Genomic DNA, 194807 nt, shown 5'->3' on the forward strand with positions numbered 1-194807 from the left:
CAACACGGTTCGGCCGCATAGCGCGTTGAATTATCGGCCACCGGCTCCTGAAGCTGTCCTGCCAGCCATCCAGGATGTACATCTGAAGCTCGCTGCTTAAACTAACCCTACATCTGGACCAGTTAGTGCAGGCCACTCACGCCCGTCGAAAATTGATTCGCTACCTTCTGTTCTTGCGCCATGGGCGCCAGCGTGTTGCACGCGCACAACAAACAGGCTCCAAGCGAGGCCGCAGCTGCTTTGAAATGCATGAATCCCTTCCCCCTGTGAATGCCTGGCTTACATAAATCCAGTCAAAATAGCGTGACGAAATTAGCGATCTAGGTGTGAACTTCTTGTCAACGATGGCCTGACGCTCACGAGAGTGCCTCCTCCTCGGGCAACGAGCCGGGTCAGCAGCTCAGGTTGGTCACGGCCGACTTACCATAACAACCGCGCCAAACCGTGACTGCCACACATTAAATAAGAGTCATGCCCTGCAAAGACTTGACGTTACGAACGCCAAGGAGAAATTACAGATAAGCAATATGCACTGGTTAGGCGCTACGCCAACAGGCTTTTGCCATACCAGCGATAACCATCCCTAATCATCGGGCCTCGGCGACACCTCTCGGCAGCAAAGCTGAAATTCATCAAACCCGCTCACCGCCTCCCTAGCCGGCAAAGATAGCCGCCCCCTCTAGTGCATCCAAAGCAACCACCGCTCCGTATAAGCAGATATAGACCCTGCCGGAGTACGCCCAGTCATGCGGAATTATCCACGCAAAGCCTGGATCGCCATCTTTGCAGCCCTTCCATGGGTAGCCAATGCAACCGAAAATCTGCATTACCTTGGTATTGCGTACGACGCCCACAGCGGTCAAAAACTGTATCAGGAAGAGCACTTCGTGTTCGACCAAAACGATCAGCGTACGCGGCTGGTGCTCTACCGCTGTCCATCCGGCCAACCGTTTGCACGCAAATGGGTACGGGGTGCGGCGTCGGCTTCCGATCCAGATTTCGACCTTGTTGACGCGCGCACCGGCTACCGCGAAGGGGTATCCGGGCCGCCTGGTGCACGCAAGGTCTACGTCCAGGTAAACGACCATTCCCCGTTGCGATCGGCGCCGCTGGAGATGCCCGTTAACGCGGTCATCGATGCGGGGTTCGATGCCTATGTGCGCGATCATTTCGACAGCCTCGATCCGCAGGCACGCCTCGCCTTCCTGGTGCCGAGCCGGCTGGGCTATATGGACCTGCGCCTCACCGATACATCGTCCGCTGCAGGCAGGCGTCACATACGCCTGAGTCTCGATACCTGGTACGGCTTTGCCGCGCCCTCGATCAACCTGACCTATGACACGGCCGACCGGCGGCTGGTGCAATTTAAAGGTATCAGCAACATCCACGATGCAAGCGGCGGCAGCCAGACCGTACGGATCGAGTTTCCGGTCTCGGCGGAACAGCCAGCGCCCACCCCGCAGGACATCCGGCAGGCCGCCGGCCTTCCCCTGGTGAATCGATGCCCGCCGTGAGTCCCCGCGGGCGCAAAGTTTTTTGCATCCGCCGGGCGCCTTGCTCCGTATATCCCTGTAAGCCCCTCTTCTGGACACCCTCATGCAACGGCCTGAGCTTCCCGCCCGCCCCGTGGATCAGCCATCGCCCAGAGCGCTTGCATCCCTGCTCAACTGGTTCGACACGCAGGGCAGCCCGGATCGGGCCAATGCACTGGACTCCCGCATCGACTGGTTGCGCGCCGCGCCATTCGTGATTCTCCACCTGGCCTGCCTGGGCGTGTTCTGGGTAGGCGTATCGCCGGTTGCATTGGCGGTGGCCGCCTCGCTGTATGCGTTGCGCATGTTTGCCTTGACCGGCTTTTATCACCGCTACTTTTCGCATCGTGCTTTTCAGACCTCGCGCGCGGTGCAATTCACTTTTGCACTGATCGGCGCGGCATGCGTACAGCGAGGGCCGCTCTGGTGGGCCGCGCATCACCGCAACCATCATCGCCATGCCGATACGCAGCTGGACCCCCACTCGCCCACGGTGTTCGGGTTTCTCTGGAGCCATATGGGCTGGTTCCTGACGCCGCGTGCCTTTCACACCGACCTTGCTCGCGTTCCCGATCTGAGCCGCTACCCCGAACTGCGCTGGCTGGATCGTTATGACACCGCCGTACCCGTTGCACTCGCCGTGTTGCTGTATCTCTTCGGCGCCCTGCTGCATCGCTACGCACCGACGTTTGGCACCAGCGGTGGACAGATGCTGACCTGGGGATTCTTTATCTCCACCGTGGTGCTGTTTCACGCCACGGTGACGATCAACTCGCTGGCGCACCGCTTCGGCAGTCGTCGCTTTGACACCCGGGACGACAGTCGCAATAACGTGTGGCTCGCGCTGATCACGTTTGGTGAGGGCTGGCACAACAACCATCACTTCTATCCGGGCTCCGCACGGCAGGGTTTCCGGTGGTGGGAAATCGATCTCACCTGGTACGGCTTGCGGCTGCTCGCCGCGCTGGGGCTGGTGTGGAACCTTAAGCCGGTGCCGGCCTGGATCGAGAGCAAGGCGAGGTATTGAGCATGCGTATCGCCGTGATCGGATCCGGCATTGCCGGGCTGGCCAGTGCCTACCTGCTGTCGCGTTCGCAGGACGTCACCCTGTTTGAGGCCAACGACTACCTGGGTGGCCACACCCACACGCACGACGTACAGCAGGACGGGCAAGCCTATCGCATCGACACCGGCTTTATCGTCTTCAATCGCGCGCACTATCCGCTGCTGAGCCAGCTCTTCGACGAGCTGCGCGTGGAGAGCCAGGCCACCACGATGAGCTTCTCCGTCCAGAACGCCGCCACCGGCCTGGAATACAACGCTGGCACGCTCGGCCAGTTGTTCTGCCAGCGACGCAATCTGTGGTCGCCACGCTTCCTGGGCATGGTACGCGACCTGATGCGTTTTTATCGTGAAGCACCCGCATTGTTGGAGCAGGACCGATCGAACCAGACCCTAGGCGATTACCTCGCCGAACATCGCTATGGCGAGGCCTTCCGTGATGATCACCTGGTGCCGGTGGCCTCGGCGCTGTGGTCATCGCCTTCCGCACAGATCCTGTCGTTTCCGGTGCGCTACCTGGTGCAGTTCATGGCCAATCACCAGATGTTGCAGATCGCCGACCGTCCGCCCTGGCGCGTCGTGCAAGGTGGCTCGAACACCTATGTCACCGCGATGCGGAAACACTGGCGTGTGCGCGAACGCCTTGCGTGTCCGGTCACTTCGATAAGACGCCACGACAACAGGGTGGATGTCGCCACACCTTACGGAACCGAAGCGTTCGATCACATCGTGCTCGCCTGTCACAGCGACCAGGCGCTTGCGCTGCTCGCCGACGCCAGTCCGGCCGAGCGCGATGTGCTCGGCGCCATCCGCTATCAGGCCAACGACACGGTGCTGCACACCGATGCTTCCCTGCTGCCTCGCCGCCGCAAAGCCTGGGCGGCGTGGAATGCGTATGTGCCAGCAGGCAAAGATCAGGCTTGCACGGTCAGCTATTGCATGAACCTGCTACAGGGCGTTTCGTCGCCGCGCCCGTTTGTCGTCACGCTCAATCGCACCGAGGCCATCGATCCAGCACACATCCTGCGCCGGATGACGTATCACCATCCGGTTTACGATGTAGCGGCGGTCGCTGCGCAAAAGCGCAAGTCCGAGATTCAGGGTCGGCGCCGAACCTGGTTTGCCGGTGCGTACTGGGGGTGGGGATTCCATGAAGACGGCATGCGCAGTGCGGCGGATGTCGTCGCCGAGATACAGCGCCTGGATGCTGCTGCACACACGCAGGCCGCCGCGTGATGCCCCCGACACTCGCCAGCGCCGTATACGAAGGCCAGGTGACGCACCGGCGCCATCGGCCGCATGCGCATGCCTTTACCTATCGCATGGCGCAGCTCTATCTGGATCTGGACGAGCTGGATCACGTGTTCGAAGGCCACCGTCTGTGGTCGGCGGATCGACGCAACCTCGCCGAGTGGCGGCGCAGCGATTATCTGGGTCCGACCGACCTGCCCTTGGCTGAAGCAGTCCGGCAACGATTCGCCGAACGCACCGGCAAAAAGCCGGGCGGACCGGTACGCATGCTGGCGCATCTGCGCTATGCGGGCTATGTCTTCAACCCGGTCGCTTTCTATTACTGCTATGCCAGCGATGGCGTCACGCTGGATGGCATCGTGGCGGAAATCACCAATACGCCATGGCATGAACGTCACGCCTATGTATTGCCGGTGGCCGAGGCCGAGCAACACGGCCGCGCACTGCATTGGCACTTCGACAAAGGCTTCCACGTATCACCCTTCATGGCCATGCAGCGTCGCTACGACTGGCGCTTTACGCCGCCCGCCGACGATCTGCGCGTGCATATGAAGGTACTGGCCGAACAAGAACCGGATTTCGACGCCACGCTGGCCTTGACGCGCCGGCCGCTGGATAGCGCATCGCTCGCACGCGTGCTGTGGCGCTTTCCGCTAATGACCGCGCAAGTCGTCGGCGCCATCCACTGGCAGGCGCTGCGACTGTGGCTGAAGCGCAATCCGGTTTACGACCACCCCCCCTCCAAGCTCAGGGATCTCTCATGAACGAGCTCGCCTCTTCCGCACTTCGCTCATCCACCACAGCTTCCACGCAGGGCCGCTTTCTGCGCGACCGTGTTGTCGCCAGCCTGCAGGGCCTGCGGCACGGCAAGCTCGTCCTGCACGATGCATGGGGCGACGTGGAGCTGGGCAACACTTCCAACGATTCGCCGACGGTGCACGTGACGGTCAGCGACGCCATGTTCTACCGCGCCGTGGCCATGCAAGGCAGCGTGGGCGCCGGCGATGCCTACGGTGACGGTCTCTGGTATTGCGATGACCTGGTCGGGCTGGTACGTCTGCTGGTACGCAACCGCGATCTGCTGGACGGTATGGAAAGTGGCGTGGCCCGGCTGGGCGGCGCGGTGCTCAAGCTATGGCATGCAAGGCGGCGCAATACCCATGCCGGCAGCCGCCGCAACATTGCGCAACATTACGATCTCGGCAATGACTTTTTCCGCTGCTTTCTTTCGCCCGACATGATGTATTCGTCGGCCTTGTGGGCCGATGACGGCAACACGCTGGAGCAGGCCTCGGCCCACAAGCTCGATGTCATATGCCGCAAGCTCGGCCTGCAGCCAGGCATGCACGTGGTGGAAATCGGCACCGGCTGGGGCGGCTTCGCCATCCACGCCGCCAGGCACTACGGCTGCCATGTCACCACCACCACGATTTCCCGCGAACAGCATGCGTACGCGGCGGAGCGCGTACGCGAAACCGGGCTAAACGAGCAGGTCACGCTGTTGCTCAAGGACTACCGCGACCTGCAAGGCAACTACGATCGCCTGGTATCCATCGAGATGATCGAGGCGATTGGCGCGCCGTACCTCACTACCTACTTTGCCAAGCTCACCCAACTGCTCAAGCCCGATGGACTCGCGCTGATCCAGGCCATCACCATCGAAGATCATCGCTACCGGCAGGCGCTCAAGGTGGTGGATTTCATCAAGCGGCATGTGTTTCCCGGCAGCTTTATTCCTTCCATCAGCGCCATGCTGGAAGCCAAGACCAAGGCCAGCGACCTGGCGCTGGTCCATCTGGAGGATTTCGGTCTCTCTTACGCGCAAACCCTGCATGCATGGCAAGAACGCTTCCAGAGCTCTTTGAAAAACGTGCGCGCGCAAGGTTTCGACGAACGATTTATCCGCCTGTGGGAGTTTTACCTGGCGTATTGCGAAGGCGGTTTTCGCGAGCGTTCGATCGGCGTATCGCACCTCCTGTTGGCGCGACCGCAGGCGCGGCCTTCGCAGCCGCGTTGGACCTGACAGGCCGTTCGCATGATGCGCTGGATCAACTTCATCGCTTATCAGCTGGTGTGGTTTGCCGCCGTTATCGGCGCCGCTCATGGCCTGATATGGCCAGCGCTTCTGGCCAGTGCGGCCTTCGTGTCATCCCAGTTAGCTTTGGCGCCGAGCCGCTCGACAGAATGGCGCCTGCTCGGCATGGCGCTGATCTTCGGCGTGTTGATCGATGGCGTTGCGGCACGCATGGGCTGGGCACATTACGCCACGCCGTCGCCGGCCATTCCCGCGCACGGTGCGCCGGTGTGGATTCTGGTGTTGTGGTTGTCTTTTGCGATGACCGTCAACCAAAGCCTGGCCTATCTTCGTGATCGCTGGTGGCTGGCATTGGCCTTCGGCGCGATCGGCGCACCGCTGGCATATCTGGGTGCGCAGCGTGGATGGCACGCGGTCGATTTCCCGCATCCGGCGTGGCGCGGACTGATCTGGTTGAGCGTGTGCTGGGCGATCGCCTTGCCGTTGCTGGGTGTCTGCGCACGTCGGTTTTCCTTGGCCACTCGCAACGCACATATTTCTGCTGGAGCCCAGCATCGATGAGCATCTCACTGCAATTGAGCATCCTGCTCGCCGTCATGGTGATCGTCATGGCGTTTGGATGGCGCTGGCAAAAGCGCCATAGCAATGCAGGCATCGTGGATGTGCTGTGGTCGATCGGCGTCGGTTTAGGTGCCGTGTGGATGGCATGGAGTGGTACGGGCGCGCCATGGCCGCGATACACGATGGCGCTGCTCGGTGCTGCGTGGGCGGCACGGCTTGCCTGGCACTTGGCGCGCCGCGTGCTGCATGAAGCGGAGGACGGTCGTTATCGCTACCTTCGATCGCACTGGCAAGGCCATCAAGGGAAGTTCTTTTTATTCTTCGAAGGCCAGGCCGTGCTGGTGGTGCTGTTCGCCTTGCCGTTTGTCGCGGTTGCACGCAATCCCGTAAGTGCCGTGACGCCGACACTGATCCTGGGCGTAATCATCTGGATCATCGCCGTTGCCGGCGAAACCAGCGCCGACCGGCAACTGGCCCGATTCCGCAGCAACCCCATGCACAGCGGCAAGACTTGTCGCGAAGGCTGGTGGCGCTATTCGCGGCATCCCAATTACTTCTTTGAATGGCTGCACTGGTTCGCCTATGTCGCGCTGGCGTGGGGATCGCCGCTGGCGTGGCTGGCATGGTCGGGGCCGATCGTCATGTATGTGTTTCTGCGCTGGATCAGCGGCGTGACCTTTACGGAAGCCCAGGCCCTGCGCAAACGGGGTGACGACTACCGCGACTATCAACGCACCACGCCGATGTTCATGCCGTGGTTTCCCAGATCCCCTACTTCTTCCAAGGAGGCCTCATGACCACCACCGCCGCAGCCCAAGACATGCCGCGCCCCGAACAGGCGGCAGCAGGCTTGCTGGGCCTGGCTGAGCGCGGGCTGCTACCGGATGCCGTGGTGCGCCTGGGCATCCGCCGGCTTTGCGCGCAACGGCTGCGCGAAGAATCTGCGCAGGGCGTAACCGCGGAGTCGGCGCAGTATCAGCAGCGCATCGACTTGCTGCGTCACAGCCCGGTAGCTATCCACACCGACGCGGCCAATGCGCAGCACTACGAATTGCCCGCAGCGTTCTTCCGGGCATGCCTGGGGCCGCGCATGAAATACTCGTCGTGCTACTACCCCACCGGCAACGAGACGCTGGCGCAGGCGGAAGAAGCGATGCTGGAACTGTACGGCGAACGCGCTCAACTGTGCGACGGACAGGACATTCTGGAATTGGGCTGTGGCTGGGGATCGCTAACGCTATGGATGGCCGAGCGCTATCCAAGCGCGCGCATCACCGCAGTATCCAACTCGCATTCCCAACGCACGCATATTCAGACGGTGTGCGCTGCACGCGGTCTTTCCAACGTCAAGGTCATCACTACTGACGTGAACACGCTGGCGCTCGATGTCGAAGCCTTCGACCGCTGTGTTTCGATCGAAATGTTCGAACACATGCGCAACTACGAAACCTTGCTGGCCCGCATTGCGAGCTGGCTGCGACCGGGCGGCAAGTTGTTCGTACATATCTTTGCGCACCAGACCCTGCTCTACACGTTCGAGACGGAGGGCGACACCAACTGGATGGGCCGTCACTTCTTTACCGGCGGCCTGATGCCCTCGGTGGATACCTTGCTGTGGTTCCAGCGCGACCTGAGCCTGGAAAAGCGCTGGAAGGTGGACGGCCGCCATTACCAGCGAACGGCCAACGACTGGCTGGCCAACCAGGACGCCAACAACACCGAAGTGATGCGCTCCCTGGTCAAAGCCTATGGCCGTGAACACGCCGACCTGTGGTGCCAGCGCTGGCGGATGTTCTGGATGGCCTGCGCGGAGCTGTTCGGCTATGACTCAGGCCAGCAGTGGCTGGTCGCGCACTATCTGTTTTCGCGGCAGGAGTGACGTGGTGAACATCTTGCGTAACGCTGCCATGTCCTGCGCTGTTGCCGTGATCGGGTTGGCCGGTTGCACGGCAGTGCAGCCCATGCCACACGTGGCACAGGTAGACCTGCCCCGCTACATGGGCCGCTGGTATGTCATTGCGTCGATTCCAAGCTTTCCCGAACGCCATGCCTACAACGCGGTGGAGTCATACACCCTGCTTGCCGACGGCCGCATTGCCACCGACTTCCGCTACCGCAACGCCAGCTTCGCTGCGCCGGTGAAAACCATGCATCCCGTCGGGACGGTGCAGCCCGGCACTGGCAACGCGGTCTGGGGTGAACAGTTTGTCTGGCCGATCAAGGCCGAATACGTCATCGCCTACCTGGACAGCGACTACCGCACCGTTATCGTCGGCCGCAGCAAGCGTGACTATGTGTGGATCATGGCGCGCACACCAACGCTGCCGGAGCATGACTACGCCCAACTCGTCAGCAAGGTCGCTGAGCTGGGCTACGACACCGGCAAGCTGCGCCGGGTGCCCCAGCAATGGCCGGAAGCGACGCCGTGACATTGACGTTTTCTGCACATGAAAGCCGCGCCGGCCGCTGCCAGACACGCCGGCCTTCATGCTATAGATGGCGCCGTGTTTCCAGGCGTCGCTCACTCGCAGGCTTTCCAACCCTCCAGGATTCTTTGCCCATGAGTGTTACCCGTACTGTCGATCAGGAAGAGCTCGACCGATTGCTGCAACGCGTTGGCGATCACGATCGCGAGGCATTTGCCGAGCTCTATCGCCGATCGTCGCCGCGCCTGTACGGGGTATGCCTCAGGATGCTCACGGATCCGCGCGAGGCCGAAGAAGTGCTGCAGGAAGCCTATGTTTCCATCTGGCAGCGTGGCGCCACCTTCGAGCCGGGCCGTGCCGGTGCCATGACCTGGATGGTGTCGCTGGTGCGTAACAAGGCCATCGACCGGTTGCGCCAACATGCAAACGTGCAGCTGGATCATGACTTCGCCATCGACAGCATCGCCGACGACGAGCCCACACCAGTGGCCACGGTGGAAAGCCATCAATCCTACCGGCGCCTGGAAGAATGCCTGCAGGAGCTGGATGTGCATCAACGCCGTTCGATCCGCGAAGCGTTTTTCAGCGGCAACACCTACCACGAACTGGCGCACCGGGCGCAGGTACCCCTCGGCACCATGAAGAGCTGGATCCGCCGTGGCCTGCTGCAACTTCGCACGTGCCTTGAAACATGAATACGCATAACGACGACGATCGAAATAATCTCCGTTACGCCGAATACGTGCTCGGTGTGCTGGACGCGGATACCCGCGCAGCTGTGGCACGCGAGGTGATTGAAAACGTAGAAGCCGCCACTGCCGTGGCACGCTGGCAACGTCACCTGATTCCGTTGACGGATACGCTGCCGGATGCAGCACCGCCGGCACATGTATGGAGCCGCATCACGCAAAGCCTGAAATGGAGCGAAGCGCGTCAGCCCGCGCCGCGTCGTTCGTTGCTTGAAAGTCTGCGCTTATGGCGATGGATCGGCGTGGGTGCGTCGGTACTCGCTGCGGCATGCGTCGTGGTGCTTATCCGCACCATGGCTGTGCCGACGCCGCAGATCGTGGCGAACACCGTGATGGTGTCGAGCATCAGGCAGACCAATGGCGTGGTCGGCTGGACCGCCACCATGGATCTGTCGCGCAAGGAAATGATTGTGGTCGCCGCCAGCCCGACGGCTTACACGAAAGATCGCAGCACGCAGCTCTGGCTGATTCCCCACGGCGGAAAACCCATTTCCGTGGGCGTATTCAAGCCAAACGACACCAACGTCATGTCGCTATCTCCTTCGCTACTTTCCCAACTCGGCCCGACTGCAATTCTCGCGGTATCGCTGGAGCCGCCGGGTGGTTCGCCGACCGGACAACCTACTGGTCCAGTCGTCGCACAAGGCCAGATCGGAGCCGCGCCTGATGTCTAGGCACACTTGAATGGCTCAGCTCTGTGTTGGTGCTCCATTAATCGACGTTGTCAGTTGCCAACAACTGCACTTACTCGTCGCAGTTAAGTGTGCCAGTAAAAAGCGTACTGTCTGGTTTGGCGCTGGCAGCGAGGCTGATCACCACGCAACGCATGCGGCGGATACTTAGGCCGTTTTAGCAAGAGCAGCGTCTTTTGCCCTGGGGGTCAGTACTGCGAGTACGGCCGCCACAATGAAAAGCGCAGGAATGTCTCCCATGAGATGACCGTGATTCATGGGGCTAGCCAATGCTTGGAAAGCCATGATTGCGCCGTGCACCACGCTGGACCAGACCGTAAACCAGATGAGGCTGAGATGAGCTAGAGGGTTGCGGGAGGCCAAAAGCAAAAATACGCCAAGCGTTGCGTAGACACCTACGATCATCAGAGGGTAGTCGGAATGACCGGTATGCCATGTCCAGCCGGATGGCCAGACCATCATCAGCAGATAGATGCCAGCGATAAATGTGATACCAACTAATACCAGCACAATTCGAAGATACTTAAGGCGAATGGACTCGTTCACCGCGTTCTCCTTTTCAGTGATGGCCTGGTGGCCGGTGGCTCAGCTGATTGCACAAGGTCGATATGAATCTCACGTTGCGGCCTGACTACCGAATCTACGCCCCCGACGTCCGGTTATCCATGTTGCGACACGCGGCATGGGCCGCAGCGCTACCTCAGGATTCCGCAGCAACTCTCCCCAGCCAAATCTGGCTAACGCGCTCGAGTATAGCCAGACCTAGCTGGAGTGTTGATTCCGCTACCTTGGTGCTTTTCCAGCCACCACGCGCTTAAAGTCTGCCCGCCATTCCTTGCAGGAGCTGGCCGCCGCCTCCGGATTTCTTCAAAAGCCGTTTGACAGCGTCCGCTGCGGGAAAATTGGATTCCAGGCAATCAGGCGCGGCCTGTGCAATCGATTCACCCATGCCCTGCTTCACAGGGGTCGCTAGAAAGGCGTGCATCTCGCCCTGGTGCGGGCCGCTGCATACGATGGCCATGCCTCCGATTTGTCCGCGGTTGTTGATCTTGGCGGCGAAGGTCGCGAACAGGTTGGAGCTGGCAGGGAACTGTGTGTTGAGATCGGTCATTACGCCGTTCTGCCAGATAAAGGCATGCGACCAGTAGAAGTTGGCGTTCCACTCCCCTCCTACTACCTGGCCCTCGTTGTTGTTGCCGAAAGCTATGCCCGCAGCATCCCCCGGCAGCAGTCCGAGCACGGTAGTGAGTTTGGTGGTGCCTGTGCCTTTGACGATCTGCCAAATCGCCCCAGTTTGGGTGCTTCCGTCAGCACTACCGACGGTTCCGACAATTTCGCCTTGGTTGTTGATGTTCTCGGCGAAACCGCCGGTTCCGAGGTCCGCAAGCGCAGACGCGGTTCGGTTTTCCCACACGATGCCGTGAATGGGGCCGCTGCAGTTTCCCGAGTAGCCGACGGCCTCACCACGATCGTTGATCCAAAATGCGAATCCGTCGGGATCACGGTCTACCGTAGGAAGAGCGTGGGCGTTGCCGTTTTCCCACAACACCGGCAATTGAACCCGATTATTCATGGTGCCTGGCTGGCATGAGGCGTCCACGGCCCCGTTTTCTGCCATGCCAACGATTTGCCCAAGGTTATTGATTGCGCTCGCCTCCCCGTTATTGCCGCCTAGTGTCGGGAGGGCGCTCATATGGAAGGGCTGCCAAAGAAACGGAAGGCACGTAAGGTGAGTGCCGAATCCGCAAATGTCTTCGCCATTGGGGTCGGGAACAGCCGTTTCGGAATCACCCACTACCTGGGCGAAGTCGTTGATCTCGCCAAAGTTCATCCAACTGTTCGGTCCTCCGAGCGTGCCGAGGTCGAGATAATGTCCGTCGACATTGATCAGTGCGCGCCCGTTTAAAGGTACCCCGGATAACGAATCTCCCTGCCCCGGCAGAAAGTTGCCAGCCATAATCTCTGACCAGCCCTCATCGTTGACGGACATGATCATTGAATAATTGTCGTTCTTCGGAACGCCCAGATCGGTCACTTGATAGCTCACTTGAGCGGACGCATGGCCAAAATAGGTCAGAGCAAAAATCGTAGCGCATGGTATCCAGAGCTTATGCAGCTGCTTGAACATGTTCATGTTTTTGCCTCCCACGAAGTTTCAGTCCCACCCCCAGGTTCCTGACGACGCAGCGTTAGGCGCGAGTGCCCGCTGGACGGATCTCGCGGCATAACAACCAGTACACTGATACAACTGGTTAGATTATGCAACTGGTTTTAAAGTCGTAGAATGGGGCTGAAACGGCCACTCAAGTGGGAAGCAGCGTGCGTACGAGTCACCGATCCGAATGCGTCATCAACCAAGCGCTCGAAGTGCTTGGCGATCAATGGACCCTGCTCGTCATTCGCGACATCGTTTTCGTCAATCGAAGGCATTTCCGCGAACTGCTGACCCAATCGGTGGAGGGGGTCGCATCGAATATCCTCGCCGACCGGCTTCGAAAGCTTGTCCAGGAAGGCATCATTACCAAGTCCGATGACCCGACGCATAAACAGAAGGCGATTTATAGCCTTACGGAGAAAGGCATCGCACTGGTTCCTCTTCTGTTGGAAATGGCTGCATGGGGAAACGAGTATTTGCCCACTTCCAAGTTGCAGGGTCTGGCGCGCACCTTGAAAGAAGGTGGACCTGAACTGCGCGCAGAATTTATGAATGAGCTTCGAAAAACACACCTTCCGGCATCAGAATGAGCTGCTGAGCTACTGCCGGCTTTATAGACATCAATCAGGAGATTCGTAATCAATGACGACGGTTTCAATCCGAAAGCCCGATGATTGGCATGTCCATCTTCGCGATGGCGCTCAGCTTACGCAGACCGTCGCGGCAACGGCACGTAGCTTCGCGCGCGCCATCGTCATGCCGAATTTGGTTCCGCCGGTCTGCACCGTGGAAGCTGCCCGCCAATACCGTGACCGGATCCGCTCCGTCATCCCGTCGGGCACCTCATTCCACCCGTTGATGACCTGCTATCTAACCGATGGCATCGACCCTGCCGAAGTGGCCGCGGGCTACGCAGACAACGTATTTGCCGCGTGCAAGCTCTACCCGGCTCACGCCACCACGAATGCATCTCATGGCGTAACCGACGTTCGCCGAATCCATCCGGTACTGGCGACGATGGAAAAGATCGGTATGCCGCTGCTCATCCATGGCGAGGTGACGGATGCAGATGTGGATGTATTCGATCGCGAGCTTGTCTTTATTGAGCGCGTGCTTACCTCGATCGTGCGGGATTTTCCCGGGCTCAAGATCGTACTGGAGCACATCACCACAGCCGAGGCGGTCGATTTCATCAGGGAGGGCGGTAATCAGGTCGCAGCAACCATCACGCCCCATCATCTGGTGATAAATCGCAACGCGATGTTCCAGCGCGGGTTGCGCCCGCATGCTTACTGCTTGCCAGTGGCGAAGCGCGAAAGGCATCGCATCGCCCTACGCAAAGCGGCGACTTCCAACTCGCCCCAATTCTTCCTCGGAACGGACTCTGCACCGCATCCGCGCGCGATGAAAGAATCCGCTTGTGGCTGCGCGGGGATATTCAATGCACCGGTTGCGCTCGAAGTGTATGCGCACGTGTTCGATGAGGAAGGTGCGCTCGATCGCCTTGAGGCCTTTGCCTCCGAATACGGCCCCCGTTTCTACGGGCTACCCCTCAATCCCGACAGGATCACGCTGGAGCGCAACCCCTGGCAGGTGCCTGATGTCGTGGATGTCGGCGGCCAAGACGTGGTGCCCTTTCTAGCCGGAGAAACCTTGGCCTGGCGCCTCCAATAGCGTTGCTCATCGCAGAGTCCTTGCCAAGGATGGCGAGCGCGACATTGACCTTGATCGACTTAATCGCCTGGCATGGCCGGTGATGTGGTGTTGGCAGATAGGTGGCGCAATACCGACCTGTCCCTGCTAACCGCCCTATCCATATAGCGGCAAAAAGAAGCAGTTGCAGACAATCCGCGACTGATGTCAACTGCGCAGGTTGGCCGGCCGATCCATTTTTTACCAGGAAGTACCGACGATCAGGGGGCGCGTATGCGGAAGCTGGAGAACACCAGGCTCGCCATTATTGGACTTGGCTATGTCGGCTTGCCGTTAGCCGTCGAGTTTGGCAAGCACTACGACACGATCGGTTTCGACATCAATAAAGGGCGTGTCGACGAACTGCGTGCCGGCCATGACAGCACGCTGGAAGTCAGCGCTGCCGAACTGGTCGAGGCCACGCGATTGCGGGTCAGTGCGGATCTGGCCGACCTGGCCGAATGCAACACGTATATCGTTACCGTGCCGACGCCGATCGACAATGCCAAGCGCCCCGATCTCACGCCATTGGTCAAGGCGAGCGAGACGCTTGGCAAGGTGCTGGCGGCGGGTGACGTGGTGGTCTACGAATCAACCGTATACCCGGGCTGCACCGAGGAAGTTTGCATTCCCATCCTTGAAAGAGGATCGGGCCTGGTTTACAACCGCGACTTCTTCGCCGGCTACAGTCCCGAGCGCATCAATCCTGGGGATAAACAGCATCGCGTCACCAGCATTCTCAAAGTCACGTCCGGCTCCACCCCGGAAACCGCGGATTTTGTCGATAGCCTGTATGGTTCCGTAATCACCGCCGGCACCCACAAGGCGAGTTCGCTGAAGGTGGCCGAGGCGGCCAAGGTGATCGAGAACACCCAGCGCGATCTCAATATTGCGCTGGTCAACGACCTGGCCATCCTGTTCAACAAGCTCGGTATCGACACGCTTGAAGTGCTGCAGGCGGCCGGTACGAAGTGGAATTTCCTGCCGTTCCGGCCCGGCCTCGTCGGTGGCCATTGCATCAGTGTCGACCCGTATTACCTCACGCATAAGGCACAGGAAGTCGGACACCATCCGGATGTCATTCTTGCCGGGCGCCGGACCAACGACGGCATGGGTCCCTATGTCGCCAGCGAAGTGATCCGCTTGATGGTGCGCAAAGGCATCAATCCGGTGAACGCCCGCATCCTGGTGCTTGGCCTGGCGTTCAAGGAAAATTGTCCCGACCTGCGCAACACGCGCGTGGTGGATATCACCAAGGCGCTTTCCGGTTACAACGCGCAGGTTGATGTTCACGACCCCTGGGTCAGCACCGCCGAGGCGGTGCACGAATATGCGATCACGCTCGTGAGCCAGCCTCAGGCAGGTACTTACGATGCGGTCATCATCGCAGTCGGGCATCGGGAATTCGTCGCCATGGGTGCGGAGGGCATACGGGCCCTTGGCAAGCCGACATCGGTGATTTATGACGTGAAATATGTGCTCCCGCGTGAAGCGGTCGACGGGCGCCTTTAGTAGCGCCCTTAGGTCAGCACCATTGCCTTAACGGCCTTAACAGGATGTCATGCCATGAAAGTGCTCGTCACCGGCACGGCCGGGTTTATCGGCTCGCATGTTGCACTCAAGCTGCTTGAGCGCGGCGACGAGGTCATCGGTTTTGACAATCTCAACGATTATTACGACGTCAATTTGAAAAAAGCGCGCCTGGCGCGATTCATCGAACATCCGCGCTACACGCATATCCATGCCGACCTTGCTGATCGCGATGCAGTGGAAAAGACTTTCGCATCGCACCGGCCGCAGCGCGTCATCAACCTCGCTGCGCAAGCGGGCGTGCGTTACGCCGCGGAAAATCCGCACGTTTACGTTTCCAGCAATGTCACCGGTTTTTTGCATATCCTCGAAGGCTGCCGTCGGCATTCCGTGGAGCATCTGGTTTTTGCCTCGACAAGTTCGGTCTACGGCGCCAACACCGCGATGCCCTTCTCCGAACACCAATCGGCCGAACATCCGCTCACGCTTTACGCCGCCACCAAGAAAGGCAACGAGCAGATGGCGCACAGCTATGCGCATTTGTATGGCATTCCCAGCAGCGGGCTGCGCTTCTTTACGGTTTACGGGCCGTGGGGCCGTCCTGACATGGCGCTGTTCCTGTTCACCAAAGCCATGCTTGCCGGCGAGCCGATCCGGGTTTTCAACCACGGCAAGCACAAGCGAAGTTTTACCTACGTCGACGATATCGTTGAGGGCGTTGTGCGTACCCTGGATCGCGTACCCGGCAAAAACCCCCACTGGAATGGTGCCGCACCGGATCCGGCCAGTAGCGGCGTGGCGCCGTATCGGCTGTACAACATCGGCAACGAGCAGCCGGTGGAACTGCTTCATTACATCGAGGTGCTTGAGCAGTGCCTGGGCCGCAAGGCAAAGATGGAGATGCTCCCTTTGCAGGCTGGCGATGTGCCGGACACCGAAGCCGATGTAACAGAATTGATACAGTCCGTTGGCTATGCGCCAAAAATTTCTGTAGCCACGGGCATCGCCAACTTCGTAAGCTGGTATAGGGATTATTACCGCGAGTAGCTTGTGCAGCTCGCCGTGGCGCACGCCAATGTGAGCATCGGGGGCGAAGTGATCATTGACTACCTGGATGGTTCGGCCGCACCGGCCATTGACGCGGACCTCTGCATCATCGGCGCTGGCGCCGCCGGCATTGCGATCGCACGGCATTTCATCGGCACATCGATCACCGTATGCCTGATCGAAGGCGGCGGCGCCACCGGCGAAGAGCAGAGCCAGGCCTTGTACGAAGGCCTGTCGATCGGCACCCTGCCCTTCGACGCAGGCACGTCACGCATGCGCGTATTCGGCGGCAGCTGCAACTTATGGGGCGGCGGTTGCATTCCATTTGGCCGTCACGACTTAGTTGCACGGGATTGGGTGCCGCACAGCGGCTGGCCCATCGGCTACGACGAACTGAAGCCCTATTACGAGCGCGCACGCGAGTATTGCCAGATCGATGCGCACGATTTCGCCGACGGGTCATTTCTGGCGCCGCTCGCCCATGATCCGATCGCTTTCGACGCCGACAAACTGATCAATCAGGTCTTTGCACGCAGCCCGATCCTGTTCGGTAAGGCTTATCGGGAGCAACTGGACAAGGCACCGAATATCACGGTTTTGCTGCATGCAAACCTGCTCGAACTGTGTGCATCGGCCAATGCGGACACGATTAGCCACGCGCGCATCGGCACGATCGATGGGCGCACGGGCATGGTGCGGGCAGAACGCTATGTGCTGGCCTGCGGCGGCATCGAAAATGCACGCATGCTGCTGCTATCCAATGCCCTCATGCCTACCGGCCTGGGCAACCGCCATGATCTTGTCGGTCGCTATTTCATGGACCATCCCTGCGGCAGCATGGGTGCGATTGTCACCGCTGCGCCGGAGCGGCTCACGCGGCCTTATGACCGAAACCTCGGCAAAGGCCTTGCACCGGCGTTTCCCGAAATCGGCTTGTCGCAGGCATTCCAGAAAGCGCAGCGCATCTTGAATGGACGCGTACATCCGTTTGCCGTCGAAGGCCCTGTTCCGCAGGGCATTCGGTCTCTGCGCGATTTGCGCGCCGCTTTACGGCCGACCGAGCAGGACGAAAATGCGCTGCTCGAAGCCCGCCTTTGCGCCGCACTGCGAAATGCGCCAGCCACGGACGATGACATGCGCGAACGCAACGCCAATATTGCGATGTTGGCGCTGCGCGTCGGGCTTGGCTCTCCGGATATCGCCAGGGCGGCACTGCAAAAACTGCGACGCAGACCTACCGTGCGCAGCAATCGGGTCGAACTGATCGGATATTTCGAACAGGCGCCGAACCCCGATAGTCGCATCACGCTCGCCCACGAACGGGATCCGTTGGGCTTGCCGAAGGTCTGCGCCGACTGGCGGATTACCGCGCTCGACCGGCATACCTATCGAATGGCGGCATCGGTGTTCGGCGCCGAGCTGGCCCGCGTCAGCGGAGGGAGCTACCAGCCTGCTGCCTGGTTGAGCGACGACGACAACGCAACCGCCCAGGTCCACACGACTGCGCATCACCTGGGTACGACACGCATGGCCGACGATCCGCGGCAAGGTGTCGTCGACCGCCAGTGCCGCGTGCATGGCATCGACAATCTGCATATTGCGGGAAGCTCGGTATTCCCCACCGGTGGCTGGGCGTTTCCCACCTTTACGGTGGTCGCGCTCGCCCTGCGGCTTGCCGATCGGCTGAGTGCGCAGATCCGCACTGCCGCCCTGTCCGAGGCGATATAAGCCGCTCCTCTATCCCGCTTTCGGAGCGGGAGGAGCCTACCCGCCGCTTCGTGGAAAAGTGCACGCCGCCAACCATGTTCGGCGCATGCGGTGAAAGGTGGCTCCGGGGTGCCGCTGGATTCTATCGCCCCACATGAACCTTGTTCGAGTGATCTCATACATGTGCATCACCCATGTAACACCAGGTGTGCATCACCCATGTAACACTTTTATGCATCGCAAGATTGACCGGCGAGAAGCGCCAAAAATCGCCATCGACACCGGCAAAAAAAAGGGGTAGCTTCATTTTCGTCTCAGGGGACATGGCGTTTGGGGGATTCAAATGCTTCGCTTTTTACGGCGTCAAACGGTGCGCTGGCTAGTGCTGTTCGGCGCAACCGAATTGCTGTTGCTTGCATCCTCACTTCACGTGGCGATGCACCTTCGCTATTTTCGTAATGCCGACGAATTGGTCGATTTTTCGCATCATTTGCTGCTGCGATCTTTTATCTTCGCATCGGCCATCATGCTCGGCATGGTTGCGCTCGGTGAATACCGGACGCATCTGCGTACGACCTGGCAAGGCGCAGTGGCGCGCCAGGGCGTCGCCTTCATTATCGGCGGCCTGCTGCTGGTGATTGGCTATTACATCGTGCCGCAGGCATATGTCGGCCGCGGCGTGCTCAGTATGGCGCTGGCGATGGGCTTCGTGGCGGTGATAGTGTTTCGCCTCCTTTTTATGCGGATGGTGGAGATCGAGTCGCTCAAGCCGCGTGTACTCATTCTCGGCACCGGCCAGCGTGCTGCGCAAATTCATAACCGCATGCGCAGGCGCTCGGATCGTCGCGGTTTTACGGTCGTCGGCTATGTGCCCTGCCCCGGCGAAGATATCGCCATTCCTGCCGATAAGTTGCTTGCGCCGGACGTCCCCTTGCCTGTTCTGGCCAAGCGCGAGCAAATCGACGAGATCGTCGTCGGCGTCGACGATCGCCGCGGCAGGCTGCCGATGGACGGTCTGCTGCAGTGCCGGCAATCAGGCGTCACGATCACCGATCTCACTACCTTCTTCGAACGCGAATCCGGCCGCGTGCAATTGTGGCTGGAGCCGTCGTGGCTGGTTTTTTCCAGCGGCTTCCAGGCCACGCCGGTGCATCGGCTGGCCAAGCGTTGTTTCGACGTGGTGGCCGCAATGGTGTTGTTGCTGTTGTGCTGGCCGTTGATGCTGATGGTCGTCCTGGCCATTCGGCTGGAATCAGGCCCTGGCCAACCCATTCTGTATCGGCAGGAACGCGTAGGCAAAAACGGGCAAACGTTCTGGCTGCTCAAATTCCGCAGCATGCGTACCGACGCCGAACGCGATGGCATAGCGCGCTGGGCCAGCAAACAGGATGATCGTGTGACGCGCGTCGGCCGTATCTGCCGCAAGTTGCGTTTTGATGAATTGCCGCAGCTATGGAACGTGCTCAAGAGCGATATGAGCATTGTCGGGCCACGCCCGGAGCGACCGCAGTTCGTTGCAGACCTGGCCACCAAGATCCCTTACTACAGCTTGCGCCACTGCTTGAAGCCTGGCCTCGCCGGCTGGGCGCAGCTGAGCTATCCGTACGGCGCATCGGAAGAGGATGCGGCCGAAAAGCTCAAATACGACCTTTTTTACGTGAAAAATCACAATTTGTTGTTCGACCTGCTGATCCTTATCGAAACCGTGGAAGTCGTCTTGTTCAGCCGCGGCGCGCGCTAAGACCTCAACGGTGTCGAAATCAATTGCGTGCAACAGGCGACTCGGTTTGAGCAGGCTTTGCCTGCACCGTTTTCAGTGAATGCAAGGGCGAGCTATACCAATCGACTACCGAACCGTGGTCGAACCGCACCCACGATGGTCCGTATTCCCACAAATCGTCGCGAATCTCGACTGGGTTGCCTTCGATGGCGCGCACATTTTCCTGCGACATGCCCAAACTCAGCATCGGCGGGGCCGGTGCTTCAACGCGGGTGGCATCGTTGTCGCGGGTGGCGCCATCGGCACCGCCATCCGCTGGGGCATTCACGGCGGATGCGCCCCAAAACAGAATGACGACGGCGAGCAATGCAATCGGAATCAGCCACTTTACCTGCGGACGTCGTGGCGCCCGTGCGGAAGTTGGCCGTGGTGGGGGCGGTGTCGGCGACGGGCGTGGCGTCGGACTGGCTCTTTGCGGTGTGACGCCCTGGGGCGGCGGCGCGCCCGGAAGGCGCCCGTGCAGCCGCAGAAATTCCATCGCTGCCTCATATTGAACATTGATCTGCTGCAGGCGCTGCCCGCTGCGGGGATGTATATACCCGTCATGCCCCGGAGGTCTGCGGTCTGGATGCAGGGTGGATACGCAGCGGCGGTAGGCCCGTTTGAATTCTTCCAGACTGCAATCGGGACTCACCCTGAGCTGCCGATACAACTCAAGAAAATCGATCTCGTTAGCCATGCCGTTTCCCCTATTGCATGGTGGCGCCTCCCGCGCGCCTGACCGCCTCGGCGGTTATCAAGGAGTGCTGTTAGCCTCGCGCACGGCGGGCGTCGAAGCAAGCACATTTTGAGCTTGACTTAGTGTGACCTAGTTCTCAAAATCGGTCACAAGCTCTAGGGGGATTCCCGTGCAAGGCTGTCGCGACCATGTTGCCGCCTGCTGCCGCTATGCCGCGGCTGGCGCCCTATGGGTTGCAGCAGCAAGTTGCGTGCCAGCCCAGGGCGCCCCGGGCGATGCCTCGACCCCTTCGTTAGGTGCCCACACGCTGCAAACCCAGTCCGAAGGACTTGGTACCAGCCCGGTCGTCACCGATCCGATCACATCACAGCAACATGGCAGTTCGTTGATCGTCTTCAACGGCGGTTATTTGAGCAATGCTTCAGGGCCTGTCGACAGTTACGGCAATCGTTGGAAGCAACTGGGCAACGACGTTCCGTTCGGCAATGGCTACGGCGATCGCTTCAACGTCAAAGCCTACGTAGCGCTCGCCGCCAAAGGCGGCTCCGAACACACCGTCAGCTTCACCAAGAACGGCAATGCGGCGGGCGAAATCTCCGTCCCGTTCATCGAGATAAGGAATGCGGGCGTTCTGCAGGATGTCAGCCAGAACTACGCCCCTACTGGCCTGGTCATGACCAGCGGCAGCGTCACCACGACCGGTCCGGCAACACTGATCGCCGTATGGTGGGGCGATGGCGGCATCAAGCGGATGTCCGCCGTACCCAACAACGGATTCACTGTCATCGACAGTTATCTGAAGCTTCCCGATAACAGCGGCGTGCAATGCGCAGTGGCCTACAAACAGGTAGCCGCTGCGGGACGCTACGACGTCAGCTGGGCCGGCGCCCCTGCTCAGGGCGCCATTTTGTGGTTGTTGGCGTTCCAGTCCAAATAAATGGTGGGGCGATGCACCCTGTATGCCTGGGTGCATCGGCAAGTTGATCGACATGCGGCAAAACGTGGAACTCGTGGGGACTGGCGCATCAACGCCAGTATTTGCAGCTCCGGTATTTGCATTAAATGTCTGTTGCGGCAAGTAAAGACGTCGTGGCGAACGACGTACGCGATGTGTCGAAGCAAAGCGCATTTACGCCCCGCACTGACTCTTTCGTATGGCGGGAGGGCTCAATCATGAACACCAGCGCGACGACACTTATCGATCTTGATTGGGAAACCTTCGATCCGTGGCGCATCCAGGCCGTGCGTCACCGGTTGTCCGACCATCCCTTGTTGCAGCCCGATCAGTTGGTGGCCTTGGGCAAGCGGTTCCAGGGCAGCACGCGGCTGTTTACGTTCAACAACGAAGCCGGCGCCGATGCGAACTTCGATGACGTCGGCCGTCTCTATCCCAATCGAAAATCCGCTGCCGATACGTTGCAAGGCATCAACGAAGCCAAGGCGTGGATGCTGCTGCGCCACGTGCAGGATGACCCGACCTACCGCGGCCTGGTCGACCTGGCGATGGACCCGATCCAGCCACTGATCGAACGCAAGGATCCGGGCATGCATTACCGCGCCGGATGGATTTTCGTGGCCTCGCCGCATACCACCACGCCGTTTCATATCGACCGCAATCACGGCATCCTGCTGCAGGTTCGCGGCACCAAGAAAGTTTACGTCTGGGATGCCGAGGACATCGAGGTATGCAGCGAGCACGCACGCGACGTTTTCCATGCCCGGCATGATCTCGGATTGGTGAAGTGGGACGAGGCATTCCGCGAGCGCGCCCACGTCTACACCGTCGGCCCCGGCATGGGCGTCTACATGCCCATCACCAGTCCGCACATGGTGGAAACCGGCGACGAGCCTTCCATCACCATCAGCCTTACTTACAGCACGACGGCGACACGGCGTAACGCCATGCGACATGTCGTGAACGACCTGCTCTACCGCAAAGGCATCAAGCCGGTACCGGTGGGCAAGCGCCCGCTGGTCGACACGCTGACCTATGCCGCCGCGTCCGTCATGGTTGCCACGCACGGCACCGGCAGCCATCTACCGGCCTGTCCATCGCTGGCGCATCCGAGCGCCTATGCATTGGCTGATTGATCGAATGATTACGTAACGCAACCCGGCGCTGCCAGAGCACCCGCACGGAGGACGGAAACCTCATGAACACATGTATTGCCAAGCCTCAGGACGGTACGGCTGAAGGCGGGATGTTGTGGGACGTGCTGCCGGCTCAAACCGGCAATGGCGCAGCCGGCTGGACGTGCCGCGAATACGCGCTCGATAAATCCTCCACCGCCGCACTCGACGAAGCAGCACGGCGGCACGGCACCAGTACTTCGTCGATGCTTTGCGCCGCCCTGGCGCTGGTCGAATCCCGACTCACCGGCGTGCAAGCCGTTGCTGCCAGTCATGTCGATGGTCACGCATCGAGGCAGCTGTCGATCGACGTGTCGCGCACCGGTGGACGCGATGCATGGCTGCAGGGATTCTGCCGGTCGCTCAGCAACGCGGCGCCGATCGGCTGCCGTACTGCATGGGCCGTCGGCAACGACCTTCATTCGTTCGATACCGAACCTTCATGCGATGCTTCAGGCGGCGCCAATGACAGTTACTGGTGCGTGCAAGTCTCTGCTGCACGGATCGATGTGGCGTTTCGCGCCCCGCTCAGTGCTGCCGCGATCGACTTGCTCGCTGCCTGCGTCACGCGCGCGCTTGTATGGCTGTGCGCCCCCAGCGATGCCGACCTATCATCATTCGACGTCTGCGATCCGGCTGAACGTCGGCGCATGCTGGTCGAATGGAATGCCACGTCTGTGTCGCGCCGTCCGGCTGATACCGTGCATGCCCTGTTCGCGGAGCAGGCCCGTCAGTACGCCCGTTCACCGGCCATCGAATCGCTTGATCTCAGCCTCTCCTACGCCGAACTGGATGCGCGTTCCGGCCGCGTCGCTGCAAGCCTGATCGCCGCGGGTGTCAAAGTGGGAGCGCCGGTCGCGCTGCTGCTTGAGCGCTCGCCGGAAGCGCTGATCGCCATCCTGGGCATTCTCAAGGCGGGCGCCGCTTATCTCCCGTTGGATCCGGGCTATCCGGCGGAACGCCTGGCCTTTGTGATCAACGACGCACGGGCCGCGCTGATTATCGCCGGCCCAGATGCGCCGGCACTACCAGGCATCCAATTGCCGGTTGTGCAGCTTGAACAACTTCAAGGCGATGTATCGGCGTATCAGCCGCCTGCTGTCGATGGCAGCGCGCTTGCCTATGTGATGTACACGTCCGGCTCCACCGGCACGCCCAAAGGCGTCGAGATCACCCATCGATCCATCATCCGCCTGGTGCGTGAGGTCACCTATGTCGATCTCGGCAGGCAGCCCCGTCTGTTGCACGCCGCGCCGCTCGGCTTCGACGCATCTACGCTGGAAATATGGGGTGCCCTGCTCAACGGCGGCACCTGCGTCGTGCACGGCGAACGCATTCCCACCGGCTGTGGGCTGGAAGACACGATCGAACGCCACGGTGCACGCATCGCCTGGCTGACGGCGGCGCTGTTCAACGCGATCATCGATGAAAATGCGCAGAAACTGCGCGGTCTCGAGCAGCTATTGATCGGTGGCGAAGCGTTGTCGGTCGCGCATGTGCGCAAGGCCTACGCCGCCTTGCCCCGTGTCACCATCATCAACGGTTACGGCCCGACCGAGTGCACGACGTTTGCGGCGACCTATCGCATTCCACGCGACATCGACGCCAACGAGCGCTCGATTCCCATTGGCCGCCCGATCGCCGACACCACGCTGTATGTATTGAACAGCCGCGGCGAACCGGTGCCCACGGGCGTCATCGGTGAGCTGTATATCGGCGGTGCCGGCCTGGCGCGTGGCTACCTGGCGCGCGCCGAACTGACCGCCGAGCGCTTCGTTATCGATCCGTTCGGCGCCGACGACGAGCGCCTTTATCGCACCGGCGATCTCGTGCGTTGGTTGCCGGAGGGTGTGATCGAGTTCGTCGGCCGGGCCGATGGCCAGATCAAGATCCGCGGCTACCGGATCGAGACCGGCGAAATCGAAGCAGTTCTGCAAAGCCAGCCTGGCCTGCGCGCGTGCGCCGTGCTGGTCCGCGAAGATCGACCGGGACAGAAACGGCTGGTGGCGTATTACGTCGCCGAGGATGCATCCATCAACGCCAGGACGTTGCGCGATCCATTGGCGCGTGTGCTGCCGGACTTCATGGTGCCGGCCATCTATATCGCCATGGATGCGCTGCCGGTCACGGCGAATGGCAAACTCGATCGTCGCGCCCTGCCCGCACCCGACAACCGGCGCCCCGAACTGGCCGGGGTCTACGTACCGGCGATAGGAGAAACCGAACAGCGGCTGTGCGAACTGTTCGCCGACATGCTCGGCCTGGATCAGGTCGGCCGCAACGATCATTTCTTCGAGCTTGGCGGCAACTCGCTGCTGGCCGTGCGCACGGTGACACGCATACACAGTGAGCTGGCGTCGAGCGTACCCACCATTGCGGCCTTCTTTGGTGCGCCCACCCCCGCCGCACTCGCCGCGATGATCGAGCATGGCGACGCACGCACCGCGCTGGCTTCGCGTCTTTCGCAGCATCGCCCGTCCAGCGCTGCCGAACCGATTGCCATCATCGCGATGGCCGGCCGTTTCCCGGGTGCCAACGACGTCGAGACGTTCTGGGACAACCTTTGCGCCGGCCGCGAATCGATCACCTTCTTTGGCGCTGACGAGCTCGATTCGAGCATCCCGGCGGAGCAGCGCAACGATCCGGCTTATGTGGCGGCGCGCGGCGTCATCGATGGCGTGGAAAACTTTGACGCGGCATTTTTCGGAATGACGCCGCGCGAAGCGGAGTTGATGGACCCGCAGCAGCGGATCTTCCTCGAACTGTGCTGGGAATGCCTGGAGCGCGGCGGCTACGTGCCGGACGAGCATGACGTTCCGGTGGGTGTCTTTGGCGGCATGCATAACGCCAGCTATTTCCAGCGCCATCTCAGCACGCGGCCGGACCTGGTCGAGAAGTTCGGTGCGTTCCAGGTGATGCTGGCCAACGAAAAGGACTATCTCGCCACCCGCGTCGCACACAAGCTCAACCTTACCGGCCCGGCGATCAGCATGAACACCGCCTGCTCGACCTCGCTGGTCGCGCTTTGCCAGGCCTTCGATGCCTTGCGTGCCGGTCATTGCGATATGGCGCTTGCCGGCGGCTCGTCGATCGCGTGCCCGCCGCGCAGTGGTTACGTGTCGCAGGAGGGCTCGATGCTGTCGCCCGATGGGCACACCCGCAGCTTCGATGCCGATGCGCGCGGCACGGTCTTCAGCGACGGGGCCGCGGTCGTGTTGTTGAAGCGGCTCTCGGATGCTCTGCGCGACGGCGATCCGATCTACGCTGTCGTTCGCGGCGTTGCGGTCAACAACGATGGCGGCAGCAAGGCGAGCTTCACTGCGCCCAGCAGCGCGGGGCAGGCCGCGGTGATCACAATGGCGTTGGATAACGCCGGCGTACCGGCCAATTCGATTTCCTATGTGGAAACCCATGGCACGGCGACACCGCTGGGCGATCCCATCGAGATCGAGGGGCTGACCCAGGTATTCCGCCAGAGCACGCACGAACGTGGTATCTGCGCGATCGGTTCGGTCAAGAGCAATGTCGGTCATCTCGTGATGGCAGCCGGCGCGGCCGGCGTGATCAAGACGGCCCTGGCCCTGGCCGAACGACGCCTGCCGCCGTCGCTGCATTTTCGCGCCAACAATCCAAAGCTCGACCTCGAGAATTCGCCGTTCTTCGTCAACGACAGCTTGCGCGCCTGGACCTTCGATGGCGGTCCGCTGCGCGCGGGCGTGAGTTCCTTCGGCGTTGGCGGTACCAACGCGCACGTCATCCTTGAGGAACCGCCGCAACGCGAGCCTTCCGAAGCCGCCGATGGCCCGCAGCTATTGCTGCTTTCCGCGCGCAACGATGCGGCGCTCGGCCATGCGGTGGAACAACTGGGCTGCCATCTTGCACAGCAACCGGGCGCCCAGCTGGCCGATATCGCCTGGACCCTGTGCAAGGGGCGCAAGCGCTTTGCACATCGCATCCATCTTGTTGCCGAGAGCATTGAAGACGCCGCAAGACGGCTGCAGGAACTGGCAGCGTCCCTGCCCGCCAAGACCGCGCTCAATCCTTCACCCGGCATCGTCTTCATGTTCCCCGGCCAGGGCTCGCAGTACGCCGGCATGGGGCGCGGGCTATATGCGAAGGAACCCGTATTCGCTGCGGCACTGGACGAATGCGCGGAAATCCTTCGCGATGAACTCGGCTTCGACTTGCGCGAGCGCCTGTTTGCGGACGATGCCGATGCACTGCGCGCCACCGGACTGACCCAGCCGGCCATCTTTGCGATGGAATATGCGCTCGCGCGCCTGTGGATGAGCTATGGCGTGGCACCCATCGCCATGGTTGGCCACAGCGTGGGCGAATTCGTCGCGGCGGTGATCGCCGGCGTGATGAGCCTTGCCGATGGCGCGCGCCTGATCGCTCGCCGCGGGCGCCTGATGCAAGCGTTGCCGGCCGGCTCGATGCTGTCCGTGCGCCTGGATGCCGCACAACTGGCGGCACGCCTGCCAGCCACGTTATCGCTCGCTGCCGAAAACGCGCCCAATGCCTGCGTGGTGTCGGGTGAAACACCGCTTATCCAGGCATTTCAGGCGGAACTCGAACAAGCCGGTATCGCCTGCCGGCTGTTGCACACGTCCCACGCCTTCCACTCTTCCATGATGGACCCTGCGTTGGCCCCGTTCCGGCAGGAAGTCGAACATATCGCGCTGTCCGCGCCGCGCATTCCGATCGCGTCCACCTTGACCGGCAGCCTGCTGAGCGATGACGAAGCGACGTCGGCGGACTACTGGACGCGTCACCTGCGCGGCACCGTGCGTTTTTCGACGGCATTGCAGAGCCTGCTGGCCGAACCGCAGCATGCTTTTCTGGAAATAGGCACGCGTACCACACTCAGCCTGCTGGCCCGCCAGCACACGCAAAGCCGCGGCCGGGTGGTACTGGCCTCGTTGGCGGACAGCCCGTCGAACGAACGCGCCGCTTGGCTCGATGCCGTCGGACAGTTGTGGTCATGCGGCGTCGACGTTGCGGTCGGTCAACTGGATCGCCGGCAACGCAAATACCGCGTGCGCCTGCCGACCTATCCGTTCGAGCGCAAGCGTCATTGGATCGACGCCCCACTGGCTGCTGCTGTATTGCCGGCGGCTACGCCGTCTAACGTCGTGCCGCTTCCTGTGCGCGTGGAAGCTGTCGCGGCAACTGCCGCACCCCTCAACCTTATTCCGGAGGCCGCCATGGCCCCTGCCCCATCTGCCGCACGCACTACACGCCTGGTCGCTCAACTGCAAACGTTGTTCGAGGATGTGGCCGGTACAGAATTCGACGGCGTCGATCCGGCCACGCATTTCGTCGAACTCGGTCTCGATTCCCTGTCGCTGACCCAGGTCGCGCTGCAACTGCAGAAGACCTTCGCCTTGAAGATCACCTTCCGCGAACTGATGGAAGCGCATTCCTCGTTCGGCAGTCTCGCCCAGCATATCGATCGGCTGCTGCCGCCCGAGGCCGCAGCCGTCGCCACCGCGCCCGAAGCCGTCGTCGCCACGGCACCGGCTACACCCGCCACCGCGACAAGCCAGGTATCCGCGATGTCTCTTCCTGCGAATGGTGGACTGATCCAGGACGTGATCCAGCAACAGATGCTGATCATGCAGCAGCAATTGGCCCTGCTAGCACAAGCGGGCAGCCCGGCACCCGTCACCGCGCCGGTGGCACCCGTGGTTGCCCCGCCGGCACCTGTCGCCGCACAACTGGCCGTGCCGACCGCGGATACTCCGCAAGACGAAGAGGCGGCGCTCGCGCATACGAGCTACGACGTCAAAAAGGCGTTCGGTGCGATCGCGCGCATCCATTCCGGTTCGACCGAGCTGACTGGCCGCCAGCGCGTCCGCCTGGATGCGTTCATGCGCCGCTATATCGAGCGCACGCGGCGATCGAAGGACTATACGCAGGAACATCGTCCGCACCTGGCCGATCCGCGCGTGGTCAACGGATTCCGGCCGCTGCTGAAGGAAATCATCTATCAGATCGTGATCGAACGCTCCAAAGGTTCGAAGGTGTGGGATCTGGACGGCAACGAATACGTGGATGCGCTGAATGGCTTCGGCATGAACCTGTTCGGCTGGCAGCCGGATTTCGTGCTGGATGCCGTGCGCAAGCAGCTCGACCTGGGCTATGAAATCGGCCCGCAGCATCCGCTTGCCGGCGTCGTCGCGAAACAGGTCTGCGAGCTCACTGGATTCGACCGCGCTGCGTTGTGCAACACCGGCTCCGAAGCGGTGATGGGAACCGTCCGTGTGGCCCGCACCGTCACCGGCCGCGACACGCTGGTGATCTTTACCGGCTCGTATCACGGCATCTTCGACGAGGTGATCGTACGCGGCACCAAGAAACTGCGCTCGGTGCCGGCCGCGCCGGGCATCCTGCGCAACACCTCCGAAAACGTGCTGGTGCTTGACTACGGCACGCCTGAAGCGCTGGCGATTATCCGCGAGCGCGCCGCGTCGATCGCCGCCGTGCTGGTCGAGCCGGTCCAGAGCCGGCGGCCCGACTTCCAGCCGCGCGAGTTTCTGCAGGAACTGCGTGCCATCACCAGCGATGCCGGCGCCTTGCTGATCTTCGACGAAGTGGTCACCGGCTTCCGCTCGCACCCGCGTGGCGCGCAGGCGGTGCTCGGCATCGACGCCGACCTCGCCTCCTATGGCAAGGTCGTTGGCGGCGGCTTCCCGATCGGCGTGATCGCAGGCAAGCGCAAATACATGGATGCGCTCGATGGTGGCGGCTGGCAGTTTGGCGATGGGTCGATTCCGACGGTCGGCGTCACCTACTTCGCCGGCACCTTCGTGCGTCACCCGCTGGCCCTGGCAGCGGCACATGCAGTGCTTGACCACCTCAAGACCGCGGGCACCGCCTTGCAGGACGCACTCAATGCGCGTACCGCATCGCTGGCTGACGAACTGAACGCGTTCTGCGCAGAAGTGGGCGCACCCATCAAGGTGACGCACTTTGCCTCCGTCTGGAAGACCAACTTCCTGGAAGACCATCCGCTGCAGGATTTGCTGTTTGCGATGATGCGCAGCCGCGGCATCCATATCCTCGACAACTTCCCCTGCTTCTTCACTACCGCACATGGCGAAGCGGATTTCGTGGCAATCGCCAAGGCCTTCAAGGACGCCGTGCTCGAACTGCAGGAAGCCGAGTTCCTGCCCCGCCGCAAAAAGGTCGAAGCCCTTCCGCTGGATGCTGCCAAGCCGCCCGTCGCTGGTGCGCGCCTGGGCAAGGACGAGGAAGGCAAGCCGACCTGGTTCATACCCAACCCCGATGCACCGGGCAAGTACATGAGAGTGAGTGCATAAGGAGCAACCCATGAACACCAGTGATGTGAGCATGCTCTCTACGGCGGTCGACTACGATCCGTTCGCCGGCGCCGCACTCGCTCGGGTCGTACCCGCAACGGCAGCGCAGCGCGAGATATGGCTGGCCGCGAAACTCGAGCCGGAAGCCTCGCTTGCCTATAACGAATCGGTATCGATACGGTTTTCTGGCGAGCTTGACGTTGCGGCCCTGCAGGCAGCACTGCAAGGCGTGGTCGATCGGCATGAAGCGCTTCGCTCCACCCTGAGTGCGGACGGCAACGAGCTTTGCATCGCCATCCACGTACCGTTGGACTGCGCCACGGACGACCTGTCCGGGCTGGGCGAAGCCGAGCGCGCAGAAAGCGTCGCTACAGCACTCAGCCTTGCCGTCAATACGCCGTTCGATCTGGAGCACGGTCCGTTGGTGCGCGCCCAACTGCTGCAGCTTGCCGCACAAGATCACCTGCTCATCTTTACCGCGCACCACATTGTCTGCGACGGCTGGTCGTTCGGCGTGATCGTGCGCGATCTCGCTGCACTGTATGCGCAGCACCGGGGCCAAGGCGACGGCCCCGTCCCGGCGGACGCCTTTGCGGACTACGCCAGCGCTGAAACGACGCGGGCCGACACCGAGGGCGGCCACGCCGACGAGCAATACTGGCTCAGCCGTTTCAGCGGCGCACTGCCGTCACTGGATCTTCCCACCGATAGCGCGCGCCATCGTCATCGCAGCTTCGCTTCACAACGCGAAGACCGCACGCTGGATGCTGCGCTGATCGCGGATATCAAGCGCATGGGCGCAAAGCGCGGCGCGAGTTTTTACGCGACCCTGCTGGCCGCCTTCAGCGCCCTGCTGCATCGCCTGACCGGTCAGGACGATGTGGTGGTCGGTATCCCCAGTGCCGGCCAGGCGGTCGATGGGCAGCACAATCTCGTCGGTCATTGCGTCAACGTGTTGCCCTTGCGCACCGCGATCGACCCCCAAGCTTCGTTCGCTACGGTGCTCGATCATTTGCGTGGCGATCTGCTCGATGCGTTCGAGCATCAGCAATACACGCTAGGCAGCCTGCTCGCGCGACTGGCGATGCCGCGCGATCCGGGCCGGCTTCCGCTGGTCAGCGTGCTGTTCAACCTGGACCAGGCGCTGGACGAGCGCACGGTCTCCTTTCCCGGCCTGCGCTTTGAATTCTCCGGCAACGCGCGCGCCTTCGAGAATTTCGAGCTGTTCGTCAACGCGGTCCAACTGGGCGACGGCTTGCGACTGGAATGCCAATACAACAGTGACCTGTTCCGTGGCGAAACCATTCGTGGCTGGCTGGACGCCTACGAAACCCTGCTGCGCAATGCCGTCGCAACACCTGAGATGGGGGTGCAGGAGCTCGGCCTGTTGTCCGAAGCTGCGCAGCGCGAAATCGCGGCGTTGCAGCCGGCAAGCACGCCGTATCCGGAACAGCAACTCGCGCACGAGTATTTTGAGCATCAGGTTGACCGCGTCCCACATAATGCTGCCGTACGGCACGGCGCCAGGCAACTGAGTTATGCCCAGTTGGAGGGGCGCGCCAATCAGCTCGCACGCATCTTGCGTGAGCGCGGCGTCGGCCGCGGCAAACTGGTCGGCATTGCGCTGTCGCGCAAGGCGGACATGCTGGCGGCCGTACTCGCCGTGCTCAAGGCCGGTGCCGGCTATGTGCCGCTCGATCCACAGTTTCCCGCCGATCGTCTGACCTTCATGGCCGACGATGCCGATCTGGCCATGCTTATCGTCGACGACGTCACGCCACCCGCTTTTACGTTTGCGCCATCGCGAGTGCTATCGCTGACACGCGATGCCCATGCGATCGAACTGGCTTTTGCCACGCGCCTGCCGCGCGATGATGCGGCGGCGACGCCCGACTCCGTGGCCTATGTGATCTTTACGTCCGGTTCGACCGGCCGCCCCAAGGGTGTGCGCGTCCCGCATCGCACCACCTCCAATTTCCTCACCAGCATGCAACGCGTGCCGGGCATCGCCGAAGACGATCGACTGGTTGCCGTGACGACGCTGTCGTTCGATATCGCCTTCATGGAATTGATGTTGCCGTTGAGCGTCGGCGCCGAAGTCATCATTGCCGATCGTGACGACGTACGTGATGGTGCTGCCCTGCGCAAGCTGGTCGAGCAAAGCGATGCCACCATGATGCAAGCCACGCCTGCCGGCTGGCGCATCCTGATCGAGGCCGGCTGGCAGGGGTGCGAGCGTTTTCGCGCCGTATCCGGCGGCGAACCGCTGGCAGTCGATCTGGCCGAAGCACTGCTGCAGCGTTGCAGCGAAGTCTGGAATGGCTACGGCCCCACCGAAACCACCGTCTATTCGACCTATTGGCGGGTCGAGCAGCCGCGCTCCGGCATCTTCATCGGGCGTCCGGTCGCCAATACCCAGGTGCATATCCTGGACGAACGGCGCGCACCCTGTCCGCTTGGCGTGCCGGGTGAAATCTATATTGGCGGTGCCGGTGTCACCCTGGGTTATTTGAATCGCCCCGAGCTCAATGCCGAACGTTTCCTGCCCGACCCGTTCGCCGGCAGCAGCGACGCGCGCATGTATCGCACCGGCGATCGCGGCCGCTGGCTGGCGAACGGCATGCTCGAACACCTGGGAAGGCTGGATTTTCAGGTCAAGGTGCGCGGCTATCGGATTGAATTGGGCGAAATCGAAGCCGTGCTTGCTGACGTGCCCGGCGTCGATCGGGCCGTTGTGATGGCACGCGAGGATCGTCCTGGCGATGTCCGGCTCGTCGCTTACGTGGTCATGCGCGAAGACGCCCAATTCAACGAAACGACGCTGCGCGAACCGCTCAAGCAACACTTGCCGGATTACATGCTGCCTCAACATGTCATCCCGCTCGATGCAATTCCCCTGCTGCCGAACGGCAAGACCGATCGCAAGGCGCTGCCGGCGCCGCAAATCCATTCGGTCGCCGCGGACACCGCGCGGATCGCCCCGCGCAACGACGACGAGCGTCGCGTGGCGGCAGCCATGGAAAGCGTGCTGTCGCTACCCGATCTCGACGTGCGCGACGACTTCTTCGCCCTGGGCGGCCACTCCCTGCTGGCTGCGCAGCTTACCGCTCGCCTGAATCGCGAGTTCGGCATCGCGCTGTCGTTCCGCACCCTGTTCGATGCACCGACGATTGCCGCACTCGCCGCGGCGATCCGTACGCAGGTGGACAGCGGTGTCGCACCCGCCATCCAGCCCATCACTCGGCGCGTGGATCAAAGCCGCGCACCGCTATCCTTGATGCAGAGCCGCTTGTGGTCGCTGGAAGAACTGCAGCCCGGCCGTGTGACCTACAACGCGCCCTCCGCGCATCGCTTGCGCGGCCATCTCGACGAGGCGGCCTTCCAGCTTACGCTGCAAGCCTTGATCCAGCGCCAACCGATCCTGCGCACAGCGTTCCTCCGCGACGGGCACGAGGTCGCCCAGATCGTCGTTCCCGATCTCGAAGTACGCCTGTTTCCGGCCGAGGATCTTTCCTGCCTGGCGGAAAGCCAGCGGGAAGCCACGCTGATGCAGCACCTGCAGACGCTTACCGATACGCCGTTCGATCTCACCCAGGCACCGCTGTTCAGCGCGCGGATGTTTCGCCTGGGCGATGACGACCACGTGTTTTTCTTCATGCCCCATCACATCATCTGGGATGGTTGGTCGTTCGACATTCTGTATGGCGAGCTGTCGTCGCTGTATCGGGCGTTTATCCAGGACGCGCCCTCGCCTTTGGCGCCCCTGCCGGTCAGCTACGGCGATTTCGCCGCCTGGCACACGCAATGGCTGGAAGGGCCGCAATTCCAGGCGCAGCTTGCTTTCTGGCGCGAGCGCCTGGCGAAGATGGCGGATATCCGTGCCCTGCCTACCGATCAACCGCGGCGGCCGGGCATGTCCGGCATCGGCCGCACCGAATGGATTCGCGTGTCCAAGGAGGCCGTCGACGCGATGCATGACGTCGCGCGGGTGGCAGACGCCACGCTCAACATGACCTTGCTGGCGCTGTACTACGTCTTGCTCAGCGGCATGGCCGGCGAACGCGACTTGGTCGTCGGCACGCCGGTGCGTGCGCGCAACCAGACCGAAGTCGAATCGGTGATGGGCTATTTCAATAACTTGCTGCCGTTGCATATCAACGTCGACACCACGCTTTCGTTCATCGATTTCGTTCGTTACGTGAAATGTGCGGCGATCGAGAGCTTCGGCCATCCCGACGTGCCGCTCGAATACCTGCAACGGGAACTGCGCGTCGGCGCCGGCAGTGGCGCGGTGCTCTACCAGGCCTTGTTCTCGTTCCAGGATGCGCGTCAGCGCGTGGTGGACTGGGGTGGCCTGGCGCACGAACAGATCCTGCTGTTCCAGAGCGGCGCCACCGAAGACCTGGGCCTATGGTTCCTTGAGAGCAACAAGGGCATGGTCGGTGGCGTCACCTATAACGCCGATATTCTGCAGGCCGAAACGGCACGCCTGTTGCGCGACCGCTATTTGGCCATGATGGCGCGCGTCAGCAAGGACCCGCAGCAACGCATCAGCGCGCTTACCGCCATCGGCGATGCCGAACTGGCCCAGGAGCAGACCTGGAATGCGACGTCTGTGGCAGCGACCTTGCCCAACAGCATACCTGCCATGTTCGAACAGCAAGTCGACCGCGCGCCGGACAAAACGGCGCTGACCTTCGGCAGCTGGGGCACTCGCTATAACGAGATCGAGCAACGCGCCAACCGCATCGCGCATTGCCTGCGCGCGCGCGGTGCGAATGCCGGCACGCCGGTAGGTCTCGCCGCCGAACCAGGCATCAACCGGTTGGCCGCCACGCTGGGCATTCTGAAGGCCGGCGGCATCTGCGTGCTGCTCGACGCCACCGATCCGGCCGCGCGCCTGAAAGAAATCATCGCCGATGCCGGCATCAGCTTGCTGGTGGGCGACAGCGTATTGGAAACCACGCTGCAGTGGCCGCGTGCGCAGGGCTTATGGCTCGATGCGGATACGGTCGAGATCATCGGCAGCGCGAGCGACCGTGTCAGTGCAGCGAAGGAAGATGTCGACGACAGCTTGGCGATCGTCGCCTACGGGCCCGGCTTTGACGGCCGGCCGCGTGGCGCGGCGTTTACGCATCGCGCGATCGCCAACGTGCTGCAAGGGCTCATCGAATCGCTCGGCTTGTCGGCGGACGATCGCATCCTGGCGACCGCCGCACCGGCGACCAGCGACGCGATCGTCGAAAATCTGCTGCCGATGGCGCTCGGCGCCGAATTGATTCTTGCCAGCCAAGGCGAGGCGCGCGACGGCGAAGCACTGGTCAAACTGGTGCAGAACCATCGGGCGAGTGCCATGTTCGCCGCGCCCGGCACTTGGCACGCGATGGTTTCCGCGAGCGCGATGGTCCCCATGGCGATGAAGGCCGTTTGCATCGGCGGCCTGCCGACGCCCGAGCTGGCCGTAAAAGTCGCCGAACGCTGCGCCGGCATCTGGCATGTATCGGGCTGCGCCGACGGTGCCTTGGTCGCGAGCGGCGGCCGTATCGAACGGCCCGCGGAGAGCCTGCACAGTGGCCGGCCGCTGGCCAATACGGCGGTATGGATTCTCGACGACCAGCAGCAACCCTGCCCGATCGGGGCCATTGGCGAAATCCACGTCGCTGGCGCATCGCTGAGCCGGCCGTTCGGCAGGCGCGCGATGGCCCATGGCGATTGCCCGGTGCGGGCTTGGGCAGTGTCGCCGGACCTGCGCCTGCAACGTACCCACTGTCGCGGGCGCTGGCTGGTGAGCGGCCATGTTCAGGAGATGGGCCGCATCGATCGCCGCGAACGTATTCAAGGCCGCGAAGTCGACCTGGCGACCGTTGAAGCGGAATTGCTCAGCCAGCCGGGGGTGGCGCATGCCGTCGCGGTTGCGCGGATGAATCATGCCGGCAGCGCCCACATCGACACCTATGTCGTCGCCGCGCCCGGGCATGAACTCGAGACCCATCGGCTGGTCGCCGCCCTGGCCGAAGCGCTACCTGTGCACGAGGTGCCGCAGCATCTGGTGCTGCTCGATGCTCTGCCCTTGCTGGCGAGCGGCCGGGTGGATATCGCCGCGCTGCCACTGCCGGCCGAATCATCGGGTGCGGAGGAGATCGATGGCGCCACGCAACCGAAGACTGCCAACGAGCAGTTGCTTGCCGCGCTATGGAAGGAACTGCTGGGTATCGCCCGCGTTCGCACCAGCGACAACTTCTTCGACATCGGCGGCCATTCCTTGATGGCGGTCGACATGGCGGCGCGCGTACAGCGCCAGACCGGCATGTCGCTGAACCTGCTGGATATCGCCAACGGCACGCTCGGTACGCTGGCCGCAGGCCTTTCCGAAGGCGCGGCCAAGACGCCGCCTCCAGCAAAACTCGGCTCGCGCCTGGGTCGCTGGTTCGGGCGTGGCTGACATGAATGCATCGGTACGGGGGAAAACCGATATGAGGACTCCATCATGCTGAATCAGGACGAAGGTCACGGCAGAGCGTCCGGTATCCGCGGACGGGTGGCGGAGCTGTGCTACAGCACCGGCGCACTGCATTCATTGCAACGCATGCGCTCATGGTGGCAACGGGATCTGCGCATCCTGGCTTATCACCGGGTGATGCCGTTGCCCGACCCGGCCACGTTCGATTTCGATCTGGAATTGATCAGCACGTCACCGGACCGCTTCCGTGCGCAGATGCTGCACGTGAAACAACACTTCACGCCCCTGCGCTTGAGCGACGTTGCCGCCGCCTTGAACAAAGGCGATCCGCTGCCGCCGGATGCCGTGGCCATCACCTTCGACGATGGCTACGACGACAACTACCGCATCGCCTATCCCATCCTGCGCGAGCTGGGCATTCCTGCGACGTTCTTCGTCTCGACCGGTCATATCGATACCGGCAAGCCCTTTGGCTACGACTGGCTTGTGCACATGATCCTGCTTGCCACCGCGCCGCGGCTGGTGCTGCCGGAAATAGGCATGGACGTACCGATGCCGCAGGGCCGCGACCTGCGCCGTTCGCTCGCCGGCACCGTCCTGAAGAACATGAAAAGCATCGATGCGCTGAAGCAGGAAGCGATGATCGCGCGGCTGGAACAGGAGTGGGGGATGCCGAATGACGGGCGGCCTGAGGATTGCCGCCCGATGACCTGGGATCAGGTCCGCGAGATGCATGCCGACGGCTTCGAAATCGGTTCGCACGGTGTGCACCATCGCATGCTGGCCAAGATGTCGAGTGCGCAGATGACGGATGAGGTGCGGCAATCCAAGGCGACCCTGGATCGCGAGCTTGGCGCTCCTGCCACCTTGATGTCCTACCCCGTCGGCGGCGATCGCGCCTTCGACGAGGCCGTCATGAACGCCACGCGCGATACCGGCTTTGAGCTGGCGGTCTGCTACATCTGCGGTACCAACCCGCGCCCGGCATCGAACCGCTACGCGCTGTTCCGTCTTCCTGTCGAACGCATGATGGGTCCGGGCTGGTTCGCCGCCATGGTGGCGCTGCCGAGCCTGGTCAGTTATCCGACCGTCAACTACGGGCCGGCACACGAGCAGGTGCACGCCTGATGTTTCCGTTGATCCTTCTCTATCTGGTCCTGACCATCATCCGGCCGCAGGAATACGTGGAGGCTTTTACCGGCGTACCGATTTTGCCGGTGGTGCTGATCGCGGCCTTTCTATGCTGGCTGGCTTCCAACGCCAAGACGTTCGCGGCGCCGCAGTTCATCATTCTTCCCATCTTCTTGCTGGTGCTGATGATCTCCGTGGTGGTCAACGGCTGGTTCGGCGGCGCGCTCGATCAATTCGAAAAATTCGGCCCGATCGCTATCGCCTTCTTCGTGTTCGCCGCGGCATGCAATACGCAGCAGCGTGTGAAGATCGCCATGTCCGTATTCGTACTGTGTTCGGTGGTACTGGCCCTGCACGGCGTCCAACAGGCTAAAGACGGTGTGGGCTGGACCGGCGTACCGATTTCCGAAGACGGGCGTATTCAATACGTCGGCATCTTCAACGATCCGAACGACCTTGGCCTGCTGTTCGCCACCGCACTTCCCATGTCGGTCTATCTCAGCACGCTGCGCGGGCTGATGCTGCGCCTGTTCTGGCTGGCCTGTGCGGCGCTGCTGTTCTATGGCACCTACCTCACCGACTCGCGCGGCGCGCTTCTCGCCGTACTGATCGTAGCGGGCGTATATATCTGGTATCGGCGCGGCTTCATTGCCGCCGGCACGCTGGGTGTCGTCGGCCTGGCATGCATGAAGCTGCTCTCGTCGCGCATGCAGGAGCTGGATCCGGACGAAGAATCGGCATCCGGCCGCGTGAATGCGTGGTACGAAGGCTTGCACATGTTTCTGTCCCATCCCGTATTCGGTGTCGGCGCAGGCAATTTCACCGAATACAACGACCTCACCGCGCACAACTCCTTCGTGCTGGTATTGGCCGAGACCGGTTTTATCGGCTACATGCTATGGCTGGCTTTCGTGGTCTACGGCTTCTGGATGATGCTGACCGTGCTGCGCCACAAGCCGGATGGCCTGGATGATCCGGCACGCGCCAAGGCATGGCAGAGCGAACAGCGCATGGCGCTGGCCTTGTTGTTGTCGCTCTGCGGCCTGTACTCGGCGGCTTTTTTCCTCAGCCGCAGCTATACGGTGGTGATGTATCTATTGGCCGCCATGGTGGTGGGTTACTACATCAGTGCGCGGCAACGCTTTCCCGAGCTGCGCCTGTTCAAGCTGACGAACAACGCGTGGCTGTGGTTTTCTGCATCTGCCGGCAGCATCGCCGGTTTTTTCGTCCTGGTTGCCGTGCTGCTGCGGACATCCACATGAGCAGCCATCGTACCGCCCTTCTCCATCCAGCCGTCGCCGCGTACCGATCGTGGCGCAGGAGGCGTGCGGCATGAGCGGCTTATATGAAGCGGCCTTTCAGCGCGTGCTCTTTCCAGCCTACGAGGCGGGCCTGCGACGCCGCCGCACGCTGAGCTATCTCGATGGTTATCGGCGCGATCAATGGCTGGCTCCGGAACACATCGCGGCACTGCAGTGGGAACGGCTGCAGCGCTTGCTCGAACATTGCTATCGCGAAGTACCCTACTACCGCAGGCGCTGGCGTGAGCTTGGGATCGCCCCCAGGGACATCCGCAATCTCGACGACTACACGGCCCTGCCGATCCTGACCAAGGCCGATATCCGCGAGCACTTCGACGAACTCAAAGCCGATTCCTGGCGCGATCGCCTGTTGTACAAGGCGACCGGCGGTTCGACCGGCGAACCGATGCGCTTCGGCTATACGCGCGAAAGCAACGACCGCCGGACCGCCGTGATGTGGCGCGGCTACGAATGGGCGGGCTCGCGCATGGGGCGCCGCACCCTGTTCCTGTGGGGCGGACCGGTCGGCGATCCCACTCGTGCACATCAGTTCAAGGATCGCCTCTACAACGCCGTTTTTGCGCGCCGCGTGCTCAACAGTTTCAAGATGACCGAAGCGAATATGGCCGAATACGCCGACGCGATCGACCGCTATCGCCCGGACATCATCGTCGCCTATGTCGGGCCGTTGGTGCAGTTGGCCGAATGGCTGATCGCCTGCGGCCGCAGGATCTGGCAACCGCAAGCCATCATCGGTGGCGCCGAAGCGATGCACGACTTCCAGCGCGAGGCGATCCAACAGGCGTTCGGGGCGCCGGCGTTCAATACCTATGGCTGCCGCGAGTTCATGCTGATCGCCGGCGAGTGCGAGCAGCGCCATGGGTTGCACGTCAACAGCGATCATCTGGTGGTGGAGTTGCGCTTCCCCGATGGCGCCGAAAGCGCCTGCACGACCGGCGACGTCATCATCACCGACCTTTTCAATTACGGCATGCCGTTCGTGCGCTACGCCAATGGCGACATGGCGACGGCCTCCGCGGAGCATTGCGCCTGCGGGCGTGGCCTGCCGCTGCTGACGCGCGTCGATGGCCGCATCCTGGACGCCATTCGTACGCCGGCCGGCCACGTGCTGCCCGGTGAATTTTTTCCGCACATGCTCAAGGACGTACCCGGCCTGCAACGCTTTCAATTGGTGCAGCGCAGCCTCGATCGGCTGGACCTCTCCATCGTACGCGGCGCCGCCTTCAATGAGGCCTCGCTGGCGTACATACGCCGCGAAGTCGACAAGGTGCTGGGCGACAGCATGCAATTGCATTGCCACTTCGTCGACGATATCCCGCTCACCAGCAGCGGAAAGCGTCGCGTCACGGTATCGGAGCTGACGCCGTGAACATTACCCATTTCGTCGAAAGCCTGGATCGTGGCGGCCTGGAGCGCATGGTGCTGGAGCTGGTGAAATACCAGCATCGGCTGGGTCATCGTTGCCAGGTCGTATGCCTGTATTCATCCGGTTCGTTGGCGCATGAACTGGACAGCCTGGGCATTGCGGTGACGGCCTGCGGGAAGCGCCAGGGCCTCGACCTGACCGCGCTCGCCCGCGCCCGCCAGATGGTGGGCACGCATGCCACCGAGGTGTTGCATACCCACAATGCAGTGGCGCATTACCAGGCCGTGCTAGCCACCTGCGGCCTGCCCATGCGCCGGGTGATCAATACGCGTCACGGCATGGGCGTGAATCGTCGCGCGCGCCGGCGGGAATGGCTGTACCGGCGTGCGCTGGCACGCACTGACACCGTAGTCGCCGTCTGCGAAGCGGCGCGCAACGATGCGATCAGGCGCGGCATCGTGCCGCCGGCCAAGGCGCAGGTCGTACCGAACGGCATCCACGTGGAGGCGTTCCAGACCGCCTCGCCGCAAATGCATGACCGGATCGCACGTCTGCTGAACCTGCCTGAGCGGACCCGCATCATCGGCACGGTCGGGCGCCTGAATTGGACCAAGGATCAGCTCGGACTCATCCGTGCGTTCAAGCAGGTGCACGAACACCATGCCGATACCGCCCTGGTGTTGATCGGCGACGGTGAACTTCGTGCCGCCCTGCAACAGAGCGCCATCGACGAGGGCGTAGCCGATAGCGTGCATTTCCTCGGCGATCGCAGCGACGTGCGCGAATGGTTGCAAGGACTTGACCTGTTCGTGCTGTCATCGCTGAGCGAGGGCTATTCGATGGCCTTGCTGGAAGCGAGCGCGGTCGCGCTGCCCATCATTGCTACCGACGTGGGCGGTAACCGGGAGATCGTGCGTGACGGCATTACCGGCAGCCTGGTGCCGGCGGGAAATCCGGCGGCACTGGCTGAGGCCATGCAGGTGCTTTTGCAGGAACCGCAGCGTGCCATGGCGCTGGGTCATGCGGCGCGCGGATGGGTCGAGCGTTACGGATCGCTGGAGACGATGGCGATGCGTTACGCCCAGCTTTACGACGGCGCACAACTTCATAACGGCTCACAACTTCATAACGGCTCAGGGGATGGCCAGATCCGATGAAAGTGTTGATCTTGACCAATTTGTTTCCGACGCCCTGGGACCCGCTGCGCGGTGCGTTCAATCGCCAGCAGTTCGAACGCCTGGGACAGTTGCATGACGTGGACGTCATCACTTCCATTGATTTTCGCGAATGGCTCGGCGGACGCCGTGGTGAGATAAACGCCCGCCACTTGCATACCGATCATTTCGTCTTTGTGTTTCCTCCGCGCATCGGCCGCTCGCTCCATGCGATCTGCTGGCTTCTATCATTGTTATGGCAGCGCGGCCGCCAGATACGGCGCGCGCACTACGATTGCATGCTCGTCAGCTGGGCCTACCCCGACGGTGCCGCCGTCGGTTGGCTCGCACGCTGGCTGCGCATTCCCTATGTCGTGAAGGTGCACGGCAGCGACCTCAACGTGCAGGCCAATCATCTCCTGCAGCGCCCGCAGATTCGCTCGGCACTGAAGGGGGCGGCGGGCGTCGTCGCGGTCAGCCGCGCGCTGGCGATCAAGGCCACCGGCCTGGGGACGCCGCCATCCCACGTGCACGTGCTTTACAACGGTGTCGATACGTCCATTTTCCATCCCGGCATGCGTGCCGAATCACGTGCAAAGCTGGGGCTTTCGACCTATGTGCCGCTGCTGTTGTTCGTGGGCAACCTGAAGGCTTCCAAGGGTTGTATCGATCTGCTCGAGGCCTTTCCGGCGCTGCTCGCCGCACAACCCCTGGCGCGACTGGTCTACGTCGGCACGGGTGCTTCCCGCACTGCGCTATTTGAACGCGCCAAGGCGCTGGGTTGCCTTGAACACGTCGAATTCGTCGGCGCGGTCGCCCATGATGAGCTAGGCGACTGGTTCCGCTCAGCCGATCTGCTGTGCCTGCCCAGCCATAACGAAGGCGTGCCGAATGTCGTGCTGGAGGCGATGGCATGCGGCACCCCCGTGGTTGCCAGCCACGTCGGCGGCATTCCGGAAGTTGTGCCTCACTACGCTGGCATCCTGGTGTCGCCGCACGCGCGGCAGGAGCTATCCACCGCACTGATCGAGGCCAGTTCAAGGCGATGGAACACCAAGCGCATCGCTGCGCACGCACGCGGTTTTCGCTGGGAAGACAATATTCACCAACTGGACGCCATTCTGCACGCCGCAGTGGAGTCATCGGCCACTGCAGGTGTATCCGCATGAATATGAGACCGAGAAAACAGCATTGGCTGAGCTTGTTTCCGGATGCCCTGGTACAGACCAAGGGTTCGGGCCGAAACAATATCCGCTACCTCACCTTCGATGACGGCCCCGACCCGATCTATACGCCACCGCTACTGGATCTGCTGGCCAGTCATGGCGTGAAAGCGAGCTTTTTCCTGGTGGGACAAAAGATCGAGCGCCATCCCAAACTGGTGGAACGCATCGTTGCCGAAGGGCACATGCTGGGTAATCATTCCTATAGCCACTGGTCGTTCAAACGGATGACGACCCGCAAAAAGCTTAACGAAATCCACCAGACCGACGCGTTGCTGAGCGCCTTCGACGGCCGCCTGCATCACCGCATGCGCCCCCCGCACGGCTACGTGGGCGCGGATCTGTTGTGTTATTTCGCCTTGCATCGGCGCAACTTTGTCTACTGGTCGTACGACAGCCTCGATTACCAGGAACGGCCGACTCCCGTCATGGTCGACCGCTTGCGCGCAGACCCGCCTTCACCCGGCGATATCGTACTGATGCACGACGACAGCGACCGCGCCCGCGACGCGCTCAGCGTGCTGCTGCCGGAATGGCTGCGCGATGGTCATGCCTTTTGCGCGTTACCGCAGGAAGCGCGATGAAGATTCTCTATCACCATCGCACCCGCGGTCGCCACGTCGAAGGCGTACATATTCGCGGCATCGTGCATGCCTTGCGAAACCTGGGGCACGATGTGTCGATTCTGTCGTTTCCCGGCGCCGACCCCGAACATGAGTCGACCGCGCAAAGTAGTTCGAAACGTAGCCGCATTGCTTCAGCCATCACCCGCATGCCGGGTGTGTTATTCGAATGCCTTGAGCTTGGTTACAACCTCGTCACCTTGTTCCGTGTCGGCGCCGCGATTCGTCGGCAACGGCCGCAGCTGATCTACGAACGCTATTCGCTGTTTCTCTGCGCGACGGTGTGGCTGGCGCGGCGGCACGGCATTCCCTTGGTGCTGGAGATCAACGACTCGGCCCTGGTCGAGCGCGTGCGGCCCTTGCGTTTGAAGGGTCTGGCGCGGCGCATCGAGGGATGGTGCCTGCGTCACTGCACCGGACTGGTGTTCATATCCAGCTATTTCCGCGACCAGGCGCAAGCTGCCTATGGCCAGATCGCCCCATCCGTGGTCTCGCCCAATGCGGTCGATCTGTCCCGCTTCGATCCTGCGCATTTTGACACTGCCAAGTTGCGCGCCGAACGCGGACTGACCGGCCGCATCGTTTGCGGCCATATCGGTGTCTTCGCGCACTGGCATGGCGTCGATGCGTTTGTCGAAGCCATCGCCGCGCGCCTGGATGAAGCGCCGCAGCTGGCCCTGGTATTTGTCGGGGACGGACGGACCTTGCCGGCCGTGCGTGCGCTGGTGGCGGAACGCGGATTATCCGACCGGGTGCTCCTGCCCGGCCGGGTTGCCCACGACGATATCGCAAGCTGGATTGCCTGCATGGACTACGCCGTGCTGCCCAACTCCAATCATTACGGTTCGCCGATGAAACTGTTCGAGCTGATGGGCATGGGGGTTGCCGTGGTCGCGCCCGATTACGCACCCGTGGCCGAAGTGATCGGCGACGGCGCCACTGGCTGGCTGTTTCCGCGTGGCGACATCGCCGCGTGCGTACAGCGGGTGCTGGACCTCGCCACGCCATCGGACGAGCACCGCCGAGTGGGCGACGCCGCCCGCCGCTATATCCAGCGCGAGCGGCAATGGAGCAACAACGCCGAACAGCTGCTCACCCTTTTGCCCGGCGACCATGCCGTAATCGTTGACCGGAGCTTGCTGGAAGGAGCGCACTGATGTGGACGATTACGCTACTGATTGCGCTTGCCGTGCTGCTGATGCTGGCGTTTGCCGTGACGCTGGCCATACGCGCGCGCCAGATGCAGATCTGGCTTGGAAGCTACATCCGCCGCCGCCGTCCGCGCGTGACCGGCAAGCCGGTACACGTGATGTTCTGCTTCGTCGACCACTTTGAACCGGCCTGGGGCAAGGCTAGCCTGGCCACCCAGCGTGCCCGGGTGGATCGCTGGTGCCACGATTACCGCAAGCTGGCCGGTGCGCATCGGGACGCCGATGGCCGGCCACCCCAGCACACGTTCTTTTACCCCGAAGAAGAATACCTCGAGGAACATCTGCACAAGCTGGCATCGTTGTGCGCGGACGGTTTTGGCGAAATCGAAGTCCACCTGCATCACGACAATGACACGCCTGAGAACTTCCGCAGCACCATCGAGCGATTCAATCGGGTATTGCACGAGAAGCACCACGCCTTGCCGCGCGACCCCCAGACCGGCCGCCTGCGGTTCGGCTTTATCCACGGCAACTGGTGCCTGGACAATTCGCGCGCAGACGGACGCTGGTGCGGCATCAACAACGAGCTGATCCTGCTGCGCGAACTGGGCTGCTACGCCGATTTCACCCTGCCCTCCGCACCGAGCGAAACCCAGACGCGCATGATCAACGCGATCTACTACGCGACAGACGACCCCGCGCGGCCGAAGTCGCACGACACGGGTGAGCCTGTCCGGGTGGGCGGAAAGCCCAGTGGCGATCTGCTGATCGTGCAGGGGCCGCTGGGATTGAACTGGCGTAGCAGGCGCTTCGGCATCGTGCCGCGCATCGAGAATGCCGACATTCGCCACGCTTGCCCGCCGACGCCGGATCGGGTCGACGCATGGGTCGACACCGGCGTGCACGTCGAAGGGCGTCCCGAGTGGATCTTCATCAAGATCCACACGCATGGCACGCAGGAGCGGGACATGGACACCCTGCTCGGCGACGCCACCGACCGCATGCACCGCCATCTGGAGGCTACCTATAACGACGGCAAGCGCTATGTGCTGCATTACGTCACTGCACGCGAGGTCTACAACATCATCAAGGCCGCAGAAGCGGGGCTGGCCGGCAATCCGAACGACTACCGCGACTATGAGCTGCCGCCACCTGGTGTGCTGGTCACCCCTGAAGCGCAGAGCGCGTGACACGACCCTATGAGCAACGACCTCGTCAGCGTCATCATGCCGGTCTACAACGCCGAGGCATGGCTGCAGCGAGCCGTCGATTCGGTGCTTGCGCAAAGCCACGCCCGGCTGGAATTGATCACCGTCGACGACGGCTCAAGCGACCGCTCACCGGGCATGCTCGGCGCTTATGCCGTAGCCGACGCACGCGTGCGGGTCCTGACCCAGTCGCGCAATGGTGGCGTCGCTAACGCTCGCAACGCGGGCATTGCAGCCGCACGGGGCAACTACATTTCGTTTCTTGATGCCGACGACTGGTGGCACCCGGCGAAACTCGAACGCCAATTGGCAAGCATGCGCGGCAGCGGCGCCTTGATCAGCTACGGCACCTATTGGCGCGTCGCCGAAGACGGTCGCGTATTGAGCCAGGTAACCCCGCCGCCGCAGGTGACCTGGCAGGACATGCTCGCCAGCAATTTCATCGGCAACCTGACCGGCATGTATGCGCGAGACCTTGGCGATGTGCCGTTTCAGCGCATCGGCCATGAGGACTATGTGTTCTGGCTGGAACAGGTGCGGCGCGCCGGCAAAGCCGTGCGCGTGGAATCCCCCGAACCCTTGGCCTGGTACCTGGTACGCGAACGATCGCTATCGGCCAATAAGCTGCGGGCGGCATCCTGGCAGTGGGATATTTATCGCAGCGTCGCCAAGCTGGGGCTGATGCAGTCGGCGTTCTGCATGGCGCGGTATGCGCGGCATGCGATGCTCAAGCGAATATGAGCGCCATGTCTGGACTGGATGGCATGCAGTTCCCTCCCCCGCGATGATGCGACGCCCCCTCTTCCCGTCGGGGAGAGGGCTGGGGTGAGGGGTCAATCTTGCGACGGCGCTTTGTTCGGGCGAGGTTTTTTAAAGCACGCTCGCGCACGGATGACGCACATCGCAAGCCGTGACCCCTCACCCCAACCCTCTCCCCGGAGGGGAGAGGGAGTACTGCAATAATCAAGCTTCTTGCCCAGGCTGGCACGGTTAGGCCAACGCCTGCTCGGCCTTGGCACAAACGATCCATGCTTCCGTCGTCGCCAGCACTTCGCGTGCCTTGTCGCCAAACCGCCCATCCACCACCAACTTTCCGCCGCGCAGCAATTCCAGCGATGGCGCATCGATGGTGGGATCGACCGCAAGAATCGCATGGCGGCCCGATTCGAATAAGGCCAAAAAATCATCGTGGCGCAACCGGTTCATATACATGTAGCGGTTTCCCGCATAGCGCTCCCACTGCGCATCGGAATACTGCAGGAAATTGATCGGCGATATGCGCGTATCCGAATGTGAAAAGTGATCGGAGTAGTCCACGCGGTGCACAAACAATCCATCACTTCGGATGATGCGGTTGCCTTCATCAAGGATCGCCAGCAGCACATCGCGAGGAATGTGCTCGAAGACGTTGAAAGACGTGTGGAAGTCGATCTCATCGGGACCGAGGCCGGTTCGCGCCGCATCGCCAGGTGCGATATAGGTGATATGGCAAAGATCGAGCAGTTGCTGCAGGTCGAAATATCCTTGACGCTCGAAGTCGAGCATTGCTTCGAATCGTTTTCGATTCAGCAGCGCGCCGAATAAGGCCTGCATCTCTTCCGCGTGATCGGCGATGTACCGCAGGCACTCCCGCGTCAGCTCTTCTTTCAGATAGGGATTCAGATCGATGGTGATGACACGCCTGGCGCCCATCAACCAATACGACAATGGCGTCATGGGCACACGCCCTGTCCCTACCTCGAAAAAGGTTTTATCGAACGGGTCGCCGCCAAGCTTTTCGATTTGCCGCCACGTTTCGATCCCCGCCCGCAGCCGCGCCACCGGATTGATATGACGCAGTCCGCCAAAATGACGTTGAAGCCAATAGTAAGTGGCGTAGGACGACTCCGGCGGCAGCCGGGAAACCGCGTTCTGCAGCGTTGCTTTGGCTTTCCAATGCATGACAGCACTCCCGTGCCAGAGCCAATCAGGAGGACACCTTGGCCGCCACTCCGTGCAGGCTGTTCAAGCGCCGCATCAGCGTGCGCCCGGGTGGCCCCAGGCGGTCAGTAATCCTCGCCATCAATAGATAGTCTTCCTCGGTCCAGTACCGCACCACAAAACTGGCCGGCACGAACAGACCCACAAATATGAGACCGCCGACGATAAAGCCGAAGCGACTGGGGATCACCGCCACGCTCAGCCACGCCACCGCCGTCGCCACCAGGGCGGCGGCGAACAGGCGCGCCATGGGCATCAGCGGCAAGCTGCCGCTGGTGACTTTGCGCAAATAGAACATGGCCAGGCCCAGTTCCGCGCAGCGTGTCGCTGCGTAGGTGATCATTGCTCCGGTGAGGCCGAAGAACGGCACCAGCGCGGCTCCGAACACAGCATTGACGATCAGGGCGAGCACGGAGATGCGCACGCGATCGTCCTGGCGGTCGACCACGATCTGGAAGGCCGCGATGCTGTTGCTGATCAGGAGCAGTCCCGCAAGCACGAGCATGGCCTCGATCGCCGGGATCGCCCCGACGTAGCGGTTGCCGTACATCAATGTGACGATTTCGGGGGTAGTGACCAGCCCTACACCCGCAATTACCAAGCCTGTCGCCCAATAGAACCGGGTTGCCTCGGTGAGCAGGCGCGCAGCTTGTCCCGTGCCGCTCTTGCCGAATGATTTGGCCATGTACGGCAGCAAGGTGGTGGTCAGGCCGACGGAGAGCAGTTCGACAGCACCACGCGTCAGCGTAGAGGCGATCGCGAAAAAGCCGACCGCGACCGACGTCGCATAGGTGTTGAGCAGGAACACTTCGATCGTGCTCGAGCGCAGCGAAATCAGCAACACCAGCGCGGCGGTCAGTCGCAGGTGGCGCGAAAGCCGCTTGCTCACGTCATCCGGAATCGGGCCGGCGGAAAAGGGCCGACAGTACTTGTCAAAGGCGAGCCGGTTGATCAGGTTCAACATCAGGCAGGTCACCGCGAACACCGCGAAGAACGCCACCAAACCGGCATGCATCACGGTAGCGGCGCTGATCAGCCCGACGTTGATGACGCCGGCAAGCACCGTTGCAATCGACACCGGCTCAAAACTTTCCTGTCCTTTTTCGATCGCCACCAGCATCGCGTAGTTCGCTTTGGAAACCACGGCGATGATCACCAGGGTGATGATCGGCCATAGCGATTGCCGCCATTCGACCGGACGGATCACCAGGATCGCAGCGACAAACAGCAGCACGACGATCAGCGAGCTCAGGTGCTGGTAGCGACTCAAGCGATGGGCGATATGCGACGCAAGATCAGGCCGCCCTGCCCCGTCCGCTTCAGCAATGAACTTGGTCGACGAGGTCGTCAACGCATGATTGCTGCAGGTCATCAACCAGCTGCACAACCACACGGTGAAAGCATACCGGCCGAAATCCTCCGGTCCCAGCGTGCGCGCGATCCAGATACTGACGACCAGGCCCAACGCATACTCGACATACGTGGCGGCCGAGACCAGGGTGACGCTGCGCAATACCTCCATGCGTTGCTTCATGGCGTCACGCTTTTGGTGGATGCCAGGGGTGCTTCTGGTGCCGCCGTGGCACCGCTGCCGGGAGGCTGGCGGATCAGCCACGCGACGACGCCGGCGCCGCGATTGTTCCAATTGAATCGCCGCAGCGGATCGGCCGATTTGGCACAATCCATGTTGTAGGAAGATGTCAGTGCATCGAGCCTGTGCTTCAAGGCGGCGCTTTGCCTGGCGTCCTTTTCGAAGTAATAGGCCGCAGCCACCGGCAACGCTATCTCGACTGTATGCGCATCGCTGTACCAGCCATCGGAGTCTTCGATGTGCGAGAGCGCCTTCGTGTCGGCATGCGACGACGACCAATACCAGGCAATCTGACCATCCGGACCGGAACAGGGGTTGCGCCAATCGTGCTCATAATGCAGCAGATCGGGCTTGATCCAGCCGTATTGCTCCAGGTACCGGCCAAAGGCTGTGACCATGGTGGGTATGCGCGGATCGCCGGTGACCAGCCAGGCGTGCCACAGCCCATCGATGATGTTTTCCGTCATCCAGGGCGAGGTGCCGCGTACGTCCGTGGAAGGATTCCACGAATCGTCTTCATGCAGATTCCAGCTGTTGCGCCAGGAGCCATCGTCGCCGAGGCCATCCGGATTGTTGCGCTGATGCTCGTATAGCCAGCCGATACGATCTTCGACGCGCTCCAGATAGCGGTGATCGCCAGTCAATTCATACGCACTGACGGTTTCCAGCAGACCCAGTCCGGTCATGCGCTCCGTGAAATGCAGCGAAGGACGCGTATAAGGCCCTGGCCGGTTGCCCCAGCCGCCGTTTTCCCACAGCGTCATCATCTTGTCGACCGTGCCCAGATCGTGCTCGCTGTCGTCGCCGGTAAGCCCCAGCGCAAGCAGGATCGGCTCGACGTAGACGTACTTCACGTCGCAGGGCTTGTCGTTGTACGTCCATCCGCCGGCACAGAACGGGCTCATCGCCAGGCCGTCGCGGCGGATGTATTTCATGTAGAAGTGATAACTGAGATCGGCCGCTTGCAGGTAGTCGAAACGCCCAGTGCGGATGTAGGCCTTGAACAACGTGCTGGGCCGGTCGAACAGCCACGCCGTCGGGTCGTTCACCGGCAACGGTCGCGCCCATTGAAACTGGGTCGCGACGTAGTTGGCGTAGGCTTCATCAGGCGGCGCAGGAAACTGCGGGCCCGCTATCAACGAGTTGCACAGCCACACCGGACTCAGCGTTGCCAGGGCGGCAGCCACCTTCAAACCCTGCACGTCGGGAACCAGCCCGTTGGCGTAAGGCCATGCGGGCAGATCCCGCTGGCGCGGCTTGCCGAGGGCGAAATAGAACGTCTCGGCATCATCGCCAAGATGGGCGTGAAATTGCGCGCTGACAGCGCGAACGCTGCCGTCCTTGGCGTACCACAGCAACGTGGTATGGACCGCAGCCGGCACTTCCGCGCCGCTTTCGTCGAGAATGCGCACCATGCGTGGATCGCGCAGCATGCCAGGCGGGAATGGAATGCCCACCGACACCAGTACGTCCGCATCCTTGCCGGCGTTACGATGCACCACGATGCGCTGATCCGGCGTAGTGTCCGCCGGCGCGGCATGGACTGCCGGCGTACTATGCGACGCCGCACCCGCAGGGCGTGTCCGGGCGCTGACCTGTGTGGCGCTTATAAGGACCAAGACAGCCACCAGCCACCAAGTCATCCGTGTCGACCGGTTTGCAGGCATTCAAGCCACCGACGAGAGCGGCAGGCGCTTGTACAAAAGCTGCTGTTCCCAGCGCAGTGCGGTAGCGACGATGAAATCGAGATCGTCGTAATGTGGCTGCCAGTCGAGTACGTGCTTGAGCCGGTCGCTACAGGCGATCAGCATGGGAATGTCGCCGGCGCGTCGCGGTAATTCAATCACATTGAGCGGCTTGCCACCTACCCTGGCGACGGCGTTGATGACTTCACGCACGCTGTAGCCATGGCCGTAACCGCAGTTCAGGGTGAGCGAATTGCCACCGCAGCGAAGATGATCGAGTGCACAAAGATGTGCTGCCGCCAGGTCGTCGACATGGATGTAGTCACGAATACCGGTGCCGTCCGGCGTGTCGTAGTCGGTGCCGAAAATCGACAGGCTGTCGCGAATCCCCACGGCGTGCTCGCAGCACACCTTGATCAGCAAGGTCGCGTTGGGCGTGGAATGACCGATACGGCCATCCGGATCGCAGCCGGCGACATTGAAGTAGCGAAGTATCACGTGCCGCATCGCGCCGGCGGCGCTGTGGTCACGCAACATGGTTTCGGACATCAGCTTGGAAGTGCCGTACGGATTGATCGGACGCGTCGGCGTATCTTCATCGGCAACACCGTTGTCCGTGACGCCATAGACCGCCGCCGTCGACGAAAAGATGAATTTATCGATGCCCGCATCCGCGCAACACGCCAGCAAATTCCGCGTATTGCAGGTGTTGTTGCCGTAATACTTGAGTGGATCGCAGACCGATTCGGGTACGACGGTGTGTGCGGCAAAGTGCATCACTGCATCGAACCGATGCGCGGCCATGACATGGCTTACCAGACCCGGATCGCCGACGTTGCCGATCACCAATTCGGCGCCGCGCACGGCTTCGCGAAAGCCGGTGCTGAGGTTGTCGATCACGACCACGCGCTCGCCCCGCGCCACCAATTGCTGGACGACGTGACTGCCGATATAGCCGGCGCCGCCGGTAACCAGGACTGTATTCATGGGGATCCCCCCGTCATGACGGGAAAATTGTCGGAAAGCCAGCGCTCGACGTTGTCCAGCAGTCGGTTGCGATCGCCGGTGAGGATGTAGGTGTGATCGGCTTCCTTCAGGAACCGGGTAAAGACGCCTGGGCGGCTGACGACCCGGCCAAAACATTCGCGGAACTGGCGCGCGTGATTGAAATACCGGCTGATCCCGCCGCTATAGATCAGGCACAGCTTGAGGCCGCGATCGAGCATGCCGGCGAAATCGGCGCGTACCACCGCTTGCGGCAAGGGCGCCACGGTAAAGGCTGGCTCGCCGCTGCCCTCTGGCGCCTGGCGTCGGCGTGAAAGGACGAGCAGCCAACGTTTCATGTCCAGCAGGCGCGGGAGGTAATAGCGCAGGTGATAACCGACCGTGCGATACGCGTAGCCGTCGAGAAAAACCGCGCCGGCCACCTTGGGGTCGCTGCACGCCACCATGTGCGCGCTTTGCGAACCGGAACACAGGCCGATCAATACAAAACGCGTGCACGCGGCCTGCTCGCCGAGCAGATGCATCGCGTCCTCCACATCTGCGCAGATCTGCTGTTTGCGGGTCTGCGACTCGCCGCTGGCGGCGCTATCGCCGATGGTGGAAAGATCGAAGCGCAAGGTGGGATAGCCATCGGCATTCAACCGGCGGGTCATCTCCACATGCAGGCGGAACGGTCCGATCCGATGCACCAGTCCCGCGTTGAGCACGATCACGCCAACCGTTTCCGGTGCTTGCGTCGACGGCAATCCGGCGATGCCGACCAGATGCCGTGCGCGTCCAAAACGGAAAGCCCGCTCTTGCATCACGCCGCCTCCCGCACATGTTGCGTGACGGCCTGGATCAGCGGGTGCGACAGAATGGCCACCTCGAGCCGGCGTGGATCGTTCCAGGGCGTGGCAGACTCCATGCGTCTGACGGCGGCGGCATCGATCATGAAGCCGCCCCAGGATGGCGGCGCATCGGATGCAAGCGAGTCGAGCAGAAGCATCGGCGCGGCCGGGCGGTCGACATGCAAATTCGCCAGCTGCTGACGAAACCCGTCGCTGATCGCAAATCCGAGCCATTGCGCGGCGACATCGTCTGCTTTGCGCGGCACCATGAAACGTTGCCCGTCGAGGCGCAGCGCCGACTGCATCGCATCGAGCTGCGCCACGTACGCGCGACCGTCGAGCACGGGGTCCCATGCCACGATGCCGGCAAGGCGTGCCTGCGCCGCCGATGCCAACGCAATGCTTCCGCCCAGGCGCGCGCCAAACGCCAACACGCGGTCAACACCGCTGCGCGCCCGCAGTTCGTTGGCCGCGGCCGCGGTATCGGCCAGGCAGCGCTGCCAATCCATCTCCACGCTGCCGCCCGCCGAGTCTCCTGTGCCGTAATAGTCGAAGCGCAGGACGGCAATGCCTTCGGCTGCCAGCGCCTGCGCCAGTTGCCGGTAAAGGCGATGGCAACGTATCTGGTCCTGCCCCAGCGGCGGGCATAGCAGCACCGCCTTCCGCGCCGGTGTGGCGCTCGCGTGGAACAGGCCGAACAGCGCGCTTTCCGGCCCAAAATAGAACGGCACCTCTGTTTCGGGGCGCGCGCTCATCGCTTGAACACCACGCTGAAAAACACTTCGTTCTCGTGGTAGCTCTGGTCGATCGCGTTGCTGTTCCGCACTTGCCGGATGTAGGAAACGTGCCAGGTCCAGTGCGGCGCCCACTGATGCCCGAGATCCACGCCATAGCGATAGGTCTTGTCGGTCCGCTCCAGCGACGTATACGTCAACCTTTCTGCATTGGCGAAGGCGGTAATCACCGTGCTCGGGCGAAGGCGATAATCGGCGCTGACCGTGCCGCCGCGGGTGGATTGATCGAACGTGTCGTTATTCAAATACGAAAGCTTGTCGTACGTCGGCGAAATCGACAGCTGCAAGCGTTCGGTGTGGTAGGTGTAGGTCGCCTCCAGGGTCTTTTCGAGATAAACCTCCGAGTCGATCACCAGATTGCCGGTGCTGATGCCCCCACCGGGGTTGTAGAGAAAGTCGGTCGGATTCTCGTCCAGGATGTTGACGACGCTCTGCCCAGGCTGCAAAAACATGTCCTGCGCGGCGTCGGAAAACTGATAGGCGCCGGTAGTGGACAAGGTCTGGTGCGGAGTGAATTGCCAATCCAGGGTGATCCTCGCCATGGGCTTGGAATCGCCGCGGGCATGATCAAAGTCGATCTTCGACCAGCCTGCCAGCACATCGGCACTGAAGTGCGCGAGCGTGCTGGTGTAGCGGGCGTAGGCTTCGTCGCGTGTGTAATTGGGTGTCGCCAGGGTGCTGTCGACCCCATCGACCAAGTCGGTGGTGACGTTATCGTCGAATCTCACCCGCTGCGATTCGAGATTCAGCGAAATCGTGTCGGTCGGATTGAGATCGCGATACAGCCGGAACGCCGCCACGCCACGGCTGGAATTGAAGTCCTGCACCTTCGAGGCGTAGCTGTTGAGATAGTGGAGCTCGACTTGCGCGCGCATGACGTCGCCGAACTGAAGGTGCAGTGTCGGCCCCAGCGATACGACGTTGGTTTGTTGCCGGTTGTTCGGTGCATTGCTGGCCAGCGAGTCGACCGGCTCAACGCCGGCGTAATCCTCGACGGTGAAGTCCAATCGCTTCGGCAGTATCGTCCAATTGGCCTGACCGGCCAGCTCGGTCTGTGTCTGATTGGCAAATTGATGCCCGAGATAATAGTCATCCTGGAACGTGCCGCTTACGTTGGCCTGGAATACCGAGCCTTGCTGCAGGTAGTTGAAATTGAACCCCGGCATGAAGACGTTCTGGCTGATCGGGTTGCTGTCGCTCAGCGTAATGTTGTCGCTATGTTCGATGCTGCCGAAGATCGAGTAATCGAACTGCGAGGCCCATACCGCACCCGGCGCGACGGCAAGCGCAAGCGCCATGACCCGAGCGAGCGTGGTAGATGCCGGCATTTCCTCCCCCCTTCCCTAAGTGCGTTGCCTCGAATGCGCTGCAGCCCAGTCGCCTTTCTTCCTACGCCGACTGATTGAAAACCACTCCCGCGAGCTTGCCTGGGTCGAAATTGGCGACCGCCTGATTGATGGCGGCCGGCGTATCGCGCCCATAACCCACCACCACCACCACAAAGTCGGCCAGATCCGACAAGATGCGCGCGTCCGGGGAGCCGTTGACGGCCGGCCCATCCAGAAACAGGTAGCGGTCGCTGTAGCGACAGCGCAGCGAATCGAGCATCGCGCGCATGCGGAACGACGAGAAGAATTCGCCGCCGTTTTCGCGTGACGTACCCGCCGGCACCAGGCGCATGCGCGGAATACCGGTCTGGTAGATGATCGATTTGAGGCCGCGGATGGGGTGCTCGAGATATTCGATCAAGCCGCCTTTTTCGGGATCCACGCCCAGCGCCTTGTGCTGACTCGGATAGCGCAGATTGCAATCGACCAGCAAGCTGGTCTTCGCTTCGTCGAAGGCGAACGCCGCCGCCAGATTGCGCGCCACGAAACTGCCGCCCGAATGCGGACTGACCGAGACCACCAGGGTGATGAAGTTCTGGCCACCCGCAAGCTGGAGCAGGCGCGTGCGAATTTCGCGAAACGCATCGGACTGGCGGCGTACCGAATCCTCGCGGTGGATCAAGCGCCGCTGTTCCAACTGCGCAGGCACCAGCGCACGCCCACCTTCCGTCATCAACGCAATCGAATGGCTCGGCGAGGGAGTGTCTTCGATGTTACGTACGCCGGCACCGGCCTTAGGATCCCGGCGATCGGTAAAAACGCTTTCGTCATGGGTACTCATGCTCAACCCCTGTGCCGGACCCAGAAAAGAATCAGGTAAAACGCGGCGACCCCCACTGCGATCAAGATCAACAGGGTGTTGTGCAGCCGGTCGCGTCGGCGATCACGCGGAGTTGGGTAGAACGGAACCGCTGCCAGGACGTTGGCACCGAGCGCGCGCTCCAACTGGTCGGCTGAACGCACCCGCGGGTCGAAACGCACCAGGGCGAACAACAAGCCGAACGGGATGGCGATCGATAACAGCAGGCCGGCCGCTCCGAAGTGCATGAAGCGCAGGCCTGACGGCACCAGCGGCACCACCGCGGGATTCTGGATAAGAAAGGTCAGGCCGCGTTGCTCGGCGTCGAGATTCATCGACACCCGCGCGTTCTCACGGCGCTTCAACAGGTCCTGGTAGACGTCGCGATTGACGTCGTAGTCGCGCGTCAGCTCGGAGGTTACATTTTCCGAGTTGGAGATGCGTTTGCTTCGGTCCAATTCCGTGGCAAGCATCGAATTGCTGGCCCCGATGCGCGCTTCGGCGGCGGCGGCATCGCTTTCCGTAGCGGCAAGCTGGATCTTCAGTTGCTGATAAAGCGGATTCATCTGCACCGCGTTATCCAGGGGTATCGGCGTACCGGCCGCCTGTGCCGCCTGCTTGCGCTGATCCGACAGAGCCATCTGCTGGCGCAGGTCCTGGATCTGATGCCGAAGTCGGATTACGTCGGGGTATTGGTCGGTATAGGTGAGCAGAAGTTTGTCGAGCTGGCTCTGCAGATCGGCGAGCTGGGTGTCATAGATCCCTTGCGTGGTATGCACCGCGTTGACTTCCGACTCGCCAGACAGCTGTGCCTGCAACGCCGCCGCCTGCGAGCGCTTTTCGGTCAGCTGCAACTGCGTATTCTCGATTTCCGTACGCAGCTGGCTGATGCGCGAATTGGTATCGGAATCGCTACCGGGCCGGGCGTCCACATTGGAGTCGCGATAGGACTTGAGCTTGTCTTCGGCGTCGGTCAGCTTGCGCCGGTAGGCCTCGACCTGGCTATTGATGAAATCGTAGGCGTCGCGGCTTTCGCGCTGTTTCGAGGCGAGGCTTTCGCTGATGAAAAGATGCGCGAACGCCTGTGTTACCAGGAACGCCCGTCTCGGCTCGGAATCGGTATAGCTGATCGTGATCAAATTGCCGTGCGAGATCTGCACCTTGGTACGGGCTCGAATGCCCTCGGTGATGATGTCGCGCTGGATCGGCGTCGGATGCGTCGCCATCCAGCCGCCGACCTCCAGAATCTGGTCCAGCACTTTGCGGCTGAAGATCACATTCTGGGCGATACCCGCCCGATTGGTGTTCGCCGTCGCCGCGGCCGCCCCCTCCATCAGTGGCGTAATGATGTTGCTTTCCTGCGCCAGAATGGTGGTGGAAGCTTCGTATTTTTTTGGCCAGAACATGCCCGCGACCAGTGCCGCGATCGCAATCACGGCAAACGCGACGCCCACGGCCATGCGGCGCCGCCGCACTTCGGTCAACAGTGCAGGCAGCATGCCGCCTAAAGGTGCGAGTTCTCCCCCCATAACATCCCTCTTCTTTCCACATCCCTAAAAACCGCTTGCAGGCATCCCATAGGCGCTGAGCGCGCGATCAGAACGCACGCTGCGGCACTGTGATCACGTCCCCCGGCTGTACCGGATAGTTGTTGGCGATATCGCCTTTCTGCAGAATTTTGTCCAAATGCACGGCGTATGAATCCGAACTCCCGCCATCGCCTTTGCGATACAGTTCAGTGCGGTCGGGCGCGGCAAATTCAGTAATACCGCCGGCGGCCAGGACCGCGTCCAGCACCGTCATGCCCTGGCGATAAGGAATGGAAATCGGGCTACGTACCGCGCCGGTGACCCGCACTCGCGACAGATACTCATTGCTGCGCAGCGCAACGAGAATGACCGCAACCTGTGGATCGCGAATATAAGACTGCAGTTTGTCTTTGATGTCGGCGGAGACTTGGTCCGGGGTTCGTCCGCCAGCGACCACGTCGCCAATCAGCGGAACGGTGATTTTGCCGTCCGGCCGCACCGGGACGCTAACGCTGAGGTCCGGGTTATGCCAAACGGTGATTTGTAACTGGTCGTCAACACCAATGTGGTACGTGGTTACAGCCTGCATTTCGGTATTGAGCTTCGGCGGCGCGCTGGAACCGCCCGTCGTTGTACAGGCAGCCAGCAGCCATGGCAGACACAGTGCAAAACAGCGACAGAGCCTCTTCATGGCGATCTCGGCCGGTGATGATCGTAAAATGTGATCCCTGTCTCATTATATGCTCTTGACAAATTCGCAAAGCAATAGATGAATTTGGAAAAAAGTGGGCAATATTTTTCCAGAGCGCAAGACTTGGCATGCTTTTTGAGCCAGTGCTGGCGCGTATGGAGGAGCTAACGCGAAGCCCGACATCCTCGGTACCTAAGCGCTAGATGGGACTTGGCTGAGCCTCCATCCGACCTGCCGAATGACCTGGACAGCCAGCGAGGGGAGCGATGGATCTGCTTGAGCACCTGCTTTACCCGCTCTACCAAACGGCCATCCTTGCCGCCGCCGGCCTCGTTCTTTTATGCCGTCGCCGCTATCGCTCCGCCACAGCGCTGCTGGTGTTAGGCGCGTGCTGGTTGTGGCTATGCGCCACCCCTGCCATGGCCATGCGCTTGCGCGAAGCGCTGGAACGGCACTATCCACCGCGAGATGCGGCCACCTATGCCAAGTCCGATGCGATCGTTATCCTGGGCGGCGGAGCGTTGCTGCCGTCGGGTTCCGATCGGGATGCAGACGATGCCGATAGTCTTGCTACGCGAATCGGCTTCGGCTTGCAGTTGTTCCGCGATTCACGCGCCGACGTGGTGCTGCTTTCCGGCAGTGACCAGGCTCAGCGAATGACACAGAGACTGTTGCAGGAAGGTGTGCCAGCCAGCGCATTGCAGACGGAATGGGCAAGCACGAATACGCATGAGAATGCCGTGTTCTCGGCCGCCATGCTCAAGCGCGCAAAGCGGCTGCACATCCTGCTGGTGACCTCCGGCTTTCATATGGCACGCGCCGCGGCAGCCTTCGCCAAGCAGGGGCTCGATGTAGTCCCAGCCCCCGCCTACGATCCGGATTATCCCTACTGGCAAGCGCATCCCTGGTGGCCAAGGCGATCCGCCCTACACGTGAGCGGCCATTGCTTGCGCGAATTTGGCGCCCTCTGGTGGTACCGATTGCGCGGCTGGGCCTGAGCAGCCAAGGGCACGAATGCCGCAGGCACCGTGACCCGCAGAACTACCCTGCCTTCAATCCAGCTCCGAGGAAGCGTCCGACGACCTCCGGCAGCATGGGATCAAGGGGAAGCGTGTAGTGAGTGGTGTTCGGCAAGATGGCAAGCTCGTTTGCGGACCGCAAAGAGCCATCGAGCCCGGCATCGCGCCGCCCGCCGCCCAGCGCCTTCCAGAACTCGACCATGTGTTCGGGCCGGATGGCGTCAGCGTCGGCAAAGATCAGCAGCGTGCGAACGTGAAGTTTGGCGACGTCTGCGCTCCGGTCGAAGGGGCGTTTGGTCATGTCACCGACTTTCCGGAAGAGATTGGTCCAGTCGACACCGGGATAGGTCTGTCCTAACGGCGACGCCTTGACGCCAGGACCGAACGTGGCAGCGTTGGCCTCCAACTGTTTGAAAGCCGTCACTACCTCCGGATAAAAGCCGTCCTGCTTCATCGCAGCAGACACGAGCACCAGCCGGTCGACCACAGCCGGATGACGGATGGCGGTCTGCAGCGCGACGCTGGAGCCCAGCGAGTAACCCATTACATCGGCTTTGGCGAGGTTCAAATGGGCGATCAGGGCGGCAATATCGTCGCCCATCGTTTCACTGCGCAGTGGCCTGTTTGTGTCTGGCGTGCGCCCATGTGCCTGGAGATGGACGGCGATCACCTGCCGGCCCTTGGCCAGCTCGGCCAGATTGCTGCCGAAGCTGTCTGGGTTGATGCCGCCATGGAGAAGAATGAGCGGCTTGCCGGCGCCATGCACGCTGTAAAAGAGGTGCTGACCATTGACGTCGGCAAAATTCTCGTTCGACATGGCGGGAGTCTCCTTGGCTTGAACGATGGGAAGCGCAGCAGTCAGCACGGCGGTCGCCATGGCCGTCTTCAGGAAGTCGCGTCTGAGCATATCGTCCTCACGTAAGGCCGAGGTAGCCAGCGTGGCGATGATTCCGTATTTCATCGCCACGCCTTCCATACACCGATGGCCGCGCTGCGGTCACGATCTGCCTGCGAGCAACTCATCGAGCTGCGCGAACTGTTCGGGCAGGCCTTCCGCCGAACCGGCAAGGGTTTCTTCGAGGGCGTCTGTGGTGGGGTAAATCTCGTGCAGGGTAACCAGCGTCTTGCCGGCATTTTCTTCGAATGTCACCGTGGTCACGGCACCCTGCTCGCTTTCTTCGTTCGTCCATGCGATGCGTTTGTGCGGCGTGACTTCTTTGTACGTGCCGAAGAACGCCATCGGTTGATCGAAGTCCGGATGGCTAAACACGAGGCGATACTTGCCGCCAGTGCGAATATCCATGTCGCACGAGACCATCGACATGCCCGCCGACTTCGGAATCCACCAAAGTTTGAACAATTCGGGCTTGCTCCACGCTTCGAAGACGATGTGCACCGGGGCATTGAACGTTCGCGTCACGACAAGTTCGCGGTCGGACTTGCGTTCCACGGTGGTACTACCTTTTTTTGCTTCGTTCATTTGCGTTCTCCTTGCTTTTCAAGTGCTCGACAAGCTTGTCCAGCGCGTCGAAGCGCGCGCTCCAGAGTTGGCGATGCTGCTCGATCCAGGCGGCCTCTTCTTCCAGCCGGCGCAGGCCGAGCTTGCAGGTTCGTACGCGCCCGACCTTTTCCGTGGTCACGAGCCCCGCCTGCTCCAAGATGGAGACGTGCTTCTTCATGCCCGTGAGGGTCATGTCAAACCGTTGGGCAAGGTCGGTGATTGAGGCGTCTGAGCCCCCGAGCTGCTCCAGTACCCCGCGTCGGGTGACATCGGAGAGCGCAGCGAACGTTGCGTCGAGGCGGGCTTGATAGTGAACCATATGGTTCACTGTACGGCGGGCATGGGCGATTTGCAAGCCGGTGGTTCCGCTGTAGACGTGCTCCCGCTTGAAGTCAAAGATGTACCGAATACTGCAGCCGCTGAACCTATTCGCCGCACGCAGCGATCAATGCCACGGCACGCTCGATGTCTTCGTGCGTCGTGGGGGCACCAACGGATAACCGTAATGCGCCAACGGTAGCGGTACGCTCCGTGCAGCGCCGGAATGCCTCCATACTGAAGTTGCCTTCAAGTTTGTCGAAGCAGCGATCCACGCCCAAGGCATCGAATCCGAATGCCTGCTCGGCTGCCCCGGGATTGCAGAAGCAGCCACCCCGAATGGCGACGCCATGCTCGCGCGCCAGCCGCTCGACATGCTCGTAGGGCAGCACGCTGCCGTCGTTCTGCAATACGTTGAACGCCACGATGCCACCCCGCTGCTCCATATCCAGAGGGCCATACAGGCGCACCAGCGGCGCGCCACTGCGGTGCCGTAAGGTCGCTGCCGCGCCCAGGAAGTGCCGCACATGGGATTGAAGATGAGCACGCAGGCATGAGCGCGGCATACGAGCGAGAAAGGCGAAGCCAGATTCAATGGCGGCCAGATCGAGAAAGTTGGGGGTTCCATCCTCGAAACCCTCGTGACCTGGCCGGAAAGCGTGCCGCTCGTGCGCGACGGAGACGAACTCTACCGTTCCGCCCGAAAACCAGGGTCTGCGCAGGCGCCCCAGTGCCGACTTTTTCGCGATCAAGGCACCCACGCCGGTCGGCAGGCCGAATAGCTTGTAGAACGAACACACGACGAAGTCGGCGGAATGCTCCCGCAGACTAAGCGCTCCGCACGGGCCGGCCGCCGCGGCATCGAGCAGGACATCGCATCCGAGTGCCTGGGCCTCTTCGACGAGTGACAGGTCGTGAAGCACGCCGGAAAAATTGGACTGCTGCGGGAATGCGAACAAGCCCCCGCCCTGTTGATCGACGCTCGCCCGCAGGTTTTCAGATCCGCGATCGAGCCGGAGTTGCGCATCCAGCGGCAACACGCCGATGGGTGCCTGTGCGCGCCTGGCGAACTCCCGCATGCCATTGACGGAATTGTGGTTGTCGGCCGAGAGAATGAGCCCGTGGCGCGCCGAAAATGGATAGCTCTCAGCGACGAGCTTGAGGGCTGCAGTGGCGTTGGCCGTAAAGCAGACTTCGTAGAGATCCGGATCGGCATCGAAGAAGGCGAGCGTCGAGGCGCGCGCGGCTGCCTGTGCGGCAGCGCTGTTGCGGGAGGCTAGATGCTCCGAGTGAGGATTGCCGAAAATTCCGTGCGCCAGCCGCTCGCCCTGCGCCCGTGCCTGCGAGGCGCCGTAAAGCGCACTCGCCGCGTAATCGAGATAAGCGATACCGGCCGTATCGAGCCGCGCGAATTCATGGGCGCGAAGTGCGGCGAAGTCGAAGGCATCGCTCGCCTCGGCGGGTTCCATGGCATGCGTCAGCATCCGCGCCTCCGCGGGCGCTGCCCGGTCTGCGTTGCACTGGCCATGTCGCCGCCCTGCTCTACTCCGATGCGGGGAGAGCCACCGAAGTAATGGCTCAATGCCTCGATCTGTGCACGCTCCGCGGTCGAGGCGTTCGCCGGCAGCGACGGATGCAGCACCTCTTCGCGCCAGTCGGCAAGACCGCCCGGCACGAATACCGCTTGCGTCACGCCAAGCGAGTGCAACATCACCCACGCCTGGCCGGCATGCGCGCCTTCCTGCGAGTAAAGGACGATGGTCTGGCCGGGTGCGAAGTGCGACTTCGCCAACTGGTCGATCGGCACATTCTCCGCTGTCGGGATCGCATCGTCGCGAAACTCGGCCGGCGAACGTACGTCGATAACGCGAAGTCCAGGCCGGCGATCGCGTATCCACTCCGCCAGCTGGCGCGCACTGACGTGGTCGGAGCCTTGGTCGATTGCACGCGCGATGGAATCCAGATCCAGCCCTCGCTGCGGCGCGCGGAAGGAACTCCCTGCGAAAGGCGCTCCCAGGCCCAAGGCAAGCGCACTGATGCCAAGCTGTCTCACCCATTTCATGGTCTTGCCTCTCGCTTCGCGATCCATGCCAATACCGAAATGGCAATCACCGTGACCAGCGCGACCACAACGCCATACGGCAAGCCTGTGAGACCTTGGAGCGTCAATGGGCCGTACGGCGTTGCGCGATAGAAAGATTCGATCGCGGGGAACGCCAGGCCGACGAGCAGCAGACCTGCCAACAACCCGAGCATCGTTGCGGCGCCTTCGATACGGCCGCCGGCCAGCGCCACGCAGGAGGTACCCGGACATAGGCCGCTCAGCACGAAGCCGAGCCCGAAGATCAGGCCGCCAACGAGTTGCGGTAGCAGATAGGTGTCGGGCACGTAGAACGCAGCGGAATCAAACAGGCCCAGCCGGCCACCCCAGAAGGCGCCGAGCATGGCGGTCAGCATCGCGCTCAACATCACCTTGAGCACGGTGAAATCCCGCAGATAGAACTGGCCGGCGAGCTTCGGCGGATCGCCCAAGCCGGCGCATTCGAGTGCCGCGCCGAATGCCACGCCGATGCCTCCCGCAATCAGCAGATCGTTCATGGCCAGAGCCTGCGCACGAGCGGCGCGGCAACGAAGCCGGCGAGGAACAGTGTGCCCATAAAGATCCAGGCACCGACACTAAGCACCGCACCGCCACTCAAGGCGAGGCCGCTGGTGCAGCCTCGTGCCAGCGCGGCCCCAATGCCCATCAAGATGCCGCCTGCGACGCTGGCGAACAGCTTGCCAGCGGACGGACGGGCGGCGCGGACGAACATCGATCGTGTTCGTCCTGCCAGCGCCGCCGAAACGGCGGCGCCGATCAGCACACCGACGATCTCGACGACAATCCAGGCAGTCCACGGCGAACCGTCCTGCAGATAGCTGCGGAAGTAGGCGCTATGCGCAGCCGTCTCCGGCGAGACGTTGCTGATCACGCCACTCGCCACGCTGGCGAATGCACCGGATGCTCCCAGCCCCTGCCCGGTCAGCGCGAAGCAGGCTAGCAGCACCAGGCCCAGGCATACGCCCGCCAGGTGAGGGTCGGCATAAGAACGGAGCGGGCGCATCGTCAGCGCTCGACCGGCAGATCGCGCATCGTCCAGTCTTCGAACGAACCGTCGTACAGCACGGCATCGATCCCTACGGCACGTGCCGCGAACAACGCTGCCGTTCCCTGCTGGCCGATGTGGCAATAGGTAATCACCCGATCGCCTGGCTTCACGCCGGCCTTGCGGAACAAGGCCAGCAGTTCGGCCGGCTTTTTCAGGGTCAGGTCGTCATTGGTGATGTCGGTAAACGGCAGGCTGTGCGCACCGGGGATGTGGCCGCGGCGGAGGTGGCCATCCGCACCGCTCTGTTCGACGCCGTCGTAGTACATCGTGGCGCGCGCATCGATAAGCACATAACCGGGCTGCCGGACGTGCGACTGCACAAACGCGGCGTCGACGATGGTCGGCTGCAGATTGAAGGGCTTCAGTGTTCCCGGCGGCGTGGCCGTGACCTGGTCAGTCAGGGGGCGGCCCTCGCGGCGCCACTTCGGTATGCCGCCGTCGAGCAGGTCGGCATGCGCTCCCAGCCCGGCCGATTGCAGCGTGAACCATATCCGCGTCGCCTGAGAGACCTGATCGTCTCCGAAGTACACCACCACGCGGGAGTCGTCGGAGATGCCCAGTCCCTGCAGCCGCTGGCGCAATTCCGGCGCCGTAGGCATTTCCAGCGAAAGTTTGCTCGACGTGGCGGCGACATCCTCAAGACTGACGAAGCGCGCGCCAGGAATGTGCGTGGTTTTGTACTGCGATGCTTCGCCGACCTGTAGCAGCACGAGGTTGAGGTCGTGCAGGTGACTGCCCAGCCACGCCGTGGATACCCACGGCTCGGTTTGCGTGGTGTCTTGCGCAGCAGTCTGCGCCTGTACGCAATATGGCAGGGCCGCTGATCCAACGAGGATCGCAAATGCCATGGCCGCCTTCGCCAGAATCTTGATCTGCATGGGTTCTCCCGGTGTCATGTGTGCAACAGGTATAGGGCACGCAGAAGCGCTGTGGGATGGGCATGCGACGGACCTGGTCGGCCATGCGATGAAACGGCCCAGGCGCGGATGGTTCGTGTGCGCCCCGGCGCATGCTTTGCTAACGTGTCGTACATGGATTTTCCCAACGACGACCTGCATGCCCGACTGCCGCGAAGCGTGCTGTCGGACCTGGGTGGCTGGACGCTCTACCAGAGCTTCCGCACCTTTACCTGGCCCTGGCTGCTGCGCCGGGGAATCGTGTTGTGGCCGCTGGCGCTTCTCGCCGGTTGTACCTATGCGACCTGGCATGCGTCCGGCACGGGGGCGTGGGGCGACTGGCCCGGGCTGGCACTGAGGGCGTGCATCGCATCGCTGATCGCAGTCTCGGCCGGCCCCCTGCTCGCTACGTTGATCCGGTATCGGCGTTTTCCGGGCACCGCGGAGCGTGTGCTGGTAGTTCTGGCGATCCTGCTGGGGCTCTGGCTGGGCATCGTCGCGCTCAACTGGGTGGGCGCCTATCACGCCCATCTCATGCAGGCCTATGCCGGGCATTACATGCGAATCAATTGGTTCGGTGCGGCCGTTTCAAATTTTCTCGGCTCCAACGTCAATGCATCCATGTTCGCTCTGATCCTGGCGGGCGGCGGTTATGCAACGGTCTACTATCTCGGCGAGCAGCGACGCATCGCCCAGTTCGAAGCCGGTCGCCAGATCGAAAACCTGCGCGCAGAGCGGAATGCCGCGGACATGCGGCTGGCCCTGCTGCAGGCGCAGGTCGAACCGCATTTTCTCTTCAATACACTGGCGTCGGTGCGGTCGCTGATTGCTAGCGAACCCGAGCGCGCGGCAACCACCATCGACGCGCTCGCGGCGTATCTGCGCATCGCGTTGCCGCGGATCCGCACCACGGGCATCGAAGAAGCCACGCTCGGTCGCCAGATCGATCTTTGCATGGGCTATCTGGAGATCATGAAGGTCCGTACGGCTGGGCGCGTCGAGGTCCACGTCGATGCAAGCGACGAGGTGCGGGCCATGCCCTTCCCGCCCCTGATCCTGCTGACGCTGGTGGAAAACGCGATGACCCACGGCATCGAGCCGAAACCGGGCCCCGGCATGATCAAGATCACCGCAGGCACCGCGAATGGGTTCCTGAGCGTGAACGTCGAAGACGATGGCCGCGGCTTGCAACCCGGCACCACGCCCGGCCTGGGCCTAGCAAACGTTCGCGCCCAGCTCCGCGATCGGTTTGGAACCCATGCACGCTTCGAGATCGCATCACGTGCCGGAGGCGGGGTGAGCGCGTGCATCCACATTCCGCTCGCGTTTCCATGATCGCGCCCACCACGGCCCTTATCGCCGAGGACGAAGAACCGCAGCGAACGGAGCTGCGCGGCATGCTGGCACGACTGTGGCCGGAACTGGTGATCGTCGCCGAATGCGACAACGGCATCAGCGCGCTCGATGTGTGGACATCGGAGAAACCGGATGTTGCCTTCCTCGACATCCGCATGCCGGGACTTGGCGGCCTAGAGGTTGCGCGGCAGGCCGTCAGTCCAGCCCAGGTCGTCTTCATCACCGCGCATGACGAATTCGCGGTGAAAGCCTTCGATGCCGGCGCCATCGACTATCTGTTGAAGCCGATCCGCAGCGATCGCCTGATTGAAACGGTGGCACGCCTGCGCAGTCGCCAGCCCGCAACACAGGTCGATTTCACGGCATTGATCGATAGCCTCGCCGGCCGCTTGAAGCCGGTGGAGATGATCACCTGGATAACCGCCAGCATCGGCGACACCCTGCGCATGATCCACATCGGCGACGTCATTCTTTTCCAGTCCGAGGACAAGTACACCCGCGTCGCCACCGCCACCGATTCCGCATACATCCGCACGCCACTGAAGGATCTGATCCCCAAGCTCGATCCTGAAGCCTTCTGGCGGGTTCACCGCAACGCCATCGTTCGCGTGTCGGCGATCCGTCAGGTTAAACCGGACGGGGATGGCCGCCTGCTGGTCTGGCTGCATGGCATGACTGAGCCGCTACGCGTAAGCGATGCGTTTCGCCATCGTTTTCGCGCTATGTGATGTGGTGTGTGGGACAGGGATCGGTCGCAATTAATCCAGCATCGCAATCGCATCAACCTCGATCAGATAGCCTGGAGACAACGACGCCACACCAAGCACCACGTCTGCAGGCTTGTAATCCCCGAACAGTGTTTTGCGGGCCTCTTCGATAATCGGCAGGCATCGGTCACGCTCGTAATTGACGACGTAGACAGTGATTCTTGCGACTTGCCTGGGTCCAGCGCCCGCGGCAGCAAGGGCGCGGCCGAGGTTGCCGTACACCTGACGTGCCTGGGCCGCAAGATCACCTCGGCCTACGAGGTTGCCATGTATATCCTCAGGTTCCTGGCCAGAAATAAATACCAACTTGCTGCCCGTTGCCACGACCACCTGGGTATAGGTTTCCGGGGTCGGCAAATCGGCCGGGTTGATGTATTCAAGTGACATTTGCCTGTGATCCTCACCTTGTTGATTTATCGCTGAAGCGATCAAGCGGTGATGATCGTAGCCCCCTTTATCGCACTGGCGTAGTGGGTATCACGATGACTGCTCCCATCTCTCTGCCCCGATGCCCACCTACATACGCAACAGCACCTTGATCGCCTCACGCTGATCCATGGCCCGATAGCCTCGCGCCACATCGGCCAAAGGAAGCTCAAGATCAAACACCCGCCCAGGATTGATCTTGCGCGTAAGCACCAGATCCATCAGCTGCGGCAGGAAGCGACGCACCGGCGCCGGACCGCCCAGCATGCCCTTCTGGGCGAAAAACAGCTGCTGACCGTCGAATTCAACCCCATGCGGCACGCCTACGTAGCCGATCATCGAGCCCGGCCGTGCGCACTCCAGCGCCTGCATCATGGATTCCTTGGTGCCTACGCATTCGAGTACCGCATCGGCCCCTACATTGCGCGTCATCTTCTTAAGCTCGGCAACGCCTGCGTCGCCACGCTCGGCAATGATGTCGGTCGCGCCGAATTCGAGCGCCAGTTCTTGGCGTGCTTTATGGCGGCTCATGGCGATGATCCTGGCGGCTCCCATTTGCCTGGCCGAGAGCACACCCATCAGGCCTACGGCGCCATCGCCCACAACGACGACGGTGGAGCCCGGCTGCACGCGCGCCGCATCGGCGGCATACCAGCCGGTGCCAAGCACATCCGATACGGCCAGCAGGCTGGGAATCAGGTCATCCGGCGGCAGTTCGTCGGTAGCTACCAGGGTGCCGTCGGCCAACGGGACGCGCGCCAGCGGTGCCTGCGCGCCGCTCATGAATTCGCGCTGCTCGCACGAGGATTGAAAGCCGTACTGGCAATGCGGGCAGGTGTTGTCGGAAATGCAGAATGAGCCCACCACAAACTGGCCCGGCTTCACGGATTTCACCTCGCTGCCCACTGCCACCACGATGCCGCAGTACTCATGCCCCATGGCCAGCGGTGCGGTGATCGGATTTGAACCGCGATAAGGCCATAGATCGGAACCGCAAATGCAGCTTGCGGACAGCCGGATAATGGCGTCGGTAGGTTTGAGAATGGTCGGCTCGTCGCGTTCTTCGGCGCGCACATCGCCTGGGCCGTACATCATGGTCGCCAGCATGGGTAGGTCTCCGACTGATTGGGGTTGAGAGGGTTTGAACATCGAAAGCCGTTCGCCCGTGGCTGAACGGCTTTTCTGTGCAAGTGATGCGATGCGGCTGGATTTTCAGCGGCCGATAGTGGCCATCAAATGCGGTGGATAGCGCTCGCCTTCGATCCGGATGGCCGCTGCAGCCTGCTCGATCCTGGCCAGGTCGGCCGCCGTCAGCTCGATGGCCGCGGCGCCCAGATTTTCCTCGAGGCGATGCAATTTGGTGGTGCCGGGAATCGGCACGATCCAGGGCTCGCGGGCAAGCAGCCAGGCCAGCGCAATCTGCGCGGGCGTTACGTGCGTGGCAGCGGCGATGTCCTTCAGCAGGTCGACCAGCGCCTGGTTCGCGGCCATGGCGTCGGGCGAGAAGCGCGGGAGATTCTTGCGGAAGTCGTTGTCGCCGATCGGCGTGTCTTTGCTCATGGCGCCAGTGAGAAAACCCTTGCCGAGCGGGCTATAGGCGACCAGTCCGATGCCCAGCTCCTTGCATGCCTCGAGAATGCCATTGCTTTCGGGGCCACGCGTCCATAACGAGTACTCGTTCTGCAGCGCGGTAATTGGCTGCACTGCGTGGGCGCGGCGCACGGTCTGTGCGCCGGGTTCGGACAAGCCAAAGTGGCGAACCTTGCCCGCGGCGATCAGGTCCTTCACGGCCCCTGCTACCTCTTCGATCGGCACATTGGGATCGACGCGGTGCTGGTAAAGCAGATCGATGGTGTCGATGCCCAAACGCTTGAGCGATGCCTCGGCTACGGCACGAATATGCTCCGGCCTGCTGTTGAGTCCCCTGTTCTGCCCGGTCGCCGCGTCGATGTCGAAACCGAATTTGGTGGCGATCACGACCTGGTCGCGCACGGGTGCGAGTGCCTTGCCGACCAGCACCTCATTGGTGAACGGGCCGTAGACCTCTGCGGTATCGAAGAAGGTTACGCCGCGATCGAAGGCATCGCGGATCAGTCGAATGGAGTCGTCGTCCGAGAGCGCATGGCTGTAGCTGAAATTCAGCCCCATGCAGCCAAAACCGAGGGCCGAGACTTCCAGCCCACCCTTTCCAAGCAAACGCTTTTGCATAGATCACCTTGATAAATATTGATAGTTGCTCGACACGTATCCGCCGTGCTCAGGCACTCTCCGCAAATACCTTGCGCGCGATGCCCACGGCGGTACTCGCTGCCGGCCAGCCGGCGTAGAAAGCCAGGTGCGTGATGGCTTCGACCAGTTCGTCACGCGTAACGCCGTTCTGCTGCGCGAACTTCAAATGGAACGGCAACTCGTTGATGCGGTATTGCGCGATCAAGGCGACGACGGTGATCAGGCTGCGGTCGCGCTTGGACAGCTCCGCACGCTCCCACACGTCGCCAAACAGCACCTGCTGGGTCAGCCGGTCGAGGGCGGGCGCGACGTCGGCGAAGGGGCCTTGGGTCTTGGGAGGTGTTTCGGCCATGGCTTGGTTCCCTGGGATAGGCGAGGGAATGCCAGTCTGACCCTGGCGCGCTTATCTGATAACCCGGGCAATATCGAATGGACTTATGATTCCAGTCGATTAATCAAGCCGGTGCAGCCATGAGTGGCGAGAACTACAACGACCTGCAGGCCTTCCTTACGGTGGCGCGCGAAGGCAGCTTTACCCGCGCCGCCGCCCAGCTGGGCCTGTCGCAATCGGCGCTCAGCCACAAGATCCAGAGCCTGGAGGCGCGGCTTGGGCTGCGCCTGCTCACCCGCACCACCCGCAGCGTGTCGCCCACCGAAGCCGGCGAGCGGTTGCAGCAGGCGCTGGCGCCCAATTTCGAGAACATCGACGCGGCGCTGTCCGGCCTCAGCGAGCTGCGCGACAAGCCAAGCGGCACCATCCGCATCACCAGCAGCGAGCACGCCGCCGCCACCATCCTGTGGCCGGTACTGGAGTCCTTTCTGCCGCAGTACCCGGACATCCGCGTGGAAGTGATCAGCGATTCCTCGCTCACCGACATCGTGGCCGAGCGCTTCGACGCCGGTATTCGTCTGGGCGAGCGGGTTGCCCAGGACATGATCGCGGTGCCGATCGGGCCGCCCACTCGGCTGGTCGTCGTGGGCAAGCCCACTTATCTGGCCTCCACGTCGCCGATCGCCACGCCACGCGACCTCACCCAGCACAACTGCATCAACCTGCGCTTCCTTACCCACGGCGGTCTGTATGCATGGGAGTTCGAGAAAGGCAGCAATGCGCTCAATGTGCGCGTGGAAGGCAGGCTGACCTTCAACAGTCTCGAGCGCATCCTCGCCGCTTCACTGGCCGGCTTCGGTCTCGCCTATATACCTGAAGACATGGTTCGTCCGCACATCGAAGCTGGTCGGTTACAGCAAGTGTTGGATGACTGGTGCCCGCTGTTTTCGGGCTATCACCTGTATTACCCGAGCCGGCGGCAGCCTTCGCCTGCCTTTGCGCGGCTGGTCGATGCGCTTCGCTATCGCTCGCATGGTCCGTAGAAAGCAATTATTGCGGGCAGGTGTTTTGCACTATGCCCCACTGACAACCATCTCGGTGCCGTCAAGCGCTTTCAGCAGTGCGTTCAAGCGCGCCACCGGTACGTCGCCCAAGGCATATCGGACTGCCACGCGAGGCAACAGCCATCCGGCGTGAACATGCGATCTCGCATCAGACACGCCTCAGCCGCCGCGAAACTCAAGCAGATTGCGTAGCGTCAAGCGCAGCCAGGCCGGCTATAACGGGATCGAGCACGCTCACCACAACAGCCAGCAACTGATCGACGTGTCCAGAGGGCGCGGCCGCCTTGCAAGCCTGCTCCAGCTCGGCGACATGACCGGCCACGGCCATGGCGCCGATATTGGCCGATGCGCCACGCAATGTATGCGCGAGCCTGGCTGCGGCGTCGACGTCGGCAGCATGCCGCGCTGCTTCGAACAGGCGCGCAAAGTCGGCGTAGTCCTGCGCAAACATATGCAGCAAGCGGCGATAAAGCGCAGGCATGTTTGCGCATGTTGCCAAGCCGGCGCGCTGGTCGATACCGGGAATGGCTGGAAACGATGACGTTCCCGAAACTCCCGTTGCCGTCGCCACCTGGCTTTCCGCTGCGCGGCCTGGCTTGATCCAGCGTGCCATCGTGGCAAGCATAAGGCTCACATCCAGCGGCTTGCCTATGTGATCGTTCATGCCCGCGGCAAGCGCGTTGTCCCGGTCGCTCGCCATGGCATCGGCGGTCATCGCGATGATCGGAAGCTGCGTCAGGCCGAGCTGCTCCCGGATGGCCCGGGTTGCGGCATAGCCGTCCATCACCGGCATCTGGCAATCCATAAGTACGCCGTCGAAATGCCGATCGGCGGCAAGCAGATCGACGGCTTCCTGTCCGTTTCTCGCCACCGATATCTCCACTTCTGCGGTCCGCAGGAGCTCGGATGCCAGTTCCAGGTTCAGCTCGTTATCTTCGACCAGCAGCACCCGGCAGCCACGCAACGCGGATCGATGCTGCCCAAGGCTGCGGGTTGGCGGGCTTGCATGGATCGCTGCCGCCTTCTGCTGGCCGAGGGTCGCGGCCAGGATTTCATGCAACGCGGACGGCATGACGGGCTTGGTAAGCAAGCCGTTCAATTCCACACCGCGCCGTCTGGCTTCGTCCAGGGCCTTGTCGCGGCCGTAGGCCGTAACCATGATCACCGCCGGCACATGCGTCTGCTCGACCGATTGAAGCCGGCTCAGCGTCTCGATGCCATCGACATGTGGCATCTTCCAATCCATGAAAAGCAGCGAATAAGGCCGGTGCTCACGCTCGGCGCGGGCAAGCAGAGCAAGTGCGTCATCGCCGCCAGTGACAGCATCTACCTCGACGCCCAAGCTTCGCACCATGGTCGAAAGAATCGCGCGCGCGGCCTCGTTGTCGTCCACCACCAGCCCACGCAGCCCACTGAATGCGTACGTATCGGCGTACTGGTGTTCCTCACGATTTTTCTGCATACCCAGAAAGACGTGAAAATGAAAAGTGGAACCCCTGCCCACGCCGCTTTCGACCCAGATCCGCCCCTGCATCAAGCTGACCAGCTTTTTCGATATGGCCAAGCCCAGGCCGGTGCCACCATATCGGCGCGTGGTAGACGAGTCGGCCTGCACAAAGGATTCAAAGATGCGGCCACACTGCTCGGCACTCATCCCGATACCCGAATCCCTCACCCAGAAATGCAGTTCCGCCTGGTCATCTGCCATGGATACTGGCTCGGCGCCGACCACCACCGTCCCCCGCTCGGTGAACTTCACGGCGTTGTTGCCCAGATTGAGCAGGATCTGCCCCAGGCGAAGCGGGTCGCCAACGAGGCCAGCAGGCAATTCGGGGGCGACCTGGAATAGCAGCTCCAGCCCTTTCTCCTCGGCCTTCAGGCCCACAATATCGGCGACATGATCCAGCACGTCGTCCAGACGGAAGGCGATCTGCTCCATGCGCATCTGGCCGGCTTCAATCTTGGAGAAGTCCAGGATGTCGTTGATGATGCCGAGCAGCGCCTTGCCAGAGCGATGAATCTTGTCGAGATAGTTGCGCATCTTCGCATCGGGATCTGCTTCCAGGGCCAGGTGGCTCATGCCGATGATTGCGTTCATCGGCGTGCGTATTTCATGGCTCATGTTCGCCAGGAAGTCGCTCTTGGCCTGCGTTGCCTCCTCCGCAATTTCCTTTGCGTGCAGTATCGCGGCCTGTGCCGCCTTGCGTTCGGTGATATCTACGATCCAGCCCAGCACGCCCGGCTCGCCGTCATAATTGATCGGCAGGTAGGTGATCAGCATGTCGCGCTCCCTGCGCGCCAGGTCGTACATGCGCACGTCGTGGTCGGCGACCGCCCCGGCGCTCTGCAGTTGTTCCCAGATCCGTTCGCGCTCGCCCTCGCAGACATACATATGGTTGGTAAGATCGCCCGGGCCGATGCCGAAAATCCGGATAAATTGCGGATTGGCGAAACGCAGGCGTCCCTGGGTCGAAACCGCGATGCTGACGGGGCTGCTGTCGAGAATCAGCCTAAGCCGCTCTTCGCTTTTCTGGATCGCCGCCTCCATCGCACGCCGCTCGGTAACGTCGCGTACCGATGCGCATACGCAGATGCCTTCCCCATCCAGCTTCGGCAGAAATGAAAGACCGATTTCGACGGAAAACTCCACGCCATCCTTGCGCACACCATGCAGGTCGGCCTGGACGTCGCCCATCTGGCGGCTCACCCCATCGGCAAAAAATTGATGTCGGAAGCCGACGTGATGGCCGCGCGATGCGGAAGGCACCAGCAGTTCGATGTTCGCGCCGATCAGTTCGCATTCTGCATAGCCGAAGATCGCCGCCACTTTCGGATTGACGAGAATAATGCGGCCGTCCTGGCCCACGATCATCATCCCGTCGGGAGCGGATTCAATGATGCCGCGATACCAGGCTCTGGCCGCCTCGATGGTTTTCTGCTGCGACTCCAGCTCGACGGTCTTTTCCTGCAGGCGTTCGGCCTGGTGCGCCGTCAGCTCCGCCTGCCGGCGCGATTCGTCCAACAGATGGCGCGTATAGGCCGCGCGCTCCAGGATTTCCAGATTGATCGCCAGCATCGGCGTCAGCTCGTCCAACAGCACGCGCTGATTGGCATCGAACGGCAGCTCGGCAACCAATTCGATGACACCGAACAGGCGCTCGCCCCTGATTACCGGCAGCAGGGTGTGTGGATGTGACGAAGCAGGCGGCAGCAGCGAAATCGGCTTGCGTTCGGCAGCACAGCGCCCTACTTCGCCTTCGCCCAACTGAAAGCACGGTGTGACATGACCGGCCGCATAATTGCCCGACAGCTGGAGCTGCCCAGTTGCTTCCTCGCAAACATAGAAGACGCCCCGCACAAGCTGGAGCGGGCGACTGAGAAAGCCTAGAAATCGATTCGCCATATCCTCTGCATCGGTTGCCGCCTGGAGTTCGGCGGCGATGGCGGCCACATGGGTCTTGACCCAGCGCTGCCCCGCCATCTGCGTAGCTTCGTGTTGCAAGGTGACGATGCTGCGCGCCAGGCCGCCCACTTCATTTGGATATTCGGTATAGGGCACCGCGGTATCGAGCAGACCGGAACTCAGCGCATCGAGCGCCCGACGCAATCCTTCCGTGGGCCGTTGGATAGAACGGCTGATGAGCTTGCTGAACAACGCGCCGGCGCCAAGACTCAGCGCCAGTATCCAAAGCGTCAATTGCACGCCGTAACGGAAGCGTGCTGCCGCGTTCGCGACCTCCCGATCGGCGCCCTCGCGTTTTATTTGTTCGACCCTGGCCAGCGCCTGATTGACCGACGCATCGCTTTGCCGGAAACCGGGTGACATCAACAGCGCTGTGGCGGCCGAGACATCCCGAGCGCCCGTGGCGGGATTGGCGGTGGCGCGCAGCAATGCAGCCACCTGTTCCACATGGTTCCAGTAGCCGGCGAAGGCGATCTCGAAACGTGCCAGCGCCTGCTTGGAATCGGCCCGGTAAATGCGCGGCCTGGCCAATTCGATTTCCCGCTGCATGGCAGCTTCGGAGGCGACTACCTCATGCAGGGCATCCAGGCGTTCGTCAGCGCGGTCGACCAGCACCGCCTGCCGCAGGTTCTGTCCGATGTCGCCCAGGGCCGCCCTGGCTTCCTCGATATACACCAGCCCCAGCGCATCCATTTCGTAGAGGCGGTCGATTTGATCGCGCTGCAGGCGTTGCACGCTCAGGCTGAAAATGCCGAGCAACACGGCCAGCAACAAAATGCCGCCGAAACCGATTTGCAATCGGCGCCGCAGTGACAAGCGCTCCAGTCGCCCCAGCAGGGTGTTCACTTTGGCAAAGGTCCTCCGCTTGATGGGGAGTCAACCGTCAAACGGTCCCGCTTTCCCTGAGCCGATCCTCTGCCTTGAATGACTCCTGGTCGCCAAAGCGCTGGGCGATGTCCTGAAATTCGGCTTGCAGCGCCAAGAATGCATCGACCACGTCTGGATCGAAATCGACCCCGCGTTTCTGCGCAATGTATTGCGCTGCTTCCGCATGCGGCATCCCTGTCTTGTAGATCCGGGCGCTGATCAATGCGTCATAGACATCGGCCACCGCCATCAGGCGGGCACATACCGGAATGGCATCACCCGCCCTGCCTTCCGGGTAGCCGCTGCCGTCCCATCGTTCCTGATGGCCATGGGCCATTTGCTTGGCCATGCGCAGGAACGGCACATCCATGCCAAGCTGATCTTCGGCACGTTGAATGGCATCGCGGCCCAAGGTGGTATGGGTCTTCATCACCTCGAATTCTTCCGGCGAGAGGCGGCCGGGCTTGAGCAGGATCCGGTCGGGAATGCCGATCTTGCCGATGTCGTGCAGCGGCGCCGACTGGAACAACAGTCGGCGGCTGGCCTCGTCCAGATCCCCGGCGAAGCGCGGGTGATCCTTCAGGTGGTCGGCCAGCGCTTTCACATAATGCTGGGTACGTCGGATGTGACTGCCGGTTTCGTTGTCCCGGGCCTCGGCCAATGAAGTCAGGGCCAGGATCGTCACTTCTTGTACCGCCGTCAGTTCGGCAGTACGCCGCGCCACTTCCTGTTCAAGGTAGGCATTCTTGTCTTTCAGGAATTCCGTCGCCGCCCTGAGGCGCAGATGATTGGCGATGCGCGTAATGACCACCGGTGGGTTGACGGGTTTGGTGACGTAGTCGACCGCACCCAGCACTAACCCGCGCGTTTCATCCTCGGTGGCATTCAACGAGGTGAGGAAGATAATGGGTATGTCCTGCGTATCGGCTCTCGACTTGAGCTGCCGGCAGACGTCGAAGCCGGACATGCCCGGCATCACCACATCGAGCAGGATGATGTCCGGCTTGTGCCCGGCGGCAATCATCTTCAGCGCCTGCTCTCCGTCGGCAGCCGCGTCCACCCGGTAGAACGGCCGCAGCAGTTCCGACAGCAGCAGGCGATTGTCCGCACCGTCGTCAACGACAAGCACGCTGGCGGCATGGATTAGCTTATCTGCACCCATTTCGACTCTCCTCCGCATGCATTGATGTGCGTGAGTCGTGATGCCCGCAGCCCCCTACCTGGCTGCGAAAAGCAGTATACGAGCACTTAATTCAAGAAAGTGCGGCCGGCGTCAAGCAGCATGCCTTCACCCACACTTAACAAACGACAGCTTTTTGAGCTGCTTCAAGGCAGCACGATTGCCGTTCCCGTCTTGACCCGATCGAGCGCGATCAACGTACGGAAATCCACCACCAGTTCGTTTTCCGAAAACAGCCGCCGCGTAAGCGACTCGTAGGTCGGCATGTTCGGCGCGATGATGATCAGCACAAAGCTGATGCCGCCGGTGACGTAAAAGCATTGCTGCACTTCCGGCGTCTGGCTGAAGAGCGCCTTGGCGCGGTCGGCGGTGGCGGCGCGCTCGTCCCGCAGCTTCACTTCCACAATGGCGGTGATTGTGGCGGCGACAGCTTCCGGGTCCACGATGGCGACGTTGGCGGCGATGACGCCTGCCTTCTCCATCGCCGCGACACGACGCTGGACTGCCGCGGTGGACAGGTTCACGGCTTCCGCGATCGCCCGCTGCGGTGTTTTATTGTCCCGCTGCAGAATGTCCAGGATGGCCCGGTCGTAGCGGTCCAGGCTGGCGGCAGGCGCGGCAACGTTCTTGGCCATATTCGAGTAAATGTTGCGTTTAGGGCATGGAAATCGAGGCCGATAATCGCAGGTCGGCGGGTAAATTGCTCGCATGGACACCGCCTCGACCGCACCACCAGCCCGCTCCTCCGCCATCTCCTCCATGACCGCCGGTATCGCCTGCGGCATCGGCGCCGGCGCGCTATGGGGCCTGGTATTTCTGGCGCCGCAACTGGTGCGCGAGTTCAGCCCCTTGCAACTGACCGTGGGCCGATACCTCGCTTATGGACTGATCGCCCTGCTACTGATTGCGCCGCGCTGGCGGAGCCTCGTCGCGCATATCGAGCGGCGTCAGTGGTGGTCGCTGATCTGGCTGGCTCTGGCAGGCAACACGCTTTATTACGTATTGCTGTGCAGTGCCGTGCAGACCGGCGGCATTGCCATGACCTCGCTGATCATCGGCTTCCTGCCGGTGGCGGTGACCATCATCGGCAGCCGCGACCATGGCGCCGTACCGCTGCGCAAGTTGCTGCCGTCGCTGCTGCTATGTGCGCTGGGTGCGGTCTGCATCGGCTGGCAGGCCATGGCTCATTCGGGTGGCGTTTCGGCTGCGCGTCCCTTGTTCGGCCTGGTCTGCGCGATCGGTGCACTGGCTTCATGGACCGCTTACGCCATCGGCAATGCCCGTTGCCTGGCCCGGCTGCCGCAACTGTCCGCGCAGGACTGGAACCTGTTGATGGGCCTGGTCACCGGGGCGCAAAGCTTGTTGCTGCTTCCCGTTGCGCTCGCACTCGGCTCGGCCAGCCACAGCGTCGAGGCGTGGGCGCGCTTCGGTACCGTATCCGGCGGTGTCGCTATCGTTGCCTCGATCGCCGGCAACGCCCTGTGGAACCGGATGAGCCGGCTGCTGCCGTTGACCCTGGTCGGCCAGATGATCCTGTTCGAGACGTTGTTCGCGTTACTATATGGCTGGCTGTGGGAACGGCGTTGGCCCGCGCCGGTCGAGCTCATGGCGTTGTGCCTAGTGGTCCTGAGTGTGCTGAGCTGCCTGGGCGCGCATCGTGTCAGGGATATTCCCGTGGTCTGCGCAGATCCTTGATCGCCCGGGCTTTCCCGCTGCAGATGCGCAGCGGGATGCCGCAGCATGGGCTTCAGTAGCTGATGATGCCCCGCTCGCGTCCCCAGATAACCGCGGCACTGCGTCTGTTGACGCCAATTTTTCCGTACAGCGTCGAAATATGGTTGCGTACCGTATTGCGGGAAAGCTTGAGCGCCGCCGCGATTTCGCTGTCGCTGTGTCCTCTGCAGATCAGGCTCAGCACCTCTTTTTCCCGCGGCGTCAGATCACTGAGCTCGCTACCGGTCTTGCCGGTTTCGCCCGGGCGCCTGATCTGGGCGAGTTTCTCCATGACGTTGCGGCTGAACCAGGATGCGTCTTTCATGACCGCCTCGATCGCCGCTATCAGATCCATTTCGGAGCGCTTGCGCTCCGTGATGTTTTGCAAGACGCACAGGACGCAAGCTTCGCCCTGGATCATCACGGCCGCGGAAGAAAACAGGCAATCGATGACGGCGTCATCGCTGGTTCTCAACGGAATTTCAAAATTCAGCAGCTCATCCTGGGTTTCCAGGCGCAGCTGAAGATCGCGATAGAGCTTCACGTCTGCCCACAAGCCGGCATCGGATGTGGTCTTGCCGAGCAAGTCGTCGGCCTTGAAGCCCATGGTTACCGAAAAGGCGGTATTGACTTCGAGGATGCGCAGCTCCGGCCGTGCGCACACCATCATGGGTACCGGCGCGAGGCGGAATGCCTTGGAGAAGCGCTCTTCGCTGTGACTCAACGACACCTCGGCTTTTTTGCGCGCCTCCAGGTCGATAAAGGTGAACAGCATGCAATCCGCATCGTCTACCTCGATGGGCTGGCCCGCGACAATGACGAACTTGCTGTCGCCATTGGGTAGCCGCAACTCGGCCTCCCGCTGCGAAATGGTGCGCCCGGCATGGAGGTTCTGCACCGCTTCTTCGCGTTTTTCGGCGCTCTCCAGTACATCCACCTCGTACGCGGTGTGGTTGATGAGTGCCGCACGATCGTAGCCGGTCATGTCCAGAAAGCCCTGGTTGACCTTGACGTAACGCAAATCCGATAGCTGGCATATCAAAGCCGGAGCCGGGTTGGCGCTGAAGGCTCGCTCGAATCGATCTTCGGCACTGAACCGCTCGGTGACGTCCTGCATGATCAGCACCAGGGATTCGTTGTTTCCTGCCGAATCGGTCAGGATCAGGCTGCGCACCTGGTGCACGCGGCAAAAGCTTTCGTCGTCGGCTTTCGTGACCTCGACGATAACGTCGCGGAACAACTCGCCGGCCAGCAGGCGCTCGATGGGGTACTGCTTATGGGTCAGAAGATGGTGATTGCGGTACTTCAGGATGAATTTTTTCCGGTATTGCCCGGCATTGGCGCCCAAGTCCCGCAGCTGCTCCACCCCATGGATGGCGAGGGCGGTCTCATTGGCCCAGACGATGGAACGATCGGGATCGATCAGCAACACACCTTCGGTGAGCCCGGCAATGATCTGCTGAAGCTGGTGTCGATCGACATGGGGCTTCGCCCTGGCTTTGGCTGCGGCCATATCACTCCACCTGGAATCCCATTGGGTTGGCGCCGTTGGCAAGGTTTGCAGAAAGTCGGGCCCTTGCCGTCACCTAAATGTACTAGTTCAGCTGGTGCAGCGCGCTCTGTGCGGATTGCCGCCAGCTTTCTAGCCTGATCGGGCGACCCCAAAGCGGGAGATTCGGGCCTTTATGACAGGTGCTGGTTGTCGGGAGACAAGTGATGCCAGTTACGCATTTGATGTCGGTGGTTGAGTTTGAGCAGTGCTTAAAAAACGGTGGAACCCATAAATTTGAAATTACGATCGACGAAATACCCCAGCTATCGGGCGAATTGCAAACGCTTTCCCCACTCAAGGTGGAAGATTTCCAGACCCAGGAACTGATGAAGCAGAGCGGTACCTGGGCCACCATAGTCAGGCGATTGGCCGCCTTCAATGCCGTCTGGATTTACCGGCGCAATGGACATTTCACTTTTGAAGTGACCTGCATCGTGCCGCCGCCTGCCAGTCAGGCGTAGCGGGCGATCGGGCTGCGACAGTGTGAAGCGCCGTTGTACGCAATGGCGGCGCACGCAGCCGTAACGCTGCGTGCGCCGCGGCCTTGGCGAAAGCCGATCGGGCCTGCAGCCATCGGCATCAGTGACTATGCATGCTCGCAGGCGTTCCGTCGGACCAGTCGGGCACCGCGACCAGGAACACCATGATCGGTGGCAATCCACCCTGCGGAGATTGCTGGCCCGGGGCAAAGAACCAATATGGGCTGGACATGACCGGCGAACCTGCAGCACCGGAGCCCCAGTCGCTGCCGTCCTGGACTTGGTTGAAGAACATGACATGGGGCATGTCGTGCTCGCCCATGTCCGTGAGATAGGACGACTTAGACATCATGTAATCCATGGCGCCGCTTTCGAGCTGGGGCAGTTGTTTGTGTGCGAACGCCGCCTTGAGTGCCGACACGATTTCCGCCTTGGATCGTCCGGCCATCACCAGCTTGGCGCGCAGGTAAATGCTGGGCAGCAGCGAACGCGCCGCCTGGGGATTGAGGCAATCGGCGGCCCGTATTTTCGCGCTCCAGAATTCGGGCCAGTCAAATGGACCCGACCAGCCGCGCCCCACCCAGCAGACAAAGCCGTTCTTGCCGTCGACTGCCTTCTCATAGCCCTTGCGGCCCAGCACCAGCACCGTCGCATCGCCGGAAATGGATGCCGGCGCCGCACTGCGCGCCAGGGCGATCTCGGCGGCGCGATCTGGCATGAGGTATTGCTCGATCGGCGCCATTTGCGGATAACTCGGCGCGGCATCCTGGGCTGTCGCCTGCTGCGTCATGCCAAACCCCAACAGCAGGGTAAGACTGGTAATGGCTGTTACGCCCATCTTGTTCTTGCGCATGGCTCACTCCTCCCACTTCGCTGCTGCGCGCATCGCTCAGTTCTGTTCGGGCGCAGGATTAAAGAAGATCTCGCGCACCTCGACCACGCCCGGTAGCGCCTTGGCGCTTTTGCGCATCCACGCCATCACTTCGTCCAGACTCTCGGTTTCCATGATCAACAGGCCACCGACATATTCTTTGGCCTCCAGATACGGGCCGTCGGTAACGGCCACCTCGCCACTGGCATGCGAGCGCATGGTCACGGCTTTCGGACTCAGGCCGCAGGCGAACTTCCTGACACCGGCGGCGACCATTTCGCGATTGAGTGCATGGATGGCTTCGATGGTCTCCTCGGTAACGAGCGAGGGGTCGAAGTCTTCCGGGATATAAGTCGAGATCAAATACTGCGGCATGTTCCTCTCCTGGCATGGCCATTAGCCGGTGGATTGCGTGGGCTTCACGATAGTGACGAACGGCATCGCCGGAATTCGACACGCTACCTCGAGAAATTTTCGATTCTCTGCGTGGCGGGCGGGCACGCTTGCCGCAAAGCTTCATGCCGGCTGGTAAACGGCTCCGACCACACCACCGCTGTAAGCGGTCGCACTGACCAGACGCAGATCGGCCGGACTGTGCAATCCGCTGAACAGTGCATGGCCCTGGCCCAACACCACCGGATGGACGGCAAGCCGATATTCGTCCACCAGTCCGGCGGCAATCAGGCTGCGGGCGAAGCGGACACCGCCATGCGCAAGGATGAGCTTGCCCGGTTGTTCCTTCAGGCGCCGCACTTCCTCTGCCAGGTCGCCGCGCGCCACCGTGGGCTCAGCCCATGATTTGAGCACGGCCGCTGTCGGCGTAACGCTGGGGCGGCCACCGGTGAGCTTCGCTTCTGCCTCGGCAGTGCGGTCCACCTGGGTGCCGTCCTTGATGCCGGTCCGCGAAAAAACGATCTTGGGAATATCGTTCATCGCTGCGGTGAACGGCGTATCCGAGAACGGCCAGAAAGCTGCCATGTCGTAATAGCTGCCGCTGCCCATGATGTGCACGCCGGCTTCGCTGAGCGTATCGACCAGCCGTGCCCTGGAGTCGGCGCTCGATGAGCGGAATATCCAATCCAGTTTGCCATCCCGTTCGGCGACAAAGCCGTCCAGGGACATGGACATTTTCAATACGAGTTTTCTTTCGGTTGCACTGGCCATGTTTTTTCCTTCGTCGCGAAGTGGTCGCCAAGGGTCATTCTGGCTTTCCATAGAGCAACGACGAATGGAGGAAACGCTTTTCGACATGGCCAGCGTAAAAGTCCCCTCCTATTTACAGCCGTCATTCCCGCGAAAACGGGAATGACGGTCGGATCGCAAAAATGGGAAGCTTTAGATGGCCGTTACCACCGAATCCCTCACCCGGCTCAAATGCCGCCCCAGCAGCTCGACGTCCTCCGCCGTCAGCGGAATGCCGTCAAGCCGCCGCTCGGCCTCGGCCTCACGCTCAAGATCGCCCGGCACCCTGACTGGTTCCGCGCCACTTGCCTTGCTCTCGCGAAACAGCGTCAACAGTTCGGACAGGCGGCTGCGAAATACATCCAGGTCGACGAATGCCGAGATCTCGATCGCCACCATGAAGTGACTGATAAGCCGCGGCGTGTCGTAGGGCTCGCGATAAAGATTGGACAGTTCGACATCGAACGGCATGTTCGACAGCAAGGCGCAGAGGATCTGGATCATCATGCCCAGGCCCTGACCCTTGACCCCGCCCAGGGGCTGCAGCGCACCGAGCTCGCCGCCTTGTGACAAGTCCTGCCCCTGCTGATTGGTGGCCAGTCCCGGCGCTACCGGCAAGCCGTGATGCAAGGCATGCAGCACCCGCGAATACGCGGTCTGGCTGGTCGCCATGTCCAGGTAAAAGCCGTCGCCATCATGACCTGGCGCAGCCATCGCCAGCGGATTGGTGCCGTTGAGTGGCGTGGCGCCGCCGAACGGAACCACCAGTGCATCCGAATTGCTGAAGACCAGGCCGATCTGCCCGGCCGCGCTCGCCATGCGGGCGAAATAATCGGCACGCCCGAAATGGTTGGAATGACTGACCGCGATAGCCGCGATTCCCGCGATACGCGCCCGGCGAATCGCCTCGCGCATCGCCGCGCTGCCAGCAACCACCCCAAGCGCATCGCCGCCATCGAACAAGGCCGCAGCAGGCAGCGAACCCGTGACACGAAAGTTCGGTTTCGCCTGTGCCCGTCCGCCCTCGAGCTCCTTGATGTAGCTGTGAATGAGACGAACGCCATGCGTGTCGATACCGCGCAGCGATGCATCGACCAGGGCATCGGCCACATCCGTCGCGTGGGCTTCGGAAACATTCAGATCCATCAGCAACGCAACCATCGCCGCATGCACCTGCGCCGCATCATATCGCTGCATGGCAAACCTCTTCGTATTGGAGGATGAACTGACCCAGCCTTGCAACACCTTCGGCGATCTGCGCCGATGGCACATTGCTGAAAGCCAGCCGGATACTTTCCTGGCAGATGCCGGACAGTGAAAAAAACGACAGCGGCATGGGAATAACGTGACGCTCGCGCGCACACTGCAGCACTTCTTCCTGTCCGAAGCGGAACGGCAGATCCATGGTCAGGAAAAAGCCGCCTTCCGGCCGATTCCAGCGAATGCCCTCCCCGCTTCCACCAAACTCAGCGGCGAGTGCCGCAAGCATAAGATCGCGATTCTTCCGGTAGTGATCGCGCTGCGGAGTTACCAGACGCTGCAGCGTGCCGTTCTCGGCCAGTAGCACGCCGCCGATCAGGGCCTGGTTGAGCTGGCTGGTATTGACCGTCAGAAAGCTCTTGCGCTCGCCCAGTTCCGCCACCAGCGCACGTGCCGCCGCCGCATCGCCGAACAAGGTATCCGGCACCACGGCGCCGCCGATCCGCACCGCCGGGCACAGGGTCTTGGAGTAAGTGAACAGATAGATCACGCTGCCGCTGCGATCGAGCGCATACATCGGCGGCACCCGCTCGCCTTCGTAGCGGAACATGCCGTAGGGATTGTCTTCGAGCACCAGAATGCGCTGCTCGGCGCAGACATCCAGCAGTTCCTGCCTGACCAGCTGCGAAAGCACCGCTCCGGTCGGATTGTCGAACTCCGGAATCAGATAGAACGCGCGCGCACGCTTGCCTTCGTTGCCAAGCCGCTCGGTCACGCTGCGCAACTCATCGGCAAGGCCATCGTCCTTGGCGTATAGCGGCACGATTTCGATGCCATGCAGATCGGCCACGCCGGTCATGCCGATATAGGTCGGATCGCGGGCCAGCACTACTTCGTTCGGTGCGCGGCACAGCGACAGCAGGCACAGCGCGAGAGCCTCCTGGCAGCCGGCCCCGATCACGATGTGCTCGCCGCGGGTCTGCACGCCTTCGTCCAGCTTGAGCTGGGCGGCCACCAGTTCGTTGATCAGGCCATTGGTACGGCCGTATTGCGCCAGGCGCCGCCCGGCATCGGCACGCGTCACGCCCCAGCGGGTGGCCAGTTCGCGCTGGTATAGCGGAATGGCTTCGAGCCAGTGGTCCAGATCGAAAAAGGCTTCGGCCGGGCGGCCCGAGGCCAGCGAAATGGCATTGGGAAAGTCGCCCGCCACCTCATTGAGAAAATTCATCACGGCCAGCCGCGATGCACCTGCTTGTGTAGTCACCCTTGGCCCCTCCGGCACGGTGGATGGAATGCGGATCAGTAGCTGTCCGCTTTCTCGAGTTCCTCGAACAGCCGGGTGGTGTTGGCATCCTGAAAGCCTTCTTCCCCGCTGCGCTCGATCAACTCGTACATCATTCCCGACACCTGGTCGCGCTTGCTGAAGACCTGCCGCAGGCCGGGTGCCGCCAGGATGCCGGTGGAAAACTCCAGGCCGTTCTCGGCCAGGGCGCGCTGGGTGCTTTCGATATCCTCGACCTCGAACGCCACATGCTGCACGCCCGGACCGTACCGCTCGATATAGCGGCTCACCTGGGAGTCCGGACTGGTTCCTTCGATCAGCACGATCTGGAAATGGCCGCCCGACATCACGGCCGAGCGCATGCCGGTATGTTTGCCCAGCGTCTCGCGCCGCTCGACCAGCGGCAGTTTCAAGGTGTCGCGGTAAAACACGATGGCGTCTTCCAGGTTCGCGACCGCGATCGCCAGGTGATCAATCCGCAGAAACGGGTGTGGCAACATACTCATCTCTCCTTATGAAAGTTGTTGCTGAGGGAATGTTTTTCAGGCAGCCGAAGTGGCCTGCAACGATTCGGCGATACGCAGGATGTCGGCAAAGATGCCGCCTGCCGTCACTTCGGGCCCTGCTCCCGGACCTTGCACCTGCAGGGGGTTTTCCTTGTAACGCTCAGTGCGGAACTGCACGACGTTGTCGGTGAGCTGGGTATGGGCGAAGGCATGCGAAGTAGACATCGCCTGCAATGCCACCGTGGCGCGGCCTTCTTTACGGAGGCTGGCCACATAGCGCAGAACCTTGCCCTCGGCGTGCGCCCGTTCGAGCAGCTCGGACATGGGCGCGTCGAGCGCTTCAAGCTGCTGCAGAAACTGCGCCGGTGTTGCCTGGGTCAGCTCGGCAGGAATCAGGCTCTGCACGTCGACATGTTCAAGCGACAAGCGCCAGCCCGCTTCGCGCGCAAGAATCACCAGCTTGCGCGCAACGTCCATGCCGGAAAGATCGTCGCGTGGATCGGGTTCGGTGTAACCCAGCGCGTGCGCCTCGCGCACCAGCTCGGAAAAGCGCGTGCCACGCACAAAGCGGTTGCATAGCCAGGCCAGCGTGCCGGAAAACATGCCATCCACCGCCAGCAACTGGTCGCCGGTATCCAGCAGGTCGCGCATGGTGTGCAGAATCGGCAGGCCGGCGCCCACCGTGGCTTCCTGGCGGAAACGCGCACCTTGCGCCTGCGCGGCGCCGATATCGGCCCAACGCCCCATCGGGCCGCTGCCGGCGTGCTTGTTCGGCGTAACGATATGAATGCCGCTGCGCAGCCACGCCGCATAGTGATCCACCACTTGCGAACTGGCGGTGCAATCGATCAGCAAGGCATGCGCTTTGCCATCGCCGCGCACGTGCTCGGCGAAAGCGTCCAGCTGGGTGGCAAACGGACCTTGCCGCCGGGCTCCCGCAAAATGGTCGCCGTCATCGATATACATGACCTGGCTGGCCGCGGTACCGCGAAGCACGATCTCCAGTCCCAGTTCCTGGGCGAGCCGCTCCCTGGCATCGCGTATTTGCTCCAGCAACACTCGTCCGACCCGGCCCGGGCCGATCAGGCCGACGGCGATGCAGCGCCGGCCTGGTGCTGGTGCGCGCCGCGTACGCGGAAGCGGCAGGTGATCGATAGATCTTGGCGTATCCACAATGAGCTGATTCATAGGTATTCCCTTTACCGGCATCAGAGATCGGAGGTGTAAGCCAGGGCGTCTTCGACAGATCGACGCGGTTGGATCAAATGCGCGCCGAGCCAACGACCCAGCACGGCGACACGTTCGCCGGTGAGGATGCTGACGTGATTGCCGGGCAGCGGGTGATGGTGCAAGGCAGGTGCGTGCACGCGCCATGCATCGGCACGCTGCTGCTTGTCATGCCGCGCGTCGTCGGCACTGAACAGGTGCACCGGTCCCGGATAAACCGTATCGGGCAGATAATCCGTGGCCAGGTTGGCTTCCATCACGCGCACCACCCCATGCAGCACGCTGGCCGGCGTCCGGCTGTGCAGGATGCCGGCATGCACGAGCGCCCGATGCAGGGCGGCAAGCTGGTCGGCGGTGTCCAGCCCGCGCAGCTGCTGTTCGGTCAGCGGCAGCGGCGTATCCAGGCGCATGTCGTAAAGCTCGACCAGCTTCATCAGCGTGCGCAGGCGGCGCACCTGGCCATCCCAGTCTTCCCTCGGCGCGCGGCTGTCGAGCAGATATAGCCCGGCCACCTCGTCGCCAGAGGCAGCCAGCTGCAAGGCGATTTCGAAGCCCACCCAGCCGCCGAACGAATGGCCGAGCAGTTGATACGGCCCGCTCGGCTGCGCGTCTTTTATCGCCCGTATATAAGCGCGCGCCGTACAGCCGACATCGGCATAGGGAACCATCTCGCCGTCCAGTCCGCGCGGCTGCAGTCCATACACGGGGATGTCCTGGGACAGGGTCTGCGACAACTCGTGGAACATCGCCACGCTGGCGCCGGCGCCCGGAATGCAGAACAGCGGAATCGCGCCGCGCTTGCCGCTCTGTATGTCGATGCGCGGCTGGTAGCGCATTTCCGCATACGGCCGTCCGGATCGCTCCGACGCAGCCAGCGCGGCGGAAATCGCATCGCCCAGTCCACGGATATGCGGCTCTTCCATCAGCGAGGTGTGGTTGCCGTCGACGGCCACGACCTGCAGCAGTTCCGGCGGTACCCATTGACCCCAGCCAATGGCTGGATCGGTGCGCTGCATCGCCCGGGCATGGAAGATCGTCACCGGTACCGGCAGCGTGGCCGGCCGATAGTGATAGATCGCGCGGCATGTGCCCTGTATCACCGCCAGCGTGCGGCGCACCAGGGCAGGCTCCATCTGCGCCATGTCCGGTGCACTGCCGCTCTGCTGGATATATCTCACCAAGGCTTCGCAATCGCCCTCCTCGGCCAGTTGCGCCGCATGCTGGCGAACATCGTCCGGCGCCTCGCGGATCAGCCAGAGCAGCGCTGCCATTTCATCCAGTTCCAGCAGCTGCTCGGGATCGGTATGGCGGTAGTCGCTGAGCGTATCGATCAGGCCGACGAACTCCACTTCGGTATCGGCACCGACCAGCTGGGAGGCCATCTCGTAGGCGATCACGCCGCCGGAGGAATAGCCGATCAAGCGATACGGCCCTTCCGGCTGGATCCTGCGCATGGCTTGCACATAGCGTCTGGCCATGTCATGGGCGGTCTGCAGCGGCGCCTCTCCCTCCAGCAAGCCCTGCGCCGCAAAACCGTACAGCGGCACGTCCGCATCCAGCCACGAAGCCAGGGCGGCGGCATAGCCCACTTCACCGCCGCCGGGATGCACCAGAAACAACGGACGCTTGGCGCCCTGGCGGCGAATGGCGGTGATGTCCTGCGGCATGCCGGCGACAGGCTGCGCGATCGCCGCGGCGATGTCGGCAGGGGTCGGGTGAGCGAACAAGGTGCGCAACGGCAACTCCACCCCAAGCCGCTCGCGCAAGCGCGTGCTCATCTGCATGGCCAGCAGGGAGTGGCCGCCCAGTTCGAAGAAGCGGTCGTGGCGTCCGACTTGCGCTAGCCCGAGCAACTCCTGCCAGATGATCGCAATGGCCTGCTCCAGCTCGCCTTGCGGTGCTTCGTACTCGCGCATCGGCACGGCGTACTGGTCCGGCGCCGGCAAGGCTTTCCGCTCCAGCTTGCCGTTCGGGGTCAGCGGCAACCGTTCCAGTTGCACGAAGGCAGCGGGCAGCATGTATTCGGCCAGTTCCTTGGCCAGGGCATCGCGCAGGCTGGCGCCCGACAGGGCTTGTCCATCCTGCGAGGTCAGGTAGGCCACCAGGCGTTTGTCGCCCGGAACGTCTTCGCGTGCGATCACCAGCGCATCGCGCACATTGGGCTGCTGCAACAGTTTCGCTTCGATCTCGCCCAGCTCGATGCGGAAGCCGCGGATCTTCACCTGGAAATCGTTGCGGCCCAGGTATTCGATATCGCCGTTCGACAACCACCGCCCGAGGTCGCCGCTTTTATACATGCGTGCCTGCGGATCCGCGACGAACGGATCGGCCAGGAAGCGCTCGGCCGTCAAGTCGGGGCGATTCCAGTAGCCGCGCGCCACGCCCGGGCCGCCCAGATGGAGTTCGCCGCACACGCCGATCGGCACCGGCTCGCCATGTCGATCGAGGATATAGACGCGGGTATTGGAAATCGGCGGTCCGATCGGCACCGCGGACTCTTCGGCAGGCATGGCCTTGATTTCGAAGCTGGTCGCCGCCGCGGTTATTTCCGTGGGGCCGTAAGCATTCACCAGCTGCTGCGGCGGGGATGACGCGAGCACGCGCCGCACCGCGCGTACGTCTGCCGCCTCACCGGCAAACTGCAAATGACGCAATTGCGGCAACACCGGCGCCAGTGCTTCCGTATATCGGCCGAACAACGCAGTGGTCAGAAATAGCGAAGTGGCCTTGCCGTCCAGCAAGGTCTGCGCAAACGCCGCCGGTTCCAGCAGCGTGGATTCGTCGATCAGCAGGAGCTGCGCGCCGTTGAGCAGTGCGCTCCATATTTCCCAGGTCGATCCATCGAAGGCGATCTTCGCGGCATGCACGACCACATCGTCGGCCGCCAGATAGGAGAGGCAGTTGTTGATCACCAGCCGTAGCACGCCGCGATGCTCGATCATCACGCCCTTGGGCTGACCGGTCGAACCGGAGGTGTACATGATGTAGGCCAGGTGGCGTGAGGTAAGGCCGCCCACGGTGGGGTTGTGCGATAGCGCCGTCGCGTGCTCGCGCAGCGAGCCATCGTCATCCAGGATCAGCACTGGCGCGCCGCTCGGTGCCCAGTGCGCCTGCAGCGATGCTTGCGTGAGCACGACCAAGGGTGCGCTGTCACGCAACATGTAGGCCAGGCGCTCGGGCGGATACGCCGGATCCAGCGGCACATAGGCGCCACCGGCCTTGAGGATGCCCAGCAGGCCGACGATCAAGGCGATGCCGCGCTGCATGCCGATCGCCACGCGGTCGTCGTGACGCACGCCTTGCGCGATCAACACATGCGCCACCTGGTTGGCACGCCGGTTCAACTCGGCGTAGCTCAGCGACTTGCCGTTATGCACCAGCGCGATGGCATCCGGCTGAGTCGAGGCATGTTGTTCAAACACCTGGTGGATCAGGCCGTCGGCCGGATACGGCGCCTCCGTGGCGTTGAAGCTCTCGATCACCCGGCGGCGCTCGGCGGCGTCGAGCAGGCTGATCGCATGCATCGGCCGTTCCTCCGGTATCTGCAAGGCATCCACCAGTCCGTGCATGACGGTGCACAGGTAGCCCATAAGGCGCAGCGGATCGATCGGATCCGCGCACTGCGCGATCAGGTCAAAGCCTTCGCCCAGGTCGTTGACGGACATGTTGACCGGATAGTTGCTGCGCTCCTGGCTATGCATTGCGCGCACGCCGCGCCAAAGCTCGGCCTCGGCGGGAAGCTGGGCCTGCATGTGCCGATAGTTCAACAGCGCATTGAACAAGGGCAGGTCGGCCGCGACGCTGCTGCAGCGCTGGGCCAGGGCGAGCGGCGCCTGTTCGTGTGTCAGCAGTGCGCTCAGATGCCGATACGTTTCCTGCACCAGCTGCCGCACGCTGCGCCCGGCCAGCGCCACGCGCAGGGGCAAGGTGTTGATGAACAGGCCGAGCGTGCGATCCGCCGCCTCGCCGCCCTGGGAGCGCCCGGCCAGGATGGTGCCGAACACCACATCCTCCTGGCCGGTGCAGCAGGCCAGCACCTGCGCCCAGGCCACATGGAACAACACCGCCGTGCTGACGCCTTGTGCGCGGGCGCTTTCGCGTACACGTCGGGCCAGGTTCTGGTCCAGGCTGAGACGTTCCTCGCGCATGCCGCTGCCGTTGGCATGCACGTTCATTACGCCGAACAGGCAGGTCGGCGCTTCGATGTCGCCGAGCTGCTCGCGGAAGTACGCCTCGTGTACGGCCGGCGGAACGCGCAGCACCTGCGCAATGAAATTCCGGTACGGCGCCGGCGCGGCCAGTCGCTCGGGCCGCTGCTGCAGGATCGTCTGGATCTCCTGCACCATGATTTCCAGCGCCACGTGATCGATGGCCATATGGTGGTGCAGCAAGGCCAGCAGCCATCCGCCACTGCGCGGGTCCGGCGTCACCACGGCGCGCAGCAAGGGCGCCTGCGCAAGGTCCATGCGAATGCGGCGCGGGTCGGTATGCGCCAGCAGTTCCGCTTCGCCACCCTGCAGTGACAGCTGTTCCACCGGCAGACTGGCGTGCCGGTGCACCACCTGCACCGGCCGCGCCAGTCCCTGCCAATGCATGGCGCTGCGCAGTACGTCATGCCGGTCGATGACCTGCTGCATGGCGTCGAGGAAGGCATCCAGCCGGTCGCGCCGATCGAAAGCGAGCAGGGTCTGCAGCAGGTAGGCGTCGCCTTCGCTTTCCAGCAGGTGATGGAACAGCATGCCCTCCTGCAGCGGCGAGAGCGGATAAATATCCTGGATATTGGCGGCACCGCCGGGCGTGGCGGCGACGATGCGATCGATCGCCTCCTGGCTCAAGTCGACCAGCGGCAGCATGGCCGGCGTGATGACGGTGCTGTCCGCGGGAATGAGATTGGCGGGAACGGGCAGCTCTTCGCCGCCCTGCGCCAGGTTTGCAGACATCTCGGCAGCCAGCGCTGCCAGGCTTGGCGACGCAAACACCATCTTGACGTTGGCCGTCCAGCCTTCGCGGCGCAGGCCTTCGATCATGCTGACGATCATCAGCGAGTGGCCGCCGAGTTCGAAGAAATGATCGTGCCGCCCTACCCGCTCCAGGCCCAGCAGTGTTTGCCAGATGCCGGCGATAACGCACTCCAGTTGCCCTTGCGGAGCTGCGTAGGCGCGGGCGATCACGGCGTGCTGATCGGGCGCCGGCAGTGCGCGGCGGTCCAGCTTGCCGTTCGGCGTCAGTGGCAGCTGCTGCAGCGGCACGAAGGCGCTGGGCAGCATGTATTCCGGCAAATGCGCACTCAGATGAGCGCGCAGCGAGGCCGCCAACGTTTCCGCCGCGCCAGTCTCATCGTGTGCGACGAGATAAGCCACCAGCCGCTTGTCGCCAGGTGTGTCTTCGCGGGCAATCACCACGGCTTCGCGAATGGCCGGATGCTCGGCCAGACGCGCTTCGATCTCGCCGGGTTCGATGCGGTAGCCGCGGATCTTCACCTGGTGATCGTTGCGGCCCAGGAACTCCAGCTTGCCGTAGGGCAAATAGCGCGCCAGATCGCCCGTGCGATACATGCGTGCATCGGTCTGCGCACTGAATGGATCGGGCAGAAAACGTTCGGCGGTCAGCTCCGGCCGATTCAGATAACCCAGTGCGACGCCCGCACCGCCGACATGCAGCTCGCCGGCCACGCCCATCGGCACCGGCTGACCGTGCGCATCCAGCAGATAGATGCGCGTGTTGGCGATCGGGCGGCCGATCGGCAGCCGATGTGCCGACGGATCCAGTTCGCTGATTTCGCAAGTGGTCGCAAAGGTCGTGCTTTCGGTCGGGCCGTAGCAATGCAGCAGATGCTGCGGGCGATAACGCTCAAGCACGCGCGCCACCGTCGCCACGTCCACCGCATCGCCGCCCACCAGCAGCAGGCGCAGCCGTGCCAGCGCATCGCCCAGGCTGTCGGCCATCTGGCTGAACAGGCCGGCGGTGAGATGCAGCACCGTCACCGCCTGTTCTTCCAGCAGCGCGCGGAACAGCGATGGCTGCAGCACGCAGGCATAGGTCACCACTACCAGGCGCGCGCCATGCAGCAAGGGCGCCCACACTTCCAGCGTGCTGATATCGAAGGCCGGGTTGCCCAGCCACGCAATCCGATCGGTCGCCTCGAAACTGGCGTAGCCGTTGTTGATGATCAGCCGGTTGACGCCTCGATGCGGCACCAGCACGCCCTTGGGCTGGCCGGTCGAGCCCGAGGTATACATCACATACGCGGCCATCTCGCTGGAGAGCGCGAGCTTCGGGTTGGCGCTGGAGGCGCTGTCGTCCGTCGCAGCGGCGATGACGATGACTGGGACATCGATGCCGGCGGGCACCGTGCCGGCTGCATCGGTGAGTATCCGGCGTGCAGCGCAGTCGGCGATGATCCAGGCCTGGCGTGTCGCCGGCGCCTGCGGATCGATCGGTACATAGGTAGCGCCGGCCTTGAGAATGGCCAGTTGCGCAATGACCAGCGCGGCACTGCGCTCGAGCAGTGTGACGACGCAATCGCCGGGCCGCGTGCCCTCTTCGATCAGGCGATGGGCCAGACGATTGGCTTGTGCATTGAGTTGCGCATAGGTGAGCGATTGATCTTCAAACACCACAGCGATCGCTTGCGGCGAGCGTTCGGCCTGTTGCTCGAACAACCGGTGGATCAAGGCATCCGCCGGATACGGCGCCGCCGTGGCATTGAGGTTTTCCAGCAATTGGTGACGCTCGGCGGCGCCCAGCGCGCTCAGCGCATGCATCGGCTGCTCGTCCTGCGCCTGCAAGGCATCCACCAACCCGCGCACGACGGTTTCCATATAGCCGGTCAGCCGGGCCGGATCGATCTCGCTCGCGCATTGCGCGACCAGACCAAAGTCCTCGCCCAGATCGTCCACCGACAGGATCACCGGATAATTGGTGCGCTCCTGCGCATGCACGGTGCGCATGCCTTGCCACAGCCCGCTCGGATCGGAGGGCACGGCGGCGCTGTGGCGGTAGTTCAAGAGCGAGTTGAACAGCGGCCGATTCGACGCAACCCCGCTGCAGCGTTGCGCCAGGGCCAGCGGCGCCTGCTCATGCGCCAGCAGCGTGCTCAGGCGGCGGTAGGTTTCCTGCATAACGTGCTGCACGCTGCGTCCGGCCAGGGCAACCCGCAACGGCAACGTATTGATAAACAAACCGAGCGTGCGCTCGATCGCTTCGCTGGCCTGGTAACGCCCGGCCAGTACGGTGCCGAATACGACGTCATCCTGCCCGGTGCAGCAGGCCAGCACGCGCGCCCAGGCCACATGGAACAACACGGCGGTGCTGACGCCATGCAGGCGCGCCGTTTCGCGCACGCGCAAGCTCAAGGCGCGATCCAGGCTGAGGCGTTCCTCGCGCAGCGCATGGCCGTCGGCATGCACGTTCGCCACGTCGAACAGACAGGTCGGCTCCTCCACATCGGCCAGCTGCTCGCGGAAATACGCCTCGTGAACCGACGCCGGCACCCGCAGGGCCTGGGCAATGAAGTTTCGGTACGGCACCGGACGAGGCAGGCGTTCGACCTGATGCTGCAGGATGGCCTGGATTTCCTGCAACATGATCTCCAGCGTGACGTGGTCCCCGATCAGGTGATGGTGCAGCAGACCCAGCAACCACTCGCCGTTGTGCGGGTTTTTCGTCACGAAGGCACGCAGCAGCGGTGCATGTGACAGGTCCAGACGAACGTGATGGGGATCGGTGTGTTCGAGCAGTTCCGTTTCGGGATGCTTCACGCCAGGCAGCTGCAGTTCTTCCACCGGCAGTGCGGCGTGCCGCTGCACCACCTGCACCGGGCGCGCCAGTCCCTGCCAGTGCACGGCACTGCGCAGCATGTCGTGGCGTTCGATGACCTGCTGCATGGCGGCGAGAAAAGCGTCCAGCCGCTCGCGCTGCTCGAAAGCGAGTACCACCTGCAGCAGATAGGCGTCGCCCTGCGCTTCCAGCAGGTGATGAAACAGCATGCCTTCCTGCAACGGCGACAGCGGGTAGATGTCCTGGATATTGGCCACGCCGCCAGGTGTGCCGGCAACGATACGGTCGATGGCTTCCTGGCTAAGTTCGACCAGCGGCAACATCGCCGGCGTAATGGCCATGCTGGTGGCAGCGATAAGATTGGGCGGTACCGGCGCCTCGCTGTCTGCCGACGAGGCGTGATCGTTAATATGCGACGCCAGCGCAGCCAGGCCGGGCGCGGCAAATACCATCTTGACGCTGGCAGGCCAGCCTTGCTGACGCAGACGCGCAATCATCTGTACCGCGAGCAAGGAGTGGCCGCCCAGCTCGAAGAAATGATCCGCACGCCCGACGCGCGCCACACCGAGCAGTTCCTGCCAGACCGCGGCGATAGCCTGCTCCAGCTCGCCTTGCGGTGCCTCGTACTCGCGCGTCGCGGCGGCTTGCTGGTCAGGTGCCGGCAACGCCTGCCGATTCAGCTTGCCGTTCGCTGTCAGCGGCAGCTGTTCCAGTTGCACAAAGGCGCTTGGCAGCATGTACTCGGGCAACTGCCTAGCCAGCGCATCGCGCAGGAGCTCCATCGACAGCGGCTGTCCGTCGCGTGAAGTGACATACGCGACCAGGCGCTTGTCACCCGGCACGTCTTCGCGTGCGATGACGGCGGCTTCGTGCACGCCATCGCAGCCAGTCAATGCCGCTTCGATCTCGCCCGGCTCGATGCGGAAACCGCGCAGCTTGATCTGCCCATCCCGGCGCCCCAGGAATTCCAGCTCGCCATCGGCGCGATAGCGCACCAGGTCGCCGCTGCGATACATGCGCGCGGCCGGGTCGCCAGCAAACGGATCGCGCACGAAGCGCTCCGCCGTCAGCGCCGCACGTCCCAGATACCCCAGCGTTACGCCCGCGCCGCCGATATACAGCTCGCCCACGCTGCCGGCCGGCTGCCACTGCAGGCCCTCATTGAGCACATACAGGCGGGCATGGCCGATCGGGCCGCCGATCGGTGCGGCCACGCCTTCCAGCGCATCCAGTACCGCTGCATCCGAGAGCCGCCACGCGCTGCAGCCCACGGTGGTCTCGGTTGGGCCGTACTCGTTCACGAAGGTGGCCGCCGGCAGCAGCTTGTGCTTCCAGCGGCGCAAGGTCGCCAGGCTCAGTTGTTCACCGCCCACGACAATGCAGTGCGCCGCTTCGCCCATCGCACCGCCGGCATCTACCGCGGCCGCTTCGGGCAGGTATGACAAAGCATCCAGATGCGCCGGAGTGATCTTGAACAACCATCCCGGTCCCGCTGCGAACAGGCGTGCCGACAATTGCGGCAGGCTGCGCTCGCCATCCGCGAGCAGCAACACCGGCTTGCCTGCCAGCAATGGCGGCAGCAGCGTCGTTACCGTCGCGTCGAAGCTCAGCGGCGAACTGACCACCGCGCCGGCAATGTGTTCGCCCAGGTAGTCGTGCACGGCATGCTGCACGTAATTCGACAGCGAACGGTGTGCCACCATCACGCCTTTCGGCATACCGGTCGAACCGGACGTATAGATCACATACGCCAGCTGCTCGACGCCAAAACCATCGACGAGGGGATTGTGCGCCGCCTGCCCCGTCAGCACGGATGGATCGTCCAACTGCAGCACCGGCACACGGCCGGGCCATACTGCCTGCAGCGATGCCTGCGTAAGCAGCAGCGCAGGTGCGCTGTCTTGCAACAGGTAGGCCAGCCGCTCGGCGGGATAGGACGGATCGAGCGGCACATAGCCGGCGCCGGCCTTGAGGATGCCCAGGATGCCGACCACCATCGCCACACTACGCTCCACGCCGAGCGCTACACGGTCATTCGGCGTGACGCCGCGAGCGATCAGCGCATGCGCCAGGCGATTGGCCTGTGCATTGAGTTGCGCATAGGTAAGCGATTGCTGGTCGTCACTGAGCGCGATGGCGTCAGGCGTGCGTTGCACCTGCTGCTCAAACAGCGCATGGACCGGTAACGCCGGCGTGGAGAGTTCCGGCGTCGCTGTACTCTGCTGCGCCAACAGTTGCCGGCACTCCTGCTCATCCAACAGCGGCAAGCGATCTACGGGCTGATGCACCCCGACCACCATGCCGCGCAGCACCTGCATAAAGTGCCGCGCCATTCGCTCGATGCTGCTCTGCTCGAACAGATCGCTGGCATAAGACAGCTGACCGACCAACCGCCCTTTCGCCTCGTGCAGCGACAGGGTGATATCGAAATGGGCTGCGGCGCCGTCCTGTTCCAGCACTTCCACGCAGAGTCCCGGCAGGTCCAGCACGCCGTCCGGCGTGTTGTTCACCGCCAGCGAGACCTGGAACACCGGGCTATGGCTCAGGCTGCGCGGCGGCTGCAGCACTTCCACCAGTTGCTCGAACGGCAAATCCTGATGGGCATAGGCGTCGATCGACTGCGCCCTGATACGCGCTAGCAGACTCTCGACCGTGGGCGCATCGTCCAGCCGGATCCGCAACGCCAGCGTGTTGACGAAGAAGCCGAGCAAGGGTTCCAGTTCGCTGCGCTGGCGATTGGCCACCGGCGTACCGATCACCACCTCGCCCTGCCCGCTCCAGCGCGACAACACGATCGACCACGCGGCCAGCGCCGTCATGAACAAGGTGGTGTCATGCTGCTGGCCGAGCGTGCGCAAGGCCTGCTCGGCATCCGTATCCAAGGTCCACGTCAGCTGCGCACCGGCATGGCTTTGCACAGCCGGCCGCGGCCGGTCCGTGGGCAGGCTCAGCAAGGTGGGCGCACCGTCGAGCTGCGTTTTCCAATAGGCGGCCTGCGTCCGCAGCAGCGCGCGCTGCGCTTCGTCGTGCTGCCATACCGCGTAATCGGCGTACTGGATCGGCAGCGCGGGCAGCGGATCGGGATGTCCCTGGCAGTAAGCCTCGTACAAGGCGCTGACTTCGCGCACCAGTACATGCACCGACCAGCCGTCCGAGACGATATGGTGCTGGGTCAGCAGCAGGATGTGATCGTCGTCGGCCCGTTGCAGCAGCGTTCCGCGCAACAGAGGCCCACTCGACAGATCGAACGGCGCGCCGGCCTCGGCGGCACTGAGCCGGCTTATCGCGGCATCGATATCGGCATGCGTGCGCAGATCCTGTACGCGCAGATCGAACGGCTGCGCCTCGCGGATCACCTGTATGGCTTGCCCGTCACGCGACGCGAAAACGGTACGCAGAATTTCGTGGCGCGCCACGATTCGGCTCAGCGCCGCCGACAAGGCCGCGCGATCCAGCTGTCCCCGCAGGCGCAATGCCGCCGGTATGTGATAGGACGCGCTTGCCGCCGGATCGAACTGGTCGATAAACCACAGCCGCTGCTGCGGCCAGGACAAAGGCAGCGCCTGGCTGCGATCGGCCACGCGAATCTCGGCAAGCTCGGCACCTGCCGCCTGCGCGGCAGCCTGTGCCAGATCCTGCAAACAGGCATGCACGAACAGATCGCGCAGCGTCACCTCCACACCCAACGCCTTGCGCAGGCGCGCAATCATCTGCACGGCCAGCAGGGAATGGCCGCCAAGCTGGAAGAAATGATCGTTGCGGCCTACGCGCTCCAGTCCAAGCAATGCCTGCCAGATCTCCGCGATGGTTTGTTCAACCTCGCCGATCGGTGCTTCGTACGCGCGGGTGGCGACTGCTTGCTGGTCCGGTACCGGCAAAGCTTTCCGGTCCAGCTTGCCGTTCGGCGTCAGCGGCAACTGCTCCAGTTGCACGAAGGCGCTGGGCAGCATGTAGCCGGGCAACTCCTGCGCCAAGGCGTCACGCAACGCTGCCGCGGACAAGGACTGCCCGTCCTGCATGGTGAGATAGGCGACCAGGCGCTTGTCGCCCGGCACATCTTCACGAGCGATCACCACCGCGTCGCGCACCTGCGCCTGCTGCGCCAGCTTGGCCTCGATCTCGCCCAGCTCGATGCGAAAACCGCGGATCTTCACCTGGAAATCGTTGCGACCCAGATACTCGATGGTGCCGTCCGGCAGCCAGCGGCCGAGGTCACCGGTCTTGTACATCCGCGCTTGCGCATCGTTGACAAAGGGGTCGCGCGGAAAGCGCTCGGCGGTCAGTTCTGGGCGATTCCAGTAGCCGCGGGCCACGCCAGGACCCCCGATATAGATCTCGCCTGATACGCCGATCGGCACCGGCTCGCCATGCCGGTCAAGAATATAGATGTGCGTATTGGCAATCGGACGGCCGATCGGTATCGACACCGCGGTATCCGCCACGCTCTCGATGGCATGGCTGGTGGCCAGCGTAGTCGTCTCGGTCGGCCCGTATGCATTCACCAGCCGCTGCGGTGGCGTCGCCGCCAGCACCCGCCGCACCGTACGCGCATCCACCGCTTCGCCACCGATCAGCAGATGGCGGAATTGCGGCATGATCGGAGCCAGTACATCCGCGTACTGATTGAACAGCGATACGGTAAGAAAGGCTACCGTGGTCTGCCCCGCCACCAGCGCCTGCAGCAGGCGCCCGGGCTCCAGCAGGTCCGCCTGGTCGATCAACAGTACGCGGGCGCCATGCAGCAAGCCGCTCCACACTTCCCAGGTCGCCGCGTCAAAAGCGATGTTGGCAGCGTGCGCCACCACATCCTGCCGCGCGATCGGCGCAAAGCGGTTGTTGATCACCAGCCGTAGCACGCTACGGTGCTCCAGCATCACGCCCTTGGGCGTGCCGGTCGAGCCGGAGGTGTACATCAGGCAGGCCAGATTGCGCGAACCCAGCCCGGTCACCACCGGGTTGTGCTCGGCATGCGCGGCCAGTTGCGACGACAAGCCATCGCGGTCCAGCACCAGCACGGGCACGCCACTGGACGCCCAGTGTGCCTGCAGCGATGCCTGCGTGAGCACCGCGGACGGTGCACTGTCGCGCAGCATGTAAGCCAGGCGCTCGGCCGGATACGTCGGATCCAGCGGCACATAGGCCGCGCCGGCCTTGAGCACGCCCAGCAAGCTGACGATCAAGGCGGTGCTGCGCTCCATGCCGATCGCCACGCGGTCGTCCGGACCCACGCCCTGCGCGATCAGCGCATGCGCCACCCGGTTGGCGCGGCAGTTCAATTCGCCATAACTCAATGACTCGCCGTTGTGCAGCAAGGCAGGCGCGTGCGGATCGGCCAGCACCTGCTGCTCGAACAACTGGTGAATCAGCCCATCGGCCGGATACGGCACCGCGGTGTCGTTGAAGGTTTCCACTACCTGGCGGCGTTCGGCCGCGTCCAACAGCGGCAGGCGATCGACGGCTTGCTGCGGATCGGCCGTCATGCCCTGCAGCACGCGCTCGTATTGCCGCGCCATCCGTTCGATGCTGCCACGGTCGAACAGATCGCTGGCGTAGGTCAGCCGGCACTCGATCTGCTTGCCGTCATCCTGCAGATACAAGGTCAGGTCGAAGTGCGAGGTGCGCGTCGCAGGCTCCAGCGCCTGCAGGCTCAAGCCAGGCAGCTCCAGCACACCGCCCGGCGTGTTGTTGATCGCCAGCATCACCTGGAACACCGGGCTGTGGCTGAGGCTGCGCACCGGCTGCAGTGCTTCCACTACCTGCTCGAACGGCACGTCCTGGTAGGCATGCGCCTCGATCAGTTGCTGCTGGATGCGCGCCAGCAGCGCTTCAACCGTCGGCGCATCCTCTAGCCGAATGCGCAAGGCCGAGGTGTTGACGAAAAAACCGATCAGCGCTTCCAGCTCGGCATGCTTGCGGTTGGCGGCCGGGATGCCGATCACCACCTCGTGCTGGCCGCACCAGCGCGACAGCAGCACCGACCAGGCCGCCAGGCCGGCCATAAACAAGGTAACGCCATGTTGCTGGCAGAGTTGCCGCACGCTGGCACTCAGTGCCGGCGACAGCGTCCAGCTGAGCTGGTCGCCCACATAGCGCTGCACCGCGGGGCGTGGCCGGTCGGTCGGCAAGGCCAGCAGCTCCGGCGCGCCGCTCAACTGTTGTTTCCAGTACTCCGCCTGCGCCCGCAGCGTATCGGGTGCCAGCGCCTGGCGTTGCCACACAGCATAGTCGGCGTACTGGATCGGCAACGACGGCAGTGGATCGGGCCGGCCCTGGACGAATGCTTCGTACAGTGCACTCAGATCGCGCACCAGCACCCCGATCGACCAGCCATCCGACACGATGTGATGCTGGGTCAGCAACAGGATGTGTTCGTTGTCGGCCAGTTGCAGCAGACGTCCGCGCAGCAAGGGGCCGCGCGCGAGATCGAACGGCGCATGCGCCTCCTCTACCGCCAGCTGCTGCGCATGGCTTTCCGCATCCGGCTCTGTGCGCAGATCGAGCAGCGGCAATTCGAACGCTTGCGCTGCATGGATCCGCTGCACCGGCTCACCATCGATGGCGACGAAGCTGGTACGCAACACCTCGTGCCGTTCAACGATACGCTCCAGGCTGGCCTGCAGCGCTGGCCGATTCAACTGGCCGCGCAGGCGCAGCGCAGCCGGCAGATGGTAGGCGGCGCCTGCCGCGCGATCGAGCTGATCCAGAAACCACAGGCGCTGCTGTGCCCAGGACAAGGGTAGCGGCTGGCTGCGATCCGCCGCGGGAATCGCCGGTGTGGCGGCCGCCGGCTGCTGCGCCCGCATGCGCTCGTTCAACCGCTTCAGCAGTACGGCCTGCTTGAGTTCTTCCAGCGACGGCGACTTAGTCACGACCGGCATCCTTTTCGAGTAGTGCGAGCAGTTCGGCTTCCGAAAGCGCATCCAGCTCCTGCTGGATCGCCTCGATGTCCTCGCCGAGAAATGTTTCAAGCTGCAGCGACAGCACGGTCTGGGCAAACGCCGCCAGCTCCGGTGCCTTGAACAAGGCAGCCAGCGGTATATCGACATGGCAGGCATGGCAGAGCCGCGCAATTACCCGCACGGCCAGCAAGGAATGGCCGCCCAGTTCGAAGAAGTGGTCCTGCCGCCCTACCCGTTCCAGGCCCAGCACTTCCTGCCAGACCAGCGCGATGGTCTGTTCAATCTCGCCTTGCGGTGCCTCGTAGTCGCGACTCGTCAGCACTTGCCGGTCCGGCGCCGGCAGCGCCTGCCGATTCAACTTGCCGTTCGGCGTCAGCGGCAGCTGCTCCAGCTGCACGAAGGCGCCGGGCAGCATGTATTCGGGCAGGTCTTTGGCCAGGGCGTTGCGCAAGGCCGTGGTCGACACCGGCTGCCCATCGGATGTGGTGAGGTAGGCCACCAGCCGCTTGTCGCCCGGTACGTCTTCGCGTGCGATCACCACCGCATCGCGCACGCCGGCCTGCCTGGACAAAGCCACCTCGATCTCACCCAGCTCGATGCGGAAGCCGCGGATCTTCACCTGGAAATCCACGCGTCCCAGGTATTCGATCTGGCCATCCGGCAGATAGCGAGCCAGGTCGCCGGTGCGATACATGCGTGCGTCCGCTGCCGCGCTGAACGGGTTGGGCAGGAACTTCTCCGCCGTCAATGCCGGCCGATGGAGATAGCCGCGCGCCAGGCCGGCACCGGCCATGAACAATTCGCCAGCGACACCGATAGGTACCGGCTGCTGCCGCGCATCGAGAATATAGGCCTGCGAATTGGCAATCGGCCGGCCGATGCTCACCGATGCAGTCGAATCCTTCGGCACCAGGGTAAAGGTGGAGTACGTGGTGTCTTCGGATGGGCCGTAGAGGTTGTAGACGCGCGCCACCGACGACTGCCGATAAAGCGATTGCACCAGCGCCTGGCTCAGTGCCTCGCCGGCCAGATTGATCACCTTGATCGACCCCGGCAACGACACGCTGCGATGCACTTCCGCCATCGCCGACGGCACGGTGTTGATCAACGTGACGGGCAAGGCATCGGGCCTTTCCGCCAGGGCGAGAATGTTGTCGACCAGCCAGACCGAACCGCCCCGGCTCAACGGCACGAATATTTCGAAGATGGACAGATCGAAGCAGATCGAGGTAGAGGCCAGCACCTTGTCCAGGCTGTCGCGATCGAACGTCGCCAGGGCCCAGTGCACAAAGGCGGTGACATTCCGGTGCCGGATCGCCACACCCTTGGGCTTGCCGGTCGAGCCGGAGGTGTAGATCACATAAGCCAGATCGTCGCCAGCGGCGATAGTGACCGGGTTGTCGCCAGAATAAGCGGCCAGCAACGCGGCCTCGGCATCGACGCACAGCACCTGCATGCCGGGCACCGCCGGCAACTCGTCGCGCAAATGCTGCTGGGTCAACAGCACGGCCGGCCCCGCATCCGTCAGCATCGTAACGATGCGTTCCGCGGGATACGCCGGATCGAGCGGCACATAGGCGCCGCCGGCTTTCAGTACGCCGAGCAGGGCTACGATCAGATCCGGCGTACGGGTCATGCAGATGCCGACCAGCCGATCGGGTCCTACGCCAAGTGTTCGCAGATGATGCGCCAGCTGATTGGCGCGCCGATTCAACTCGGCGTAGCGGATGGCGACGCCGGCATGCACCAGCGCCACCTGCTCCGGCGTGCGTGCAGCCTGCGCCTCGAACAGCTGATGCAGCGCCTGCGGATCGGGCGGAAGCGCGAGCGTGCTGTCGTTGAAGCGATAAAGCAATTGCTGCCGCTCGGCCTCGCTCAGCATGGCCAGGTCGCCGACCGGCGCCTGCGGTTCGGCCACGATCGCCTGCAGCAGGCGCGCGAAATGATCGCGCATGCGCTCGATCGTGCCTGCGTCGAACAGATCGGTGCTGTATTCGAAATGCCCCTGCAGGCCGTCCCTGCTTTCCAGCAGACTCAGGCTGAGATCGAACTTGGCGGTAACGGTTTCGCTTTCCACCGCACTCATCGCCAGCCCCGGCAGAGCCAGCTCGTCCAGCGGCGTGTTGTGCAGGGCTAGCATGACCTGGAACAGCGGCGTGTAGCTGGTATTGCGCTCGGGCTGCAGCACTTCGACCAGTTGCTCGAACGGCACATCCTGGTGGGCGTACGCATCCAGCGTATGCTGGCGCACCTGTTGCAGCAGGGTGTGGAAATCGCCGCCGAGATCGACCTCGGTACGCAGCACCAGCGTATTCACAAAGAAGCCGATCAGCTCTTCGATGTCGCCGCGATGGCGGTTGGCGATCGGCGTACCGATACAGATATCCGTCTGGTCCGCATAGCGGGCCAGCAGCACATTGAATGCCGCGCACAACACCATGAACAGCGTGCTTTGCGTGCTGCTGCCCAGGGCGTGCAGGCGGGATACCAGCACGGCCGGCACGGCAAAGGGCACGCTGGCGCCGGCGTGGCTCGGGCTGGATGGACGCGGCCGGTCGGTGGGCAGCGGCAGCAGGCCGGGACTGCCAGCCAGGCGCTGCTTCCAGTAACGGCGCTGCCGCTCCAGTACTTCGCCGCGCAGCCACTGCCGCTGCCAGTGCGCGAAATCCGCATAGTGAATCGGCAGCTCGGGCAGCGGCGATGGCTGTCCCTGCATAAAGGCCGGATACAAGGCAGCCACTTCCCGCACCACCACACCCATCGACCAGCCGTCGGAAACGATGTGGTGCACGGTAAACAGCAGGATGTGTTCCTGCGCAGCCAGGCGGATCAGGCGAAAACGGATCAGGGGGCCGGTCGCCAGATCGAACGCCTGGCTGACTTCCTCCTGCATCAGCGCGCGCGCCTGCGTTTCGTCCAGGTCGATCACCTCCAGCGGCAGCGACAGGGCCGGCGCAATCACTTGCACCGGTTCATCGCCTACCAGCACAAACGAGGTGCGCAAAGACTCATGCCGCCGCACGATCTCGTTGAGCGTGCGCTCCAGCGCCGCCACCTCCAGACTGCCACGCAAGCGCACTGCCGCCGGGATGTTGTAGATCCCGCGCCGGGATTCGAACTGATCGAGGAACCATAGCCGTTGCTGGGCGAACGACAACGGCAAGGGTCGATCCCGCCCAATGTGCGGGATCGGCGCAGTGTCCTGTCGGCGCTCGCTCTGCGCGATGCAGGCGGCCAGTTCCGCCAGCGTCGGTGCCTCGAATACCGCGCGCAACGGCAAGCCAATCTCAAAAGCTGCGCCGACCCGCGAAACCAATTGCGTCGCCAGCAGGGAATGTCCGCCCAGCTCGAAGAAGTGGTCGTGCCGCCCCACCCGCTCCAGACCCAGCAATTGCTGCCAGATGCTGGCGATGGCCTGTTCTATCTCGCCCTGCGGTGCCTCGTAGGCACGCGTTACCACCGACTGCTGATCCGGTGCCGGCAGGGCTTGCCGGTCCAGCTTGCCGTTCGGCGTCAGCGGCAACTGTTCCAACTGCACGAAGGCGCTGGGCAGCATGTAGTCGGCCAGTTCCCGCGCCAGGCTGTCGCGCAGCGCGGCATTGGACAAGGTTTGTCCGTCGTGCGCGGTGAGATAGGCCACCAGGCGCTTGTCGCCCGGGGTATCTTCGCGGTCGATCACCACGGCTTCGCGTACGCCGGCACAGGCGGCGAGCTTCGCCTCGATTTCACCCAGTTCGATGCGGAAGCCGCGGATCTTGACCTGGAAATCGTTGCGGCCCAGATATTCGATCTCGCCGCCGGGCACCTGCCGCACCACGTCGCCAGTGCGATACATGCGCGCACCCGGCTGCTGCGCATAGGGATCGGACAGGAACCGTTCCTCGGTCAGCGCGGCAAGATGCAGATAGCCGCGCCCCACCCCATCGCCGCCTACATACAGCTCGCCCACGGCGCCTTGCGGCAGCAACTGGCGATGCGGATCGAGCACGTACAGGCGGGTATTGGCGATGGCGCGCCCGATCGGCAGCGTACTGACCGCCACGTGCGGATCCCAGGTGTGGAACGACACCACATCTGATGCCTCGGTGGGACCGTAGGTATTGTGGATCAGCGGTACCCGCGGCAAGCCGCGATACGCATCGTGGATCAGCGCGACCCGGATCGGCTCGCCGCCCAGGAATACCTGGCGCAGCGACGAAAGCCGCCGCACGCCGCCGTCGGCCAGCAGCGGATAGAACGCACTGGGCGCGCAGTTAAGATAGGTAATGCCATGCCGCTCGACATAGTCGCCCGCGCCACTGAGCGCATCTTCGCCGGCCGGCAGATGCAATTGGCCGCCGACCAGCAACACGGAGAAGATATTCTTCTGCGTCAGATCGAAACTGAAGGACGACAGCAACAGCACCTTGTCGTCGGCGCAAAGCCCGAACTGCCGGATATACCAGTGCAGTAGATTGACGAAACCCTGCCGATGCACCATTGCACCCTTCGGGCGGCCGGTGGAGCCGGAGGTATAGATGACGTAGGCCAGATCGGTCGGCGAACCCAACGGCGGCAACGCCGCCATATCGCTGCCATCAGCAACGGCATCCAGCGCATCCACGCTGATGATTTGCGCCGCCATGCCTTGCAGGCGCGATGCCAGCCGCGCCTCGGTCAGCACCATCGCCGGGCACGCATCGCCCAGCATGTGCGCGATACGCGCTTGCGGATACGCCGGATCCAGCGGCACATAGGCGGCGCCCGCCTTTACCACCGCCCATACCGCCAGCACCATCTCGAGCGAGCGTTCGGTATAAATACCGACCAGCGTATCCGGCCCCACGCCCTTGCTGCGCAGGTAAGCCGCAAGCTGATCGGTGCGTTGGCGCAGTTCGCGATAGCTCAGCGAGCGATCCCGATGCACCACCGCCACGGCCTCCGGCGTGCGCGAGGCTTGCAGGTCCAGCAGTTCGCCGATGCCAGTATCGCGCGGATAGGCGGCCTGCGTTTCCCGCCATGCATCGGCGAAGGCCTGCTGCTCGGCCTGGGTCAGCCACTGCAAGTGATGAATACGGCCGCGCGGATCGGAGCAGACCGATTCCAACAGCGTCCGGTAATGCCCGCTCCAGCTGGCGATGGTGGCGCGATCGAACAGGTCGGTGTTGTATTCCAGCACCATCTCCAGGCCGTCGGCGAGCCGGTTCATTTCCAGCTTCAGGTCGAACGCGGCGTGGCTGATGTCGCGCGCATCGTTGTCATGCACCTGCCAGCTCAGCACGTCATCGGTGCTCCAGGCCGCGCGCATGCCTTCGATTTCGTTGTGGAAATTGAGCACCACCTGGGCATACGGGATATACGCACTGCTGTGTTCCTGCAGCACGTGCTGCAGCAGCAGCTCGAACGGCACTTGCCGGTCATGCGCGGCCAGCAGGTTTTCCGCGGCGATATCGAGCAGGTCCATAAAGGACGTGGTTTCATCGATATGCGTGGTCAGCGGCAGGATGTTGATGAAGTTGCCGATCAGTCCTTCGGTACCCGCCGGACGGGCAGCCGATATCACGCCCAGCGACATGTCCTGCTGCCCGCAGTAACGGTGCAGCCAGGCCTGGGTGATTGCCGTCATCGCCATGAACAGCGTGGCATGGCGTTCGTTGGCCAGTGCAGTCAGCCGTTGTACCAGGGATTCCGGCAGATGCATCCGCAAACTTGCGCCACGATGCGTCATCACCGCCTGGCGCGGCCGGTCGGTCGGCAAGGCCAGCAAAGATGGCGCGGCTTTCAGCTGCGCCTGCCAGTAGCGAAGATCCGCTTCCACGCGGCTGCCGGCATATCGGCGCTGTTCCCAGCGCGTGTAGTCGGCGTAATCCACCGGCAGCTCGGGCAAACCGACCGGCAATCCTGTCTTGAAGGCGGCATACGCGCGCGACAGCTCATCCAGCAGAATGCGGATGGACCAGCCGTCGTAAACGATATGGTGAGTCGTCAGCAGCAAAACGTGGCTATGCGCATGGCGGCGCAGCAGACGCGCGCGCAGCAAGGGGCCGTGCGCGACGTCGAACGGCGTCTGGGCTTCCTCTGCCATTACGGCGCGCATATGCGTATCGCCGTCTTCGTCGCCTATATCTTCCACGCGCCAAGGCAATTGCAGGCTCGGATGGATGATTTGCTGCGGAACGCCAGCTTCGCTCGCAAACACCGTACGCAGAATGGCGTGGCGTTCGACCATCCACTGCATGGCCTGCTCAAGTGCGCCGGTATCCAGCGCACCGTGCAGGCTCACCATCATCGCCACGTTGTAGAAGGTGTTGTCCAGCTGATACTGGTCGAGGAACCAGAAGCGCTGCTGCGCAAACGACAGCGGCAGGCTACCGTCGTGAGCCTCATGCACCATTCCCTCATCGGCTTGCACGGCCTGTGGCTGTGCCTGTGTGGCCGCGGCAGCAAGCATGGCCAAAGTTGGCGCATCGAACAGCATCCGCAGCGGCAGCTCAACTCGGCAAGCGGCACGCAGCTGCGCCATCATTTGCACGGCGAGCAGCGAATGGCCGCCCAGCTCGAAGAAGTGATCGTGCCGCCCGACCCGCTCCAGGCCCAGCAAACCTTGCCAGATCGCCGCGATGGCCAGCTCCGTGTCGCCGTGTGGCGCTTCGTAGGCACGCCTCACCACCGCTTGCTGGTCCGGTGCCGGCAACGCCTGCCGGTCCAGTTTGCCGTTGGCCGTCAGCGGCAACTGCTCCAACTGCACGAAGGCGCTGGGCAGCATGTAATCGGCCAGTTCCTTGGCCAGCGCGTCGCGCAATGCCGCCGTCGACAAGGTCGCGCCATCCTGCGCCGTCAGATAGGCCACCAGTCGTTTGTCGCCCGGCACGTCTTCGCGAGCGATCACCACCGCGTCGCGCACATGGGCTTGTCTTGCCAGCTTCGCCTCGATCTCGCCCAGCTCGATGCGGAAGCCGCGGATCTTCACCTGGAAATCGTTGCGGCCAAGATATTCGAGCTCGCCATTGGGCAGCCAGCGACCGAGGTCGCCGCTCTTGTACATGCGCGCCGATCCGTCCTCTGCGAACGGATCGGGCCGGAAACGCTCGGCCGTCAGCTGCGGCCGGTTCCAGTAGCCGCGCGCCACGCCTGCACCACCGACGTAAATTTCGCCCGGCACGCCGACCGGCACCGGCTCGCCGTGGCGATCCAGCAGATACACCCGCAGATCCGGCAGACCGCGACCGATCAGGCTGCCACGGCCAGCTTCGATATCCTCGCGCGTCAGCTCGCGGTACGTCACGTGCACCGTGGTTTCGGTGATGCCGTACATATTGATCAGGCGCGTCCGGGCCGGATCGTTGCGCGCTATCCACGGCAGCAGCGTATGCAGCTCCAGCGCTTCACCCCCGAATATCACATAACGCAGCTGATGCGGCTGCATGTCCTGCGCGGCAATCAGGGCACGGAAAGCGCTCGGCGTCTGGTTCAGCACCGTGACCCGCTCGCGGCACAGCAACGCGTAGAAATCTTTCGGCGAACGTGCGCACAGCGAGGGCACGATCACCAGGCGGCCGCCATAGGCCAGCGCGCCCCACAGTTCCCACACCGAAAAATCGAAAGCGTAGGAATGGAACAGCGTCCATACATCCCGCGAATCGAAGCGGAACGCCGCATCGGTAGTGGCCAGCAGGCGCGTCACCTGCGCATGCTCGACCATCACGCCTTTAGGCTGCCCCGTCGAGCCTGAGGTATAGATCACATAGGCCAATCGAGAAGGATCGAGACCTTCGACTGCCGGATTGTGCACAGGCTGCCCGGCAAAGCTTGATTCGTCATCGAGATACAAGGTCGCCAGCTCCGCCGGCCAGCAAGCCTGCAGCGATGCCTGCGTAAGCAGCAGCACCGGTGCGCTGTCTTCCAGCAGATAGGCCAGCCGCTCGGCCGGATAGGTCGGGTCCAGCGGCACATAGCCGGCGCCGGCCTTGAGAATGCCGAGCACACCGACCACCATCGTCAGGCCGCGCTCCACGCCGAGCGCCACGCGATCATCGGGCTTCACGCCGCGTGCGATCAACGCGTGCGCAAGTGCATTGGCGCGCTCGTTCAATTGCGCATAGGTCAGCGCCTGATCGTCGCAAGTCAGGGCCACGGCATCGGGCTGGCGTTGCGCTTGTTGCTCGAACAGCGCGTGGATCAGCGCAGGTGTGGATGGGGCTTGTTTCGTTGTGCTGAATTCGGCCAGCAGCTGCCCGCGCTCTGCCTCATCCAATAGCGACAGCCGGTCGATCGACTGCCGGGCGTCGGCCGCCATGCCGCGCACCACTTGCGCGAAGTGGCGGGCCATTCGCTCGATCGTGCTCCGCTCGAACAGATCGCTGGCATACGACAATTGGCCGAGCAGATGCTGTCCGGTTTCCTGCAGCGACAAGGTCACGTCGAAGTGAGCTGTCGTGTGTTGCGGCGCCAGCACTTCCGCATGCAAGCCGGGCAAATGCAAGGCATCGCCCGGCGCGTTGTTCATGGCCAGCATGACCTGGAACACCGGACTGTGGCTCAGGCTGCGTGGCGGCTGCAGAATCTCCACCAATTGCTCGAATGGCAGGTCCTGGTGCGTATAGGCTTCCACCAGCTGCGACTTGATGCGCGCGAGCAAGTCCCCGACCGTGGGGGCATCGTCCAGCCGGATCCGCAGTGCCAGGGTATTGACGAAGAAACCCAGCAACGGCTCCAGCTCCTGGCGCTGGCGATTGGCCACCGGCGTACCGATCACCACTTCGCCCTGCCCGCTCCAGTGCGACAGCACGATCGACCACGCCGCCAGCGCAGTCATGAACAGGGTGGTGCCATGCTGCTGGCTGAGCAAGCGCAAGGCCTGCTCGGCCTGGGCTGCAAACGTCCATGTCAGCTGATCGCCGCGATAGCTTTGTGCTGCCGGCCTTGGCCGATCCGTGGGCAGGCTCAGCAAGCTGGGCGCACCGTCGAGTTGCGCCTGCCAGTACGCGGCCTGTGTTTGCAGCAAGGTGCGTTGTGCATCCTCGCGCTGCCACATGGCGTAATCGGCGTACTGGATTGGCAGGCCCGGCAATGGATCCGGGCGGCCGTCGCGGTAAGCGTTGTATAAGGCGCTGACTTCGCGCAGCAATACCGCGGCCGACCAGCCGTCCGAGACGATATGGTGCTGCGTCAGCAGCAGGATGTGATCATCGTCGGCCAGCTGCAGCAGGCGCAGGCGCAGCAAAGGCCCATGCGACAAGTCAAATGGCGCACGCGCTTCATCCAGCGCCAGGCGTTCGGCCTCCTGCGCCGCATCGGCATGTCCGCGCAAATCGTGCAGCAGCAGCGGAACGTGGCTGCTCGCATCGATCACCTGCGCCGCCCGGCCGTCGATCGAAACAAAGCGCGTGCGCAGCACTTCGTGACGCACCACGATGCGCTCGAAGCTTGACTGCAAAGCTTCGACATCCAGTTGCCCGCGCAAACGCAGCCTGCCTGGCATGTGGTAGGCCAGACTTGCAGCCGGATCCAGCTGATGAATAAACCACAGTCGCTGCTGCGCCCATGACAATGGCAGTTCGTCGCGGCGATCAATCGGTGGAATCGCCGCCAGCTGCACCTGCGTACCGTTTGCCGTCGCCTGCGCCAGTGCCTGCAAAGTCGACAACGCGAATAGATCGCGCAAGGGCAGTTCCACGCCCAACTCGGCGCGTATACGCGCCAGCACCTGCACGGCGAGCAGCGAATGGCCGCCCAGCTCGAAGAAGTGATCGTGCCGCCCGACCCGCTCCAGGCACAGCAAATCTTGCCAGATCGCCGCGATGGCCAGCTCCGTGTCGCCGTGTGGCGCTTCGTACGCGCGTGTCACCACTGCTTGCTGATCCGGCGCCGGCAAGGCGTACCGGTCCAGCTTGCCATTGGCCGTCAACGGCAACTGTTCCAATTGCATGAAGGCGCTGGGCAGCATGTAGTCGGCCAGTTCCCTGGCGAGGGCATCACGCAATGCCGCCGTCGACAAGGTCGCGCCATCCTGCGCCGTCAGATAGGCCACCAGACGCTTGTCGCCCGGCACGTCTTCGCGAGCGATCACCAGCGCGTCGCGCACACCGGGCTGCCTGGCCAGCTTCGCCTCGATCTCGCCCAGCTCGATGCGGAAGCCGCGGATCTTCACCTGGAAATCGTTGCGGCCCAGGTATTCGAGCTCGCCATTGGATAGCCAGCGGCCCAAGTCACCGCTCTTGTACATCCGTGACTGCGCCCCGCCGACAAAGGGATCGCAGAGAAAACGCTCGGCCGTCAGCTGTGGCCGGCCCCAGTAGCCGCGCGCCACGCCCGCACCGCCGACATAAATTTCGCCCGGCATACCGACCGGCACCGGCTCGCCGTGGCGATCCAGCAGATACACCCGCAGATCCGGCAGGCCGCGACCGATCAGGCTGCCACGGCGGGCTTCGATGTCCTCGCGCGTCAGCTCGCGGTACGTCACGTGCACCGTGGTTTCGGTGATGCCGTACATATTGATAAGACGCGTCCGCGCCGGATCGTTGCGCGCTATCCACGGCAGCAGCGTATACAGCTCCAGCGCTTCGCCCCCGAAAATCACATAACGCAGCTGATGCGGCTGCATGTCCTGCGCGGCAATCAGGGCACGGAAGGCGCTCGGCGTCTGGTTCAGCACCGTGACCCGCTCGCGGCACAGCAACGCGTAAAAATCTTTCGGCGAACGTGCGCACAGCGAGGGCACGATCACCAGGCGGCCGCCATAGGCCAGCGCGCCCCACAGTTCCCACACCGAGAAATCGAAAGCGTAGGAGTGGAACAGCGTCCATACATCGCGCGAATCGAAGCGGAACGCCGCATCGGTAGTGGCCAGCAGGCGCGTCACCTGCGCATGCTCGACCATCACGCCCTTGGGCTGACCGGTGGAGCCGGAGGTGTAGATCACATAAGCCAGATTGTGGGCTGCCAGTCCCACAACGACCGGGTCGTGCGTGGGCTGGGCGGCGAAGCTCGACTCGTCATCGAGATACAGCGTCGCCAGCTCCTTGGGCCAGCAAGCCTGCAGCGATGCCTGGGTAAGCAGCAGCACCGGCGCACTGTCTTCCAGCAAATAGGCCAGTCGCTCGGCCGGATAGGTGGGATCCAGCGGCACATAGCCGGCGCCGGCCTTGAGAATGCCAAGAATGCCGACCACCAGCGCCAGGCCACGCTCCACGCCGAGCGCCACGCGATCGTCGGGTTTCACGCCGCGCGCGATCAACGCATGCGCGAGGCGGTTGGCGCGTTCGTTCAATTGCGCATACGTAAGCGATCGCTCTTCGTCATTCAGCGCGACGGCATCGGGCGATCGCCGTACCTGCTGCTCAAACAGAGTGTGGATCAAGGCTTCTGAAGGCAGCGACGAGGACGTCAGCGCACTGAATTCGACCAGCAGCTGCCTGCGCTCTGCGTCGTCCAGCAGCGGCAGGCGCTCGACCGGCCGCTGCACGTCGACAGTCATGCCACGCAGCAGTGCAACGAATTGCCGTGCCATGCGCTCGATGCTGGCGTGCTCGAACAGATCCGTGCTGTATTCAAAATCGCAGGCCAGCTCGCCAGCCGTTTCGGTAACCGCCACGGTCAGATCGAACTTGGCGGTGCCGTTGTGGACCGGCAGAACTTCCGCTTCGACTTGCGCCAGGGCCAGATCGTCGGCACTGGCGTTCTGCAGCACCAGCATGACCTGGAACAGCGGCGAATGCAGGTCGTGCCTGGCACGATCCAGCGATGCGACGACCTGATCGAACGGCACCTCCTGGTTGGCGTAAGCATCGAGCGCTACGTTACGTGCGTGCCGCAGCAGGCTCGCCACGCTCTGGCTGCCGTCCGCATCGATGCGCAGCACCAGGGTGTTGACGAAAAATCCGATCACATCGTCCAGCGCCACATGCTGGCGATTGGCGACCGGCGTACCGATGCAGATTTCGTTCTGGCCGGCATAGCGCGACAACAGCGCCGCCAGGCCTGCCGCCAACCCCATGAACAAACTCGCCTCGGTCTGTTGCAGCAGCAGCTTCAGGCTGTGCGTCACCGCCTTGGGCACTACGCAACGCACGATGCCGCCGCGATGGCTGGGGGCGGCTGGACGCGGGTAGTCCGTCGGCAACGGCAGCGCTGCCGGCGCGTTGTGCAGACGCTGTTGCCAATACGCCAGTTGCGGCTCGAATGCACCCTGCTCGGCGCGGCGGCGCTGCCAATGGGCAAAGTCCGCATATTGCAACGGCAGCTCGCGCAGCGGCGACGGCCGGTTCTGCCGATGCGCGTTGTAGAGCGCGCTCAGCTCGCGATTGAAAACGCCCAGCGACCAGCCATCGGCAATGATGTGATGCGCACTGATCAGCAAAACATGCTGTGCGGCATGTTCCCGCAGCAGCGTAAGCCGGAGCAGCGGCGGTGCATTCAGGTCAAAACCCTGGCGTGCCTCCTGTTCGATCCAGCTTTGCAGCGTACCGTTTTCGTTGCCGGACAGATCAACGACACGCAAACTCAGCGGCGCCGCATCCGCCAGCTCCTGCATGACCGTGCCGCCCGTCTCGACGAAATACGTACGCAAGCCTTCCTGCCTGGCGGCGAGATCGGTCAGGGCTGCCTGCAGCGCAGGCAGCTCCAGCGCACCGCGTAGCCGCACGGCATGCGTCACGGTGTAGACGGGTTGCCCACCGCCGAGTTGCTCGATAAACCACAGGCGCTGCTGCGCAAACGATGCCGGCGTCGCGGATGGACGCGGCATGCGCACCAGCGGCAGCTCCGTCTCGCCTGGCGCTATGCCAGCCTGGTCTTGGATATGCGCCGCCAGCGCGGCCAGCGTCGCATGTTCGAACAGCGCTTTCAGCGGCACATCCACTGACAAGCTTGCGCGCAGCTTGGCCGCCACCTGGGTGGCCAGCAGCGAATGGCCGCCCAGTTCGAAGAAATGATCGTGCCGCCCGACCGGCGTTACGCCAAGCAGCCCGCCCCAGATGGCCGCGATGGCTTGCTCCGCTTCACCCTGCGGCGCTTCGTACTGGTGCGTGACGACGGCATCGCGATCCGGTGCCGGCAGCGCCTGGCGATCCAGCTTGCCGCTCGGGGTCAGTGGCAGCGCATCCAGCACCACAAAGGCCGATGGCAGCATGTAGTCGGGCAACTGGCCGGACAGGCTCGCGCGCAGGTCCGCGAGCAGCTGGTTGCTGTTTTCGCGTTGCGCCGGCCGGGTGCTGAGTTCGTCCAGCGGACGCGGTTCGCGCGATGCGGCGTAGGTATCGGTATACGCGCGCTGGCCTGCCGGTACGAACAGCACATCCCACTCGCCGCGCTGGAATGTTTTGCCGTGCGGCGCGGACCAGGTGACGATCGCCTCCAGCTCCAGGACGGCAGCCAGTGCGTGCCACGCTTCCGGATGCGGCAACGCTGCATCGGACGGGCGTTGCAGCATCGCCACGACCTCATCCAGCGGTCGACCCTGCTCGAATGCCTGTACCGCTTCGGTTTCGCTGGCCAGATGGTGGTTGGGCACGCCACACAGGCGCAGGCCGGCAAATGCCGGAGTCTGCAGATGCGATCGCAGGGATGCGACGTCGACCACCTCTGCGCCCCAGTGCAATCGCGGCAAAGCAGCCAGCGATGCAGCACCTGCACTGGCGTCACCCAGCGCCTGCTTGTGCACCACCACGTCGTAGCGATAGCGGCTCAATTCGTTGGCAAAATGTCCGCGCTTGACGCGGATATCGACGCCGGCCATGCCGTCGATACGCGCGGGCAAGCTTGCGAAGAAATCGGGATCGAATATCAGTTCCTGTTCCAGCCGCAGTTCCCGCTCGATCGCCGAGCGGAGCGCAGCCGCATCTGCACCGCTATCGGCGCGAGCCAGCTGGATGGCCGTGGTCAGGCACGGCAGCAACGGGAGGTTACGGATATCGCCCAGGAACAGCGCGCCGCCCGGCGCCAGCAGATCCATGGCTTGGCGCACTACGGCCAGCATGTAGTCGGCGCTGGGAAAGTACTGCGCCACCGAGTTGATGACGATCACATCGAAGTGTTGCCGCGGCAGGTTGCCGCTGCTGTGGGCCGGCTGGCAATGCAGGCTGACCCGCGGGGCGATATCTGCTTGCCGCTCGACCTGTGCCGACAGCCGCGCTATCGCCTCGGCCGAAAGGTCGGTGCCGCAATAACTTTCACAATGCGGCGCCAGGTGCGCCAGGATCAAGCCGGAACCGCAGCCGATTTCCAGCACGTGCCGCGGCTGCAAGGCAAGAATGCGCGCCACCGTGGCATCGCGCCACTCGCGCATCTGTTCCAACGGAATGGGCTGGCCGTCGTAGCTGCTGTTCCAGGTGCGAAAATCTTCGCCGAACGACACCTCCAGCGTCTTGCCGTATTCCGCCTGGTACAGCTGGCGCCACTGCTCGACGCGACGATCGTCCCAGTCGGTCTCTTCGTGCTGGGCTTGCTGGTGCTGCACCACATAGGCGACCAGGCGCTTGTCGCCGGAGGTTTCTTCGCGGGCGATCACTACCGCTTCGCGGATCGCCGGATGTTCGAGCAGACGAGCCTCGATTTCGCCCAGCTCGATACGCAAGCCGCGCAGCTTCACCTGGAAGTCATTGCGGCCCAGGTATTCAATTGCGCCATCCGCGCGCCAGCGCCCGAGGTCGCCGGTCTTGTACAGGCGGCCGCTGCCGAAGGGATTGGCCACAAAGCGCTCTTCGGTCAAGGCCGCGCGATGCAGATAACCGCGTCCGACCTGCACACCGCCGATATACAGTTCGCCGGCAACGCCGATCGGTACCGGCTGCATGCGCGCATCGAGCACATACATCTGCGTATTGGCGATCGGGCGGCCGATCGGCACGATCGTGCCGGGCTCCATGCACGGCCAATAGGTGACATCGACCGCCGCTTCGGTGGGTCCATACAGATTATGCAGGGCCACGCCCGGCAGCTTCTGCAGAAAGCGGTTCTGCAACACCGGCGGCAGCGCTTCGCCGCTGCACAGCACGTGGCGCATGCGGCTGCAGCCGGACAGATCGTCCTGGTCCAGGAACACCTGCAGCATGGACGGCACGAAGTGCGCCACGGTGATGCCGGCCTCCGCGATCCGCTGCGCCAGATACGCCGGCGACTGATGGCCGCCGGGCCGCGCCAACACCAATTGCGCACCGGCCAGCAGCGGCAGGAAGAATTCCCAGACCGATACGTCGAAGGCATACGGCGTCTTCTGCAGCACCCGATCGCTGGCATCGAGTGCGAACTGCTGCTGTGCCCAGCGCAGACGGTTCACCACGCCGTCGTGCTGGTTCATGGCCCCTTTGGGCTGTCCAGTCGAGCCGGAGGTGTAGATCACGTAGGCCAGATGATCGGGACGCAGGCCCAGGGCCTGCGGATCGGGATTGTGATCGGGCTGACTCGACAGCGCAGCGGGATCGTCCAGCCACAACATAGGTACATCGATCACGGGCAGCCGGTCGCGCAACGCGTGGCTGGACAGCACCATCCGCGGCTGGCTGTCGGCCAGCATGTAGCTGACCCGCTCCGGCGGGTAATCCGGATCGACCGGCACGTATGCGCCGCCTGCTTTCAGAATGCCGAGCAAGCCCACCACCATCGCGATGCTGCGCTCCACGCAGAGGGCAATCCGGTCGTCCGACTGGATACCCTGCGCGATCAAGACATGCGCAAGCTGGTTGGCACGCTGGTTCAGGCTGCGGTAGCTGAGCTGTTCGTGCTCGCCGATCAGGGCGATCGCGTCGGGCTGCTGTGCGGCCGTCGTCTCGAACAGCTGATGCACCAGCGACGCGGCCGGCCAGCGCTGCGCCGTGGCGTTGAAGGTCTCCAGCACCTGCTCGCGCTCGCCGGCATCCAGCAGCGCAAATTCGTCGATGCGGGCGTCGGGCGATTCGGCGATGCCGTGCAGCACCTGCTGCAGATGCCTGCCCCAGCGCCGCATGCTCGCCGCGTCGAACAGGTCGGTGCTGTATTCGAACACCACGTCCAGACCGCCCTGCCGCTCGTGCACATCCAGCAGCAGGTCGAAGGCCGTATGCGCGACCCCGGCGGCCCAGCGGCCGTCGAACTGCAGCGACTGATCCAGCCCATGCTGGCGTGCCCCGCCCTGATGCTCGAGCTCGCTATGGAAGTTCAGCACTACCTGCGCATACGGCGTGTAGGCCGCATGCCGCTCGCGCGCCAGCCGGTTGAGAATCAGCTCGAACGGCAGCTGCTGTTCGTACGCCGACAATACTTCCCGGGTGGTGGCCGCCAGCACGTCGGCAAATGCTTGGCCGGCGCCGAACTGCGCGCGCAAGGGCACCACGTTGACGAAGGCGCCGATCACCTGCTCCGTCTTCGCCGGACGGTTCGCCGACAGCATGCTGATGCAGATATCGTCCTGGCTGCAGTAGCGATGCAGCAGGATCTGCACCGCGGACGTCAGCGCCATGAACAAGGTTGCATTGCGCTGGCTGGCCTGCTCGGCCAGGCGCCGCACCAGCGCGGCAGGAAGGTGCACGGTATGCGTCGCGCCGCGATACGACATCGACGCCGGACGCGGGCGGTCGGTGGGCAGCGCCAGCAGCGGCGATGCACCGCGCAGATGCTCGGCCCAATAAGCCAGATGCGTCTGGATGTTCTGCTCGCCGTAGCGACGCCGCTCCCATTGCGTGTAGTCGGCGTAGCTGACCGGCAGCGCGGGCAACGCCGGCGGCTGAGCCGCCTTGCACGCCGTATAGGCCTGCGTAAGTTCGTCGATCAGCACGCCGACCGACCAGCCGTCGTGGACGATGTGATGCAGGGTCAGCAGCAGCACGCGCAGCTCTGCGCCGATCTTCAGCAAGTGCGCGCGAATCAGCGGCCCGTGGACCAGGTCGAAGGGCTTGCGCGCCTCGTCCATCATCAGCTGGCGGATCTGCGCATCGGCCGCATCGGCATCGAGCTCACCGGCATCCGATACCTGCAGCGGCCATGCCAAGGCCGGCAATACGCGTTGGACAGGTACGCCATCGGCCACCGGAAATACGGTGCGCAGTGCCGCATGCCGCTGCACCATCGCATCCAGTGCCTGCCGCAGCGCAGGAAGCGCCAGCTCACCCGCCAGCCGCATGGCCACCGGCACGGCATAAAACGCATTGGCCGGCTGGTATTGATCGAGGAACCAGAAGCGCTGCTGCACGAACGACAGCGGCAAGTCACCGTGCTGCGGCAACGCCAGCAGCTCGTCGGCGATCGCCTCGCGCGGCTGCAACGTGTCGATCACCGCTGCCATCGCTGCGACATTGGGCGCTTCGAACAATGCACGCAACGGCAGGTCCACGCGAAATTCCGTGCCCACGGCGGCGACCAGCTGTGCCGCAAGCAAGGAATGGCCGCCCAGACGGAAGAAGTTGTCCGACGCCGACAAGGCCGGATTGCCGAAGACACTGCGCCACAGTTCGAGCAGGCGCATCCCGGTCGCTGTCTGCGGCAACGTGTCTGTCGCGGCCGGGGCGTCTTCCTGGTCGACACTCCAGGACCAGATGCTGTCGAACTCGCCCGCCAGATGCATCTGACGGCAGCGCACGCGCTGGATCTTGCCGCTCGATGTGCGCGGCAAATGTCCCGGCCTGACCAGCACCACCGCGGCGAGATCGAAAATCTCGTGTTGTTCGGCGATATCGGCACGCAGCCGGGCCACCAGGCTTTCGGTTTCCAGCCGGCGCCGGCTTTCCACTTCCTGCACGATCACCAACTGGGCCGTATCGCCCTCTTCCAGCGAAAAAGCGGCGCAGCCGTTGGCCCGGAACGCCGGCGACGCACGCTCGACGGTGATCTCCACATCCTGCGGATAGATATTGCGTCCGCTGAAAATCATCACTTCCTTGCTGCGCCCGGTGATGAACAACTCGCCTTCGCTCACAAAGCCGACATCGCCAGTGCGCAGCCAGGTGCGCTCGTCATCCTTCATGCTGGCGCGGAACGTCTGCTCCCGTGCAGCTTCATCCTGCCGCCAGTAGCCTTGTGTCACCGCCGGGCCGCTCAGCCATACCTCGCCGACCTGCCGGTCGCCTTGCCGCTCCAGCGTCAACGGATCGACCACGGCCAGATCGTGCAGCGCTTCGTGCGTGCGGCCCACCGACACAATGTGCACGGTATCCTGCGGCCGGTCGCCCGGCACGATGCGCCCCGCTTCCAGCGCCGCTTTGCTGATGCACGCGACATCCGGCAAGGTGCCCGCGGCGCGATGCATATTGGCGGTAGCCAACAGGACGAATTCCGCCATGCCGTAAGACGGCATCATCGACTCGCGGCGAAAACCGTAGGGCGCAAATTTGTCGGCGAACTGGGCGACCGACTCGAAGCGGATACGCTCGGCGCCGTTCATGGCCACGTCCAGGCAGGCCAGGTCGAGCCCTTGCATCTGGGCGTCGGAAATCTTGTCGACGCAGAGCTGGAAGGCAAAATTCGGCGCACCGGTAAGACGGGCGCGATAGCGGGAGATCAGCCGCAGCCAGCGCACCGGGCTCATCATGAAGGCGGCCGGCGGAAACTGCACACTGTGTGCACCGGCGAACACCGGCATGATGATCGCGCCGATCAGGCCGAAGTCATGATGCGGCGGCAGCCAGAACACGAAGGTTTCGCCACAGCGCACATCGAACATCTGCTGAAACAGCCGCAGATTGGCCAGCAGATTGTGGTTCGCCACCATTACGCCCTTGGGCGCGCCGGTGGAGCCGGAGGTGTACTGCAGAAACACGATATCCGACGCTTGCGCCGCGGGCGGCACCCATGCCGATTCGTCGCCCTCGGCATCGTCGGTCGACAACCACGACATCTGCCGCAGGATGTCGTCGTTCGGATCGCCCTCTTCCACCTTCGTCACACCGTCGCGGATACGCGCCAGGGTGAGTGCGGCGGCCGGCTGCGAATCGGCGGCCATCAGGCGCAGGCGCGGCAAGGTGCGCCGATTTGCCGGCGGCAAGGCCGGCACGGCGGTAACGCCGGCATAGACGCAGGCATAGAACGCAACGATGTAATCGAGGCTGGGCGGATAAACCAGCAGCACCCGGTCGCCGGGCTGGGTGATTTGCTGCAGGCGCGCGGCGAGCTTGCGCGCGGCCAAGTCCAGTTCGGCATAGCTCAGCACGCCGCTGACCTGATCGCCGTCGTCCAGATAAGTAAAGGCGGGGCTGTTGGCGGTACCCGATGCGGCAGAAGCGCGATAACGAATTACATCAAATAACGTCAATACATCCGGTATCGACTGGCAATTCATGATTATCCCTCATCTCAACGGTGCTTCTTGCGGAAATACGCGTCCTGGTCGCGACGAAGGACGCAACAACACTACATATTAATTTGGGAATATGGATGTAATGTTCTTCCCTGAATACTTGCGACGCGATGTCGCACGCATTGCGACACGATAAGATGTGCGACGGGGTATTTAGCAATAATCCGTGCCGGATAACAGTGGCATTATTCACGTTCTATCGAACGTCCGCCACCCTGGGGCGGTGCCGTGCATGCCAGCCTGACACCCGGCGACAAAGCACGGGTCGGGCGTTTGTTTCTGTGAGGTGAAATAGGCGCGCATGAATTTCCGTCCATCAGGAAATTACGATGCGCTGCGGTGCCATTTTTTTGCTTGGCTACTTTTGTAAAAGCAGCGCACCACCGCTCAATTCAAAAGCCTTCAACCGACCTCACCGTCATCCCAGCGAAAGCTGGACAAGCGCTTGTGTGCTGAACGTCCGAAGGACGGCCCGAAGGGTGAACAAAGCGAATCATCCAGCGCCTCCGGTGTAGAAAGACACTGGATCCCAGCTTTCGCTGGGATGACGCATCCGTGCACCATGACTAATTGATGGCCATTCTGACAAAGCCAACCATCTAAGCCCACACGCAGTCATTCCGTGGCATCACGATGAGGCGCTTGCCGCCAGCCCTCACCCGGCTCCCGCCAGCGACTTCTCGATCCGGCGCATGAAGCCATCAAACGCACGATCACTCAGCCAGCGGCGCAAGAACAGAATCATCCTGGCGCCCCCGCCGGTGGCGTAGCGCGTGCGCGGACGGGATGCGCGCAACGCGCGCGCAATCGTGCCGGCAACCACTTCCGGCGGCGACACCATGGACGATGTATCGGCTGCCGCCAGCATGCGTGCATGCCTGTTGGCCTGTTCGGCGTATGCGGTGCCGCCCGAATAGCGCAGCAACGCTTCGCGCGCAATGCCGCTCCACTCGGTTCGAATGGCGCCAGGCTCCACCACCACGACATCGATGCCGAACGGAGCCACTTCCATGCGCAGGCAATCGCTCAATCCTTCCACCGCGAACTTGGTTGCGTGATACCAGCTGCCCAACGGCTCGTGCATCTTGCCGCCGATCGAAGTGATATTGACGATGGTGCCCGCGCGCCTGGCGCGCATCAGCGGAAGGCACAACTGGATCAGGCGTGCCAGGCCAAACACATTCACTTCGAACTGTCGGCGCCCTTCTTCCAGCGGCACATCTTCCAGCGCGCCGTAGGAACCGTAGCCGGCGTTATTGATCAGCGCATCCAGGCGACCGTCACGCTGAGCAATCGTCTCCACCGCCTGGATGATCGAGGCATCGTCGGTCAGGTCCAGCGGCAGCACCTGCACGCCGGCGGCGGACAGGCCGCTCATGCGATCCAGTCGCCGCGCCGCCGCATAGACCTTGTATCCATCCGCCACGAGGCGACGCGCCGTCGCTTCGCCTATGCCCGACGATGCGCCGGTAATCAGCACTGTTTTGGTCATGACCCGTCACCTGGTTGCTTGCGAGGGATCAGTCTAAACTAGGGTGTATACGCCCTAGTCAAGAGTCCCGCCATGCTGATTGCCGAATTCTGCCGGCGCGCCGAGCTGACCCGCGATGCGGTACGCCTGTACGTGAAACTTGGACTGCTCAAACCCGGCACAGGGGCTATAGGCAGCAATCGCTATCAGCATTTTGATGAGACCGACGTGGATCGTGCCGCGCTGATCAAAGTCGGCCAGCAGCTCGGCTTTACGCTGAAACAGATTGCCGCCTTGAACCGGGAATACGAGGCCGGCGGCATGGATCGCACGCGCCGGCTGGCCGTGATGCAGGCGCAGTTGGCGCAGGTGCAAGCCAAGGCCGCGCAGCTGGGCAGCCTGCAAACCTATCTGCACGCAAAAATCGCCTGGATCGAAGCGGGCGAATGCGGCGACGAACCTTCGTTCTGCGGTCTGGCCGCAGTCACCCGCATCCTCGGCAGCCAGCAGCAAGCGGCTTGAAGCAGGCCATCCTCATACCTCAGTGCCACTGACCCTCGCCAGCGGGCGCCATCCCGTGCATGCTTGCCGACAACGTTTCAAGCAACGGCAGGATGATCCACATGCACCACCTGATTCGCCCGGGCCTGGCCCTTGCACTGGCGCTGCCGAGCACGCTCGCCTTCGCCCAGACAGCACCCGCCGTAGGCGATCGCGGTGTCGCCATCGCCGATGCACCGGTGCCGCGCCCGGAAGGCACGCCCTGCGTGGCCAAGCTGTATACAGATGTCGCATTCGACGATCACGGCGAAGCCACTTCGCGCGCCGCGAAGCCGCGTGAGTGGCGCTATGCCCCGCCTGCGCAATGCGCCGGGCCATGGTCGAAGGTGGTGCTGGAAGCGGATTTCTCGGTAACTGCCGGACGCCAGTACGACCGCACGGTCAGTCTGTGGCTCAAGGGTGTGAACCTGTTCTATGGCACCACCCAGGAACCGGGTGCCAAGGTCAGTCCCCACTGGCACGTCGAGCGCGACGTCACCGATTATGCCGGCCTGTTCCAGGATGCCGGGCATGGCCAGACGGTGCTCAACAACTGGATCGACGCCACGCGTACTGGCGTGATCCAGGGCAGCGCGCGGCTGGTGTTCTATCCGGCCACGGCAACCAGCAAGGCCGCCGCGCCCGCCGATCTCGCCATCGGCCTGGTCGGCGACAGCGATGGGCATCCGGTGGATGTGCAGAACGGCAATGAAGCGCTCTCGCGCAGCGTCACCTTGCCGCGCAATGTCGAACACATCGTGCTGGACCTGATTGCGCAAAGCCAGGCCGTGGACGAGCAGTGGTACATGTGCATCGACGATGCCGATATGGAACCCACCCGCGAATTTTCGCTCGGGCCGCCCAATGCCGGCGATCCGCTGGAACAGTGCCCAGGCGGCAATTTCCGCGAAGTGGCGGTAAGCATCGATGGCCAGCCGGCGGGCCGCGCACCGGTCTACCCCTGGACGTATACCGGCGGCGTGGACCCCAATCTGTGGCGGCCCACCACCGACATCCAGACGCTCAACTTCACGCCGTACCGCGTGGACCTGACGCCCTTCGCCGCCCTGCTGGACGATGGCAAGCCGCACACCGTGGCAGTGCGTGTGCTGGGCGCGCACGACTTCTTCAGCCTCGCCGGCAACCTGTTGGCCTGGCGCGATCATGGCCGCGCGGTGCTCGCCGGCCAGCTCACGCAAAACACGCTGGCCAGCCAGCAAAGCGAGCAGCCACCCGTACAGCGCCATTTTGAGCACGGTGCCGACGGCACGCTGCATGGCGAGGTCGACACGGTGCAGAACGGCCAGTATGTGATTGCCGGCGAACTGCAGACCTCGCACGGCAAGGTCGTCACGCGCGTCGAGCAGCAGGCGAATTTTGCCAATCGCCAGGGCTTCGACCATCCATCGAAGGAGATCTACAACCAGCGCATTGCCATGCATACGCAAGTGGTCGATGACGTGCGCACCACCACGGCGACCGGCACCATGCAGTACACGCACCGCCTCGAATATCCGCTGCAGATCGAGGTACGCAAACAGGTGCGCGCGAACGGCGACTTCACCGCCGATATCACCATGCAACAGGGTTATCTGAGCAAGATCCAGCGCACGCAGGATGGTCACGCCGGCTTCTGGTCCACGCTGGACAACCACCTGGTCAGCCACAGCAACACCGACTTCAATGCCGGCGGCACCGGCATCACCGGTTCGCGCGGGCAGCACGGGGAGCAGTCGTACCGCTTCAGCGACTCGCTGGGCCATTGCTATGCGCGTCGGGTGGAAACGCGCGATCAGGCGGTGACGGCGGTCGAGTCGGACCAGACCTGCCCGCTCACGCTTTAATCGCCAGCCGGCGAGCGCCGCCGCGAAGGCCGCTCGTCCGGCATGAGCATGCGCTGCTCGTTCTCACTTCGCCAGCTTCCAGGAAGGCGCATCATCCATGCATAGTTCTTCGTCCAGTGGCATGCATAGCAAGAACCATTACCTGATACTCGACGGACTACGCGGGGTGGCATCGCTGATAGTGGTGATGTTTCATATCTGCGAGGCGTATTCGCCCGAGCACCCGCTCACCCAGTTGATCAATCACGGCTATCTTGCCGTCGACTTCTTCTTCCTGCTCTCCGGCTTCGTGATTGCCTATGCGTATGACGACCGCTGGCACACGCTGACCATCCGCGAATTCTTCAAGCGCCGACTGATCCGCCTGCAGCCGATGGTGGTGATGGGCATGAGCATCGGGGCGGCCTTGTTCTATTTTCAGGCGGGTGCCGCATTCCCCTTGATCGCCCACACGCCAGTCTGGCTGATGCTGGCGGTGATGCTGCTGGGCTATACGCTGCTGCCGCTGCCCATGTCGCTGGACATTCGTGGCTGGGGCGAAATGCATCCGCTCGACGGGCCGGCCTGGTCGCTGTTTTTCGAATACATCGCCAACATTCTCTATGCCCTCGGCTTGCGCAAGTTGCCGAACTGGGCCCTGTGGGTGTTGGTGACGCTCGCTGCCGCTTTCCTGGTGCAGCTGGCGGTATTCGGCAAGCAAGGGGACGTGATCGGCGGCTGGTCGATCGATGCCGAGCAGTTGCATATCGGCTTCGCCCGCCTGCTGTTTCCTTTTCTTGCCGGCATGCTGCTGATGCGGCTTGGCATGCGCGTGCCTATCAGGGGCGCCTTTGCGCTCTGCAGCGTGCTGCTGATCGTTGCGCTGGCGCTGCCCCGTTTCGGCGGCGCGGACCGACTGTGGCTCAATGGCTTGTACGAGTCTGCCTGCGTGATCCTGGTGTTCCCCGCCATCGTGGCGATAGGCGCCGGGGCGCAGCTTCAGCAAGGCTTGTCCACGCGTATCGCCAAGTGGTTCGGCGACCTTTCCTATCCGCTGTATATCACCCACTACCCGCTGATCTACATCTATACGCAGTGGGTCAGCAGCCATAACCAGACGACGCCGGCAGCGCACGTCATGGCGGTGGGCGTCATGGTACTGATCGCAAGCATCGCCATGGCCTATGCATGCCTGAAGTTCTACGACGAACCAGTGCGACGCTGGCTCGCCGGCAGATTCCTCAAGCGCGGCTGAGCGGTCGATAGTCCACCGCGCCCCCGAAGGCCACTACAATGCGGGCCCTTTGCTTGCTGCCGGGCCGTACGGATTTTGATGGATATCGTCGTCAACGAAGAACTCAAGGCTTACATCGACCCTCTTACGCCGGAGGAATACGAGTCGCTGGAGCGCAGCCTGCTGGCCGAAGGCTGCCGCGATTCCCTGGTGCTGTGGGGCAATGTGCTGGTGGACGGGCACAATCGCTATGGCCTGTGCCGGAAGCACGACCTGCCGTTCCAGACGGTGCAGAATCCGCGCTTCCAGTCGATCGAAGATGTGCATCTGTGGATGATCGAGCAGCATCTGGGCCGACGCAGCGTGTCGGATTTTCAGCGCGGCGTGCTGGCGCTGCGCAAGCGCGAAATCCTGGCGCAGCGTTCCGCTGCGCAGTCGCCGGCGCCTTCTGCGGCCCAAGCCGAGCGCGCGGACGAAGCGGCTCCTGCCGACGAAGCGGTCGCGCCGGCCGCAGCACCCGCCGAACGTCCGCCGAGCCGCGAAGCCCTGGCGCGCGAAGCCAAGCTCAGCGGCAACCAGGTGGCGCTGATCGAAAAGATCCAGAAGCAGGCCGCGCCGGAAGTGGTCGCGGCGGTGCGCTCGGGCAGCATCTCGATCAATGCTGCCGCGGCGGTGGCCAGCCTGCCGGAAGAGGAACAGCGGGAAGCCGCCCTGGCCGGCAGCAAGGAGCTCAAGGATGTGGCCAAGCGCGTGCGCGAATCCAGGCGCAAGCCGCGCGAAGCGGCTACTCAGGAAGCATCTGCGCCGCAAGCGGCAGCAGATGTGCACGACGACGCAGACGAACTGACCCGGCTGCGCCGGCAGGTGGCCGAGCTGCAAGAAGAAAATGCGGCACTGCGCAAAGAGCTGGCCGACTTGCAATCAGCGCGTGCATAGCCGGGATTAGTGCAGTGCAACCCGACGCCGACGCTGCATGGCGCATGCGTCGGCTTGCTGCGCGAATCGAATCTGCCGGAAAGCACTCGCCAACTTATATTGTCTTATAATATAACCTTTACTTGCGTCGCCGTTTCGGCCCGTCGCGATTAAAGGGGTTTCTCGCTTGATAAAACTTCCACGAGTCCGCGCCCGCCGCTGCCTGGCGATCCTTGGCGCGATGATCCTGATCGGCGGTGCCGCGGCGACCGATGCGCACGCCGCAAGCAACGATGGCGCCGTGCATATCGATGCCTCCGGTCATGTGTTCAGGCTGGATGCGGCGAAAGTGACCTACGCGTTCGGCGTGAACGACAAGGGGCAGCTGCAATCGATCTACTGGGGACCGCGACTGGCAGCCGGCGATCCGCTGCCGGCACCGATCGCCCCGCCCGGCCGCGATTCGATCGATGGCACGGTCAATGTGATCCCGCAGGAATACACCGGCTGGGGCGAAGGGCTCTACTACGAGCCGGATCTGAAGGTGACGTTTCCGGACGGCAATCGCGACCTGGTGTTGCATTACCAGTCGCATAGCGTGCACGGCAACGTGTTGTCCGTGGTGATGCAGGACATCGAGCGCCCGATTGTCGTCACCTTGCAGTACGAAATCGATCCCGGCACCGGCATCGTGCGGCGCAGCGCCGTGATCGAGAACCGCAGCGCGACACCGGTTGTCGTCGAACAGGCCAGCGCGGGTACCTGGCTGCTGCCGCGCGGCAACAACTACACGCTGCGTTATCTGGCCGGCCGCTGGGCCGGCGAGAACGATATCTACGAGCGCCCGGTGCAGCCGGGCAAGACCGTACTGGAAAGCCGCCGCGGCAGCACCGGCATGCAGAACGAGCCGTGGTTTGCGATCCGCCGCAACGATGCCGATGAAACCCATGGGCAAGTGTGGTTCGGTGCGCTGGCCTGGAGCGGCACCTGGCAGATTGCGGTCGAGCAAGATCAGGCCGAGCAGATCCGCATCACTGGCGGCTTCAATCCATTCGATTTCGGCTACCAGCTGGCGCCCGGCGCCAGCCTGCAGACACCCAGCTTCTATGCCGGCGTCACCAACGGCGGCATGGGCGAGGCCTCGCGCCTGCTGCACCGGCTGGAGCTCACCCGCATCCTGCCGCAGGCACCGCATCCGCGCGCACGGCCGGTGCTCTACAACTCCTGGGAAGCGACCGGCTTCGACGTCAATGAAGCCGGCCAGATGGCGCTCGCGGAAAAAGCGGCGCGGATCGGCGTGGAGCGTTTTGTGGTCGACGACGGCTGGTTCGGCGCGCGCAACAGCGACAAGGCCGGCCTGGGCGACTGGACCGTCAATCCGCAGAAATTCCCGCATGGGCTGAAGCCCCTGATCGATCGCGTGCATGCGCTGGGCATGGACTTCGGTATCTGGGTCGAACCGGAAATGGTCAATCCGGACAGCGATCTGTATCGCGCGCATCCGGACTGGGTGCTCAATATGACCGGCCGCCCGCGCTCGCTGGGTCGCAACCAGATGGTGCTCAATCTTGCGCGGCCGGACGTGCGCGCCTATGTGTTCGGTGCGCTGGACAAATTGCTCAGCGAAAACCAGATCGCTTTTCTCAAGTGGGATTACAACCGCAGCTGGTCCGAGCCGGGCTGGCCGGCGGTACCGGCCGACCAGCAGAAAAATGTCTACGTCGACTTTGTGCGCAACCTCTACGGCATTCTCGAAGAGCTGCGCCGCAAGCATCCGAACGTGGAGATTGAATCGTGCTCCAGCGGCGGCGGCCGCGTGGATCTGGGCATCATGCATCTCACCGACGAAGTGTGGCCGTCCGATAATACGGATGCCTTCGACCGCCTGCGCATCCAGGACGGCTTCACCCAGGCACATACGCCGGGCGTGATGATGGCCTGGGTGACCGACTCGCCCTCTTCCATGAATGGCCGCAGCATGTCGCTGGAATACCGCTTCCTGTCATCCATGCAGGGCTCGCTCGGCGTCGGCGCCAACCTGACCAAATGGAGCGAGCAGGACATGGCCACGGCGCAACGCCTGATCGCCGACTACAAGGCGATCCGCGATACCGTGCAGCATGGCGATCTGTATCGCCTGGTGTCGCCCGACCAGGGCAGCGAGCATTCGGCCACCGAAGACGTATCGCCTGACAAGGCGCATGCGGTGCTGTTCGCCTTCCTGCATTCCAGCACCGAAGGTTATCCGTACCCGACGCTGCACCTGCAAGGGCTCGACCCGGAAGCGCGTTATCGCGTGCGCGTGCTGCAGGGAACCCTGGCCGAGCGTACGCCGACCGTCGCAAGCGGCGCCTACTGGATGAACATGGGCATCGACGTAACGATGCACGGCGATTTCCAGGGAACGGCCGTCGCCTTCGACCGCGAGTAGCCGATGCAAGGTCCGCGCATCGAGGAACAAGCCTGCTGGCTGGAAAACAAGCACCTGCGCGTGCAGGTGCTGCCGGCACAAGGTGGCGGCCTGGGCAGCTTCGAATGGCTTGCACGCGACGCTGCTTTTTCCTTGCTGCGTCCTTATCGCGCCGCGCCGGCCAATGATGGCGCGGCGTTCGATCCCAATCGGCTGGCCTGTTATCCGCTGGTGCCGTGGAGCAATCGCATTTCAGGCGGCGGCTTCGACTTTGCCGGCACCTCGGTGGCGTTGTCGCCCAACTGTCCTGGCGAGCCGTATCCCATTCATGGCAGTGGCTGGCGCCGCAGCTGGGCGGTGCAGTCGCATGGCGGCGAGCAGATCCAACTGCGGCTGGACGAGCGCGCCCCCGATGGCTACAGCTACCGCGCCATGCTCACTTACGCGCTGCGCGGGAACGCGCTGGAGATCGGGTTGAGCATAAGCAATACCGGCGATGCTGCACTGCCGTTCGGGCTTGGGCTGCATCCGTTCATTGCCTTGCACGACGGCGTGAGCTTGCACGCACCGGCTGCTCGCGTGTGGCAGAACGACGGCCGCTCGCCACTGCCTTCGGCAAACGTGCCCGTGCCTGCCGACTGGGATTTTCGACAGCCGCAGGTGCTGCCGCGCGAAGTGCTCAATCATTGCTTCCTGCCCTGGTCGGGCGAGGCCAGCGTGAATTGGCCACGGCAAGGCATGCGCATGCAGATACTGGCGAATGTCGATGCCTTTCTGTTGTATACACCGGACGACGCCGACTTCTTCTGCTTCGAACCGGTCGATCATCCGATCGATGCCGTGCATCTGCCCGGTGGGCCGCTGGCGCACGGCATGACGGCGCTGGCACCCGGCGAACATCTATGCCGGCATTTCAGCTTTCGGGTAGAAGATGCCGGTGCCGCTGCCGCCCCACCATCGCCCGGCACAGCCTTCGGAGATCCACATGAATCCACGCCTTGAGCACAAGACCGCCCTGATCACCGGCGCCGCCAGCGGCATCGGCGGCGCGATCGCCGAGCTGTTCGCGCGCGAAGGCGCTGCGCTGGCGTTGCTGGATGTGGATGTCGCCGCGGCGGCTGCGCTGGCCCGGCGGCTGAGCGATGCGGGCCACCATGCGCTCGCCGTGCATGCCGACGTGTCGGATGCCGAACAAGTACAGCACGCCACCGCACAGGCGCTGGAAGCGCTCGGCCGTATCGACATCCTGATCAATGGTGCCGGCATCAATGTCTTCCGCGATCCGCTGACGCTGAGCGACGTGGACTGGCAGCGCAATCTCGGCGTCAACCTGCAAGGTGCCTGGCACTGCACCCGCGCACTGCTGCCATCGATGCTCGAAGCCGGCTACGGGCATGTCGTGAATATTGCCTCCGTGCATGGGCACAAGATCATTCCCGGCAGCTTTCCCTATCCGGTAGCCAAGCATGGCCTGATCGGACTTACGCGTGCGCTGGGGCTGGAATACGCCGCGCGCGGCATCCGCGTGAACTCGATTTCGCCGGGATTGATTTTGACGCCGGCTGCCGAACGCTATTTCCAGTCGTGCCCGGATCCGGAGGCCGAGCGGCTCAGGCAGGCGGAGCTGTTGCCGTGCAAACGTATCGGCACGCCCGAAGAAGTCGCCTACGCCGCGCTATTCCTGGCCAGTGACGAGGCGCGTTTTATCAACGCCACGGATTTGCTGATCGACGGCGGCCGCAGCCAGCTCTATCACGCGTAACATCCAACAGCACCGCAAGTAGGTTGGGTTAGCGCAGCGTAACCCAACGACGCTTCGCTATTGCGGAGATAGGTTGGGTTACCCCCGGATCAAGCCCGGAATAACCCAAACTACGCAGCACCTAAGGCATCAATCCGCACGCCGTTCAAGCTGCGCCTCCAACACTTCCAACGGCACTCCGGCTGTCTCCGGCACCCGCCGCAACACAAACAGAAACCCCGCACCGCAGATCAAGCCGTACAGCCAGAAACTGCCGGCCGGCCCAAGATGGGCGTTGAGCCAGGGAAACGTATAGGTAAGCACGAAGCACGCAACCCACAGCCAGAACACGCTCAAGGCCACCGCTTGCGCGCGGATGCGATCGGGGAAGATTTCCGACAGCAGCACCCAGGTCACCGGCGCCAGGGTGGTGGCATAGATCGCAATCGCCGCGAGCACCAGCAACAGTACCGGCAGGCCGAGCACGTGCATGGCATACGCGGCGCCGATCAACAGATACACCGCAAACAGGCCGCCGGCGCCGACCAGCATCAGCTTGCGCCGGCCCCAGCGATCGACCAGGGTCAGCGCCAGCAGCGTAAACAGCAGATTGACCGAACCGGTGGCGACGATCGAGCGCAGGCCTTGATTGATGTCGAATCCGGCCGAGGCAAAGATGTCCTGCGCGTAGTTGAAGATGACGTTGATGCCGCACCATTGCTGGAACACCGCCAGCACCACGCCAATCACCATCACCGGACGCACGCGCCGGCTGAGCAGATCGCGCCAGGCCGCACCGGCATCGACGGCGGTGTGCTGCACCGTACGCATCGCGGCCAGCGAAGCGCGCGCATACACATCGCCGCCAATCCGGGCAAGCACCCGTTGCGCTGCGTCGTGGCGCCCGCGCCGGCTAAGCCAGCGCGGCGATTCCGGTATCGCCATGGCAAGCACCAGGAACAGCGCCGCCGGCACGCCCCCGCTCAAGAACATCCAGCGCCAGCCATGCTGCACGTTCCACGTCTGCAGCAACGCCTGCGCATCGAGCCCGCTGGGTACCGGCCGCGCGATCAGCAGGTTCACCGTCTGCGCCAGCAATACACCGACCACGATGGTGAACTGGTTGATCGCCACAAAGCGCCCACGATGTGCCGCAGGACTGACTTCGGCGATGTACAGCGGCGAGATGCTGGACGCCAGGCCGATGCCGAGTCCGCCGATGATGCGGAACATGGCAAAGACGCCGGTGCTGTTGGCCCAGGCCGTCCCGAACGCACACAGCAGAAACAAGGCCGCCGAAATGATGAGGATGATGCGCCGGCCATAACGGTCGGCAAGCATGCCCGCCAGCGCTGCGCCGGCGATGCAGCCGGCCAGGGCGGCACTCATCAGCCAGCCGGACATCGCCGGATCGCGAATGCCAAAATAGGCTTCGTAGAAAAGCTTGGCGCCGCCGATGACCACCCAGTCATAGCCGAACAGCAAACCGCCGAGGGCGGCGACCAGGCAGATCAGCCATATATAGAGGCCGCTGTCGGCATGCACGGCATGGGCGTCGCCGGGCGCGCCACTCGCGATCTGCACAGGCATTCCTTTGAAGACTGTCGCTCTTGATACGCCGCATGGACAATGCGGCGGCAAGGCGTGCATGCCTGCCCCGAGTCCGGTACGACACCGATCGTTCGATTGTGCAGGCCTCGACAGGCCCGCGCAACCGATGTTGCCGCGGTGATCGACAGGTATCTGCACGGGACGCACTGAAGCAGTCATCCCGCGCCAAACACAGCCGGCAAGGCCCCGCCAAACGGGGCCTTGCCGTGAGTTCTTACCAGTCCACCGTGATGGTGGACACCGTGGGATTGGTGCCAATCAGCGAGGAACTGAAACCGCTTACGTCGTCATACGGAAAACCGTAGGTGAGCCCGTTGATGCTGTGCGCATGCCAGAACGCGGAATAGGAGTTGGTCGGTGCGCTGTTGTAGAAATCCGCCGACGTACTCCACTCGCCTGCGTTCTCGGCCACGTGCCGGTTCAACGCCGCATCCACCTGGGCCTGGATCTGCAATTGCTTGGCTGTCGCCACGCCGGCCGCGGCATTGCTGGCGTCATTGAACACGCCATTGCCCAGCAGCACCTCCTGCGTGGTCGGCACGTTGTTGATGTAGTACGTGCCCTGCCCGTCGGTAAAGACGAACTGGTTGCCCACGACATTGCCGGTGAAGGTGCCCTGCGCATCGGTAAATACCAGCGACTGGCTGCGGTATTGATTCCAGATCGACTGGATATAGCTGTCCAGATAAGTGGCCTGCGCGCCGCCGGCCGCAAAGCTGCCGTGCGAAGGCGCCACGATGCGATAAGGCGCCTGCACCTGCGCCAGTGACTGGAATGGTGCAGGCACCTGGGCCGTGAATTCCTGGAACAGCGCGGCGCGGGTTTCCGTTTCGCCCACGGTCTGGTCGTAGCCGGTGGGATCCTGCAGCTGCAGGCGAATCGGCATGCCGAACTGATCGACCCGGGTGGTGTTGCCGTAGAAATTGGTGGCGTTGATGTTCACTTCCACAAAATCGAAGGTCACGTTGATATTCGGATCGCTGGGGTTGTCGATATTCGGGCCGGTATAGCCGTAGACCGGATTGCCCACCGCCTGGATATACATCGGACTGCCCACGCTCAAGTAGATTCGCGCGGAAAGAATCTGCGGCACGGTGAAAGATTTGCACTGCGAGAACGGGATCGAATAATCGGCGTAGCTCTGGCCGTTCTTGCTCTGTGCACCGTTGTCGCCCGGCGCCATCGGAATCAGGTTGCCGCTGCAATCGACGTGCACGAAGGTGCCGGGGTTGGCCGGATCCTGGCCGACCATGGTCCAGTAGACCTGGCTGTCGGCATAGGCACCATTGGTACCGTTGACTAGGTTGAAGGTGGTGCCGGCGGCCGGAAAAACCGGACTGGACGGCGAAGGTGCCGGCGTCGGTGTGGGCGTGGGCGTGGGTGTCGGTGCGGCATAGGTCAATGTCTGCGAGGGCGTGTTCACTGCCGACCCATTGCTCTGACCGATGGTGAACCAGTAACTGACCTGCTCGCCATTGGTGAGGCCGGAAACCTGGTAGCTGTTGTCGGTGCCGCTGTTGCTCATGGTGACGTTGAGCTGGCTGCCGCCGGCGAGGGTGTAATGCAGATCGGCCCAGGTGCCGCCGTCGGCATAGAACTGCACCGCGCCGCCGGTTTCGGCGGTGGCGCCGTAACTCTCGCTGGGCGTGGGGGTCGGCGCCGGAGTGGGGGTGGGGGTGGGGGTGGGCGTAGGCGTGGGTGCTGGCGAACTGCCGCAGTTGCCCTGCGAGGTCCACGGCTGGCCGCTGCCGGCCCCGCCATTGTTGCTGGCCGGGTCGTTGCCCTGGGTCCACCAGTTGGCCACGTAGTTGATGCCGCTCTCGCTGGCCAGCTGGCCTTGCGTATAGACGGCCGACGCGCTCCAGGCAGCCGCGCAGCTGGTCTGCGCATGCACTGCCTGTACCGGCGCAGCGGTTAGCACGGCAGTGGAAAGCGCAGCGCAGATCGCGGTGCCCAGCGAACTGAAGGCCAGCGTGGGCCACGCTGTCGAGGAATTGCTTATTTGCATGGACTGTCTCCTTTGCTTTGGGTGAAATCACAAGCACACGTTGGAAGCGGCGATTTCACGCTGCGCATTGACGCAGGCATGCGGGGACAGTCGCCGTCGGGAGTTTTCTGGTTTTGGGGCGCCGTCGATCGAAAGTACAAGCGCTGTCAATTATGAAAATACAAGCGCTGTCATTTTTGCGTGACGGGAATCGCATCAGCGAGGATTGGGCGCCCCACCCTCGCGGCCGCCTCTTCAGTTCTGCAAGAAACCAGAAGCATCGTTTGCGTGGTTTTCCGCCGTCACCCCGGCGAAAGCCGGGATCCAGTGCTTTTCGCGCAACGAGTCGCTGGGTCCCGGCCTTCGCCGGGATGACGGCGGCCCCTCAACGCACTCCGCGCACCGGCAGAATCGCCCACGCACTCAGCGCAACCAGGGCCGCCGCCACCACGAACAGCGCCGCATAGTTCCCGCCGCTCATCCACAGGATGCCCGGCGCGATCGCCGGCATCAGCGATTGCGGCATGACATTGGCGATATTGAAGATGCCGAGATTCCCAGCCGCATGCGTTTCGCGCTGCGGCAGCACATCGGTCACCAAGGCCAGATCGGCCGCCAGGTACATACCCTGCGCCGCACCGGTAATCGCCATGCCGAGCAGAAACCACGCATACGTCGTAGCGAAGGCGATGATCAGCAAGGCCAGCGCATACACCAGCGCCGCGCCTGCCACAAAAACCTTGCGCCGCCCGACCGCATCGGACCAGCCACCACCTACGGCACTGAAGATCGCCACCGCACAGGATTGCACCAGGGTGGACAGGAAGATCCGGCGCGGCACGTCGGCCGGCACGCAACCCAATTGGTGCATCAGGTAGAAGCCCTGATAGGTGAGCAACACCGCAATCCCTGCATAAAGCAGAAAACGGCTGCTCCAGGCCCAGGCGAAATCGGGAAAGCGCAGCGGATTGAGCCAGTAGCTGCCGAGGAATTCGCGCCATCCGTAGCGCGGGCGCTGCGCTGCGGCCAGGCGCAGATCGGGCAGCACCCAGACCAGCAGCAACGCACTGGCCAGGGCGATCACGGCCGCCACCAGGAACATGGCAAGCGTGGAATCGACCAGCGCCTGCATCAGGAAGGTGCCGCCGATCATGCCCAGCGGCAGGCTGATGCCAACGATGCCCGACACCGTACCGCGTTGCGACGCCGGCACCTGATCAGCAAGGATCGCCGCCAGTGCAGCCAGTTCCGCGTTATAGGCCAGCTGTGTGAGGCACCAGCCCAGCAACAGCTGCGGCACCGACACCGCCGTGGCGATTACCGCCAGCCCTGCGACACCACCCAGGGCGCCGGCGAGCAGCCAAGGGCGGCGCATGCCGAAACGCGATGTCGTGCGATCCGACCAACGGCCGAAGAACGGATTGCCGAACAAGGCCACCAGCGCACCTACGCCCGCCACCAGCGACAGACTGCCGGCCGCATGCGCCGGCGCCAGTTCGCGCACGCGCATCGTCAAACCGGTAAGGATCGGCGGCAGCAGCGCCATCCACAGCCCGGTGTAGGCCATGCCGTAGACCGCGATAAAGCGCCAGCCAACCCGGCGCGCCGGCCATGCCGCATCCGCGGGCGCCGCGCCCTGCGCGAGTCCGTGCGTCGCCGCTTCGGCTATATCGTCGATCACCGCTTCCGCATCTCCCCGGCTGCACCGGCCCGGTTCATGGCGAACCCGGTGGCGTAGCGCAGATCCTACGGCTTTCCGGGCGCGGCCGTGGAGGCGCGCAGCTGCATCTCGTAAGGCACGCGCGCCTGCAGACGCAGGGCCGGATCGCGGATCGACTGCAGCACGCTCTCCACCGCCAGCCGCCCGATCTCGCGGCAAGGCTGGTGCACGGTGGTGACGCCGGGCGAAATCAGCTGCGACACCGGCGTGTCGTCGAAGCCGCATACCGACAGGTCGTCGGGAATGGCCAGCCCGCGCTCGTAGGCTTCGCGCATCACGCCGCAAGCCATGTCGTCGTTGGCGGTAAAGATCGCCGTGGGCGGGCGTCGCCGGCTGAGCAGGGTCCTGGCGCCGGCCGCGCCCGCGGCGAAAGTGAAATCTCCCTCCAGCACCAGCGATTCGTCGTAGGGGATGCCGGCCTTGCGCAGCGCATCGCGATAGCCGTTGAGCCGCCAGGTACGCGCACCGTGCCCTTTCAGGCCGGCGATATGGGCAATGCGCCGGTGCCCCAGCGAAATCAGGTGCTCGACGATATCCGCCGCCGCCTTGCGCTCGTCGAAACCGATGTCGATGCGCGGTTCGCGCAGTTTCGAGGAGATGGTGGCATAGCGCATGTCCAGCTCGTCCAGGCGCTGCAGCAGCTTGATGTTATTGGCATGCGGCGGCACCAGCACCAGCGCGTCCGGGCGGTGCGTCGCCACGAAGTTGTCGATCTGCGCGGCCAGGTCGTCGGTGGCCTCGAAAGGATGCAGCACCGCGTTATACGGCGTGCCCTTGCACGCCTGCAGCACGCCAACGATCAGTTCCATGATGTAGCTGGAGCCCACCGCCGGGTTGTCGTACAGCAAGGCCACCAGGTACGAGCGATTGCCGGCCAGCCCGCGCGCGGCCGGATTGGGTACGTAATTGAGCGCGCGAATGGACGCTTCGATCCGCACGCGCAGTTTGGCGCGCACGCTCGGATGGCCATTGAGGACACGCGACACCGTCTTGGTGGACACGCCCGCATGCGCAGCGACGTCCTCGATTCTCGCAGGCATGTACAACCCCACCCTGTATGACTTGCAACGGCTCATGCTAACCCAAGCGCAAGCCGGGCCACCACTTAAATTTCACTCTTCGGGGCCCAAAATACCAGCGCTGGTATTCTTTATTGACAGCGCTTGTACATTTGACTAGCGTGCCTCGCGGGCCAACGCCTGTGTGCTGCAGCGCAACGCAAGGGGAAATATGGGGAGCGTCCTACTGATCGTGGATGCTGCGTTGCGCTTTACTGCACTTTCGCCGCTTCGCCTTACGGGGATCGACCAAGGCACGGCAACGAGTATTCATTGGACTTGGGGAGAGTCAGGAATGAAGAAGCAATCCACGTATTCGCCTGCGCGCAGCAGCAGCCAGCCATGCCGGCTGTCCTTCGCGATCGCGATGACGTTGTTCGCCGCAGGACAGCTGCACGCGCAGACCGACCAAGCCGCACCGCCATCGAGCGACCAGGCCGCGCCCGCGAAGACCAAGCCGGCGGACAAGAAGAAAGACGCCACCGCCACGGCCGACGAGAAAGAGGCGAAGCTGCTCAATGGCCTGACCGTCAACGGCTATTCGAGCAGCTTGAACCGTGCGCAGGAAATCAAGCGCTACGCCGATACGGTGGTCGATGCGATTTCGGCACAGGATGCCGGCTCCCTGCCCGACACCTCGGTCACCGAAGCGCTGCAGCGCGTGCCGGGCGTGGCGGTAAGCGCCTTCGGCGTGGCGGCCGATCCGGACCACTTCTCCATCCAGGGCTCGGACATCAGCCTGCAGGGCCTGCCCTACACCAGCACGCTGTTCAACGGCCGCGAGGTGTTTTCCGCCGGCGGCGGCCAGGGCCTGAATTTCTTCACCGTGTCGCCGGAATTGATCGGCTCGGTGGTGGTAAGCAAGAACCAGACGGCCGACATGATCGAGGGCGGCATCGCCGGCTCGATCGACCTGAATACGCGCAAGCCGTTCGACAGCAAGAAAGATACGCAGGCTTCCATCACCGTCGGCGACTACTGGGGCAGCCTGGACAAGAAGAGCACGCCGCAGATCTCCGGCCTGTTCAGCCATAACTGGAACACCGAGATCGGCCGCTTCGGCGTGCTGCTCAACGTCGCCTACGACCGCATCGACCAGCAGGACAATGCGATTTCGCTGGTCGACTTCCAGCGCCGCTGCGATGGCTGCTCGCTTCCCAGCGGCAGAACCGACGATTACCCCGGCCTGGCGCCGGGCCAATACGCCTACGTGCCGGTCGGTGGCGACATCCGCGTGCAGGATGAAACCAGCGCCCGCTTCGGCCACGTGCTGTCTGCGCAGTGGGAAAGCCCGGACAAGGCCTGGCAGGCCACGCTGGAATGGGATCGCGCCTCGGACACGGAAACCACCTACGAGCACACCCTGCAGGCATCCACCGACGGCTGCGCATTTGCCCAGTCGCTGGCCGGCTGCGCGGTGCCGCTGGCGGGCACCACGCCCACCTACGATTCCAACGGCGTGTTCCAGTCGGGCATCATCTCCGGCGCTCCGGGTACCTCGACCTTCCTGCCGATCACTTACGGCGGTGTGCCGACCCAGCTGGACAGCACCGCTTTCAGGAACCGCTACATCACCAACGACTACAGCTTCAATCTGAAGTGGAACGTCAACGACCGCCTGCACCTGAGCGCCGATGTGCAGGACACCAATTCCACTTACAACAATTTCTATTACTACATCCGCCAGCTGACCCAGGCCAACTGGGACATCGCCCTGCACGGCAACAACGTGCCCAGCGTAAGCCTGCTGTCGCCCAATCCGAATGAAACGGCGGCCCAGTACTACGCCAACCCCAACAACAGCTACTGGGCGGCAGCGCAGGATCACTTCGCCAACTCGTGGGGCAACCAGCGTACCTTGCGCCTGGACGGCACCTTCGACGTGGACAGCGGCTTCCTCGACAACCTGCAGTTCGGCGTACGCCATTCCGATCAGCGCGAAGTGGTGCAGAACTCGGCCTACAACTACGAGGCGATCAGCTCGCCCTACGGGCAGAACGCGGTCACCGCCGCCGATACGCCCGGCGCCACCTCGCTGTACAACCTCAACCTGCAGGGTTTCAGCAACGGTAATTTCGGTGGCCTGACTGCGCCGTACTTCAATCTCAATCCGCTCACCCAGTTCCAGCAGGCGGTGGCGATCATCCAGCAGATCAACAAGCAGGCCATGGCGATGAACCCGCCCGGCAGCGTCGGCCCGTACTACACCCTTACGCAGCGCCCGCTGTATGTCGCGAACGACGTGTTCGTGCCCGGCACGTTCTACCTGCCGCAGGAAGTCGCCTCCAACGAGGAGAAGACCAATGCCGCCTACGTGCGCCTGAATTTCGGCAATGACAACACCGACTTCCTCAGCGGCCTGCAGATCACTGGCAATGTCGGCCTGCGCTACGTGCACACGCAGGATGACGCCTCCGGCTACTTGGTGCTGCCGAACCAGGCCGCCGTACTCAACGGGGTCAGCATTGCGCAGTACTGCCTCAATCAGACCAAGGGCGGCGCAACCGCGGCGCCGGGCACCTTCTGCGCGCTGACGTCGGCCCAGCAACAGCAGTACATAAACTTCGCCAACGGCGGCTACACGCCAATCAGCGCCAGCAGCTCCTACGGCAACTGGCTGCCCAGCTTCAACCTGTCGGTCGGCTGGACCAGCGACCTGATCACCCGCTTCGCCTATTCCAAATCGGTATACCGGCCGACGCTGGACCAGCTGCAGGCGGGCCAGTCGATCAGCGGACTGCTGCCCTACGGCACCAATGGCAGCACCGCGCCGACGGTGGGCAATGGCTATAGCGCCAGCAATCCGTATCTCAAGCCGATTACCGCGCACAACTTCGACATCACCCAGGAGTGGTATTTCGGCCATGCCGGTTCCATCTCCGCGATGTTGTTCTACAAGCAGTTGAACAACACCATCCAGACCATCACCAGTGTGGTCGACACCACCGTCACCAACAACGGCGTGACCTATCCGGAGCAGTACACCACCGGCCTGGCCAACCTGAACCAGAAAGGCAGCGTAAGCGGCGTGGAGCTGGCCTATCAGCAGAAATACGATTTCCTGCCCGGCTGGCTGTCCGGCTTCGGCACGCAGACGAACTACACCTATATCAGGCCGCATAACCTGAGCTACGGCTCGACCGACTTCTGCCCCAGCGGCTATGCGCCGCCCACGCAGTGCATCAACCAGCTCAAGCTGCCGCCCTACGAGCTGTCGCGCAACACCTACAATTTCACCATGTATTACGAGAAGGGCCCGCTCTCCACCCGCCTTGCCTACAACTGGCGGTCGAAGTACCTGATCACGGGCGTGGAAGCGGATTATCCGTTCCTGCCGGTAATGGCCGACTCGCAGGGCCAGCTGGACGCCTCGATCATCTACGCGATCAACGATCACGTGAAGGTATCGCTGCAGGCAGCCAATATCCTGAACTCGACCTTCAAGACCCGCGAGATCGTCAATACCGGCGGCCTGAGCGTGCCCAAGGGTTTCTTCCGCGACGACACGCGCTACAACCTCAGCGTACGCGCAGACTTCTGAGCATTTACTCCAGCCTGGCGTAGCGCATGACAACGCCGAGGGAGCGTTCTCCCTCGGCGTTGTTATTTACCGCCTGCGTGTTTTCAGTTCGATTCGGTGAACTGGATGGAAGGCGTGGATCCGCCCGAAGCGCTGCAGCTGCCCAGATTCAGATTATTGGTCTCGCCGGTGGTACCTGAGCTGCTGGGACCTACGCAGCTCGGCGTATCGCCATTGCCGTCGTTGACCGCCAGATTCACCGTGAGCGAGGTGCCGCTGTTGAACTGGGCCTCGGAGCCGCCGGCGTTGCCGACTACATTGAATTCCGACTGCGTCCACCACGAGGCAAGGCTGTTGGTGCTGTCCGGCTCGCTGGCCGAATAGGCTTCCGAGCCATCGGTAAAGGTCACCGTATCGTTGCCATTGGCCGACGTCGCACCCGACAGCGTCAGGCTGCCGAGATCGGTGGCTGCCACGGCGGGCACGCTGGTGGCATTGCTGTTGACGAAGCAAGCGTACTGACCATTGCCGCTGGCGTCGTTCCAGCCGCTCGGGCAGCCGACATTTTCATAGTCGCTTTCCGACGGGAACACCCAGTTCTGGATAAATACCTGCGGCTCGGCCGGCGAGCCGTTGTTATTGGTCGAATAGACAAACTGTTCCCATACCTGGCAGCTCGAATAGCCGAAGTTGGAACAGGCGGTGGAAGAGGAATTGATATCGGTATTGAGCTGCAGCGTGTATTCGTTCTTGCCGGTGATGCCATCGCTCTCACCGCCACCGAATGGCACGTTGACGCCTTTTTCCGAAGTCAGGCCGCTGACCGAAGGAAAACTGCCTACGGCCGAAACGGTGGTGGACGGTGCCTGCGCCACATAGTCGGTGCCGTTGCCGGCGGTTTCCGGCCGCAGCAGCGCACCCTTGGCGGTGTGTACCGTTTTCCAGTGGATCGCCGAGCGATAGCGCGGTGCCGATCCGCAGGCCACGCGAGTCCAGATCGTGCTGGGGAAGGAAGCGTGGAAACATCCTTCGGTGGGCGGCGGCAAATGCTTGATCGATTCATGCCAGCTGGTCAGCGCTTCCTTGTGCGCCTGCACCGCCACCTCGTCGCTTGCCTGCGCGGCCACCGACGAAGAAATTCCGCCGAGGCAAAGAACACCTGCTACACAAACAGCAAGCACCGTGCGACGTACGCCAAACTTCGTTGTCGACTGCATTCTTCTCTCCTGATGGGAAAATGTTTGTAGTTGTCCACTCCTCCCCCTCTGGAGTCGATACATCATCTGAAGCAACACACAGCAACATCAGCAATCGTTTTCCAAGCGCAGCCGAGTAATGCATATCCGGACTGCTTATATACAAACGCGATGTGTTGCGGCTTCCCTACCCCGCGAAAACTTTTTTGCTGCAAAAACAAGGCAAAATGACGCGACTTTCACAAACATGATCGCGCCTGCACATTTGCGCAGTTCATTGCGTGCGCAGTTGTCAGGATGACGACAGTCAACTGCGCATTCGACGTCGCTGTTTCGAATGATCGCTTGCCGTAATCGCCGATCGCGCCAGCCAGATCGACGTAAGCAATCCGTCAGCCTCGCAGGAAACGGGCAACTAAGACAAAAACGAAAATGCATGGGCTGCCGTGCACGGCCAGATAATTCCGCTACCGGAATGACCTGCTGCCTTCCTAAGATCAATCGATTGAGCATGCGCGTCCCAATGGCAAGCGGAGGATTTCCGCTGCAGGCGCGCGCATGACCCGCCATCACGATCCCGCGGCGGTTTTTCCGCCGCACTCAAGTTATCGGCGCAACCGCCGATGACGACGTGAGGCACTTCTCCATCCAGCTCCGCACATGCAGCGCATCATCAAGACTCTGGGCTTCGGCCTGGCCCTGTGGGTTACTCCCTGGGGCGCCCAATCCGCCACCACGGCGTCCATGCCCGTGAGCCTGGTCATTCGCGAGAGCTGCCTGATCCAGGCAACGCCAGCGAAGCCGGCGCAGACCGCATCGCCGCGCGTTTCCTGTCAGCACGACACACCAAGCCTGACGCGGCTGACCGTAGAACCGGCCGGCAGCAGCAAGGATGCTCCTTCATCGACGACGAAGCTGAGTCAGACCACTTGGCTGGTGATGTTTTGACGAAACCTGCCGCTGCTTAAAAAACGATGGTGGCGGTGATGGTGTCGCTATAGCTGCCCGGCGCCGGCGTAGCCTGGGCCGGTACCTGGCCGTAGACGCTGATGGCCTGGGCATTGCCGCTGCCCGTACCGGTAACCGTGCTGGTGCCGGCCGTGCCGTCGCCCCAGGGAATACTGTGCGCACTATCCGTATATAACTGGTAACTCACCACCCCCGTGCCCCCTTGCTGCTGCAGCGTGCGCGCGGCGACATTGCCGCTGACGCCGCCGTTCAAGGCAATCCGGAAGGCATCGCCATTGGTACAGCGCGCGGAAATGGATCCCGTTGCCGCGAGGCTGCTGCGCAATACGCCGGCCGTGCCGAACGCCACGTTGGTCGCACTGATCAAACAGTTGTTCACCACCGTGGCGCTGGAGGTAAAGGGAAAAGTGCCGTTCGACGTCGTCAGCGACGCGCACGTGGGTGCGATCAATACGTAGAAGCCATAGTTGAGCGAGGTCTGGTTGCCGCCGAAGCCCTGGCTGTAGACCGTGCTGCTGTTGTTCACCGTGGGCACCGTGGGCTGGTTGGCGGCAATCAGGCCGTAATAGCTCACGGTGGTAGTCGCGCTGGTGCCGGTAGCGGGCTTGTTCAACTGCACCCCGATCGGCGTAGTGCCGTTGTAGACCGATCCCCATACGAGCGAATGGGCGGCATCCTGATAAAGGTCGTACTGCAGCGTATTGGTGCCGTTGCTCATGAGGCGCGGGCTGGTGGCGCCGACATTCAGGCAAACCTGCACCGAGGGCGTCAGCGTGACGGTCGACCACGTGCAGGTGATGCTGACCGTGCCCGACGCGGCCACCGCCGTACCCGCAATCGGGCTGACGTTGCCGAAGTTGACCGACGACGCAGTAGCGGTGCAGGTCTCCGCATGCAGCCGGCCGCCGGCCAGCAGCAACAGGCAAAGCAACAGTGCGCGGACCAGATACTTCATGGCGAATGCACCTGCTGCACCTGGCACAGCAGCGGCCCGATGGTGGGCACGTCATGATGCTGCGGGCGCCGGTAGCGGAAGCTGGCCATGCAGGTTCCGGCCGGCGTATCCACCTGCAGATGATTGTCCGGGTGAAGATTTTCGATAAAGGTCAGACCGTCATAGCCCACCACCGTTTCGGCGCCGCTCTCCAGATAACGAACGCGCGAACCGGGCGCCAGCGGCTTGCCCTTGGCATCATGCAGGATCACCGACGCGGACTCGTCATGGCCCAGCGGGAAATGCGCGAGCACGCCGGATTCCGATTGCGGCACCACATCGGCGGCGGTCTGGTCGATATGCATGTCGGCCGGCAGCCGCAAGCTGTCGATGGCAAGGTGATTGTCCTGGTAGGAATTCAGGTCCGGCACCAGCAAATGCCCCTGCGCATCGGTAACGCCGATCACGCGGTTGTCGTGCAGCACCGGAATATCGGCCACGCCATCGGTCGACACCAGCGCAAAGCCATCGTAAATGCGCCGCGACAGCTGCACGCTGTCATCCATCAGCACCACCGAACCCAACGCCTCCAGCGAGCCGGTGGTATGCCCGGCGATCGTATCCAGCGTGCCGGTCAGCTGCCCATCGCTACCCAGGTATTCCAGCTGCGCCTGCCGATAGTTGATGCCACCGCTGCCGCCGGACTGCAGTCCCCAGCCCCAGCCGCCGCCGTAATCGGGCGTGCGCACGGCATTGGTGTTGTAGTAAAGCTTGCCGTTCTGCCGGCCCACGGTGGTATCCAGCGAAACGCGATCGCCCAGGCCGATATTCACGCCGATAAAAACACCGCGCGAGCGGTGCTGCGCAAAATCCTGGTAGCCGCTGAAATACAGCGACAACAAATTGCCGAAGCTCAGGTTATACGACACGGACCCCAGGCGCGAGCTGACACCGCCGCGCACCTGGTAGCCGATGTAGCTGACAGCCAGGTCCTGCTGGCTGAAAAACGGAAACGATACCGTTACCTGGTCGATAGCCGAGGGCACCGGCGTACCCTCGCGCGCCGCCAGATCGCCATAGTCGCCAAAGGTGCGGGTGGTCTGCGCGTTGATCGAAAAGCGCGCCTCGATCAACTGATAGCCAAGATTGAGCTGGGTGCCCTGCATCCGTCCGCCGCTGGCCGAGATGGCGCCGTTGACGACACCGGCCATGCCCAGCCGGACCAGTGCGCCGCCGCCGGCATCGAACAAGCCATCGCCGGCCTCGCCGTGTCCCTCCACCGTAACGCTGTCGCTGGCGCCGTAACGCCAGGTGCCGCTGCCGGCGGGATGCGGATCGTAGTCGTCGGAATCCAGGCCATAGTTCCGGCGCACAAAACCCAGCTCGAGCGAATAGCTGGAAAGCCCCGCCGACAGCAGCCGCGGATCCACGTACAGCGGCAGCGACGTGGACAGCGAACGGCCGAGCGCATCGCGCGTAACCACGGTCGCCTGCCCGGCGCCGGTGATGCCCGGCGCATTGGTCAACTCGAACGGACCGGCCGGTACATCCGTATGCAGCTGATGCATATTGTTGATGTACAGATCCAGCGCCGTCGGCACGGCGGCCGAACCCGACAGCATCGGCAGCGGAAACGTCACCAGGTCCGGCCGCAGCGCAAAATTGCTGCGCCACTGCCACCCTGCCAGGCGGATCGAGCGCGACCAGGAAAGCGATGAGGAAATCGTGTCGCCCCATTGCACCGAACTCAAGGTATCCGGATCGGACTCGGTCCAGGACGTGTCATAGCGGACGTAGTGATGCATGTCCGCATCCAGGTAGGCCACGCCGGTATTGCTGAACACGCCGCGCGGATCGAAGTAACGCTCTTCCGACCACAGCGCCAGACGCGAGCGCGCATCGCTCTGCGCAATCGCATCGTAGTTGACGATGACGCCGCGCCCCGAGCTGGCCTTCGGCGTGGCCTGCAGCTGTCGGGCATCCAGCGTGTAGGGTTTGCGCAGGCGATTCTCCACGGTCAACGCCACCGTCTGCGTAGAGGCGTCATAGCGATAGCGCAGCCCTTGCAGCGCATCCAGCGACACTTCCTGCGCCGCCGGCACGCCGAGCTTGTCGCTGGCCAGGCCGATCGCGGCAAGTGTCTGCCCGGTCGCGAAGAGCTTGCCGCCGCGCAGCACGAAACGCTGCAGCGGTCCCTGCCGTTCACCGTTCAATGTCACTTCGAGATACACCTCTTGCGGCTGGTTGGCCTCGCCCAGGAACGCACTCGACGATATCGCGTCGGTGGACTTGTCCGCGCCCGCATGCGCCGGCAGCGTCATGGCCATCGCGGCGGCCGTACACAGGGCAACACATTGCATCGGATGTGATTGCCTGCATGCCATGTCCGCTCAATGTGGCGCTGATACCGACACCGTCGCATCGATGGCTTGTCCGTTGATCATGGCATGCAGTGTCAGCGGACCCTGCAGTGCCAGTTGCGGGTCGAGCGCGACCTTCCACTGTTGCTCGCGACCGGCCAGCACATAGCCGAGCAGGCCCTTGTTGAGCGTCAGGGTCTTGCCTCCCGCCAGCAGTTTTACCTCCCCGATCTGTCCATGCCGGTTTCCCGTATTGGCCACGTGCAGCAACCAGCCTTGCGCGTCGTGCAGCAATTGCCAGGACAAATTGGGCTTGCCGATCGCGCCGGCCGGGTGAATGAAGATCGGCACCGAATAGCGCAGGCGGATCGTCACACCATTGGTTTCGTCGCTGCCGGCGTGTGGAATTTCGTCGATCAGGATGCGGTAGCTTTGTTCCGTGGCGACGGCATCCTGCGTTTGACGCACCAACCGCACCAGCTGGTCGCTATGCGGCGCAACCTGGATCAGCGGCGGGCTGGCGACGATGTCCTGGGTAGCGTCCAGCGTATCGCCGGTATCGTTCTGCCCCCACCGAAACACCCGCACCTGTCCGTAGAGCGGCTGCGTGCCGGGATTGCTCAGGGTGATGCCCACCGCATTCGCATCGGACGGCATATCCACCGTTACCGGCGAAATCTGCAGCGATGTCGCCTGCGCCGCAGCGCACAGGGCGACGATCACCGTTGCAAAAACGGCGCGTATAGACCTCATCGGGAACCGGGCCTAGAAGTAAACGGTCGCGGTAATCGTGGTCTGGTACGTATCGGGCTTGGGCGTGGTGGCCTGCGGCGGCACCTGGCCGTATACGTTGATGGTCTGTGCTGCGCCGCTGCCGGTGCCGGCCTCCGTATTGGTGCCCTGCGTATTGCCCCACACCGTGGTGTGCCCCGCATCCTGATAAAGCTGGAAGGCAACGGTGGTGCCGGTATTGCCGGTGGCAGTGCCGGCCATCAGGCGGCTGGTCACCGTAGAACCGGTCACCGTGCCCGCATCCAGGCCGACGTTGTAAGGCGTGGTGTTGGTGCAGGTGACGCTGAGCGTGGATTGCTGATTGATGGCCGTGGACAACACGCCCGCCGTACCGAAGTTCAAGGGATTGGCAGTGATGCCGCAGTTCGCCTGCAAGGTGAGGGTTACGTTGAAGGTGGCAGTGCTGGTGCCGTTCGAATACGTCGCGGCAGCACTGGGCAACGAGGTTGCCAGCAACAATGTGCTGGCAATCACCGGCAGGTAGGGCTTCATAACATGCTCCACAGTTGTCAGGTTCAAGCCAGCATCACCCCGCGCCCGGCATGTTGCCGGTACGCGCCCCTGTGGTTTGTATGGTTTGTAGCGGTCGCGAAAAAAAACGTCAATCAACGTGATGTGAAGAAGCCGGCAAGCATCGCGCGCTTGCCGGCTTCTTCAGGAACACATTCACCGCCCGCAACACACACACAGCGTGGCAGCCATGCAGCGTGCGCATTTGTCACTGCGATGAGCGCTGCTAGCGAGGGCACATCCGGGTCGATACGCCGGCGCCCGCATCTGCGGCAAGCACCGGAGCCACCACGATGCGGTCGAGATCGGGCGCGTAGTCGCTGGGGTTGCCCAGCTGGATCGTATTGGTTCCGGCCTTCAGCTGGACCCGCAACAGCGCCGGCCGCGGATCGTCGAAGGTGCTGCCATCCAGGCTCAGTGAAATCGGCGCAGCGTTGTTCACGGTGACGACCAGGGTGCGCGTACCGCTGGTCGCATAGTCGATTTCAAGCTGGTAAGTGCCCGCTTTCGGCACCGTGACGTTAGAGAAAGTGACCGTATTCGCCGCGCCATTGCCGACATTGCCGGCCTTGGACAGACCCGAGGCATAGTTGCTGAAACCCGCGGTGACGGTACCGCCCAGCGTAGCCTGCTCGGCCTCGTACGTGGTGGCTTGCGGCAATACCGCATCGCCCTGCCCGCTGATCACGATGCGGTCCAGATCGGGTGCATAGCTGGTCGGATTGCCGAACTGGATGCTGTTGTAGCCTGCCTGCAGGCATACCGGCAGCGTCGTGCTGGAAGGAATGAGAAAGCTGCCGCCGCCGGCATTGAGCGTCTGGTACGGACCGCCATTGACCGTATACAGGTACGAGCGCAAGGCGAAGGTCATCGAATCGACCTGCATGAGGTACACGCCGGCCCGGCGCGCATAGACATTCTGGAAGGTCACGGTATTGCCGATGCCGAGACCGAGGCCGCCGACCTTCTTGCCGTCGGAGCAGTCGGGGCAGTCGGCGATCGATGCGCTGCCCGCCAACGTGGCCGCCGTAGCGGCGTAGCTGGTGGAAGGCGTCTGCGGCGCGTGGCCGACACGCGTAGAGATTTTCAGCAGTCGCACGCCGTGGCCATCCAGCACCGTCGAAAAGCTGCCGGGCGATGAGCCGAGATCGAGCCGCGTCCACAGGTCGCGCACCTGGTGCACACCGTCCAGCCCGATTTCACGCCACGGCAGTGTCACTTCGGCCGGCGTGGCATTCATGTTGAACAAGGCGACGTAGTAGTCGCCATCGCCAAGATCGGCAAGCCATACCGGCAGATCGCCGCCCAGCACCTGCCTGGCCGGTTTGCCGGATTGATCCACCGCCAGCACTTCATCGGCAGTGGCCAGCTGCTTGCCGAACTCGTCGAGCTTGGTCAGATCGCCACCCAGATAGATCGGCGCGTTCGCCATCGCCCACAGCGTGATGGCGGAACGCTTCTCGGCATGCGAGAGACCATCCAGTTTGCCGTCACCGATATCGAGCGAGTCCATGTCATTCCAGCCCAGCGCGGGGCCAACTGCATTCTCCCAGCCCGGCAGGTCTCTGAAACGCTTGTAGATACGCGGCCAGTCGGTCAGCGTGGCGCAGCGGCCTTCGCATTCGACGTCGTCATCGATCCGGCGTGCGTTGGAAAACTGCTGCCATACGCCGAGATAATCCTGATCGATTTCCCAGGAGATGGTCAGCCAGATCGGGCGTCCGCTGTTGGCGATGGCCTTGGACCAGGCCGCCACGTCAGGCCGGTTGTCGATATTGAGATTATCGTTGTACGAGCCGGGCGTTACCGCATCGAGCTTGATGAAATCCACGCCCCATGAGGCAAACAGTGCGACCACCGAATCGATATACGCTTGCGCACCCGGTTTACTGAAGTCGATTTTGTAGTGATAAGGCGAGGTGCCGGGCGAGCCGAACGCATTGCCCGCCGTATACGGCACGGCGAGGATGTCCTGGATGTGATACGGCGTGCCGAGGATCGGGGAATTGGCAGTAACGGCCGGCTCCTCGACGCCGGGAATCCAGTAAATGCCCGCCTTCTGGCCGTTCTTGTGGATATGGTCGATCAGCGCCTTGATATCCGGGAACAGGCTGGGATCCGGAATGGGCCTGCCATTGGCGTCGAAACCACCATGCCAGCCGGAATCCATATTGATGTAGTTGAAGCCATGCGCCTGCAGCCCCGAACTGGCCAGTGCATCCGACTGCGCGGTGACATTGGCCTGGGTGAGAAAGCTCGCATCGAGCGTCTGCTGGCTGAAACTGCTCCAGCCCAGATACGGTTTCTGCGCTACCCCGTTGACCTGCGCGACGGCACCGGTGGCCACGCCGAGCAAGCCGCAGGCCAGCGCGCCGCGCGACAACAACAACTTCAGGGTCTGCGCCAATGCGCGCGGTGCCATGGCCGCGCCATCGGCTGGTGCACGCGCACCGCCGTTACATACCAAGGTATTCATGACTGTCGACGTTCCCTTCAAGAGATTGGAGGACGCCCAGTTCAAGCGGGGCAAGCAAGCCCAACAGGTCCGGGCAGACAGGCGCGGCCTTCACTAGCAACATGCCATGACGGCGCGTGAGCCGCCGACGCTTCGGCAGGCCCGCTCGCCTTCTCGGAATCGAACAACAGCAGCCGCGGCCACTACACATCACACCGCCTACGCCGGATGCGCCGGGATCCCTCTTCGCCCACCCCGGAACATCCGTTTTCGTGACAATATGCAGCTAACTATGCATATTTGTCATATAATATAACCTAGGCCTGGATCGTTCACCCTGTCAAGCATGGAAGAGTGAAAATGCGGAACGTGATCACACGCGACCTGTTGCAGTTGTGGATGACGAAACACCGCGCACGATTGCTGATGATGATCGCGCTCTCGGCAGCATCGGGCCTGTGCGCCGCGCTTGCGACGCGAGCGCCGCTTGCCGAACAACGGGTCGGCGTGTGGGCGCCGAGCGTCACCATCGGCGGTCCGTCGTTCAACGCGCAAACCCTGCGAATGACCGTGCATGCAAGCCTGGGCGGCTCGTCCCTGCGCTTGCACTTGTCCAATCTGCGCAGCAGCACACCGTTGCGTATCGGCAGCGTAAGCATTGCCTACCAGGCCAATGGCGCGACGGCTGTCGACGGCTCGCTGCACCGCGTCACCGTCGCGCATGCTGCCCATTTCACGCTGGCCGCGGGCGGCGAGGTTTTCAGCGATCCGCTGCCGATGCAGGTCGAGGCCGGCCAGAATCTGCTGGTCAGCCTCTATCTTCCCGCTCAAACCGGCGCGTCCACCTGGCATTCCGACGCCTTCGATACCAGCTATCTGAGCGATGCCGGCAGCGGCGATCGCACGGCAGATATCGATGGCGGCCGCTACACGCGCACCAGCACATCCTGGTACTACCTCTCTGGCGTGGACGTGCTCGCCGCCAACCGCCACACCATCGTTGCCTTCGGCGATTCCATCACTGATGGCTACAACACGCCGAAAGGCGCTTACGCGCGCTGGCCCGATGATCTGGCGCACCGGCTCGCCGATGATCGTCACCCTGCTGCCGTGGTCGACGCCGGTCTCGGCGGCAACCGCGTGCTGACCGATGCCCCGAACATCTGGCAGGGCTTCAGCGCGATCAAGCGATTCGCCCACGATGCGCTCGCCGTGCCCGGAACAAACACCGTGATCCTGCTGGAAGGCATCAACGATATCGGCAACGACGCCGGCCCGAACGGCAAAGCGCTGACTGCGCAGGACCTGATCGGCGGCTATCAGAATCTGATCGGACAGGCGCATGCCGCCGGCATCCGCATCATTGGCGCAACCATGCTGCCCGATCGCGGCGCCGGCTATGACAGCCCGTCGCGCGAAGCCATCCGGCAGGCCTGCAATCAGTGGATCCGCAGCAGCGGCGCGTTCGACGGCGTGATCGACTTCGATCAGGCCATGCGCGACCCCGCCCATCCCGACACCCTGCTCAGCCGCTACGATTCAGGCGATCACCTGCACCCGAACGCGGCAGGCATGCAGGCCATGGCGAACGCCATCGATCTGCGCCTGCTCACCCGCTAAGCCAAGAGAATTGCCGATGAAACAACCAGCGCATCCGCGGGCAGGCGACCACCAGCACGAGCTTGCACAAGCCTCACGCCGCCGCTTCCTGCAGATGACCGCCAGCATGGCCGCGCTCTTGCCGCTGCTGAGCATGCCCGGCTTCGCAGCCACGACTGCGCCAGCGCAAAATCCACGCCGCATGCGCGCACCGTCGAACCAGGGCCCCACGCTGTGGTATGCCACGCCGGCTTCCGAAGCGAACGCCATCCAGGAAGCGACGCCGATCGGCAACGGCCGCATGGGCGCACTGGTCGGCGGCGATCCGGGACGGGATTTTCTCTATCTCACCGAGAGTTCCATGTGGCTCGGCGGCCGCAACGATGCGCTCGACCAGGATGGACAATTCCGTTACCAGAGCACCGATTTCGGCAGCTTCACCATGCTGGCCAAGCTGTATCTGCAGGTCAGCGGCCACGAATCGGCGCACATCAGCAACTACCGGCGCGAACTGGACCTGGCCAACGGCTACCTGCGCATTTCCTATCGCAAGGACGGCGTGCAGTATCTGCGCGAGATATTCGCCAGCCATCCGGACGACGTCATCGTCGTGCATCTCTCGCAGAGCGGCGGCGGCAGCTGGTCGGGTGCCTTGGACCTGCAAGGAACGCACGCAGAAGCTACCCAGGTAGCGCAGGCGGGCAGCCATCTCGATGGCACATTGGGCAACGGCTTGAAGTACGCCGCCGCGATAAAGACCGTAAACCGCTCCGGTTCAGTATCGATCGAACATGGCGTGCTGCGCTTTGCCGACTGCGAGGCACTTACCATCCTGTACTGCGGCGGCACCAACTACAGCCCGGATCTCGCCAAGGGCTATCTGGATCGCGCACTGGATCCGCTGGCGCTGGCCACGCAGAAACTGGAGGCTGCCGCGGCGCTGACAGCAGATGTGCTGCTGCATACCCATATCGCCGACTACGCCACGCTATACGACCGCATGCAGGTAAAGCTCGGCGCGTCGACACCGGCACAACGCGCGCAAGATACCTGGACGCGCCTGCAGGCGCGCGCCAAGCCCGGCGCTGCGGCCGATCCCGAGTTGGAAGCGGCCTACCTGCAATTCGGGCGCTATCTCACCATCTCCGGATCGCGCGATCGGCTGCCCACCAGCCTGCAGGGTCTGTGGCTGAGCGACAACACGCCCGCATGGATGAGCGACTACCACACCGATATCAATATCCAGATGAATTACTGGCTGCCCGATCGCGCCGGCTTGCCCGGTTGTTTCGAGGCGTTGGCCAATTACTGTCTGGCGCAAGTCGAATCCTGGACCGCCATCACCCGGCAGCACTTCAACGATCCGCGCAACGGCTTCCGCAACAGCTCCGGCAAACTCGCCGGCTGGACGCTGGCCATCTCCACCAATATTTTCGGCGGCAACGGCTGGTGGTGGCATCCGGCCGGCAATGCGTGGCTGTGCAACAGCCTGTGGCAGCACTATCAATACACGCTGCAGCACGATTACCTCGCGCGCATCTATCCGCTGCTCAAGGGCGCCTGCGAATTCTGGGAAGCACGCCTGCTCACACGGCATATCGCCGATCCCGTCAGTGGAGTGACGCGCGAAGTACTGGTCGACGACAGCGACTGGTCGCCGGAACAAGGCCCCAAGGATGCCAAAGGCATTACCTACGCGCAGGAACTGGTGTGGGATCTGTTCAACAACTATCAGCAGGCAGCCGCCATCCTCGGCCTGGATGCGCCCTACCGTTCGACCATTGGCGCGTTGCAGGCGAAGTTGTATCTGCCCGCGGTTAGCAGCGAAAACGGCTGGCTGGAAGAATGGATGTCGCCGCAAAACCTGGGCGAAAGCCACCATCGCCATCTATCGCCGCTGATCGGCTTCTTTCCCGGCGACCGCATCACCCTGGAGCACAGCCCGGCTGCGCTGATCGATGGCGTGACGCATCTGCTCGAAGCACGCGGCATGACCAGCTACGGCTGGGCCTGCGCCTGGCGAGCCATATGCTGGGCGCGCCTGAAGCAGGCGGAGCGTGCCTATCAATTGGTGCTCAACAATCTCGCACCCTGGCAGCTACGCGGCAACGGCACCGCCATGAATCTGTTCGATATCTACCAGATGAGCGCACACAGCGGCATCTTCCAGATCGACGCCAACTTCGGCACACCGACGGCGATGCTGGAAATGCTGCTGTATTCGCGGCCGGATTCGATCGAGCTGCTGCCGGCCCTGCCGCAGGCCTGGGCGGCGGAAGGCGAAGTTACCGGTATCGGCGCGCGCAACGGCTTCGTGGTGGACATGCGCTGGCGCGATGGCCACATAACCCACGTCACCGTGCACAGCATCGGCGGTACTCGCACCCAGCTGAAGTTCGGCCAGCGCGTGCAGGCCATTTCGCTGCAGACCGGCCAATCCATCACGATAAAAGCATAGCCGCCCGCCCCACGCACCCCAGGCGGCGCATCGCGACAACAGGCAGGCATGGCGCGCCAACCCCAAGATGGCGCGCCAGCCTGCCCAACAACCTTGTTACTGGTCGACCTTGAGCTTGTCGGCCAGGGCACCGGTTAACGGCGAGGGATCACTGCTCACCAGGCAGTTGAAGGCCTTGCCCTGGTTGAGCACCAGCACCGACGACCGCGGTGCCTTGAAGTCGAGCCCCATCAAGTACAGCACATAGGTGTTGGGCAGCGCGGCCGGACGGAAGGCGCCGAAAGCGTACTGCCCGGCAATGCCGAGCGGCGACAAGCTGATCGTCAGTATCAGCGGCTTGGTAGCCACCGGCGACGGCAGCGACGACGATGCACTCATGATCAGCGTTTTCACATCGACCGAATAACGGGTCGTCACCGTCACGCCGAGATAGCGGGAATCAATCGACGACACCTGCTTGCGGCAAGCGGCGACATCTTCGGGCTTCTGGTCCTGCTGACCGTTCTGCAGCGTGGCGGACACATACCTCAGCTGGACCTTTGCGGTGCCGGTGACCGGTGCCGCAACCGCCGCGCCCGCATAGGACATGGCGGCCAGCGATGCCATGCCGCATGCCAGCAGATAACCCGCACGACTGATCTTGATACGCATAGTGGCGCTTCCCCTTGATGAATTGATGCAACGATTGGCCTTGATTTCGGCGAGATAGCCCTGCCCTACGCGCGGCCGCAGCCACACGGGAACAACAGGCATCGGCATGCCTGACGGCTATCGGGTTGCTCCAGGCAGAACAGCTGACGCGCAAGTCTCCGCGGCAGCCGAACGAGATTCGGCTGTCGGCAATAAGCACACTGAGAGACACCGGCACGCAGCCAGAGAACAAGCCAACCAGTTGAAACACCAAAAGGACGCCGAAGTGCCGGCGGCCAATACCTGATGCAATGAAGTGGCCCATCCTGGCCGACTGAAATGAATCCCTGAATTCCCCCTTGAGCACGATGACGCTATCACGTGTGAATGTGGAAATGGCGTGAAAAAAATCGCCCCAGGGATAGCTGGGGACGCTCCTCCGCCTGCCCACATCACGCTGTGCTGCGCAGACGCTATTTTTTCAGCGGCGGCAATGCATCGAAACGCGCCGCACGCTTGCCCTGCCAGCTGGCAATCGCCTCGGCCAGGTCGCCGGTATCGAAGATCGCGCTCTGCAACAAGGCCATCTGCTGCAGCGATTCGGCGGTGCCATGGTCGCGCGCAAAGTTCATCGCTGCCTTGCTTCCCGCCACCGCCAGCGGCGATTTGGCAGCGATGTTGCGCGCCAGCTCCATGGCATGGCCGAGCAAGGCATCGGCATCCGGCAGTACGGCATTGACCAGGCCGGTCGCCAGGGCACGTTCCGCACCAAGCCGTTCGCTGGTGTAAGCCATCTGGCGCGCCACGCCCGCCGGAATCAGTTTGGGCAGGCGCTGCAGCACGCCCAGGTCGGCGGTCATGCCGATCTGGGTTTCCTGCAGGCAGAAGAACGCATCGGCACTGCATACGCGGATATCGCAGGCGACGGCCAGATCCAGGCCGCCGCCGATGCATCCGCCCTGCACGGCGCAAATCACCGGAAAACGGGCTTTATCCAGCACGTCGAAACCATCGATCAGGCCGGCTAAAGCGCGCTGGAATCCGAAGCGCTTGCGCGGCGTGCTGGTGTCGAAATCGTCGGCAATGCCGGCGAACACTTCCAGGTCCATGCCTGCCGAAAAATGCTTGCCGGTGGAACTGATGAGCAACACGCGCACCTCACCGCTCGCATCCAGCGATTGCACCAGCTCGCGCAGGCCGGCATAGAAAGCGAGATCCATCACATTGAGCCGATCCGGCCGGTTCAATTGCAGATGCGCAATGGCGTTGTCGATCTCAAGTCGGAAGTAGTCGGTATGCATGGGCTCGCTCTCAAAAGACAACAGATATCGGAAACAGCTGCGTAACTTCAACGTGGCGCGGTATTTTCCTTGAAGCACCGGCACTTCGCCGATGCGCCATTAAAAAAAAAGACCGCATGTTCGCGCCCCCGGGCCGCCAATTCCCCTCGTTCGATGATCAATTATTTTGCGCCGCAGCGTGACTTATTGCGGCTCCGGCGCATTAATTTGCAACAGGGAATTTAGATCGATCCAAATCAGGGGTGGCTCAGATCATGCTCGCCACGGCGGGAGATCTGAATGGGCTTGGAGAGGGGCTGGAAGAACAGCAAGGGATGCGCGCGTAGGGGCGCCATCCAGGATCTTGCTGCTTGCGGTCAGTCAGGTCGAAGGGTGGGAAGCCAGCGCATGAAATCAGAAGCCGTTCGCGTTTTCGTGATGACAAACCTGCGCGCAAACTGCGTGCCCGCCCGCGTATTCAAGGGCATTGCTGCCAATGCCCAAACCCTCCGCCGCTCGCTGGCGGATCGCTGCCATCACGGCAAGACGCACCTTCACCGCATTCGGCTTGCTCCTGCATTCCATCCCGGCCACACCGGGCCACGCAGCGGCCTCCCGCCTCAACGCCCGCACCGGGCGCTCGTCGCAACGCATCCAGAGTTTTAAAGCGTCCATCGCCGGCAGGCCTGGCGGGGCTTGCTGTCGCCGAAGTTTTGGATCGATCTAAATCGAGCAGAGGGAGGCATTGCCAACGCAGCAATCACGCATCCGCAGCACGTGATCAAACAGGGGAAACCGCGCCGAGGGGGCGCAAAACAAAACATAACGGGGAGATTCACCAACAATGACTTACCTGTCACGCGTATCTACACGCAAGCCGCTGTACGCCGCACTCAGCCTGGCGATCCTGTCAGCCGGCGGCTGCCTTGGAGTACCTGCGCTTGCCGTTGCCGCCCAGACAACGCCGCCCACTGCGACACAAACAGCAACACCCGCGTCCGCAACCGATAACGCCACAGCAAAGAAGTCCGACAAGGACAAAGACAAAAACAAAGACGCGGACGGCAAGAAGCCCACTACGCTGCAGACCGTGGTGGTGTCGAGCTTCCGCCAGTCGATCGACCAGAACATGCAGGACAAGCGCGATTCGAACGCCGTGGTCGAGGTAATCAACGCGCAGAACATCTCGCAGTTTCCCGCCAAGAACATTGCCGACGCGCTGGCGCATGTGCCGGGCGTGGTGATCAGCCGCGACGCCGGCGAAGGCAAGACGGTGAGCATCCGCGGCCTTTCGCCCGAACTGACGCTGACCGAATTGAACGGCAACTACGTGGCCTCGGCCGATACCTCCGATGGCCTGTCGCGCTCGTTCAATTACACGCTGATGCCCTCCAACATGTTCTCGGACATCAAGCTCTACAAGAGCCAGGAAGCGCGCCTGGACGAAGGCGGCATCGGCGGCGTGGTCGATCTGCACACGCGCCGTCCGCTGGAAATGCCGGCCAATGACGGCTTTATCTCGGTGAACGCGGCCGGCGCCGACAACAACGGCAAGACCACGCCGCAGGTGTCGGCCTTGTGGTCATGGCGCAACAAGGCGCAGACCTTCGGCGTGCTGCTCGGCGGCACGTATCAGGATCGCCACGATACCGACGACATCGCCAATGCGTCGAGCTGGCACTGGTGGGACAACAACTGCACCTCGTTCGCCACTTGCACCTCGCCGCCGGTAAATGTGCGCGGCCAGCAATTCGGCAGTTCGGTGGAACCCAATATCGACCTGTGGCCGGGTGGCGGCGTGACCGACCAGGCCGGCAAGAGCTATTCGGGCTATTGGATGCCGCAACAGTTCAGCACCAGCAAGTCGCAGCTGGATCTGAAGACCAAGGGCCTGCAGGCCACCTTCCAGTTCAAGCCCACCAGTAATTTTCTGCTGACCGGCAACTACTTCCGCTTCCAGCGGCAGCAGGACCAGATCACCAATACGGTGGAAATCCCCGAGTGGGGCCTGCCCACCGGCAGCTATGCGGATCAGCAAGGCAATCTGCTGGCACCCAACGGGCTGACCTTCGATCCCTCGCACACCATCGTTACCGGCGCCAGCTACCAATTGCCGAATGCGGGCCAGGGCTGCAATTCACTGACCAATCCGGTGACCGGCGCGCAACGCCAGGCAGTGGACGTGTGCTCCTCGCAGACACCCTGGATCACCGGCAACTACTCGATCGAAAAGGCCACTTCGCAGTCGATCAATCTTGAAGGCGAGTGGGATGGCGACGGCAACCTCAGCGCCACCTTCAACGTCGGCCGCACCTGGGCCACCGGCGGCCCATCGGTGGAATTCAGCATGGCCGCCAAGCCGCGCAACTTCGTCAACGGGCAATGGGTGGACGGCAGCCAGATCAGCCAGTGGACCTTGAACAACACGCCCACGCTTACCGCTTCGCCGAATACGCTGCAGAACATGCTCACCGGCGCCGGCCAGGTCGACCTGGGTTCCACCGGCTCCAACTTCATCAATACCGATACCTCGCAGAACTTCGCGCAGGTCGACTTCACCTGGGCGTTCGATTCGAGCTGGATGCAATCGCTGCAGTTCGGCTTCAAGTACCGCGACAACCATGCTCATCAGGAAAACAACGAAGACCGCTGGTATTGCCCCGGCACCACCGAGCAGTTTCAGACCTGCGATCCGAATGCCGGCAACCTGCCGGCGAACTTCCTGGAACCGTACCTGCTCGACGGGCATACCCCGGCGTTCAACGACAACATCTTCCCGGCGATCAATTTCCCGGCTTACTACAACTACCTCAACCAGACCTACACCAGCGTGGTGCTGCATCACCCTGAAGACCAGTCCTTCGTCGGCGAATCGATTTCGGCGGCGTATGTGCAGGCCAACTTCGACACCGGCACGGTCCGCGGCAACGTCGGCCTGCGCTTCGTGAGCACGCTGCAGAACCTCACCGTTGCCGACGAGATCACCACCAACAACGCGGTGTATTACCACTCGCCGCAGGGGGCCATCCTGATCTGCCCGACCACCGGCGTGAACATCGCCGGCGGCCCCTGCGCACCCGGCGATTTCGAGTACCTGCCGCAGGAGCAGGCGGTGGTGGAATCCTTTACCAACGCCTCCACCAGCAAGCGGTACAACAAGGCGCTGCCCAGCTTCAACATCGCCTGGACCCTGCCCAACGACATCGTGCTGCGCGCTGCCGGCTCGCAGGCGATGGCCCGCGCCAACTACACCGACCTGGCCCAGCTGGGCAGCCTCACCAACGACACCCAGGCCTACTACGACGACCGCAAGCAATTCGGCGCACCCCTGCCCGGCTGGTACGGCAGCGGCGCCAATGCGGATCTCAAGCCCTTCACCGCGACCCAGTTCGACCTGGCCGGCGAGTGGTACTACGCACCGGAATCGGTGGTCGGCGTGGACCTGTTCCAGAAGACGGTGAAGAACTTCGTGGTGCCGGTCACCATCAACAACACCACGGTGGATGTCGATGGCACGGCGACGCCGTTCATGCAATACAGCACCAATGCCAACGGCCGCTCGGGCACGTCCAAGGGTGTAGAGCTCTACACCCAGCACACCTTCCCGTTCGGTATCGGCTACATCGCCAACTACACGCTCAACAAGACCAACGAAACTTCCGTCTCGTTCGGCGACACCCAGGTCGGCAAATCGGAGCTGATCGGCAGCGCCAAGTACGCGGCCAACATTTCCTTGTTCTACGAAAAGAACGGACTGCTGCTGCGCGCCACCAGCAACTGGACGGGGCGCACCATGGAAGGGCTTTCGGCCGGTCTGCCGATCTACATGCAGCCGTACAACCAGATCGACCTGAATGGCGATTACGAGATCACCAAGCACCTGATGGTGACTGCGTCGGTGATCAACCTCACGCGTGCCACCTCCCGCCAGTACCTGGGCAGCGACACCTCGCAGCGGCTGTATCAGCTCGAGTATGCCGGGCGCCAGTACTACGTGGGACTCACGTACAAGTTCGGAGACGGCGGCTGAAAAAACCATGCGTGGAGCCAGGCGCGCTGCCTGGCTCCACGATGTCGCACGATCAGTCCATCTCCCAACACCGTCACCTCGCCACTCTCACCCTCCCCTCCCACCGTCTCCTCGTTCCCACCATCTCCTCATCTCCCACCGTCATGCTCACCTCCGTCATCCTCGCTTCTCATCGTCATCTTCACTTCTCACCGTCATCCCGGCGAAGGCCGGGACCCAGTGACTTCGATGCATCAAAGACGCTGGGTCCCGGCCTTCGCCGGGATGACGATGAAGTAAAGCGGGATGACGATGAAGTAAGGCGGTATGACCGTGAAGTAAGACGGTATGACCGTGAAATAAAGCGGCATGACGGTGAAATAAAGCGTAATGCCGATGAAATAAAAGGGGATGCGAGTGGAAATAAAGGCGGATGGCAGAGAGGTGACCAGAAGGCAACGCCGCATGCCAGTTGCCAGGAGTAGCTCATGATTTCGTTTCTCATCCGCGTTCGTCGCCGCCTCGCTTCGACGCACAAGCCATCGAGCGTGCTTCTCACGCTGCTGGCGATGGCCGCACTTGGCAACATCGGCGCGGGTCTCGCGCAGAACCCCACAACACCGCAGTCCGCCACGCCGCAGCCCGTCGACGCAGCCAATCCGCTGGTCGGCACCGCAGCGCTGGACCAGCCGTCGCTGATCGGCAATGCGCCACCGCCGGGCGAGCTGCTGTATTCGGGCATGACCTCGCCAGCCGCTGCCCTGCCGCAGAGCGCCACCGAGACGGCGCCGGTCAACGTCAATGTCGATCTCAGCTATCCCGCCGGCGTGGCCACGCCCTACTACTACGCCAAGCCGACCATGATCGGCTTCACCGGCGGCGGCGGTTCGACCTACGGCGGCCGCGCCGGACCGATGATCATGCCGGTGGTGGGCGACTGGACCGTGCCGCCGGACTATGCGCAGTCGTATTACGACAAGGCCAGCGAGAAAGCCTCGCCCGGCTACTACAGCGTCGATCTCGCCACCTTCCACACGCGCGTGGAGCTGACGGCGACGCAGTGGACCAGCCTGATGCGTTTCACTTTTCCGGCCAGCCACCAGGCCAACGTCATCATCAACCTGCGTCGCCCCGGTGGCGACGTGGAAGTGGTGGATGAGCGCACCGTGCGCGGCGTCGCCGCCGCCGGGCACGGGCATGACGATGCGGACGGTCCCTGGTTCGTCGCCGAATTTTCGCGGCCGTTCACCCGCTTCGGCACCTTCCGCGCCAATCGCGACAATCCCGGCTACGGCATTGGCGACCAGGATGTTCAGGCAGGCCGGCGCAACGTATCCGGCAGCTATGCCGGCGCGTATGTCACCTTCGACACGCAGGCTGGCGAACAGGTACTGGTGAAAATCGCCCACGGCCACAGCGCCGACGAAGCCGAACAGCGGCTGCGCGCCGAAGATCCGGATGGGGATTTCGCGCGCGTGCAGGCACAGGCGCGCGCAGCCTGGGCACAGTTGCTAGACCGCGTCGAAGTCAGCGGTGGCACCGCCAGGCAGCGCATGCTGTTCTACTCCACGCTGTACCACTCCTTCGCCAGTCCACGGCTGGTCGCGCGCAAGGGCGAGCACTTCACCGACGCCGCCGGCCAGATGCAGGTCGCCGCCTACGATCGCTACGGACCGGTGCCGTTCTGGGATACCGGCCGCAACCAGATCGCACTGTTGATGCTGCTCGAACCCAAGGTCGTGCAGGACATCATGCATTCCGAACTGGACCGTGCACGCGAACGTGGCTACATGGATACCTCCTTCCATGGCGATCACGCGGTATTCCTCTACGACGGCGCCTGGCAGCGCGGCATTCCGTTCGACTACGCCGCGGCCTATACGTATCTGCGCAAGAACGCCACCGATCCGAACGGACCGCGCGGCTACCTGGCCGAATACATCAAGAACGGCTGGATCGCCGACATCATTCCGCCGGGCAATCCCAGCCCGCCCTATGCCGGCGGCAAGGCCGGCGCCGCCACCACGCTCGAATACGCCTGGGACGATCACGCGCTGGCGGATATGGCGCGACGGCTCGGCAACACTAGCGACGCGCAGATGTTTCTGCAGCGCGCCGGCAACTACCGCAACGTGTTCGATCCGTCGATCGGTTTTGTCCGCGGCCGCACGGCGGATGGCAAGTGGATTGCGCCGTTCGATCCAGGCGAGCCGTACTACAACTTCATGATGAAGGAAGCTTCCGGCTGGTCCACGCTGTGGCTGGTGCCGCATGACGTGCAGGGCCTGATCGACCTGCTCGGCGGACGCGCGGCATTCAATGCCAAGCTCGATGCCTTCTTCTCCACGCCCTACCAGGCCAAGGGCGTCTGCCGCGATTGCACCGGCTTGATCGGCCAATACGTGCAAGGCAACCAGCCGGACCAGCAGGCGGCATATCTCTACGCCTGGAGCGGCCAACCGTGGAAAACCCAGGCGCTGACGCGGCGCATCCTCGCCGATCTCTACGGCAGCGACGCCAGCGGCTACGGCTTCCCGGGCATGGACGACCAGGGCTCGACCTCATCGTGGTACGTGCTCAGCGCGATGGGCTTCTACCCGGTCGATCCGTCCACGCCCGACTACATCCTCGGCAGTCCGATCTTCGACCGGGTGCGCCTGCAGCTGGGCAATGGCAAGGTGCTGGAGATCGTCGCGCGCAACAACTCGGCGCGGAATATCTACATCCAGTCGGCAACGCTCAACGGCAAGCCGTGGACCAAGCCGTGGTTCAGTCATGCCGACATTGCGAATGGCGCCAGCCTGGTGCTGACCATGGGGCCCGAGCCGAACAAGGCATGGGGTGCTGCGGTGTCCGATGCACCGCCCTCGATGTCGCCGGCGAAAAACCAGGCGCGTTGAAAACCACCCATCTTGGCGCACCGTCATTCCGGCCCGAGCCGGAATGACGGCACATCTCAGGCCTTGCCCGCCTGGATGCTTACGTCCGCATGCGGCTCCGCGCCCGTCAGCAACGCGGCCTTGGCCGCCTTAGCGGTGTGGTGATTGCCGTCGTGGCTCCAGCCCGGCGGCATCAGCAGATACAGCAGCTTGTTGCGCAGCCCCGGCGCCCGCCATACATCCCGGCCAAGCAACCAGAATTCGCCGAGATAGGCATCCAGCACGCTGTAAGGTTTTACCGGCCGCGTAATGCCGTATTCAATCCGCGTATCTTCCTGCACCTCCATATAGGTACCGAAGACGCGATCCCAGATCGGCAGCAGGTTGCAGAAATTGGTATCCATGTAGAGCACGTTGCGCGCGTGATGCACGCGGTGGTGCGAGGGCGTCAACACCATGCGATAGAACATCCCCAGCTTGCCCTGCGGCAGCACGTTCTCGCCGAGGTGGATGAAGCTGCCCCAGAAGCTGTCGATGATCATGATCAGGATCAGCAACGGCGGACTCACGCCCAGCAGCATGCAGATGCTGGTGCGCACGAAGTCGGCATAGATGCCTTCGAGAAAAATATGCGCGTAGTTCACCGACAGATTCATCGCCACCGGCGCATGGTGGGTGGAGTGCAGGCACCACAGCAGGCGCACCTTGTGCGCCAGAAAGTGATAGACGAAATGGGCCAGCTCCCAGGCCACATAGCCATACAGCAGGCCGTACCAGCTAAGCCCGGCCTGGAACAGCGCAAAGCGGTTGAACAGGCCGATGCACAGACTTACCGTGGCCAGGTTGATAAAGCTGCCGATAAAGCGGTTCAGCACCATCACCAGCAGCGGAACCTGGTAATCCTCGCGCCGGGTCCGGCGCAGCACGATGCCCCGGCCAAGTTCGAACACCAGCAGCAGCGGGATGATGGGCGCGATCAGGCTGCCGAAACCATCTACGGTAAGCAGGCTGCGATAATCTCCGGACGCGAACAGCTCCAGCCACGGTTTCAGGCTGAAGAAGCCCATCAACTGGTCGCGGATCCAATCCAGGATATTCATCACAGGCAGACCTTGGGAGCATGAAATGCCGTTTCTTCGGGCAATTTGTCACGATCCAAGTAGCCGTGCAAGCCATCTTGCCTGCGCCGCTTGCGTGCAGAAAAGGTGATGTCCTGCAAACTCACGTAGCCTTTACATAGCTCTCGCTCAAGCTCGGCGCGCTGCCGAGCTGGAACATCGGCATCCCACTGCATTCAAGCTGACGACATTCATGCCCTCCTCCTCTTTCCGGCACACCGAAGGCAGTGACCCGCCATCCGCGGCGCCGGTGCGCAGACAAGTGACGCTGGCGGCAGAGCCACAGCCGCTGCTTGTGCATGTGATCGAATTTCCGCACGACGGGCTGGTGCCCGGCGCATTTGCGCAGGCCGGCATCGCCTGCCCTGAAGCGATCCAGCGCAGCGTGTACAAGCGGCAGCTCGAATTTTTCTTCGGCCGCCTGGCTGCCCGCGACGCGCTCGCCACGCTGGGGCTGGCGCACGAACACGTTGCGCTGGGCGCCCAGCGGCAGCCGGTCTGGCCGAGTGACGTGATCGGCAGCATTACGCATACGCACAGCGTGGCGGCAGCGGTGGCGCAGCGGCCCGGCGCCTACCGCGGCATCGGCATCGATGCAGAACAACTGATCGACGAGCCAACCTGCCAGTCGGTGGCCAGTACGGTGGCCGGGCCGCAGGAGCTGGATTACCTGCGTGCGCTGCCGGAGCTTTCATGGCAAGCCGCACTGACCATCGTGTTTTCGGCCAAGGAAAGTTTCTACAAGGCGGTCTATGCGAACGTCGGCCGCATTTTCGATTTCTCCGCCGTGCACGTAGTGAAACTAGACAGTGCGCGGCAACGGCTCACCCTGATGCTGGCGGAAGACTTGAACGATCGATTCCGCCGCGGCCAGGCGTACGAAGCCGGCTTCACTTTTATCCGGCCCGATACCGTGCTCACCCATGTGGTGTGGTGAGCACGCGGGACTTGCCCGCAGCCGCACGCTAGGATAGGTGTATCCCGATTTTCAACGAAGCCTGGTGACGCGAGGAACGTGTTTCATGCCGACGTTGAACGTGTTGTCGCAGTTTTGCGCCATGGCCGGCCGCTTTGCCGACACCCTGGCGATCGAATACGACACCTTCGAAGATGATCTGCCCGCCAGGCCCGGCATCACCTATGCCGAACTGGAACAGCGCTCGAATCAGCTGGCCCGCTGCCTGCTGCATGAAGGCGTGGCGCCCGGCATGCCGGTAGCGATCCTGGCGGAAGACGCCGGCATCGTGGTCACGGCGATGCTGGCTGTGCTGAAAGCCGGCGCCGCCTTTGTGCCGCTCGATCCGCGGCTGCCCGCGCCGCGCATGGCTGCGATGCTGGCCCTGGCGCAGCCAGTGCTCGTACTGGCCGAAAGCGAGGCGGTGGCGGCATGGGCGCAACTCGATCCCAGCGTATCGCCGCGGCCGCCCGTGCTGGCCCTGGATAGCGTGGACGAGCTGCGCAAACACCTGCTGGACTGGCCGCTGCGCAGCGCCAACTGGCGGCACAAATCCACCGCGGCATGCCAGTTGCCGATGGATGCGGATGCTTTCTGCTACATCTTCTTCACCTCCGGCTCCACCGGTGAGCCCAAGGCGATCGCGGGCAGGTTCCAGGGCATTGGCCATTTCATTCAGTGGGAAATCGACACTTTTGGCATCACTCCGGGCACGCGCGTCAGCCAGCTGACCACGCCGTCGTTCGACGCCTTTCTGCGCGATGTTTTCACGCCGCTATGCGCGGGCGGCACGATCTGCGTGCCCAACGACCGCAAGCGGGTGATGGTGCCGGGCGAACTCGCCGCGTGGCTGGAATTGCGCGGAATCCAGTTGATGCATTGCGTGCCGACGGTGTTTCGGCTGTTGCTCGAAGATCCGGGTCCGGCCGACGCGCTGCCCGACCTGCGCTGGATTCTGCTGGCCGGCGAAACGGTGACGCCGAACGACGTGATGCGCTGGACCCAGTTGTTCGGCACACGCATTCGACTGGCCAACTTGTATGGCCCGTCGGAAACGACCATGACCAAGTTCTGCCATCTGATCGACGCCGACGACGGCCTGCGCCGCACGGTGCCGATCGGCCATCCGATCCCCGGCGCCAGCGCGATGGTGGTGGACGGACACGATCAGCTATGCACACCGGGCACGGTCGGCGAGATCTTGATTCGCACGCCGTATCGCACATTGGGCTATTACCGGCGCCCCGACCTCACCGCAGCGGCATTTGTACCCAATCCGTTTGCGCTCGACAACGAAGAAGACCTGGTCTATCGCACCGGCGACCTGGGCCGCGAATTGCCGGACGGCAGTTTTGAGCTGGCCGGACGCCGGGATAGCCAGGTGAAGATTCGCGGCGTGCGCGTAGAGCCGAGCGAAATCGAAGACCGGCTGCGCTGCATGCCCGGTGTCGCCGATGCCGCCGTGATCGCCCGCAACGATCGGGACGGCGGCGCTTCGCTGCATGCCTACGTCGTGGCCCACGGCGAACCGCCGGTGGCGGCATTGCGTCGCTGGGTGGCGCAGGCGCTGCCGGAAGTGATGATTCCTGCCAGCTTCACGCTGCTGGCCGCACTGCCGCGCACGCTCAGCGGCAAGGTCGACCGCCAGCTGTTGTCGGCCGCCGCCGCTCCACAACACGCGCCGCTGCCCGGTTGACGCATGCGCATTTTTACCGATCACGCCGCCGTGCAGGGCGCCGTCGCCGAAGCCGAGGCGCGGATGGCTGCCGTCGCTGCCGCGCATGCACGGCGCGGCATACCGTGCACGGACCAGGTATTCGATGACGAGATCTGGCTGCTGGCGCCGCCGCAAGCAAGCGCGCCAGCGCTGCTGCTGATCGGCGGCATGGGTCCGCAAGCCGGTCTGCGCGCCTTCGCGCAAACCTGCGCACGGTTCGCGCAGAGCCGACGCATCGTATTGCTGCAAGCGTGTTCGATACCTGATCGCAGCCAGGCGGTACGCGCCGGGCTGGCCGGCGAAATCGCCGGCATGCGCGCACGCCAGAGCGTGGTGCAGGCGCTGACCGGCGCCGTGCAACACGTGCGCGAATTGGCGCAGACAGCGTCCGCCGACCTGATCGTGCTGTGCAATACCGCCCATCACTTCCTTGGCCACGTGCCCCTGCCGCCGCGCACCCGGCTGATCGACCTGGTGGATGCGGCCGCTCAGCATTGCCGCGGCATGGCTTCGGCGATTGTGCTGTCGACCTACGGCACGCGCGTCTCCGGCCTGTATCTGCGCAGCCTGGCGCAACAGCATGTGCACTGCCTGACACCGCCCGCCGAGATGGAGGCGCTGCTGGCGGATCTGGTTTACCGCGGCATCAAGGCGATGAATCCGGATTACGCCGTGGCGATGCTGCCGGTGCTGCTGCAACAGCTCGCACAATGGGCCCCGCATGCCGACGGCCTGATCTGCGGTTGCACCGAAATTCCACTGCTGCTCGGCGCCGCACACGATGTGCACGCACCGTGGCCACTGATCGATCCGCTGAGCTGCGCGCTGGCCTGCCTTGAAGAGGATGCCGGTGCCACGGCCGCCCATCCCCTCCCGCTGGGAGAGGAGATGGGCCATGCGATGCATTACCGCAGCTGACGCGCCGCCAGCAGGTCGTCCACCAGCCCGGCCAGCGACTCGATCGTGCTGTGCTCGAAGATGTAGCGCACTTCCAATTCGATCTGCAGGCGCCGGATGATTTCGTTGACCACGCGAATGGCCAGCAGCGACTGCCCGCCCAGCTCGAAGAAATCGGCCCGCACGCTAAGGCTTTGCTTGCCCATCAGCTCGCTCCAGATTGCGGCCAGCGTATGCTCGGTATCGGTGCGCGGCGCCACATGCTCGTCCGAGGGACGCTCGATCGCCTGCCGGCATAGCGCATCGCGATCCAGCTTGCCATTGGCAGTCAAGGGCAGCGCCGGCAGCACCGCGTAAGACTGCGGCACCATGTAGTTGGGCAACACCGCGCCCAGGCTTCGCTTCAGCTCGGCGACCAGGCTCTTTTCATCCACGCCCTGCCCTTCGATCACCAGATAGGCCACCAGGTATTTGGCGCTGTCTTCGCCCAGCGCCAGGACCGCCGCGTGACGCACATCGGGATGCTGCATCAGCTGGCTCTCGATCGCGCCCAGTTCCACCCGGAAGCCGCGCAGCTTCACCTGCAGATCGTTGCGTCCCATATAGATCAGGCGCCCGTCGTCCAGCCAGCGGCCGAAGTCGCCGGTGCGATACAGCCGCGCTTGCGCCGACGGCGGCTGTTGCGGGTCGGGAATAAAGCTGCGCTGGGTCAGTTCGGGCTGGTCGAGATAACCACGCGCCAGGCCGGCGCCGCCGATATGGATTTCGCCGATGGCGCCGGCCGGCACGGGCTGGCCGTATTCGTCGAGCAGATGCACCTGCACGTTGGCGATCGGCACGCCGATATGCGGCACGTCATCGTCGGGGCGGATCAGACCGATGGTCGCGTCCACCGTGCACTCGGTGGGACCATACATATTGAAGAAGCGCGTATGCGGTGAGGCGCGCAACACCCGCCACATCGCCTCATTGATCGGCTCGCCGCCGAGCAGCACGGTGGACGGCCGCCAGCCCTGCGCATCGAGCAGACCGGCGGTCAGCAACACCGCGATCTGCGAGGGCGTGCTGTCAAACCATTCGATCCGGTGCTGGCGAATAAAGCGCAGCAGCTTGTCGCCATCCGCACGGATCGCCTGCGGAATGAGGTACACGCAATGGCCCGACAGCAGTTGCAGCACACCCTTGAGCGACATGTCGAAAGCGATCGATGCATTCAGGCCGATCTTCGTATGCGGTGCGCAGCCCGCGTGCGTGGTGGCCGCCATCACACGCCAGAAATTCACCGCCGCACGGTGCTCCACCGCCACACCCTTGGGCTGGCCGGTGGAGCCGGAGGTGTAGATCACATAGGCAAGATGGTCTGCACGCACCGATGTCTGCGGCAGCGTATCGGCATAGTCGGCCAGTTCGCCGGGGTGGTCGAGCGGCAGCCGTGCCGCGGGCGATTCATCCAATGCCTGCTGGTCGGCGCTGCGCGTCAACACAACGTCGGCGCCGCTGGCGGCGACTACCTGGGCAATGCGCGCACGCGGATAGCTTGGCTCCATCGGCACGTAGGCCGCGCCGGCTTTCAGGATTCCGAGCAGGCCGGCCAGCATCGCGATGGAGCGTTCCACGCATAGGCCGAAGCGCCGATCGGGTCCGGCGCCGTAACGCTGGATCAGGCAATGCGCAATGCGGTTGGACCAGCGATCCAGTTCGCCATAACTGATCTGCTCGCCCTCGCACACTACCGCCGTGGCATCCGGATCCGCCGCGGCGCATTGCGCAAACAGCTGGTGCAGGCAGGCTTCGGCCGGCGCGCCCGGCGACGATGCCAGCGTGGCTTCCGGTTCGGGCAACGTACCGAAATCGTGTCCGGGCATGGCCAGGTCGCGCAGTTGCCGCAAGCGTGGCAAGTTCTGCAGGACCAGCTGCGGATCGACGCCGAAGTCGACCAGGCAAGCCAGTTCGTTTACGCCGGCCTGGCGAATCGATTCGACCAGCGGCAGGCAACGTTCCGCCGTGCCGAGCAAGGCATTGGAACGGTAGTAGCGCTGGAAGGCGAATTCGGCCAGCGCCTCGATATCGGCACGATGCGCGCTGGTATCCAGGTCGCCCAGGCCCAGCGTTCTGGCCAAGGCCTGCGGCGTGCCCAGCGAATCGACCAGGTAACGTTTGAACGGCTCTTTCACATGCGCAAACACCGTCGCTTCGTCGTCGGTGATAAAGGCATGCACCAGCAAGGTCACCGTGCCTTCGCCGCGATGCCCCGCTTCGGCACGCGCCTGCCGGTAGATGGCAATCTTGCGGCCCAGTTCGTCCAGCGACTGGCCCATCAGAATCGTCAGCAGGTTGTCGCCCGAACGTCCCGCATGGCGAAAGGCTTCCTCGCTGCCCACCGTGGTGACCCATACCGGCAATTCGTTCTGCAAAGGCCGTGGGCGGATCCGGATCGGATGCGCTTCGCCGTCGCCGCCGGGCAGCGTCACGTCATCGCCGCGCCACAGCGCCTTGACCGTCTGGATGCCCTGCATCAGCACCTCGCGGCGCCCTTCGTAATGCGCCGGTGCCAGCGAGAAATCGCGCGGTGAATAGCCGGCAGCGAAACCGATACCTACGCGGCCGCCGGAAATATTGTCGATCACCGACCAGTCCTCGGCCACGCGCACCGGATGATGCAGCGGCAGCACGCAACTGCCGGCACGAATGCCGATCTGCCTGGTGACCGACGCCACTGCCGCCGCGGTAATCGCCGGATTGGGATACAGGCCGCCGAAGGTGTCGAAATGCCGCTCCGGCATCCATACCGCGTCGAAGCCGTGGCGATCGGCGAAGCGTGCGCCTTCGAGCAGCAGCTCGTACTTGCCGGCGGTCTTTTCGCCATCGTCGTTGGCGAAATAGAACAAGCTGAAATTGAACGCCTGCGCATCCTGGCTGGACTGTTTGCGTCGGCCGGATTCGGCCTCCGGCTCGGCCAGCAGCTTGAGGCTGCGCACCGGCAGGTAAGGTGTTTTGGCGATACTGCGCAGCAGGGCTTCGAACGCGGCGGCCATGCGGTGAATGGTGGTGGCGTCGAACAGATCCGTGGCGTACTCCCACATCAGGGACAGCTCGCCATCCTCGGCGGCGCTGAAATACAGCGTCAGGTCGTATTTGCTTACCGATGCCTGCAGCTCGGACTGCACCACATTGTTCCATTCGGTGCGCTCGCCCATCATGCCGATCACCTGGTGATCCACGCTCTGGTCGAGATAAATCAGCTTGATCTGGGTAATCGGCTCGTAGCTGGTGCTGCGCGCCGGCTTGAGCTCGTCCACCAGCACCTCGAACGGCACGTAGGCATTCGAATAGGCTTCCAGCAGGTTCTTTTTGGTCTGCTGCAGAAAGTCGGCGAAGCTCGGATTGCCCGACAGATCCGAGCGCAGGTTCAACACGTTGACGAAGAAGCCGATCAATCCTTCCAGTTCGCGGTGCAGGCGGTTGGCCACCGAAAAACCGATCACGATATCGTTCTCGCCGCTGTAGCGCGCCAGGAATACCGAGAGCGCCGCCTGCATGGTCATGAACAAGGTGGTGTCGTGCTGCTGGCCCAGCCGGTTCAGCCCGGCCAGCGTGCCCGGCGCCGCCTTGGTGAAATATTGCATGCCGCGATAGCTCTGATATTTCGGGCGCGGCCGATCCAGCGGCAGATTGTGTACCTGTGGAATGCCGGCCAGCTTCTTGCGCCAGTACGGAATCTGCTGCTGCACGGCCGGACCCTTGAGCCAGTCGCTCTGCCACAGTGCGTAATCGATGTACTGCACCGGCAACGGCGGCAGCGGATCGGGTTCGCCGCGGCTGAATGCTTCGTACAACAGCCCGAGTTCGTTCATCAGGATCGTATTGGACCAGTTGTCCGAGCAGATATGGTGCTGGGTCACCATCAGCAGGTAGGTATCCTCGCTGTAGCGCGCCAGGCGCGAGCGCAGCATCAGGTCCTTGCGCAGGTCGATCGGCACCTGCAGCACGCGCTGCCATAGCTCCTGTGCCTGTTGGCGCCGCTCTATGGGATCGGCGATGTGGCTGAGATCGTCGACCTCCAGCTGGAACTCGAATTGTTCGAGCACACGTTGCATCGGCACACCATCCACTTCCGCATACACGGTGCGCAGGATCGAGTGGCGCTCGATCACGCCGCGGATGGCGCGCTCCATCGCCGCCACGTTCAGGTTCCGGATCAATTGATAGAAGCCGGTGTTGTAAGCCGAATGCTCCAGCTCCAGCTGCGAAATAATCCATAGCCGCTGCTGCGAGGACGATAGCGGTGCGCTGCCGCCATGCCCGAGCAGGCGGATCGGCAGGATCGACAATTCCTCGCCGCCATCCACCTTGCGCGTGATCTCTTCCGCCAGCTCGGCAATCGTGCGCATATTGAAAATGGTGTCGAGCGAGATTTCCGCATCGAACGCTTCGCGGATCTCGTTGATCACGCGGATCGACAGCAGCGAATCGACGCCGAGCGAGAACAGGTCCTCGTGCAGGTCGATCTGCTCCACGCCCAGATAATGCTTCCAGATCTCGCGCAGCCTGGCTTGTACCGGCGTCAGGCTCTCATCCACCCCCTGTGCAGTTGCGGGTGCCGTCGACCCAGCGCACGATGCCTGCCCGCGCGGCGTACCCTCGAACGGATAAGTGGGCAACGGTATGCGCCGCCGCAGCTCGGTGGCGTAGTAGTGCCGCCAATCGAACGCGACGCCGTGCACAAACAACTGGCACAGGCCTTCCAGCAGGCGTACATCGTCGGCGCCCGGCACGCGCGCCTTGGCCGGCGGCACCAGGCTGATGCAGGGCGCGCCGGCTGCGTCTTCGCGCCGTGCGGCAAACCCGGCCAGCGCATTGCCCGGCCCCACTTCCACCAGCAGCGGCGCCGCCTCGGCGGCAAGCGTGGCGATGCCCTGCGCAAAGCGCACAGGCGCGCGCAGGTGGCGTACCCAGTAATCCGGCGAGGTCGCTTCCTGCGGATCGATCCAGTTGCCGCTGACATTGGAGATAAACGGCGTATGCGGTGCGGACAGCGTTGCCCGCTGTACCACTTCGCGGAAACGCCCCAGCACCGCATCCATATGGCTGGAGTGAAAGGCATGCGAGGTCGGCAGGCGCACGCTTTCCACCTGCTGGGCCGCCAGACGGTCGCGCAGGCGTTCGATCGCATCGATATCGCCCGCCACCACCACTCGCTCCGGTGCATTCACCGCCGCGATCGACGTGCCATCGGCCAGCAGACTCTGCACGCGCACCTCGCTCAACGGCACCGCCAGCATCGCGCCGCGCGCCAGCGACTGCACCAGGCGTCCGCGCGCCACCACAATGGCGATCGCGTCTTCCAGCTCGAACACCCCGGCCAGACAGGCCGCCACGTACTCGCCGATGCTGTGCCCGATATAGGCCGAAGGACGACAGCCCCAATGCATCAGGCTGCGCGCCAGCGCGTATTCGAAGCAGAACAGCAGCGGCTGCGCGAGCTCGGTGGCGTCCAGCGCAGCCGGTGCGCCAGCGTCCTGCGGATACAGCGCTGCCTTCAGGTCCAGCGGCGAATGACGCCGCGCCAGCGCGAAGCAATGGTCGAGGGTTTCGCGGAAGATCGCGTCGCGCTCGTACAGCTCGCGGCCCATGTCGCGATATTGCGCGCCCTGGCCCGGGAACATGAAACACAGCGCATGGGTGGCGCCATCGAACCGGCCTTCCGCCACCAGACCGGTGCGCGTATCCGCAGCGCCCAGCTCGGCGGTACTGCCGACCACGAAGGCCTTGCGATAAGGCAGGTCCTTGCGCCCCACTTGCAGCGTGTAGCAGATATCGGCGATGGACTGTTGCGGATGCTGCCGCGCGTACGCAATTAGCGCCGCTTCGCGCGCCTGCAGCGCTGCCGGCGTATTGGCCGACAACATCACCATCTGGTGCGCACGCGCCGCGCTACTGGCGGCCACTGCCTCGGCTTCCTCCAGGATGATGTGCGCATTGGTGCCGCCCACGCCGAACGAGCTGACCCCGGCACGCCGCGGCAGCTCGCCGCGACGCTGCCATGGCGCCAGCCGCGTATGCACATAGAACGGACTGCTTTCCAGCCCGATCAGCGGATTGGCCTGTTCGAAATGCAGCGTCGGCGGCAGCTGCCCATGCCGCAGCGACAACACCATCTTGATTGCGCTGGCCACGCCAGCCGCCTCGCCGACATGGCCGATATTGGTCTTGATCGAGCCGAGGCCGCAGCGCACCGCGCCATCCGCCTCGAACACCTGCTTCAACGCTGCCACTTCAATCGGATCGCCCAGCCGCGTGCCGGTGCCGTGTGCCTCGACATAGTCGATCGCATCCGCGCCCAGTTCCGCCCGATCCAGCGCGCGGCGAATCACCTTGGCCTGCCCGTCGCTGCTCGGCGCGGTAAAACCGGCCTTTTGCCGCCCATCGTTGTTGATCGCCGAACCCTTGATGATCGCCAGCACCGTATCGTTATCGGCCAGCGCATCTTCCAGGCGCCGCAATACCAGCACCCCGCAGCCCTCGCCCGACGCCGTACCGTTGGCTGCCGCATCGAAGGCGCGACACACCCCGTCGGGCGACAGCACCATATCTTCCTGGTAAACAAAACCGGTGTTCTCGGGATGGATGCATACGCCGCCGGCCACGGCGAGATCGCATTCGCCGGTGATCAGGCTCTGGCAGGCCAGATGGATATTCACCAGCGAAGTGGAACAGGCGGTATTGGTGCTCAGCGCCGGACCGGTCAGGTCGAGGCGGTGCGCTACGCGGGTGCTGAGGTAAGTCGCTTCGGTCAGGCTGCTCGCGCTGTACAGATCCGCCAGCGATTCGCCGGCCTGCAGCGCATCGGCCGCGGCCGGATGGCTGCTCATGCCGGCGAACAGGCCGATGGCGCCATCGAACTTGCCCGGATCGTAGCCGGCGTTTTCCAGCGCTTCCCACACCACCTCGTGAAACACGGCGAATTGCGGATCCATGCTGGCCGCATCCTGCGCGTTGTACATAAACAAGGCGGCATCGAACAAATGCTTGCGGCGCACGATGCCGCAGCGGCGCACATAATCGGCGCGGGCCAGTTGCTCCGGCGCCACGCCGGCCTGCAGCAACGCCTCGTCGGCCAGGGTTTCGGTGCCGTCGCGGCCATCGCGCAGCAGTTGCCACAGTTGCTCGACGTCGTCCGCCGAAGGAAAGCGCCCGGCCATGCCGACGATGGCAATTTCCAGTCCGTTGCGTTGCACACCTGCAGGTTCGGTTTTCGGTGACATGGCGTTGGCTATCCGTGATGGTGGTAGTGGGTCCAGGCGGCGCGAAGCAATGCCGCGCGTGAAAGCGAAAGATCGATCTGTGTCAGGTTCAGTTCTGCAGGCGCTGCCGTGCACGCAGGATGCGGTTCTTCGAATCCGCGGTTTCGCTGCGTGCCGGTGCTGCCCGTGCGGCGCCGGCAAGATGGCCGGCCAATTGCTGAATAGTCGGGTGACTGAAAATATCCGCGATCGAGATTTGCGCCTGCAGGGTGTTGCGAATGGAGGCGACCAGCGAAATCGTGCGCAGCGAATCCCCGCCGATATCGAAATAGTTGTCGGTGACGCCGATCTGCGCCAGCTCCAGATGCAGGTTGTTCGCCCAGATCCGCGCCAGTGCGCGTTCGTTCGGCGTGGATGGCGGCGCGGATACGCGCGTCATGTGTACCGGCGCCGCCGGCTGCGGAAGGCGCGCCGCCGGATCGGCGGCGGATTGATCCAGCATGGCGATCACCGCGGCAGGATGCCTGGCGATACCGGCCAGCAGCTGCTCGAACTTCACGCTCAGCGCACCGATGTCCGCGGCATCGAACAGCGCGGTCGCAAAGGTCCATTGCAGCGACAGGCCGTCGCCGCCATCGCCTATGCGCAATTCCAGCGGGCTGGCGGCATAGGCGCAGATCGGCTCCATCACGTCGACTTCAAGCCCGGCCCAATCCATCGACGCCTGCTCGGCGTCGCACATCAGGCATTGCGCCTGCGGCGCCGGCATGGCGGTATCCGGATAGGCAAGCTGCCACGCAGCGTGCAGCGCATCCCCGGACACCTGCTGATGGCGATAAGCCTCGCGCAAGCTGTCGTGGCTGCCATGCAGTACTTCGGCAAACGACATATCTTGGTGCAGGCGGTAGCGCAGCGGAAGCAGCCGGGCAAAGCGGCCGATCAGCGGCTCGGACTCCAGCGACAGGCGTCCCGACACCGGCACACCGATCAGCACATCGGCACGCTTGTCGTGTCGATACAGCAGCACCGCGAACGCGGCATGCAGCAAGCTAAACAAACTGGTGCGATAACTGCGCGCGATGGCGGCCAGCCGGTTGCGCAAGTCGGCATCGATATGCGATCGGGCCATCGCCGCCGGCAAATATTCCGCATGAGTGGCCCATTGCAGTGAGCCGGCGCCAGGCACCGAGCATTGTGCGAGCCAGTAGGCGATGGCGTCCGCATCGGCATCCATCGCTTCGGCGCAATCCGCATATTGCATCGACAGCGGCGGCAACGGCTCGGCGTCGCCCTGCCGGCCGGCCGTGTACAACAGGTGAAACTCATGCTGGACCAGGCATAGCGACCACTCGTCCGCCACGCTTGCATCGAGCACAAACAAGGCGACCGATTCGCCGGCCGCTGTCGTTTGTTCGTCGAGCCGCAGCAACACTACGCGCAGCAAGGCATCGCACGCTTCGAACGGTCGCCAGGTTTCTTCGCGCACCGCCGCTTCCAGCCATACGGAAGAATCGCTGCACAACGGCATCGATCGCACGCGAATCGATGCGCATGCCCGTCCATCGCCCAAAATCCGATGGCGCGAAACGACGGTTTCGTAACTGCGCTGCAATACTTCCATATCCACCTCGCCGCGCAAGCGCAGCGCAAGGTATGGATGCGGCTGGCGGCAGCCGGGTGCGGTGCCCGACGGCACACCGTCGCGCACGCTGCATGTCAGCGTATCGGCCTCGCTCATCATCAGGCGCCCTCTCCATCCCCACGTCCGATCCGTCCGCGCGGGTACATTCGCGCAGCCATGCTCAAAGCGAAATAAAGGAAGACCCACGCTTTTGCGCCGGCAAAAGCAAGGAAACAGAAGCGCGTGAAACCGTGCTACGCGTCGCGGTAGCAGTGGAACCAGGCCGGCGCGGGCGGAAGACTAAGCTACGCGCAATGCGAGTGCAATTGATGCAAATCACATTGAGCGAAGCGGTGATTTGAAGCACCGCGTTCTTCATACCGTCTTCACGCGACCCTATGCCAGACTGAAAAAGCTTTACGTTCTCAAGGCAAGGGGCCGGTCGATCGCATGTGAGTTGTGCAGCCATGCACAGGCCGGGAGAGCGCACGCAACAAGGGAAAGTGTGTGTGCGGCCGCCGCGATTCCGGCAGTGTGTAAAACGCCGGACACACGCAGCGCTGCGGTGACAAGAAACTGAAACCATCCGAATCCGTATGGATTCGGATTGCTACGCCCGCCTGGAATTCCGTGTCGCAAGGATGAGCCGCTCGCGAATGAAGCACGTCTTTTACGCGCCTGTTTCCCGCCATAACCGCCGACAAGACCGGTGGCGGCCCGGCTTTGCCTGCGCTTCGCGACGCGGCAATTTTCTCGCCTCCTCTGCACGGAGCTGCGCATGACGCCTTTGTCATATCCGCAACAGCGACTCTGGTTCCAACATCTGTTCGAGGGGCCGAGCACCACCTACAACATCGCGACCATCTGGCGCATCGAAGGGCCGCTGCAGGTGGCCGCCTTGCGCGCCGCGATCGGCGATCTGATCGCGCGCCACGAAAGCCTGCGCACCGTGTTTTCCGGTACCGACGGCACCGGCCAGCAACAGGTGGTGGAACTTGCCGGACTGGAAACGCCGCTGCAGATCGTCGAACTGGATGAAGCTGCGCTTTCGGCGGCATTGGATCGTGCCAGCAATTATTGTTTCGATCTAAAACGCGAAATTCCCTTTCGCTGCCATCTGTTCAAGCTGCACGACCAGCTGCATGTGTTTATCGCGGTCATGCATCACATCGCCACCGACGGCTGGTCGCATGGCCCGATGGTGCGCGATCTGGCCGAAGCCTATGACGCGCGCTGCGCAGGCCAGGCGCCCGCACGCGCGCCACTGGAAGTGCAATACGGCGAATACGCGCAATGGCAGCGCAAGCAGCTGGGTGACCCGTCCGATCCGGACAGCATCATCGCGCGCCAGACTGCCTACTGGAAAAAAGCTCTGGCCGGCCTGCCCGACCAGTTGACCCTGCCCTACGATCGGCCGCGGCCCGGCAAGGCCAGCTATCGCGGCGACACGCTGATGTGCGACCTGGGCACCGGCCTGTACCCGCGTCTGCAAGAGGTGGCGCGCAAGCATCGCGTCACTCCGTTCATGCTGTTCCAGGCCGCCGTCGCCCTGCTGCTCGGCAAGCTCGGTGCAGGCAACGATATTCCGCTCGGCTCCTCGTTCGCCGGCCGCACGGACGCCGTGCTGAACGACATGATCGGCTTTTTCGTGAACATGCTGGTGCTGCGCACGGATCTGTCGGGCAATCCCAGTTTCTCCAAGCTGCTGGAACGGGTGCGGCGGATCAACCTGGATGCCTACTCGAATCACGACCTGCCTTTCGATTATCTGGTCGACGCGATCAATCCCACCCGCACGCCGGCCTACCATCCCTTGTTCCAGGTGACGGTAGCCGTGGTCGACGGCGGCGAAATACCGCTGCCGCTAGGCGGGCTGAAAACACGCAGCGTGTGGCCGGACATTCGCGTCGCCAAATTCGATCTCACTTTCAATTTCATCCAGCAGCGGCCGGACCAGGGCGTAGCCCAGAGCATGCTGCTGGAAGTGGAATTCGCCACTGATCTGTTCGGACGCGACACCATCGCGCTGCTTACCCAGCGCCTTGCACGGCTGCTGCAGCTGGTAGCCGACGATCCGGACCGTCCGATCGACCGCATCGACCTGCTCGGCGAGGATGAGCGGCGGCAGATCCTGGTGGATTGGAACGCCACCGCGCGAAGCATGCCGCACGCCACGCTGCACCAGCTGTTTTCGCAGCAGGCGGCCCGCACGCCGGACGCCGTCGCTCTGCAGGATGATCAACGCCAGCTCAGCTATGCCCAACTGGAGCAGCGCGCCAATCAACTGGCGCATCGACTGCAGGCATTGGGCGCCGGTGCCGGGCAACTGATCGGCCTGTGCATGGAATCGTCGTTCGAACGCATCGTTGCGCTGCTCGCCGTACTGAAGGCGGGCGCCGCCTATCTGCCGCTGGATGCCGATTATCCGCCGGTGCGCCTGTCGCATATGCTGGCCGATGCCGATGCGCCGCTGGTCCTTGCCAGCGCCGCGCTGGCGCCGCGGCTGCCGGCCGGCGAATGCCGCATTGCGGTGTTCGAACAGGAGGCTGCGCTGGCCGCGCAGTCGCCCATGCATGCACCCGACTGCGCGGCGCATGCGGAGCAGCTGGCCTATGTGATGTACACCTCCGGCTCCACCGGCCAGCCCAAAGGTATTGCCGTTACGCATCGCAACGTGGTGGACCTGGCGCTGGACCAGCGCCTGACCGATGCCGCGCAGCAGCGCGTGCTGATGCATTCGCCGCAGGTGTTCGACGCCTCCACCTATGAAACCTGGATGCCCTTGCTGAGCGGCCGCACCATCGTGCTGGCGCCGCCCGGCAAGACCGATGTACAGGTACTGGCCGACACGATCGAACGCCATCGCGTCACCACCGCATTCATCACTACCGCCCTGCTGCGCATCCTGCTGGAGCAGGCGCCGGCATGCCTGGCGCAGCTGCGCACGCTGCACACCGGCGGCGAAGCGGCGGCGCCTTCAGTCTTCGAGCAGTTGCTCGAACGCTGGCCGCAACTGGAAGTGGTGAACGTCTACGGCCCGACCGAAACCACCACTTTCGCCACCGGCTGCTGGCTGCGTGCGCCCTGCCGCATCGAGGCCAGCGTGCCGATCGGGCGGCCGCTCGACAATACCCAGGCCTACGTACTGGATCACGCACTGCAACCGGTACCGCCCGGCGTGCCGGGCGAGTTGTATCTGGGCGGCAACGGGCTGGCGCGCGGCTATCTGCGACGCGCTGCATTGACGGCAGAGCGTTTTATCGCCAATCCGCATGGCGCTCCAGGCAGCCGTCTCTATCGCACCGGCGATGTGGTACGCTGGCTGCCCGATGGCAAGCTCGATTACGTCGGCCGCGGCGACCAGCAGATCAAGCTGCGCGGCTTCCGCATCGAACTGGGCGAGATCGATGCCGCGGTGTCGCGCCTGCCAGGTGTTGCGCACAGTTATGTGATGGTGCGCGAGGACGAAGCCGCCCAGCGGCACCTGGTCGCTTATGTGGTAGCCGCAAGCGGCCACAGCCTGGACGAAGCAAGCTTGCGCAGCGCGCTGTCCACCCAATTGCCCGACTACATGCTGCCGGCGGCGATCGTGCTGCTGGACGCACTGCCGCTGACCGTTAACGGCAAGGTGGACCGCAAAGCCCTGCCCGCACCGGCTTTCGCCGCGGCGGCAAGCCGCGCGCCGCGTACGCCGCAGGAAGAAATCCTGGCTGGCCTGTTTGCCGAAGTCCTGGGCAGGCCGCGCGTGGGCATCGACGACAATTTCTTCGACCTCGGCGGACAGTCGCTGCTGGCGATGCGCCTGGTCAGCAGCATACGTTCGGTGTTCGGCATCGAAATGCCGATCAGCGAATTGTTCGAATTGCCGACGGTGGCGGCGCTGGTGCCACTGCTGGAATCGCGCGATGCCGCGCGCACCACCTTGCAGCCGCAGCAGCGCCCGCCGGCAATCCCGTTGTCGTTTGCGCAACAGCGGCTGTGGTTTCTGCACAAGCTAGAAGGCCACAGCGCCACCTATAACGTGCCACTGCCCATCCGCCTGGAGGGCACGCTCGATGCGCAGGCCCTGCGCCAGGCGGTGAACGACGTGGTGGCACGCCATGAAAGCCTGCGCACGCGCTTTGTCGAGCACGAAGGCCAGGCGCGGCAGCTGATCGTGCCGGCCGATGAAGCCCTGGTACCGTTCGAGCTGTCGACACTTACCGAAGCCGAGCTGCCCGACAGCCTGCGCGAAGCCTGCATGCACCGCTTCGACCTGGCACAGGAACTGCCGGTGCGCTGCAAGTTGTTCGTACTCGGCGACCAGCTGCATGTGCTGTTGCTGCTGCTGCACCATATCGCCAGCGACGGCGGCTCGATGGCCCCGCTGGCCAACGATCTAGGCGCGGCCTACACCGCCCGCAGCCGCGGCGAGCTTCCCGCGCCGGCACCGCTGCCGGTGCAATATGTCGATTACACGCTGTGGCAACGCCAATGGCTGGGGACGGCGGACGATCCGTCCAGCGCGATCGCCACGCAGATCGCCTTCTGGAAAAAGAGCCTCGCCGGCCTGCCCGAACAACTCGAACTGCCTACCGACCGGCCGCGTCCGGCGCAGGCCAGCTATCGCGGCGATACGCTGCGCTTCGGCATCGAGCCGGAAGTGCAACAGCAATTGCATGCGCTGGCGCACAAGGCGCGCTGCAGCCTGTTCATGCTGTTGCACGCCGCCGTCGCCAGCTTGCTGTACAAACTCGGCGCCGGCAGCGATATCCCGCTGGGCACACCACTGGCCGGCCGCAATGACAACGCCCTGCACGATCTGGTCGGCTGCTTCGTCAATACGCTGGTGCTGCGCACCGACCTGGCCGGCAATCCGAGCTTTATGGATTTGCTGGCGCGCGTGCGCAGTGCCGACCTGGCCGCTTATTCGCATCAGGACATGCCGTTCGATCAGCTGGTCGACGTGCTCAAGCCGGCGCGTTCCACCACCCACCATCCGCTGTTCCAGGTGATGGTGGTATTGCAGAACAATCCCGAGGAACGCCTGCTGCTGCCCGGCATTACGGTCAGCGAATACCCGCGCCAGTTCGACATCGCCAAGTTCGACCTCACCTTCCATTTCGCCGAATTGCACAAGGCCGATGGCGATAGCGGCGAACTGATCGGCTGCATCGAATTCGCCACCGATCTGTTCGATCGGCAAACCGTGCAGGGTTTTGCCGATCGGCTGTTGCGCTTGCTGGGCCAGGTAGCCGCCGACCCGGGCCGCCGGCTCGACCAGCTGGAGCTGCTCGGCGAACAGGAACGTCAACAGATCCTGCACGATTGGAACCGTACGGCGTGGCCGGTCACCGCCGAAACCATGCCGCGTCTGTTCGAACGGCAGGCGGCCGCCACGCCCGCAGCGGATGCGGTACTGCTCGGTCGCGGCGAGCTGAGTTTCGATGCGCTGAACCGGCGCGCCAACCGCATCGCGCATGCGCTGATCGAGGCCGGCATCGGCAGCGAACAGTTCGTGGCGATCGGCCTGCCGCGTGGCGCCGACATGCTGGCCACCATGCTGGGCGTGTGGAAAGCCGGCGCCGCCTATCTGCCGGTGGACCTGGAATATCCGCCCGAACGCATTGCCCTGATGCTGGCCGATGCACAACCGGCCTGTGTGATCACCGATACCGCCAATCTCGGCACTTTCGCGCACAGCACGCTGGTATGGACATTGGATGCCGCCGATGGCGTAGCGCGGTTGTCGCGCCAGGCCGAGAGCAATCCGCGCGACGAGCAACGCGTGCGGCCATTGCGCGCCACGCATCCGGCCTACGTGATCTATACCTCCGGCTCCACCGGCCGTCCCAAGGGCGTGGTGATCGAGCATGCCAGCCTGGCCAATTACTTTGCCTGGACACGCCAGGCCTACTTCAACGACGGTGGCAACGGCGCGCCGCTTACGCTTTCGCCGACCTTCGACGGCAGCGTCACCTTGCTGTTCGGTCCGCTGCTCGCCGGCCAGCCGGTGGCGATGCTGGCCTCGGGTTCGATCTTCACCGGCAATCCCGATTACACCTACGACCTGATCAAGCTCACGCCCACGCAGTTGAAGCCGCTCAATCAGGCCCTGGCCGAACAGCGCGGCGCCATGCCGGCGCGCACACTGGTGCTCGGCGGCGAAGCCGCCAACGCAAGCGACCTGGCGTTCTGGCAGGAACGCTACCCGGATGTGCGCATCGTCAACGAATTCGGCCCCACCGAAGCCACCGTCGGCTGTATTACCCATCGCGTTGCCGAAGATCTGCGTGGTGCCGGCAGCGTGCCGATCGGACGGCCACTGTGGAATACCCAGGCCTACGTACTCGATGCCGCCTTGCAGCCGGTTGCGCCGGGCGTGGCCGGCGAGCTGTATCTGGCCGGCGCATGCCTGGCGCGCGGTTATCTGCGGCGCCCGGCGCCCAGCGCGGAACGCTTCGTAGCCAACCCGCATGGCGCACCGGGCAGTCGCATGTATCGCACCGGCGACCGTGCACGCTGGCTGCGCGACGGTCGCCTGGATTATCTGGGCCGCAACGATACGCAGGTAAAAATCCGCGGCCACCGCATCGAGCCCGGCGAAATCGAGGCGGCGCTGTTGCGTCAGCCGGGCGTGGCCCAGGCGGCAGTCATCGCACGTGCGGATCTGCGCGGTCAGAAGCAATTGCTCGGCTATGTGGTTGCGCGCGCGGACGCCAACCTGGATGTACAAGCGTTGCGCCGCGCAGTAGCCGGCGAACTGCCCGCCTTCATGCTGCCGGCATCGATCATGCTGCTGCAGCAACTGCCGCTGACTCCCAACGGCAAGCTCGATCACACCGCGCTGCCCTCGCCCAGCCAGGGACTGGTCGGCCAGCGCGTACCGCGTACGCCGCAGGAACTGATCGTGGCGGCGCTGTTCCGGCAGGTGCTCGGCCTGGAACAGATCGATATCGATGCGAGCTTCTTCGACCTGGGCGGCGACAGCATCCGCTCGATCGAGCTGATCAACCACATGCGCAAGGCCGGCCTGCGCATCACGCCGCGCGATATTTTCGGCCATCCCTCGGTCGCTGCGCTGGCCGCGGTCGCCCTGCCGCTGCAGGCAGCGGCAGCCCGAGCGGCGGTGGCGACGCGCTTTGTGCCAACGCCGATCATGCAATGGTTCTTCGAGCGCGGCGCTACCAACCGCTATCTGCAATCCACGGTATTGCGCACCCCGGCCGGCGCATCGGCGCCGCATCTGCTGCAGGCCTTGCAGGCAGTGCTCGATCATCACGACACGCTGCGCATGCGGCTGGGCGACGATCATGCGCTGGAATTGCTGCCGCCCGGTGTGATCCAGGCCGAGCGTTGTTGGACCCAGGTCGCCCAGCCGGAACATTGGATGGATGCCGCCGAAGCCGCCGCCGATGCACTCGATGCCGCCAACGGCAAACTGCTGCATGCGGTGTGGCAGGACGGCGGCGCCGAACAGGGGCGCTTGCTGCTGGTGATCCACCACCTGGCCGTAGATGCGGTGTCGTGGCGCATCCTGGTGCCCGATCTGCAGGCCGCCTACGAGGCGGCGACCCAAAACAGCGCGCCGGCACTGATGCCGGTGGGCACTTCGTTTGCGCAATGGTCAGCGGCGCTGCTGGCAGCCGGCGCATCGGCGCGCCTGCACGAGGAGTTGCCGCTGTGGCTGTCGATCCAGCGCACGCCCGATCCGGTGCTCGGACAACGCCCGCTGACGGCATCGCTGGATTGTTTCGGCAATGAACAGTCGCTGCAGCTGACGGTACCGGCATCCCTCGCCGCACCGTTGCTGGAGCGCATCGCACCACAATGGCGAGTAACACCGCACGAGCTGTTGCTGGCCGCGCTGGCACTGGCCCTGAGCCGCTGGCGTGCCGCATACGGCTACGGCGACGGCACGGCTGTGCGCATCGACGTGGAAGGCCATGGCCGCGAAGAGATCGGCGATCAAGTCGATCTCGCCCGCACGCTCGGCTGGTTCACCAGTCTGTATCCGGTGCAACTCGATGCTGGCGTATCCGGCGCAGCTGAAGCCACGCGGCAGCAGCTGCCGCTTTCGCGCCTTGTCCAGCAGCTTGCCGCGCAGTGCCGGCGCCTGCCCAACAACGGTATCGGCTACGGCATCCTGCGCTATCTCAGCGACGAGGGCCGTGCCAACCTCGCTGCGTACGCACCTTCGCAAGTGGCGTTCAATTATCTCGGCCGCTACCGCGCCGGCGATGGCGACTGGCAGACGGCAGCGCTGGAGCGCACCCTGCAAGTGGACAAGGCACGCGCGCTGTCGCATGCCATTTCGCTCAACGTAGCCGCGATCGACGACAGCACCGGCACGCAACTGCAGGCAAGCTGGTCATGGGCGGCGGATGTCTTTGCCCCCGTCGACATGCAAGCGCTGGCACAGGCCTGGCTGGACGAACTGACTCAGTTCGCGCAGGCGCAAGCGGAACCGAGCGCCTCCGCCGACATCGAGCTGACGGCGCCGCAACCGCGGATCTACGACGACCACGCCGCGGACCGGCTCGCCGACGACTTGTTCCCGGTGCTGCTGCCGATTCAGCGCGGCAATGGCCTGGCGCCCTTGTTCTGCGTACCGCCGTTGACCGGCGTAGGCATTTCGTACGGACGCCTGCGCGAAGTGCTGCCCGCCGACCAGCCGATCTATGCCTTCAACGCACCCAGCCTGAGCCGCAGCGATCGTCCACCGCAAACACTGGATGCACTGGTGGAGGAATACCTGCGGGAAATGGGCGAACTCTATCCGGATGGACCCTACAACCTGCTGGGCTGGTCGTTCGGCGGCTATGTTGCGCATCGTATGACGCAGTTGCTGGAAGAACGCGGCAAGACCGTTGCCAACCTGATCCTGCTGGATGCCACGCCGATCGGCGCGGAACATTTCTACGGCACCGGCCCGCGCACCGACGCGGAAATCGCCAATTACATCGATCATCTGTTCGCCGGCGTTTCGCACCACGTGCCCAAGTCGCGGCTGTTCACTACCTGCCGCTTGAACAGCGCGTTCCTCAGCGCGTTCCAGCGTCAGCCGGTGCGCACCAGCATGACCGTGGTGGAAGCGGAGCGCGATGCGGTGCCGCTGGAGTCGCCGCTGCATATGGCGAACTGGTGGGGCGTGGACGGCACGCCGCACCATCGCTATCTGAAAGTGCCGCACGGTCATCACGAACTGATGGAACACAGTGCGATCGAGCGTATCGGCCGCGCCATTGCAGGTAGCCTGTATGCCGCCGATTGATGCCACCCCGCCGCCGGCCGAGCCGGCTTCCGCCATACGTGCATTCCGCCGCTTTCTATGCGGCAACGCCATGGTGCTGGTGGCGATGATGGTCGGCCAGGTCGCCGTGCCCTGGTGGATCACGCTGAAGAACGGGCGGCACGACCTCGCCTTGTACGCCACGCTGTGCGCGGTGGCGGTATGCCTGACCATGCCGCTGATGTCGATGCTGGGCGACCGGCATAGCAAGCGCCTGCTGATCCGCATCGGCCTGTGCGTCTATCTGCTTGGCGCCATCGGCACGGCCTGCCTGGCCAGCTTCGGCTATTACGACATCCGCCTGCTGCTCGCCGTGGAAATCGTGGCGCTGTCGGGCTTGTCGATGGTGATTCCCCTGATGAGCGTAATGGCATCGGACCTGCTGCCGCAGGCGGCGCTGCCGCAGGCGATGCAGCAGCAGAAATTCTGGCAATCGGCCGGCCAGCTCGGCGGCCCGATGCTCGGCGGCCTGGCGCTGAGCTTCGCCGGCGTGAGCTTCGCGCTGTGGCTGCAGATTGTGCTGATCCTGGCGGTGCTGGCAGTGACCGAGAGTTTGCCGGCCAGTCCGCCAGCGACGACTCACCCGCGCGGCGGCTGGTGGCAGGAACTGAGTGCCGGCGTGCGCGCCAAATGGCGCATCGGACTGGAGCGCAACTGGACCATCATCACCTTCGTGGTCGGCCTGGCATTGATACCGTGCATCGGCATGCTGCTGCCGTTGAAAGTGCATGCCATGGGATTGTCCGGACAGTGGCTCGGCATCTGCGAAGCATCGGTCTCGCTGGGCATGCTGCTCGGCGCCGCCGTCGGCAGCAATGCGCGCATCGTGGAACGGCTCGGGCGTTTCCGCTTGCGCGTGGCGGCGATTACCTTGCTCGGTCCCGCGCTGGTGCTGGTCGGCCAGACCCATGCGCCGCTGACCATGGCGGCATCGCTGCTGCTGGTCGGCTTCATGAATTCGATCGTGGTGATGATGGGCTATTCGCGCCGCATCCTTGCCTCACCCAAGCGTTTCCGCACGCGCATGATGGCGGTGAACGTGGTGGTGACCCAGCTGTCGGCCATTGTGGGCCCGGCGCTGGCCGGGCTATGGCTGATGCATTGGCCGATCTCTTTCGTATACCTCATTTTCGGCATCACGCTCTTGCTCGGCAGCGCGGGCTACTGGGTCACCCCCAACTTCCGCACCTTTCTCGAACTCGACGACAAGGATGTGGAAGGCTGGTACAGCACGCACTATCCGCACGCATTCGATGCCAAGGAAATATCCGCGATCGCGCCCGAAACGACGCCGGCAAGCGATGCGTGATTATTAGTTTAATTGCCAGACAATTTGCATCGTTCCAATTCATATGCGTACGGAATAAAACAATCCATTGGCTTGTATAAGCGAAGTGAATATGCGCGATCTGTGCGCACGCACGTGAATATTCAATGATTGCGCGCGCTTATTTGCACACCTCTACATCGGCTTCACGGTTCGCTCTGTCAAACTTTATAAGGGGCAAACAGGGGCCCGTGCGTTAGCAAGAGCAAGTCAAGAACGTCGTGTGGGTCACCGCATCGATACTGAAGCGATGCGTCGTGACATATCTCCTGGCCGTGCTGCAAGCGGCCGGAAAATCTGCGTAAACCGATTCACTGCGCGCAATGCGGCGAGGCGCGGTGCTGCCTGAACATGCCTGGTTTTGAAGGCAATTCATCAATCGGAAAACGGCCGGTAAAGGTTCCGAAATGAAAAGCAAAAGTGCTTTTCATTTGTTCGCATAGTGTTGCGTTTTTCTTACCTTCAATCGATTTTTTCAGGTGTGACGATAATGGAGCGTAACCTGATTAAACACGCGTTCGACCGCAGTATTCTCGCCGAGGCCGAGGCACTGTGCGAACTCGACAATTGGCACGCATTAATGGCCGTAGCCTGCGATCTTGGCGTGGTCGCGCTTTCCGTATTCATAACGCTGCGCTTTGGCTGGGCTTGCTATCCGCTGGCATTGCTGCTGATCGGTTCGCGTCAGCGCGCACTGGCGACGATCGTGCACGAGGCCTCGCACGGCACCCTGGCGCGCAATAAGCGGCTGGAGCGCATACTCGCCACCTGGTTCAGCGGCTACCTGATTTTTTCCACGCTCAATGCCTACCGGCGTTCGCATGTCGTGGGCCACCACGGCCGCTTCGGCGACCCGCACGGCGACGCGGATTATCGCTACATGCTCGACAAGGGCGTGTACGCGATCAAGGACCGCAAGACCCACGCCTGGGAGTTCCTGCTCAAGCCCTGCCTGCTCGGCCACGTGCCGAGTTATCTGGGCTATCTGGTGAAAGAACGCGCCTTCGGCAAAAACAAGAGCCGCGCCGAGCGCAGGGAAAACCTTACCCTTTGCGCCTATTGGCTGGCCATCGCGGCGGTCGCTGCGTATTACGGGCAGCTGGCGAATCTGCTGCTGTTCTGGATCGTCCCTTTCCTCACCTCGTTCCAGGTGATCGGCTGGTTTATCGAACTGGCCGAACACGCACCGCTGATGCAGAACGGGCGCGACATCCATATGACGCGCAACCGCAACAGCCACTGGCTGGAAGGGCTGCTGACCGGCATGCACAGCGAGAACTATCACCTGGCCCATCACCTGCGCCCGCGCGTGCCGTTCTGGCGCATGCGCGAGCTGCACCGCGTACTGCTGCGCGACGACGCCTACCGGCAATGGGACAACGAGTGCGGCGGCATTTTCTTTTCCCGCAATGGCGCGCCTTCGGTGGTGCCGCTGTTGCTGCAACGCGCCGAATAAGCGCTGCGCTCCGATCCATGAACCATGCAACCCAGGCGGACGATCCGATGACCACCCAAGCCGAGCAACTCAACACCAACATCATGGATACCTGGCTGGTCGAAAACGACCACAAGGTACGCATCAATCTCGGCGAGAGCAGCGTGCAGGACATCCGCCTGCGCGACGTGCTGCCCGATATCGGCAGCGAGCACTGGATCCACGCCCTGTCGCTGGGCAACAACAGCACCTGGGGTTCGCCGCGCCTGCGTGCGGCTGTCGCCGCCAGCTATCACTCGCTGGCGGCCGACCGCGTGCTGGTCACCGCCGGGGTATCCGAAGCGGTGGTGACCGTCAGCCTGGCGCACCAGCAAGCGGGCGCCAACCTGGTCATCCCGGTGCCGGCCTTTCACGCGCTGTACGACGTGCCCGAGGCGCTGGGCTATGAAATCCGCAAAATCGCCTTGCGCCCCGAGCAAGGCTTCCAGCTGCCGGTCGACGAGGTGATCGGTGCGATCGATGCGCATACCCGCATCGTGCTGCTCAATACCCCGCACAATCCCACCGGCACGGTGTATGCGCCGGAGGACATCCTGCGCATCGCGGATGCCGCCGAAAAAGTCGGCGCGGTGGTGGTGGTCGACGAGCACTATCGCTACCTCACCCGCGATCCCGCCCAGGACTGCATCGCCTCGGCCGCCGGCCTGCGCCGCAATATCGTGGCGTTCGGCTCGGTCGGCAAATGCTTCGGCTGCACCGGCCTGCGGGTCGGCTGGATCATTGCGGAACCGGCGCTGCTGGCCCGCTACCACCATTTCAAGCTGCTGGTCACGCACACCATTCCGCTGCTCAGCGACCAGCTCGGCGCCGAATTGCTGGAGCGGCGCCACACCATCCTGCCGGCGACCATCGCCACCATCACGCACAACCTGCAACGCCTGCGCCAGGTCGCCACGAACAGCGGCGGCGCCATCGATTTCACCGATCCGGATGGCGGCAGCACGGTGTTTGCACGGCTGCGCGACAGCACCGATTCGATGTCCTTCGCACAGGCCCTGCTCGACCGCTCGGGCGTGCTGGTGCTGCCGGGCGAAAGCTTCGATCTGCCGGGCTTTTTCCGCATCCGGCTCGGCGTGACGCCGGCGGAATTCGAGCAGGCCTGCCAGGCCCTCGAAACCGCCCTGCTCGAACATCTTCCCGCGCAAAAGCGCGCCTGAAACACCGATCCGACTCTATCCACACCAGGGAGCAACGCCCATGCACAGCAATCCATTCGAAGCCACCGACGGCGAGTTCATTGCGCTGATGAATGACGAAGGCCAGTACTCGTTGTGGCCCACCTCCATTCCGGTGCCCGCAGGCTGGGCGGCGCAGACCGCGCCGATGTCGCGCGAAAACTGCCTCGGCTACATCGAGCAGCACTGGACCGACATGCGACCGAACAGCCTGGTTGCTGCGATGAGCTGAGCCGTCCGCGCACGGCTGTTTCGCTACTGCTTGATCTTCACCCGGCCAAGGGAGCCGTCGCATGTCGATGCACCAGAAACTGTATTCGGTCACGTTGTCTTCCGGCGATGAACATATCGAATACTGGCGCCGCCAATTGCGCATGCTGCCGGACGTTACCGCACTACCGCTGGATCGGCCGCGCGGCACCGCCGCCGGCACCCGGCGCGACACGGTGCCGCTGCGGATCGAACCTTCCCTGCTGCGCGGACTGAAGCAACTGGCCAGCGAACACGGCTGCGAGTTGCAGCTGGCCTTGCATGCCGCACTGGCCATGCTGCTGAGCCGGCTGGGCGCGGGCGAACAGTTCGCCGTCGGCCTGCGCATGCCCGGCGAGCACGAGCCGCTGTTGCTGTGCTGCGAACTGGCGGGCGACCCTGCTTTCGGCAACCTGTTGCAGCGGAGCAAGGCCGCACTTGGCGAGGCGCAGCTGCACCGCGTCGCGTTCCAGTCGCTGGTGGCTGCGATCCATCCGATGCACGCCGCGGCGCATCGTCCGTTCGCACAGGTGCTGCTGGCGCTGGCGGAAAAAGCCGACGCGGCCAACACGACCGATGTCGACGGCGTCCCGCACGACCTGATCTGGCATCTGGCCCCGACCTCGGGCGAAGTGCCGCCCGGCCTGATCGGCTCGATCGAGTTTGCCGCGGAGCTGTTCGATCGCGGCAGCATCGAAGCGCTGGCCGCGCGTTATCTGCGTCTGCTGCAGGCGGTGGTGCAGGATCCGTCGCTGCCCCTGCATCGCATCGAGATCCTGCAGCCGGCCGAACGGCACTGCTTGCTCGAAACCTGGAACGACACCGCGCATGCGATGGCCGACACCAGCTTGCCCGCGCTGTTCGAAGCGCAGGCAGCACAAGTGCCGCAGTTGCCAGCGGTCAGCCTTGCCGACGATGCACTCAGCTACGCGCAGTTGAACGCCAGCGCCAATCAATTCGCCCGCGAACTCGTGCAGCGCGGGATCGGTCCGGAACAATTGGTTGCCGTGGCACTGCCGCGCTCGCTCGATGCGCTGGTGGCGATGCTGGGCGTACTGAAGGCCGGCGCCGGCTATCTGCCGCTGGACCTGGACTATCCGCCGGAACGCCTGGCCTACATGCTGGCCGATGCCGCGCCGGCCTGCATCGTCACGCACGCTGCCGCCACCCGCGCATTGCCGCCCGGCTACGCGTTGCTGCTGCTCGACGAAGCGGCACAGCAAGGCGCACTGGCCGCGCAGGCGTCGCATAACCTGGTCGACGCCGAACGCCGCAGTCCGCTGCATGGCGATCAGTTGGCCTTTGTGATCTACACCTCCGGTTCTACCGGCAAACCCAAGGGCGTGGCGCTGGCGACGCGCAGCATCGTTTCCTATGCCTGTTGGGCGCGCGACTACTACCGCATTGCCGAAGGCGCGGCCTGCCCGGTCGCCACCTCGCTGTCGTTCGACGGCTTTATTCTCAGCATCGTGGTGCCGCTGCTGTCGCGCGCCACCGTGCAGTTCACCAGCGACACTGGCGCGGTCGATACGCTGATCGCGCATGCGCGCACCGGCCAGCGCTGCGGCTTCGTCAACAGCACGCCCAGCCATCTCAATCACGTGATCTCGCGCATTCCCGCCGAGCGGCTGCGCTTTCTCAGCGACATCGTGGCGGTGGGCGGCGAACCGCTCAGCCAGGGCACGGTAGCGATGCTGCGCGAGGCGCAGGCCGACCTGCGCCTGGTCAACGACTACGGTCCGACCGAGGCGACCGTATCCAGCACGGTCTACGACGTATTCGCCGAACCGGCCGACAGCAACGGCTATGTGCCGATCGGGCGGCCGGTATGGAACACGGCGATCTATATCCTCGACCAGCACCTGCAGCCGCTGCCGCCGGGCGTGCCCGGCGAGCTGTATATCGCCGGCGCCGGCCTTGCGCGCGGCTATGTCGGCCGCAGCGCGCTGACCGCGGAACGCTTCGTCGCCTGCCCATTCGGCGCCGCCGGCGCACGCATGTACCGCACCGGCGACCTGGCCAAGTGGAATGCCGACGGCGTGCTGGAAATCGCCGGCCGCGTCGATGACCAGGTCAAGATCCGCGGCTTCCGCATCGAGCCCGGCGAAGTCACTGCCGCGCTTGCGCGCCTGCCCAATATCGTCGCCGCGGCAGCCGTGCCGCGCACCGACCGCGAAGGGCTCAAGCACCTGGTCGGCTATGTGGTGATCAACGAAGCCGACGTGCAGGCCGGCGAAGATCGCGACGAGATCGTCGAAAACTGGGACAAGCTCAACCAGCGCCTGTATGTGGCGCCGGTGGAAGAGCGCGAGCAAGACAAGTTCTGGGGCTGGGACAGCAGCTACAGTGGCGACCCCATTCCTACCCATGAAATGCTCGAATGGCAGGCACAGACCTGCCGCCGCGTGCTCGACCTGGCGCCGCGGCGGCTGCTGGAAATCGGCGTGGGCGACGGCCTGATCCTGCAGGAAACGGCGCATGCCTGCGAGGAATACTGGGGCACGGATCTGTCCGCCGACGTGATCAAGCATTGCCGGCACCTGCTGCAGAAGCGTCCGGACCTCGCCGGCAAAGTGAATCTGCGCGTGCAGCAGGCGACCTGCACCGACGGCCTGCCGGAGCAGTACTTCGACACCATCGTGATGAATTCGGTGTCGATGTATTTCCCGGGCGAGTCCTACTTCGACGAAGTCATCGCCGCCGCCTGCCGCTTGCTCGCGCCGGGCGGCCGCTTCTTCATCGGCGACGTGCGCAATCTGGCCACGCACCGCTATTTCAGTTCGACCATGGAAATCACCCGCGCGGCGGACGACACGCCCGGCAGCGAGCTGCCAGGCCGCATCACCAAGAATCTGTTTTTCGAAGAAGAACTGCTGATCGATCCGCGCTATTTCGCGCAACTGCCGGCGCGCTTTGCGCAGATCGCCGGGATCGATCTGCAGCTCAAGCGCGGCCACGCCTCCAACGAACTGACCCGGCACCGCTATGACGTAGTGCTGCATATGGCCGGCACCGGCCTGAGCTCGTTCAAGGCGATTCCGACGCTGGCCTGGAATGAGCAGCTGGACAGCCTGGATGCCTTGCGCGCGCAGCTCGATACGCTGGCGCTGCCGGCACTGCGTATCCAGCGCATTCCCTACCCGCGGCTGGCTGGCGAAATCACTGCGCACAGCGTGATCGAGGGCGGCGGCCATACGCGCGCGGCCAAGGAATCGCTGGAGTTCGTCGCGCACAGCGGCTATCCGCAAGTGTTTACCGATACCGATGCGCTGCCCGGCTACTGCTTCTGGAGCACATTGTCTGCGCAGCCGGGCGACGGCTGCTACGACCTGGTGGTGGCGCGCGCCGAGGACGGCAGCGCCATTCAGCCGACCGATCTGTTCGTGCCGGCCGAAGCCGCGCCCAGCCATACCAACCGCCTGCGCTCGCGCCGGCTGGTGGCCAAGGTCAGCGAAGCGATCCGCCATGCGCTGGTCGGCCAGTTGCCCGACTACATGATCCCCAGCGCGATCGTGGCGCTGGACCGCCTGCCGCTGACGCATAACGGCAAGCTGGATCAACGCGCGCTGCCGGCGCCGGAATTCGTTTCCACCAGCCAGCGCGCACCGCGCAATGCGCAGGAAGAAATCCTGGCCGGCCTGTTCTGCGCCGTGCTGGGCTTTCCGCGTATCGGCATCGACGACAACTTCTTCGACCTGGGCGGCCACTCGCTGCTGGCCACGCGCCTGGTGGCGCGGATCCGCGCCACCTTCCAGGTCGAACTGCCGATCCGCGCGGTGTTCCAGGCACCGACGGTCGCCACGCTGGCGACACAACTGGAAACCGGCGGCATCATCCGTCCGGCGCTGCAGGCGCAGCCGCGTCCGCAGGTGTTGCCGCTGTCGTATGCGCAGAGCCGCCTGTGGTTCCTGCATCAGCTGGAAGGACCCAGCACCACCTACAACATGCCGTTCGCGCTGCGCCTGCGCGGCACGCTCGACGACGTCGTACTGGAAGCCGCACTGGTCGACGTGGTGGCGCGGCATGAATCGCTGCGCACCGTGTTCGACGAAACCGATGGCGTGACGCGCCAGCATATTCGCGCGGATGCGGCGCTGGTGCTGCATCGCCAGGATGCCGATGCCGACAGCTGGGCCATTGCCCTGCATAACGCCGCCGCACATCGCTTCGATCTCAGCCGCGAACTGCCGATCCGCGTAACGCTGCTGCGCCTGGGCAACGACGAACACGTACTGCTGGTCAACCTGCACCATATCGCCGGCGACGGCTGGTCGATGCTGCCGCTGTGGCGCGATGTCGAGCGTGCCTATCGTGCGCGCCTGCAAGGCAACGCGCCGGAATGGGCGCCGCTGCCGGTGCAGTACGCCGACTACACCTTGTGGCAGCGCCAGTTCCTGGGCGAGGAAAGCGATCCGCATAGCGCGCTCGCGCAACAGCTGGCCTATTGGCGCACCCAGCTGGCCGAACTGCCCGAAGTGATCGCCCTGCCCACCGACCGGCCCCGGCCGCCGGTGGCCAGCTATCGCGGCGGCCAGGTGCCGCTGCGCATCTCCGCCGAACTGCATGCACGCCTGCAGGAACTGGCACGCAGCCATGGCGCCACCTTGTTCATGGTGTTGCAGGCATCGCTGGCGGTGCTGCTCTCGCGCCTGGGCGCCGGTGAGGACATCGCCATCGGCAGCCCGATTGCCGGGCGCACCGACAGTGCGCTGGACGAGCTGATCGGCTTCTTCGTCAACACCCTGGTGTTGCGCACGGATCTGTCCGGCACGCCGGACTTCAGTACGGTGCTGGAACGTGTACGCGAAACCGCGCTGGCCGCCTATGCGCATCAGGACGTGCCGTTCGAACGGCT

114 protein-coding genes are annotated in these 194807 nt (G+C 63.2%); 59 read left to right on the plus strand and 55 right to left on the minus strand.

Annotated elements, in window-relative coordinates; genetic code table 11:
• Nucleotides 1-746 precede the first annotated feature (746 nt).
• The 11 genes from IGX34_RS16255 (at nucleotide 747) to IGX34_RS16305 (ending at nucleotide 10290) form a co-directional block, all read left to right on the plus strand.
• Complete coding sequence (locus IGX34_RS16255; RefSeq protein WP_192556786.1) at nucleotides 747-1514, plus strand: hypothetical protein; 768 nt, start codon at nucleotides 747-749, stop codon at nucleotides 1512-1514.
• Nucleotides 1515-1659: 145 nt separating this feature from the next.
• On the plus strand, nucleotides 1660-2559 hold the full coding sequence (locus IGX34_RS16260; RefSeq protein WP_425598804.1) for an acyl-CoA desaturase: 900 nt from the start codon (nucleotides 1660-1662) through the stop codon (nucleotides 2557-2559).
• Nucleotides 2560-2561: 2 nt separating this feature from the next.
• Nucleotides 2562-3830, plus strand: coding sequence for an NAD(P)/FAD-dependent oxidoreductase (locus IGX34_RS16265; protein WP_192556788.1), 1269 nt, complete (start codon nucleotides 2562-2564; stop codon nucleotides 3828-3830).
• Nucleotides 3830-4609: a DUF1365 domain-containing protein gene (locus IGX34_RS16270; protein WP_192556882.1), complete on the plus strand. Its 780-nt coding sequence runs from the start codon at nucleotides 3830-3832 to the stop codon at nucleotides 4607-4609. The genes IGX34_RS16265 and IGX34_RS16270 overlap by 1 nt, the downstream gene beginning before the upstream one ends.
• The gene (locus tag IGX34_RS16275; protein WP_192556789.1) at nucleotides 4606-5868 is read left to right on the plus strand and encodes an SAM-dependent methyltransferase; all 1263 of its coding nucleotides are present in this window, start codon (nucleotides 4606-4608) and stop codon (nucleotides 5866-5868) included. Before IGX34_RS16270 ends, IGX34_RS16275 begins: the two co-directional genes overlap by 4 nt.
• Nucleotides 5869-5880: 12 nt before the next feature.
• Entirely contained in the window at nucleotides 5881-6441 is a 561-nt protein-coding gene (locus IGX34_RS16280) for a DUF2878 domain-containing protein (protein ID WP_192556790.1), read from the plus strand.
• Nucleotides 6438-7238: a DUF1295 domain-containing protein gene (locus IGX34_RS16285; protein ID WP_192556883.1), complete on the plus strand. Its 801-nt coding sequence runs from the start codon at nucleotides 6438-6440 to the stop codon at nucleotides 7236-7238. Before IGX34_RS16280 ends, IGX34_RS16285 begins: the two co-directional genes overlap by 4 nt.
• Nucleotides 7235-8320, plus strand: coding sequence for an SAM-dependent methyltransferase (locus IGX34_RS16290; RefSeq protein WP_192556791.1), 1086 nt, complete (start codon nucleotides 7235-7237; stop codon nucleotides 8318-8320). Before IGX34_RS16285 ends, IGX34_RS16290 begins: the two co-directional genes overlap by 4 nt.
• A gap of 28 nt (nucleotides 8321-8348) precedes the next feature.
• On the plus strand, nucleotides 8349-8870 hold the full coding sequence (locus IGX34_RS16295; protein ID WP_225737543.1) for a lipocalin family protein: 522 nt from the start codon (nucleotides 8349-8351) through the stop codon (nucleotides 8868-8870).
• Between the two features lie 131 nt (nucleotides 8871-9001).
• Complete coding sequence (locus IGX34_RS16300) at nucleotides 9002-9562, plus strand: sigma-70 family RNA polymerase sigma factor (protein WP_192556792.1); 561 nt, start codon at nucleotides 9002-9004, stop codon at nucleotides 9560-9562.
• Nucleotides 9559-10290, plus strand: a complete 732-nt coding sequence (locus tag IGX34_RS16305) for an anti-sigma factor (RefSeq protein ID WP_192556793.1) — start codon at nucleotides 9559-9561, stop codon at nucleotides 10288-10290. The genes IGX34_RS16300 and IGX34_RS16305 overlap by 4 nt, the downstream gene beginning before the upstream one ends.
• 165 nt (nucleotides 10291-10455) lie before the next feature.
• On the opposite strand, the gene IGX34_RS16310 is transcribed toward IGX34_RS16305, so the two are convergent.
• Complete coding sequence (locus tag IGX34_RS16310) at nucleotides 10456-10854, minus strand: DUF6632 domain-containing protein (RefSeq protein ID WP_192556794.1); 399 nt, start codon at nucleotides 10852-10854, stop codon at nucleotides 10456-10458.
• Nucleotides 10855-11122: 268 nt separating this feature from the next.
• The gene (locus tag IGX34_RS16315) at nucleotides 11123-12442 is read right to left on the minus strand and encodes a hypothetical protein (RefSeq protein ID WP_192556795.1); all 1320 of its coding nucleotides are present in this window, start codon (nucleotides 12440-12442) and stop codon (nucleotides 11123-11125) included.
• Nucleotides 12443-12627: 185 nt separating this feature from the next.
• Between IGX34_RS16315 and IGX34_RS16320 the strand changes: the two genes are divergently transcribed.
• The 6 genes from IGX34_RS16320 to IGX34_RS16345 all read left to right on the plus strand — a co-directional run bounded on the left by IGX34_RS16320 (nucleotide 12628) and on the right by IGX34_RS16345 (nucleotide 20180).
• Nucleotides 12628-13053: a winged helix-turn-helix transcriptional regulator gene (locus IGX34_RS16320; RefSeq protein WP_192556796.1), complete on the plus strand. Its 426-nt coding sequence runs from the start codon at nucleotides 12628-12630 to the stop codon at nucleotides 13051-13053.
• Nucleotides 13054-13105: 52 nt separating this feature from the next.
• Complete coding sequence (gene pyrC, locus IGX34_RS16325; protein WP_192556797.1) at nucleotides 13106-14137, plus strand: dihydroorotase; 1032 nt, start codon at nucleotides 13106-13108, stop codon at nucleotides 14135-14137.
• Nucleotides 14138-14389: 252 nt separating this feature from the next.
• On the plus strand, nucleotides 14390-15667 hold the full coding sequence (gene tviB / locus IGX34_RS16330) for a Vi polysaccharide biosynthesis UDP-N-acetylglucosamine C-6 dehydrogenase TviB (protein WP_192556798.1): 1278 nt from the start codon (nucleotides 14390-14392) through the stop codon (nucleotides 15665-15667).
• Between the two features lie 54 nt (nucleotides 15668-15721).
• Nucleotides 15722-16732 carry an NAD-dependent epimerase gene (locus IGX34_RS16335; protein WP_192556799.1) on the plus strand — a complete coding sequence of 337 codons (1011 nt, stop codon included), beginning with the start codon at nucleotides 15722-15724 and terminating at the stop codon, nucleotides 16730-16732.
• Between the two features lie 3 nt (nucleotides 16733-16735).
• Nucleotides 16736-18460 carry a GMC oxidoreductase gene (locus IGX34_RS16340; RefSeq protein ID WP_338015495.1) on the plus strand — a complete coding sequence of 575 codons (1725 nt, stop codon included), beginning with the start codon at nucleotides 16736-16738 and terminating at the stop codon, nucleotides 18458-18460.
• Nucleotides 18461-18782: 322 nt separating this feature from the next.
• Nucleotides 18783-20180, plus strand: a complete 1398-nt coding sequence (locus tag IGX34_RS16345; RefSeq protein WP_192556800.1) for a TIGR03013 family XrtA/PEP-CTERM system glycosyltransferase — start codon at nucleotides 18783-18785, stop codon at nucleotides 20178-20180.
• A gap of 19 nt (nucleotides 20181-20199) precedes the next feature.
• Here the strand turns inward: IGX34_RS16345 and IGX34_RS16350 are convergent, their stop codons facing one another.
• Nucleotides 20200-20898, minus strand: a complete 699-nt coding sequence (locus tag IGX34_RS16350; protein WP_192556801.1) for a J domain-containing protein — start codon at nucleotides 20896-20898, stop codon at nucleotides 20200-20202.
• Between the two features lie 250 nt (nucleotides 20899-21148).
• On the opposite strand from IGX34_RS16350, the gene IGX34_RS16355 reads away from it, so the two are divergent.
• The 13 genes from IGX34_RS16355 (at nucleotide 21149) to IGX34_RS16415 (ending at nucleotide 46732) form a co-directional block, all read left to right on the plus strand.
• Complete coding sequence (locus tag IGX34_RS16355; RefSeq protein ID WP_192556802.1) at nucleotides 21149-21835, plus strand: hypothetical protein; 687 nt, start codon at nucleotides 21149-21151, stop codon at nucleotides 21833-21835.
• Between the two features lie 236 nt (nucleotides 21836-22071).
• Complete coding sequence (locus tag IGX34_RS16360) at nucleotides 22072-22989, plus strand: cupin-like domain-containing protein (protein WP_192556803.1); 918 nt, start codon at nucleotides 22072-22074, stop codon at nucleotides 22987-22989.
• 62 nt (nucleotides 22990-23051) lie between these two features.
• Nucleotides 23052-30353 (plus strand): hybrid non-ribosomal peptide synthetase/type I polyketide synthase, encoded by a 7302-nt coding sequence (locus IGX34_RS16365; protein ID WP_225737529.1) that lies wholly within the window; start codon nucleotides 23052-23054, stop codon nucleotides 30351-30353.
• Between the two features lie 10 nt (nucleotides 30354-30363).
• Nucleotides 30364-36795: a non-ribosomal peptide synthetase gene (locus tag IGX34_RS16370; protein WP_192556804.1), complete on the plus strand. Its 6432-nt coding sequence runs from the start codon at nucleotides 30364-30366 to the stop codon at nucleotides 36793-36795.
• Nucleotides 36796-36840: 45 nt separating this feature from the next.
• Nucleotides 36841-37941, plus strand: a complete 1101-nt coding sequence (locus IGX34_RS16375) for a polysaccharide deacetylase family protein (protein WP_225737530.1) — start codon at nucleotides 36841-36843, stop codon at nucleotides 37939-37941.
• Nucleotides 37941-39206, plus strand: coding sequence for an O-antigen ligase family protein (locus tag IGX34_RS16380; protein WP_192556805.1), 1266 nt, complete (start codon nucleotides 37941-37943; stop codon nucleotides 39204-39206). The genes IGX34_RS16375 and IGX34_RS16380 overlap by 1 nt, the downstream gene beginning before the upstream one ends.
• A gap of 70 nt (nucleotides 39207-39276) precedes the next feature.
• A complete protein-coding gene (locus tag IGX34_RS16385) occupies nucleotides 39277-40635 on the plus strand; it encodes a phenylacetate--CoA ligase family protein (protein WP_192556806.1) in 1359 nt (452 codons plus the stop codon).
• Nucleotides 40632-41789 (plus strand): glycosyltransferase, encoded by a 1158-nt coding sequence (locus tag IGX34_RS16390; protein WP_192556807.1) that lies wholly within the window; start codon nucleotides 40632-40634, stop codon nucleotides 41787-41789. The genes IGX34_RS16385 and IGX34_RS16390 overlap by 4 nt, the downstream gene beginning before the upstream one ends.
• A complete protein-coding gene (locus IGX34_RS16395) occupies nucleotides 41786-42955 on the plus strand; it encodes a glycosyltransferase (RefSeq protein ID WP_192556808.1) in 1170 nt (389 codons plus the stop codon). The genes IGX34_RS16390 and IGX34_RS16395 overlap by 4 nt, the downstream gene beginning before the upstream one ends.
• The gene (locus IGX34_RS16400; RefSeq protein WP_192556809.1) at nucleotides 42952-43593 is read left to right on the plus strand and encodes a polysaccharide deacetylase family protein; all 642 of its coding nucleotides are present in this window, start codon (nucleotides 42952-42954) and stop codon (nucleotides 43591-43593) included. Before IGX34_RS16395 ends, IGX34_RS16400 begins: the two co-directional genes overlap by 4 nt.
• Nucleotides 43590-44789, plus strand: a complete 1200-nt coding sequence (locus IGX34_RS16405) for a glycosyltransferase family 4 protein (protein ID WP_192556810.1) — start codon at nucleotides 43590-43592, stop codon at nucleotides 44787-44789. Before IGX34_RS16400 ends, IGX34_RS16405 begins: the two co-directional genes overlap by 4 nt.
• Nucleotides 44789-45973 (plus strand): hypothetical protein, encoded by a 1185-nt coding sequence (locus IGX34_RS16410; RefSeq protein WP_192556811.1) that lies wholly within the window; start codon nucleotides 44789-44791, stop codon nucleotides 45971-45973. The genes IGX34_RS16405 and IGX34_RS16410 overlap by 1 nt, the downstream gene beginning before the upstream one ends.
• 9 nt (nucleotides 45974-45982) lie before the next feature.
• Nucleotides 45983-46732, plus strand: coding sequence for a glycosyltransferase family 2 protein (locus IGX34_RS16415; RefSeq protein WP_192556812.1), 750 nt, complete (start codon nucleotides 45983-45985; stop codon nucleotides 46730-46732).
• Between the two features lie 249 nt (nucleotides 46733-46981).
• Here IGX34_RS16415 and IGX34_RS16420 read toward each other — a convergent pair whose 3' ends face one another.
• The 10 genes from IGX34_RS16420 to IGX34_RS16465 all read right to left on the minus strand — a co-directional run bounded on the left by IGX34_RS16420 (nucleotide 46982) and on the right by IGX34_RS16465 (nucleotide 58283).
• Nucleotides 46982-47932 carry a hypothetical protein gene (locus IGX34_RS16420; protein WP_192556813.1) on the minus strand — a complete coding sequence of 317 codons (951 nt, stop codon included), beginning with the start codon at nucleotides 47930-47932 and terminating at the stop codon, nucleotides 46982-46984.
• Between the two features lie 25 nt (nucleotides 47933-47957).
• Nucleotides 47958-49586: an oligosaccharide flippase family protein gene (locus IGX34_RS16425; RefSeq protein WP_192556814.1), complete on the minus strand. Its 1629-nt coding sequence runs from the start codon at nucleotides 49584-49586 to the stop codon at nucleotides 47958-47960.
• Complete coding sequence (locus IGX34_RS16430) at nucleotides 49502-51064, minus strand: AGE family epimerase/isomerase (protein WP_192556815.1); 1563 nt, start codon at nucleotides 51062-51064, stop codon at nucleotides 49502-49504. The genes IGX34_RS16425 and IGX34_RS16430 overlap by 85 nt, the downstream gene beginning before the upstream one ends.
• 165 nt (nucleotides 51065-51229) lie before the next feature.
• On the minus strand, nucleotides 51230-52234 hold the full coding sequence (gene galE / locus IGX34_RS16435) for a UDP-glucose 4-epimerase GalE (RefSeq protein ID WP_192556816.1): 1005 nt from the start codon (nucleotides 52232-52234) through the stop codon (nucleotides 51230-51232).
• Nucleotides 52231-53055 (minus strand): alpha/beta hydrolase family protein, encoded by an 825-nt coding sequence (locus IGX34_RS16440; protein ID WP_192556817.1) that lies wholly within the window; start codon nucleotides 53053-53055, stop codon nucleotides 52231-52233. The genes galE and IGX34_RS16440 overlap by 4 nt, the downstream gene beginning before the upstream one ends.
• Nucleotides 53055-53837 carry an alpha/beta fold hydrolase gene (locus tag IGX34_RS16445; protein WP_192556818.1) on the minus strand — a complete coding sequence of 261 codons (783 nt, stop codon included), beginning with the start codon at nucleotides 53835-53837 and terminating at the stop codon, nucleotides 53055-53057. Before IGX34_RS16445 ends, IGX34_RS16440 begins: the two co-directional genes overlap by 1 nt.
• Nucleotides 53834-55204: a porin family protein gene (locus tag IGX34_RS16450; protein ID WP_192556819.1), complete on the minus strand. Its 1371-nt coding sequence runs from the start codon at nucleotides 55202-55204 to the stop codon at nucleotides 53834-53836. The genes IGX34_RS16445 and IGX34_RS16450 overlap by 4 nt, the downstream gene beginning before the upstream one ends.
• A 61-nt stretch (nucleotides 55205-55265) precedes the next feature.
• Entirely contained in the window at nucleotides 55266-56045 is a 780-nt protein-coding gene (locus IGX34_RS16455; protein WP_225737531.1) for a P-loop NTPase family protein, read from the minus strand.
• Between the two features lie 2 nt (nucleotides 56046-56047).
• Complete coding sequence (locus IGX34_RS16460) at nucleotides 56048-57562, minus strand: XrtA system polysaccharide chain length determinant (RefSeq protein WP_225737532.1); 1515 nt, start codon at nucleotides 57560-57562, stop codon at nucleotides 56048-56050.
• A 97-nt stretch (nucleotides 57563-57659) separates the two neighbouring features.
• The gene (locus IGX34_RS16465) at nucleotides 57660-58283 is read right to left on the minus strand and encodes an XrtA/PEP-CTERM system exopolysaccharide export protein (RefSeq protein WP_192556821.1); all 624 of its coding nucleotides are present in this window, start codon (nucleotides 58281-58283) and stop codon (nucleotides 57660-57662) included.
• Nucleotides 58284-58549: 266 nt separating this feature from the next.
• Here IGX34_RS16465 and IGX34_RS16470 point away from each other — a divergent pair, with 266 nt between their 5' ends.
• Nucleotides 58550-59281, plus strand: coding sequence for a YdcF family protein (locus tag IGX34_RS16470; protein WP_192556822.1), 732 nt, complete (start codon nucleotides 58550-58552; stop codon nucleotides 59279-59281).
• Between the two features lie 43 nt (nucleotides 59282-59324).
• On the opposite strand, the gene IGX34_RS16475 is transcribed toward IGX34_RS16470, so the two are convergent.
• The 8 genes from IGX34_RS16475 to IGX34_RS16510 all read right to left on the minus strand — a co-directional run bounded on the left by IGX34_RS16475 (nucleotide 59325) and on the right by IGX34_RS16510 (nucleotide 65148).
• Nucleotides 59325-60263: an alpha/beta fold hydrolase gene (locus IGX34_RS16475; protein WP_225737533.1), complete on the minus strand. Its 939-nt coding sequence runs from the start codon at nucleotides 60261-60263 to the stop codon at nucleotides 59325-59327.
• Between the two features lie 36 nt (nucleotides 60264-60299).
• The gene (locus IGX34_RS16480; protein ID WP_192556823.1) at nucleotides 60300-60782 is read right to left on the minus strand and encodes an SRPBCC family protein; all 483 of its coding nucleotides are present in this window, start codon (nucleotides 60780-60782) and stop codon (nucleotides 60300-60302) included.
• Nucleotides 60760-61158, minus strand: coding sequence for an ArsR/SmtB family transcription factor (locus tag IGX34_RS16485; RefSeq protein WP_225737534.1), 399 nt, complete (start codon nucleotides 61156-61158; stop codon nucleotides 60760-60762). The genes IGX34_RS16480 and IGX34_RS16485 overlap by 23 nt, the downstream gene beginning before the upstream one ends.
• Nucleotides 61159-61228: 70 nt before the next feature.
• Nucleotides 61229-62605, minus strand: a complete 1377-nt coding sequence (locus IGX34_RS16490) for an aminotransferase class V-fold PLP-dependent enzyme (RefSeq protein WP_192556824.1) — start codon at nucleotides 62603-62605, stop codon at nucleotides 61229-61231.
• Complete coding sequence (locus IGX34_RS16495) at nucleotides 62599-63210, minus strand: rhodanese-like domain-containing protein (protein ID WP_192556825.1); 612 nt, start codon at nucleotides 63208-63210, stop codon at nucleotides 62599-62601. The genes IGX34_RS16490 and IGX34_RS16495 overlap by 7 nt, the downstream gene beginning before the upstream one ends.
• Nucleotides 63180-63719 (minus strand): YeeE/YedE thiosulfate transporter family protein, encoded by a 540-nt coding sequence (locus tag IGX34_RS16500; protein ID WP_192556826.1) that lies wholly within the window; start codon nucleotides 63717-63719, stop codon nucleotides 63180-63182. The genes IGX34_RS16495 and IGX34_RS16500 overlap by 31 nt, the downstream gene beginning before the upstream one ends.
• Complete coding sequence (locus tag IGX34_RS16505) at nucleotides 63716-64225, minus strand: YeeE/YedE thiosulfate transporter family protein (protein ID WP_192556827.1); 510 nt, start codon at nucleotides 64223-64225, stop codon at nucleotides 63716-63718. The genes IGX34_RS16500 and IGX34_RS16505 overlap by 4 nt, the downstream gene beginning before the upstream one ends.
• Before the next feature lie 2 nt (nucleotides 64226-64227).
• Nucleotides 64228-65148, minus strand: a complete 921-nt coding sequence (locus IGX34_RS16510; protein ID WP_192556828.1) for a sulfurtransferase — start codon at nucleotides 65146-65148, stop codon at nucleotides 64228-64230.
• A gap of 153 nt (nucleotides 65149-65301) precedes the next feature.
• On the opposite strand from IGX34_RS16510, the gene IGX34_RS16515 reads away from it, so the two are divergent.
• Nucleotides 65302-66501: a sensor histidine kinase gene (locus IGX34_RS16515; RefSeq protein WP_192556829.1), complete on the plus strand. Its 1200-nt coding sequence runs from the start codon at nucleotides 65302-65304 to the stop codon at nucleotides 66499-66501.
• Nucleotides 66498-67250, plus strand: coding sequence for a LytR/AlgR family response regulator transcription factor (locus IGX34_RS16520; RefSeq protein ID WP_192556830.1), 753 nt, complete (start codon nucleotides 66498-66500; stop codon nucleotides 67248-67250). The genes IGX34_RS16515 and IGX34_RS16520 overlap by 4 nt, the downstream gene beginning before the upstream one ends.
• 30 nt (nucleotides 67251-67280) lie before the next feature.
• On the opposite strand, the gene IGX34_RS16525 is transcribed toward IGX34_RS16520, so the two are convergent.
• The 4 genes from IGX34_RS16525 to IGX34_RS16540 all read right to left on the minus strand — a co-directional run bounded on the left by IGX34_RS16525 (nucleotide 67281) and on the right by IGX34_RS16540 (nucleotide 70296).
• The gene (locus tag IGX34_RS16525) at nucleotides 67281-67676 is read right to left on the minus strand and encodes a RidA family protein (protein WP_192556831.1); all 396 of its coding nucleotides are present in this window, start codon (nucleotides 67674-67676) and stop codon (nucleotides 67281-67283) included.
• 129 nt (nucleotides 67677-67805) lie between these two features.
• Nucleotides 67806-68822: a zinc-dependent alcohol dehydrogenase family protein gene (locus IGX34_RS16530; protein WP_192556832.1), complete on the minus strand. Its 1017-nt coding sequence runs from the start codon at nucleotides 68820-68822 to the stop codon at nucleotides 67806-67808.
• 105 nt (nucleotides 68823-68927) lie between these two features.
• Nucleotides 68928-69923, minus strand: coding sequence for an aldo/keto reductase (locus IGX34_RS16535; protein ID WP_192556833.1), 996 nt, complete (start codon nucleotides 69921-69923; stop codon nucleotides 68928-68930).
• A 49-nt stretch (nucleotides 69924-69972) separates the two neighbouring features.
• Nucleotides 69973-70296 (minus strand): carboxymuconolactone decarboxylase family protein, encoded by a 324-nt coding sequence (locus IGX34_RS16540; protein ID WP_192556834.1) that lies wholly within the window; start codon nucleotides 70294-70296, stop codon nucleotides 69973-69975.
• 119 nt (nucleotides 70297-70415) lie between these two features.
• Between IGX34_RS16540 and IGX34_RS16545 the strand changes: the two genes are divergently transcribed.
• Complete coding sequence (locus tag IGX34_RS16545; RefSeq protein ID WP_192556835.1) at nucleotides 70416-71318, plus strand: LysR family transcriptional regulator; 903 nt, start codon at nucleotides 70416-70418, stop codon at nucleotides 71316-71318.
• Between the two features lie 196 nt (nucleotides 71319-71514).
• Here the strand turns inward: IGX34_RS16545 and IGX34_RS16550 are convergent, their stop codons facing one another.
• The 3 genes from IGX34_RS16550 to IGX34_RS16560 all read right to left on the minus strand — a co-directional run bounded on the left by IGX34_RS16550 (nucleotide 71515) and on the right by IGX34_RS16560 (nucleotide 77484).
• Nucleotides 71515-75648: a response regulator gene (locus IGX34_RS16550; RefSeq protein ID WP_192556836.1), complete on the minus strand. Its 4134-nt coding sequence runs from the start codon at nucleotides 75646-75648 to the stop codon at nucleotides 71515-71517.
• Nucleotides 75649-75685: 37 nt separating this feature from the next.
• Nucleotides 75686-76831, minus strand: coding sequence for a response regulator (locus tag IGX34_RS16555; RefSeq protein WP_192556837.1), 1146 nt, complete (start codon nucleotides 76829-76831; stop codon nucleotides 75686-75688).
• Nucleotides 76832-76995: 164 nt separating this feature from the next.
• Nucleotides 76996-77484 carry an Lrp/AsnC family transcriptional regulator gene (locus tag IGX34_RS16560; protein ID WP_192556838.1) on the minus strand — a complete coding sequence of 163 codons (489 nt, stop codon included), beginning with the start codon at nucleotides 77482-77484 and terminating at the stop codon, nucleotides 76996-76998.
• 73 nt (nucleotides 77485-77557) lie between these two features.
• Here IGX34_RS16560 and IGX34_RS16565 point away from each other — a divergent pair, with 73 nt between their 5' ends.
• On the plus strand, nucleotides 77558-78544 hold the full coding sequence (locus IGX34_RS16565; protein ID WP_225737535.1) for a DMT family transporter: 987 nt from the start codon (nucleotides 77558-77560) through the stop codon (nucleotides 78542-78544).
• A 52-nt stretch (nucleotides 78545-78596) separates the two neighbouring features.
• Here the strand turns inward: IGX34_RS16565 and IGX34_RS16570 are convergent, their stop codons facing one another.
• On the minus strand, nucleotides 78597-80075 hold the full coding sequence (locus IGX34_RS16570; RefSeq protein ID WP_192556839.1) for a helix-turn-helix transcriptional regulator: 1479 nt from the start codon (nucleotides 80073-80075) through the stop codon (nucleotides 78597-78599).
• 203 nt (nucleotides 80076-80278) lie between these two features.
• Here IGX34_RS16570 and IGX34_RS16575 point away from each other — a divergent pair, with 203 nt between their 5' ends.
• Entirely contained in the window at nucleotides 80279-80575 is a 297-nt protein-coding gene (locus tag IGX34_RS16575; protein WP_192556840.1) for a hypothetical protein, read from the plus strand.
• A 118-nt stretch (nucleotides 80576-80693) separates the two neighbouring features.
• Here IGX34_RS16575 and IGX34_RS16580 read toward each other — a convergent pair whose 3' ends face one another.
• From IGX34_RS16580 to IGX34_RS16625, 10 genes are all read right to left on the minus strand, one after another.
• Nucleotides 80694-81446, minus strand: a complete 753-nt coding sequence (locus IGX34_RS16580; protein ID WP_192556841.1) for a hypothetical protein — start codon at nucleotides 81444-81446, stop codon at nucleotides 80694-80696.
• A 36-nt stretch (nucleotides 81447-81482) separates the two neighbouring features.
• Nucleotides 81483-81839 carry a YciI family protein gene (locus tag IGX34_RS16585; protein WP_192556842.1) on the minus strand — a complete coding sequence of 119 codons (357 nt, stop codon included), beginning with the start codon at nucleotides 81837-81839 and terminating at the stop codon, nucleotides 81483-81485.
• Nucleotides 81840-81980: 141 nt separating this feature from the next.
• Nucleotides 81981-82715 carry a dihydrofolate reductase family protein gene (locus IGX34_RS16590; protein WP_225737536.1) on the minus strand — a complete coding sequence of 245 codons (735 nt, stop codon included), beginning with the start codon at nucleotides 82713-82715 and terminating at the stop codon, nucleotides 81981-81983.
• An 84-nt stretch (nucleotides 82716-82799) separates the two neighbouring features.
• Nucleotides 82800-83843 carry an Ldh family oxidoreductase gene (locus IGX34_RS16595; protein ID WP_192556843.1) on the minus strand — a complete coding sequence of 348 codons (1044 nt, stop codon included), beginning with the start codon at nucleotides 83841-83843 and terminating at the stop codon, nucleotides 82800-82802.
• Nucleotides 83830-85110, minus strand: a complete 1281-nt coding sequence (locus tag IGX34_RS16600) for an aminotransferase class I/II-fold pyridoxal phosphate-dependent enzyme (protein WP_192556844.1) — start codon at nucleotides 85108-85110, stop codon at nucleotides 83830-83832. Before IGX34_RS16600 ends, IGX34_RS16595 begins: the two co-directional genes overlap by 14 nt.
• A gap of 35 nt (nucleotides 85111-85145) precedes the next feature.
• A complete protein-coding gene (locus IGX34_RS16605; RefSeq protein ID WP_225737537.1) occupies nucleotides 85146-85628 on the minus strand; it encodes a VOC family protein in 483 nt (160 codons plus the stop codon).
• 42 nt (nucleotides 85629-85670) lie between these two features.
• Entirely contained in the window at nucleotides 85671-86822 is a 1152-nt protein-coding gene (locus IGX34_RS16610; protein ID WP_192556846.1) for a homoserine dehydrogenase family protein, read from the minus strand.
• A gap of 20 nt (nucleotides 86823-86842) precedes the next feature.
• Complete coding sequence (locus IGX34_RS16615) at nucleotides 86843-101509, minus strand: amino acid adenylation domain-containing protein (protein WP_192556847.1); 14667 nt, start codon at nucleotides 101507-101509, stop codon at nucleotides 86843-86845.
• Complete coding sequence (locus tag IGX34_RS16620) at nucleotides 101502-120764, minus strand: non-ribosomal peptide synthase/polyketide synthase (protein ID WP_192556848.1); 19263 nt, start codon at nucleotides 120762-120764, stop codon at nucleotides 101502-101504. The genes IGX34_RS16615 and IGX34_RS16620 overlap by 8 nt, the downstream gene beginning before the upstream one ends.
• A 673-nt stretch (nucleotides 120765-121437) precedes the next feature.
• Nucleotides 121438-122274, minus strand: coding sequence for an oxidoreductase (locus IGX34_RS16625; RefSeq protein WP_192556849.1), 837 nt, complete (start codon nucleotides 122272-122274; stop codon nucleotides 121438-121440).
• Between the two features lie 72 nt (nucleotides 122275-122346).
• Between IGX34_RS16625 and IGX34_RS16630 the strand changes: the two genes are divergently transcribed.
• The 7 genes from IGX34_RS16630 to IGX34_RS16660 all read left to right on the plus strand — a co-directional run bounded on the left by IGX34_RS16630 (nucleotide 122347) and on the right by IGX34_RS16660 (nucleotide 130937).
• Nucleotides 122347-122775 carry a helix-turn-helix domain-containing protein gene (locus tag IGX34_RS16630; protein ID WP_192556850.1) on the plus strand — a complete coding sequence of 143 codons (429 nt, stop codon included), beginning with the start codon at nucleotides 122347-122349 and terminating at the stop codon, nucleotides 122773-122775.
• Between the two features lie 101 nt (nucleotides 122776-122876).
• A complete protein-coding gene (locus tag IGX34_RS16635) occupies nucleotides 122877-124637 on the plus strand; it encodes a peptide-N4-asparagine amidase (protein WP_192556851.1) in 1761 nt (586 codons plus the stop codon).
• A gap of 97 nt (nucleotides 124638-124734) precedes the next feature.
• Nucleotides 124735-125871, plus strand: coding sequence for an acyltransferase family protein (locus IGX34_RS16640; RefSeq protein WP_192556852.1), 1137 nt, complete (start codon nucleotides 124735-124737; stop codon nucleotides 125869-125871).
• A 78-nt stretch (nucleotides 125872-125949) separates the two neighbouring features.
• On the plus strand, nucleotides 125950-126786 hold the full coding sequence (locus tag IGX34_RS16645) for a ParB N-terminal domain-containing protein (RefSeq protein ID WP_192556853.1): 837 nt from the start codon (nucleotides 125950-125952) through the stop codon (nucleotides 126784-126786).
• Between the two features lie 166 nt (nucleotides 126787-126952).
• On the plus strand, nucleotides 126953-129196 hold the full coding sequence (locus IGX34_RS16650) for an alpha-galactosidase (RefSeq protein ID WP_225737538.1): 2244 nt from the start codon (nucleotides 126953-126955) through the stop codon (nucleotides 129194-129196).
• 3 nt (nucleotides 129197-129199) lie between these two features.
• Nucleotides 129200-130177, plus strand: a complete 978-nt coding sequence (locus tag IGX34_RS16655) for an aldose 1-epimerase (protein ID WP_192556854.1) — start codon at nucleotides 129200-129202, stop codon at nucleotides 130175-130177.
• Nucleotides 130161-130937 carry an SDR family oxidoreductase gene (locus IGX34_RS16660; protein ID WP_192556855.1) on the plus strand — a complete coding sequence of 259 codons (777 nt, stop codon included), beginning with the start codon at nucleotides 130161-130163 and terminating at the stop codon, nucleotides 130935-130937. Before IGX34_RS16655 ends, IGX34_RS16660 begins: the two co-directional genes overlap by 17 nt.
• A 129-nt stretch (nucleotides 130938-131066) precedes the next feature.
• Here IGX34_RS16660 and IGX34_RS16665 read toward each other — a convergent pair whose 3' ends face one another.
• The 4 genes from IGX34_RS16665 to IGX34_RS16680 all read right to left on the minus strand — a co-directional run bounded on the left by IGX34_RS16665 (nucleotide 131067) and on the right by IGX34_RS16680 (nucleotide 137274).
• Nucleotides 131067-132500 carry a sugar porter family MFS transporter gene (locus IGX34_RS16665; protein WP_338015496.1) on the minus strand — a complete coding sequence of 478 codons (1434 nt, stop codon included), beginning with the start codon at nucleotides 132498-132500 and terminating at the stop codon, nucleotides 131067-131069.
• 241 nt (nucleotides 132501-132741) lie between these two features.
• Nucleotides 132742-134535, minus strand: coding sequence for a beta-1,3-glucanase family protein (locus tag IGX34_RS22385; RefSeq protein ID WP_274380833.1), 1794 nt, complete (start codon nucleotides 134533-134535; stop codon nucleotides 132742-132744).
• Between the two features lie 364 nt (nucleotides 134536-134899).
• Complete coding sequence (locus IGX34_RS16675) at nucleotides 134900-136195, minus strand: MFS transporter (protein WP_338015497.1); 1296 nt, start codon at nucleotides 136193-136195, stop codon at nucleotides 134900-134902.
• 65 nt (nucleotides 136196-136260) lie between these two features.
• Nucleotides 136261-137274: a LacI family DNA-binding transcriptional regulator gene (locus IGX34_RS16680; protein ID WP_192556857.1), complete on the minus strand. Its 1014-nt coding sequence runs from the start codon at nucleotides 137272-137274 to the stop codon at nucleotides 136261-136263.
• Between the two features lie 313 nt (nucleotides 137275-137587).
• Between IGX34_RS16680 and IGX34_RS16685 the strand changes: the two genes are divergently transcribed.
• Complete coding sequence (locus tag IGX34_RS16685; RefSeq protein ID WP_192556858.1) at nucleotides 137588-140833, plus strand: TonB-dependent receptor; 3246 nt, start codon at nucleotides 137588-137590, stop codon at nucleotides 140831-140833.
• 83 nt (nucleotides 140834-140916) lie between these two features.
• Here the strand turns inward: IGX34_RS16685 and IGX34_RS16690 are convergent, their stop codons facing one another.
• Nucleotides 140917-141939: a hypothetical protein gene (locus IGX34_RS16690; RefSeq protein WP_338015498.1), complete on the minus strand. Its 1023-nt coding sequence runs from the start codon at nucleotides 141937-141939 to the stop codon at nucleotides 140917-140919.
• Nucleotides 141940-142668: 729 nt separating this feature from the next.
• Here IGX34_RS16690 and IGX34_RS16695 point away from each other — a divergent pair.
• Nucleotides 142669-142956, plus strand: coding sequence for a hypothetical protein (locus tag IGX34_RS16695; protein ID WP_192556860.1), 288 nt, complete (start codon nucleotides 142669-142671; stop codon nucleotides 142954-142956).
• A 16-nt stretch (nucleotides 142957-142972) separates the two neighbouring features.
• Here the strand turns inward: IGX34_RS16695 and IGX34_RS16700 are convergent, their stop codons facing one another.
• The 5 genes from IGX34_RS16700 to IGX34_RS16720 form a co-directional block, all read right to left on the minus strand.
• Nucleotides 142973-143932, minus strand: coding sequence for a Csu type fimbrial protein (locus IGX34_RS16700; protein ID WP_192556861.1), 960 nt, complete (start codon nucleotides 143930-143932; stop codon nucleotides 142973-142975).
• Nucleotides 143929-146271: a fimbria/pilus outer membrane usher protein gene (locus IGX34_RS16705; protein ID WP_192556862.1), complete on the minus strand. Its 2343-nt coding sequence runs from the start codon at nucleotides 146269-146271 to the stop codon at nucleotides 143929-143931. The genes IGX34_RS16700 and IGX34_RS16705 overlap by 4 nt, the downstream gene beginning before the upstream one ends.
• 30 nt (nucleotides 146272-146301) lie before the next feature.
• On the minus strand, nucleotides 146302-147024 hold the full coding sequence (locus IGX34_RS16710; protein ID WP_192556863.1) for a fimbrial biogenesis chaperone: 723 nt from the start codon (nucleotides 147022-147024) through the stop codon (nucleotides 146302-146304).
• Nucleotides 147025-147036: 12 nt separating this feature from the next.
• A complete protein-coding gene (locus IGX34_RS16715) occupies nucleotides 147037-147555 on the minus strand; it encodes a Csu type fimbrial protein (RefSeq protein ID WP_192556864.1) in 519 nt (172 codons plus the stop codon).
• Between the two features lie 244 nt (nucleotides 147556-147799).
• The gene (locus tag IGX34_RS16720) at nucleotides 147800-150049 is read right to left on the minus strand and encodes an alpha-galactosidase D (protein ID WP_225737539.1); all 2250 of its coding nucleotides are present in this window, start codon (nucleotides 150047-150049) and stop codon (nucleotides 147800-147802) included.
• Between the two features lie 339 nt (nucleotides 150050-150388).
• On the opposite strand from IGX34_RS16720, the gene IGX34_RS16725 reads away from it, so the two are divergent.
• Together IGX34_RS16725 and IGX34_RS16730 are read left to right on the plus strand one after the other, a co-directional pair.
• Nucleotides 150389-151648 (plus strand): SGNH/GDSL hydrolase family protein, encoded by a 1260-nt coding sequence (locus tag IGX34_RS16725; protein ID WP_225737540.1) that lies wholly within the window; start codon nucleotides 150389-150391, stop codon nucleotides 151646-151648.
• A 16-nt stretch (nucleotides 151649-151664) separates the two neighbouring features.
• A complete protein-coding gene (locus IGX34_RS16730; RefSeq protein ID WP_225737541.1) occupies nucleotides 151665-154085 on the plus strand; it encodes a glycosyl hydrolase family 95 catalytic domain-containing protein in 2421 nt (806 codons plus the stop codon).
• 96 nt (nucleotides 154086-154181) lie between these two features.
• Here the strand turns inward: IGX34_RS16730 and IGX34_RS16735 are convergent, their stop codons facing one another.
• Both IGX34_RS16735 and IGX34_RS16740 read right to left on the minus strand, forming a co-directional pair.
• Entirely contained in the window at nucleotides 154182-154691 is a 510-nt protein-coding gene (locus IGX34_RS16735; RefSeq protein ID WP_192556898.1) for a hypothetical protein, read from the minus strand.
• Between the two features lie 497 nt (nucleotides 154692-155188).
• Nucleotides 155189-156016 carry an enoyl-CoA hydratase-related protein gene (locus IGX34_RS16740; RefSeq protein WP_192556865.1) on the minus strand — a complete coding sequence of 276 codons (828 nt, stop codon included), beginning with the start codon at nucleotides 156014-156016 and terminating at the stop codon, nucleotides 155189-155191.
• Nucleotides 156017-156403: 387 nt separating this feature from the next.
• Here IGX34_RS16740 and IGX34_RS16745 point away from each other — a divergent pair, with 387 nt between their 5' ends.
• Nucleotides 156404-156661, plus strand: a complete 258-nt coding sequence (locus tag IGX34_RS16745) for a hypothetical protein (RefSeq protein WP_192556866.1) — start codon at nucleotides 156404-156406, stop codon at nucleotides 156659-156661.
• 178 nt (nucleotides 156662-156839) lie between these two features.
• Nucleotides 156840-160025: a TonB-dependent receptor gene (locus IGX34_RS16750; protein WP_192556867.1), complete on the plus strand. Its 3186-nt coding sequence runs from the start codon at nucleotides 156840-156842 to the stop codon at nucleotides 160023-160025.
• 233 nt (nucleotides 160026-160258) lie between these two features.
• Here the strand turns inward: IGX34_RS16750 and IGX34_RS16755 are convergent, their stop codons facing one another.
• Complete coding sequence (locus IGX34_RS16755) at nucleotides 160259-160471, minus strand: hypothetical protein (RefSeq protein WP_192556868.1); 213 nt, start codon at nucleotides 160469-160471, stop codon at nucleotides 160259-160261.
• 21 nt (nucleotides 160472-160492) lie between these two features.
• Between IGX34_RS16755 and IGX34_RS16760 the strand changes: the two genes are divergently transcribed.
• Nucleotides 160493-162904, plus strand: a complete 2412-nt coding sequence (locus tag IGX34_RS16760) for a GH92 family glycosyl hydrolase (protein WP_192556869.1) — start codon at nucleotides 160493-160495, stop codon at nucleotides 162902-162904.
• A gap of 56 nt (nucleotides 162905-162960) precedes the next feature.
• Here IGX34_RS16760 and IGX34_RS16765 read toward each other — a convergent pair whose 3' ends face one another.
• Complete coding sequence (locus IGX34_RS16765; RefSeq protein WP_192556870.1) at nucleotides 162961-163983, minus strand: sterol desaturase family protein; 1023 nt, start codon at nucleotides 163981-163983, stop codon at nucleotides 162961-162963.
• A gap of 211 nt (nucleotides 163984-164194) precedes the next feature.
• Between IGX34_RS16765 and IGX34_RS16770 the strand changes: the two genes are divergently transcribed.
• From IGX34_RS16770 to IGX34_RS16780, 3 genes are all read left to right on the plus strand, one after another.
• A complete protein-coding gene (locus IGX34_RS16770; RefSeq protein WP_192556871.1) occupies nucleotides 164195-164938 on the plus strand; it encodes a 4'-phosphopantetheinyl transferase family protein in 744 nt (247 codons plus the stop codon).
• Nucleotides 164939-165023: 85 nt separating this feature from the next.
• Complete coding sequence (locus IGX34_RS16775) at nucleotides 165024-166652, plus strand: amino acid adenylation domain-containing protein (RefSeq protein ID WP_192556872.1); 1629 nt, start codon at nucleotides 165024-165026, stop codon at nucleotides 166650-166652.
• A gap of 3 nt (nucleotides 166653-166655) precedes the next feature.
• Nucleotides 166656-167591: an aspartate/glutamate racemase family protein gene (locus IGX34_RS16780; protein ID WP_192556873.1), complete on the plus strand. Its 936-nt coding sequence runs from the start codon at nucleotides 166656-166658 to the stop codon at nucleotides 167589-167591.
• On the opposite strand, the gene IGX34_RS16785 is transcribed toward IGX34_RS16780, so the two are convergent.
• Together IGX34_RS16785 and IGX34_RS16790 are read right to left on the minus strand one after the other, a co-directional pair.
• Nucleotides 167579-174835 carry a non-ribosomal peptide synthetase/type I polyketide synthase gene (locus tag IGX34_RS16785; RefSeq protein WP_192556874.1) on the minus strand — a complete coding sequence of 2419 codons (7257 nt, stop codon included), beginning with the start codon at nucleotides 174833-174835 and terminating at the stop codon, nucleotides 167579-167581. The genes IGX34_RS16780 and IGX34_RS16785 overlap by 13 nt on opposite strands.
• An 88-nt stretch (nucleotides 174836-174923) precedes the next feature.
• Nucleotides 174924-176552 (minus strand): condensation domain-containing protein, encoded by a 1629-nt coding sequence (locus IGX34_RS16790; RefSeq protein WP_192556875.1) that lies wholly within the window; start codon nucleotides 176550-176552, stop codon nucleotides 174924-174926.
• Nucleotides 176553-177213: 661 nt separating this feature from the next.
• Here IGX34_RS16790 and IGX34_RS16795 point away from each other — a divergent pair.
• From IGX34_RS16795 to IGX34_RS16820, 6 genes are all read left to right on the plus strand, one after another.
• Nucleotides 177214-185688, plus strand: a complete 8475-nt coding sequence (locus IGX34_RS16795) for a non-ribosomal peptide synthetase (RefSeq protein ID WP_192556876.1) — start codon at nucleotides 177214-177216, stop codon at nucleotides 185686-185688.
• Nucleotides 185675-187015, plus strand: a complete 1341-nt coding sequence (locus IGX34_RS16800; protein WP_192556877.1) for an MFS transporter — start codon at nucleotides 185675-185677, stop codon at nucleotides 187013-187015. Before IGX34_RS16795 ends, IGX34_RS16800 begins: the two co-directional genes overlap by 14 nt.
• Nucleotides 187016-187523: 508 nt before the next feature.
• Entirely contained in the window at nucleotides 187524-188489 is a 966-nt protein-coding gene (locus IGX34_RS16805) for a fatty acid desaturase family protein (RefSeq protein ID WP_192556878.1), read from the plus strand.
• A gap of 17 nt (nucleotides 188490-188506) precedes the next feature.
• A complete protein-coding gene (locus tag IGX34_RS16810; RefSeq protein WP_192556879.1) occupies nucleotides 188507-189685 on the plus strand; it encodes a pyridoxal phosphate-dependent aminotransferase in 1179 nt (392 codons plus the stop codon).
• A gap of 40 nt (nucleotides 189686-189725) precedes the next feature.
• Nucleotides 189726-189935 carry an MbtH family protein gene (locus tag IGX34_RS16815; protein ID WP_192556880.1) on the plus strand — a complete coding sequence of 70 codons (210 nt, stop codon included), beginning with the start codon at nucleotides 189726-189728 and terminating at the stop codon, nucleotides 189933-189935.
• A gap of 61 nt (nucleotides 189936-189996) precedes the next feature.
• Nucleotides 189997-194807, plus strand: a 4811-nt coding sequence (locus tag IGX34_RS16820; protein ID WP_192556881.1) for a non-ribosomal peptide synthetase, incomplete at its 3' end; no start/stop codon positions are given.

The organism is Dyella acidiphila, assembly GCF_014863405.1.
Lineage (GTDB): Bacteria > Pseudomonadota > Gammaproteobacteria > Xanthomonadales > Rhodanobacteraceae > Dyella_B > Dyella_B acidiphila.

Coding starts and splice junctions, on each gene's coding strand:
- IGX34_RS16640 (WP_192556852.1), top strand. CDS start 124,735: ATGCATAGTTCTTCGTCCAGTGGCATGCATAGCAAGAACCATTACCTG.
- IGX34_RS16545 (WP_192556835.1), top strand. CDS start 70,416: ATGAGTGGCGAGAACTACAACGACCTGCAGGCCTTCCTTACGGTGGCG.
- IGX34_RS16395 (WP_192556808.1), top strand. CDS start 41,786: ATGAAAGTGTTGATCTTGACCAATTTGTTTCCGACGCCCTGGGACCCG.
- IGX34_RS16440 (WP_192556817.1), bottom strand. CDS start 53,055: ATGCAAGAGCGGGCTTTCCGTTTTGGACGCGCACGGCATCTGGTCGGC.
- IGX34_RS16490 (WP_192556824.1), bottom strand. CDS start 62,605: ATGCTGACGCATGCCATGGAACCCGCCGAGGCGAGCGATGCCTTCGAC.
- IGX34_RS16720 (WP_225737539.1), bottom strand. CDS start 150,049: ATGAATACCTTGGTATGTAACGGCGGTGCGCGTGCACCAGCCGATGGC.
- IGX34_RS16580 (WP_192556841.1), bottom strand. CDS start 81,446: ATGCGCAAGAACAAGATGGGCGTAACAGCCATTACCAGTCTTACCCTG.
- IGX34_RS16290 (WP_192556791.1), top strand. CDS start 7,235: ATGACCACCACCGCCGCAGCCCAAGACATGCCGCGCCCCGAACAGGCG.
- IGX34_RS16460 (WP_225737532.1), bottom strand. CDS start 57,562: ATGCTGCCTGCACTGTTGACCGAAGTGCGGCGGCGCCGCATGGCCGTG.
- IGX34_RS16505 (WP_192556827.1), bottom strand. CDS start 64,225: ATGCGCCCGCTCCGTTCTTATGCCGACCCTCACCTGGCGGGCGTATGC.
- IGX34_RS16815 (WP_192556880.1), top strand. CDS start 189,726: ATGCACAGCAATCCATTCGAAGCCACCGACGGCGAGTTCATTGCGCTG.
- IGX34_RS16730 (WP_225737541.1), top strand. CDS start 151,665: ATGAAACAACCAGCGCATCCGCGGGCAGGCGACCACCAGCACGAGCTT.
- IGX34_RS16255 (WP_192556786.1), top strand. CDS start 747: ATGCGGAATTATCCACGCAAAGCCTGGATCGCCATCTTTGCAGCCCTT.
- IGX34_RS16630 (WP_192556850.1), top strand. CDS start 122,347: ATGCTGATTGCCGAATTCTGCCGGCGCGCCGAGCTGACCCGCGATGCG.
- IGX34_RS16705 (WP_192556862.1), bottom strand. CDS start 146,271: ATGCAATGTGTTGCCCTGTGTACGGCCGCCGCGATGGCCATGACGCTG.
- IGX34_RS16420 (WP_192556813.1), bottom strand. CDS start 47,932: ATGCATTGGAAAGCCAAAGCAACGCTGCAGAACGCGGTTTCCCGGCTG.
- IGX34_RS16500 (WP_192556826.1), bottom strand. CDS start 63,719: ATGAACGATCTGCTGATTGCGGGAGGCATCGGCGTGGCATTCGGCGCG.
- tviB (WP_192556798.1), top strand. CDS start 14,390: ATGCGGAAGCTGGAGAACACCAGGCTCGCCATTATTGGACTTGGCTAT.
- IGX34_RS16775 (WP_192556872.1), top strand. CDS start 165,024: ATGCCGACGTTGAACGTGTTGTCGCAGTTTTGCGCCATGGCCGGCCGC.
- IGX34_RS16450 (WP_192556819.1), bottom strand. CDS start 55,204: ATGCCGGCATCTACCACGCTCGCTCGGGTCATGGCGCTTGCGCTTGCC.
- IGX34_RS16770 (WP_192556871.1), top strand. CDS start 164,195: ATGCCCTCCTCCTCTTTCCGGCACACCGAAGGCAGTGACCCGCCATCC.
- IGX34_RS16540 (WP_192556834.1), bottom strand. CDS start 70,296: ATGGCCGAAACACCTCCCAAGACCCAAGGCCCCTTCGCCGACGTCGCG.
- IGX34_RS16610 (WP_192556846.1), bottom strand. CDS start 86,822: ATGAATCAGCTCATTGTGGATACGCCAAGATCTATCGATCACCTGCCG.
- IGX34_RS16400 (WP_192556809.1), top strand. CDS start 42,952: ATGAATATGAGACCGAGAAAACAGCATTGGCTGAGCTTGTTTCCGGAT.
- IGX34_RS16725 (WP_225737540.1), top strand. CDS start 150,389: ATGCGGAACGTGATCACACGCGACCTGTTGCAGTTGTGGATGACGAAA.
- IGX34_RS16345 (WP_192556800.1), top strand. CDS start 18,783: ATGCTTCGCTTTTTACGGCGTCAAACGGTGCGCTGGCTAGTGCTGTTC.
- IGX34_RS16785 (WP_192556874.1), bottom strand. CDS start 174,835: ATGTCACCGAAAACCGAACCTGCAGGTGTGCAACGCAACGGACTGGAA.
- IGX34_RS16455 (WP_225737531.1), bottom strand. CDS start 56,045: ATGAGTACCCATGACGAAAGCGTTTTTACCGATCGCCGGGATCCTAAG.
- IGX34_RS16470 (WP_192556822.1), top strand. CDS start 58,550: ATGGATCTGCTTGAGCACCTGCTTTACCCGCTCTACCAAACGGCCATC.
- IGX34_RS16495 (WP_192556825.1), bottom strand. CDS start 63,210: ATGGATCGCGAAGCGAGAGGCAAGACCATGAAATGGGTGAGACAGCTT.
- IGX34_RS16270 (WP_192556882.1), top strand. CDS start 3,830: ATGCCCCCGACACTCGCCAGCGCCGTATACGAAGGCCAGGTGACGCAC.
- IGX34_RS16710 (WP_192556863.1), bottom strand. CDS start 147,024: ATGAGGTCTATACGCGCCGTTTTTGCAACGGTGATCGTCGCCCTGTGC.
- IGX34_RS16350 (WP_192556801.1), bottom strand. CDS start 20,898: ATGGCTAACGAGATCGATTTTCTTGAGTTGTATCGGCAGCTCAGGGTG.
- IGX34_RS16620 (WP_192556848.1), bottom strand. CDS start 120,764: ATGAATTGCCAGTCGATACCGGATGTATTGACGTTATTTGATGTAATT.
- IGX34_RS16800 (WP_192556877.1), top strand. CDS start 185,675: ATGCCGCCGATTGATGCCACCCCGCCGCCGGCCGAGCCGGCTTCCGCC.
- IGX34_RS16590 (WP_225737536.1), bottom strand. CDS start 82,715: ATGTCGAAAAGCGTTTCCTCCATTCGTCGTTGCTCTATGGAAAGCCAG.
- pyrC (WP_192556797.1), top strand. CDS start 13,106: ATGACGACGGTTTCAATCCGAAAGCCCGATGATTGGCATGTCCATCTT.
- IGX34_RS16415 (WP_192556812.1), top strand. CDS start 45,983: ATGAGCAACGACCTCGTCAGCGTCATCATGCCGGTCTACAACGCCGAG.
- IGX34_RS16790 (WP_192556875.1), bottom strand. CDS start 176,552: ATGAGCGAGGCCGATACGCTGACATGCAGCGTGCGCGACGGTGTGCCG.
- IGX34_RS16685 (WP_192556858.1), top strand. CDS start 137,588: ATGAAGAAGCAATCCACGTATTCGCCTGCGCGCAGCAGCAGCCAGCCA.
- IGX34_RS16660 (WP_192556855.1), top strand. CDS start 130,161: ATGAATCCACGCCTTGAGCACAAGACCGCCCTGATCACCGGCGCCGCC.
- IGX34_RS16525 (WP_192556831.1), bottom strand. CDS start 67,676: ATGTCACTTGAATACATCAACCCGGCCGATTTGCCGACCCCGGAAACC.
- IGX34_RS16635 (WP_192556851.1), top strand. CDS start 122,877: ATGCACCACCTGATTCGCCCGGGCCTGGCCCTTGCACTGGCGCTGCCG.
- IGX34_RS16560 (WP_192556838.1), bottom strand. CDS start 77,484: ATGGCCAAGAACGTTGCCGCGCCTGCCGCCAGCCTGGACCGCTACGAC.
- IGX34_RS16315 (WP_192556795.1), bottom strand. CDS start 12,442: ATGAACATGTTCAAGCAGCTGCATAAGCTCTGGATACCATGCGCTACG.
- IGX34_RS16695 (WP_192556860.1), top strand. CDS start 142,669: ATGCAGCGCATCATCAAGACTCTGGGCTTCGGCCTGGCCCTGTGGGTT.
- IGX34_RS16745 (WP_192556866.1), top strand. CDS start 156,404: ATGAAATCAGAAGCCGTTCGCGTTTTCGTGATGACAAACCTGCGCGCA.
- IGX34_RS16410 (WP_192556811.1), top strand. CDS start 44,789: ATGTGGACGATTACGCTACTGATTGCGCTTGCCGTGCTGCTGATGCTG.
- IGX34_RS16760 (WP_192556869.1), top strand. CDS start 160,493: ATGATTTCGTTTCTCATCCGCGTTCGTCGCCGCCTCGCTTCGACGCAC.
- IGX34_RS16335 (WP_192556799.1), top strand. CDS start 15,722: ATGAAAGTGCTCGTCACCGGCACGGCCGGGTTTATCGGCTCGCATGTT.
- IGX34_RS16585 (WP_192556842.1), bottom strand. CDS start 81,839: ATGCCGCAGTATTTGATCTCGACTTATATCCCGGAAGACTTCGACCCC.
- IGX34_RS16510 (WP_192556828.1), bottom strand. CDS start 65,148: ATGCAGATCAAGATTCTGGCGAAGGCGGCCATGGCATTTGCGATCCTC.
- IGX34_RS16465 (WP_192556821.1), bottom strand. CDS start 58,283: ATGAAGAGGCTCTGTCGCTGTTTTGCACTGTGTCTGCCATGGCTGCTG.
- IGX34_RS16565 (WP_225737535.1), top strand. CDS start 77,558: ATGGACACCGCCTCGACCGCACCACCAGCCCGCTCCTCCGCCATCTCC.
- IGX34_RS16570 (WP_192556839.1), bottom strand. CDS start 80,075: ATGGCCGCAGCCAAAGCCAGGGCGAAGCCCCATGTCGATCGACACCAG.
- IGX34_RS16280 (WP_192556790.1), top strand. CDS start 5,881: ATGATGCGCTGGATCAACTTCATCGCTTATCAGCTGGTGTGGTTTGCC.
- IGX34_RS16365 (WP_225737529.1), top strand. CDS start 23,052: ATGAACACATGTATTGCCAAGCCTCAGGACGGTACGGCTGAAGGCGGG.
- IGX34_RS16305 (WP_192556793.1), top strand. CDS start 9,559: ATGAATACGCATAACGACGACGATCGAAATAATCTCCGTTACGCCGAA.
- IGX34_RS16275 (WP_192556789.1), top strand. CDS start 4,606: ATGAACGAGCTCGCCTCTTCCGCACTTCGCTCATCCACCACAGCTTCC.
- IGX34_RS16445 (WP_192556818.1), bottom strand. CDS start 53,837: ATGAGCGCGCGCCCCGAAACAGAGGTGCCGTTCTATTTTGGGCCGGAA.
- IGX34_RS16380 (WP_192556805.1), top strand. CDS start 37,941: ATGTTTCCGTTGATCCTTCTCTATCTGGTCCTGACCATCATCCGGCCG.
- IGX34_RS16535 (WP_192556833.1), bottom strand. CDS start 69,923: ATGCAAAAGCGTTTGCTTGGAAAGGGTGGGCTGGAAGTCTCGGCCCTC.
- IGX34_RS16740 (WP_192556865.1), bottom strand. CDS start 156,016: ATGCATACCGACTACTTCCGACTTGAGATCGACAACGCCATTGCGCAT.
- IGX34_RS16520 (WP_192556830.1), top strand. CDS start 66,498: ATGATCGCGCCCACCACGGCCCTTATCGCCGAGGACGAAGAACCGCAG.
- galE (WP_192556816.1), bottom strand. CDS start 52,234: ATGAATACAGTCCTGGTTACCGGCGGCGCCGGCTATATCGGCAGTCAC.
- IGX34_RS16370 (WP_192556804.1), top strand. CDS start 30,364: ATGAACACCAGTGATGTGAGCATGCTCTCTACGGCGGTCGACTACGAT.
- IGX34_RS16360 (WP_192556803.1), top strand. CDS start 22,072: ATGAACACCAGCGCGACGACACTTATCGATCTTGATTGGGAAACCTTC.
- IGX34_RS16805 (WP_192556878.1), top strand. CDS start 187,524: ATGGAGCGTAACCTGATTAAACACGCGTTCGACCGCAGTATTCTCGCC.
- IGX34_RS16385 (WP_192556806.1), top strand. CDS start 39,277: ATGAGCGGCTTATATGAAGCGGCCTTTCAGCGCGTGCTCTTTCCAGCC.
- IGX34_RS16735 (WP_192556898.1), bottom strand. CDS start 154,691: ATGGCATCGCTGGCCGCCATGTCCTATGCGGGCGCGGCGGTTGCGGCA.
- IGX34_RS16595 (WP_192556843.1), bottom strand. CDS start 83,843: ATGCAGCGATATGATGCGGCGCAGGTGCATGCGGCGATGGTTGCGTTG.
- IGX34_RS16265 (WP_192556788.1), top strand. CDS start 2,562: ATGCGTATCGCCGTGATCGGATCCGGCATTGCCGGGCTGGCCAGTGCC.
- IGX34_RS16555 (WP_192556837.1), bottom strand. CDS start 76,831: ATGGGTGCAGATAAGCTAATCCATGCCGCCAGCGTGCTTGTCGTTGAC.
- IGX34_RS16530 (WP_192556832.1), bottom strand. CDS start 68,822: ATGCTGGCGACCATGATGTACGGCCCAGGCGATGTGCGCGCCGAAGAA.
- IGX34_RS16605 (WP_225737537.1), bottom strand. CDS start 85,628: ATGTTGCCACACCCGTTTCTGCGGATTGATCACCTGGCGATCGCGGTC.
- IGX34_RS16625 (WP_192556849.1), bottom strand. CDS start 122,274: ATGACCAAAACAGTGCTGATTACCGGCGCATCGTCGGGCATAGGCGAA.
- IGX34_RS16795 (WP_192556876.1), top strand. CDS start 177,214: ATGACGCCTTTGTCATATCCGCAACAGCGACTCTGGTTCCAACATCTG.
- IGX34_RS16750 (WP_192556867.1), top strand. CDS start 156,840: ATGACTTACCTGTCACGCGTATCTACACGCAAGCCGCTGTACGCCGCA.
- IGX34_RS16480 (WP_192556823.1), bottom strand. CDS start 60,782: ATGAACGAAGCAAAAAAAGGTAGTACCACCGTGGAACGCAAGTCCGAC.
- IGX34_RS16405 (WP_192556810.1), top strand. CDS start 43,590: ATGAAGATTCTCTATCACCATCGCACCCGCGGTCGCCACGTCGAAGGC.
- IGX34_RS16780 (WP_192556873.1), top strand. CDS start 166,656: ATGCGCATTTTTACCGATCACGCCGCCGTGCAGGGCGCCGTCGCCGAA.
- IGX34_RS16300 (WP_192556792.1), top strand. CDS start 9,002: ATGAGTGTTACCCGTACTGTCGATCAGGAAGAGCTCGACCGATTGCTG.
- IGX34_RS16765 (WP_192556870.1), bottom strand. CDS start 163,983: ATGAATATCCTGGATTGGATCCGCGACCAGTTGATGGGCTTCTTCAGC.
- IGX34_RS16475 (WP_225737533.1), bottom strand. CDS start 60,263: ATGAAATACGGAATCATCGCCACGCTGGCTACCTCGGCCTTACGTGAG.
- IGX34_RS16645 (WP_192556853.1), top strand. CDS start 125,950: ATGGATATCGTCGTCAACGAAGAACTCAAGGCTTACATCGACCCTCTT.
- IGX34_RS16755 (WP_192556868.1), bottom strand. CDS start 160,471: ATGCGGCGTTGCCTTCTGGTCACCTCTCTGCCATCCGCCTTTATTTCC.
- IGX34_RS16700 (WP_192556861.1), bottom strand. CDS start 143,932: ATGAAGTATCTGGTCCGCGCACTGTTGCTTTGCCTGTTGCTGCTGGCC.
- IGX34_RS16295 (WP_225737543.1), top strand. CDS start 8,349: ATGTCCTGCGCTGTTGCCGTGATCGGGTTGGCCGGTTGCACGGCAGTG.
- IGX34_RS16285 (WP_192556883.1), top strand. CDS start 6,438: ATGAGCATCTCACTGCAATTGAGCATCCTGCTCGCCGTCATGGTGATC.
- IGX34_RS16375 (WP_225737530.1), top strand. CDS start 36,841: ATGCTGAATCAGGACGAAGGTCACGGCAGAGCGTCCGGTATCCGCGGA.
- IGX34_RS16715 (WP_192556864.1), bottom strand. CDS start 147,555: ATGAAGCCCTACCTGCCGGTGATTGCCAGCACATTGTTGCTGGCAACC.
- IGX34_RS16655 (WP_192556854.1), top strand. CDS start 129,200: ATGCAAGGTCCGCGCATCGAGGAACAAGCCTGCTGGCTGGAAAACAAG.
- IGX34_RS22385 (WP_274380833.1), bottom strand. CDS start 134,535: ATGCAAATAAGCAATTCCTCGACAGCGTGGCCCACGCTGGCCTTCAGT.
- IGX34_RS16810 (WP_192556879.1), top strand. CDS start 188,507: ATGAACCATGCAACCCAGGCGGACGATCCGATGACCACCCAAGCCGAG.
- IGX34_RS16680 (WP_192556857.1), bottom strand. CDS start 137,274: ATGCCTGCGAGAATCGAGGACGTCGCTGCGCATGCGGGCGTGTCCACC.
- IGX34_RS16515 (WP_192556829.1), top strand. CDS start 65,302: ATGGATTTTCCCAACGACGACCTGCATGCCCGACTGCCGCGAAGCGTG.
- IGX34_RS16575 (WP_192556840.1), top strand. CDS start 80,279: ATGCCAGTTACGCATTTGATGTCGGTGGTTGAGTTTGAGCAGTGCTTA.